This is a genomic window from Aliiroseovarius crassostreae, assembly GCF_049803815.1.
GTDB lineage: Bacteria > Pseudomonadota > Alphaproteobacteria > Rhodobacterales > Rhodobacteraceae > Aliiroseovarius > Aliiroseovarius crassostreae_A.
Window position 1 is genome coordinate 739,761 of sequence record NZ_JBNAGI010000001.1, and the last position, 221,620, is coordinate 961,380.

Sequence of the window (221,620 nt, forward strand, 5' to 3'; positions counted from 1 at the left end):
CGGCCGGCCTGCGGCCACCATTTCACCAGCTTGTCGATTGAATTGAGCGCGCGGGTGCGGATGGTTTTGCCCATCTCGTCCTGCCCATCCCCCACGTCGCGGTCCACCGACGCAAACCATTGCGGCGTATTGCGGAAAATTACTGGCGCTTTGGAGCGCCACGAGTGCGGATAGCTGTGGGTCACGCGACCGCGCGCAATGATACCACGCCCCCCATTTTCGTTGACCTCAACCAGCTTGGCGATCACCGCGTTGTTGGCCTTGCCCTCTTTGCCCTTGCGGTCAAAGACCTGAAGGCCTGCGAAGAACGGCACATGGGGCAGGAACTCAGATTCCTCACCCACATTATGGGTCATCCGGTCGATCCAGTTGCGCTTGACGAAACATTCATAGTCGTCGGCACCGTGGCTGGGCGCGGTGTGGACAAAGCCGGTCCCGGCGTCATCGGTCACGTGGTCGCCGTCGATCATCGGCACGTCGTAGTCCCAGAAGCCTTCTGCTCCGTCGAGACCGGCAAAGGGGTGCTTGAGGATCATACCTTCGAACTCGGATGGGTCCACGTCGCGTACGCGGGTAAACTCTGTCACACGGGATTTACCCAGCGCATCCTCGGCGAGATTGTCCGCAAAGAGATACAGGTCCCCCGGTTTGGTCCAGCTTTCGTCCTCGGTCGCGTCCACGCGGTAAAGCCCATAGGCCACCTTGTCATTATAGGCCACGGCCTTGTTTGACGGGATGGTCCAGGGGGTGGTGGTCCAGATCACCACGCGGGCGGCTTCGAGGTCGCCCTCGGCATTGGCAAACGAGAACGGCACCCAGATCGTGTGCGATTTATGATCGTGATATTCGATTTCGGCCTCGGCCAGCGCGGTCTTTTCAACCGGCGACCACATCACGGGTTTTGAGCCCTGATAAAGCGTGCCGTTCATCAGGAACTTCATGAATTCCTCGGCAATCACCGCTTCCGCGTGGAAGTTCATGGTCAGGTAGGGATCGGCCCAATTGCCGGTGACGCCCAGACGTTTGAACTCCTCGCGCTGGATGTCGATCCAACCCTCGGCGAACTTGCGACATTCCTGACGGAAATCGACCACGTCGACCTCATCCTTGTCGCGGCCCTTCTTGCGGTATTGCTCTTCGATCTTCCATTCGATCGGCAGACCGTGGCAATCCCAACCCGGCACGTAACGCGCATCAAATCCCATCATCTGATGCGAGCGCACAATCATGTCTTTCAGGATCTTGTTCAGCGCGTGGCCGATATGCAGGTGGCCGTTGGCATAGGGCGGGCCGTCATGCAGCACAAAGGGGGTGCGCCCTTCGGCCTTGCCCTTTTCACGCAGGCGATCATAGACGCCGATCTTGTTCCACCGCTCCAACCAGCCGGGTTCGCGTTTTGGCAGGCCCGCGCGCATCGGGAAATCGGTCACGGGAAGGTTCAGCGTGTCTTTATATTCGGGAGTGTCGGCACACATGTGTCCGGTCCTTTTCGGAAACTTTACGAATGTCTGGGAAGGAGCGGCGCGGCAGGTCCATACGCCTTGTCCCGGCGTCTCAGTTCGCGAGCGCCGGGCTTATAATTCGAATAATGATGATCGCCTGATGGTACATCATGAGGGCGTTATAGGCCTGTGCGCCTGCGGCGTAAAGCCATGATGGCGGGCCACCCTGCGCTGAATTGTCCGCGCAACACCACTTGGCGGGCGCCGCATTTCCACCTATTTCTATCGGGAAAGAGGTGCCCCATGACACAAGCCACATCCCGGCCCAACCCGATGCAGCTGTTTGACATCACCGGCGATCAAATTGACCAGGTGCTGACCCGGTTCTATGCCCGTATCCGCACCCATCCGGAGCTGGGCCCGATCTTCAACGGCCATGTGGGCATTTCGGACGCGGAATGGGACGACCATATCGCTCTGATTTCGCGCTTTTGGCAGGGCGCAATCCTGCGGGAACCCGGCTATGACGGGAACCCGATGCGCGCCCATATGCAGGCGGGCAATGTGATGGCCGAACATTTCGACCCCTGGCTTGCGCTGTTTGAAGAGGTGGTGACAGACACTTTGCCCCCACAAACCGCCCGCCCCTGGATTGCGCTGGCGCACCGGATCGGGCGCGGCTTGCGGCTGGGCGTCGAAGACCTGCATCGCCCTAAAGATCAGGCGCCATCGTTGTTTTAAACTGCCTGCCTCCGGCGGGGATATTTAAAGACCAAAGATGATACGCCGCATGTCGCCATCTTTGGTCTCGAAATATCCCGGGGTGAGCCTCGAAGAGGCGAGGGGCAGCGCCCCTTCACCACAGGTCAGGCCGCGCATTCATCACCCAGAAGATCGCAAGCATCGCCGCAAAAGCAGGCCAGCCGAAGGCGAACCAGATACGGTAAAGACGGTGATATTGCTCCGGCAGATCCGCCCCATCACGTGCGGCCCCACGCGCAAGGTCCCGTAATCGGATCTGGATCCAGACCACGGGGAGCCAAAACACGCCCACAAAAAGATAAAGCCCGATCCCAACCAAAAGCCATGGCTCGCGAAGGCTCCACCCTAACTCCCAGGCCAAAAGCGTGCCGGTGATCGGTTGCAGCACCGCCGCCGTGGTGGTGAATACCATGTCGGCAACCACCACGATCCCGGCCACATGGGCAATCAGCGCCGGATCGCGAGAGCGTTGTGCCATCACCATGAAAAACGCGATGCCGGCCCCGGTGCCCATCAGCACCGCGGCCCCCAGAACATGCGCCCAGCGCAGGAAAAGCGCCCACTCGATCCCCTCCATCACCGCTCCTCCAGCAGCACGCGCAACAACATGGCGGACAGGATCACCGGGATCACCTTGACCAGCGGCCCCAGCGGATCGAACCAAAGCTGCGGGGTGAGAAGACTGGCCGACACAAGGTAGATCAGGCTGACCACAATCATCGCGATGCACGCACGCGCGGCGTGACGACGCCACAAAAGGGCCAATCCAATGGTGATGTCCACGGCAGACCAGAACAGCACCGCGGTTTTGGCGGCCATGTCGGACCATCCGACTTGGGTCAGAACCCCTGCGGCTTGCGGCAGCGAGATGACCCCCATCACGCCAGAGAGGATCCAGAAGATCGACAGGCCCAGCAGGATCAGCGGCATCAGCAATGCCAGCCGCGCCTGCAGCCGATGTTCGGTTCCAACAGGAATTCGCGTCAGGATTTGATCAAGTGAAGCCACCTGCCCACACGCTTCCCGAAAGGCGGTGGGGTCGCCGGTGATCCCGTCGCGCAATACGGCCAGAGCGGTCGAGCGCAGCGGCGAACGCCAGCCAAGCCGCCCCAGCCCGTCCGCCATCCGCCCAACCAAAGGCAGCAGGATCCGGGGCATTGGCAAGGTCAGGCGCGCGGGCGCAAAGCCCAGCCAGAGTCGATGCGCGGCCACAACCTCGCGCAGGGGGTGCGGTGTGTCCTCGACCAGATCTATGGGCTGTCCTCTGGGCAGGCGCCCGGCCAGCGCATCCTCCACCGCCTGACACAGATCACCCAAGCCAACGCATTGCACCGGAGCCTTCCCCAGGGCCATCGGCTGCACCCAAGGCACGGCGGACAACATGCGCAACAGCTGTGTGCCGCCATAGGCCTGCTGCGCAATCACCAGCCCCGGGCGCAAGATCCAGACCGGCGCACCAGACGCGAGCAATGCCGCATCCCCGTCCGCCTTGGTGCGGAAAAACGCGGTGGAGGCATCTGGGCGGACGCCTGCCGCCGAGATCTGCACCACTTGCACCCCTCGCGCGGCGGCCTCTTTGCCCAAGGCCACCAGCATATCGTGATGCACGGCGGCAAGATCATCCTCGCCGCCGTCTTGCAGGGCGCCCGCGCAGTTCACCACGGCATCGATGCCCTGCAGCACCTCGTCCCATGCGGTCGTGTTGGTCAGCCCCCTAAGATCGGCAATGCGCCAATCCAAATCCGGGAAACTCCGCCGTGCCGTTTTGGCATTGCGGCCCAGTCCAATCACCTCATGACCCATGGCCTGCAGGTGGCGCACAACCCCGGCTCCGATCAGCCCATAGGCCCCAAGAACGAGAACGCGGCTCATGGTGCGCGCTCTGGGTTGACCCCCTCGGGCGTGCCGTCGCGCGCCTGCATTGCAGCCCAACGGTTGAGCCACGCAAGACCCGCCAGCGACAGGCCCAGAGCCAGGAAGGAAAACACCCGCATCAACCCGTCGAGCCCTGAGATATCCACAAGGAACACTTTGGCCACGGTCAGCGCAATCACCCCCATCGCCACACGGCGCAACAGATCAGATCGCCGCGCGATGGCCTGATACAGGAGCCCCGCACCGAGGATCAGAAGCGCAACCGTGTAGGTGTAAAGCTCTGGCTGGCGCATGGGTTCGGCGACCAGCACCGGGCCACGCCAGAAATGGGCAATCTCGGATGTGCTCCAGAACAGAAGCAGCCCCGCCCCGCTGGCCAACAGGCCAAGTCGCAGGTGTTTGTGAAGATGTGCCATCTGTCTGGCGACCACCAACAAAAGCAGCGCCGGAAGGGCATAGGCCACAGCCAAGGTGCTGATCACCGGCCAGCCGTGGATTACCTCAGACACGGTGAGGAACGGGTTATCGATCATCAGAGCGCGGGCAATATAGGCCACCCCCAAAACGGCGTAGATTCCGCCCAACCCCATACGCAGGGCCGCCAATCGCCCGCCCAATTGCAGACGCCAGCCCTGCACAGCGGCAGCCACCAGCCAGATCAGTGCGTTCAGACCCGCACCCCAATGGCGGTCGCCATGATCCCCGGTCAGATGCTCGATCCCACGATCCAAGATCAACGCGGCGTAGATCGCAATCAAAGACAATACCGCGCTTTCCAGGGTAACAAGCGCATTTATGCGATTGCGCGGTTTCGCCTGCACCCAGGCGGCCCCAAGCGCGAGGATCGACCCGAGATAGGCGAAGCTGACCTGCCAGATCGGGGCATGTTGTGCCCAGGGCAGGCCGGGATCCAAAACCAGACGGGCCGAGGTCAGGATCGCGCCGATGACGGCAAACCAGGCCAAAAGCGGCAGGTCGAACCGCCGGTCGACCTCAACCGCAACCAACACCGTGATCGCAAGGGCCACGGTCAGGGCCGAGGGCGACAGGATCAGCATCAGCGCGAAACTGATCAGCCCCAGCGCCGAGATCAGCACAAGCGACAGGCGCATCCGGTCGTCGTCCCCCGCCCGCGCAAACCGCTCCAGCTTCAGCACCATCAGCGCCGCAAGCGCCAGCGCGGTCAGCGCCCAGGGGTAGGCGCCGATGATCTGGACCGGTTGCCAGGCGACCTCTAGCGAGATCAGCATGGCCGGGGCCATCAGCGCCGACGCCCCCGCCCAAACACAGGGATGACGGGCCTGTGTCAGGCTGCGCCAGGCGGCAATCACACCAAGCACGGCGGCCAACCCAACCAGCAGAAACGGCGCGTTCTGGCTGGTGGTCGCGGTCCCATCAGGCAGATCTTCGATCGCGCCCTGATATGCCGTGCTCCAAGTCCCTTGCTCAAGCCAGACCAAGGCAATCAGGCCCAGCGCGGGAAGGATCGGCAGGTCTTCCATCGCCTGTGACCCACGTCCCCAGATGGCCATGCCGCCGGAGAGGGCCGTTAAGGCAAAAGCGGCCAGCCAGAACTCGGCCTGACCGGCCTGCGCCGCCGCCAACAGCCATGCCGTGCTGCCCGCCATTGTCAGATGCAACAGCGCCATGCGGCGGGGCAAGCCACTGGCGGACCGGGTTCGGATCAGATGGGGCACAAGTGCCGCGCCCGAAAACGCGGGCCACAGGCGCCACCCCATCACGAGGATCGCGGCAAAGGGCATGATCAGCGCAAATCCGATCACCCATTCCGGATCCACATCGGCCGCCATCACCAGCACAAACAACAGCGCGTATCCCAATCCCAACGACAAGGCAGAAAGCCAGTGCCAACGGCGATAGGTGTCAATGCTCAGCCCGACAAGGGTGACGATGCCAAGGTATCCGACAACCGGGGTGGCGTCGCTGTTCCCGCCCAACAGGAAGGGGGTGATAAACGCGCCCACGATGCCCAGCACGGACAGAAGCGGGCCGGTCAGCCAGCCCAGAAGGATCGCCCCCCCGGCCACGGCCAGAAGCCCGGCAAAACAGGTGGTTGGGCCTATCAGATCATACAGGTGGCGCGCCGACAGGACGGCCCCGAACAAGGTGACAATGCCTGCCCCTGAAAAGACCGAGGGCAGGAAGGCCACCGGGCTGTCCTCGCCATCGCCCCAACGCTTGCGCAGATATTCGCCCGCGCCGACCAGCGCAGCCCCAAAGCCCAGGGCCGCAAGCACCCGGGCGGTGGGCGGCAGCAGGCCGTTTTCGATCCCATATTGCACCAGAAAGATCCCGGCCAGCGCCAACGACACGGCCGCCACCGCATAGACCCAGTTCTGGGTGATCCAGGTGGTGAACTGCCCCATCGCCTTGTCAAAGGCGGACGGTTTGCGCACGGCTTTCGGCTTGGACACAGCGGCACTGGCAGAGGCGCTGGCCGGTTTCGCCGTCGCCGGACGCGGGGGTTTGGTGGGTGGTTCAACCCGCCCTGCCCCCCAAGGATCAGGGGTATTAGTGGGGGATGAAGGGGGCACAGCTGGTGCGATTGTGACCTCACTCTCCTCCGCCGGTTCAGGAGAAGGCGCAGTTTTTTCCGCGAGTGCCTCGCCACGCATGAGCCCTGCCAAATGGGCTTCGGCCTTCCCTATCCGCGCGGACAGATCAAGGTTTTCGCGCGACAGCTTGCCCGCGCGCACCAAAAGGTAAATCACCGCAATCGGCAGCCCCAGACCGTAAAGCCCTGCCAGTAAAACCAAAACCGCTTCCATCACCCACTCCTTACATTTGCCCTGACCTTATCGGGCAATCAGGAATGAGGCCATAATGGAATACCTGACCGGCTTAACTCTTGCCGAACAATCCGGTCAGGGCGCGTTTCACGATACCCGAAACGGCGGGGCGTTTTCTGGCCGTAAAAGGCAGCGGGCGGCAGGTTTCGATGGCGGCCACCCCAACGCGGGCGGTCAGCGCACCGTTCACCACGCCCTCGCCGAACCGGCGGGAAAGTTTTGACAGGATGCTGCCCCCGGCAAGCGAGCCCAAAAGGTCATCCCCCACGGCGACAGCGCCGGTGGCCACCAGATGGGTCATCACCGCGCGCAGCAGGCGCCAGCTGCCCATGGTGCCCGCGCGCCCGCCGTAAATCTCGGCCACGCGACGGATCATGCGGATGTTTGAGGTCAGCGCCGCGATCACATCGGCCAGCGCCACGGGGACGATGGCGGTCACGGTGGCCACCTGCCGGGCGGCGGCCTCGACCTCGCGCAGGGCGGCCTGATCGAGCGGCGACATCAGCTCGTTTTCGGCCAGCGCCACAAGACTGTCGGCGTCAAACATATCGTCGCGCCGTTCGGCCAGACGATCCAGCCCCCATTTCAGCTCGGCCCGGCCGCGATAGAACCGGGTCAGCTGATCGACGGCCCGGCGCGCCTCGCCCAGATCCTGGTGGGCAATCGCTTCGCTGACCGCATGTTGCAGACGGTCGACGCGTTTCAGCCGCACCAGCGCGAGCATTTCCTTGACCGCCAGCGCCAGCGCCACCGCAAGAAACGCGACGAGCAGCGCAAGGGCCACGACCCCCAAAGCCGGGTTTCGGTCGATCAGCCCGGTCACGAAATCATAGGCTGCCACCGACAGCATAAAGCCCACAATCGCCAAAAAGAGCGACCAGAACCACCGCCTGAGCCGCGACGGTTTGCGTGCGGTCATCATCGCCACGCTGTGCATCGCGGCCCCGGTCGGGGCCACCTCCTGTTCCGGCACCGGGGGCACATCCGCCGGAGACATCGCCTCGGCCTCGTCCAGTTCAATCAACACCGGGCCCTTGGTGTCGCGCGCCTTATCGGTCATGGCGTGGCCCTCCATTCAAATCGGATGTCCGGCAGGCCTTCGTCATTGTCCTGCCCATCGGTGCGGTGGGTTTCGATGAACCCCTCACGCAGGTAGAACCGCCGCGCGGGATCATTTGCGACGAAGGTGTAAAGGCCCAGATGGTCACAGTGGGCCTTGGCCTGATCCAACAATGCCTTGCCCACGCCGCGCCCGCGGGCGTGCGGCGCGAGGTAGAGCGCATGGATTTCAGACGCGTCACGCGCCAAAAACCCCACCACACGCTGCGGATCGCGCGCCACCTGCACCCAGCCTTTGTCGACCAGCATCCGGGCGAACCCCCGTTCAGCCCCGCGCGAATGGGCGCGCGGCATCCACGGTGTGGACGCGTTCCAGGTGCTGAGGATATTGGCGATGGCCGGGGCATCGGCAGGGGTCGCTTGGGTGATCCTCATAACCGATCTCCGATCAGGAATTCCGCCGCTTTATCAAGCCGGATATGCGGCGGGCCTTCGCCGGGTTTGAGGGAAAGCTCGGCGGGCGCAAAGCGCATCACCTCGTAATCGGCATCCAACCACGCCTCGGCCCCCTTTCGGGCCGGGGCAAGCAGGCGGGCGGGATCGTCGGGCAGGGCACCCGGATAAAAGGCCGCGGTTTTGCCGGTATCGAGCAAACGCCCGCGCACGCAGTTCAACATCTCGCCCTTATGGTCGATCTGCGCCTCAACCGTGGTGCGCAGGGACGCAAGCGACAGGGCGGCGGTTTTGGCACCCGCAAAATCCGCACGATCCTTGGCGTCGCGCAACAGCGCTTCGGTGATCGCGGTCAATTGGGGATGCTGCGAATGGTGCAGATGGTCGGCTTTGGTGGCCGCAAAGAGGATGCGCTCCACCCGGCGTCCCAGAAACAGTTGTGACAGGAAGGCGTTGGAGCCGGGGCGGAAGGCGGCGAGGATCTCGGCCATGGCGCGGCGCAGATCCTCCAGCGCGGCGGGGCCCGCATGGATCGCCCCCAACACGTCGACCAGCACCACCTGACGGTCAATGCGCGAGAAATGATCGCGGAAAAACGGTTTCACCACGCGGGATTTATAGGCCTCGAAGCGGCGGTCAAACTCGCGGTAAAGCGACCCGCGCGGCGGGCGATCAAGCGGGGGCAGCGGCGCGAAGGTCAGCGCGGGTGAGCCTTCCATGTCGCCCGGCAGCAGAAAGCGACCGGGCGTACAGTCGGAATAGCCCTCTTCGCGCGCGGCCTTGAGGTAGGTGGCAAAATGGTCGGCCAGCGCCTTGGCCTGGGGTTCATCCAGCTTGGCAGAACTGTCGGTCCCGGTCGCCTGCGACAGGTAGGCCTGCGCCGGCGGCCGGTGTGCGATGCGGGACAGCGTGTCGGCGGACCATTCGGCAAAGCTCTGATCCAACAGGGCAAGGTCCAAAAGCCACTCGCCGGGGTAATCCACAATATCCAGATGCACGGTGCGCGGGCCGCGCAGCCCGCCCAAAAGCCCGGTGGGTTGAACGCGAAACGACAGGCGCAGTTCGGAAATCGCGCGGGTGGAGGCGGGCCAATGCGGGCTGGGGCCGGTCATCGCCGCAAGGTGGGTTTCGAAATCAAACCGCGGCACCAGATCGTCGGGTTGCGGTTGCAGGAACGCGGTCTGGATGCGGCCATCGGCAGCGGCCAACAGACCCGGCATTCGCCCCCGGTTCATCAGGTTCGCCACAAGCGAGGTGATGAACACGGTTTTGCCCGCGCGCGACAACCCCGTCACGCCCAGACGGATCACCGGTTCAAACAGCGCCTCGGACGTGGCATCGCCCACCGCCTCGATCTGGCGCGAAATACTGTCTGCGATATCGCCAAGCCCCACAACCGTCTCCTTGCCGGGTTTCTTCTGTGAATTCAGATAGAAGATAGGCGCGCGCGGGGCGATTTGGTAGGGGGGAGCTTTCAAAGGCCGCTCCCCCCCAATCACGGTTGGGCCAAGATCAGGCCTGCTCTTCCAGCTTGTCTTGGGTGCGCAGGTCAAAATCCGAGGCGTCGTGGCGTTCGCGCAGTTGCTGATCCAGCGGCCCCCAGGTGCGGTTCACGATCCGGCCCCGCTTCACCGCCGGACGGTCCGCGATCTCTTCGGCCCAGCGCATCAGGTGTTTGTAGCTTTTCACGTCCAGAAATTCCGCCGCATCATAGGCCTCGCCCAGCACGACATTGCCGTACCAGGGCCAGGTGACCATGTCGGCGATCGTGTAGTCGTCGCCGCCCAGATAGCGATGATTGGCCAGTTCACGATCCAGCACATCCATCTGGCGCTTGGCTTCCATGGTGAAGCGGTTGATGGCGTATTCGAATTTCTCCGGCGCATAGGCGTAGAAATGGCCGAACCCGCCGCCCAGATAGGGGGCCGATCCCTGCAGCCAAAAAAGCCAGTTCATCACCTCGGTGCGATGGGCCAAGTCCTCGGGCAGGAAGGCGTCGAATTTCTGCGCCAGATACAGCAGGATATTGCCGCTTTCAAAGACCCGCACACCCGTGTCGTGATCAAACAGCGCCGGGATTTTCGAGTTCGGGTTCACGGCGACAAAGCCGGACGAAAACTGATCCCCCTCGCCAATCTTGATCAGATGCGCGTCATATTCCGCCCCCTTGATGCCCCGCGCCAGCAGCTCTTCGAGCATGATTGTGACCTTCTGGCCGTTGGGCGTGCCCATGGAATAAAGCTGCAAGGGGTGGTCGCCCACCGGCAGGTCTTTGTCATGGGTGGGGCCGGCGATCGGGCGGTTGATGCTGGCCCATTCGCCACCGTTTTTGTCCTCCCAGGTCCAGACCTTCGGGGGGGTGTATGCGTCGCTCATGTCAGTTCCTTTTTACGTGTTGTCCTGATGGTCAGGTGTTTGATTTCAAATTTTCGATTTCGGTTGCCATATCCTCGGCCAGATCCGTGAGCTCCTGCGGGGCCATCCCCTGCATCAAGGCCAGGCGCAGGGCCGACAGGTTGGCCTGATACCGCCGGGCCAGACGTCGCACATCGGCAGTTGCGGGCAGCAGCCCCAAATCACGGGCGCGGGCAAAGACCGCGGCGAACTCGGCCTCCATATCGGCAAGATACCTGCGGGTGGTGGTGGCCAGCGCCGGATCGGTGGCATTGGTGTCCACCAGGCTGCGGGTCAGCATACAGGCGCCACAGCCCAGATCACCGGGGGTCAGCCGGGCCAGGCTGCGTAGGTGGTCGGCAAGCGCCGCCAGCGGGTCCGTGGCGCGGGCAAGCTGCGCGCGCACCCCTTGGCGGGACTTGTCGAAGTAACGCTCCAGTGCCAACAGATAGAGGTTCTCCTTGCTGTCAAAGGCCGCGTAGATGCTGCCCGGTTTCATCGCCAGCGCGGCTTCCAGATCCTTCAGGGATGTGGCGTGAAAGCCCTTTTCCCAGAAAAGTGCCATCGCCGCGTCCAGCGCGGTGTCGCGATCATATGGGGCGGCGCGAGCCATGGTCACACACTCTCTTTGGTCAGTTCGGTCAGGATTTTGGCGTAAGTGTCGACGCCTTGCGCGCCGGTCACCAGATGCTGGCGGTCAAAGATCATCGCGGGCACGCCTCGAATGCCGTGACCGGCCCAGAAGTTTTGCACAGCGCGCACGTCACTGGCATAGCGCTGATCGTCGAGCACTTTTGCGGCCTCGTCCCGGTCAAGCCCAATCTCACCCGCCACATCAACCAGCACCGATGGGTCTGACAGGTTGCGCGCTTGGGTAAAATGCGCCGCAAACAGCGCCTGTTTCAGATCGTGCTTCCGCCCCTGTTCGTCCGCCCATTGCAACAGCTGATGGGCGTTGAACGTGTTGTGCATGCGGGTCTCATCGGTGAAGCGGAAGGCAAAGCCCAGATCGTCGCCCAGCGCGGTCAGCCGCGCCCGGTTTTCGCGCGATTGTTCCGGGGTTGATCCGTATTTCTCGGCCAGATGCTCCGCCAGGTTCTGCCCCTCCGGCCCCATATCGGGGTTAAGCTCAAACGGGTGCCAGTGGATCTCATGTGCAACCCCGGTGCCCTTCAGGGCCTGGGCGAGTTGGCGATAGCCCACGACGCACCAAGGGCACATCACGTCCGACACGATATCAATGCGCAGGGGGGCGGGTTGATCTGACATAGGTCACTCCTTCTTTCGACCCGATATTGGGGGTGCGCCGCGCAGAAACAAGGGGCAGCTTGAGTGATCACTCAAATGTGAGCGAAACGCCCCTCTTGCCCTGCCCCGCCGGTGCGGATATGCCCGACCCATGCCCAGATACGCTTTGAAAATCGAATATCACGGTGCCGGATATGCCGGCTGGCAGCGCCAGAAAGATCAGCCCTCGGTGCAGGGCGCGATCGAGGCCGCGCTGGCGCGGTTGGAGCCGCGCGATCACACGATTGCGGCGGCCGGCCGGACCGATGCGGGGGTTCATGGGCTGGGGCAAGTGGCGCATTGTGACATGGAAAAGGCGTGGGATCCGTTTCGCCTGTCAGAGGCCCTGAACTATCACCTGAAAGACGCGCGGGTGGCGATTGTCGATTGCGCCCGCGTGGACGAGGATTTTCACGCGCGGTTTAGCGCCACCGAACGCCGCTATCTGTTTCGCCTTGTGTCCCGCCGCGCGCCGCTGACCCATGACCGGGGGCTGGCCTGGCATGTGAAACACCCGTTGGATGCAGCGGCGATGCAGGCGGGGGCGGACCAGCTGATCGGGTTGCATGATTTCACCACTTTCCGATCGTCGATCTGTCAGGCGGACAGCCCGGTGAAAACGCTTGATGAGCTGCGGGTGGAAGAGATCAAGCGCGCCAATGAGGTGGAATATCGGTTTTACGTGCGCGCCCGGTCGTTCCTGCACAATCAGGTGCGATCCTTTGTCGGCACGTTGGAGCGTGTGGGCGCCGGGGCCTGGTCGCCTGATGATGTTCGCGAAGCGCTGGAGGCAAAATCGCGCGCTGCCTGTGGCCCGGTCTGCCCGCCGGAAGGGCTCTATCTGGCCGGTGTCACCTACCCCACAGACCCCTTCGCCTGAATCACGGCATCCAGCGCGGCAAGGATATCATCCTCGGTGGTGCGATGATTGACGATGGCCGCACGCAGGCAGGTCACGCCGTTCACATCGGTGGTGGAAAACACGGCCTCGCCGGACAGTTGCAGCGCCTGCGCGATGCGCGCGTTCAGAAGGGATTGGTCCACCGGGGCGCGGCCCGGATCAGCAGTGAAGACGCAGATGTTGGACGTGACCGGGGCCAGCACTGCCATCCCGCGCGCGGTGGCTTCGCGCCCCATCAAGGCGGCCTGCTGGCAATTTCGGGTGATCGCGGCGGCGAAGGCCGCTTCGCCGAACATTTCCAGCGCGCACCAGACCTTGATCGCCCGGTTGCCGCGCGACAGGTCGATGCCATAGTCACAAAACCACGGGTCGCCCCCGGCCAACCCATGGTCCGCGCCCTGCAAATAGGCGGGACGGGCGGCAAAGGCCGCGCGGTGGGTGGCCTCGTCGCGGATCAGCGCCAGCCCACAATCATAGCCCACCGACATCCACTTGTGGAAATCCAGCGCGATGCTGTCCGCCCGGTCGATCCCGTCGGACAAGGCGCGCCAAGGCTGATCCGCCAACCGGGTCCAGGCGCCAAAGGCCCCGTCGACGTGCAGCCAAAGATTTTCGCCAGCCGCGATATCCGCCAAGGCATTCAGATCATCAAAGCCACCCAGATCCACCGATCCGGCGGTGCCGATAATGGCCAGCGGACGGTGTCCATTGGCACGGTCTTTGCGAATGCGCGCCAGAAGCGCGGCTGTGTCCATCCGACCATCCGGGGCCGGGATCAGGCGCAGGGATTTGTGCCCCATGCCCAACAGCTCCACCGCCTTGCGCGTGGCGTTATGCACCCCCTCGGCGGCGTAGCAGGTGAACCCCAGAATGGTGCCTTCGGCGCGCAGAGTGTCCTGCGCCTGGACCCGTGCGCATTGCAGCGCGATCACCGTGGCCTGCGAGGTGCCGGCGGTCAGCACGCCGCTTGTCCCCTCGGGAAACCCCATCTTGCGGCGGGTCCAGTCGATCACCGCCCGTTCCATTTCATTGGCCCCGTGATTGCGCCCGCCGCCATTTGTGTTCAGCGCCGCCGCCACCATGTTTGCGAGGAAATCTGACGCAAGCCCCGTGCCCTGCACCCAGCCCCAGAAACGCGGATGGGTGTTGCCCCCGTGAAATGGCAGCACGTCGCGGGTGATCCGCTCGATCAGGTCGCCCTGCCCGCCAATCGCATAACGCTCTTCTGCATCTTCAGGCGGGGCCTGCCACGGGTGATCGCGCGCGGTTTCCATTTGCGACATGCACCGGTCCAGAAGGTCATGGGCCTTGGCACGAAAGGCGTCCCAGTCCTTGGGGTCAAGTTTGGATGGTTCGAAACTGGTGGTCATGGTCGGCCCTCCCTGCCTGGTCGGGTTACCCCCAGGGGGTGGATAGCAGCTTACCTAGCGTCAACTCAATACACTTGATGTCGCAACCATCAGATTAGCGCAAACGGAACCCCGCCAAGCATCTGCCCATTCACCTGCACCATCAGATAATGCGTGCCGGGATAAAGGCGAAATGTTGTGGCGTTTCCCTTGAAGAAATGGGATTTGCTCAGACGCAGGGTCTGTCCGGGCGTCATGGTGAGGTTTTTCAGCTTGAACACTTTCTCGCGGATTTTTCCCCCGGGCCGCTGAAACCGGATCACATAATCGACAATCACCGGTTCTTCGCGGGTGGCGGTCAGGTCGAAAGCAAAATCCAGCTTGGTGTCAATCGGCACCTGCCCGTCCGCCGGGGTCAACGTGATCTCGCCCATCTCCACCTGCGCATCTGGCCGAAACCCCAGCAAATCAAGCGCGCCGGGATGGCCCTGTTTGATCAGGGTGCGGCAGGCATGGCGGGTCATCCAGGCCAGCTCTTTCGGGTCCTGCTGTGCCACATCCCGCCAGCGCGAAAGCGTATCCACCACTAGATCAGGGGCGGTTTTGGCAATGTCATTCAAGTGATTTGCCACGGATCGGGTCACATAACGGGTCGGATCGGCATGCAGCGCATTAAGGATCGGGATCGTCTCTGCGACATTCCAACCGATCCGCGCGCCCCAGGGCAGGTTCGGGCGACACCCTTCGCTGGCCAACCGCCGCACGTGATAATTCTCATCCCGCGCCCATTCGGACAATACGCCCTGCATCCGCGCCTTGTGGCGGATCAAAAACGGGCGGATGGCAAACTCCATCGAAAAGCGCCGGGTCAGCGCGTGCAAAAGCGGCAGGGCGGCATCGAGATCGTCCAGCCCGTTGCGCGCCACGAACTGACCGAAGGGATCAATGATAAAATCGCCAAAATCATCATCGCTGTTGGTGGGGTCCAACTCTGGTGGAAGCGCCTTGTGGATCACCTCTGCCGCTGCAGAAAAATCATCCGGCAAGTGATCTTCCAACACCTCGGCAATCCACAGGATCCGCGCCTTCAACTCCAGTTCCGGCAAGCGGGCCATGACCTGCGCCTGAAACGCAGCCGCCTCAAACCCCGGCGCGGCCCGTTGCAGCCATCCGGCCAACAGCGCCACTTTCTCGGCATTGATCAACTGGTCCTTCAGGCTGAACCCTTCACTCATACCATCCTCCCACGCCGATTTGTTCACCTTTCACCCCACACTACCCACACCGCGATATGGCGCAAGGGAAAAAGGGGCGTTGCCCCTCGCGAGGCAAGCTCGCTCACCCCAGGATATTTCCGGACCAAAGATGGCACCAGCCCTTCATCTTTGGTCAGCAAATATCCCGGGGTGAGAGCGGAGCTCGAGGGGCGGAGCCCCCTCCCCACTTATACACAGCTATTTCCACCCCAACCCGAACGGGGGGCTTCCCCCCGCCCGATGCCTCGGCCATAATACAGGACCAACGAGCAGCACAGCATTTCAAGGCGGCATATACATGAGCGAAGACCTTCTGGCCGAGCACACCCCAACCCCGGGTCACGACACCTATGACGCATCTTCGATCGAGGTGCTTGAGGGCCTTGAACCGGTGCGGCAACGCCCGGGCATGTATATTGGCGGCACCGATGAACGCGCGCTGCACCACATGGTGGCCGAGATCCTTGACAACTCGATGGACGAAGCGGTGGCCGGGCACGCCAATCGGATCGAGATTGAGCTGCACGCCGATTACGCCGTGACCATCCGCGACAACGGGCGCGGCATTCCAATTGATCCGCACCCGAAGTTTCCCGACAAATCCGCGCTGGAAGTGATCCTGTGTACGCTGCACGCGGGCGGCAAGTTTTCCGGCAAGGCGTATCAGACCTCGGGCGGGTTGCATGGCGTGGGGTCATCGGTGGTGAACGCGCTGTCGGACAGCATGGTTGTCAAGGTCGCCAAGAACAAGGAAATGTTCGAACAGCGCTTTTCGCGCGGGTTGCCTTTGGGCGGCGTTGAAAAGGTGGGCGCGGCCCCCAATCGGCGCGGCACCGAAGTGACGTTTCACGCGGACGAACAGATTTTCGGCAAGCATCGCTTTAAACCGAAACGCCTGTTCACGCTGGCGCGCTCCAAGGCCTACCTCTTTTCCGGCGTCGAAATCCGCTGGAAATCCCACATTGATGATGGCGAAACGCCGACCGAAGCCACGTTCCACTTCCCTGGTGGGTTGGCCGATTACCTGCGCGAAACCCTGGGCAAGGCGAGCGTTTACGCAGAGGCGCCTTTCGCGGGCAAGGTGGAGTTTCGCGAGAAGTTTGGCGCGCCGGGATATGTGGAATGGGCGATCAACTGGACGCCTTCGCGCGACGGCTATATCCAATCTTACTGTAACACCGTGCCGACCCCCGAAGGCGGCACCCATGTCACCGGGTTCTGGGCCGCGATCCTGAAGGGGATCAAGGCCTATGGCGAGCTGGTCGGCAACAAGAAAGCCGCCAATATCACCCGCGATGATCTGTTGACCGGGGGCTGTGCGCTGGTCAGCTGCTTCATCGCGGATCCGGCTTTTGTCGGTCAGACCAAAGACCGCCTGTCGACCGAAGCCGCCGCCAAGATGGTCGAGCAATCTGTGCGCGACCACTTTGACAACTGGCTGGCGGCGGACACGAAATCGGCGGGCGCGATCCTTGATTTCCTCGTGCTGCGCGCCGAAGAACGCCTGCGCCGCCGTCAGGAAAAAGAAACCCAGCGCAAATCGGCCACCAAAAAACTGCGCCTGCCCGGCAAGCTGACCGACTGCACCTCAAAAGACCGCTCCGGCACCGAACTCTTCATTGTCGAGGGCGACAGCGCGGGCGGATCCGGCAAGGGCGCGCGCAACCGCGAAACACAGGCGCTTTTGCCTCTGAAGGGCAAGATCCTGAACGTGTTGGGCGCGGCCTCATCCAAGCTCGGGTCCAACGCCGAGATCAACGACCTGTGCGAGGCGCTGGGGGTTGGTATGGGCACCAAATTCCGCGTGGATGACCTGCGGTATGACAAGATTATCATCATGACCGACGCGGATGTGGACGGGGCGCATATCGCGTCACTGCTGATGACGTTTTTCTTCACCCAAATGCGCCCGCTGATCGACGCGGGGCACCTCTATCTGGCCTGCCCGCCGCTGTTTCGTCTGACGCAAGGCGCCAAGCGTGTTTACTGTCTGGACGAGGCGGAACGTGATGAATGGCTGGAAAAAGGTCTGGGCGGCAAAGGCAAGATCGAGGTGTCGCGGTTCAAAGGTCTGGGCGAAATGGACGCGAAAGACCTGAAAGAAACCACGATGGACCCCAAAACCCGCACCCTGATCCGCGTGACGATTGACGAGGACGAACCGGGTGAAACCGCGACATTGGTGGAGCAACTGATGGGTAAAAAGCCCGAGCTGCGGTTCCAGTATATTCAGGAGAACGCCAAGTTCGCTGAGGATTTGGATGTTTAACAGGATCATTGAAGGCCTGCGCATTTCACTTTTTTTTCTAGTTGCTCTGTTCATATGGGCGATCTGGAGTTTGGAACCGCTGCTGAAGAACAATCCAGCTGACTTTCAAGCCGCAGGTTCGATTGTCGTTGCTTGGGCAATATTGTTTTACGGTCGCGACCGGCTGGCGCGGGAGAACGCAATCCATTCTTCAAACAAAGCTCTTCTCGTGGCCGCGCACAATTCCATTGAAGCTCGGCTGGAACTTCATAAGTCAATTGCAGAAAACACGCAAAATATGAACATGATGGCTTACGCGAAGCTAATACGGCTACTCGGCATACGAGACAGCGAACTAGGTTGCAATGATGAAGCAATCGAGAGGCTGGAGCTGACCGTGAACGATACCAAAAAGCATATTGAACTACATGAAGCCGCTGTCGATGCGGACGGCGAGTTATCAAAGCAACTAGAGCTAAGCAACGACGTGGAATCAACCCAGAAACCTTGGACCAAGCTTCTCTACCGAGCAGAGCTTGGTTTCGCAGTATTCGGGACGTTGCAGTGGGGCTATGGTGACAAGTGGGTTGGCGCGGCTCATGTTTTAGTCCCAGGACTAAAGCACTGGTGGTACTGAGTGGAGCGGAGCTGTCTGATGGTGCAGAGGATGAGGAAAGCGCTCGTTCGTACAATTGCAGAATTCTTAGCACGTGCGCAGCACGGGCCACGCCCGACCCTCCCCACGGGAGGGCGTATTGCGACGGTTCCGGGTGATGCTACGTTGAGGTTCTATCACACCACCCGCCAAGCCCCATTGTTCCGAACGCCCACCCAGGGTCGGGCGTGGCCCTTCGGTCGCGCAGTGTGAGAGGGCGCTGTCCGGCCTTCGACCGGACGGGGTATTTGTGTGGAGCGCAACGCTACTTAAGCCAAGGATCAGGTGTGGCCCTTGACGCCTGCTTTAAACGGTGGGGGGAGCATTCACCCGCGCCAAATCACTCCAACCGCAGCCCTTCAATCACACCCATCATCTGCGCATTCGTATCGTCGCTATCCGCCGACAGGGCCAGTGCCACCAGCGCACCCGGCTGCCCACCAAATGCACGTTTATAGTCGGCGGCGAGGTTGATGCTCTCGGAAGACGTCCCCGTCCCGGAGGGGCGCAGAACCACGGTTTTCCCGCGTGGGCCAAGGTAGGGTGAGGGCAGGACGGCCCCGCGTTTATGGGCGCCGCCATGCACGTAGACCAGCACCCGGCCATCGGGGTTTTTCAGAAGTTTGCGCAGACTTTGTTTGCTCGCCTGTGCCGCCTGATCTTTGGGCAGGAAGGCGAAGTAGAGCGCCAGGTTGCGGTCGTCGCCGCCTTTGCGGGTGAGGTCGGTGGGCGGCACGGATTGCGCCACGTTCCAGCGCCACGCGGCGCGGGTCGCATTCCATTCCGAGGTTGGCAGGATCTTGTAGGTGATCGACACCGATCCATCCGCCGACACCGCCATGCGATTGGCCGAGCCCGCGAAATCAACCCGCGCGAAGATCGACGCGAACCAGTGGGTTTTCCAGTTGGCAAAGCTGATCGGGCCAGCGGTTACAGGCGTGGCAAGGGCGGCGATCAGGGCGGGGGCGAGGAGGAAACGTGTCAGCATATCCCCGTCCTACCAGCCCCGGCACGACGCGGACAATCCACCCTCACGCGCTTGTCAGATGGCGTTACGTGCGGCCATTGGTGATCACCCCGTCATCCAGCCGCAGCACCCGGTCCATCCGCGCGGCCAGTTCGAGGTTGTGGGTGGCAATGAGCGCTGACAGTCCGGTGTCGCGCACCAGTTCCATGAGCGCCGCAAACACCGTGTCGGAGGTTGTGGGGTCAAGGTTGCCGGTGGGCTCATCCGCCAAAAGGATCGCGGGGCCATTGGCCAGCGCGCGGCAAAAGGCCACCCGCTGCTGTTCGCCGCCCGACATTTCTGCGGGCCGATGGTCAGCCCGCTCTGCCACGCCCACGCGGGCCAGCAGATCCCGCGCCCGGTCGCGCGCGGTGCGCTCGGACACGCCGGCGGCCAGTTGCGGCAGGACCACGTTTTCCAAGGCGGTAAACTCCGGCAGCAGGTGGTGGAACTGATAAACAAAGCCCACCTGATCGCGGCGCACCTCGGTGCGTTTGCGATCGGACTGTGTGCCCATATCGTGCCCGTTGATTTTCACCTGCCCCGCATCGGTCGCATCCAGAAGCCCCGCAATGTGCAAAAGCGTGGATTTGCCAGAGCCGGAGGGGGCGACCAGCGCCACCACTTCACCGCGCGCCAGCGTCAGATCGGCCCCGCGCAGCACGCGGATTTCACCGGGAGTGCCGGGGTTGAAGGTCTTTTCCAGACCGGTCAGTTCAAGGACGGGAGCGTTCAGATCGTTACTCATAGCGCAGCGCCTCTACCGGGTTCATGCGGGCCGCTTTGCGGGCGGGGAAGAGGGTCACGATGAAAGAGAGCGAGAGCGACAGGGCCACGGCGGAAAACACGTCCCAGAACTCCAACTTGGCGGGCAGTCGATAGATGCCGCGGATCTGCGGATCCCAGACGCCACCGCCGGAGATCCAGTTCACGAAGGAAAAGACCCCGTCGATGTTCCAGGCAAAGAGACAGCCGATAATCACGCCCGCGATGGTGCCGACCACCCCGGTCAGCGATCCGCACAGGAAAAACACCCGCAGCACGGCCCCTTCGGTCAGGCCCATCGTGCGCAGGATGCCAATGTCTCGGCCCTTGTTCTTGACCAGCATGATCAGGCCCGAAGTGATGTTCATTGACGCGATCAGCACCAGCACCGACAGGATGATGAACATCACGTTGTCTTCCATATCAAGCGCGCGCAGAAAGGCACCGGAGCGGTCGCGCCAGGTCCAGGTGGTCGACGGTTCCTGCGCGGCCTCCATGATCGGCAGCAACAAATCGTCGACCCCTTCCGCATCCTCGACCATCACCTCGACCTCATCTGCCGTGCCTTCGCGGTTGAAAAAGGCCTGCGCCTCTTCAAACGGCAGATAGACGCGGGTGCGGTCGATGTCCCAGCGGCCGGCGGTGAAGACATAGGTGACCTCATAGGCGTTCACGCGTGGACTGGTGCCGAAGGCGGTTTTCACCCCGTTGGGCGAGATGATCTTGATCTTGTCACCGGGCACCACGCCCAGTTCCTGCGCCACCCCCGATCCGATGGCGATGCCTTTTTCGAATTGCGAGATATCCCCCAGATGGCTTTCAGGCCGGGCGATGCGCGGGATGGTCAGAAGGTCATCATACCGGATGCCGAACAGCTCGACCCCGGCATTGGTCTGCCCTTTGTTGGCCATGACCTGCCCTTTGATCAGGGGGGCGGCTCGGGTCACACCGGGCACCTCGGCGATGCGTTCTGCCCAGCCGTCGAAATCGCGGATCTCGCGGGTGACCTGGCCGATCTCGTTCACATGGGTTTGGGCAAATACAGAGACGTGGGAGTTGGCGCCCAGAATCGTGTCGACAAATTCGTCCCGAAACCCGGTGCGCACGGCGAGCGTGATGATCAGCGCAGCAACTGCCAACGTGATGCCAATCAGGCTGATCCAGGTCATGGTGCTGACACCACCTTCGGTGCGGCGCGCGCGCAGGTAGCGCCACGCGATCATCCATTCATAGCGGGAAAAAGGGGCGGTACGGGCCAAGGGGCTCTCCGAAATTGGGGCAGGCAGATTGTGGGTCAGGCCAATTGCCGCCCGATCATGCTCGTTTTCTTACTTGATCGCAAAGTGGGGCTTCCACCCAGCAAGGTCAAGTCGGAGACGACATGTTGATCCCGAAGCGGGCCTGATCGGCCTTTCCCCGCCCATAATCCCAATTAAGCCACGTCGCGCTGATCCACCTCAGATGCCAGCGGGGTGAGCGCAAACTCCGGAATGGGCATTTGCAACACGCGATAGCGCCGATCATCTTCCATCCCCAAGAACACATCCCCAACCGGGCTGGGGTCATACCCCAATCGCGACAAGACCCGCTGAAACAGGATGGGAGAGAGTGACATCAGGCTGTGCCCCCCTTCGCGTGCAGCGACCTGACACAATCCACGCACCACAAGGGACAGCGCCAGATGACGCCCGGGCCCATCCAGATCATCCGACACCACAAGGCGCGTGCATTCCCAGACGCCGGGATCATTGATCGGGGTCGGCACCGCATCTTGCGGGATGCCTTCCAACCGTCCGGTTGCCGCATCACCAATCATGTAGGTCCATCCGCCCCATTGCGCGGCTGTTGAGGTTGCGCGCGCCCCGGCAACAACCTTGTCTTGATCCGTCACCACCACATATCGCGCGGTCAGATTGTCATATTGGTCCATCTCCGCATGCCCGTTGGTTGGCACATTCCAAGACAGCCCATCGACAAAATATCGGTGGCGCAATTGCAGAAAGTCGCTGAACACCTGCCCGTTTTCGCCAAGCGCATCCAGTGAAAACATATGTGTTTTCATCTGCTTGATCTCCTTCACACCAGTTCGTTGACCGATGTTTAGGAGCATAGAGGTTAATACCACTCTAACTAGAATCAATTTTTTGGAGGATTTGAGTAGAATTTTCTCTTTTTAGGCGAGTTGCCGATTGCCGTGCGAAAAACCAGTTGATTTTGCCGAAGCTCAGCCGCGGAAACGCAATTGCACATGCATTTCCAAAAACAGAGGACAAGCCGTCCTCGCTCTGTGGAGAAGCCACAGATTTCTGTGGACAAGTGAGGTTATTTCACAAGTTCCTCTTTACAGGTTAACCGAAAGCGGACACCATATCTAGTAAGGAAACGGCGCAAAGACCGCCGGACCTAGTACAGGCATCAAGATCCGGGTCTGCATCTTTGGGGCGATGCGAAGGGATCTGAAACCGAGAAAGGGCGCGTCATGGCTGCCACCGAGCAATATCTCGAAACCGACGACATGCATCCGATCGACATTGTCGAGCACATTGCCGAACATCACGCCTGGGAGTTTGACCGGGTCGCAGATGATCAGATCGCCATGGCGGTTGAAGGGCAGTGGCGCACCTATTCGATCACCCTCGCCTGGTCCGATTACGACGAAACATTGCGGCTGATCTGCACGTTTGAGATGGAGCCGCCGGAAGAAAAGCTTCCGAAGATTTACGAGACCCTGAACAGCATCAATGATCAGTGCTGGAAAGGGGCGTTTGCCTATTGGCATGAACAACGGCTGATGGTGTGGCGTTACGGGCTGGCCCTGACCGGTGGCGGCATCGCCACGCCGGATCAGATCGACCACCTGATTGCCACGGCGGTCGCCACGTCAGAGCGGTTTTACCCGGCCTTCCAACTGGTATCCTGGGGCGATCAATCCGTGGAAAGCGCGATGCAGGTTGCCATCGCCGAAGCATACGGGCGGGCATAGACCAAGAAACGAGCAGTTCTCCCGAGGCGTTTCGTCTTGTTGCTAAAGTGACAGCAATGGGGCGAAGCGCTTTGTTTGCATGCAGGATTTGCGACGTTTTTCAGAGGCGATGTCATGTCAGGCGCTGGGACGGACGGTGAAAAGGGGCTCTGCCCCTCGGGCTGCGCCCGTTCTTCGGATGAAACGATCCCCCGGATCATTTCCGGGAAATCCTCAAACCCCGGGATATTTATGACCAGAAAATGAGCTAAAGCGTTTCGGTCTTACTTGACACGGGGGGAAACCGAAACGCCGTGAGAGATATAATTGTCGTGGGCGCCTCGGAATAAGCACATGACGCAAGCTTATCCCGAAACACTTGGATTAAGAGACTGGCGGAATGGATTGCCCATTGCCGCCCTGCCCGGAGCTTTCTAATCTCGGCGCAAATCTCGGGAGGAGAGAAGATGGATGAACTGAAAACGCGCGGACTGGTGTTGCTGGGCTGCGGCAAAATGGGGTCGGCCATGCTGGAAGGCTGGTTGGGTCAGGGCCTGCCGGCCAGTTCGGTTTGGGTCAAAGACCCCTACCCGTCTGACTGGCTGAAAGGGCTGGACGGGTTGAACCTGAACGCGGCACTTCCCGAAAATCCGGCCATTGTCCTGATCGCGGTCAAGCCACAGATGATGAGCGACGCCCTGCCCGAGCTTGCGCCTTTGGGCAACAGCGACACTTTGTTCTTGTCGGTGGCGGCGGGCACCCCGATTTCCGCCTATGAAGCGATGCTGGGCGACCAGACCCCAATCATCCGCGCCATGCCCAACACGCCTGCCGCCATTTCGCGCGGGATCACCGCGATTTGTGGCAATGCACAGGCCAGCGCCGACCACATGGATCTGGCCGAGGCGCTTTTGTCTGCCGTGGGCCAGGTGGTGCGCCTTGAAGGTGAACATCAGATGGATGCGGTGACCGCCGTGTCCGGTTCTGGCCCTGCTTATGTCTTTCACCTGATCGAAACGCTTGCGGCGGCGGGCGAAGCGCAGGGGCTGTCAGCAGAACTCGCCATGCAACTGGCCAAGGCGACGGTCGCGGGCGCGGGCGCGTTAGCGGAAGCGACTGAGGAAAGCCCATCACAACTGCGCGTGAATGTCACCTCGCCCGGCGGCACCACCGCCGCCGCGCTGGAGGTCTTAATGAATGAAACCGACGGCTTCCCCGCCCTTCTGCCCCGCGCGGTCAAAGCCGCCGCAGACCGATCAAAGGAGCTTGCAAATGGCTGATCACACCTCAGACACGACCCCCGAAATCACCTTTGACGACTTTATGAAGGTCGACATTCGCAAAGGCACCGTGCTGCGCGCGGAACCCTTCCCCGAGGCGCGCAAACCGGCAATCAAACTTTGGGTCGATTTCGGGGAAGAGATCGGCACCCGCAAAAGCTCGGCCCAAATTACCCAGCACTATTCCCCCGAAGATCTGGTCGGAAAATCCGTCCTTGGCGTGGTAAACTTCCCCCCACGCCAAATCGGCCCGATGCGATCCGAAGTCCTGATCCTTGGGCTTTATGATGTAGATGGAAATGTCGGGCTGATCACACCCGACAAAGACACACCGGACGGGGCACGCCTGTGCTAAGTCTGTTCATTTCTCGCCCCCTTCCCGAGGCTGTTCTGGACCGCGCCCGCGCGGGCTTTGACGTCACCATCCGCCCCGATACCACCGCGATGAGCGAGGCGGAAATGATGGTCTCGCTCACCGATTATGACCTGGTGCTGCCCACTTTGGGGGACCGCTACACGGCGGATATCTTCGCCAAGGCCGGCAAGATCCGCGCCCGACTGCTTGCCAATTTCGGGGTGGGCTACAACCATATCGACGTGGACGCCGCCAAGGCACATGGGGTTGCGGTCAGCAACACGCCGGGGGCGGTGACGGACGCCACCGCCGACACCGCCATGACCCTGATCCTGATGACCGCACGCCGCGCGGGCGAAGGTGAACGGATGCTGCGGGCCGGTAAATGGGAAGGCTGGCACCCGACCCAGATGCTGGGCCTGCATGTCACCGGCAAAACCGTGGGGATCATCGGCATGGGGCGGATCGGTCAGGCCATCGCCAAACGCAGCCATTATGGGTTTGGCATGGATGTGGTGTTCTTCAACCGATCCCCCAAACAGGTCGACATCCCCGCCACGCAATTGGATAGCATCAAAGCCGTGGCCAAAGCCTGCGACATCCTTGTGATTGCCACGCCCGGTGGCACGGAGACCCGCCACCTCATTGGCGCTGAAACCTTTTCCGCGATGCAACCCCATGCGCTGGTGATCAATATTTCACGCGGCGAAGTGGTGGAGGAACGCGCCTTGATCGCTGCCCTTGACGCCAAAGAAATCGGCGGCGCCGGACTGGATGTTTATGAATTTGAACCCAAGGTGCCGCAGGCGCTGATCAACCGCGAAAACGTAACCCTTCTGCCACATCTGGGGACCGCAACCGAGGAGGTGCGCACAGAAATGGGGATGCTCGCCATGGACAATCTAGAAGCTTTCGCGCGGGGGGACGCGCTGCTCACACCCGTCTAACCCTTTGGGGAAACACGTCACCCCCTCCATTTTCTGGTCAAAAATATCCCCGCCGGAGGCAATCGCGAGGCAGCGGCGCAGCCGGTGCCGAGACATCGTGCGCGCCGCAGGCGCTCCTTCAGGTTGGACAATCACCCACCGCTTCGCGCCAATGTTTGCGACAGAGCGACACATAGGTCTCATTGCCGCCGATCTGAACCTGATCGCCATCCACCAGCACCCGGCCGCTTTCATCCTGGCGCACCACCATCGTGGCCTTCTTGCCGCAATGACAAATGGTGCGCGCCTCGCGCATTTCATCTGCCAGCGCCAACAGCGTCGCAGAGCCCGGAAACAGGTTGCCCTGGAAATCCACCCGCAGCCCGTAACACATGATCGGCACGTTCAGATCATCCACCGCGCGGGCCAGTTGCCAGACCTGTTCATGCTCCAGGAACTGCGCCTCGTCGATGAAGATACAGGCGCAGGGGCTCGCCTCCAGCCGCGCCTTGATCTTGGCAAACAGGTCCTCGCCCCTGCCAAACGTATCCGCCTCTGCCCCGATCCCGATCCGTGACCCGATCCGCCCCGCGCCTGCACGGTCGTCAAGCCGCGCGGTCATCAGGTAGGTCTGCATGTCACGTTCATTATAGTTGTAGGACGCCTGCAACAGCAGGGTGGATTTCCCCGCATTCATGGTCGAATAGTGAAAATAAAGCTTGGCCATATATCCGAAATACGCCGCGCCCGTTGCAGGATCAACCGGCAATTCCCTTGCAGTGACCCCCGGGTTTGCCGCCCGGATTGCCACCATCCGGCGATCCCTTCAAATGGTCGAAGAATGGGGGCGAAGCTGTCGGCACAAACACCCGAGGTCAGCGACACCTAAGTGTCTTGGGGATGGAACAGACCTCATCACTCATACGCGCCAGGCGCTTCACTTTGTCTGGCATAAATTGCCGGACTTTCCCGCTCTTACGATCGGACCCCCACCCTATTCAGCGCTGGGGACGCTGAAACCTTCAACCCTTCAAATCACTGAAATCATAAAAGCCATTCCCTTACGCGCAGATTAATGGGAAAAGGGGGACGGAATTCCCCGTGGCCCGTGTAGGTGGGTCACGTCACGAGGTAGAAGACGGGTTGGACGCATGGCGAGCATTGGCAGCTATTTGAAGAAACACACCGAGGCGCTGGTCAAGGATGTGGGGTTGGAGGCAGCCTGTACGCTGACCGGAAAATCCAAGGCCACACTGGGGCGCTATTATTCCGACAGTGAAGAACACAGCGACCGCTTTATGCCCATTGATGCGGTGGCCGCGCTGGAAGAGGCGTCGAAATACCCGCATGTCACCAGCGCCCTGGCAGAGCTCAAGGGCATCACCATGTCCTATGACGTTGAACGCAAAAACACCCCGTCCGGCGGCGTGAACGCCGATGTTATTGCGCTTTCTCAACGGTTTGCGATGTTAATGGCAGAATATCAACAGTCGATAGAAGATGGGATCATCACCATCAACGAAGCCAAACGTCTGCTGCGCGAGACGCTGGCGCTGCAACATGTGCTGCTGGATATGAAACTGCATCTGGAAGAGGAAGCGGGCTGACATCAGCCCCTTTTTAGACCCGCTTTCGGGTCCGCGACCTTACCCCAACAGGATCACCGCCCAGGCGATCCCCACAGCAATTGCCGTCAGCGCGACAAAGGCGCTGGCCGCATCCTTGGCGCGGCCAGCCAGATCATGATGTTCCTGCGTGACCAGATCCACCGCCCGTTCAATCGCCGTATTGATCAGCTCTGCTGCAATCACCAGAAATCCCAGCGAGAGAATCAGTGCGCGCTCGGTTGTGCTCAGGTCCAGCACGAAGGCCAAGCCGGACGAAACGATCCAGGCATAGCCCCATTGGCGCACGGATTTCTCGTTGCGCCAGCCGTCACACCATCCATTCCAGGACCAGATACAACGGTCCCAAAACCGCCCCATTTCATTCCCGATCCACACCTGCCTTAATCCTCTCGCCGTTCCAGATAGTAGTCGACCGCATCCTGCACCCGGCGAAACCGGTCGCCGCCCAGCTTGACCCCGCCATACCAGCGGGTCACAACAACGATGTGATTGGTCAGTCCTGCGCGTTCCAGCATCCGCGTGATCACGATCCCCGCACCGCTTTCCCCATCATCCCCCTTTTGCGGACCGTCGTCGAACAGCACGCCCCAGGTGTTGTGGGTTGCCTTGGCGTATTTCTTGTTGCGGGTCAGTTGCTTGAGGAACTCTCGCACCTCTTCACGCGACGCAACGGGCCCCCCTGTGACCGCGTATTTCGAACCGCGATCGGTGAGAAACCCGGTAAATTGTTGCATCTTCATCCGCGCCATAAGGCCGTTATAGGCGCGCGCCCCGGCGGCGACTAGCCCAGCCGTTTGAAAAGCGCGCGGTTTTGGCAGATTTCCGGCGCCTCATGGGATCCGCCCTGATGCTCATCCAGCCACAGCGTACACCCTTCCGGGTCGGAACATCCCATGCAGCGATGCACCGCATCATCCATTCCATCAAAGCTGATCCGCCCGGCTTCCAACTCGCGGGTCAGATCCAGGCCCAGCTTGCCTGCCATCCGGCGCACCAGATCGGCGTGAAAGGCAAAGCCCTGTTTTACAGTATCCTTCATTGTTCTATCCTCCATGTCCGAGTGTGGCGGCCCTGCCCTGCCTGCGCTTTGACCTCTATCAAACCAGCAATCGGCCCAAATCCAGATGGAAGATCGGGTCACTCCGCCCTTCACCTCGCCCGGAATTGCCCTTAGGCTGGTCCTATGTTTACAATCGAACACGATTTTGACGCCTCCGTCGTCACCTTGGTGGATGAAGGCGAAACCCCTCTCAAGGAAGATGTGATCATCACCGCCTTTGCCAGTTGCGTGACGGTGGAACAATGGGATCCGCGCACCGATCAGGTGCATAAGATCACCCTGTCGATGACACAGATCACCGATCTGGTGGCCGCATTGGACCTGCCGGAAGGGATTTATCGCACCGTGCGTTCGGGGGCAGAGGAAGGCTAACCCCGAAGGCCAGACCGGCATCGGGGATCGGGTCAGGGGCTTTGCCCCTCAGAGCCTGCGGCTCTTTCACCCCAAGGTATTTTGGGCAAGAAAAAGAATGGAGCGCAAAGGGATCAGGCGCTGCCCTGGGTGCGTTCGATATAGCTGCGCAGCTCTTCCGCCTCTTGGCGCGCATCGCGCAACCCGTCCATCGCCGCGCGCAACTCCGCCTCGGTCTGTTGCAGCTGGTTCGACATCTCCGCCTCGCGGCTTTGCAGATAGGTGATGGCCTGATCGCGGGTTTCCTCGGCCTCGTGCAATTGCTGCGCCATGCGGTCAATTTCGCCCATTTCGTTGCCGGTCACCTTGGCAAAACGGTGGATCATCCAATGGGCAAACCAGCCCAGCGCAAAGGCGACAAACAGGATGATCGCGGTGACGATGATGAATTCGGTGCGGTTCATATCTGGTTTCCTTACTGCGAGGCGTCGCTGTTGGATGTATCGCCATCCGACCCTTCCGGGCGCGGGGCCGGGCGTGGATCGTCATCTTCCGGGGTTTGGGCCACCACGCCGGTGGGGTCGGCATCATCAGCCGCGTCAGGTGCGGGTGCTGTGCCCGCTGCCGCATCGGCGCTGTCATCCGGTTGGGTCGCATCAGCCGGCGCATCCCCCGGCGGGTCCTGCCCCTCAGCGGGGCGATCATCTGCGCCCTCCCCCCGATCCTGTGCCACCGGCTCCGCTACCGGATCCGCCGGCGCATCGGCCTGATCCCCGGCGGGCGCCTCCAGAAGATGGAACTCGATCCGACGGTTGGCTTCGCGCCCTTCCTCGGTGTCATTTCCGGCAATCGGATCCTCTTCGCCATAGCCTTTCGCAGCCAGGTTCGAGGTCAGCACCCGGCGCGCCAAGAGCGCGGTCAGCACGGCCTGGGCGCGGCTTTGCGACAGGTTGCGGTTCATCTCTTCGCGGCCCTGACTGTCGGTATAGCCGGCAATTTCCATCCGCACGTCACCGCAGGTCTTTAGCAGTTCTGCGATCTTATCCAGCGTATCTGCGGCACTTGCTTCGATATTGGCGGATCCCGGGGCAAAGGTGATTTTGCTTTCTGCCAGCATCAGATTGATCTCGGCCACACATTCCTGCGGGGTGGGCAGGCCCAGCACCGGATCCAGCGCCTCCTTATAGACCACATTGACCTGATAGTTCTGCGACGCCCCAAGCTTTTCGGCCAGAATACGCGAGATGGTGGCGCTGGCGTCCGGATCACCGGTATTGCCCCGGACGACCACCACGTCGGGCTGCACCACAACAGCACCGTTGTTCAGATGCCCCAATGCCTCAAGCCCGGCCAGAACACGGGTAGGCCAACCGGCGGGCAGTTCGGGATCCAGCCGTGTGGCGGCATATACCGCGCCGACGCCAAACTGCGCCCGCGCCACACTTTCGGTGGCGGCGCGCTGAATATCATCGGTCAGACGACCGCGCAGTTGCACCTGCCCTTCGGGGCTCAGGGTCGCCACAAATTCAGGTGGGCCATCCCCTTCGCCGGATCCATCAATCTTCACGACCTCAGGCAGGACAGAATGCAGGGAATAAAGCGACGGAAGATCCGCCTCCAGCTCGCCCACCACCCGATCAAACTCGGATTGCGCGGTGCCTGCAGGGGCCACCAGGGTCACATCCGCGTCCGAGAAGGTGATCGAACCGCCCTCAAGCTTTGCCACCGCGTCAATCCCGGCCTGAACCGCTTCGGGCCAGTCGGCCGAGGGCACACCCAGACCAATGGTGCATTCCGTGCCTGAGATCAGCCCCGCGCGCACAGCCGCCGAAACGATCTTGGCCCGCCCCACAGTGTCATGGGCGGAGCAGGCATCAAATCGCGGCCCCTGTTCGTCGATGATAAAGCGCAGCGTAAACGGGGTGATCACCGGGCGCGGGGCCGAGATATCCATCAACAAAAGCAAGTTGCGCGGGGCGGCGCGTTTCAGCGCCCGCTCCCATGTGGTTTTCTGTTCAATACTGTCAGCTACGGCGGTGATCGACACACGGTTTGCATCCATCGAGATTTTGGCGCGGGGCAAGGTTTCCAGCGCCGTCACCGCAAATTCCAACGCCTCTTCCCAGTTCTTCGGCACCGGGTGATCCGCCACCCCCATCAGGTCGGTCACGCTGCCGCGCCCGGCGATCCCTTTGATCTCGGCGTTCAACCCGTCGCGGTCACTGTCCGCCGGGATCAGCCCGATCAGGGAAATGCCACTGTCATTGCGCAAGATTTCCAGCGAAAACTTCGGCGGTTGGATCGCTTCGGCGGCCGGCACCTGCATATTGTCAATGACCCGTGCCGCATCCACCACAGTGCCCGCGGCCGAAATGGCGCGGAAGCGGTCGGTTTCACTGGGCGCGGTGCCAGAGACGACAACCTTCAAACCATCCGCCTGCACCTGTGACCATTCATAGCCCTGCAACACCAGTTCGTCGCGCACGCTGTCCGCCGAAATACTTTCAATCGCCGTCACCGCGACGCGCGCACCAAAGAGCGACAACAAAGCGGCAATGGCGAACAGGCCGGGGGTCAGAATGGTGGGGGTCAAGCGCATATGGAGTTCCGGGTTGCGATATCTGAACGGTAAGTTCCGGGTGGGTTTCCCTGTCTTAGGCGACAGGTTCGCATGGTGCAATCACACGAGCGCGGAAACGGCAAAAAACAGCACGGGAATCAGGCCCGTATCGCGATTTGCGCGGAAAAGCCGCAGGCAGGTTTCGGTGTCATCAATATCCAGCATCCGCATCTGCCAGGCCAGGTGCCAGCCCATCGCCCAGGCCCCGCCCAGCGCAAGGACCAGCGACAGGATGTTACGATCCCCCAGCGCCTGAATGGTCGCCAGCGCCATCATCACGATGGTCAGGATCATGAAGAGCATCAGCCATTGGCGCGTCTTGGCGCCAAACAGCCGCGCCGTGGATTTCACCCCGATCAGCGCATCATCCTCTTTGTCCTGATGGGCATAGATCGTGTCGTAAAACAGCGTCCAGCTGATCCCCGCCAGATACAGCGCCACGGCGGGCCACTCCAATGATCCCGTATGCGCCACCCAGGCCAGAAGCGCGCCCCAGTTGAAGGCAACACCCAGAAACATTTGCGGCCACCAGGTGAACCGCTTGGCAAAGGGGTAGATCAGAACCGGGATCACCGCGATGAACCCCATCGCGATCGCGGCGGTGTTGAAGGTCAGAAGGATCATCAGCGACACCAGCGCCTGAAGCCCCATCCAGATCACAGCCCCACGCACGCTGACCTGCCCCGACGGGATCGGGCGGCTTTTGGTGCGTTCCACCGCCGCGTCAAACTTGCGGTCTGTGATGTCATTCCAGGTGCAGCCGGCCCCGCGCATCAAAAACGCGCCCATGGCACAGCCCAGCGCAATCCAGATATCGTCCCAGCCAAAGCTGTTTGTGCTGCCAATCGCCAACAAAAGCCCCCACCAGCACGGGATCAGCAAAAGCCACGTGCCAATCGGACGATCCGCGCGCGACAGGCGCAGGTAGGGCCGCGACCAGGCCGGGGCCCAGCGATCCACCCAATTGCCCTGATAGGCGTCGGCCACCTGTCCGCTTGGGTCTGGCATCTCGTCTCGTTGGGTCATAGGGTGCTCGTGAATTGGAGGGCGTGCGATGAAGCAGGCGAAAATCAGGCTCTTTGTAGAGCAGCCTTTGGGCGCGGGGCAAACCGTTTTGCTGGATCGCGACCAGGCGAACTATCTTTTTAACGTGATGCGCCTGTCGGTGGGCGACCTTGTGTCGCTGTTTAACGGGCGTGATGGCGAGTTCACCGCCGAGGTGGCCGAAGCGGGCAAGCGCAAGGGGGCGCTGGTCTGTCGCGACCAGACGGGGCCGTTGCAATTGCCACCCGACCTGTGGCTATGCTTTGCGCCGATTAAAAAAGCGCGCACCGATTTCATCGTGGAAAAGGCGGCAGAAATGGGGGCTGCGGTGATCCAGCCCATGCAGACAGAGTTCACCAATTCCGAACGGATCCGCCGCGACCGGTTGCAGGCCCACGCTGTCGAGGCCGCAGAACAATGCGGCGGAACCTATGTGCCCGAGGTGCGCGACCTGACCCGCCTCGATCGCCTGCTGGCCGACTGGGATCCAGAGCGCCAGATCATGTTCTGCGACGAAGCACTGGTGGGCGCGGCGGAAACGCTGGGCCATGCGGGCGGCGACAAATGGGCGATCTTCATCGGCCCGGAAGGCGGGTTTTCCGAAGGGGAACGCGCCAAGCTGCGCGACATGGGCCACGCCGTCAGCCTCGGCCCCCGCATCCTGCGCGCCGACACCGCCGCCGTCGCCGCTCTCACCCTCTGGCAGCAACATCTGGGGGATTGGGGATGATCCGCCCAGCGCGTTCGGGTGACGAGAGGCCCATGGCTACTTTCCTCTCGCGCCACGCGGAAACCACCATGTTCATGCGCGCGGGGCTGGCGCGTTTTGGCCTGTCCGGGTCGGACCACCCCCATGCGGCGCAATTTTGGGTCGACGACAAGGATGGCGAGATCATTGGCGTGTTCTCCCGCTCCAACGCTGGTTTCCTCAACGCCTGCGGGGAAGGGGCGATGTTCTGGCAGGGATTTCACGACGCAATGCAGGGGCAGCAGGTGGCCGGGCTGAACGGCGCCGCGAAACTGGTCGACGGGATGAAGGCGGTGCTGGGGCTGGACGGGGCCGCCTATGATCTGGACCGGGTGGAGCCGCTTTACCGCCTGTCGCTGGATCAGTTGCACGATCCGGGGGCAGCTGAGATCCGCAAACCCACCGGAGACGACACAGCGCTGCTGACCCGTTGGTTTCGCGCTTACCATATCGAAGCGCTTGGCGCGGCGGATGATGCGGCGCTGACACAGGTGATTGCGGACCGCGTGGATACCACCATTGCCACGGGCCATGTGCGCCTGTTGACCGAAAACGACACCCCGGTGGCAATGACCGCCTTCAACGCGCAACTGCCCGACATGGTGCAGATCGGTGGGGTCTACACCCCGGCCGAAGCACGCGGGCAAGGGCTTGCACGCCGGGTCGTGGCCGCCCATCTGAAAGAGGCACGCGCAGCGGGTGTAACAACCGCAATCCTTTTCGCCAGCGGCGAGGCCGCCTGTCGCGCCTATGAAGCCATCGGGTTTGAACGGATCGGGGAGTATACGCTCGCCATTCTGTCGACCCCCGTCACAATCGGAGCCCGCCCATGATCCGCCCCGACGCACAGACCCAGATCCTGCGCTATCGCGAAGCCCTGATCGGGACAGGGATAGCAGCCCTTGGTCTGTGGTGGGCCATTGGGTCGCTGGGCCTGTTGAAATGGATGGGGGTTGCGCTGACGCTGATCGGCGCGGCCATCACATGGCAGGGGGTGCAACGCGCGCGCATCCGCACCGGAACCGGGGGCGTTGGTGTGGTGCAAATCGACGAACGGCAGGTGATCTATCTGGCCCCGGCCCATATTCCGGGGGGCGGTGGTTTTGCCTCGCTGGATCTGGTCCATGAAATCAGCCTGTCGCGCGACAGTGCCGGGCAGCCGGTTTGGCGGTTTCGCACGGGGATGGAGCTTTTGACCATTCCGGTGTCTGCCGAAGGGGCCGAACAGCTGTTTGATGCCATGGCCGTGCTGCCCGAAATGGACATCTCCGCCGCGATCCGCGCGGTAAACGCTGCTATTGATGGCCACGATGCACAAGGGGCCTCTGACAGGATCGTGATCTGGTCGCGCAAGGTCGTCCCACTGCTTTGATCCAAGAGGGCATTCGGACGGATTGACACTCCCGGTGGTTTCCCCCACCTAATGCGGGTCCGAGATACGCGCGCGAGGAGTGCCCTTCATGTCCATCCCCCAATCCGGCGGCGGCCCGATCACCGACCATGCCCAACTGGCCCAATACCTGGAAGACGGGTGCAAGCCGCGCGAGGCGTGGAAGATCGGCACCGAGCACGAGAAATTCGGCTATTGTCAGGACACGTTCAAACCGCTGCCCTACGCGGGCGACCGGTCGATCCTGCACATGCTGGAAGGGCTGCGCGATGAATTTGGCTGGGAAGAAATTCGCGAAGGCGAGAACCTGATTGGGCTGAAGCGCAACGGGGCCAATATCTCGCTTGAACCGGGCGGGCAGTTTGAACTGTCTGGCGCACCCTTGGACAATATTCATCAGACCTGCGACGAGGTGAACGAACACCTGCGCGAAGTGCACCAGGTGGCCGACAAGATCGGTGCGCGGTTCATCGGTCTGGGCGCGGCCCCGGAATGGACCCATGATCAGATGCCCGTGATGCCCAAGGGGCGCTACAAGCTGATGACCGACTATATGGATACGGTCGGCACCCACGGCAAACAGATGATGTACCGGACCTGCACCGTTCAGGTGAACCTCGATTTCGCGTCCGAGGCCGACATGGTGCAAAAGTTCCGCGTGGGTCTGGCGCTGCAACCTGTCGCCACCGCGCTCTTTGCCAATTCACCGTTTTTCGAAGGCAAACCGAACGGGCACAAAAGCTGGCGCTCGCGCATCTGGCGCGATCTGGATGCGTCGCGCACCGGGATGCTGCCCTTTGTGTTTGAAGAGGGCATGGGATTTGAGCGGTATGTGCAATATGCGCTCGATGTGCCGATGTATTTTGTCTATCGCGACGGGCAATATATCAACGCGTTGGGGATGAGCTTCCGCGACTTCATGCAGGGCAAGCTGCCCGCGCTGCCCGGCGAGACGCCCACGCTGTCGGATTGGGCCGACCACCTGACCACCGCCTTCCCCGAGGTTCGCATCAAGCAGTATATGGAAATGCGCGGGGCGGATGGTGGCCCGTGGCGGCGCATCTGCGCCCTGCCCGCCTATTGGGTCGGCCTGATGTATTGTCAGGACAGCCTGGATGCGGCCTGGGATCTGGCCAAGGGCTGGGACGCGGAAACCCGCGAAGCGCTGCGCGTGGCGGCCTCTGTCGATGGGCTGCAGGGCGAAGCGAACGGCGTGAAGATCATCGATCTGGCTCGCGAGACCATCGAGATCGCCAAACAGGGCCTGAAACGCCGCGCCCGTCCGGGGATCGGCGGCATGGTGCCCGATGAGCGCCACTTCCTGAACGCGTTGCAAGATAGTGTGGAAGAGGGCAAAACCCCCGCCGATGAGCTGTTGGAGCATTACCACGGCGACTGGAACGGCGACCTGAAACGGATCTACGCGGACTATAGTTACTGAAACTGGAAAGGCCCGCGCATTAAAGCTCGGGCCTTTTTTGAACGTCAGGGTGAAGGGGGATCCGGGGTCAGGTTTTCGGACGAAGCTGCATCGCTGCTAATTCCGCAAGACATCTCAGCATCTGCTTTCGCGCGCATCGCTTGCTTTATCACCGCCTGAAATCTCCACGGTTACATGCTCGACGCCGGACAATTCCTGAACACGTTCCTTCACTGCACGCCGGACAAAGTGATGATCCGCGCCAGCCTCAAGATCAATCTCTAACGTCGCCATCGGGCGTTCTTGCGTAATCGACCAAGCGTGGAGATGATACGCGCGCGCCACACCGGGGACGTTCGTTTCAAGGTCGGATGCAATCAGGCGCGCATCAAAGCCGCGTGGTGCACCTTCAAGAAGAATGTGTCCGCTCTCGCGCACGACGGCCCAGGCCGAACGCAGAATAAGCACCACGACAAGCACTGAAAGGATTGGATCTATAGGTGTCCATCCGGTCCAGATGATGACCACTGACGCAATGATGGCGGCAACCGACCCCAAAAGATCCCCCAGCACGTGGAGCGCCGCCGCACGGACATTCAGGTTTTCGCCCTCGGCGCGTGAGAGCACCCAGAAGGCCAAAATGTTTACGATAAGGCCACCGACGGCGATCCAGAGCATAAGCCCGCCCAAGACGTCGGAAGGGTCTCGCAATCTCTGCACGGCCTCGATAAAAATCCAGATGGCGATGGCAAATAGACTCAAACCATTGACGAAGGCGGCAAGAACCGAAAAGCGGTCAAACCCATAGGTGCGCTTCCAATCTGCGGGTCGCCGGGCAAGCCGGAATGCGAGCCACGCAAGAATGAGCGATGCGAAATCCGTCAGCATATGTCCCGCGTCTGCGAGAAGTGCCAGGCTTCCTGAGATCAGACCTCCTACGACTTCTGCAGTCATGAAACCGCCAGTCAGGAGTGCCGCAATGGCAATTGCGCGCTCTTTGGACCGACGTTCCACTTCGGGCGCATCGTTTGTCAATGTTGGCCCGTGAGAATGGCCATGGCTGTGATCGTGACCTGAACCCAAAACTCACACTCCTTATATATTCTATAGTTATAGTGGGCAGATTTGCGCAGCGCAGCATATGTCGATGAAGCCATCCGCCCCGGGCAGCGCACGCCTATTCCGGCAGCAATTTCCCCGGGTTCATGATGCCTTTCGGGTCCATCGCATGTTTGATCTGGCGCATCACCTGAAGAGCCGCAGGCGATTTTCGGCGGCGCATGGAGGGGAGTTTGGACAGGCCAATGCCGTGTTCAGCCGAAAAACTGCCGCCCAGCGACAGGACCACATCTTCAACCGCTTCCATCACCGGGTCACATAGGGCCGCGTTGCTGGGGTAGACACAGTAGTGAATGTTGCCATCCCCCAGATGCGCGACCGAGAGCGTGTCGGCCCCCGGATCCAGATCCTGTAGCACCTCCTGCATCCGGGTGAAAAACCCGTCGATCACATCCAGCGGCAGGGCGATATCGTTGTTCACAATGGGGTTGCGCGACAGCGACACCTCGGCGGCGGCTTCGCGGCGCGCCCACATCTCGGCCCGTTGCGCATCGTTTTGGGCGATCACCGCGTCAACCACCTGCCCGTCTTCCATCCGCTCGGCCAGAAGCTCCTCCAGGTAAGACACGATGGGCAGGCTGCCATCCGCTGCGGGCGTGGCATCGCGTGTCGCCAGCGCGCCCACCTCGATCAACAGGTTGACCTCGTGACGGTCGGCAAAGGGCGGGCGGCTGTCCGGGTGCATTTCCTGCAACCGGGCGACATAGGCGGCGGGCATATATTCAAACGCCTCCACCGCGCCGCCGGTGCCGGTCTGCAGGTGATTGAGCAGATCCAGCGCATCCGTCAGCGTGGGCACCGCCACCATCGCCGTGGCAAAGGCGCGCGGCGCAGGCACCAGTTTCAGAACCGCCCCGGTGATCACCCCCAGCGTGCCTTCCGCGCCAATGAACAGGTTTTTCAGGTCATAGCCCGAGTTGTCCTTGTGCAGTTCGCGCATCAAATCAAGCCGCGTGCCGTCGGGCAGCACCACCTCCAGCCCCAGGCAAAGATCGCGCATATTGCCGTAACGCAGCACGTTCGATCCCCCCGCATTGGTCGACAGCATCCCCGCGATCATCGCAGAGCCCTTTGCACCGAAGGTCATCGGAAAGCTCAGGCCATGCTCGGCCACCGCCCCGTGCAAGGTTTCAAGCACAACGCCCGCATCCACAATTGCCAGATGGGCCTTGGGGCGAATGTCACGGATCCGGTTCATCCGATCAAGCGACAGGATCAGCGCATCCGGCCCCGCCTGCCCGCCGCCGGTCAACCCGGTGCGGCCAGAAACCGGCACCACAGCTGTGCCGTGATCATGGGCGATCCGCATCACGGCAGAGACCTCATCCGTGCTGCCGGGCCGCAGCACCGCCAGCGGGTTGCTGGTATATTTCCCGGTCCAGTCCGTGACCCAGGGGGCACAATCCGCCCCGGTCAGCACGTATTTCGTCCCAAGGGCACCGAGAAGCTCGTCCAGAAGGGTCATGTCTGCTCTGTTGTTTGTATTGTTGAAACCGTTACGCCGGTTCAGGCGTTTTCGGATGCAGCCCGTCCAGCGCGAGCGCCGCCCCGTCATGCGGTTCCGCCATCACCCCCTGTGCCTTCAAGGCCTGGGTGTAGATGGCGACAGGTCCGGCATCGCCGATCACCGCCACCCGTTGCCCCAGCCAATACGGGCGCATCGCGGCAAGCTCTGCACCAATCAAGGCACCGCTGAGTTCCGCCTGCGCCGCGGCCTCATCCAACTGCCCCAGAGTTCTGGCGGAACGCAGGCTGGCGATCCGTGTTGCGAGCTGTTGCGGGCGGGCAATCACATCCGACATCGCATCGTCAAATCCGGTCCCAGTGCACAGCTTGGCCCCAAAAAGATGGGCCATCTGGCTGGTGGCGGCGGCCTGGAAACTCACGACTTCCTCGGCGCTGATCTGTGCCCAGACAGTTTGACTGCCGATCAGGCAGGCGACCCCGTCAAACCCCGGGTCACGCGCCAACAGCCCAGCCAGACGCGCCACGTCATAGCCGATCAGCCCGGCAGGCGCGTCCTGTTTCACAGCGGGATAGACGTAAAGGCGCGGATCCACCTCGGGTACATGGCGCGGTTCGGCCAGTTTGCACGGCACCGTGACAGGGGCACCAACCCGCACCCCGGTGGCCAGAATGCGCGTATGGGGCTGCAAGGACACCGTGTGTTCAATCTCCGGCACCAAGGAGGCCAGGGTCACACCAACATTCAGCCCACGGCGAATCTCGTCCCCACCATCGGGCCACATGCGCAACACATGCCCCTTCACTTCAACTGCAATCCATTCCATATTTATTCCCCCGAATACGTTTCGAGCCGTTTTTTGCTCGCATGTTTCTCTCGAAACGATCAGACTTTGGTAGCCTTGCCGACGTTTTCAAATCAACTCGTGTCTCACGTTGTTTCGCGAACGCCTAAGGTCATACGCACAAACCCGGTCAGACCCCTGCCTGACCCATTTCCGGCTGTTTATACCATAAATTCCGGGGCTTCACCCACCAAACCCGTCAAATCCGGCTTATCTCAGCAAAAAACCTCTTGATCTTGTGGGGTTGAATGGGGAAATCACGGCATGGCCTGCAAGAGGGATGGCTGCAAATTTCTTGGGTTTTCCCATTTGACTTGCGCCCCAATGCCCCCTATAGACCGGGCTTCGAAGAAACACCTGCCCGAATCCGTTTGCATATGCATCGGCGGCTGCTTGATCTGAGAGATCAGAGCGCGGATCGCCAGACCGGACACAGGGCCCAAACGGAGACGGGCGATGAAACGCACCTACCAACCCTCGAACCTGGTTCGCAAACGCCGCCACGGCTTCCGCTCGCGCATGGCCACCAAAGCTGGCCGCAAAATCCTGAACGCGCGTCGTGCGCGTGGCCGGAAGTCGCTGAGCGCATAAGCCTTGGCTGCAGTCCGATCTGTGACTGCACCGGACAAGACAAGCTGCAAACCGCCGAGGCCCCGCGCCTGCGGCGGTTTTTGCGCGTGATCTTATGAGATTGAGCGATGTTCATGCCCCTGACCACCCTGACCCAAAGACCGGATTTCCTGGCCGCCGCCCGTGCGCGCCGCGCACCGCAACCAGCGTTTTTGTTACAGGCCCGCAAGCGACGGGAGGGGGAAGCGCCCGGGGATGAGATTCGCATCGGTTATACCTGTTCGAAAAAGGTCGGCAACGCGGTGGCCCGCAACCGCGCCAAGCGCCGCCTGCGTGAAATTGCGCGCGAAGTTCTGCCCGCCCATGGGCACCCCGGCTGGGACTACGTGCTTATTGGCCGCAAGGACGCAACCGCCAGCCGCGCCTATACTGATCTTGTCGCAGATTTGATTCGTGCCGTGAAAGAGGTCCACACCCCGCGCAAGCCGCGCCCGAAACCGAAAAACTAGAAAACTAGAAAACTAGAAAACTAGAAAACTAGAAAACTAGAAAACTAGAAAACTAGAATCCAAAGTGAAAGCCCCGTCAATGACCCCGCTTGCCCATATCGCCGCGCTGCCCATCCGGGCCTATCGGCTGATTTTTTCGCCCTGGGTTGGGTTCAATTGCCGGTATCAACCCACTTGCTCGGCCTATGCGCTGGAAGCTTTGGAAAAACACGGCGCGATCAAAGGCAGCTGGCTTGCCGCCAAGCGCATTGCCCGCTGCAACCCTTGGGGGTCATGTGGCTATGACCCGGTTCCCGACGGAAACCGCGATCATTCCCATTGCGATCACGGCTGACGTGCCCTTTTCGTCACATATTTGATTTTCATACAACTCTTCCTTGATTGGTGTTTTGGTTGCGCTAAAACACCCTCATCCGCAACGCATGAAAGAAGGAGGCGTTACATGACGAATATCAGCGTATGTCTCCGCCGTGCAGCGGATTTCCCGGCCTCTCACGCCTCGTAATGCACCGCATTACCGCCTGACGGCCCCGTCGCCTTCGATGATCAGACAAGATTGACCGCAAGACAGGTGTGTTTTGCGCGCTGATTTTCGGAATTTCCTGACACCTCACCATCAAGATCAATCCCCTCAGCGTTGCGCCCGGCGCCTGCTTTGGTCGATTGCACTCTTTTCGGTGATCTCCACCCACAATCCGCGCGGCCCCATCGGGCCCTTGCGCGTTCAAGAAAGGGAACCGGCGAAGACCGGTCATAAAGCAATGATGGACAGTAATTTTCACCCTGGGGCGCCTCGGCTTCAGGATCTGATCAACGATCTCGTCACCGAATACGGGGCGGGCCGCGTCACACGCGTGCTGCTCGGCAATCTGCTGGCGCGGCTGCGTCGGCCGAGGGGGAGTGAGCTTAGCAATCACCTGCGCCGCGACATTGGCTTGCCGCCGCACGATCCGCCCCCAGGGTTCCGAGATCTCATGATGTAATCATCGGGGGCCATCGCGCCCCCACCCCAAGGACTATGCCTGACAGAACGGTGTGCGTTTCCACGTCACCGAACGGGTTTCTGCGGCCCCATGCTGTCTGCATTTCAAGGATTGAGCTAAAGCCGGCTTGAGGTCGCAGACTGCCCCCGAATCGAAAAAAGGAACAGGTTATGACATTCTTTTCAGACGCTCCCGTCCCCCCGCGTCCCGCCAACCCGATGGCACAGGTCATTGCCGCGTTGGTGAAACGCCATGGGCGCTGGCGGGTGCTGCGGGCGGCCTTGTTTGCAGGACGCCCTCTGCCCCGTCGCAAGAAACGCGCGCCGGTCCCGGATCAGCTGAGACGGGACCTTGGCTTGCCACAAGGGCGCGCACGCCAACCTGGCTCAGGTTTTCGCGACCCGATTTTGTAACTTGCCCCGCCTCCGCCTGCCGGGGGCGGCCCTTCCCTGCCATGCGCTCCGCCCCGGTTCGTACCTTGGTGGGCGAACGGCTTGTCACATGGGCGAAAACCCAATAAAGGCGGGGCCATGACTGACACGCTCGACGATATCCACCCGCTTTTTGCCGGCGCCCCCTCAACCACCGAGTTCAAGAAACTGCGCAAGCGGATCATCCGCAATGTGCGCGAGGCCATTGACCAATACGGCATGGTCGAACGCGGGGCCAAATGGCTGGTTTGCCTGTCGGGCGGCAAGGACAGCTACACCATGCTGGCCGCGCTTTACGAGCTGAAGTGGCGTGGTGTCCTGCCCGTCGAGCTTCTGGCGTGCAACCTCGACCAAGGGCAGCCGAATTTCCCGGCCACCGTGTTGCCGGAATTTCTGGACCGTATGCAGGTGCCGAACCGGATCGAATATGAAGACACCTTTTCGATTGTCATGGACAAGATCCCGCAAGGGCGCACATTCTGCTCTCTCTGCTCGCGCCTAAGGCGCGGAAATCTTTATCGAATTGCGCGCGAAGAGGGCTGTTCCGCCGTGGTGCTGGGCCATCACCGCGATGACATTCTGGAAACCTTTTTCATGAATCTCTTCCATGGCGGTCGCCTGGCCACCATGCCCCCCAAACTGGTCAATGAAGAGGGTGACCTGTTTGTGTATCGCCCGCTGGCCCATGTGGCCGAAGAAGATTGCGAGAAGTTCGCCACCCAGATGAACTACCCGATCATCCCCTGTGATTTGTGCGGCTCCCAGGATGGGTTGCAGCGTCAACAGGTTAAGGGAATCATCGATCAATGGGAAAAGAACTTCCCGGGGCGCCGTCAAATTATGTTCAAAGCGTTGATGAACACCCGCCCAAGCCACCTTCTGGATCCCCAATTGTTCGATTTTGTTGGGCTTTCGCGCGATGCAGCGGCAAATAGCGAAAATTAAAACAAAATTCCTTGCCGCCATTAACGATCGATTGACTCCATGTTCCTAATTTGTCCGAGCCGGGGCACTGTCGCGCCGGGTTAAGAGGACGAAGATGTATGGCTGCCATCGGTACTTCCAGTTTCGCTAAACGGGTCAAAGAGACCATTCGTGCCGCAATTTTGGGGCCGCAATTGGCAGCATTTCTTCCAGCGGCAGCCCTCGGGGCGTTCTGGTTTGGCGGAGAAGGGCTGCTTGTGGTGTTTGCAGTCATCTTTCCAAGTCTTCTGCTGGTGGCCGGCCTTTTGACCAAACCCGCCCCGCAAATCAACCATGGCCCGGTGGATCCGATAACGGAATTGCCCATGCGCCCGCGGTTGGTAAAATCATTGGATCGCGCGTTGAAACGGGAAGATGTGCCGCCCAAAGCCTGCGTCGTCGTCGAGGTGGATCATTTTGAAGACGCGCGCAGCAATCTTGGTGATCCGGCGGCTGACAAGCTGCTTTTCAGCTGCGGGGAACGAATCAAGGAAGTCATGCGCGCATCGGATCTGGTGACGCATTTGGGGGGCGCACGGTTTGGGTTGTGTCTGGACAAAACGCGCCGCGCCGATTTGGAGGCGCTGATCCAACTTGCCGGTCGCCTGCAAGCCGCTTTCGATCAGCCCGTCATTATCGACAATCTTCAGGCGCATTGCAGCCTGTCGGTGGGTTTTGCGATCCCATCTCGGGTGAAAGAACAATCCGGTGAGGCCATTTTGAATGCCGCGGAAAGTGCTCTTCGCGAAGCCATGTTCTCGGGTCCCGGATCCATCCGCGCCTATTCGGCCGATACCCGCGTGCGTGCTGACACGTCTGAGCATTCGATCAAAGAAATCCTGAACGCGCTGAACGATGGTCAAATTGTTCCCTGGTTCCAGCCACAACTCTCTACCGACACCGGTGCCCTGTCCGGCTTTGAAGCCCTGGCACGCTGGAACCACCCGGAAAAGGGGCTGATTGCCCCAGGTGCCTTCTTGCCCGCCCTGGTCCAGGCCGGATTGTCGGAGCGACTGGGTGAAGTGATCCTTTATCACGCGCTGACGGCCTTGAAAGATTGGGACAAACTTGGCCTGGATGTCCCGTCAATTTCGGTTAATTTCTCCGCTGATGAGCTGCGCAATCCGCGCCTGTTCGAGAAGGTGAAATGGGAACTGGACCGCTTCAACCTTGACCCCAGCCGACTGACCATCGAGATCCTTGAAACCGTCGTGGCCCGGTCGGATGACGACGTTACCTCGCGCAATATTGCGGCCTTTTCACAGCTCGGCTGCGGCGTGGATCTGGATGATTTCGGCACCGGACACGCCTCAATTTCCAGTATCCGCCGATTTGATGTCAGCCGGATCAAGATTGATCGCAGTTTTGTAACCCATGTGGATTCGGATCGTGATCAGCAAAGCATGATCGCCGCGATCCTCACCATGTCAGAACGCCTCGGCCTGGAGGCCATTGCCGAAGGGGTCGAAACCCATGGTGAACATGCCATGTTAGCCCAGCTTGGCTGCACCCACGTTCAGGGATACTCGATTGCAAAGCCCATGCCGTTTGATGCCACAGTGGGCTGGTTGCAAACGCTTGAGGAAAAAGTCGCCGCGTCGGCCATCTTGCCCAAGCGCGCCTGAGTGTTTCCTGAGTATTCCTTGGTCTTTTCCGGGAAAACTGCTTGACCTTTTGCCTCAGGCCCGCTTGAACCACTCTGACCAATTTCCTCAAGAGCGGTGGGCCTGATGGACGACCAGAACAAGAACCTGATCCTGGCAACAGTACTGAGCTTTCTCGTGATCACCGGATGGCTGATCATGTTTCCCCCGGCGGAACCTGTTCCCAGCCCGGAAGCTCAGCAAGCAGGTTCCGAACAACTGACCCCACCGGCGTCCTCCACACAAGACGACACGGCATCAGCCCCACAGTCCACCACCGAGGACATGTCGGAAGCTCAGGCTGAAGCAGGCCGAGTCGATATCGACACGCCGAAGCTGGAGGGATCCATTTCACTTCTGGGAGGCCGCCTTGACGACTTGCGCCTGAAATCCTATCGCACCTCGCTTGCGGATCAGAGCCCGATCGTCACCCTGCTCAAGCCTACCGGCGATGCTGGTGCGTATTACGCGCTTTATGGCTGGACGCCCGGTGGTCAGACCGCAATCGAAGATGTTCCCGGTCCCTCAACCATCTGGGCTGTGGAAGGTGGTGAAAAACTCACTCCGTCAACTCCGGTCACCCTGCGTTGGGACAGCCCCAATGGTTTGATCTTCCGTCGTACGATCTCGGTTGACGAACACTATATGTTCGACATTGCGCAATCGGTTGAAAACACTGGCACCGAAGCCCATCGCGTCGCGCCTTACGGTGTTTTGGCGCGTCACGGCGAACCCTCTGACTTGAAAGGGTTCTTCATCCTGCACGAAGGAATCATTCGCCAGACGGATACCGAGTTGGCGGAGATTGACTATGATGATGTTGTCGATCTTGATTTTGACAGCCGCGAAGGTGCCCGAGCCGAGGTTGCCGAAATCGAAGAAAACGGCTGGGTCGGATTTACCGACCACTACTGGATGACCACCATGATCCCGGCCTCGGGCCAGCCTTTCACGTCGGCTGTGCGCTATGCGGAGAACTCCGACATCTTCCAAACCCAGATCCGCTTGCCGGTTCAGGATGTCGCCCCCGGAGCCACAATCGAAGCAGAGACCCGTTTGTTTGCCGGCGCCAAGGAATGGGAAACCATCCGGAACTATCAAAACAACGAAGGCGTTTACAAATTCCTCGACTCGATTGACTGGGGCTGGTTCTTCTTCCTCACCAAACCGATTTTTGCCCTGCTGCATTGGTTGAATGGCGTGATTGGCAATATGGGCTGGGCGATCATTGCCCTGACCCTGGTGATTAAGGCCGTGCTCTTCCCGCTGGCCTACAAATCCTATGTCTCGATGGCGAAGATGAAGGAATTGCAGCCCGAGATGGAGAAAATTAAAGAGCGCGCAGGCGATGACCGCCAGAAGGTCCAGCAAGAAATGATGGAGCTTTACAAGCGCGAAAAGGTCAACCCGGCCTCGGGTTGTCTGCCGATCCTGCTGCAGATCCCGATCTTCTTCTCGCTCTACAAGGTGATTTTCGTCACGCTGGAACTGCGCCACGCACCGTGGGTAGGTTGGATCCGCGACCTGTCTGCACCGGACCCGAGCTCGATCCTCAATCTGTTTGGCCTGCTGCCCTACGCCGCACCGTCACCGGAAAGCTTCCTCGCGATCATCTCGCTGGGCGTGCTGCCGATCCTTCTGGGGATCTCGATGTGGCTGCAACAAAAGCTGAACCCGGCGCCCACCGACCAGACCCAGGCGATGATCTTTGCCTGGATGCCGTGGGTGTTCATGTTCATGTTGGGCGGATTTGCTTCGGGCCTTGTGCTGTACTGGATCGCCAACAACACGATCACGTTTACGCAGCAATATCTGATCATGCGCAGCCATGGGCATAAACCGGATGTGCTGGGCAATGTGTTGAAAAGCTTCAAACGCCGTGCAAAGGACGCCGGATGACCGGGCAGATCGCCCAGATCTGGCGCCACCCGATCAAGGGACATGGGCGCGAAGCAATGGTAAAAGCGCGGCTCGAACCGGGTCGCGCTTTGCCTTTTGATCGGCAGTGGGCGGTGCTCCATGAGGCGGCAAAACTGGAAGAAAACCTGGATGGTTGGCAGGAATGCCGCAATTTTTCGCGGGGCGCCGGGGTGCCACTTTTGCAGGCGATGGAAGCCCATTTCGACATGCCGACCGGGACGGTGACCCTGACCCACCCCAAAATGCCCGGCCTGACGTTCAACCCGGACAGGCCGGAAGACCAGGCACGATTTATCGACTGGGTCCAGCACCTGACCCCGGCTGGGCGGCCAAAACCCGCGCGTATCATCAAGGCGGAAAATGCGATGACGGACAGCCAAACCGTGTCGCTTTCCCTGATCAACCTTGCCAGCCACCAGGCGGTTTGCAACCAGATCGGGCGCGACCTCTCACCGTTGCGGTGGCGCGGTAACCTGTTGGTATCTGGACTTCTTCCTTGGGAAGAGCGTGGTTGGGTCGGTAAATCAATCCGCATAGGAACCGCCGAGTTCACCATCCGAAAAGAGATCACCCGCTGCCGCATGACCGAAGCCAGCCCCCGCACCGGAGAGCGCGACGCCAACACGCTTGGCGCGCTGCGGGATGGGTGGGGCATTCAGGAAATGGGTGTGCATGCGGTGGTAACAAAAACCGGTGAAATCACCGTGGACGACAAGATCGAGGTGCTGGAATGACGCAACTGCCTTTCCCGATGGCTGAGGAGCCGGATGAGATTTCTCGCGAAAAAGGGCGCAAGCTTTTTGCCGGTCAAACCGACTTTCTGAAAGGGGTCGTGGCCATGTCGGGCCTGCCCGATGCCGACCGGTTGGAAGTCTGCTTTGCCGGCCGCTCCAACGTTGGAAAATCTAGCCTTATCAACGCCCTGACCGGTCGCGTCAAGCTGGCGCGGGCGTCCAATACGCCGGGGCGCACGCAAGAGATCAACTTTTTCACCACCACGGATGGGCCCTATCTGGTTGACCTTCCGGGCTATGGGTTTGCCAATGCACCGGTGGCGGTGGTCGAGAAATGGCAGCGCCTGTTGAAGTCGTATTTGTCGGGTCGTGCCAATCTGCGCCGGGCGTTTGTACTGATTGACTCGCGCCACGGCGTGAAGAAGGTCGATGAGGAGATTATGACCCTTCTCGACAAATCTGCCGTTACTTTTCAAGTGGTTATGACCAAGGCGGACAAGGTGAAGGAAAAGGATCGGGCAAAGATCCTCGATCAGGTGCGCAAGGCCCTGTCGAAACACCCGGCCGCCTATCCCGAGATGGTTTTAACCTCGTCTGAAAAAGGTGACGGGATTGCCACCCTGCGGGCGATCATTGCGGGGCTCGACTAAGGGCCTGAGACCCCACTTAGGTCCGAAACTTTAAACTCTTTACAGGTCTGCAGGTGAAAACTTTAAAGTTTTCGCCGTCAGAAACGCGAAAGTTTAAAGTTTTTAAAGCCCCGCCGACCGCCCAGATCAGACGTGCTGCGCCCCGTTCACCTCGATCTCGGTCCCCGAGATGTAGGAGCTTTCGGGCGAGCAGAGAAAATAGATCGCAGCGGCCACCTCTTCGGGTTGGCCCAGACGTTGCATCGGCAATTTCTCGACAATCTTCTCGGTCCCCGGCGACAGGATGGCGGTTTCCACTTCGCCCGGCGCGATGGCGTTCACGCGCACGCCCAGCGGGCCAAAATCATGGGCCATTTCGCGGGTCAAAGCGGCAAGCGCGGCCTTGGAGGTGGCGTAAGCCGCCCCCGCAAACGGGTGCACGCGCGACCCGGCGATTGAGGTCACATTGACCACGGCGCCTTTGGCGGCGGCCAGTTCGTCTTTCAACCCGCGCGCCAGAACCACCGAGGCGAAGAAATTCACGTGAAAGACCTTGCCCCAATCCATCAGGTCGGTGTCGAGCGTGCTGAGCCGCGCGCCGCCCGGCCCCTTTGGCGAAATGCCCGCGTTGTTGACCAGTGCATCGAGCCGCCCATCCAGTTTTTCCTGAATGACGCCCACCGCGTTGATCGTGTCGGCGGGATCCGAGAGGTCGAGCACCACGTGGTTTTCCGACCCGCCGCCCCAGGGACATTCGTCCGGAAAGGGTTGGCGCGAACAGGTGATCACCCGCCAGCCTTCGCGGTTGAACCGACGCACGGTGGCGTGGCCGATCCCACGGCTGGCCCCGGTCAGTAGAAGGGTTTTGCGGTCATCTGCCATGATAGGTTCCTGTCAGGTTGAGGGCATTTGTCTCTCGGGCTCACCCTATCACCGGGGCGGCGGGGCGCAATGCCCTCTTGGCAGGGCGGCGTGCAGCGCGTAACAGAAGGGGGAACAAGGACAAAAAGATGAAGACGCAGAACATGAACCGCGATTGGATCGCCACCGCCCGTACACTTTCCCAGGCCCTGCCCTATCTGCAGCGCTATGCCGGCGCGACGGTTGTCATCAAATTTGGCGGCAACGCCATGGGCAGCGACGAGGATATGGCCAGTTTCGCGCGCGACATCGTGTTGATGCGCCATGTGGGCGTGAACCCGGTGGTGGTGCATGGCGGCGGGCCGATGATCAACGCGATGCTGGACAAGCTGGACATCCAAAGCGACTGGGTGAATGGCAAGCGGGTGACCGATGCGGCCACGGTGGAAGTCGTGGAAATGGTGCTGTCGGGCGTGGTGAACAAGCGGATTGTGCAGGCGATCAATGCCGAGGGCGGCAAGGCCGTGGGCCTGTCGGGCAAGGATGCGAACCTTGTGATTTGTGATCAGACCAACCCGGATCTGGGCTTTGTCGGCACGCCTGCCGAGGTTGATGCCACGATCCTGAGCGACCTTGCAGCGGCGGAGACCATTCCGGTGATTGCGCCCCTGGGCGCGGGCCGCAACGGCGAGACCTTCAACATCAACGGTGACACGATGGCGGGGGCGATTGCCGCCGCGCTAAAGGCCGATCGCCTGCTTTTGCTGACCGATATCGAGGGGGTGAAGGGCGCAGATGGCGAGGTTTTGACCGAACTTTCCGCCAGCCATATTCGCGAATTGATTGCCGAGGGCGTGATTGCCGGCGGCATGATCCCCAAGACCGAAACCGCATTGGCGGCGGTCGAGGGCGGCGTGCGCGCCGTGGTCATTCTGGATGGTCGTGCGCCCAATGCCTGTCTTCTGGAGCTTTACACCGATCACGGTGCGGGCTCGATGATCCGCGCTTGAGGGGGGTGTGAGCGGGGGTGAAAAGGGGCGCTGCCCCTCGGCCCCGCTCTACGAGCGGTCCCTCACCCCGAGGTATTTACGACAAGAAAAAGCGCGCAGATCACGTGGTGGCCATCTGTCGCGGCAATGTGACTTGTCACCGCGCGGAGGGGGCGTAGAGTTTCGGAATGGAACATGAAGCCCTTATTCGACTGACGGCCTTTTTGGGTCTGTTCGTGCTGTTCACCGCCCTGGAAACCTGGGCGCCGCGCAAGCGCCGTGTGCAGGGGCGGGCGGCGCGCTGGACCACCAATTTTGCGATCATCGTGATTGACGCGCTGACCACGCGGGCGATGGCGGTGTTTCTGCCGCTTTTGGCGGTTGGCGCGGCGATGGATGCGGCGGCGCAGGGGTGGGGATTGTTGAACTGGCTGGCGCTGCCCGGTTGGGTGTCGGTGGTTCTGGCCGTTTTGATTTTGGATTTTGCCATTTGGTTTCAGCACCTTGTCTTTCACAAAGTGCCGCTGTTGTGGCGGTTGCACCGGGTGCATCACGCGGATCGGGACATTGATGTGTCAACCGCGCTGCGCTTTCACCCGGTGGAGATTGCGGCCTCGATGCTGATCAAGATCGGGGTGGTGTATCTGATCGGGGCGCCCGCCTTGGGGGTGGTGCTGTTCGAGGTGATTCTGAACGGATCGGCCATGTTCAACCATGCCAATATGCGCCTGCCGCTGGGGGTGGATCGGGTGCTGCGACGCGTTTTGGTGACGCCTGACATGCACCGGGTGCATCATTCGGTGCATCGCCATGAGACCGACAGCAATTACGGGTTTTGCCTGTCGATCTGGGATCGCCTGTTCGGCACCTATACCGACCAGCCGCAGGATGGGCATGACGGGATGGTGATCGGATTGCAGTGGCAGGACGCGCGGCCATCGAAGCTGGGCTGGAGCCTGATGCTGCCGTTTCGGGACAAATGACGCTGGAGGAGCTGACCCGGGCGGCCCGCGCCGCGCAGTTGGACCTGTTCGGGCATGTGGCGGACGGCGCGGCGACGGTGCTGTTGCTAGGGCCTCATGAGCCGGGGTTCTGGGCGGTATTTTCATCGGCGCCGGAATATCTGGATGGGCGGCCCGATCCGCTGGATCGCTGGTCGAAGCGGGTGATTGGCGGGTTGGCGGCGGCATGGGAAGGCGAAGCGGTGTTCCCGTCCGACGGCCCGCCCTACCCGCCGTTTTTTGCCTGGGCGCAAGAGAGCGGGCGCGCGTGGTCCTCGCCCGTTACGCTTTTGGTACATGACCGGGCCGGACTGTGGGTGAGTTTTCGCGGCGCAGTGCGCCTGCCCTATGTGCTTTCCCCAACCGCCCTGCAGCCCCGCCCCTGTGACGCCTGCGCCAAACCCTGCGAAACCGCCTGCCCGGTGGGGGCCCTGACCGCAGACGGGTATGACGTGCCGCGCTGCCACACATACCTCGAGACTGAAGCGGGGCAATCCTGCCTAACGGGCGGTTGTGCAGTGCGAGTTGTTTGCCCTTTGTCACAAACCTATGGCAGGTTGAATGAGCAGTCCCATTTCCACATGAAAGCGTTCCACCCCAAATGACCCGCACCCTGATCCTGACCCGACACGCAAAATCCAGCTGGAATGACCCTGCGCTGGAGGACCACCAGCGCCCGCTGAACAAACGCGGCGTGGCCTCGGCCAAGGCCATTGGTCGCTGGATCGCTGATCACGGGGCAACGCCCGGCCAGGTGCTCTGTTCCGACGCCGAGCGCACCCGGGAAACCTGGGCCAATATCGCGGACAAACTGGTGGGTGCGCCAGAAGCGGACTATCGCCGCGCGCTGTATCTTTCAGATCCCGAAACTATGCTGGCGGAACTCAAAACCGCGGAGGCCGAGGTGGTGATGATGATCGCCCACAATCCCGGCACCGCCTATCTGGCGCGCCGTCTGGTGGCTGAACCGCCCGCGCATGAGAAGTTCCACCATTTCCCCACCGCCGCCACTGCGGTGATCCGGTTTGACGTGGACAGCTGGGCGGATGTGACCTGGCACAGCGGTCTTGTGGACGGGTTCGTGGTGCCGCGCGAGCTGATCTGAGGCATATCGCCGGAAAGGAGACCCAGATGGACACTCACTCCGGCGGCTGCCTCTGTGGCAATATCCGCTTCACGACAACCGGAAGCCCCCTGCGGGTGGGCATCTGCCATTGCGTGAACTGCCGCAAGCATCACGGCGCGCTCTTCTATGCGGCCGCAATCTACCCGCAGGATGCCGTGCAAGTTGAAGGCAAAACAAACGCCTATCAGGGGCGGCATTTCTGCCCCACCTGCGGCTCCTCGGCCTTTGCAATGACGGGCGATGAGATAGAGCTTCACCTCGGCGCGCTGGATCAGCCCAACCAGTTCACACCGGATTACGAGCTTTGGACCGAGCGGCGTGAAAACTGGTTACCAGAGTTTCCCGACATACCGTCTTTCCCGCGCAATCGTTAAGGCGTTTCGGGATAAACTTGAGACACATGTTTATTCCGAAACGCCCAAGACATTGATATCTTTTGCCGCGTTTCGGTTTTGCCCTGTGTCAGGTTAAAACCGAAACGCTTTAAGGAGATACGTCAGGGGAAGCGTGGGGGAAGGGGCGCTGCCCCTCGCCTCTCCGAGGCTCACCCCGAGGTATTTGAAGCAAGAAAAAGAGGGCGCCGAAGCCCCCTCTTCCTCCAAGAGATCCGGTCTCTTTTCCTTGCACGGTCATCGGCGCCTCCGCCTGTCCCGTATGATCATGCTGGCAGATTTTGGTTAACAACCCGTTTCTTTTTCTTGCTCCAAATACCTCCGCCGGAGGCAAGAAAATGCCGAGCGAAGCGAGGCCACGCCGTTCCGCAAAGAGGCCGCCGCAGGCGGAGGATGGCGGGGCGGAACACCCCTGACCAAAAGAAAACGCCCCGGCGACACAGGCCGGGGCGTTTCCACGTTTGTTTAAGCAAAGATCAGAGGATCTGGCTGAGGAACAGTTTGGTGCGTTCCGATTGCGGGTTGTTGAAGAACTCTTCCGGTTCGTTTTGTTCCACGATCTGGCCCGCATCCATAAAGATCACGCGGTTAGCGACCTCTTTGGCGAACCCCATTTCATGGGTCACGCAGAGCATGGTCATGCCCTCTTCGGCCAGTTCCACCATGGTTTCCAGCACTTCCTTGATCATCTCAGGGTCCAGCGCCGAGGTGGGTTCGTCAAACAGCATAATGCGCGGCATCATGCACAGCGAACGGGCGATCGCCACGCGCTGCTGCTGACCACCCGACAACATGCCCGGATATTTATGGGCCTGTTCCGGAATTTTCACCTTCTCAAGGAAATGCATTGCGCGCGCCTCGGCCTCTTTGCGGGGCTCTTTACGCACCCAGATGGGCGCCAGCGTACAGTTTTCCAGGATGGTCAGATGCGGGAAGAGGTTGAAGTGCTGAAACACCATCCCCACTTCTGAGCGCACCTTGTCGACGTTTTTCAGGTCCGAGGTGAGCTCGGTCCCGTCCACGATGATCTGCCCTTCCTGGTGTTCTTCCAGCCGGTTGATGCAGCGGATCAGGGTCGATTTGCCCGACCCTGACGGCCCCGCGATCACGATCCGTTCGCCCTGATAGACGGTCAGATCGATGTCGCGCAGCACGTGAAACGCGCCATACCACTTGTTCATGCCCCGAATTTCGATGGCAACTTCATCCGACACCTGCATTTTCGAGCGGTCGGCGTGATGGTCGAGAGTAATAGAAGACATACTCTACTCCTTTAACGATGGTCCGTGCGCAGACGACGTTCGAGATACATCGAATAGCGCGACATGGAGAAACAGAAGACGAAGAACAGGAGGGCGATGAAGCCGTAAAGCTCCCATACCAGTCCAATCCAATTCGCATCTGCACGGATCGAGTTTGACAGGCCCAGCGGGTCGAGAAGGCCGATGATCGACACCAGCGTCGTATCCTTGAAGACGCCAATGAAGGTCGACACGATGCCCGGGATCGAGATCTTGAGGGCCTGCGGCATGATGATCAGCCGCTGTGCCTTCCAATAATCCAGACCCAGCGCATCCGCCGCTTCATACTGACCCCGCGGCAGGGCCGCGAGACCGCCCCGGATCACCTCGGCCATATAGGCGGAGGCAAACAGGGTGACCATGATCAAGACGCGCAGGATGATGTCGAAATCGGTTCCCGGCGGCAAGAAGATGTTCAGAAGCGTCGAGGCGACGAACAGAAGCGTGATCAGCGGCACACCGCGGATGAACTCGATGAAGCCCACGCAGAGCGTCTTCACGATGAACAGATCCGACTGACGCCCAAGGGCCAGAACGATGCCGATCGGCAGTGAGCAGCCAATGGCCACCACACCGATGGTGATCGACAGCATGAAGCCGCCAAAGTCACGGCTGACAACCTTGACCAGATCCAGCGGAATGATCGACGCCATCGCGTTGCCAAAAGGCATCGCCATAAAGAACCACCACCCCAGCACAACAAGCACTGACAGGATCATCCCGATCAGGCTGCCCAGGGCCGCGGACAGGTATTTGAAGGCAAAGAAGCCAATCACGAACCCAAGCGCTGCGGCAATCGGCATCCACAAGCTGCCACCCCAAAGGAGCCACGGCGTGAGGAAGGGGAAGATTGCAGTGAAGATCAGCGGATTGGGCAGGCGTTTTGCGCCCTGTTCAATCTCGGCCGCGCGGGCCGTTTTGTCGGTGGACAGGGCTTTATAGCCCAGCGCCGCACCGGCAAGGATCAGGGCCGCGCCCAGAACCATGCCCATCAGGCCACCCAGATAGAGGCCGGTTACGCCCAGCACCAGGCACAAGAGCACCCAGTTCATCCGGCGCGAGATCATATTGAACAGCACCGGCGTCACCGCCACAAACAGAAGGGCAAAGGCCAGGATCGGGCGCCAGTATTCTGCCGGCGGGTAGAAGCCGAACAGAAGCTGGATCCAGCGTTCCCGGATCACGCCCCAACAGGCGACGTGGCCGCCCCCCGTCAGTTCGCGACAATGGTTGACCGAGGTGCCGGACCAGGTGGGCGCGATGGCCCAGCCCAGGAAGGCCGCGATAATCCAGATCACAAAGACCAGCGACAGGATCGACAAGATGGAATTCAGAACCGAGCTGAACAGGTTGGCCCGCATCCAGCCGATCACCCCAACGGATGATGCGGGCGGGGCGCGTTCGGGCAACATGTCAGAGCGGACATAAGACATATCGGACATATCAGCGCTCCTTCAGCTTCACGGATTCATTGTACCAGTTCATCACCGCCGAAATGGTCAGCGAGATGGCGAGGTAGACCAGCATCAACAGAAGAACCGTCTCAAGCTCGCGCCCGGTCTGGTTCATGGTGATGCCACCCAATGTGCCCGTGATGTCCATATACCCCACCGCAATCGCCAGGGACGAGTTCTTGGTGAGGTTCAGGTAGTTCGAAATCAGCGGCGGGATGATCACCCGCAGCGCCTGCGGCAGGATCACCAGGTTCATGGTCCGGTTCGGACGCAGCCCCAGCGCACCGGCGGCCTCTGACTGGCCTTTGGAAATGGCCATGATCCCCGCGCGCACGATTTCCGCGATGAAGGCGGCGGTATAGAGTGACAGCGCCAGCCACAGGGCAATCAGGGAGTTGCGCATATAGATGCCCCCCTTGAAGTTGAAGCCCTTCAGTTCGGGATAGCCAAGGTGGAAGCCCAGCATCACCAGAATGATGATGCTCGGCACAAACACAACGCCCAGACGCCAATACCAGGTGGTCGGGCGGTCGCCGGTGGCCTCTTGTATGCGATCAGCGCGGCGTTTGATGCGCGAAGAGATAAACAGCCCGCCGATGAACACCGCAGCCAGCACCAGCAGATCGATGCTGATGTCAAAGCGCAGGCTGGAATTTCCAAACAGGTGGATATTGCCCAGCGTGTTGTGAAACAGCGGTTCCGGAACATAGATGCCCCGGTTGGTGAAGGCCACGCTGTCAAACAGCTTCATCGTCGCTTCGGGGTTTTCACCCCGGAACGCTTTGGGCGCCGGCAAGGTTTCGATCAATACCGCCATGGTAAAGACGATCCACAGAAGGACCGGCACATTGCGGAACCCTTCGACGTAGACGGCGGACAGGCGCGAGACGATCCAGTTGGGTGACAGGCGCAGAACGCCGATGATCACGCCAAGGATGGTGGCCGTGATACAGCCCATGACAGCCACCAGAAGCGTGTTCAAAAGCCCCATGAAGGAGGCGCGCAAATGGGTGTCACGGCTGGTATACTCCAGCAGGCGTTGGTTGATGTCATATCCGGCCGGTTCGCTGAGGAAGCGGAAGCTGGGCTCTTTGCCCAGATCGGCCAGGTTGTTGGCTGTGTTGGAAAACAACCAGCCCAGAAGGGTCAAAAAGCCGATCAGTGCGATGATCTGGATCGTCATCGACCGATAGCGGCTATCATATAGAAGCATCGACAGGCGGAAAGACGCCTGAGGCTGCTGGTCAGGTATGGTGGTCATTTGGGACATCCCCGTTGCCTCTGGCGATTATCTTGAGGAGCGCGTCTTTTGCGCGCGTGGCCAGAGTGCAGTCGCTTGGTTGGGAAAAAGGGCGCGGTTTCCCACGCCCTTCTTCAATTGCTCTTACCGGAACGGCGGCGAGTAGATCAGGCCGCCATCACGCCACTGGGCGTTCAGGCCACGGGCCAGACCAATCGGGGTGTCTTCGCCGATATTGGTTGCAAAGACTTCGCCATAGTTGCCAACCGACGCAATAGCGCGGCGGGCCCAGTCAGCGTCCAGGCCAAGCATTTCGCCCAGGTTGCCTTCGGTGCCCAGCAGGCGGTTGATTTCCGGGTTGTCCCCCGGCGCCGACGACAGCTCGGCCACGTTGGTCGAGGTGATGCCAAACTCTTCTGCGGTGATCAGAGCGTTGAGCGTCCAGCGCACCACGTCACCCCATTCGTTGTCGCCGTGGCGGACCAGCGGGCCCAGCGGCTCTTTCGAGATGATCTCGGGCAGAATGATCGACGCCGACGGATCTTCAAAGGTCGAACGGGCTGCGGCAAGACCAGATGCGTCGGTGGTGTACACGTCGCAGGAACCGGCATTGTATTGCTGCAGGGCTTCGGCCTGGGTTTCAATCGGAACCGGTTCATAGCTCATGTTGTTGGCGCGGAAGAAATCGGCCAGGTTCAGTTCGGTGGTGGTCCCGGTCTGAATACAGACGGTTGCGCCGTCCAGTTCCTTGGCCGAGCTTACGCCCAGATCTTTCGACACCATGAAGCCCTGACCATCATAGTAGTTCACGCCAACGAAGGTGAACTTCAGGTCCACGTCACGCGACAGGGTCCAGGTGGTGTTACGGGCCAGCATGTCGATCTCGCCCGAGGCGAGAGCGGTAAAGCGGGTTTTGCCGGTGGTCGGAACAAATTCCACAGCGTCCGAATCGCCAAGCACGGCGGCAGCCACCGCGCGGCAGACAGAGACGTCAAATCCTTCCCAACGACCGTTTGCATCCGGCGCGGCAAAGCCCGGTACGCCGGTGGCAACGCCACAGTTCAGCTTGCCACGGGCCTTGACGTCATCAAGGGTGGCAGCCGCCGAAGCGCCAGCAGCGAGACCAGCAATGGTCAGTGCGCCAAGAAATACGGTTTTCTTCATATTTACCTCTTCCTGATTTTCCGCCCCTTTCATTGGGGCGATGCCCGGTTGTTCGGGCGTTTATATACGGCCCGGGGGCCGCAGGTAAGCTGGTGAGCGAGGACATCCCCCCCTCAACGTGCGGAGAGTGTGGGCGAATTCATCAGAATTCGTCAAGGGTTACATCGAAATTATCGATACGTGACCCCGGGGAAAGCGACAAATTCTGTCAGGCGCTAACGTGGGGGTTGAGATGATTTTCGGCAGGGCGACGGATTTATCCGGCACAATGTCGGAAAAACAGCGCTGCATGCAGAAATTCGCCGCGTTTGACGTCAGCCTGCTTGGTGGCCTCTTCGTCCTCGCCCCATTGCTCTTCTTGCCATTTTTCGTCCAGACGGGACAAATCCCAGGCCTCTTGTGCGCCCAAATGCCCCTCGGTCACGGCAAATCCCAGCACCAGCGACCCGGAAATTCCGACCAAATCGTGAAAGGCCGCCAGTTCAAACGGCGAAAAGGCGTGAACGCGGGTGGTCAGGCGGGCCAGGGCCGCCGGATCTTGGGGGCTGTGAATCACCCCTGACACCGGTTTCAGCCGCGCCCCAAGCGCGTCTGCCGCCCAGTCCAGCACCGGGTCCCATTTGGCGGCCTGACGGTCAATGAGTTCCTGCGGATGGGTCGCGCGGTAACACAGAAGATCGCTGTCGCCATACGCCGCGAGCATATCGGCCACCTCGGCAAATTGCGTCGCCACCTTGTCGATCGCGGAGTTGGCGGAGCGGGTCACGGGCATGGTGTTCGGGTCCACCTGGTCCTCTTGCGCCTCCCATTCGGCGGCAATCGCCTCGGCCATCGCGCGCGTCGGCACCGCGAAGGCGGTTTTCGCCGGGGTTTTCACCGCGCGCCCATCGAGGGTCACGGTAAAGCCACCCTCACACGGGGCGACCTCTGTCTGTTTCCAGAACCGTTTTGCTGCCCATCCGCTCATGTTGTCCCCCATAGTTCGTCCAGCGCCGGGATCAGCGCGTCAAAGTGATCGACCAGCCGGTCGGCGCCCGCCGCAATCAGCTGATCCGTGTCATGATAGCCCCAGGTCACGCCGATGGTTTTGAACCCGGCGGCGACCCCCATGGCAATGTCAAACGCCGTGTCGCCGATCATCACCGCCCGATGTGCCTCGGCCCCGGTGTCGGCCAGTGTGGCCTGCAACATCGAGGGGTGTGGTTTTGACGGGTGGTCGTCGGCGGTCTGGCTGGTCAGGAAGAAATGCCCAATGTCATGGGCATGATAGGCGTGGTCCAGACCGCGTCTGGCCTTGCCGGTGGCAACCCCCAGCAGCACCTCGTCGCGCTTGTGCAGGGTTTCGAGCGCGGCGCGCGCTCCGGAATACATCGGCGCGGCCGCCTCGCCGCCTTTTTCCGCCCGCAGCTTGATGAACATGTCCTTATAGCCGTCTGCGGCGCGCGCCACGTCCCGCTCCGCCATCTCCGGCACCAGCGTGGCAATGGCGTCATGCAGCGACAGGCCGACGATTGACAGGATCTCTTTGCGGGTCGGGACCGCGACCCCCATGTCGGTGAACGCCCGCGACATGGCTTCGACGATGAAATCCTGACTGTCAATGAGCGTGCCATCAACGTCGAAAACGGCAAGTTTCAGGTCAGACATAAGGGGCTCCCACACGGCGCCCGACACTGGGTGGGCGCATCATGACGTCGGTCAGAGGGGCACAGCCCCCCCCGGGCAATGCGGTGGTGCAATCGGCAACAGAAGAGATGCGCCCTCCCGGGGGGAGGGTCGGGCGCCGTGTGGCTTCGCCCCACGCGGTGCGTTCATGTCTTACGGCCCCCTTCAAGATCATCCCACTCACAGCGCCTCAAACGGGTCATCTGCGGCCAGATCCGGGGTCCAGCCCAGCGTGTCAAAGGTCTGCGCCATATGGTCAGGCAGATCGGCGGTCACGGTGACGGGTTGTTTGGTCACGGGATGCTGGAAGGTCATCGAACGGGCGTGCAGGTGCAGTTTCTTCGAAATCACCCCGCCCATCATCGCGCCCCAGCCGTCACCAAGGTTTTCCTGCCCGGACCCGCCATATTTGCCATCGCCAATGATCGGGTGGCCAATTTCGGCCATATGCGCGCGCAGCTGGTGGGTGCGCCCGGTGATCGGCTCCATCGCCACCCAGGCAGCGCGCGAGGCGACACGAAACAGCGTGGCATAAAGCGTGTGCGCGCGTTTGGCACCGGGCGTGGATGACATGTCGCGCGGATGCACCGCGTGCATTTTCTCGCCCTGCCCCGATCCTCCGCCACCTGCTTTGACCAGACCAAAGCGGATCTCGCCCAGATAGGGCACCGGCACGCCGGCCACCACCGCCCAGTAAATCTTGCGCGTTTCCTTGTGGCGGATCGCGGCGGTCAGGCCCGAGGCCGCCGCCTGCGTGCGCGCCAAGAGCAACACGCCCGAGGTGTCTTTGTCGAGCCGATGCACAAGGCGCGGCTTTTCCTCGTAATCGAACTTCAACGCTTCCGACAGCCCATCCACATGGCGTGTCTGTTTCGACCCACCTTGGGTCGGCAGGCCGGGCGGCTTGTTGATCGCGATGATGTGCTTGTCGCGGTAAATCACGCAGGATTGGATCAATTTCGCGTCGGCGTCGCTGACCTTCGGTTTCGCCTTGGGGCGGCTTTCGATGCCCCCTTCGGGCACGGGCAGCGGCGGAATGCGCACCTCCATCCCCGGCCCCACGCGGGTCGAGGGTTTGGCCTTGGCGCCATCGACGCGGAACTCGCCCTTGCGACAGCCCTTTTCGATGCGCCCCTGCCCCACATGGGGAAAGATCCGTTTGACCCAACGATCCAGCCGTTGTTCGGCCTCATCCGGGCCAAGGGTGATCTTCTGCACGCCGCTCATGCCAGCACCATACGGGTGGCAAAAACCCCCGCCACAATCGCCGCCAGCGACAGGCCCACGGACGCGAGCACATAGCCAAGCGCCAGCCCGTGTTCGCCGCGTTCATAAAGCGCAAGCGTATCGAGCGAAAAGGCCGAGAAGGTGGTGAACCCGCCCAGCACCCCGGTCATCAGGAAAGGCGCCAACGGCTGCCCGCCTTTCTTCGCGATCGTCACCATCAAAACCCCCATCAGGAAGGACCCCAACACGTTCACCACCAGGGTGCCCGCCGGAAAGCCCGGCCCAAAGGCGCGCATCGCGCCCACATTGGTCAGATAGCGCAGGGAGGCGCCGATTGCCCCGCCAAGGGCCACGTGCAAAAGATGTGTCATCATGGCGCCTGACTGCGCCGCCCGGCCCATATTGTCAAGCGTCGGGGGTGTTTTCACCCGGATCGCGCACCGCTTTCACGCCGGTGATCATCGGCGTCACCAGATCCTCGCGTTTCCAGATCCGGTAAAACAGGATTGCGGCCAGATGCAACCCGATCAACGCGATGACCAGATTGGACAGGCGGTGGTGCCAGCCATTGGCCCAGCGAGCCCATTCAAACTCCACCCAGCGCGCCAACGGCCCGGCATTGATGTAATCATCGGGATCCGAAAAGAGCCCGGTTGCCGCCTGCGCGGCCAGAACCGCCAGCAATGCAAAGACCGACAAAGCGCCCGCCGGGCTGTGCCCGGGCCAGAAACTGGGCCTGCGCGCGGGCAGATCGCGCAAATAGGCAAAGGTGGCGCGCGGACCAAACATAAAACTGGCAAACCGCGCGGGCTTCGGCCCCACCAGCCCCCAGATCAGACGAAACACCAGAAGGCCGATCACCAGATAGCCCAGGTAAAAATGCAACGTCATGATGGCTGGGCCGAACTTCGCCAGCACAATGGTGGCGATCACCGCCGCCGCCAACAGCCAATGAAACACCCGCAACGCCAGATCCCACACCGGAACCGCTTGCGCTTTGCTCGTCTGCTCTGACACTTCATTCTCCCTATGGCTTACCGATGTCCTGACCTTATTTTCTGGTCTTAAGTATCCCGGGGTGAGCGAGCTTGTCTCGCGAGGGGCAGCGCCCCTACCCCCTGCCCCGCTTGTCCCGCAGTTTGGCAAAGTAATCCGCCCGGCGTTTCAATTCGCGTTCAAAGCCGCGTTCCACCGGCAGGTAATAAACCCCGCGCTTCATCCCGTCCGGGAAATAGTTCTGGCCGGAAAACCCGTCAGGCGCGTCGTGATCATATTCATAGCCCGCGCCATAGCCCTGATCTTCCATCAGCGAGGTGGGCGCGTTGAGGATGTGTTTGGGCGGCGGTTCCGACCCGGTTTTCTTCGCCGCACGACGGGCCGATTTGATGCCCACGTAGACCGCGTTGGATTTTGGCGCAAGCGCCAGATAGACGGCGGCGTTGGCCAGCGCCAGCTCGCCTTCCGGGCTGCCCAGCCGTTCGTAGGTCTGCCAGGCATTCAGGCACACGGTGTTGGCCTGCGGGTCGGCCAACCCGATGTCTTCGGTCGACATCATGGTCAGCCGGCGCGCGAGAAACCGGGGGTCTTCACCGCCCTCTAACATCCGCGCGAGCCAATAAAGCGCTGCGTCCGGGTCTGACCCGCGGATGGATTTGTGCAGGGCGGAGATCAGGTTGTAATGCTCATCGCCCGACTTGTCGTAGACGGCGGCGCGTTTCATCAGCCGTTTTGACAGGGTTTCGGTGTTGAGCTTGCCGCCCTCGGCCGGCAGTGTCCACGCCATGACCTGCTCGATCAGGTTCAAAAGCGCGCGCCCATCCCCATCGGCCATCTCCAGCAGCGCCTCACGCGCCGGGCCATCCAGCGGCAGGGCACGGTCCAGTTCCTTCTCGGCCCGCTGCGCCAACCGTTCCAGATCAGTCAGCGTCAGCCGGGTCAGCACCAGAACCTGCGAACGCGACAGCACAGCGGCATTGAGTTCAAAGGACGGGTTTTCCGTGGTGGCCCCCACCAGCAGAATGGTGCCGTCTTCCATATAGGGCAGAAACCCGTCCTGCTGGGCTTTGTTGAAACGGTGGATCTCGTCAACAAACAACAGGGTGCCCTGCCCGTTCTGGCGTCGGATCTTGGCGGCCTCGAACACTTTGCGCAGTTCGGGCACGCCGGAAAAGATTGCGCTGATCTGCACGAAATGCAGGTTGGTTTCATGGGCCAGCAGCCGCGCGATGGTGGTTTTGCCCACGCCGGGCGGCCCCCAGAAGATCAACGACCCAAGCGCGCCTGCGGCCAGCATCACGCCCAGCGGAGCCTCCGGGCCCAGCACCTGTTCTTGCCCGATCACCTCCCCCAGGGTTTTGGGGCGCAGCCGGTCCGCCAGCGGGCGCGGGGCCGTGGTGGCCGGGGTGTCGGCATCCGGGCCTGCCGGGTCTGGAGGGGTGTCAAAGAGATCGGTCATGGGCGAAGACTAGGCCGCTGCCCGAAGGGTGAAAAGAGCAAAACGTTCACAATGCCACCGCGACCCCGACGATGGGGATCACAACAGGTTGTATTCCTGCGCGCGCTGTACGGCCTCGGCAGTGGTGCGCACAAACAGCCGTTCGCGGGCCGAGCGCAACCGCGCCTTCAGTGCACTTTCCGAAATGCCCAGAAGGGCCGCGGCCTCGGCGTGGCGGCTGCCTTTTGCAATCAGGCGAAGCGCCATGCGCTGCGCGGAGGTCAGCTGTTCGGGGGGGGTAGATTTTTCGTGCAGCTCGGCGACAATGTCCTGGATCCTGGCGATCTCGTCATCGGTAAATTCGCGGTCATCCCGGGCGAACCCGCCGATTGTGCGGGACGAGGTCGGTCCATAGGATACGACCAACCCGTAGGTCAGCCCGAAACTGGCGGCCTGATCCAGAATGCCATGCGGGTCTGGCAAGTCCACGTCGCTCCAGCGAATCGCGCCTTCATTGCCAAATCCCCAAAACACGGTAGGGTCCCCCAGCATATACCCTTTTTCCGTATAAAGTTCGGTCCAGCGGGGATCATAGGTCTGGATCATCAGATGTGCTGAGGCGTACCGGATATGAAGCCCGAGCGCATACCCTTTTGGGGACAAGTCAGCCAACTTGGCCAACCCCTGATCGAGACCTTTCACGTGATTTTTTCCCTGTGACTTTCGCGCATATTCTGGATGCACATCATTTTGGACGGCACCCGCATTGTCAAACAACTTAACGGCGATTGCAAGCGTCATACGCTTTCCTTAACCGTGCAAAACACCATGAAAAGAAAAGAAAAACAGCGCATTCCCAAGGGGGAAATATTTTTCCAACAAGTCAGAATTTGTCGCAGCAAGCTTGTAGAAAGCAAGGTTATGCAGGCAATAAAAAACCCCGCCAAAAGGCGGGGTTTTCACCGGGTCAAATGAGCCGGGTTTATTCTTCGGCAGCTGCTTCTTCAGCTTCCAGGCGGGCGCGGTCAGCGGCACCTTTGGCGTCGGCATCACGGTCCACGAATTCGATGATCGCCATCGGGGCCATGTCACCATAGCGGAAGCCAGCTTTCAGAACGCGAACATAACCACCGTTGCGCTCGGCAAAGCGCGGGCCGAGAACGTCGAACAGTTTGGCCACGTGCTGGTCCTGCTTCAGGCGCGATGCGGCCTGACGGCGGGCGTGCAGATCGCCGCGTTTCGCCAGGGTGATCATTTTCTCGATGATCGGGCGAAGCTCTTTGGCTTTCGGCAGGGTGGTTTTGATCTGTTCGTGTTCGATCAGCGAACCGGCCATGTTGGCAAACATGGCTTTACGGTGTTCATGGGTGCGGTTCAGGCGGCGGTAACCACGAGCGTGACGCATTTTCTTTATCCTTCTTTGGTGCCCTTGAATGAGCGGTGCTTTGTCTGAGAACCGATGCGTGTCGGTCCCTCTCCTTGGGGCAGGATTGCCCGGGTGTGAAATCCTTGTGATCTCGCACCGGCCGTCAGGTGATTTTCACTGAAAATCGCCGAGAGGCCATTTCCCCACCAATGTGGGCATTCTTATGTCGCATTCCCGAACCGCAAAACCGGTACCCATTTTTACTGGGAATGCTCACGGGGGCCGCTCTACGCCGCCCCCGCAAACTTGTCAATCTTAGAACTGGTCTTCGAATTTCTTCGCCAGCTCTTCGATGTTTTCAGGCGGCCATTCTTCGACATCCATGCCAAGGTGCAGGCCCATGCCGGACAACACTTCTTTGATTTCGTTCAGCGACTTGCGGCCGAAGTTCGGGGTGCGCAGCATCTCGGCTTCGGTCTTCTGGATCAGATCGCCAATGTAAACGATGTTGTCGTTCTTCAGGCAGTTGGCCGACCGCACCGACAGTTCCAGTTCGTCCACTTTCTTCAGGAGAAGCGGGTTGAACTCGAGCCCATCATCTTCGTCCTGGCGACCCGCAGCTTCCGGCTCGTCAAAGTTCACGAAGATTGACAGCTGGTCCTGCAGGATGCGGGCCGCAAAGGCAACCGCGTCATCCGGGGTCACGGACCCGTCGGTTTCCAGCTTCAGGGTCAGCTTGTCATAGTCCAGAACCTGACCTTCGCGGGTCGGCTGCACGTCGTACGACACTTTCTTGACCGGCGAATAGATCGCATCCACCGGGATCAGGCCAATCGGCGCATCTTCCGGCTTGTTCTTGTCGGAAGCGACATAGCCTTTGCCGGTGTTGACGGTCAGTTCCATGAACAGATCCGCGCCATCGTCAAGGTGACAGATCACGTGGTCTTTGTTCAGGACTTCGATGCCAGCCGATTCCGAGATGTCACCAGCGGTCACAACCATCGGGCCTTTGGCGGAAATCGACAGGCGCTTGGGGCCTTCCACTTCCATAGACAGGGCCACACCTTTGAGGTTCAGGATCACGTCGGTCACGTCTTCGCGCACACCGGCGATCGAGCTGAACTCGTGCAGAACGTTGTCGATCTGAACGCTGGTGATGGCCGCACCTTGCAGCGACGACATCAGAACGCGGCGCAGCGCGTTGCCAAGCGTCAGACCAAAGCCACGCTCCAGCGGTTCTGCCACAACGGTGGCCTGACGCGCGGGATCATTGCCCGGCTTGACGTCCAGCTGGGTCGGCTTGATCAATTCTGCCCAATTCTTATGGATCATGTGTCCCTCCATTCCTGTCCGTGCCCCATGTTCCGTATAGGCAGGACGCCCGAGGTTGAAAAACGACAAAAGCCGGGGGGCAGGCGTGCTGCTCCCCGGCGGTAATTTTGGTGCTTACACGCGGCGGCGCTTCGGCGGGCGGCAGCCGTTGTGGGCAATCGGGGTCACGTCGCGGATCGAGGTGATGTTGAAACCGATTGCGGCCAGGGCGCGCAGAGCCGATTCACGACCCGAACCGGGGCCCTGAACTTCGACTTCCAAGGTTTTCACGCCATGTTCCTGGGCTTTTTTGCCAGCGTCTTCCGCAGCCATCTGAGCGGCATACGGGGTCGACTTGCGCGAGCCTTTGAACCCCATGGTGCCAGCCGACGACCACGAAATGGCGTTGCCTTGCACGTCCGAGATCAGGATCTTGGTGTTGTTGAACGACGAGTTCACGTGGGCAACGCCCGACGCGATGTTCTTGCGCTCTTTGCGCTTCATGCGGGTCTTATCACGAGCCATTGGTCAAACCCTCCCTTACTTCTTCTTACCGGCAATGGCCTTTGCGGGGCCTTTGCGGGTGCGAGCGTTGGTGTGGGTGCGCTGACCGCGAACCGGCAGGTTGCGACGGTGGCGCAGGCCACGGTAGCAGCCCAGGTCCATCAGGCGCTTGATGTTCATGGTCACTTCGCGACGCAGGTCACCTTCAACGGTGTAGGTGGCGTCGATGTGCTCACGAATGGCCAGAACTTCGGCATCCGACAGTTCGTTCAGGCGACGAGAGCGGTCGATGTTCAGGGAGTCGCAGATGGCTTCGGCCGAAGTGTGGCCAATACCAGTGATATAAGTCAGGGCGATCGGGACCCGTTTGTGGGTCGGGAGGTTTACGCCGGCGATACGTGCCAAGTGTATTTTTCCTTTTCGTTGCGGTTCCGTAGTTCCGGAACCTTTTTTCACAACCAAAGCCCGCGGAGTTTTTTCCTGCGGGCTCGTGCTGAACTCTGGTCTGGTGGCTTCCGGGCGCGACCCGTAAAGACTCACCGATTCCCGTAAGGGATGGGGTGACTTAGAAGGGTTTTAAAGAAAGGTCAAGGCAGGAATTCCGGCGGGTGGTTTCAGCCGGGAAAATCCCGCGCGGGCCACGGCTGGCGCGCGGGGCCCGGTGCGGTGGCTTGCGTGCGGAGCTTCGGGGGTCTGGGCGCAGCCCGAGGTGGTGCCCGCCTGCCCCAAAGCGAAACGCCGCGCGGTGGCGCGGCGTTCAAACAAGTGCCGGATCAGCGAACGATCAGCGGTCCAGAAGCCCCGCAATCGACGCTTTTACTTCGTCGATCGTGCCCAGACCATCGATGGATTTCAACCCGCCCTTGGCCCAGTAGTAACCGATTAGGGGCGCGGTCTTCTTGTAGTATTCCATCAGGCGGAAGCGCACGCTTTCTTCGTTGTCGTCGGCGCGGGCTTCTTTCCCGGCGGCGACCGCCTCGGCGGCGCGGTTGACGATGCGCTTGACCAGCGTTTCGTCATCCACCTGCATTTCAATGACCATATCGAGGCTCTCGCCCTGCTCTTCCAACAGAGCCGCCAGTGCGTCGGCTTGCGGCAGGGTGCGCGGGAAGCCATCAAAGATGAAGCCCCCCTTCTTGTCGCCCTGCAGCTTTTCCTTGATCAGGCCGATGACGATTTCATCGGTCACAAGCCCACCGGCATCCATGATGGCGGCGACCTTGAGACCCATCTCGGAGCCCGAGCTTTTGGCTTCGCGCAGCATGTCCCCGGTGGAGAGCTGGATCATGTCCCGCTCGTCTACCAGGATTTGTGCCTGTGTGCCTTTACCGGCGCCAGGTGGTCCGAGAAGAATGATGTTCATCGTCTGGCTGGTCCTTTTTTCTTGCGTTTTTTGCCCCGCAGTTGGGATTTCTCGATCAGGCCTTCATACTGGTGCGCCAGCATGTGCGACTGAACCTGTTGGATCGTGTCCATGGTCACCGAGACCACAATCAGAACCGAGGTGCCGCCGAAGTAGAACGGGATGGCCAGCTGGCTGCGCAGCACTTCCGGCAGCAGGCAGACCGCGGCCAGGTAGGCCGAGCCCAGCACCAGGATGCGGGTGACGATATAATCCAGGGCAGCGGCGGTTTTCTTGCCCGGTTGGATGCCCGGAATGGACCCGCCCTGGTTCTTCAGATTGTCAGCCACATCGTCCGGCTTGAACGCAACTTCTTTGGTGTAGAAGAAGGTGAAGAACACGATCATGGCGGTGAAGAACAGAAGATAGAGCGGCTGGCCGGGGCCGAAATAAGCGAGGATCGTCGACATCACCGGGCCGTGCTGGCCGGTCGAGAAGGTCGAGATTGTGGTCGGCAGCAGCAGAAGGGCCGAGGCGAAGATCGCCGGGATCACGCCCGCCGGGTTCACCTTGATCGGCAGGTGCGAGCTGTTGGCCTCATAGACTTTCATGCCCACATTGCGGCGCGGATACATGATATGCACCTTGCGCAGCGCGCGTTCCATGAAGACCACAAAGGCGATCACGACAGCAATCATCACCATCACACCGATGATCACTCCGGGGCTGATCGCGCCTGAGCGGCCCGAGGCCAGGAACTGGCCCAAAGCGGCGGGGATTTCGGCGACGATGCCGACGAAGATGATCAGCGAGATGCCGTTGCCGATACCGCGTGCGGTGATCTGTTCGCCCAGCCACATCAGGAACATGGTGCCGCCCACAAGGGTGATCACACAGGAGGCGAGGAAAAACAGGCCCGGCGTGGTGACCAGGCTGCCCGCCTGAAGCGAGTTTGCCAGCGCGAAGGCCTGCCCGGTGGCCAGCAGAACGGTGCCATAGCGGGTGTATTGGTTGATCTTCTTGCGACCTTGCTCGCCTTCTTTCTTGAGCTGCTTCAAGGGTTCCCACATGGAACTGAGAAGCTGCACAATGATCGAGGCCGAGATGTACGGCATGATGCCCAGGGCAAAGATGCCCATCCGGGACAGCGCGCCGCCGGTGAACATGCCCAAAACGCCGGCAATGCCCGATTGCGCCTGTTCCATGAACTCGCGCAGGGCGCCTGCATCAATGCCGGGCACCGGGATATAGGTGCCGATGCGATAGATGATCAGCAAGCCGATGGTGAAGAAAATGCGTTGGCGCAGCTCGGTTGCTTTGCCAAAAGCCCCCCAGCTCATATTTGCCGCCATTTGTTCTGCTGCAGATGCCATAAGGCCCCCTCATTCAAGTAAAACACCGCCAGACCGTTCCCGGCTCTGGCGGCGCTTGAAAACGTAGGTAGACATGTAAGGGGCAATTGCGCCCCTCACAAGGTCTTATTCGGCCGCAGCCGGAGCCGCCACGGTGAGTTTACCGCCAGCTTTTTCGACGGCTTCAACAGCCGATTTCGAAGCGCCGGTCACGGTGATGTTGGCTTTGGCGGTCAGGTCGCCTTTGGCCAGCACGCGGATACCGTCCAGCTTGCGGCGCACCAGACCCGAAGCCACCAGCGTGTCTTCGGTGATGTCTTTGGCGTCGAGCTTCTTCTCGTCGATGAATTTCTGGATCAGACCCAGGTTGATCACAGCAAACTTCTTACGGTTCGGTTTGCTGAAACCACGTTTGGGCAGACGTTGATAGAGGGGCATTTGGCCGCCTTCGTAACCATTGATGGCCACACCCGAACGCGATTTTTGACCTTTGATACCACGGCCTGCGGTTTTACCCATGCCAGAGCCGGGACCACGGCCAACGCGTTTTTTCGGTTTGGTTGCGCCGGGATTGTCGCGCAGTTCATGAAGTTTCATGTCGCTTCTCCTTTGCCGGAACTGACCCACGAAGCGGAAGGGGCCAAACACGGCGTTTCTTGATTTTGATTCTGCGGGCGGATGCCCACCGGGGGCGTATAGAACAGCGTGGGGGCTGGATCAAGTGTGGATTGGGAAAAGGGGCGCTGCCCCTCGCCCGCCCGCTTTGCGGGCGCGCTCACCCCGGGATATTTCGGGACCAAAGAGGGCAGATGGGCTGATACGCAAAAACCGGCGCGGGAGGGGCGCCGGTTTTTGGTTTGCAAAGTGAGCGGGCTTATTTGCCGCAGTTGCACTTGTGCATATATTCGGTCCAGGTTGGGGTCGGTTCCGACGCGAGGAATTTTTTCACGGCCACGAGGATGGTGGCGAAGAGAACGGCAACAAGGCCAACGGGTGCGGTGATCACGGCCATATCGGTGTGTCCTAGAATTAGATGTCTGTTGCGCCCCTCTTAGGGGTGAACATGTTAGATAACCATTCGAGTCTTCGAAGCCCTGGGTTGCAGAGAATGCATGGGTCACGTCATGGCAATGTCATGACGGGCTGACAGGCACACACGGGACTCCGGGGAATTGCGATACGTATGCGGTCAGCGATGTTTCCCGTCGCGGTCATCTTGTTGCGACTTTGGCAGTACCGGCTGGAACAGCCTGATGATGTCTGTGGTCATGTCTCACGCCTCTCGCCCCCAAGGGAAGCGTGGCGGGGAAGTGTGAGCGTCGGGTGAAGATGCGGGGTGGATGTGGGGGAGTGGTTAATGATGTGACGAGCTGGTCAATGGTGAGGGCAGCGCCCGACCCTGGGTGGGCGCATGAGAACACTCAGTTGAGGGGTAGCATCGCAACCAGCAGTACCGGATTGTAATTTGAGCCGTTGCCAAAGCGCCCTCCCGTCATGCCAGAGGCATGCCGCCAAACAAAAGCGCACCTCCGGTGCGACGGGAGGGTCGGGCGCTGCCCGGCCTACGTCCGGGTCCGAACAGATTGATCGGGGTTACTCTTTTCTTGTCAGCCGATAAAGCAAGTGGACAAAATCAACACCCCAACTATTGGCTTCTCTCATTTCCTCAACAGGCACCTGATACATAGCCAGCCTGTTTTCGCCAACGCGCTCAAAAGTAAGAAATACTATACAGTTAGGATCAACCTCACTCGCTCCTATGCATCGTGAATGAGCTATATGGTCACGAAGTTTAGAGTGCTTCTCATATCGCCTCTTGATCTTGCATAACTTTCGAGCTGCTTCAGCTCCGTTTTCCAGATCCTTCAACGCACGAATAACCTGTGCAAGCTTATTGGACCCTCGGAGCTTTCGGATTTCATCAGCGGCATCGACCCAGCTTTTCGATCGCACATTTGCGAGCAACATACTCAGCGCGCCATCGATTGTTGCCCAAGTGAGCACTAAATCCAGCATGGCATCCCGGTGTTCGGATTTCAGCTCTACAACAGCTATGGACAATTCTTGGGTCATAGTCCGTTTCTATGCAAAACACCCCGGCCTTTCCAGACCGGGGTGTTCCTAGCTCTCAAAGGGAAAAGAGGGTTACTCTTTCTCTTCGATGATCTCAACCATGTGCGAAACCTTGTTCACCATGCCGCGCACGGCGGGGGTGTCTTCCAGTTCACGGGTTTTGTGCATTTTGTTGAGGCCCAGGCCGATCAGCGTCTGGCGCTGTTTCGAGGGGCGACGGATCGGGGAACCGATCTGTTTTACAACGATGGTTTTAGCCATTGGTCAGATCTCCTTACGCGTCAGCGGCTTCGGCCGGGGCAGCGTCTTTGTTGCCCAGGATGTCAGCCACTTTTTTACCACGACGCTGTGCGATTTGACGCGGGCTTGCTTCTTTTTGCAGGCCGTCAATGGTTGCACGGATCATGTTGTAGGGGTTCTGCGAGCCGATCGACTTGGAAACCACGTCTTTCACGCCCAGCATTTCGAACACGGCACGCATCGGACCACCGGCGATGATCCCGGTCCCTTCCGGGGCGGTACGCATGATCACCTTGCCGGCACCGTGACGACCTTCGATGTCGTGGTGCAGGGTGCGGCCTTCTCGCAGCGGCACGCGGATCATCTGGCGCTTGGCTTGCTCGGTGGCTTTGCGGATGGCTTCGGGCACTTCTTTCGCTTTACCCTTGCCAAAGCCGACGCGGCCTTTTTGGTCACCAACAACCACGAGAGCGGCGAAGCCAAAGCGCTTACCACCTTTTACGGTTTTCGACACGCGGTTGATCGCGACCAGGCGATCGGCGAATTCCGGTGCTTCTTCTTCGCGGCGGCCACGGCCACGGCGATTTTCACGTTCTGCCATTTGGCATTCCTTTCTGAGTGGCGTTTAGGACGCCGAAAAATTCAACCCTGGTGAACCGGACGAGAGGATCCCCTGCCCGGCCCCCGGATCATCGGGAGGGCACCGGGAAACCCGATGCCCGCCACAAGTCTTAGAACTTCAGGCCACCTTCACGCGCAGCGTCGGCCAGGGCCTTCACTTTGCCGTGGAACAGGAAGCCACCGCGGTCGAAGTAGCATTCTTCGACGCCGGCTTTTTTCGCACGTTCGGCAATGGCGGCGCCCACTTTGGCAGCGGCTTCCACGTTGTTCTTGCCGAAAACACCCAGGTCCTTTTCCATCGAGGACGCGGCGGCCAGGGTTTTGCCCTGAGCGTCGTCGATGATCTGCACCGAGATGTTTTTGTTGGAGCGGTGCACCGACAGGCGCAGCTTGCCAACATTGTGCTTGCGAAGTTTGTTCCGGACGCGCAGGCGGCGCTTGAGGAACAGGGTCCGTTTGCTGTTTGCCATCTGTCTGGTCCTTACTTCTTCTTACCTTCCTTGCGGAAGATATACTCGTCTTTGTATTTGATACCTTTGCCTTTGTAGGGCTCGGGCTTGCGCCATTCGCGGATGTTTGCCGCAACCTGGCCGACGAGTTGTTGATCAATGCCTTCAACGATGATGACGGTTTGCTTGGGGGCGGTCACGGTGACGCCCTCGGGTGCAACATAGTCAACGTCATGCGACAGGCCCAGGTTCAGTTTCAGGGTGTTGCCCTGCATCTGAGCCCGGTAACCAACACCGTTGATCTCCAGCTCTTTTTTGAAGCCTTCGGTCACGCCGGTAACCATGTTACCGATCATGGTGCGGGTCATGCCCCACTGTTGACGGGCGCGTTTCGATTTGCCGCGAGGCTCTACCGAAACAACGTTGTCTTCAACAGTGATGGTCACATCGTCGGTGGCGGTGAAGGTACGGGTGCCTTTCGGCCCCTTTACCTCGATGGTCTGACCTGAAACCGAGGCGCTTGCGCCAGCGGACAGCTCGACCGGTTTTTTACCAATACGAGACATTCAGACCTCCTTAGAAGACGGTGCAAATCACTTCGCCGCCAACGTTCTGGCTGCGAGCATTTGCGTCCGACATCACACCTTTCGGGGTGGACACGATCGACACACCCAGGCCCTGACGGACTTGCGGGATGTCTTTCACGCCCATGTATACGCGACGACCGGGTTTAGAGACCCGTTTCAGTTCGCGGATCACCGGGGTGCCATCAAAATATTTCAGGCTGATTTCAAGGGTCGGGTGACCGTTGACATCAGTGCCAGCCTCATAGCCGCGGATGTAACCTTCGTCAGAAAGCACATCCAGAACCCAGCCGCGCAGTTTCGACGCGGGGGTCGAAACAGTGGATTTCCCACGCAGTTGAGCGTTACGGATACGGGTGAGCATATCGCCGATAGGATCGTTCATATCTTCTCTCCCTTACCAGCTCGATTTCACCAGACCGGGGATCTGGCCGTTCGAGCCCAGTTCCCGCAGTGCGATCCGCGATACTTTCAGCTTACGATAGTAAGCGTGCGGACGACCGGTCAGCTGGCAACGGTTGTGCAAGCGTGTGGCCGACGAGTTGCGCGGCAGTTTAGCCAGTTTCAGACGCGCTTTGAAACGCTCTTCCATCGACTTCGATTCATCGTTTGCGATCTCTTTCAGCGCGGCACGTTTGGCGGCGTATTTTTCCACCAGCGCCTGACGCTTCTTCTCGCGTTCGATCATTGCTTTTTTAGCCATGTCTTTTCCTTCCCGCGGATCAGCTGTTGAAGGGCATGTTGAAGTGCTTCAACAGGCTCTTTGCTTCCGCGTCGGTGTTCGCGGTGGTGGCAATCACGATGTCCATGCCCCAGGTTTCATCAACTTTATCAAAGTCGATTTCCGGGAAGACGATGTGTTCTTTCAGGCCGGTGGCATAGTTGCCACGACCGTCGAACGACTTGCCCGAAACGCCGCGGAAGTCGCGGATACGGGGCATCGCGATGGTGATCAGACGGTCCAGGAATTCATACATCCGGTCCCCGCGCAGGGTCACTTTCGCACCCAGCGGCATGTCCTCGCGGACACGGAAACCAGCGATGGATTTCTTGGCTTTGGTCGTCAGGGCCTGTTGGCCCGCGATCAGGGTCAGGTCAGCCACAGCCGACTTGGCTTTTTTCGAGTCTTTCACAGCCTCGGCACCACACCCGATGTTCAGAACGATTTTGTCCAGACGCGGGATCTGCATGTCGTTCTTATAGCCGAACTCTTCTTTCAGAGCGGCACGGATGCTGTCGGCGTAGGCAGCTTTCAGACGAGGGGTATAGTCAGCCATCAGATGGTCTCCCCGGTCGATTTGGCGAAACGCACTTTCTTGCCGTCTTCCTCGCGGAAGCCAACACGGGTCGCTTTGCCGTTCTTGTCAAGGATTGCCAGGTTCGACAGGTCGATCGGCATCGCCTTGGGGATGCGACCGCCTTGCGAGTTTTGCGACTGGCGGGTGTGGCGGATGGCGATGTTCACGCCGTCAACCACGGCTTTGCCGGCCTTCGGGTCTACGGAAGCGATTTCGCCTTCTTTGCCCTTGTCCTTGCCGGCCAGAACGACAACCTTGTCGCCTTTTTTCAGCTTAGCAGCCATCTTACAGCACCTCCGGAGCCAGCGAGATGATCTTCATGAAGTTCTTCGCGCGCAGTTCGCGAACAACCGGGCCAAAGATCCGGGTGCCCACGGGCTCGTTGTTGTTGTTCAGAATAACGGCCGCATTGCGGTCGAAGCGGATGGCGGTGCCGTCTTCACGACGGACCTCTTTGGCGGTGCGCACGACGACGGCCTTACGGACGTCCCCTTTTTTAACGCGACCGCGCGGGATGGCTTCCTTAACCGAGACGACAATGATGTCGCCAACGGATGCGTATTTACGCTTGGAACCACCCAGAACCTTGATGCACTGAACACGGCGGGCGCCGCTGTTGTCAGCTACATCCAGATTGGTTTGCATCTGGATCATGTGGTTTCTCCCGACCTTTGGGGCGCCGATGCATGGCGGAACCCCCAGGGTTTCGACTTGTTAAGTCGTCCGGGAAGGTAAGTAGAACTTAGCCTTCCAGAACTTCCCAACGCTTGGTTTTCGACTTCGGCGCGCATTCGATGATGCGGACGGTGTCGCCAGCCTTGTAGGCATTCTTTTCGTCGTGAGCGCGATATTTCTTCGACTTACGAACGGTCTTTTGCAGCAGCGGGTGCTTGAAACGACGTTCCACCGAAACGGTGACGGTTTGTTCGTTGGCGGCGCTGGTGACGACACCTTGCAGGATACGCTTGGGCATGCTCTTGGCTCCTCTTATTCAGCTGCTTGCGCAGCTTTTTCGTTCAGAATGGTTTTAACACGGGCCGCATCGCGACGTGCCTTACGCATCTGAGCCGAGTTTTCGAGGGTGCCGGTGGCCTGCTGAAAGCGCAGGTTGAAGGCTTCTTTCTTCAGGTCTGCCAGAGCAGCACGCAGCTCCTCAGGCGACTTCTCACGAAGTTCCTTGGCGTTCATTTCGCCTTGTCCTTTCCTTGCACCAGAGAGCGCTGTCCTTATGACGACAGGTAACCCTGAACCTGGTGGGTGAATGTCAAAACACACGAATCCCGTGACCGGAATCCATGCGATGCGCCTCTATAGGGGGGATGGCGGTTGGGGGCAAGGGAAAGTTTGGGCTTTCTGCGTGCCGACGATCCCGGATGGTGTTTGCGACGGGATCCAAGCGTTATCGGACGCGCGCGCCCCACAATCCAACACCTATGGCGCTTTGATATCAGACGAATTGACAGCTGACAAAACCAGAAAACTAGTTTTCTAGTTTTCTAGTTTTCTAGTTTTCTAGTTTTCTAGTTTTCTAGTTTTCTAGTTTTCTAGTTTTCTAGTTTTCTAGTTTTCTAGTTTTCTAGTTTTCTTCGAAATGCGCGCGCACGGGCGTCACGTCAATCCGCCCAACCCGCGCCCCAAGTTTACGCTCACATCTGTGCTCCCATTTCCCCTCGCACGCAGATCGAGACTCAGCTATCAACAGCCCATGGCCAATATATCCTCTCTCTTCGTGACCCGCCTTTACCACGCTCAACTGTCCGAACATGGCCCCGCCATTGATCCCGACGAGCTTTATGACAGCTGCTATTCCATCGCCGAGGATGACGAGGCGGGGCAGGAATGGTGTGAGAGTGAGGGCTATCCCGGCTACACCTCTTATGCCTCGCTGACCGACCTGCCGTGGCGGTTCCCGATCTTCAAGGATCTGGTCGACAGCCTTGATAAACATGTCGCCGCCTTTGCCGAGGATCTGGAGTTCAATCTGGATGAGCGCGAATTGGTGCTGGAAGACATCTGGATCAATATCCTGCCCCCCGGCGGCTATCATTCCGCCCATATCCACCCGCATTCGGTGATTTCCGGCACCACCTATCTGGCGCTGCCCGAAGGCGCCGGCGCCCTGCGCTACGAAGACCCGCGCCACGCCCGGATGATGGCCGCACCGCCACGCCGCAAAAACGCGCGCGAGGATCTGCAACCCTTCATCACCAAACGCCCGGCCGAGGGCGATGTGCTTTTGTGGGAAAGCTGGCTCAGACATGAGGTGATGCAAAACACCGGCGAAGAAGAACGCCTGTCGGTGAGCTTTAATTACAAGTGGTCATGACCTGATCCCTTGAACGCGCTGTCGCGAGTGTCCGAAGGAAACGCGCGGGCCGCGCCATCTCACTGCGAGAAACCACGCACCGCGCCCTTCGGCGCGGTTTTGCTTTTCACCTGCAGAAATCGGCAAATCCTCGCGCCAGATCCCGGTGATATTGGATAACACTGGCCGCGCATCTAACCACATGCTCAACAGGCGCATCAGCCATTGAGGCGTCGAAACACACTGCATGATGGAAGTGAGAATGAACGCACCTATCAAAGCCGCCCTGATCCTCGCCCTTGTGCCGCTGATGGCCACGGCCACGCTTGCCGGGAAGGGGCATGGCAAGGCGAAAGGATACGGTGTTGGCGGCTGCCCCCCGGGGCTTGCCAAAAAGAACCCGCCCTGCGTGCCGCCGGGTCACGCGAAACCGAAACGAGGCGATTATCTGTACGATCAGCGGTTTGAACGCATCACCGATTATGATCGATACAGGCTCGATCCCCGCCACAGTTATTACCGCGTGGGCGAGCTAATCTACCGCGCCGATCCGACCACATTCAAGGTGCTGGAGGTGATTGGGCTGGTGGACGAGCTGCTGCGGTAGGGGGCGGACCTCAGGGCCACGCCCGACCCTGGGGGAGCGTTTCGGCTAGGTCGCACTCTACGCTGAGATCGCCCCGCCCAAAACGAACCAGCATTCTGATCCGTTGCAGAACGCCCTCCCATGGGGGAGGGTCGGGCGTGGCCCGGCTGCGTCGCGCCTGGGTGGACCGCTGGAGTTTCATCGAGTTTACTTCTAGGATCGAAAAACTCGAAAACCTTGAAAGCAAAACACGTTATGAAATGCCACCAATGTGATCGACCAGCATTTTACGATCTTGGAAAAGAAAGCAACCATATACACCTATGTCTCAGCTGCTATTCGACGTGGCATCACGTGCAGAGCATCGACTTCCTCAAAAATGTGGTAATGCTAAATAAGGCCGAAAGCGATATGGCCGCCATGGTTGGATTTTCAGCTTCGAGCAGCATGATTCCGGTGGAACATATCGCAAGAGCTATACAAAGGGCGCCAACTTTGACCAACATTCAAGTATCCAATTCACAAGTTGGAGTTCTGAACACCGGCTCCATTCAAAAAATTGATGCCGCAATTACGCTGTCCAAAGGCTCAGAGGTTGAGGCCATCGCAACTCAAATTGAGCAGATTGTTCAGACACTGTTAAACAGTTCGGAATTAAGTGATCCCGACAAAAATGAGGCACTTGAGCTAACGGAAACTATTGCCGAGGAAGTCGTCGGAAAAAGGCGATTGAGCGCAATTACGGCTATGGTGAAAGATCTTCGCGAAAAAGTCAGTGGTGTGCTTGCGCTGTCCGGTGCGACCGACAAGCTGCTCCAGCTAATCAAGGATCTGATCTGACACTCCCCACCGATCACTCGACGGATGTGCAGTTTTTCTGCCGGGGTGCGAACCGTCAATTGCAATCCATCACGTTGTCCCGCCAGCAAAAGAAAAGGCCCCGCCATAGGCGGGGCCTTCTAAGTTTGAACCGAGGTGCGGCCCGCGAGTTTCTTTCAGAAATTCGCTACACCGCACTCATGAAGATTGGTTTTACCAATCTTCACGTACCACGATGCGCGATTTGATCGGCAGTTTCATGGCGGCCAGGCGCAGGGCCTCGCGTGCCACGTCGTCATTGACGCCGTCGATTTCGAACATCACGCGGCCCGGCTTCACTTTGCAGGTCCAACGGTCCACGGAGCCTTTACCTTTACCCATACGAACTTCGATGGGTTTGGCGGTCACCGGGGTGTCCGGGAAGATACGGATCCAAACACGGCCTTGACGTTTCATGTGACGCGTCATGGCACGACGTGCAGCTTCGATCTGACGTGCAGTCACACGCTCGGGCTGCAGGGCTTTCAGGCCATAGGAACCGAAGTTCAGGTCAGAGCCGCCTTTGGCTTCGCCCTTGATCCGGCCTTTGTGCATCTTGCGGAATTTTGTACGCTTTGGTTGAAGCATCTTTCAGGTCTCCTTAGCGACGGCCGCCGGCGCCACGGGGCGCGGGACCTTCCTGGAGCTCGGCCTGACGACGATCACGAGCCGCGGGATCGTGCTCCATGATTTCGCCTTTGAAGATCCAGGTTTTGATACCGATGATGCCGTAAGGCGTCATTGCTTCTGCATGTGCGTAATCGATGTCAGCGCGCAGGGTGTGCAGCGGCACACGGCCTTCGCGGTACCATTCGGTACGTGCGATTTCGGCACCGCCCAGACGGCCAGCAACGTTTACGCGGATGCCCAGGGCACCCATGCGCATGGCGTTTTGCACGCCACGTTTCATGGCACGACGGAACGACACACGGCGTTCAAGCTGCTGTGCAATCGATTCAGCGACCAGGGCTGCATCCAGCTCGGGCTTGCGCACTTCAACGATGTTGAGGTGCAGTTCGCTGTCGGTCATCTTGGCGATTTTCTTGCGCAGGGTTTCGATGTCTGCGCCTTTCTTGCCGATGATGACACCCGGACGTGCAGTGTGGATCGTCACGCGGCACTTTTTGTGCGGACGTTCGATGATCACACGGCTGATGCCGGCCTGTTTGCACTCGGTCTTGATGAAGTCACGAATTTTCAGGTCTTCCAGAAGAAGATCGCCGTAATCTTTCGTGTCTGCATACCAGCGGCTGTCCCAGGTGCGGTTGACCTGAAGACGCATGCCAATCGGATTTACCTTCTGACCCATTAGGCTTGCTCCTCAACTTGACGCACCTTGATGGTGAGTTCCGAGAACGGTTTGATGATTTTGCCGAAACGACCACGGGCGCGCGGACGACCGCGTTTCATGGTCAGGTTCTTGCCCACATAGGCCTCGGCGACGATCAGTTCATCGACGTCCAGGTTGTGGTTGTTTTCGGCGTTGGCGATGGCCGACTGAAGGCATTTCTTCACGTCTTGGGCGATACGCTTGTTCGAGAAGGTCAGATCGGTCAGAGCGCGATCCACCTTCTTGCCGCGGATCATGCCAGCAACCAGGTTCAGTTTCTGCGGGGACGTGCGAAGCATACGGGTTTTGGCCATAGCTTCGTTGGCGGCCACGCGGCGGGGATTTTTATCCTTACCCATGGCTTACTTCCTCTTCGCTTTTTTATCAGCCGCGTGACCGTAATAGGTCCGGGTCGGCGAGTACTCACCGAATTTCTGGCCGATCATTTCTTCGGTCACATTCACGGGAACGTGCTTTTGACCGTTATAAACCGCAAAGGTCAGGCCCACGAACTGGGGCAGAATGGTCGAACGACGCGACCAGATCTTGATGACCTCGTTTTTGCCCGATTCACGGACTTTTTCGGCTTTTTTGAGGACGTAAGCGTCAACAAAAGGGCCTTTCCAGACAGAACGTGCCATATCTTAACGACCCTTCTTCTTGGCGTGACGCGAGCGGATGATAAGCTTCGACGACGCCTTGTTCTTGTTGCGAGTGCGCGCACCTTTGGTCGGTTTGCCCCAGGGGGTAACCGGGTGACGACCACCGGACGTCCGGCCTTCACCACCACCATGGGGGTGATCAACCGGGTTCATAACAACACCACGGACCGACGGGCGGATGCCTTTGTGGCGCATACGACCGGCTTTACCGTAGTTCTGGTTCGAGTTGTCGGGGTTCGACACGGCACCAACGGTGGCCATGCATTCCTGACGGACCATGCGCAGTTCACCTGACGACAGGCGGATCTGAGCGTAACCACCGTCACGACCAACAAACTGAGCATAAGTACCGGCTGCACGGGCGATCTGGCCGCCTTTGCCCGGTTTCATCTCGATGTTGTGGATGATGGTACCAATTGGCATGCCCGAGAAGGGCATGGCGTTGCCCGGTTTCACGTCGGCCTTGGCCGATGCAATCACGGTGTCGCCAACAGCCAGACGCTGCGGTGCCAGGATGTAAGCCTGTTCGCCATCTTCGTATTTCACGAGCGCGATAAAGGCGGTGCGGTTGGGGTCGTATTCGATCCGCTCAACAGTGGCGGCGACGTCAAACTTGTTGCGTTTGAAATCCACGATACGATAGAGACGCTTTGCCCCGCCACCACGGCGGCGAGAGGTGATCCGTCCGGTGTTGTTCCGGCCGCCCGATTTCGTCAAACCCTCGGTGAGAGATTTGACAGGACGTCCTTTCCACAGCTCCGAACGGTCGATCAGAACCAGCCCACGCTGGCCCGGCGTCGTCGGTTTGTACGACTTAAGTGCCATGCTTTCTGTCTTCCGTTTAGCATAAGCGATGCCCCGAGTTTGCCCGAGATCACCGCCTTGGTGTAAAGCCCCCTGAGCGCCATTGGCTGAACAGGTGACCAGTTGAAGGGCCCTTTTGCTTTGGCTTGCACCGCACCACGAGGTCCCCGAATTCCAAATATCAAAAGGCCGCAGAACGAATCTGTGGCCTCTCGACTGGGGTGCAGTATCAGGGATGGGGGGAGGTGTCTATAGGGGGACGCCGTTTCTTCCTATAGACTGATCAGTCAACCTTTAAGAAGTTGACCTCAGCATAGCGGATGCCATCCTTTTCATAGAAGTTCTCCGGCTGAATTCTATACCGCATCCCATCCTCTTCTGAGCCTAAGTAGCAAGTACTTCCCCGAGAACAAGAATAGCTTTTGCCGCCAACATAGCGATATTCAAACCGGCTAGAACCAATACTCGTAATGTCAAACCATAACACGGAAGGCTTCCAACAGAACTCCTGCCCTGACCTGAATTTCAGCGTGAATTGCTTGGGCATGGACTGCAGATAAACACAGTCCTTTTCCACAAAATGGATCCGCCGCTTGGTGGCGATGGGAATGCCATCCCCTGTTGGACTGGGCAGACTTGCCATCTTCTCTTCCACGACCGGGGCAATCTTGGATGCAAGCTGCCCTTCAAATGCAGTCAGCATCTGCTGGACCTGCGCCATGCTGACACCACCGCCTGAGGCTTGCGGGCGCGCAGCCAGCCACTTCTGAAATTCACCCGACAAATCAAGCTTTACCTGCTCAATCGCTTTATTCAGCGCAACGCTATCCACACCACCGCCCGCAGTTTTGGGCAGGGTTTCGATCTTGACCGTTAAAGCCTCCAACCTTTTCGCGAACTCTTGCATGGCAACCTTATTGCGCTCACTGCCATGCACCAAAGCTTCTTTGCGAAGGACCTCTTGTTCTTTCTTCACATCGGCAACAGCACCGCTCAATCGGCGCTCCAGAGTATCCAATTGCCGCTGCTGCGAAGCCAGTCTTTCCTGCAAAGACGTCATCGCAGACGTTTCAGATACCGCTTTGTCCACGCTGCCCTGATTGAAGGCAATTAAGAACCCGACGACACTTACAACGCCGCCAGCAATACCGCCAAACAAATTGGCGCGCGTAAAAATACTTCCAAGAATGCTCATTGAAACCCTCAACTGTCCAAAGCCTCAGTCTTTTTATACAACCGAATTCCCCACCATCCAACACAATCGCAACGAGAGATCGAAAAGTATCACCTTCCCGTCCCACATCTGAGAAGCGGCATAGACCCTCTCGATGGATTTTTGAGACACTTCAACAACGCGAAACACCAGAACCTATTGACGGTGTTTGCATTTCCCAATCGACTTGTGCCGAGTTCATCTCAAAATGCATCAGGGGTATCTATTCTGAGAAGATCGGGCGTTTTCGCCATGGGGGCCATGTTGGCGCTCTCGATCTGAGCGTCACCGTAGCGCCGCGCGTTCAATGCTCAGGCCGGGTTATTCCAGGGGCCAATCGTCCGGCATGGCACCGCGCCGGATGGCTTCGGTCACGGCGGCGGAGCGGCTGCAGGTCTCGAAGATGGCATTCAGGCGTTTCAGGTGATATTTCACGTTGTTTTCCGACGTGCCGAGGATCTGGCCGATCTCCCAATTGGTTTTGCCCAGCCCAATCAGATAGAGGATCTGTTTCTTGCGCAGATCCAGCGGCATGTCGGTCTCGTCATCCAGGTCCGCCCAGGACAGGTCGGGCGAGCGTTGCATTTTGAAGATGGACGAGGTTTCACTGGCCGCGCGCACCAGCGCGTTGTGCAGATGGGGCATGGTCAGCGACACAATGCGCTTTTGCCGCTCGGTGATGGTGCCCTCGATCCGCGTGAAGGTCACATAGGACATCTGCTTGCCGCCCGGATGGACCTGACCGTGGCACAGCATATTGAAGAACCCGAACCGGTTGGCGTCATGGGCGGCGCGGCGGGTCACCTTGCTGCCGCTGCCACCCGAGAAATCAAGCGCCAGCGGCTGACGTTTCTGCGCCCAAAAGCGCAGGGTTTGCGGGCGCAGCCGCCCGTGTGAGGTGATTTTCGACAAGTAGTCTTCGGGGAAGTCATGACCCAAGACCAGCGACGGCACCAGCCCGTCCGCCTCGCAATCGCCAATGCCCCCCAACACCCCTTCATAACCGATCAGGGATTTCAGCCGGCCATTGATACAGTGCAGGATCTGATCTTGCGACGTGATCGACAGCAGCTCGTCACAGACATCAAGCGTCGCGTCGCGATCCCGGGCAGACAATTGCCTCACATTGAAACTCCAACATACCTGTCCCCGGACCCGGGAACGTCAACTCGTACCATGCAACCGGACACGGCGCCCGGTTCGCATGACATTTAACTCAACCATAACAATTATGGCAAGGACAACACTAATCCCAAGGAGGATCGGCGTTGCCCCCTGCCAGACCGCCCAGACCTGACACAGGATCAGGGCGAGGCGATAGAAGATGTCGATCTGAAGGGCCTCGAGGCTGGGGGCTTTCAGGCGGATCAGCGCCCAGGCAATGATCCCGGCCGCGGCGAGGTTCACAAAGAACACGCTGGTTGGATCCAACGGGGCAAAGCCGGTGCCAAAGCCCAGCGCGGCGTCAAGCCCGGCAATCCCCCCAAAGACCAGCGGCACCAGGGGCGGCACGATCAGGGCGCCAGTGACGATCAAGTCGTAGATCGCGGCCATCCGCAAAGTGTTGTGAAAAGAAGTCTGTGTCATGAGAATATGCCTGTTCAAGAGGGGGAAGACGAGGGCAGCATCGCCCCGGTCTTGCGTTCAACAACCGCCAGGATGCGGTTGCGGATAAAGCCGCTGGCCAGGCGAATGGCCAGCCAATAGGGCAAAAACATGAGGTGGCTGATGCGATCCGGGCAGCTGACCGCGGTGTGGGTCACAAGCATCTGGGTGCCGTCGTCATCGCGTTCCACCGCATAAAGCATCACAAGCTTCGGAACGCCCGGCCTGTCAAACGCCAAAAACGCATCGGCGCTGTCCAGATGCTCCAACCCGAAATCCAGCCGCCAGAAGCGGCCCACCAGACCATAGGCCAGACAATTGTCCGCCCGCTCCAACCGGCAAAATTCATGCAATCCGAACGGCGCGCGCCCGGTCAGCCCGGAGCGCCCCCCCAGCCTGCCCCAGATCCGCGACGGGGCTTCGCGGATTTGCAACAGGCGGCGCACGATCACGTCATCCTCGACCTTCAGCGCCTCGACCGCGTCCAGAATGTCGTCAGGGCGCCCGTCAATCGCCACCGCATGGGTTTCGCAAAACTGCGCCTTGCGAAGCCAGCGCCCCGCGATCACCTTGGCCCGGCGCGCGGTCATTCGGCCGCCGCGCTGAGGCGGGCAAACATCTTTTGCAAACTGTCTTGCGTAAAGATCTCGTGGTCGCGTTCCGGGTCAATATCCATATTCAGCGCATGGGCCAGCAGGTCACGTGCGCTCTGGGCCAGCTCGTCATTCTCGGCAGCGATCGAGCGATAGAACAGGAACGGGGTCAAATAGCGGCCCCGCAGATAGTTCACGGTCTGCTGGAACGGGCGCAACAGCTCGTCCACCGAGAAATGATTGTGCCCACCGGCGCGGTAATCTTCCTCGGTGGCCCCGATCGATGTCGCCACCATGAATTCTTTGCCCTCCAGGCGATGCGCCCCGGCATAGGCAAATCCCGGTGCCAGAACCAGATCCTGCCACTGCTTTAGAATGGCCGGGCTGGAATACCAGTACAGGGGGAACTGAAAGATGATCCGGTCATGATCGAGCAACAGCTTTTGTTCGGCAATCACGTCGATATCCATCTCGGGATAGGTGGCGGCCAGATCATGCACGGTGACATCCGGGCAGGCGGCAAAGGCCGCGGCCCAGGCGGCGTTGACCCGGGAAATTTCCATGGTGGGATGCGCCACCAGCACAAGCGTTTTCATCATCAGAACCTTTCAGTGTCTCTCGTTAATTGACAGTTTGAGGGGGCGAAACCGGCGCGGCGTCCTGTGTCAGCAACGCGCGGATTTCAATAAACTGGCCCGAGGTGATCCGCGGGTCGGGCTGTGGCAAGAGGAGCGAGATCAGGTGATCCGCCCGCGCCGCCGCCGTCACCGCGTAGCCATCCGTCACCGCGCGTTTGCGCAGGGCGGCCTGGGCGGCAAAGACCGGGTCATCGGGCAAGGGCAAGGTGCCGATCTTGTTCGACAGGAACGTATCAACCACACACAGGCCGATCACCGCAAAAAAGCTTTGCGGGTGTTCCAGCGCGTAAAGCCCCATCAGCGCATTGAGCGTGGCCTTGGACAGGGCATACCCGCCATTGCCCGCCCGCATACGTTGCCCGGCAATCGAACTTGAGACCGCACAAAGCGGCAGCGCGATCCCGCGTTGGAAAATCGCATCCAGAATAACCTTGTTGGCAAAGCAGTTCAGGCGCTGCAGAGAGAGCAGCTCGTCCATCGGGGTGTCGCTGGTCCGGCGCAACGCGTCACAAAACTGGCCCGCATTCAGGAACGCCACATCAATGCGCCCGCCAGAGCGCGCATCAGGGGCCGCTTGGCTGACCTGTTCCGACAACAGCCGGTTGATGGTCTGATCCAGCGCGTCGAAATCGGACAGATCGCAACTATAGTGGTGATAGTTGGGGTTGGCGGACAGGTCCTCAGGCAGCTCCGTGGTCGTGGCGCGGCTCATCCCAAAGACCGTATAGCCCATGAAAAGCAGGCGGCGGGCCAACATCAGCCCGATGCCGCTTCTGGTGCCGGTGATCAATGCGGTCTGTGTCATAGCCCCCCCGATCAGAACTTGCCGGCGGCCGCACCGCCATCAATCGGAAGCACAGCCCCGGTCACGTAAGATGCGGCATCTGACAGCAGCCAGGCGACGGTCTGCGCCACCTCTTCGGGTGCGCCAAGGCGGCGCATCGCGGTGACGCCGATCTTGCGCTTTGTGCGTTCGGGGTTGGCCGCCAGGGCCTCTTCGGTGTTCATGCCGCCGGAAATCGGACCGGGCGCAATGACATTGACCCGGATCGCCGGGTCGCGCGCATATTCGATTGCCGCGGCCTGGCTCAGACCGATCACGCCGAATTTCGACGCCACATAGGCCGGTTGGCCGGGAATGGCGGTGATACCGGCAAGCGAGCTGTTGTTCACGATGGCCCCGCCGCCCGTGCGTTTCATCGCGGCGATCTGTGCGCGCAGGCAATAATAGGTGCCGGTCAGATTGATATCGATCGCACGGCGCCAGGCCGCCGGATCACTTTCGGCAATCGGCGCCACGGGGACGGTCACACCGGCATTGTTGAACGCATAATCCAGCCGCCCGTGACGGCGCAACACCTCGGCCACCAGCGCCTCTGCCGCGCCCTCTTCGGCGATGTCACAGGCGATGAAATCGCCACACAGGCCGTCCTTTTCCAGACGCGCCAGTGCGGCCTCCCCGGCAGCGGGACGCCGTCCGCAGATCACAACCTGATGCCCCTCTCGGGCCAAATGTTTCGCGGTCACAAGGCCCATGCCTTCCGTGCCGCCGGTGATTAGGGTTACCCTGTCGTGCTGGGTCATGTGGTCTCGCTTTCGATGGGAATGTTGCCGGGGCCTGGGTCAGGCCGGGCGCAGGTATTTCGGGTTCACGCAGCAATGCACGCGTTGAAATCGCGGGTTGTACTTGTCTTTGAAACACTGGCCGTCCCACAGGCAGCGATGGACCTCGTCCTCGCGCCCGGCCAATTCCTTGGCCACCAGATCGTTATCTGCCAAAAGCGCGCGCGCCATGGCGATGAAATCCACCACCTCATCCTCGATCAGGGCACAGCCCTCGGCGAGGCTGCCGACAAAGGCGGCAAATCCCACCGGCACGCGGGCACGGGCGCGAAACCGTTTGACCTGGGCGGTCAGTTCGGCGCGCAGCTCTGGCGTGTTGTTCGACAGCTTCGAAAACGTGTCCGCCACGCAGAAAGACGCTTCGAACAGGTCTACCCCGGCCTCTTCCAGCATCGGGATCACCGGGTCGAGATCTGCAGGCACCAGCCCCTCGTCCCCCAGATAATCGTTCAAGCCGATGCGCAGGCCCAGCACCACGTCATCCCCAATGGCGGCGCGCACTCCCTGAACCACGTCGATCACGAAACGGGCACGTTTGACGGCGTCACCGCCATAGGCATCGCTGCGTTGATTGGTGGCTTTCGACAGGAAACTGGACAGAAGATAGCCGTTCGAGGCCTGCAACTGGACAAGCCGCGCCCCTGCGGCGACCGCCCGTTTCGCGGCATCGACGAATTCCTGCCGGACAATGTGAAGATCCTCTTCGGTCATGGCGCGGACCCGGTAAAACGGGTCCAGTTTGCGCAGCGAATTGCAGCCGATCCCACTGGGGCTGAGGGTGGGGCGGCGGCGGGTCAGATGGGTTGTGCCCTGGCCACCGTAATGTTGCAGCTGCACGCCAATCACCACATCCTGCCGGGCGGCCTCGGCAATGAAGGGCGCAAGCGCCTGCACGTGATCGTCATTCAAAAGCTTCAACGCCTTGGGCAACAGGGCCGATTGCGCCGAGACCGAAGCGTTGGACAAGATGATGGTGCCGGTTCCCCCGGCAATCACACCGCGATAGAACGCCGCCAGATCCTGCGAGAAACTGCCGTCAATTTCCGCCATATCCAACCCCATCGCCGCCAGAACCACGCGGTTCTTGAGCGTCACGCCCCGCAGCGTCAGCGGGGCCATGGCCCGTGCATATCGGGTAGGGTCTTTGGCACGCGCCACGCAAGACGACATCTCAGACCCCCGCAGTGGTTTCGACATGGGCGTAATTCTTGATTGCTTCCAGCCATTTGCGTTTGCCTTCGCGGGTCAGATCCACCAGATCCAACCGTCCCACCACGCCATCCGGCCCGGTTTCCAGCGCAGCCGCATGGGCCTTGCCGTCGATATAGCCAATGCCATCCACATTGATCACGAAATCCAGGGGCGCATCCGTTTCGGGGGAGTGCTGAAACACGATATCCATGCCGGTTTGCGACACTTTGCGCAGCTTGCCTTCGATCCGTTTGCCCTCTTCATCACGAAACAGAACCGACGGGGCAAAGCCCTTGATCGGAATGAACCAATCGCCGGGTTCCGGTTTGATCGTCCGCAGCCGCTCGAACAATTTCATCTTGATCGGCACACCCAGGATATCCACCGCGGCCACCTGCCGCCCGCGCTGATAGAACCGGGCGATGCGGCGTTCAAACATCGCGGCTTTCGGCACATCCGGGGCCAGCGTATCCACGGTTATGCTCACCGGGTAATTGGCATCCACATAATCTTCAAATTCGCTGGTCAGGGTCTTGATCGACAGGGTGATTTCACCGCGCCGGTGGGAAGAGGTGTGATAATACTGGGCATAGATCGCCTGCCGCGCCACTTCGATCAACATGATGCCGGGCACATGTTCATGGTGTTTGCGGTAGAAGAAATAGTTTTCCAGATCGTTGATCATATTCATCGTGTGACGATCTGATCGTATGTTGCAGGCAAGGCTGTCTGTGATCAGAGCAATACGGTGCCGGGTCGCCGGGGTCAGTTGATCGCGGGTCGGGACAAAACGCGCGGCCAATGCCTCTTCCAGATGCTCGGGCAGATATTTGGCATCCAGCACCAGCCCATCCGCCCCCTGGGCGTAATACGCGCGGATCCAGTCAAAGCCCGGCTCTTTCGCAAGTTCGAGCGGCAGATTTGTGGGGATCGAGCGCCGGACCAATACCCCCGCCGGATCCGAACAGGGCACACCCGGCTGCCCCGGCTGCACCGGGTGGTAATGGGTCGCCAAGAGACCGCGTGCCTCGGCGGTCAGGCCATCGTCATGCGCGTGCTCCTCCAACAGGTCGGCCGGCAGCCAGGTTGGCAGCTCGCCCCTGAAATTCGACACAAGCACATCATCCAGATGCTCTTTGTGGATCAGGCGCGCATTGACGGGGACATGTTCAAAAACAGGCATGGCGGGTCTCCTGGTACGGGGCAAGGAAGGGGGCCGATGGTATGGCGTGCGACACGGCCCGGGGGCGTTTGGTAACTTGGGTGGCTTTGGAAACCTGGGCACCGAACACGAAACCGCGCAGCCGATGACACCATTTCCAGACCTTAAAAAGCTGCCGATCAAATCGATTGGTTAACGGACTGGACGTTACGTAAAGCGGATGGGCGACGCGATCCACTACCCTTTCGGGTTGTGGTTGACCCTAGGTCATTCGCCTATCCTGTGCGGTGGTGCCTGCGCCCCCTATGTCGCCGGTCCACGCCAATACTCACGACAACAATTTTGTGCCGGGTGCCCGATGACACGCTTTTCCAATGACACGCAGGACAGGGATAAACCGGCCAAGCCCGGCAAGACCAAAATCAAGTTGGCGCTCGCGCGGCGGCGTCGACGGCGAGGCCTGTTCGCCATTGGCGGGCTTCTGGCGGCGTTGGGCACAACCACGTGGTTGGGGTATCTTCCAGAGGGCCTGACGCAGGTGGCGCCGCGCCTTGCCAGTTCCGTTCCGAATATCGCGGACGAGCTGATGCCGCCCGCCGTGGCATCAGGGACGCTGAATGACCCCGCGCGCCCGGTGACGGTGCTGGTGCAACACGCCCAACCGGTCTCCGGGGCGATCACCCGTCACTTTGTGGCGGTGTTGCATCCGCGTTCTGACACGGCCCTGTCCTTTCAGGTGCCCGGGCGGATCCAGGACCGGCTGGTCGACACCGGGGACGTGGTGCGCAAGGGGCAGGTGCTGGCGCGCCTTGAGCAAACCGATTTCGAACTGGACCGCGCCAAGGCCGAAGCAGAGCTGCAGGCGGCGCGGCGGTCTTTGGCCGTGGCATCGGAAGAGCTGGATCGCGTGGCACAACTTTACCAAAGCAATGTCGTCTCCCAAGCCAAGCTGGACATCGCCCAAGGTGCCAGACAAGAGGCGGCCTCGCGGTTGGAGCAGGCCGGGGCGCAGCTTCACATTGCAGAAAACGCCTTTGGATACACCACCCTTGTGGCGGAAGAGGACGGGATTGTCCTGTCGGAAATGGCCGATCCCGGTCAGGTGATCGCAACCGGCCAGCCCGTATTGCGCCTGTCCCCCGGTGCCACGTTCGAAGCCGAGGTGGCGCTTCCGGAAAACCTGACCCTGCCCCGGCCCGGGGCAATGGCCCGGTTTGCGCCATGGGTCGATCCCGGCCGCACCATCCCCGCAAGGTTGCGCGAAATCAGCCCGATTGCGGACACCCAAACCCGCACCTTCACCGCCCGGTTTGCCCTGCCGCCCGAGGCAGCCGCAGGCCTGAGATACGGCATGACGGGGCAGATCATGCTGGATCAGGATGACCCGGCAGGGGCGGCGCTGCGCCTGCCCTCCAGCGCGGTGTTTGACCCCGGCACGGGCGAAGGCCCCGGCGTCTGGCGGATCACCGGCGAGGACCGCCTGGAATTTGTGCCGGTCCAGATCCACGAAATGTCCGGGCGGGATGTGCTGATCCGGTCCAGCCTGACCCCCGCAGATCGCGTGGTTCGGCTGGGCGCCAATCAGCTGCTGGCCGGTCAAGTGGTATCGATCCGCGAAACGGAAGAGTAAGGAGCAGGACGGTGGAGCGTTTCAACCTGTCGACCTGGGCCATTCGCAATGGCGCAGTGGTCGGGTACTTCCTTGTGGCGCTTTGTGTCGCCGGATTGGTCAGCTATCTGCAACTGGGGCGTTCCGAAGACCCGAATTACACGATCAAAGTGGCCAATGTCGTGTCGCTTTGGCCCGGGGCCTCTGCTGCGGACATGCGCGACAAGGTGGCGGACCCGGTGGAAAAGAAGCTGCAGACCGTGCCCTATTTCGACCGGATCGAAACCTATGCGACCCCCGGATATCTGGCGATGCAGGTCTGGGTGAAGGATCACACGCCCTCGCATGAGGTGCCGGAAAGCTTTTATCAGATCCGCAAGAAGCTGCTGGATATGAAGGGGGCGCTGCCCGCCGGGGTGCAGGGGCCGTTTGTGGATGACGAATTTGGGGACGTCGACAGCATCCTCTTGTCGATTTCCGGTGATGGGGCCAACTATCGCGATCTGGAGATTGTGGGCGAAGAGCTGCGCAGCGCGTTGCTTTTACATGACGAGATTTCGAAAGGGCGGCTTTACGGGCAGCAGGATCAGCGGATTTATGTGGAATATGATGATGCCCGGCTGGGCACGTTGGGTGTGCTGCCAGAGATGATCTTGCAGGCGCTGCGCGATCGCGCCCTGACCCACGATGCAGGCACGCTTGACAATGGCGCACAGCGGTTGCGCATCGCCCTGCCGGAACCGGCCACGACCCTGGACGAGATCCGCGCCATTCCGATCGCCATCGAGGGGCGGGTTTTGCAACTGGGGGACATTGCCACGGTGCGGGCAGGCTATGATGACACGCCTGCGCTGCTGGTGCGCCACAACGCCGCCCTCAGCGTCATCCTGGGCGTCGTCATGGCCCCGGGCGAAAATCTGACCCAACTTGACCAGATCGTCGACAATACGCTGCGCCAGTTTCCCTTGCCCGCCGGGATCCGGATTGATCGGGTGGCGGATCAGCCAAAGGTCGTCAAACACGCGATTTTCGAGTTCATGCGCGCCTTCGCCGAGGCCCTGTTGATTGTGTTGTCCGTCTGTTTCGTCGTGCTGGGCTGGCGCACCGGGCTGATCGTGACCATGATCGTGCCGGTTGTGCTGGCGATCACCTTCATCGCGATGAAGATGATGGGGATCGAGCTGCACCGGGTGTCGCTGGGCGCCCTGATCATTTCACTGGGGCTTTTGGTGGATGACGCGATTATCGCCATTGAAAGCATGTTGAAGGAAATGGAAGGCGGCGCCGATCCTGAAACCGCTGCCGGGGCCGCCTGGCGGTCCACCGCCTTTCCGATGCTGGCGGGCACCATTGTCACCGCCATCGGGTTCATGCCGGTAGGGTTTGCGCCTTCTTCAACCGGGGAATACATGCAATCCATGTTCTGGGTCATCGCCATTGCGCTGCTCGCCTCCTGGGTGGCGGCGGTGGTGTTCACGCCGTGGCTTGGCACCAAATTGCTGCGCAACCATGGCACGGGCGCAAGCAGCGGTATGAAAGCCCGGGTCGGGGTCTGGCTGATGGGCCTGGCCAAACGCATCATCAGCTGGGCGGTGGATCACGCCCGCCTGGTGATCTGTGTGATCCTTCTGTTGTTTGGCCTCGCGGGCTATGGGTTTGTCACGGTCCAGAAGCAGTTCTTTCCCATTTCGGAACGGGTGGAGCTGTTTGTCCAGCTGCGCCTGCCGGAAGGCAGTTCAATCCAGGCCTCCAGTGCGGTGGCCGAAGAGGTCGAGACCTTTTTGCAGGGGGACACGGATATTGCCGCGCTCAGCACCTATATCGGGCAGGGGCCGCCCCGGTTCTGGCTGGCGCTGAACCCGGCGCTGCCCAATCCGGCCTATGCCGAACTTGTGGTGCAGGGGGTGGATCTGGAGGCAAGGGAGCGCCTGAAAACCAGACTTGAAACAGCCTTTGCCAAGGGGCTTGCGGCGGGGGCGCGCAGCCGTGTCATTCGCTTTTCCTTTGGCCCGCCTGTGGGCTTTCCGGTGCAGTTCCGCCTGTCCGGGGAAGACCCGCAACAGCTGCGCCGCATCGGGCACCAGATCCGCGCGGTGATGGCCGAAGATCCAAGGTTGGTGGACCCCCACCTCAACTGGAACGAACGCAGCCCGACCCTGTCCTTGCGTATTGATGCCGACCGCGCGCGCCTGCTGGGTGTGGGCGAAGCCGAAATTGCGCGGCGACTGAGCCTTGCCGTGCAGGGGCAAACCGCTGCGGTGCTGCACAACGGCGCCCATAACATAGATGTCGTCTTGCGCGCCGCGCGTGCCCAGCGGGTTGACCCCGCCACCCTGTCGGATCTGGTGATCGCCACCCGCGCGGGCCAGCCAGTGCCCCTGTCGCAAGTGGCAAGAATTGTGGTCACCCACGAAGATCCGATCATATGGCAACGCAGCCGTGCCATGACCCTGACCGTGCGCGCGGACGTGAAGGATGGCGTCCAGCCCCCCGATGCCAGCGCCGCGATCTGGCGCGAGCTTGCGGCGATCCGCAACAGCCTGCCCCCCGGGGTGCGATTGGAACATGGTGGCGCATGGGAAGAATCGATGAAGGCCAATATCTCGATTGCAAAGGTCTTTCCGATTGTCCTTTTGCTGATGCTCAGCGTGATCATGATCCAGGTGCGCAGCACGTCGCGCATGGTTCTGGTCCTGCTCAGCGCGCCTTTGGGTATGATCGGGGCGTCTTTTGCCCTGAACCTGTTTGGCGCGCCCTTCGGGTTTGTGGCGCTCTTGGGTTTGCTGGCGCTGTCGGGCATGGACATTCGCAGCTCTTTGATCCTGGTGGAAAAGGTGGACGCCAATCTGCGCAGCGGCATGGCCCCGCGTGAGGCGATCATTAATGCCACGCTGGTGCGAATGCGCCCCGTGGTTCTGACGGCGGCGGCGGCGGTTCTGGCCATGATCCCATTGTCGCACTCCCTGTTTTGGGGGCCAATGGCGCTGGCGATCATGGGGGGGCTGTTGCTGGCCACCTTCATGACCCTTCTGTTCCTGCCGGCGCTTTATGCGATCTGGTTTCGTAAAGAGGTAAAACAGACGGCCCAGGCGGTTCCCGCGTGAAGGGCACGGCGGGGAGCGCCCCCTCCCCGCCACCAAGACACCACATGGCCGGACACAGGTTGATCTGGGGCAGGCAAAGGCGCGCTCACGCCGTTTGCTCGGGCCCCACCTTTCGGCAGTTTGGCCACATTCCCGGATCTGCTCTGTCATCCGGTCAAAGCCCCCTTCCCATCCCCAGCAAAATCCACCATCCTCTCAAAAAAGAACTGTAGGGGGTCACCATTATGAAAAGATTGGGAGTTGTCGCGGCCGGGGTCATGGTTGCACTGGCCGGATGTGTATCGCCCGAGGGCGGCGCGGCTGTGGCGGTGGATCCAAATCTGCGTCCTGTGGCACAGGTCACCAAAGATGCGCTGCGCGAAAAGGCGGCGGGGTATCAGGATCTGAGTGACGTGCGGGTGGATCAGCGCGATGGCTGTCTGGTCTATCTGCATCGCGGCCCGGTAGAGACGACCTATCTGCCGCTCAGAAACCGCGCCGATCGCCCGATCTGCACCGAACTGGAAACGCCCGCGGAAACCTAATCCACGGGCGATCCAAGAGTGCGTAAGCTCTGAAACGATATGGCGGTGTCAGCTTTGCGCCGTCACCCCCTCAGCCGGGTAAAGATGCGCGGTCACGCCGGTGTTCACCTGGTCGTAAAGCCCGATGATATGGGCCATCACCATCCGCACGCAGCCAGAGCTGGCGCGCGTGCCGATGGACCGCGGCGCGGGCGATCCGTGAATGCGCAGATAGGTGTCGCGCTTTCCAGCGTAAAGATAGAGCGCGCGCGATCCCAGCGGGTTGCGAGGGCCTCCGTCCTGACCATCTTCGTATTTCTTGTACTTATGCGGTTCACGCTCGATCATATCCTTGGTCGGCGTCCAGGTCGGCCATTTGGTTTTGCGCCCGATGGTGTAAACGCCGGGTTCATATAACCCATCGCGCCCAATCGCTACGCCATAGCGCATCGCGGTGCCGTCACCACGGATGTGGTAAAGATAGCGCGCCACCGCATCCACATGGATGTCGCCCGGCGTCAGCCCATCCCGCGCCTCAACCACTTGCGGCAGAAGACGCGGATGCAGCCCCCATGGGTTCGATGTGGCCGGGTCATAATTGGCGGGCGTGACCCGCGCATCATAAGACGCCCATTTTGCGGGGTCCGAGACCGGGCGCCGTTTGGGTTTCTCGGCCTCTTGCGCCAAAACCGGGCTGACCGCGCCGACGATGGGGGCGGAGAACAGGGCGGTAGAGGTCATTACAAAATGGCGGCGGGTCAACATGGCAGGCTCCTCGTCACGAAATGCAGATGTGATCTAAGGGGATATTGTTAAGCTATTTCACGCAAATGACGAGTCAAAATACTGTGGGTGGGGGTTCAGGCCCCGACAAAGCTTTTGTAGATCACATAGAACGCCCGAAACGAGGTCAGAAAGCTGACATTGCCGGCAAGAACCAGTGTTGCAAGGTTCAACACAGCGATCACCGCATAGGCCATGCGCAACAGCTGGGCTTTCCAGATCCGGTGGATGTTGCCCATCAGGATCAACGCTGCAAATGTGAGCGCCACCGGCAGGGTCCAGAATATGTCGGGCAACAGGGCCTGCAACGCGGTCAGCACCAGCGACAGGCCGACATTCAGGACCAGAAAGATAATCAGCTCTTTTTTCATCACGCTTTGCGCACAAACTGCGACTTCAGGCCCATCTTGCCAATGCCGGGGATCTTACAGTCGATGTCGTGATCCCCGTCGACCAGACGGATGCCGCGCACCTTGGTGCCGACCTTGACGGTCAGCGACGATCCCTTGACCTTCAGATCCTTGATCACGGTGACGGTGTCGCCATCGACCAGCACATTACCCACGCTGTCACGGATTTCCGATCCGGCCTCGTCAGTGTCATCGGGTGACCATTCATGGGCGCATTCGGCACAGACCAGAAGCGCGTCCATTTCATAGGTGAGTTCAGAGGCACAGGCGGGGCATGGGGGCAAAGTATCAGACATAAGGCGCATATAAGCATCCCTACCCCGACGCACCAGCCCCAATGAAAAAGGCCCCCGCGTTTGCGAGGGCCTTTCTCAATGCATAAGCCTTACAATCAGAGCCCGGTGGACACGTCGATTGCGTTGCCCTCTTCCAGGGTCACATAGGCTTTCTTGACGTCTTTACGCTTACCGATCTGACCACGGAAGCGTTTGACTTTCCCCTTGGTGATCGTCGTGTTCACGGCTTTCACCTTCACGTCGAACAGAGTTTCAACGGCTTCTTTGATCGACGGTTTGTTCGCATCGATTGCCACTTCGAAAACATAAGCACCGTTTTCCGATGCGAGGGTTGCTTTCTCGGTGATGATCGGCTTGCGGATCACGTCGTAGAGTTCTGCTTTAGCGGTCATTTCAGGCGAGCCTCCAGAGCTTCGACCCCTGCTTTGGTGATCACCAGGGTGTCACGCTTCAGGATGTCATAGACGTTGGCGCCAATGGTCGGCAGGATGTCCAGGCCTTCGATGTTCTTTGCAGCGCGTGCAAAGTTCTCGTTCACCTCGGCACCGTCGATCACCAGAGCACGTTTCCAGCCCAGGTCCTTGACCTGTTTGGCCAGGGCGGCGGTCTTGCCTTCCGAAGCGGCTTCGTCGATCACAACCAGTTCACCAGCTTTCAGCTTGGCGGACAGGGCGTGCTTCAGACCCAGCTTGCGGAATTTCTTCGGCAGGTCGTGGCCGTGCGAACGTGGCGTCGGACCTTTGTAGATACCACCTTTGCGGAAGATCGGCGCGTTACGGTCACCGTGGCGGGCGCCGCCGGTGCCTTTTTGGCGATAGATCTTCTTGGTCGAATAGGAGGTTTCCGAGCGGGTCTTCACCTTGTGGGTGCCTTGCTGCGCATTGTTGCGCTGCCAGCGAACCACGCGGTGCAGGATGTCCGCACGCGGCTCCAGACCAAAGAGGGCTTCGTCCAGTTCAACCGAACCGGCTTTGCCGCCATCGAGTTTGATCACGTCAAGTTTCATGCTTCACCACCTTCCGCGGGGGCTTCTTCAGCCGGGGCTTCAGTAGCAGCCGATTTCAGAGCCGTCGGGAACGGGACGTTCTCGGGCAGCTTCTTTTTCACGGCGTCTTTCACGGTGACCCAGCCACCCTTCGAGCCGGGCACAGCGCCCTTGATGAACACCAGGCCACGGTCGGCATCGGTCTTCACGACTTCGAGGTTTTGAGTGGTCACACGAACCGACCCCATGTGGCCGGCCATTTTCTTGCCTTTGAACACGCGGCCCGGGTCTTGACACTGACCGGTCGAACCGTGCGAACGGTGGCTGATCGACACACCGTGGGTGGCGCGCAGGCCGCCGAAGTTGTGACGCTTCATGGCACCGGCAAAACCTTTACCGATCGAGGTACCGGCAACGTCCACCTTCTGACCTTCAACAAAGTGTTCAGCCGAGATTTCGGCGCCCACTTCGATCAGGTTTTCGGCAGGCACGCGGAACTCAACCAGCTTACGCTTGGGGGCCACGCCAGCTTTGGCGAAGACACCGCGCATCGGCTTGGATACACGTTTTGCTTTTGCGTCCCCGGCACCCAGTTGAACGGCGGTATACCCGTCGGTCTCTTCGGTGCGTTGGGCCACAACTTGCAGATTGTCCAGCGAAAGAACGGTGACAGGGATCTGTTTACCGTCTTCCATGAAAAGGCGGGTCATGCCGACCTTTTTTGCGATTACACCAGAGCGCATCTGAGATACCCTCCTTAAACCGAGATCTGGACGTCAACACCAGCAGCCAGGTCGAGCTTCATCAGCGCGTCCACGGTCTGCGGGGTCGGGTCTACGATGTCGAGAAGACGCTTGTGCGTACGGATCTCAAACTGATCGCGGGATTTCTTGTCGATGTGAGGTCCACGCAGAACGGTGAATTTCTCAATCTTGTTCGGCAGCGGAATGGGGCCGCGAACGTCTGCACCCGTGCGTTTGGCGGTGTTGACGATTTCTTGTGTGGAGGCATCCAGCACGCGATAGTCAAACGCCTTAAGACGGATACGAATGTTTTGACTGGTCATAGCATTCGCCCTTTCAGGCAAAGAGTTGATAGGACGACAGGTGGCTCATTCCCCCTGCCCTCGTCGAACCCAAAGCGAATTTAAGGGAGTTCTCAGCGCACCATCAGGCAAAACCGAATCTTCCCCATTGCAAATTCACAATGCGAACCCGCGCGATATACGGGGGAATGGGGGATGTGGCAAGGGGGATGCCACGAAAAAGGAAATCTATAGGAGACATTTTCAGGCGCGAACGGGCGGAGCCATTGTCACTTACAGAAATATGCCTCAGGAAAGCGTAGCATACACAAGATAAAGATTTGCAATCGTAGCGATCGTCACAATGATTGTCGCGACTGTAACAACCCAAATCAATCCAATCATCTTCCTGTTAAGGCGTGATAATTCGCGGTTTCGAAGCTCATCATATAAGAAACCGATGCCAACTACAGTGTTCTGGCTATGGGCATCAATTTTAGCAACCAACTCTGCGTCAGACATCTGCTGTAGTTCATTTAATTTCGGTGCAATCATTACAAGCCTCAATCCTCAACTTCATTGAATGGTTGGCTACGGTATCATCTAATAGTCTACCCGGCACGTGCGCAGCACGGGCCACGCCCGACCCTCCCCACGGGAGGGCGTCTTGCAAGGGATCAACACACGATACGTTTTAGCCTAAGGGCCGTGTGCACCCCGAATAGATCGTGACAAACGCCCACCCAGGGTCGGGCGTGGCCCTCACGCTGCCCTCTCCTCTCTAAGCGCCGCAAACGCGTCCGACCCGAAAAATGCATCCAAGATCAGCCGCGCATAGGCCGGGTTCTTGTGGGAAAAATCGGCGTCGTCTGCGGCACCTTCGACAACATAATCAGGGTGCGAGAAGCCCCCTTCGGTCACGGTCTCTTCGGGCTGTTCAAACAACCCAATGCCCGCCGCATCCAGCCGCCTGCGCAGCCCGGCCCAGATCTCGGCCCGTGTTTCGGCGGTGGCCTGCCGCATCAGATCGTTGTCCACCATGCGATAGCTGCGATCCACGCCCGCGTTCAGGAAGCTGGCGGGGGTAAACCCCACCACCGGGGTGCCGCGCCGCCTTAACATCATCGCCATGCGTGCCGCGCGGCAGCTTGTGACAAAGCGTTCGGTCATCACGTCGCGCAGCGCGCTTGATACAAAGCGCGTAGGGTCCAGAACCCCCGGCAACATCGCCTCGAAATAGGTCACAGACCGCAGCCGCGCGCCGGTAAAAAGCACCGCGTCATAATCCTCGGCGGTGATTTCATCCTTGCCGTCGGTTGCAATCAGCCCACCGCTTTCCGCCAGTTTGCGGTCTGGTCGGATCACCCCGCCCCCATAGCCGATCTTGCGAAATTCCGGCCCGCTTGCGCCATAAAAGCTGATCTTCACATCCGGCCCGGCGTCATAGCCTTCATCCACGGCCTTTTTGAACGCGGCCAGATGGCTGTCGCCGATCAGGCAGACGCGGATCGGGGGGTGGGCAGATTTGGGCGACGTGCTTTTGGGTTTACTTTTTGCCGAAGGCATCGAGCATCTCCTCTTCGCATTTCACCGCCTCAGTCCCTGATGTTGCGGGCCCGGATGCGCCTGCCGCGTCCGGTTTTCTCGCCCCCTTCGGTTTGCCCGCTGGTTTCACCTTGCCAAAGATCCGTTCCTGATCGCTAAAGAAGGTCTTCATCACGAAACCCACCCCTTCCGGCACCACCGAACGCTTGTTGGGCGCGTAAAACTGCCCGCCAAAGGCCGCATTGGTGATGATCTCGTAGGACGGGAAGTAATCCACGTGGTCAAACTGCGCCGCCATGGCCCCCGCCACGGCCCGCAGGATGGATTTGGAATGGGTGGTGGCCACAAGAACATGGTCGCCAGTGGCGGTGGCGGTCAGCGGCACGGGCGAGACCGTCAGAAGGATGCGGATGTCCGGGTTTTCTTCCGTGATCAGACGGATCGCCGCGCGCATGTCACGCTGGATATGGTCGTAATCCTGATTTTCGAACTGGTCACGCCCGGGATCAAATTTGCCCGCCATCGTGCCGGGGCAGATCGCATATTCAAACCCGCCCTCCACGTTTTGCCAGCTTTCGGTCAGCCCCATGGTGAAAACGAAAACGCCCGCCTCTTTCACCGCACGGCGGATCGCATGACAGGTCACCGCGCGCGAGGCGTGCAGTTCTTCGGGTGACGCAAAACCGTTTGGTTCAATCGCCGGGCGCAGCGGGTCATAAAACCGCCCGTCCTTTTCCCAGACATCGTCAATCGGGTCGCGTTTTTCAAAGGCCAGTTCCAGCCACTGAAGCAGGATGCGGGCGGTATAGATATTGCCGGTGCGGAAGCTGAAGATCCCGTAATTATACGCCGCCTCATCCTCGGGCTTCAAAAGCGCCGGTGCCGGTTCGGCGTTCAGCCAGGTATAGCCCCGGGCCACCAGGGCGCGGCTGAAATGCTGGGCGAAACACGACCCCGCCGTCACAATGTGATCTTCCGGCTTCACCTGAAACTTCGGGGCCCAAAGCGTGTCGATATGCAACGGATGGCGTTCGGCCACCGCAGAGCGCCAGAACGCCTGGGGTGGCAGGTCTTTATAGGGATGGGCCATTGGCGGACTGTCCTGATTTCAAAAACTGCTCATCCCAATCTTCGCAAACCAGGCCAGAGTTGCAAGGGGCATGTCTGTGCAGCCTTCCCCGCACGGTGGTTTTTTTCAATTCTCCGGCGACCTATCCAGCGGCCTATTGGAACGAGGGGGCAGCCCAAAAACCAGAATACTAGTTTTCTAGTTTTCTGGTTTTGTTAAGGATCCGTTCATAATAAGCCAGCCCCTTGTTACGATCCGGCGTGCTCTATTGTCCTCGCCGCCGCCGCCGCCTACCCTGCCCGTCATGGAATCACCCGCGCTCTCTGATCTCGACTGGCACATCGCCCGTGCCCATCTCGACTGGCAGGTCGAATTGGGGGTGTCCGATGCGATTTGCGATGCGCCGATCAACCGGTATGAGCTCGAGGCGACCAAGCCCAAAGCCGCCCCCAAACCACAGTCCTCACTGCCTGCGCGCGAGGTCGAGCCTGAGGTCGACTATGTGGCCCTGGCGAAAGAGCAGGCCGCGCGGGCGCAGGATCTGGACGCGTTGAAAGCCGCGCTTGAGGCATTTGAAGGCTGCGAGCTGAAGAAAGGCGCGCGCAATACCGTGCTGGCCGATGGCACCCCCGCGGCCCGCGTGATGATCATCGGCGAGGCCCCGGGTCGGGACGAGGACATTCAGGGCAAACCTTTTGTGGGGCGCGCGGGGCAACTGCTTGATCGGATGTTTGCCGCCATCAATCTGGGGCGCGCAGCACCGCTGTCGAAAGACGCGATCTATATCACCAATGTGATGCCCTGGCGCCCGCCGCAAAACCGCGAGCCGACACCGCAGGAAATGGCGATGATGGTGCCGTTTCTGGAACGCCATGTGCAGCTGGTTGCGCCCGACGTGATTGTGCTGATGGGCAATACGCCCTGTCAGGCGGTGCTGGGCAAGCGCGGCATCACAAGGATGCGCGGCTCATGGGACGAGGCGTGGCACAAGCCGGTCTTGCCCATGTTTCACCCCGCTTACCTGCTGCGCAACCCGGCTGCCAAACGCGAGGCCTGGGCGGATTTGCTGAGCTTGCAGGGCAAACTGCGCAGCCTCTGATTACTGTCTTTTCTTCGCCCTCTTGATCCACGTCAGCGACGGCGCGATATGTTCGGGGCAGAACCGCATGACACGTTGCGAAAGGCCACCCCCATGTCCCACATCCCCGCCAATAACACCCGCGAGTTCATCCCGGTGCGCATCGCGATCCTGACCGTCAGCGACACGCGCAGCATCGACGAAGACCGTTCCGGGGACACGCTGGTCAAGCGGCTGGAAAAGGCCGGGCATCAGCTCGCGGATCGCAAGATCATCCGTGACGAACGTGGCGAGATCGCAGATCAGCTGCGCGCCTGGTCGCTCGACCCCGAGATTGACGTGATCATTTCCACCGGCGGCACCGGCCTGACCGGGCGTGACGTGACGGTTGAGGCGCATCGCGATGTCTATGAGAAAGAAATCGAAGCTTTCGGCACCGTGTTCACCATGATCTCAGTGCAGAAAATCGGCACCTCCGCCGTGCAATCGCGCGCCACCGGCGGCGTGGCCAATGGCACCTATCTGTTTGCCCTGCCCGGCTCCACCGGCGCCTGCAAAGACGCCTGGGACGAGATCCTCGAAGCGCAGCTGGATTACCGCCATCACCCCTGCAATTTCGTCGAAATCTTCCCGCGTCTGGACGAACACAAGAAACGCAAGAAATAGGCGGCCGCCACCTGCTGTCTTTGGGTCATCTTTGGTCGGCAAATATCCCCGCCGGAGGCACTCCCTCACAACCAGCACATTCATCCGGAACGCAGCGCCCCCGCCGCAGAAAAAGTGACGGAAATCACCGACCTGCGCGTATCACCTCCAAGACATGTGACCATCCGCACCTTGCCACCGGCCAAAAGCCGGGCAAGATGGGGGCAGATGAAACGGAGTGACCTTCATGCGTTTTCTTGGCCGCAGCCTGACCGGGCTGTTCCTTCTTGCCGCCACTTTGGGCCTTCTGGCGCTGGCCGGGTTGCAGATCTCCTCCGCCATACAGGCGCGGGCCGATCGTGAAAACGCCCAACCGCGCGGGCGCGAACGGTTGTTTTCGGCGAATGTGATCCCCTATCAGGCCGGGCGCGACGTGCCGATCCTGACGGTCCATGGCGAATTGGCCGCGCGGCGCGTGCTGGACCTGCGCCCCCTGGCAGGCGGCACCGTGGTCGAAATGACCGAGGCCTTTGAAACTGGCGCGCGGGTGACCGAAGGCCAGCTTTTGTTGCGCATCGACCCAACCGATTTCCTGCGCGCGCGCGAATTGGCCGAAACCGATCTGACCCAGGCCGAGGCCGAGCTGCGCGATGCCAAGGCGGCGCTGGATCTGGCCCGCGATGATCTGACCAACGCCCAGCGGCAGGCGGATCTGCGCGAGGCCGCGCTGACCCGGCAACAGAACCTGGTGTCGCGCCGGGTCGGCACCGAGGCCGCCGTGGAAACCGCATCGCTGGCCGCGGCCGCGGCGCAACAGGCGGTGTTGTCGAAACGTCAATCCGTGATCACCGCCGAGGCGCGCGTGTCCACCGCCGAGGCCGCGCTCACCCGTCGCAAAATCCAGTTGGATGAAGCACAGCGGCGGCTGGAAGAAACCGAGATCCACGCCGAGATCTCCGGCACGCTGGCTGATGTCTCCGCGCTGATCGGCGGGGTCGTCACCGCGAATGAGAAACTTGCCCGGATCATTGACCCAACCTCGCTTGAGGTCAGCTTTCGTCTGTCGAACGCGCAATATGCGCGCCTTCTGGATGAGGCCGGGGATTTGCCGCCCTTGCCGCTTAAAGTATCGCTGGACAGCGGCGCCGTGGCGCTGACCGCCGACGGGCAGATCAGCCGCGAGAGCGCGAATGTCGGCGAAGGACAGACCGGGCGTCTGATCTTTGCCACGCTAGACCGCGCCAAGGGCCTGCGCCCCGGCGATTTCGTCAAGGTCGAGATTGCCGAGCCCGCGCTTGCGGATGTGGCCCGCCTGCCCGCCTCCAGCCTGGGCGCAAATGGCACATTGCTGGTGCTGGGCGAAAACGACCGGCTGGAGGAACATCCCGCCACGCTTTTGCGCCGCCAGGGCGACGATATTCTGGTGCGCGCCGAGGGGCTTGATCGGCGCGAGGTTGTGGCCGAACGCAGCCCCACATTGGGTGCGGGCATTCGCGTGAAGCCGCTACGCCCCGGCGGGGCCGCTGAGGCGGCGGAGCTGGTCGAGCTGAGCCGCGCACAGCAAGACGCGATCCGCAGCTTTGTTGAAACCAGCGAGAAGATGCCGGAGGACGCCAAGGCGCGTATTCTGAAACAGGTCGAGGCGGGCAAGATGCCGGCCCAGACGCTCGCACGCCTGCAATCGCGGATGGGGAGCTGACCCATGCGTGACACGCCCGCTCCGGCCACCAGCATCCTGTCTTATTTCACCCGCCACGCGACCTTGGCAAACCTGCTTCTCGTGATCCTCGTGGCGCTAGGCCTTCTGGCCTATCCCAACATGCGGGCGCAGTTTTTCCCCGATGTGGTGGTGGAAAGCGTGAGCGTGAATGTCGGCTGGGACGGCGCCGGGGCCGAGGATGTGGACGAAGGGATTGTCCAGGTGCTTGAACCCGCGCTTTTGGCGGTGGACGGGGTGGAAAGCGTGACCAGCCGCGCCACCGAAGGCCGCGCGCGGATCGAGATGGAGTTTGAACCCGGCTGGGATGTCTCGGTCGCAGCGGACGATGTGCAGACTGCGGTGGACGGGGCGACCGACCTGCCCGAAGACGCAGACGCGCCCACGGTGCGGCGCGGCGTGTGGCGCGATAGCGTGACCGACATTGTGATCACTGGCCCGGTGGGCATTGATCAGCTGGGGCGGTTTGCGGATGAAATGGTGGTGCGCCTGTTTGATCGCGGTGTGACGCGCACGACCATTCGCGGCATTGTTGCCCCGGAGACCCTGATCGAAGTGCCGTCCATATCGCTTATTCGTCACGACGTGACCATGGCCGGGATCGCCAGTGCCATTGCCGAAGAGGTGTCAACCGACCCGGCGGGGGATGTGTCGTCGGGGGCGGCGCGGGTGCGCACGGGGGTTGCCAAACGATCCGCCGACCAGATCGAAGCGATTGTGCTGCGCACCCACGCGGACGGGTCCACCCTGACGGTGGGTGATGTGGCCCGCGTGTTGGTGCGCGGGGTGGATCGCGACCGGTCCTATTTCGTGGGCGATGCGCCTGCGGTGGCGCTGAACGTGTCACGTTCGGCCGCGGGCGACGCGATTGCGTTGCAGGAAGAGGTGGAAACGGTGCGTGCCGAGATGCTGCAGACCTTGCCTGACGGGGTTGAGATCACCCTGATGCGCACGCGGTCAGAGCTGATCACGGCACGGATTTCCATGTTGATGGAAAATGGCGCGATGGGGTTAGGGCTGGTGTTGATCCTGCTCTTTCTGTTCCTCAACACCCGCACCGCGCTTTGGGTCGCGGCGGGCATTCCGGTGGCAATGCTGACCGCGATTTTCCTGATGTATATGGCGGGGCTGACAATCAACATGATCTCGCTTTTTGCGCTGATCATCACGCTGGGGATCGTGGTGGATGACGCGATTGTGGTGGGGGAACACGCCGATTTCCGCGCGCGCCGGTTGGGGGAAAGCCCGGTCGAGGCGGCGGAAAACGCAGCGCGACGGATGTTTCCGCCGGTGTTTTCCGCAACCATGACCACGGTCATCGCCTTTTTTGGCCTGACGGCGATTGGCGGGCGGTTTGGTGACCTGATCATCACAATCCCCTTCACGGTGATTGTGGTGCTGATTGCATCCCTGGTCGAATGCTTCCTGATCCTGCCCCACCACATGTCCCACGCGTTGACGCACACCGCGAAGGAACATTGGTATGACTGGCCGTCCCGTCAGGTGAACCGGGGGTTTCGCTGGGTGCGTGACCACGCCTTCCGCCCGCTGATGGGCTGGGTGATCTGGGCGCGATACCCGGTGATGGCGGCAACCATCCTGCTTTTGGCCAGCCAGGCGGCGGTGTTCATTCGCGGCGACCTGACCTTTCGGTTTTTCAACGCGCCAGAGCGCAGCACCATCACCGCCAACTTTGCCATGCTGTCGGGCGCCACACGCGACGACACCACCGAGATGATGCGCTTTGTGCAAGACGCGACCGACCGCACCGCTCAGGCGTTTCGCGACGAATATGGAATGGAGCCGCTGACCGTGGCACTGGCCCAGATCGGCGGCAATTCCGGGCGCGGCCTGTCCGGCGTAGACAGCAAGGACACCGACCTTCTGGGCGCCGTGATCATGGAGCTGATCGACGCGGATCTGCGCCCCTATGCAGTCAGCGATTTTGTCACCGCGCTGCAAGACAATGTGACCCGCCACCCGATGCTGGAAACCCTCAGCTTCCGGGGCTCGCGCTATGGCCCGGGCGGCGACAGTCTGGATGTGGAGCTTTATGGCGCGGATGCCGACACGCTGAAAGCCGCCGCCGAGGCGTTGAAACATCAGCTGGAACGGTATCCAGAAGTGTCCGCTCTGGAAGACAGCATGGCCTATGACAAGGACGAGCTGATCCTGGATCTCACCCCGCAAGGCCAGGCCCTGGGGTTCACCATTGACGGGTTGGGGCGGGTGTTGCGCGCCCGGCTGAACGGGATCGAGGCTGCCACCTACCCCGATGGCACCCGCACCGCGGCGATCCGGGTGGAACTGCCCGAAGGTGAGCTGACCGCCGATTTCCTTGACCACACGCAGATGCGCACTGCGGCCGGGGCATATGTGCCACTGTCCGACATCGTATCGGTGCAAACGCGCACCGGGTTTTCATCGGTCGAACGGGAAAACGGCATCCGCCTGATCAATGTGACCGGCGAGCTGGATGAAAGTGATCCGGCGCGCGCCGAGGAGATTTCGCGCACGCTGGAAGACGAGCTTTTACCGGCCTTGAGCGAACAGTTTTCGGTGGCGTTCAAACTGGGTGGGCTGAGCGAACAGCAGGACGAGTTTCTGGCCGATGCGCGGATCGGTCTGGTGCTGGTGCTTTTGGGCATCTACCTGACCCTGTCCTGGATCTTCTCCAGCTGGACCCGGCCCATTGTGGTGATGGCGATCATCCCGTTTGGGCTGGTGGGGGCCATTATCGGCCATGTGCAATGGGGCGTGCCGCTGAGCATGTTTTCGGTTGTCGGGTTGATCGGCATGACCGGGATCATCATCAATGACAGCATTGTTCTGGTCACCACCATCGACGATTACGCCCGGGATCGGGGGCTGGTGCCCGCGATCATCGACGGGGCGGCGGACCGGCTGCGTGCGGTGATGTTGACCACGGCGACCACGGTGTTGGGGCTGGCGCCGCTGCTGTATGAGACCTCGCGCCAGGCGCAGTTCCTGAAGCCGACGGTGATCACGCTGACCTATGGCCTTGGTTTCGGAATGATCCTGGTGCTTCTGGTGGTGCCGGCGTTGGTGGCGATGCAGTCGGATGTGGGCCGCATGGTGGCCTCGCTCAGCCGGCTTTGGCGCGCGCGCCACCACAAGGCGGTGCGCAAGGTGATGGGTGTCATGGCAACTGTGGTCGCGCTGATGATCGGTGCAGCGATCGGCGCCGCCTTGTTGTTCGGCGCCACCCCACTGGCGGTCGGCGCCTTTATCGCCAGCGCGCTGGTCATCACGCTGGTCGTGACCATCGGAACTTTTGTCGCCTGGCACCCAACCGGCAGCTAACCCTCTTATTTTCTAATCATAAATATCCCGGGGTTCGAGGGCTCCCCGGAAACAGGCTGGGGGTCTGTTTCGCCCGATGAACGGGCGGAGCCCAGCCCCGTAGGGGCAACGGGGCGGCACCCCAGCCGAGCGGAGCGAGGCCAGGCCCAAGCCTGTCGACCGAAGGGAGAAAAGGCGCGGGAGCGCTTTCGCTGACGCTCAAGCGCGCTGTCGGTGGCTCACGTTGTGAGGCTTTTTTCAGTGCGCCGCTGCGCGTCGCGACCAAGGGGCGCTGCCCCTCGCGAGGCAAGCTCGCTCACCCCGGGATATTTGTGACCAAAAAATGAGGGGAAGCGCGTCAGTCGGCCGTGTCAGTCAAACGTACCGGTTACGCGCCCCAAAAGCATGAAGGCACGGGCGGTGCGGGTGTCGGATAGTTCAGCAATGTCAGCGTCCGATGCGTTTTGTTCAAACTCTACAAAGATCCGGTCAAATTTGCGCAAGAAGTGGTGGGCCGCGTCACGAAAGATCGGGTCTTGCCGCATCCGCCCGGCGGTGAGCGCGAGGGAGGACCGATCCCGCACGCCCCCAAGGGCCGCCACTGTACGGCCACGTTCCCCCACGGCAAACTTGCGCCAGACTTCGGGTTTGGCGCGGTCCGGGCGCAGGTCATCCATATAGATCCCGTCCTGAGACAGGAGCGTCAGCACGTCCTGCGCGGCCTGCACGAGGCCCGACACCTGCCGGTCGGAAAGCGCGCGGCGCAGGGCGCGGAACCCTTCGGCGTCATTTTCGTTTTCCGGGAAATGCAGGGCGCGGATGAAATCTTCGATCGACAGGGGCGGCGTCATGTCCTCGGGCGGCGTGCCCAGCGCGAGGCTGGCCTGATCTTCGGGCACCGGCGTGTCGCTGCCCGGCACCATTGCGGGGGTCGCGGCCGGGTCGGTCTTGATCCCGCCGGGCCGGATTGAGGTGAACGTGGCCAATGCTGTTTCGGTCTTTTTGCTGACCTCGGCGATTTCCTCGATCTTCTTTTCCATCTGCGAGGGGTGTTTCACACCGCCCACCTGCTGTTGCAGATAGCTGTGGCGTATCCCGTCGATGGCCGCCTGCAACCGTGCGCTTTCCTCGCGCATGATGCGGGCAGAACGCATCGCGGCGACAGCCACCCAGATCAGGGCCACCGGCATGAACACCGCCAGGAGGGTCATGACAAAGCGCAGGGGATCAGATCCGCCTGCCGCCCCGCCGCCCAGCACGATGAAGAAGGCTGCGCAGGCGAACAGCCACACCGCCGATATGGCAAGGCCAATCACCTCGCCCGCACTCAGCGATGTGGGTTCAGGCGCAGGCAGCGGGCGCGGAACGTTGTGCTCCACCCGTTTTACACCTGGCTGTTGTTGCGTCCCCATGCCCTCACCCCTGACATTTGCCTGACCCTGTCACACGGTCAGATATACTCGATCTTCAGGATTTCATAGGCGCGTTCCCCACCCGGGGTGCGCACTTCGATACTGTCGCCTTCTTCCTTGCCGATCAGGGCGCGGGCTAGGGGCGATTTGATATTAAGCTTGCCGCGTTCCAGATCCGATTCCGGTTCGCCGACGATTTGATAGGTCTTTTCCTCGTCGGTGTCTTCGTCGACCAGGGTCACCGTGGCGGCGAACTTGATGGTGCCGGACATGCCCGCCGGGTCGATCACCTCGGCCAGTGACAGGATGCTTTCGATTTCCTTGATCCGGCCCTCGATAAAGCCCTGCTTTTCGCGCGCCGAATGGTATTCGGCATTTTCCTTCAGATCGCCCAATTCACGCGCCGAGGCGATCGCCTCGATGATTGCGGGGCGTTCGACGGTCTTGAGTTGTTTCAATTCCTCACTCAGCGCGGTATGGCCCGCGCGGGTCAGCGGTATCTTTTCCATGAAGTCTTACTGGTCCTGTTCATCCCGGCATCGTGCCGGGGTAGTCGTGTCATAAGATATAGATGCAACGCGCCAGTTGGGGCGCTGGGTCGGACATCAAAGAATAGCAAAAACAGATGGTTTGCAATGCCCTTGTTCCTTAGCCGGCCATTGCTGCGGCATGTCGCCCGGTGCCGCGGATCGAATCTGGTTCTGCACCACAGCTGTCCATTCTGCATTGCAGCAGCGCGGAAAAGCCGCGTTGACGGGAAACGCGCGGATGACAGCGCAAACAATACCAAAAAACCGTCAGATAAGTCGCAAACGTCCGGAATGACGCCGTGTAGCGATTGACCCTGCCGGGGTGGCGGGCTAACGATCTTGCCGAAACGGTCACTCCGGGGAAAAGATTATGAGCGAGATTGAACGCGAAAGCATGGAATACGATGTGGTCATCGTGGGCGCTGGTCCCGCTGGTCTGTCGGCCGCCATCCGTTTGAAACAGCTGAACGCCGACCTGGAGGTCGTGGTTCTGGAAAAAGGCTCGGAAGTGGGCGCGCATATCCTGTCGGGGGCTGTGCTGGATCCCTGTGGGCTGGATAAGCTGATCCCGGATTGGAAGGAAAAAGGCGCGCCGCTCAATGTGCCGGTGAAGGAAGACAACTTCCTGATGCTTGGGCCGGCAGGGTCGGTGCGCCTGCCCAACTGGCCGATGCCGAAGCTGATGGACAACCACGGCAATTACATCGTGTCGATGGCCAATGTCTGCCGCTGGATGGCGGAACAGGCCGAAGAGCTGGGTGTGGAAATCTTCCCCGGCATGGCGGCGTCTGAACTGGTGTACGGTGAAAACGGCGAAGTCAAAGGCGTGGTGGCCGGTGTGTTTGGTCTGGAAGAAGACGGATCTTACGGCCCCAACACCGAGCCGGGCATGGAGCTGCACGGCAAATACGTGTTCATCTCCGAAGGCGTGCGCGGGTCGCTGGCGAAAGAGATTATCGGCAAATATGACCTGCAGGCCGGGCGCGACGTGCAGAAATTCGGCGTCGGCATGAAAGAGATCTGGGAGATCAAGCCGGAGAACCACAAGGAAGGCACCGTGACCCACACGATGGGTTGGCCGCTGGGGTCCAACGCCGGGGGGGGCTCGTTCCTCTATCATCTGGACAACAACCAAGTTTACGTGGGCTTTGTGGTGCACCTGAACTACAAAAACCCGCACCTCTACCCCTATATGGAATTCCAGCGTTTCAAACATCACCCCGAGATCGCCAAGGTTCTGGAAGGCGGCAAACGCATCGCATACGGTGCCCGCGCAATTTCCGAAGGCGGCTATCAGTCGATGCCGAAATCGGTCTTCCCGGGCGGCGCGCTGCTGGGCTGTTCCGTAGGCCTGGTCAACGTGCCGCGCATCAAGGGCAACCACAACGCCATGTTGTCGGGCATTGCCGCGGCTGAGGCGGCTGCGAAAGCGATTGCCGCGGATCGTTCCGGCGACGAGCTGGCCGATTACGAGATCGAGCTGCGCAATGGCGAGATCGCCAAGGACCTGAAAAAGGTGCGCAACGTCAAACCGATCTGGTCGAAATGGGGCCTGACCGCGTCGTTGATGCTGGGTGGTCTGGACATGTGGACCAACTCGCTCTTTGGCTTCTCGTTCTTTGGCACGGTCAAGCACGGCAAAACCGATGCCGAAGCCACCGAGGATGCGTCGAAGCACAAGGAAATCGACTATCCGAAACCCGATGGCACCCTGTCCTTTGACCGCCTGACCAATGTCAGCTTCGCGGCCACCAACCATGAGGAAAGCCAGCCCTGCCACCTGCGTCTGGCCAACCCCGAGACACCCATTCAGGTGAACCTGCCGAAATATGCAGAACCCGCCCAGCGGTATTGCCCGGCTGGTGTGTATGAGGTGATCGAGGAAGAGGGCACCGAGCCGCGTTTTGTCGTGAACTTCCAAAACTGCGTGCACTGCAAGACCTGCGACATCAAGGACCCGAGCCAGAACATCACCTGGACGGTGCCGCAAGGTGGTGACGGGCCGAACTACGGCAATATGTAAATCACCCGGGTCGGCAATAAATGACCTAAATGACCTATATGTGAGGGGCTGCAGCTACGGCCCCTCATTGTTTTTATGCAGTGGCCTCGGTAGGGTCGGGCCAACCGCTTCGAGCCAACAAGAAAGAGAGAAGCCCTTGCGCGTTTCCCGAGCTGTCCCCCTGCGTTTTGCCAAGCTGGCCCCGCTTGCCCTGGCCCTGTCCTTCAGCACCGCCCTTGCCCCCGCCGCACAGGCCGATAGCGGGCTTGGCCCCTATCTGGCGACCCGTCTGGCGGATTACCAAAGCGACTTTGAGGCGACGCTGGAATATGGCACGCGTGCCATCGCCGAAGACCCGGAAAACGCGGGCATCCTGGAAGGGGTGACCATCGCACAGCTGGTGCTCCATCCCCTTGAAGACGCAGCCCCCTATGCCCGCCGGTTGGAAGCGCTGACCCCGGAGAACCGGGTGGCCCGCCTTGTGTTGCTGGGCGAGGCCCTGGGCCAGGAAAACTGGGAGGGCGCGCTGGAGCTTTTGGAGCAGGGCGTGTCTGTTGGCCCGCTGATGACCGATATGCTAAGCGCCTGGGCAGAACTGGGGCGCGGGCGCATGTCGCAGGCCCTGTCGATCTATGACGAGCTGGCCAAGGACGAGGAAAGCAAAGGATTTGCGCTTTTTCAAAAGGCGCTGGCGACGGCCCATGTGGGGGATTTCGAAACGGCTGCCGGTTTGCTGGCGGACCAGCTTGCCGAATTTCGCCTGAACCGGCGGGGCGTGATCGCTTATGCTCAGATCCTCAGCCAGTTAGAGCGGTTTGACGAGGCGATTGCCCTGATCGAAGAGGCCACCGGTGGCATGCCCGACGAGGAGATGACGGCGCTTATCGACAAATTAAAAGCGCAAGAGCCCCTGCCCTTCACCGCAATCACCTCTGCCCGCGACGGCGCGGCAGAGCTGTTTTACATGATCGCAGAAAACCTCTCGATCGATACGGGGCATTCCACGGTATTGATCTATTCGCGCATCGCCGAACATCTGGCCCCGCAAATGCACGCGGCCACATTGTTGACCGCGCAGCTGCATGAAGAACTGCGCCAGTATGATCTGGCCGTTGCCGCCTATGCGCGCATTCCGCAAGACAGCGAGATCTACCTGCAAGCCGCGCTTGGCCGGGCCATTGCGCTCAACAATTCGGACCGCCGTGACGAAGCGATTGGCGAGCTGCGCGCCCTGTCCGCCCAATATCCGGACCGCGCCCGGATCCCGACCCTGCTGGGGGAGTTCCTGTCGCGACAAGACCGCTTTGCCGAAGCGCGGGATGCGTTTGATCACGCGGTGTCCCTGTTTCAGGGCGAGGTCGAGACCCAATGGCGGGTCTATTTCCAACGTGCCATCGTGCTGACCAAGCTGGATGACTGGCCCGCGGCAGAGGCCGATTTCCGCAAGGCGCTGGAACTCAGCCCCGAGCAGCCCAATGTGCTGAACTATCTGGGCTACAGCCTGGTGGAGCGGCGCGAAAAGCTGGACGAGGCGCTGGACATGATCGAACGGGCCGTCGCCGCGCGCCCTGACAGCGGATATATCACGGACAGTCTCGGTTGGGTCTATTACCGGTTGGGGCGCTATGACGAAGCGGTCGAACAGATGGAACGCGCGGTGGAGCTGTTGCCCATCGACCCGATCCTCAACGACCATCTGGGCGACACCTATTGGGCCGTGGGGCGCAAGCGCGAGGCCGAGTTCCAGTGGAAACGTTCGCTGAGTTTCGTCGTTGATGACACGGATCTGGAAGAGCTGAACCCGGATCGGATCCGCCGCAAGTTGGAAGTTGGTCTGGATCAGGTTCTGGAAGAAGAAGGGGCTGAGCCGCTGCACGGGGCCGAGTGAGAGGATGGATCTGAACAGCCTGCAGATCAGCAAGATCTTTGCCCCGGCCAAAGTGAACCTGACCCTGCACATCACCGGGCAACGCCGCGATGGCTATCACCTGCTGGACAGTCTGGTGGTGTTTGCGGATGTGGGCGACCGGATTTCGATCCGGCCTGCTGCCGCCAACAGGCTTGAGGTGATTGGCCCCCGCGCCGCGGGGGTGCCGGTGGACGGATCAAACCTCGTCTGCAAGGCCGCGGATCTTTATGGGGTGCCGGTCGAGATCACCCTGTCCAAACACCTGCCCGCGATGGCCGGGATTGGCGGCGGCAGTTCGGATGCGGCGGCCACGGTGCTGGCGCTGGCGGATCTGACCGGAGACACGCGCCTGCCGGATGTGACCGGATTGGGCGCGGATGTGCGGGTTTGCCTGATGCGGCAGGCAGCGCGGATGCGCGGCATTGGCGAGGATGTGATGCCTATCGAGGGGATCCCGCCGCTCTTTGCCGTGCTGGCCAATCCCGGTGTAGAGGTCCCCACACCCGCGATTTTCAACGCGCTGGACCGCAAAGACAATGCGCCCATGCCCAAGGCATTGCCACGCTGGAAAACCGCACGCGTGCTGATCGACTGGCTCGCAACCCAGCGCAACGACCTGGAAGCCCCCGCAATTGCCAACGCGCCAGTGATTGCGGATGTGCTGGAACAGCTTGCCGCCCTGCCCGGCGCGGGTCTGGCCCGCATGTCCGGATCCGGGGCCACCTGTTTTGCGCTGTTTGACAGTCGCGAGACTGCGGAGAAGGCCGCAGAGCAACTGCGCGCCGCGTATCCCGATTGGTGGATCGAGGCCTGCGCTCTGTCGTAACTTCAGAGGGGGCGCTGCCCCCGGCTTCGCCTCCCCCGGGATATTTGGAACAAGAAAAAAGCCGCAACGTTTTATTAACCAAACATTGCCATTTTCAATATGCGGTACAGGCGGGGACGCCGATGACCGCACAAGGAAAAAGCGTCACGCTTTGAAAAGAGAGGGTACCCCCCTCTCTTTTTTCTTGTTCCAGATATCCCTGCCGGAGGCATGGGGCGTCAGCCCCAACCAGCGTTAATTCACCCGCGCCACCACGTAATCGGCAATGTCGATCAGCATGTCGCGGATCGGATCTTCGGGCAGTTTCGCCATGGCGGATTTGGCTTTTTCGGCCCAGGCCAGCGCCTCTTGCCGGGTCTCTTCCAGCGCGTCGTGCTTGTTCAAAAGCTCCAGCGCGTGGTCCAGATCGCCTTCTTCCTGACGGCCTTTTTCGATGGTACGGGTCCAAAAGGCGCGCTCGTTATCATCGCCTTTGGCCACGGCCTTGATCAGCGGGAGGGTCAGTTTGCGTTCGCGGAAATCGTCGCCGATGTTCTTGCCCGTGGCATCCCCGCCCCAGTAATCCAGCAGGTCATCGACGATCTGGAACGAAATGCCCAGCGCATCACCGTAGTCGTAAAGCGCCTGCACATGGACGGGGTCTGCATCAGCAATCACGCCGCCCACTTCGGTCGCGGCGGAAAACAGCGCCGCTGTCTTGCCGCGCACCACCTGCAGATAGATGCTTTCATCGGTGTTCAGATCCTGCGCGGCGGTCAGTTGCAGCACTTCGCCTTCGGCGATGGTGGCCGAGGCGTTGGACAGGATGCGCAGCACGTCGATCGAGCCGGTTTCGGTCATCAACTGGAACGAACGCGAAAAGAGATAATCACCGACCAGCACGCTGGACTTGTTGTCCCACAGAAGGTTGGCCGTGGGACGGCCACGTCGTTGCGCGCTTTCATCCACCACATCGTCATGCAGCAGGGTCGCGGTGTGAATGAATTCGACCGTCGCGGCCAGATGCACATGATACGGCCCGTCATACCCACACAGCCGCGCGGCGGCCAGGGTCAGCATCGGGCGCAGGCGTTTGCCGCCAGCGTCGACCAGATGGGCGGTGACCTCGGGGATGCGCGGGGCGTGTTTTGACGCCATACGGGTGCGAATCAGCGTGTTCACCGCATCCATTTCTGCGGCCAGATGAGCGCCCAGGCGTTCATGCGGCTTGTAACTTGCGTCTTTCATCTTGCTCACGTTCCCGTCACATGGCTCGACAAACCCACCGGTCTGCCCTTAAGTCTCTGACTATGAAAGAGCTTATCCGAACCACAGACCCAACCATGATCCCGTTTATAACAGCCCTTCTTGAGGGCGAGGGTATATCCTTATTTGTCATGGACGTCCATATGAGCGCGCTTGAGGGATCAATAGGAATTTTACCTCGTCGCTTTATGGTCCGCGATCAGGATCTGTTCCGCGCGCAGGCTATCTTGCGCGACAATGATATTGATATAGAAGGTTAACGGGATGAGTGTAATGCAAATGGGATTGAGCGACGATAAGTTTTTGGGCGGACAGTTGACCCTGACGCAACCGATCAACGGCTACCGGGCCGGGGTGGATCCGGTGTTTCTGGCCGCATCGATTCAGGCCCATGCAGGGGAATCGGTTCTGGACCTGGGATGTGGCGCCGGGGCGGCGGCGCTTTGCCTTGGCACCCGCGTTGACGGGCTGCGTCTGGTGGGGGTGGAACGACAATCTCAATATGCGGAGCTGGCTCATCAAAATGCCGAAAACAATGGGATTTCCTTTGACGTGCATGAAGGGGACGTTGCAGACCTGCCCAGCGAGGTGCGCGATGAAACCTTTGATCACGTGATCATGAACCCGCCTTATTATCTGCGTGATCGTGGCACTGCGTCCCCCGATGCGATGCGTGAAGGTGCCTTGGGGGAGGATGTGCCGCTGGCCACCTGGATCGATCAGGCGACGCGACGGGTGAAACCACGGGGCTATATCACCATGATCCAGAAGGCCGAACGCCTGCCGGAGATCATGGACGCCCTGGATGACCGGCTTGGCTCCGTGCTTGTGAAACCACTTTGTCCACGCATTGGCCGCGTGACCAGCCTGATCATTGTGCAAGCCCGCAAAGGCGGCCGCGGCGCGTTTCGACTGGCTGCGCCGTTGATTTTGCACGAAGGGCCACAACATGTAGGGGACGTAGAGCATTACACCCCCGAAGTTTCGGCCATCCTGCGCGATGGCAGCGCCCTACCGCTTTGGTGACACTCCACCTGGCGGGTTAACAATATTTCGCGACGGGCAGAATTATGCCAAGAATTGCAACCAATTCGTGACAAGCCCGTAATTTTGTGCTGCACTCGGGGGGTAATCACGTTTCAAAGGAGGATCGCCATGAGCGTCAGTTCGCATGTGGAAGAGTTGCGTCGCAAACATCAGACCCTGGAAGGGAAGGTTGAGGCAGCACAACGGTCGCCGGGCGCCAGCGATCAGGAAATCACCGAACTGAAAAAGCAGAAACTGAAGATCAAGGAAGAGATTGCGCGGCTCGAAAGCGCCTAACTCAACTTGACCTCCATGCGCGCGCCAATCTGGCCGATCTCAATCGGCACCGGCGCGCGCCGCCAGCACGGCCCCCGCCGTGATCAGGAGACCTGCAAGCAAAAGCGACACGCTCGGCGTAGCCATCCCCGCTAAAATCAGCACCAGGGTCGACAGCAAAGGCGCGCCGTAAGAGGCGACGCCCAAGAGCTGAATATCGCCCTGTTTGACCCCCACATCCCAGACGTAAAAGGCCAGCCCAACGGGGCCGAGGCCAAGGCCAAGAATCGACAACCAGCCCACGGGTCTGTCCGGCCAGACCGTGTCTTCGAGCAAAAGATGCGCGCCCGTTGCCAACAGCGCTGTGGCCAGACAAAACACCACCACCGACGCGGTGGGGGTATCCCCCAAACGGCGGCTGAGCACCGAGTAGCCCGACCAGGTCAGCGCACAAAGAAAGGCCAACCCGTAACCAGGCAAGGCTTCGATGGAAAACCCGGCGGCCCCGCCCAAAACGATCAGCGCCGCCCCGGCAAAAGAGATCAGCGCGCCAATGACATGCATAGGTCGTAAATGCTCGCCCGGCAGCAGACCGGAAAACAGCACGATCAACAACGGCCAGAGATAGGCAATCAACCCGGCCTCTGCGGCAGGCGCCATGCGCAAGGCGGAGAAATACAGCGCGTGATAGCCAAACAGCCCCAATGTGCCAAAGGCGTAGACCCGCCACGAGATCCCGCGCAAAACCGAAAAGCCGCCTGTTGCCCCGATCCAGACCAGACCGAGCACCCCGCCAATGGTGAAACACAATGCGGCGAGCTGAAACGGGGGCACCGGCGACGACCCGACGGTGAACACCGCCAGAAGCGCCCAAAGAAGCACCGCGACAAAGCCGACCGAGGTGGCCCGCGAACGGGTCATGTCAGCGTCTCAACCGGGATGATTTCCATCCCATCGGACACATGCGCCGTCTTGTCGATCTCGTCCAGCATCCAATCGCGCAGCGCCCGGATTTCGGGGCGGGTTTCCCGACCCAACGCGCAAAGAAAGCGGAAATGGGCGCGGGTGGAAATTGCGATCCCATAGGGCGCAACCAGACGCCGCTCCATCAAATCCTTGGAGACAAAAAACCGGCGTCCCAGCGCCACCCCGGCGCCTGCCAACGCCGCATCCAGCGCGTGATCGGCCTGGTTAAAGCGCAGGGCAGGTTGTGGATTGGCTGACATACCTGCCGCACGAAACCAGGCCGCCCAATCACACCGCGGTTGCAGGAAATCAATCGAGTGGTCCGTGATCAAAGGCGCCTCCAGCAGCGCGTTAGGCGTCGGAAATTTCGCCGCCATTTCCGGGGTCATGACTGGGGTGATCCATTCTTCGGATAGCGGGTGCGAAAACAGCCCACCATCAGGGCCGTACCCGAAACGGATTGCCACATCCACCTCATCGCGCGACAGATCCACCATGTTCAGGCTGGCCGCAAAGCGCAGTTCGACCTCGGGATGGGCCTGGGCAAAGGCATACATGCGCGGGGCCAGCCATTTCGAGGTGAAGGCCGGGCCGGCGGTGACGGTCAGCACATTGGTTTCAAGGCTACGCCGCGCGGCGCGCCAGGCGGCGGAGAGGGTTTCGAACCCTTCCTGCGCGCCGGGGGCCAGCGCACGGCCCGCCTCGGTCAGCTCCACCGCGCGATTGAGGCGATAGAAGAGCGGCCCGCCCAGGTGTTCCTCCAGCGATTTGATCTGAAACGAAAGCGCGGCCGGGGTCACGTGCAGCTCGCTCGCCGCCTTTTGAAACGACATGTGGCGGGCGGCGGCATCAAAGGCACGCAGGGCGGTCAGCGGGGGAAGACGATCGGACATATCAGGTCAATATCACTTAACTGAACGGCGAGAAAGTCTCGTTTGTTACTTTTTATACAATCGTTCAATGTGGGTGCAGATAAGTGAAACTTGAGGAAACACCATGCTGGAAACACCCGATCTGACCGAGATGCATCACCACTACCAGCGCGCCCATGCGCTGCGGGCACAGGCGTTTCGTGACCTGTTCACCCTGCGCTGGCTGCGCCTGTCCACGTGGACTCGGCCCATAAAAAAACGGGCCGCGACATCGCGACCCGCAGTGCACTCTTGTCCGGCGTGATCAGACGAAAAACTGTGCGCCGTTCGCGCTGATGGTCGAGCCGTTGATGAACTCGGATTTCTCATCCGCCAGGAACGCCACACAGCGGGCGATCTCTTCCGGTTCCCCCAGACGGCCGGCCGGGATCTGGCCGATGATGGCTTCGCGCACTTTTTCCGGAACTGCCATCACCATTTCGGTGCCGATATAGCCCGGGCAAATGGCGTTGGCGGTGATGCCGAAACGCGCGCCTTCCTGGGCCAGTGATTTCACGATGCCCAGGTCACCCGCCTTGGTCGCCGCATAGTTCACCTGGCCAAACTGGCCTTTCTGACCATTGATCGAGCTGATCACGATCACGCGGCCATATTTGCGTTCGCGCATGCCGGGCCACAGCGGGTGGACGGTGTTGAACACGCCGGTCAGGTTGGTGTCGATCACTTCCTGCCACTGTTCCGGTGACATCTTGTGGAACGGCGCGTCACGGGTGATGCCGGCATTGGCAACAACAACGTCGATCGGGCCAAGGTCGGCTTCGACTTTTGCCAGACCCGCTTTCGAATCTTCATAGCTGCCCACGTTCCATTTGTAGGTTTTGATGCCGGTCTCTTCGGTGAAAGCGGCGGCTTTCTCGTCATTGCCTGCGTAGGTTGCAGCAACCTCATAGCCTTCGGCTTTCAGGGTTTTCGAAATTGCGGCGCCAATGCCGCGCGAGCCCCCGGTGACGAGTGCAACTTTTGCCATGGTGTGATCTCCCAAGATGAATTTCCTCTCGGTAATGTTATTACTTTGGGAAACAGGAAAGAGCAACAATATTACTGCACATTTTCTGCATTGCGGCTATTTTACTGCAATTGCAGCGAGATTTCCGGCAAATTGCTCTTTTTTCAACCGTTTTGGTCCGCTGCCACCGCAAGATTCTGCCCCATCCTGACGAATCAATCGTAAGGTGCAAGCCTTGGGTAAAACAATTGTAACAGCCCCCGGACTATCCCTGTCAGGCACAAAAAAAGGGCGCCGAAGCGCCCTTTCTGCGGGGTAATTGCGCGGCTTACGGGCGCTCAAGGCACATGGCCACACCCATACCACCACCGATGCAAAGCGTGGCGAGGCCCTTCTTGGCGTCGCGGCGCTTCATTTCAAACAGCAGCGTGTTCAGGATACGGCAGCCCGAGGCGCCGATCGGGTGGCCGATGGCAATCGCCCCACCGTTCACGTTCACAATCGACGGATCCCAGCCCATATCCTTGTTCACGGCACAGGCCTGCGCGGCGAAAGCTTCGTTGGCTTCGACCAGATCCAGGTCCCCCACGGCCCAACCGGCTTTGTCGAGCGCCTTGCGCGACGCGTAGATCGGCCCAACGCCCATGATCGACGGGTCCAGACCGGCGGTGGCGTAGGAAGCGATGCGGGCCAGCGGCTCCAACCCACGTTTTTCAGCCTCGTCTGCCGACATCAGCAGCACGGCCGCGGCGCCATCGTTGATGCCCGAGGCATTGGCCGCGGTCACCGACCCGCCGTCGCGCACGAACGCCGGGCGCAGTTTCTGCATGGCTTCGATGGTGGCACCGTGGCGGATGTATTCATCGCTATCAACCACGATGTCTCCCTTGCGGGTTTTCACGGTGAACGGGGTGATCTCATCGGCAAATTTGCCCGCTTTCTGGGCGGCTTCGGCTTTGTTTTGCGAGGCCACGGCAAATTCATCCTGCATATCGCGCGAAATCTGCCATTCATTGGCAACGTTTTCCGCGGTCTGCCCCATGTGATACCCGTTGAACGCATCCCACAGGCCATCCTTGATCATCGAGTCGATGAACTTCATGTCACCCATTTTGTGACCGGCGCGCAGATGGGCCACATGGGCGGACAGCGACATGTTTTCCTGACCGCCAGCGGCCACGATACCTGCGTCGCCCAGTTGAATGTGTTGTGCGGCCAGTGCCACGGCGCGCAGCCCCGAACCACAGACCTGGTTGATGCCCCAGGCTGCCGATTCCTTGGGCAGGCCCGCATTGATATGCGCCTGACGCGCGGGGTTTTGCCCTTGGCCGGCAGCAAGGACCTGGCCCAGAATGGTTTCATCCACTTCGGATTTTTCGATCCCGGCACGCTCGACGATGGCTTCCAAAACGGTCGCCCCCAGATCATGCGCCGGGGTGTTGGCAAACGAGCCAGAGAAGCTGCCAACCGCGGTACGTGCGGCCGATACGATTACGACATTGGTCATGGTCTTCCTCCACCTGATGCGTGTCGATCCCGGCTGTCCCCAGCTCTTTGTCGACCGCGTTCCTAAATCTATGCGTGCGGGTCACAGGCCACCGCCCTCCCCAAGGCAGGCCAACCCGCACGGCTATATTACGGTGCGGGCATCCTGTGCTGCATTGCAGAAAAAAGTCAAGCGTGGGAAATATTATGTTTTCATGGCCGCACAAGGCGCAATTTTCCATCGCCGCAATCACGTCACTGCCAGCCCCGCGATTGCCCGCCCGGTATAAAGTTCAGGCGGATTTCCCGAGAATCTGATTGACCTGCCAATAAGGGGTCAACGTGGGCACGCCGAAATAGTAGCCTTGCATACAGTCCATACCGATGGAGCTGAGAAACTCTGCATCTTCGAAGGTTTCGACATTTTCGGCCACGGCAAACATGTCCAGCTTATGCGCCAATTCTAACAAAGCTTCGGTCAGGACCTGCGCATCGGGATCACCATGCACCCCTTCGATCAGTTCGCCATCAATCTTGATCAGGTCGAAGTAGAAATCTTTGAGGTATTTGAAAGATGTATATCCCGCCCCAAAATCATCCAGGGCAAAGCTGATCCCCTTCATCTGCATGTCATCCATGAAAGATCGCACCAAATCGGGCTGTGTCAGCGCGGTGCGTTCGGTGATTTCGATGATCAGCCGTTCCCCGACGGTTGGATCCTCATGCAGGGCCCGCAACAACGCTTCGTTCCACGGGGCATAGCCGATGGTCAGGGCGGACATGTTGATCGACAGGCGCAGACTTGGTTCTTCCAGTAGAGAGGCGAGGCCTTTTTCGATTGCCAATGCATCCAGCTGCCGCCCCATATCGGTGTCTTCCACCACATCAATGAAATCCTTGGCCGGAATGACCCGCCCCTGTTGGTCGGTGACCCGCAACAATCCTTCGTAAAACGCCATGCGATCCGGTTGTGCGGTCTGCACCACCGGCTGATACGCCAATTTCACCTGTTTGTGGGCCAACGCCACCCGCACCATATCAAGCGTTTCGCTTTGACGTTTCTGCATCGCGAAATCCAGCGGGTTGCTTTTGCGTTTGTTGCTCATTTCATCCCCATTCGGCGAACCAATCCGCCTGCAGTGATCACTTTCCCAGTGTCGCCATTTTGGGAACAAACGTGCTAACAAGCTGTAAAAGGTGAACTTTGCCTAAAATTCGAACGGCTGAGGACCAAGCATTTGATATCAGGGGAAAACATGCAGCGCTGCAGCTGGTGCGGAGAGGATCCGCTTTACCAACATTATCACGACACCGAATGGGGTGTGCCCGAACGGGATGGCCGCGCCCTGTGGGAAAAATTGATTCTCGACGGGTTTCAGGCTGGTCTCAGCTGGATCACCATTCTCAGAAAGCGCGACAATTTTCGCGCGGCTTTTGAAGGGTTCGACCCCGAGGTGATCGCCACATGGGGTGAAGATGACGTCACCCGCCTGCTGAGCGATGCTGGCATCATCCGCCATCGCGGCAAAATCGCGGCGACCATCACCAATGCGCAGGCCTATCTGGATCTGGGGGGCCCTGATGCATTTGCCAAAATGATCTGGGACTACGTCGATGGGCAGCCCCTTGTGGGGCATTACGCAACACAGGCCGAGGTCCCAACCGCATCCGACCTCAGCACGCTAATCTCTAAAGACCTGAAAAAAGCCGGGTTCAAATTTTGCGGCCCCACCATCGTTTATGCCTGGCTCGAGGCCTGCGGTGTGTTCATGAACCACACACAAGACTGCCACCGCTACCCGACCCTCAGCGCAACCGGCTAAGCAACGCCCCGCTGGGCACCCCGGTTTCCCGCATCCCCTGCGCCCGTTCATAGGCACGGATCGCGGCGCGGCCCTTTTCGCCGATCACCCCGTCGGGCCGCCCGGCCTTGAACCCCGCCGCGTTCAGGCGCTTTTGCAGCTCAACCCGTTCGCCCGTGCTCATCCCCCAGGGGTTGCGGGGATAACCGGCACGCAACGGGCCTTCGCCCGCCAAACGGTCCGCCAGATGACCCACGCTGATCGCGTAACTATCGGCATAATTGTAGGTCTTGATGACGTGGAAATTGGGATAGATCATCAGCGCAGGCCCCTTTGGCCCCGCAGGCAGGATCACCGCCCCCGCGCGCGCCCCTTTCAAGGCTCGCCCGCCCGGGCGCGTCACGCCAAGCTTGGCCCAATCATCCGCACGCCGGGGGAAAACCCGCCCGGTCAGCGCCAGGTCAAACCCTTGCGGCAACACCACTTCCTGCCCCCAGCGCGGCCCCTTCGACCACCCATTGGCCTTTAGGAACGCCGCGGTCGAGGCCAGCGCATCCGTGGGATCATCGCCCCAAATGTTGCGCCGCCCATCCCCGTCATGATCCACCGCATGTTTCAGAAAGGAACTGGGCATGAATTGCGTGTGCCCCATCGCCCCCGCATAAGACCCGTTCATCCGCGCGGGCGACACATCCCCCGCCTGCAGGATTTTCAGCGCAGCCAAAAGCTCCGCCTCGAACTGTTCGCGCCGACGTCCTTCATAGGCCAGAGAGGCCAGCGCCGACAGGGTGGGCGTGCTGCCGCGAAACCCGCCGAAACTGCTCTCCATCCCCCAGATCGCCACCAGAATATAGCGCGGCACGCCGTATCGCCGCTCCAACCTGTCAAACAGACCGGCATATTTGCGCAGCATGGCTTTGCCCGTGTTGATCCGGGACGAAGAAGCCGCGGAGGAGATGTAAAACTCCAACGACTTGGCCGTTTCCGCGGGCTTGCGATCCGAGGCCACCACCTTGGACAAATAGCTGACCCCCTTCAGGTGCTGCGTCGTTGCAGAGGAAATCCCCGCCGCCCGCGCCCGGCGCTCGAACCCAGACAGCCACGCGCGAAACCCGGCATCCGCCCACGCCATGCGCGGCGCCAACGCGCCGCCCACCAAACCTGCCAACATCAACCGCCTTGAAACCATAAAAAAATCTCCCTTGAATGGGACTACAATACCCACTCACTGCCGCGTCTCAAGCACCCAAGACGCGTTCAGCATGCGCCCGCCCATCCTCTTTTCCTTGTTGGAAATATCCCGGGGTGAGGACAAAGTCCGAGGGGCAGCGCCCCTTTAGGCTCATCGCAGATGAGCCACCCCCAAGCGGCGGCGCCCTCGTCAGAGGGCAACACAGCGCGGGAGCTTACCCCTCGCCCGCAATCAAGGAAGACAGAATCGCCCTGGCGCTGTCGGAATTCCAGTCCGCGTCCCCGGTCATGCGGGCAATTTCATTGCCCTCGCGATCCAGAATAATCGTCACCGGAAGACCTAAAACCCCCATTTCCCGCGACAGGGTTTGCGGCAGATCGGTGTAGATCGGCAGAACCTCAACCCCGGTCTCGGCATAAAGCTTTTCAATCGCGGGCATCCGGTTGCGCCCGGTGGCAATCGGCAGCACGGTGAAGTCGTCCCCGCCCAATGCCTGTTCCAGCGCATCGAGCGACGGCATCTCCTTGCGGCACGGCGCGCACCACACCGCCCAGAAGTTCAAAAGCGTGACCTTGCCTCGAAACTCTTCCAGCGTATGTTCGCGGCCATCCGCCGCCAAAAACGCGGTGGTGCCTGCGGGTTTCGGCTCGGCATGGAACACCAGCTTCTTCATCTCGCCCTCACGCATCGCTTCCAAAGCCGCGGTATCGGCCAAGGCAGCATTTGCACCAAGCACAAGGGACGCGTATAGCAGGGCGGAACGCAAGACAGACATAAGACCTCCGAAGGGCAAGACCATGAGTAACGACAAGCAAGCCAATGCCATGTGGGGCGGCCGGTTCTCTGCCGGACCCGACGCAATCATGGAAGCGATTAACGCATCGATCGGCTATGACCAGCGCATGGCCCGACAGGATATCGACGGCTCGCGCGCCCATGCCGCCATGTTGGCCGCCACAGGCGTGATAAAAGATAGCGATGCGAAGGCGATCCGTGAAGGGCTTCTCACCGTCTTGTCAGAGATCGAGAACGGTTCGTTCCAGTTTTCGACCGCCCTCGAAGACATTCACATGAATGTCGAAGCCCGCCTGAAAGAGGTCGTGGGCGAACCCGCAGGTCGTCTGCACACGGCGCGAAGCCGCAATGATCAGGTCGCGACCGATTTCAAACTTTGGGTGCGCGGCCAGATGGACGCCGCCATCGAAGGGCTGACCGCGCTGGTGCGCGCCCTTCTGTCGCAGGCCGAGATGGGCGCCGATTGGGTGATGCCTGGCTTTACCCACCTGCAAACCGCCCAGCCGGTGACATGGGGCCATCATATGATGGCCTATGTCGAGATGTTTGGCCGTGACATTTCCCGTTTTCAGGACGCGCGCAAACGGATGAATGAATGCCCCCTGGGCTCTGCCGCGTTGGCCGGGACATCGTTCCCAATTGATCGTCACATGACGGCGCAGACGCTGGGGTTTGACCGCCCCACCGCCAACTCGCTGGATGCCGTGGCGGATCGCGATTTTGCGCTGGAGTTCCTGTCTGCCTCGACCCTGACCGCCATGCACCTCAGCCGTCTGGCCGAAGAACTGGTGATCTGGTCGTCGGCGCAATTCCGCTTTGTGCGCATGTCCGACAAATGGTCCACCGGGTCGTCGATCATGCCGCAAAAACGCAACCCGGACGCCGCCGAACTGCTACGCGCCAAGATCGGCCGGATCATGGGCGCAAATGTGGGCCTGATGACCGTGATGAAGGGTCTGCCGCTGGCCTATTCCAAGGACATGCAGGAAGACAAGGAACAGGTCTTTGACGCCGCCGACAACCTGATGCTCGGCTTGGCCGCCATGACCGGCATGGTCAGCGACATGGAAGGGCAGCGCGAAAATCTTGAGGCCGCTGCGGCCTCGGGCTTCTCGACCGCCACCGACCTGGCCGACTGGCTGGTGCGCGCGCTCAACATGCCGTTCCGTGATGCCCACCACGTGACAGGGTCGCTGGTGGCGATGGCCGAGGGCAAGGGCTGTGACCTGCCGGATCTCACGCTGGAGGACATGCAATCGGTGCATGACGCGATCACCAAGGATGTGTTTGACGTGCTGGGCGTACACAATTCGGTCGCCTCACGCACATCTTACGGCGGCACGGCCCCCTCTGAGGTGCGCAAGCAGATCTCCCGCTGGACAGAAAAACTGGGGCAGGAGAAGCTCGCATGATCCGCGCGGTTTTGATCGTTGCCCTTCTGGGGCTGGTGGGCTGTGGCGCGGATGGGGAACCGATCCGCCCTGGGTCACCCGAGGACACGGTGGCGCAGTAAGCGCCGTTCAGGTTGAAGACTGCAAACGCCAGCCCGTTCGGCTGGCGTTTTCTTATTGCGAGGCGCTGCCTCGCGCTCCGGGATATTTGCGGACCAAAGATGGCAGCGGTTCTTGTTGAAAGCGGGTTTCAGTTCCGCTAGGGCAGAGGGCAGCGCAGACAGACCAACAAGGACAGGGCGAAGCCGTGGATCATTTCCTTTACCGCGACGGTGTATTGCACGCCGAAGATGTTGCCATTCCCGAGATTGCGGCCCAGGTGGGCACGCCGTTTTACGTTTATTCGGCGGCGACGTTGAAACGCCACATCTCGCTGTTTACCGAAGCGTTGGCGTGGACGGATCATTTGGTGTGCTTCGCGGTGAAGTCGAATTCCAATCTGGCGGTTCTGAAACTGTTGGGGGACATGGGTGCGGGCATGGACGTGGTGTCGGGCGGCGAATTGCGCCGGGCGATTGCCGCGGGCGTGCCGGGCGAGCGGATTGTGTTTTCCGGCGTGGGCAAGACCCGTGACGAAATGCGTCTGGCGCTGTCGCAGGGCATTCGCCAGTTCAATCTGGAAAGCGAGCCGGAATATCGCGCGCTGTCCGAGGTGGCCAGCGAAATGGGGGTTGAAGCGCCCGTAGCTGTGCGGGTCAACCCGGATGTGGACGCGAAGACTCATGCCAAAATCTCGACCGGGAAATCGGAAAACAAGTTCGGCATTCCAATTGCCCGCGCGCGTGAGGTTTACGCCGAGATTGCCAAGCTGCGCGGCCTGAAAGTGGTTGGCATTGACGTTCATATCGGCAGCCAACTGACCGATCTGGAGCCGTTTCGCCAAGCCTATCAGAAGGTTGCGGAGCTGACCGAAGCCTTGCGTTTGGACGGTCATGACATCACACGGCTCGATCTGGGCGGCGGGCTTGGCATCCCTTATGAGCGTTCCAACGACGCGCCGCCGCTGCCGATCGAATACGGCCAGATGGTGCGCGAAACGGTCGGCCATCTGGGCTGCGAGATCGAGATTGAGCCGGGGCGGCTGGTGTCAGGCAATGCGGGGCTGATGGTGAGTTCCGTGATCTATGTGAAAGAGGGCGAAGGCCGCGATTTCCTGATTGTGGATGCGGCGATGAACGACCTTGTGCGCCCTGCCATGTATGAGGCGCATCACGATATTATCCCCGTGCTGGAAGCCCAGCCCGGCCTTGAGCCAAAAGGGTACGACATTGTTGGGCCGATCTGCGAAACCGGTGACACTTTTGCGAAGGGCCGCAATATGGCGCCGCTGAAATCGGACGATCTGATCGCGTTCCGCTCTGCCGGGGCCTATGGCGCGGTGATGGCGTCGGAATACAATTCCCGCCCGCTGATCCCCGAGGTTCTGGTCTCTGGTGAGCAATTTTCCGTTATCCGCGCCCGTCCCACCTATGAAGAAATGCTGGACCGCGATACGATCCCTGAATGGATCTAAGCAATACGGGGTGACATGACCCGGCCCAACCTTTCGCCCGAGCTGATGAAACAGCTGCGCTGGCCCCTGCGATTGACATGGGCCGCGATGGGGTTGGAACGGGGGTGGCGCGCGTTTTGGCCTTTGGTCAGCGTGCTGATGGTCGCCACGGCCTGGGCCCGGTTTGTGGGCTTTACGCCCCTGTGTTTCGTGGTGCTGGGCGTCTCTGTTCTTGCCACTTTGGTCTGGGGCATACGCCGGTTTCGCTGGCCGGTGCAGGGCGAGGTTGAAGCCCGGTTGGATGGTCAAATCCCCCAACGCCCCTTGGCTGCGTTGCGCGACAACACGGCAATTGGGGGCGACGACCCGGTGTCACAGTCCATCTGGCAGGCGCATCAGACGCGCATGGCCGCGCTCGCCGCGACGGCCAAAGCCGAAGCACCAGACCTGCGGGTGGCGGATCGTGACCCCTTTGCGTTGCGCCTGATCGCGACGGTGGCCTGCGTGATGGCACTGATGTTCGGCGTGGCCCCGCAGGCGGCGCAGGGCCCGGTTATCCCACCCAACCCTGACTGTCTGGATTGCCCCAGCCCTCTGGCCTGGGAAGGTTGGATTGAGCCGCCCGCCTACACAGGCCAGCCCAGCCTTTACCTGAATGATCAACCATCAGGCCCCCTGCCCGTGCCCGCGGGCAGCCGCCTGACCTTGCGCTTTTACGGGTTGGACACGGCGCCGATTGACTTGGGCGGTGACCTGATAGATGGCCCGCCCCAGGAGGTGATGGAGACCGAGATCACCCGAAACGGCACGCTGACCATTGGGCGGGATGGCCCCGAATGGAGCATTACAGCCATTGGCGACCTTCCCCCCGATATCCGCCCCGAAGGCGAGATGACGCGGCAGATTTCGGGCCAGTTTCAACAGGCGTTCCTCGCGGTGGACGATCATGGCGTCATCCTAGGGGCGGCACAGATCGACCTGGCATTGGAGCGGGTGGATCGCCGCCATGGGCTGGCCTTGCCCCCCGATCCGCGCCCGACCCTGACGGTGGACCTGCCGCGCCCCTATCGCGGCGATTTGCGTCTGATCGAAGAGGTATGGGAGGAAAACCTGGCCGAACACCCCTGGGCAGGCCTGCCCACCAAGATCACCCTGCTGGCCGAAGATGGTGCCGGGCAGGAAGGGCGCGCTACGCCCCTTGACCTGACCCTGCCCGCGCGCCGGTTTTTCGCCCCCGAAGCACGTGCGCTGATCGAACTGCGCCGAGACCTGTTGTGGGCAAGCGCGGGCGCCCCTCGGGTGGCCCAGATCCTGCGCGCCATCCTGCACCGGCCTGACGGGCTGTCGCTGCCCGAGGGCACTTACCTGTCGCTGCGCGCGGTGATCCGGGAGCTCGAAACGGCGATTGACGTCGGGCTGACCAGCAAGGATCAGAACACTCTCGCCGCAACTCTGTGGGACATTGCGCTGCAGATCGAGGACACCGGGCTCAACGATGCCCGCGAGCGGCTGGCGCGTGCGCAGGAGCGGCTGGAACAGGCGATGCGGGACGGGGCCACGGAAGAAGAACTGTCCGAGCTGATGGACGAACTGCGCGACGCGATGAAGGACTATCTGGATCGTCTGGCGCAAAACCCGGATCAGGGCCAGCAACAGCCCCTGCCGGATGGCGAGCAGATGGAAATGAGCTCTGCCGATCTGGACGCGATGATGGAACGGATCGAAGAACTGATGCGCGAAGGGCGCATGGACGAGGCGATGCAGATGCTTGATGCGTTGCGCCGGATGATGGAAAACATGCAGGTCACCCAAGGGGGCAGCGAAGGTGAGGGACAACAGGCGCGCGACGGGCTGGCAGACACTTTGCGCCAGCAACAGGGTCTGTCGGACGAAGCCTTCCGCGATCTTCAGGAACAGGGGGGTCAGGGCAATCAGGCGGGTGAAAGCCAGGGCAACACCGGGCGCGATGGTGGCCAGGGTCGCGGGCAAAGCCATTCGGGTGAAGGACAATCCGGCCAGGGTCAGTCGGGCGAAGGACAATCTGGCGAAGCGGGTGATCAGGGGGACACCGGACAAAACGGCGCAGGCCTTGCCCAGCGGCAACGCGAGCTACAGGATCAGTTGGACGCGCAACGCCGCAACCTGCCTGGCGCCGGATCCGAGGCCGGCAACGCGGCGCGCGATGCGCTCGGGGCGGCCGGACGCGCAATGGGGGATGCGGCGGACGCCCTTGAGGACGGAGACCTTGCCGGTGCGCTGGACCGACAGGCCGAAGCGATGGAAGCCCTGCGAGAGGGGTTGCGCCAATTTGATGACGCGATGAATTCTCAACAGGCCGGGCGCGAAGGGCAGCAAGGCCAGACCGGGCAGGATCAGGGCAGTCGGAACGCCCGTGATCCCCTGGGGCGTAGCACCGGCAGCCAGTCGGGAATGGGCGCCACCGATGGCGGTTATGTCACCGAAGAAGACCTGCGACGGCGCGCCCAGGAGCTCACCGACGAGCTGCGCCGCCGGTCAGGGGAAACCACCCGCCCTGAGGAAGAGCGGGAGTATATCGAACGGTTGCTGGACCAGTTCTGATGGTCCGACACTGAGCGAGAAGAAGGGGGCGCTGCCCCCTCGACCTGCGGTCTCACCCCCGGGATATTTCCAACCAGAAAATAACGGAATGTTAACCATGTTCTGAGAGGCTGGATGTGCGGTACAGTCGGGGACGCCGATGACCGCACCAGGAAATGAGGGAACTCATTGGGGGAGGTCGCTTGGCCTCCCTTTCCTATTTCTGGCCTCTCCATTTCCTGGGTGCAAATATCCCGGGGTGAGCGAGCTTGCCTCGCGAGGGGCAGCGCCCCTCATCCGCGTCGCATGAGCGGCGCTTATCAAGCCCGAGCGACGCGAGGCCCGCTTGGCAGCAGGGTCACATCCGTTTGCGGGCGTTCAAAGCGGCGGAAATGGTGCCTTCGTCCAGATAATCCAGCTCGCCGCCGACCGGCACCCCTTGGGCCAGCGTGGACACCACGCAGCGCCCTTCCAGCTCTTCGGCGATATAATGGGCGGTTGTCTGGCCATCCACGGTGGCGTTTAGCGCCAGGATCACCTCTTGCACCTCTTCATCCGCGACACGGGCAGCGAGGCGTGGGATGCCGAGGTCATCAGGCCCAACCGCATCCAGCGCCGACAATGTGCCGCCCAGCACGTGATAGCGCCCCTTGAAGATCCCGGCGCGCTCCATCGCCCACAGGTCGGCCACATCCTCGACCACGCAGATCTCGCCATTGGCGCGTTTGTTCGAGGTGCAGATGTCGCATTGATCCGAGGTCGAGACATTGCCGCAGGTCACGCATTCCCGCGCCGTTTCCGCCACCGCCTGCATGGCGTCCGCCAGCGGCATCAGGACCAGCGCGCGTTTGCGGATCAGGTGCAGCACCGCGCGCCGGGCGGAGCGCGGCCCAAGCCCGGGCAGCTTGGCCATCAACTCGATCAGGTTCTCGATATCGCGCGGCGCTTCACTCATCCCGGATCACATCCCCGCCGTTCAGAACGGCAGGTTCATGTCCTTGGGCAGACCAAGGCTTTCGGTCAGCTCCGCCATTTCGCGCTGCGAACGGTCCTGCGCCTTGGCCTGAGCGTCTTTGATCGCGGCCAGGATCAGATCCTCGACCACTTCTTTTTCATCGGGGTTAAAGATGGTCGGATCAATGTCCAACCCGGTCAGCACGCCCTTGGCCGTCGCCGTGGCCTTGACCAGCCCGGCGCCGCTTTCACCCACCACGGTGATGGTTTCCAGGCTTTCCTGCATCTCCGCCATGCGGGTCTGCATTTCCTGCGCCTTTTTCATCATCCCGGCCATATCGCCGAGCCCACCCAGTCCTTTGAACATCTGATGCTCCTCACGTTTCAACTTGGGTCTTAGATACGGGTCGGGGTCCGGGGTTACAAGGTCGGGTTACGCGCGCGCCCATACCAATGTTGCAATCGTCTTGAATTGAGACACCCCCATGGAGCGCCGTTCATTGCGCGCTTTCGACCCCGGCGCATCCAGTCGTGCAATAACGTCGGCGCGGCAGGCTTCCCAAATCTGGAACACCTCATAAGGCCCGTCCATCAGCACCAACATCACCATATCAAACTCCGCATCGGTGTTGATCTTGGACACCCGCCCCCAGTTTTTCCCGGCACGTTTCCAGCGCCCTTTGATCTGGATTTTTTCCGGCCCGCGCGCACCTTGGCGAACCGCATCAAACCCGGGCATCCGGGCATCGGCCAATTCCAGCCCGAGCAAACGCGCCGCTTCCCCTTCGGCGATCTCGCCCGTGACCCCCAAAGGTTTTCCGGTCGCCGCATAATACTCCACAGCCAGCGCCTTGACCTCTTCAAGGATGATGTAGGGGGAACGGAGTTGGGCCACCTCACTCCTCTTCAAACGGATCCCATTCATCTTCGACCTCTTGCAACCCCTCGGTGGCGGCTTCCTGCGCCAGGTCTTCGGCCGACCGGATCTCGGTCACTTTCGCCTTCGGGAAGGCCGCAATCACCGCCTGCACAAGCGGATGCGCCTCTGCCTCTTGCCGCAGGGCGAGCTTTTCACGGTTCTGGACCTCGTAAACCGTGGGTTCCTCGCAGCCATTGACCAGCGTGACGCCCCAGCGCACTCCGGTCCAGCCATGCAATCTCTGTGCGAGCCGCGCGGCGAGGTCTTGCGGGGCGTTGTGGGCCGGGGTGAATTCGATCCGCCCCGGTTGATACGAGGCGAGGCGCACGTGCATTTCCACATCCACCAGCAGCTTGGCGTCACGATTGGTGCGGATCAGTTCCAATACATTTTCGAACCGCGCGTAATGCGCGAGCGCGCTGGCAGGGGCGTTGGCCACGGCCAGCGCGGTGGGGCCGGATGCTCCGCCTGACCCGGATGGTCCCGACGCATAACCGCCCATCGCAGTGCCGCCGCCATTGCCATTTGGAACAGGCGCGCCCCCTCCGCCACCCGGCGCCGGGGGCGGTACTGGCACGTCTTTCAGCTTTTTCACCAGCTCTTCCGGGGTCGGCAGATCGGCCACATGGGTCATGCGAATGACCGCCATTTCCGCGGCCATCATCGCGTTGGGGGCATGGGCCACCTCTTCCAATGCGGTCAGCAACATCTGCCACATGCGCGACAGGACCCGCATTGGCAGCTTTTCCGCCATCGCCTGACCACGAGTGCGTTCATCAGGCGACACGGTGGGGTCTTCGGCGGCCTCGGGCGTGATCTTGATCACGCTGACCCAATGGGCCACCTCGGCCAGATCCCGCAGCACCGCCATCGGGTCCGCCCCATCGGCATATTGCGCCCCGATTTCGGAGAGCGCGCCTGCCGCATCGCCGCGCATGATCAGGTCAAACAGGTCCAGAACCCGGCCGCGATCTGCCAAGCCAAGCATCGCGCGCACCTGATCGGCGGTGGTTTCCCCGGCGCCGTGCGAAATGGCCTGATCAAGGAGCGATTGCGCGTCACGGGCCGATCCCTCGGCGGCGCGGGTAATGAGCGCCAGCGCGTCCTCGGCAATCTCGGCGCCCTCAGCGGTGGCAATGCGTTTCAGCATCGCCAGCATGTCTTCGGGTTCGATTCGTCTGAGATCAAAGCGCTGGCAGCGCGAGAGCACCGTGACCGGCACTTTGCGGATTTCCGTGGTCGCGAAGATGAACTTCACATGGGCGGGCGGTTCCTCCAGCGTTTTGAGCAGCGCGTTAAATGCGCTGGTCGACAGCATGTGAACCTCATCGATGATGTAGATCTTGTAGCGGGCCGAGGCCGCCCGGTAATGCACACTTTCGATGATCTCGCGAATGTCGCCCACACCCGTGCGCGAGGCGGCGTCCATTTCCATCACATCCACGTGCCGCCCTTCGGCGATTGCCACGCAATGTTCGCACTTGCCACAGGGGTCCACCGTCGGGCCACCGGTGCCATCGGGGCCGATGCAGTTCATGCCCTTGGCGATGATCCTTGCGGTGGTGGTTTTGCCCACACCGCGAATGCCGGTCATCACAAAGGCCTGCGCAATCCGGTCGCTTTCAAAGGCGTTTTTCAGGGTGCGGACCATCGCCTCCTGCCCCACCAGATCGGCAAAGGTTTCCGGGCGGTATTTGCGCGCAAGCACCTGATAGGCTTGGGGTTCCTGCGAGGTATCCATTGCGGTGTCGACGGGGGTATCGGACATGAGAGCTTTCTGAACCGGATTCGTATTCCCGGCAGAGTACGGGGCCTTGGCACATTCGTCCACCGCTCGTCGTCCTGAATGAGGTGGCCCCGCGCGCGGCCTCGTGGTAGGCCGGAGACATGACACAAAGCTTCGCCATCCACACTCTCACCGCAGGCAAGGGCATGCTCGGCATCTGCCCCCTGCCCGGCCTTTTGTCGCCCTATCACGCGGACCTTGCCACAATTGAGGAATGGTCCCCCGATCTGGTGCTGACCATGACCGAAGAGGCAGAGCTGAACGCGGTTGGGGCTGCGGATTTCGGCGACGATCTGCAGGACCTCGGGATCAGTTGGTACGCGCTGCCCATTCGCGATTTTGGCGCGCCCGGCGCGGATGTGGAGCTGACATGGCCCGAAGTGTCGATGCTCGCCCTCGCGATCCTGCGGCAGGGTGGCAAGGTGCTGGCCCATTGTCGTGGTGGCTGTGGCCGGTCCGGCATGGCGGTGATGCGGTTGATGGTCGAGCTGGGCGAAGATCCAGAGACAGCCTTGGCGCGCCTTCGCGAAGCGCGTCCTTGTGCGGTGGAAACACAGGCGCAGCAGGACTGGGCCGCTGCGCCTGCGTCTGATCGCGGTTAGGGCGCGTTACCGCCCCTTCTTGTAATGCGCGTCGCGCACCACGCTGTTGACCATTTTGCCAAACGCCTTGTCGCGCGCGCGGGCTTCGGCCAGGGTTTCGGTGTTGCGCCGATCTTCGGCCTGCAACTTGCGCCAGCGTTTCAGGCGGTCCGGATCAAGATCCCCGTCCGCGATGGCGTTTTGCACCGCACAGCCCGGCTCGCCCTCATGCTGACAATCGGAAAACCGGCAGGACGCGGCCAGGGTCACGATGTCGTCGAACAACGCATCAATCCCCTCGCCCGCATCGGCCAGACGCAGGGCGCGCATTCCCGGCGTGTCGATCAGCCACGCGCCATTCCGCGTCGGCCGCAGCGACCGCGCGGTGGTGGTGTGGCGGCCTTTGGCGTCATCTTCGCGAATGCCCTGCGTGGCATCCTGCAAATCGCACAGCCCGTTCATCAAGGTGGTTTTACCCACGCCGGATGACCCGACCAAAGCTGCGGTTTGCCCCGGTGGCAGCCAGCTTTCCAACTGGGCAATGCCATCCGGGTCGTGCGCATTGACGGCGAGAACGGGCAAGGCCGGGGCCAGCCGTTCCGCCTCGCGCGTGACCACGCGGGGGTCGTCACACAGATCCGCTTTGGTCAGCACGAGAACCGCAAAGCTCCCGGCGTCATGGGCCAGGGCGAGATAGCGTTCAATGCGTGCCGGGTTGAAATCGGCGTTGCAGGACGAGGTGATGAACAGCACGTCCACGTTGGCCGCGATCAACTGAATGCGGGCGTCGGTGCCGGCAGCGCGGCGTTTCAGTTCCGTCTGCCGGTCAAACAGGTGGGTGATGCGGTTGGCCTGATCAGCCAGCACCCAGTCGCCCACGGCAAAATCGCCGGTGGAATGGTCGGTGGTGATCAGGGTCACTTCGCCTTCTGCGCCCAGCGCCGTCAGTCGGTCGCGATGCACGTCGCTGATGCGAAACGGGGTTTGCGCGTTGGTGTCGTCCAGTTGGCGCGCAAAGTGGTTGGACCATCCGAGGTCCTGAAGAGTGTATGTCATTGGTTTGCCTGTGTAGAGAACACAACATTTCCGGGCATCGCGATGCGATGTCGGAAGGGTGTATCAGGCAGAGATCCGGTGCGGCCAGCGATGCCGGGGTGGATCAGGAACGACCTGCCTGAAGGGTGTTTGTCACAATCATAAAGTCCCTCCGTCTGGTGCGTTGTTGGCGTGTCCCATCTGGCGAATTGGCGTTCACCTGCTGGGGGTATTCTCCCTTTTGGTGAAACGGCATTTCACCTGTCGGGCTTGGTCGTAACCCTCGCGGCGATTGCGCCAATCACCTGCCGGGCTTGGATATACCCTCTCGGCGATTGTTCCAATCGCCTGTCGGGTGTTTCAAAATCTGCGATTTTGAAACGAGGTGAGAGGCTGAACACGACCCAAGCGGGGCTCGTTGTGGCTGCTTCCTTCCGGACCTGACCAGGTTGGCGAGGCGCCTGCCCGCGCCAACCTCTCGGGGATTCATATAGGCGGGTCGACGAAGGGATGCAAGCCTTGGGAAGCCCGCATATTTCATAGCATCAGCTCAAACATCGCAAATCCGCGCAGATCCTCTTCATTCATGTCCCGCACATTCAGACCGTCAATGGTTTCACTGTATTGCCGTGCCGCTGGCGAGGACGCAAAAACAACGCTCGCCCCATCAACGGGCGCAAATCGCCACTGCAATTCCGGCGTTAAATCAATATGTTCATGCTGTTCGATATGGTGGCGCACCAGATCCCGGATCGACATGGGGGTGACCGGAACAATCCGATCTGCTGCAATCGTTGGAAACCCGCCCCCGCCCCGGACGCGAAAATCGCTGGTGGCCAGAAGAAACTCGTCTTTATCCGTGACAGGGCGTCCGTTGAAATTCAGACCGCGAATGCGCGACGCCCCGGGATTTTGCAGCCGCCCCGCGGGCGAGTATCGCGCGGGCTGTGACAGGTCGACCTGATATCCAAGCCCCAACACGCTTTCCAGCAGATAGCCCGGCGTGCCCGCGTCCTTCAACATCTGCATCCGCCGTCCCGGCATCACCTGATTGAACACGCTGACGGCCCGTTCAAGCCAGTGTTTCAGATAGGCGCCGTTGGCGCGCACCAGGGAGATTTCATTGGGAAAGATATACAGGTCCGCAACCGACCGCAGGGTCAGCTCGCCCGCGTCAATGGCGGTATAATAGCCCGGCCCGCCCAGGCCGCCACATTTGAACGCAGCGGAAGAGGCCAGAACCGGCAGATCCGGCGCCGCCCCATAGCCGACCAGCTGCCGGGTGAAATCCACCATGGCCTGCTGCACCAGCCGGGTCGACAGATCCATCCCGGCCAGGGCGAAATAGCTGTAAAGATCCTGATGCACATACCCGATCCGGGTGCGCACATGCATCAAGGTGCTTTCGTGCAATGGGCCCAGAAGGTCGGATAATTCCGGCAAGGCCGTATCCGGTTGGCTTTCCGGCACTTCGCGCAGCTCCACCGGGCCGGTTTCCACCTGCCAGCCCTCGGGCGTTTCGAGGAAGTTCAGATCAATCACACCCAGATGAGATCCCCAGAACCCCGCAATCACCACTGGTTTTCCATTGATACATCCTGCGTCGGCATCCACCTCTGGATGCGCCAGCCAGGCGTGCTGCGTGCCCGAAGCCCCGGGTTGTGGCGGGTAATACTGGTGCGAATGCCCCCCGATGATGACGTCAATCCCATCAACTTTGCTCAGAGGGATGATCGCGTTTTCCATGCCTTCGCGGTGGTCTGCGACGCCGATGCCGCTATGGGCCAGCGCCACCACGACATCCACCCCCTTGGCCCGCAATTGCGGCACGAAATCACGGGCCGCGCGCAAAATGTCGCGCGTGCCCGGGGTTGGCGCGGCCTTGGTTCCCGCATGGATCGAGTTGGGCGGCAAAAAGCCAATCACCCCAATCCGCACCAGGTTCTCTTCGCCTTTATCGTCGATGAAATAGCGGTTCAGAATGGTGAAGGGCGGCATGAAGGTGCTGTCATGGGACGGTGTATCCCCTTTGTTCAGCACGATATTGGACGACACGATGGGAAACTCCGCCTGCTCGACGGCAGATAACAACACATCCACCCCCCGGTCGAAATCGTGATTTCCCAAGGTGGCGGCATCATAGCGCAGATGGTTCATCGCGGCGATCATCGGGTGCACCTGCTCGTCCGCTTTGCCCTGTTGGGCCTGTTCAACCACAAAATCCCCCATCGCGGTGCCATGCAGGAAATCACCCGCATCAAAGAGCAGTGTATTGCCTTCTTCGGTGCGGGCCTGTTGGATCAGCTTTGCGGTCTGTGACAGCCCCCAGCGGGCATTTGGCAGGTCTGTAAAATAATCATAGGGCAGGATATGCATGTGCAGATCCGTGGTCGCGAGCAACCGGACCCGCATCTGACGCGGTTTCGCTTCCATTTCTTCATCTGCCAAGGCATCTGTCATGCCCGCCTGCCTTTCACATCCACCACCGGAGGCAACATGTCATTGGATTTTCATTTGCACATTGCGTTGCGGTTTTCGGTTTTGCAAAAACAGCTTAACGTCGAAAAGAAGCACCCACCAGCAAAAGATGATATGCCGCTTTGAGTACTACCTAGAGACGAATTAACCCCACCTATGCACGGCCCGTCCGAAAATTGCACAACATATGGATATTTCAATGAAACTCTCAGAAACCGTTAGTTTTGGGGCAGGACAGCTGGATCGCGCAGCCCATCTGCGAAAGCACCCGGAGAAACTCGTTCAATTTCAACGCAATGGCGCATTCCTTCCTCTATGGCGCGGGAAACCCCTGGTGCGAGAGGCAAAGCCGGGTGATTTTCGGTTGGAACTGTTGCCGGGTGGGCATGAGATCATTGCAAACTGCAATGATGATCCGATCTTTCTGGGCCTCTCTGATGACACCCCGATATTTGCCTGCAACCTTCCCGATTGGGATGGTGTGTTGCAGCCAGACACAATGAGCTTTCTTGACACCGAAGCGCATCACCATCCCGGGGCACCAGAAGGGTCAGCGTTTCTAGAACTGCGCATGATGCTGACAGCTCTGTCCCCGAAAGAGGCCGAGATTGCCGCAACCGCCCGCGCGATCCTGGAGTGGCATCGCATCCACGGGTTTTGCGCCAATTGCGGGGCGGCGTCCGAGATTGCCGAGGCCGGGTGGCAGCGCAACTGCCCGTCCTGTGGGCGCATGCATTTTCCACGCACCGATCCTGTGGTGATCATGTTGATCACCCAAGGCAACCGCGTGTTGATCGGCCGCTCGCCGGGCTGGCCAGACGGGATGTATTCGCTTCTGGCAGGCTTCATGGAACCCGGTGAAACCATCGAGGCCGCCACCCGCCGCGAGGTGGTTGAAGAAACGGGCGTGAAGGTGGGGGCCGTTTCTTATCTTGCCTCGCAACCCTGGCCCTTCCCGGCCTCGCTCATGATTGGCACGCGCGGCGAGGCTTTGACGGATGAGATCACGCTGGACCCGAACGAACTTGAGGACGCGATCTGGCTGACCCGAGAAGAGATGATGCAAGCCTTCGCGGGTCAACTTGACGGTGTAAAGCCCGCGCGCGCCGGGTCGATCGCACATTTCCTGCTCAGAAACTGGCTTGCGGATCAGCTGGATTAAACGCAAATTAGCGCGCAACGATAAGTCCCGCCCCATGTCCGGGATGCGCCAAAGAGGTCGAGTATGAAATTCACCACCCGCGAAGATATTGCCGCTGATATCGAGTTTGTCTTTGCTTCTGTGTCGGATTTCGACGGAATGGAACGCGCGGCCCTGCGCCGCGGGGCCGAGGTGGTGCGCACCGACAATCTGGCTGCACCGGGCAAGGGCATGACCTGGAAGGCAAGCTTCATGTATCGCAATCGCGACCGTGACGCCAATCTGGAACTGACCGATTTTGACGCCCCATACGGGCTGACGCTGGTTTCCAAAGTGTCCGGCATCGAGGCCGAGGTGACGGTGGATCTTGTCTCGCTTTCGCCGCAACGCACCCGGATGAACCTGGATGTGGAGCTTAAGCCGAAATCCATCCCGGCACGGCTTTTGCTGCAATCGATGAAGCTGGCGCGGGCGAATATGGTGAAAAAATTCCGCCGCCGCGTCGCCGATTACGCGCAAAATATTGAAGACCGCGCCAAGCGGTAACTCCGCGCGGTCTTTCAAGTTCTCTGATCTTGCCCCTTAACTGTCGCGGCTTGGGTCGCGCGGATAGACGCCCAGAATATCCACCGTTTCGGTGAAGTGATCCAGTTCCTCCAGCGCCAGACGCACCCCCGGATCATCCGGATGGCCGTCGATATCGGCATAGAATCGCGTCGCGGTGAACGACCCGTCGACCATATAGCTTTCCAGTTTGGTCATGTTCACCCCGTTGGTGGCAAAGCCACCCATCGCCTTGTAAAGCGCGGCAGGAATGTTGCGCACCTGAAAGACAAAGGTGGTGATCATGCCGTGTTCGCCGCGCCGCTGGTGGTTCGGCTCGCGCCCCATGATCACAAACCGCGTGGTGTTGTGACCGTGGTCTTCCACATCCTCGGCCAAGACATCCAGCCCATAGATCTCGCCCGCCAGCGACGAGGCCAACACCCCTTCGCCAGCCACCTTGGTTTTCGCCAGCTTCGCCGCCGCCCCCGCGCTGTCGGCCGCCGCAACGCCCTTGATCCCGTGCAGTTTCAGGAAATTCGCCGATTGCGGCAAAAGCACCAGATGCGCCCGCACCAGGTTGATATCGTCAACCTTGCTGCCCGGCAGGCCCAGAAGGCTGATCCGCACGCGCACAAAGGCTTCGTCCAGAACATGCAGACCACTTTCCGGCAGCAGCCGGTGAATGTCGGCCACCCGGCCATAGGTCGAGTTTTCAATCGGCAGCATCGCCTGATCCGCAGCGCCCGAGCGCACGGCCCCGATCACCTCTTCAAAGGTCTCACAGGGCATCGCCTCCATATCCGGGCGCGCCTTGATGCAGGCCTCGTGTGAATAGGCTCCGGGTTCCCCCTGAAATGCGATGCGACCGGTCATTTGGTGCGTTCCTTCTGCGGCTAGGGCAAATTGTCCCTGTGAACTAGCGTCATATCGCTTGAAATGGCGGTTGGGAAGCGGCTAGAAGGCTTCTAACTTTATGATGAGACGGGACGCGACATGTTCGACACTATGACACTGACGAAAGCTGGCGGGGCCATCTGCGGTGCCCTGCTGATCCTTCTTTTGGGCAACTGGGTTGCCACCGGGCTTTATGCCTCGGGCGGCGACCACGGCCATGCCGGTGAAGACCATGCCGCGACCGGCTATGTGATTGCCCTGGCAGACGATGCCGGGGAAGAGGCCGAAGAAGTGGAAGAGGTTCCTTTTGCTGACCTTCTGGCCGCTGCCGATCCTGCCAAAGGGGAAAAGGCCTGGAGCAAGTGTAAAGCCTGCCACAAGCTGGAAGATGGCGCCAATGGCACCGGCCCGCACCTTTATGGTGTTGTCGATCGTCCGATCGCCTCGGTTGCCGGGTTTGGCTATTCGGACGTCCTGGCCGGCATGAGCGACAAGGCCTGGACCGCAGACGAGCTGAACGCCTGGCTGGAAAACCCGAAAGCTTACGCTCCGGGCAACAAGATGACCTTCAAGGGCCTCAAGAAAGAGACCGACCGCGCCAACCTGATCGCCTATCTGCAAACGATCGGCGGCTAAGCGCCCGGGGGTCCCCCAAAGACTTCGATAAAAGGCCGTCAGCCCGCGCTGGCGGCCTTTCATTTTGCGCATCCCCAGCACAAGCGGACAGCAAAACACCGCTTATCCCCACGCAGGTTTGATCCGGCGCGAGTTTCCTTTGCCAAGTTTGGGATTCACACAGTTCCTAAAACGCTTTAACGTCCCAAAGGAATACCACGCCTGTCCGGTTTCACGGCAGGTTGTGAACCTGCAACCAGATGACATCAGGAGATCCATCATGACCTCATCGCGCTTTGGCCCCGTATCCCGTCGCACGGCCCTTGGTCTGATCGGTGCGGGAACGGCGGTGGGGCTCGGCGGCATTCCACGCACGGGCTGGGCATCGGGCACGGCGGGGGCTGGCGGGAAACTGATCCGCAGCCATGGCTATTCCTTTTATGGGGATCTGCAATACCCGGCGGATTTCCCCCATCTCACTTATGTCAATCCAGACGCCCCGAAAGGCGGCACCATCACCCTGTCGGAACGCGGGACGTTTGATGGCTTCAACCGATGGTCTTGGAAATCAGGCGATCCGGAAGTGAACTCATCTGTTGTGGCGGAAAGCATGTTTGGAGAAATGCCCTTTGGCGGCGGCATTCCTGCGGATAATATTACTGACAGCTATGGTCTGATTGCAGAAAGCGTGGAATACCCAGAAGATCAGTCCTATTGCATCTTCCACATGCGCCCCGAGGCGCGGTTCCGCGACGGATCTCCGCTGACCGCACATGACGCCGCTTTCACGCATAATCTGTTTCTGGAACAGGGCATCCGGTCTTACGCGCGGTCGGTCAAGGAACGGATCACCGCGGTCGAGGTTCTGGACGATCACACCATCAAATACACCTTCGCAGACGGGATTTCCCGCCGGTCGCTGATTTCTCAGGTGGGCGGCACACCGATCTTTTCGAAAGCGTGGTATGAGGAAACCGGCGAACGGCTGGACGAGGGGTCATTGAAATCCCCCATGGCCAGCGGGCCCTACCAACTGGATGATTACGAGCTGAACCGTTTTGTGGTTTACAAGCGCAACCCCGACTATTGGGGCTGGCATCTGCCAATCAACCAAGGCCGCCATAATTTCGACTATGTCCGGTTTGAATATTACACCGATGACACTGCAGAATTTGAGGCGTTCAAGGCCGGCGAGGTCACGTTCCGCCCCGAAGGCAGCACCAAACGCTGGGCCACCGGGTATGATTTCCCAGCGGTGAAAAATGGCGATGTGATCCAGGAAGAAATCGCGCTGGCCAATCCGCCGACCAACACCGGCATCATCTTCAACACGCTGAAAACACCGCTGGACGACAAGACCGTGCGCCATGCGCTGTCGCTTTTGTTCAACTTCGAATGGGTCAGCAAATCGCTGCAATACGGCCTGACCACCCAGCGCCATTCCTTTTCGCAAGGGTCGGACGTGATGGCAGAAGGGATGCCGGAAGGCAAAGAGCTTGAAGTGCTGAAATCACTTGGCGACCTGGTGCCGGAAGAGATGCTGACAACACCCGCTGTTATGGCGCACAGCTCGAACCCAGCCAAACCATCTGACCGGAAAAACAAGCGCAAGGCCCTGAAACTGCTCAGTTCTGTTGGCTGGGAGGTCGATGATGCGGGGGTCATGCGCGATGCGTCGGGCGCGCCAATGGCGCTGGAGTTCCTGCTATCCTCGGCCACGTCGAACACCGCCGAGGCGATCATCACCGCCTATGTGAAGGCCTTGCAGGATACCGGGATTGAGGCGCGCGCTGAAAAGATCGACGCCGCCCAGTTGCAACGCCGGTTCCTCGACAAAGACTATGACATGCTGTTCACACGCTACCTGTCCTTTGAACAGGCGGGCACGGGTCTGCGTCAGCTCTTTGGGTCGGAAACCGCTGAGGTGTCGTCCTACAACCCGGCCACCCTGCGCAGCCCGTTGGTGGATGCCCTCATCACAACCGCGCTGGACACGACAACCCGTGAAGACGAGGTTGCGGCCCTGAAGGCGCTGGATCGCGCCCTGCGTTATGAACGCATCATGGTGCACGCGGGCTTTGTGCCCGAAACCTGGCTGGCCTATTTCGACTTTTACGAACACCCCGAAAACCTGCCCCCCCATGCCACGGGGTTCCTTGACTTCTGGTGGGTCAACGAAGAGAAATACGCCGCTTTGAAATCCAAAGGTGTGTTGAGGTAATCCCCTGTGGGCGCATATATTCTACGACGTCTTTTGCTGATCATTCCGACCCTTCTGGGGATCATGATCATCAACTTCACACTGACCCAGTTCGTCCCGGGTGGCCCTGTTGAACAGGTGCTGGCCAAACTGCAAGGCGAAGGGGATGTGACCCAACAGATCACCGGAAATGCCAATGATGTGGGCGAAGAGACGTTCGGCTCTGACAGCGAATATATCGGCGCGCGCGGCCTGCCCAAGGAGTTCATCGAAGAGCTGGAACGCGAGTTTGGTCTGGACAAACCGCCGGTCGAACGGTTCTTCCTGATGATGTGGAACTATATGCGGCTGGATTTCGGCGAAAGCTATTTCCGGTCAATCGGCGTCTTTGAACTTGTCGCGGAAAAGCTGCCGGTCTCGATCACGCTGGGGCTGTGGTCCACGCTCATTGCCTATGTCATCTCGATCCCGCTGGGCATCAAGAAAGCGGTCGGGGACGGGTCGCGCTTTGACACATGGACCTCGGGCGTGATCATCGTGGCCTACGCGATCCCCGGTTTCCTGTTTGCGATCCTTCTGCTGGTGCTGTTTGCAGGCGGGTCCTATTTCCAATGGTTCCCACTGCGCGGTCTGACCTCGGACAATTTCGAAGAGCTGAGCCTTATGGGCAAGATCATCGACTATTTCTGGCACATCACCCTGCCGGTGCTGGCAACAACTATCGCCAGCTTCGCAACCCTCACGCTCCTGACCAAAAACAGCTTTCTGGACGAGATCAAAAAGCAATATGTGGTCACCGCGCGCGCCAAGGGGCTGGCAGAAAACAAGGTGCTTTACGGCCATGTGTTCCGCAACGCGATGCTGATCGTGATTGCCGGCTTCCCCTCGGTCTTCCTTGGCGTCTTCTTTGGCAGCTCACTGATCATCGAAACGCTCTTTTCGCTCGACGGGCTGGGGCGGCTTGGGTTCGAGGCCGCGTTGCAGCGCGACTACCCGGTCATTTTCGGCACGCTCTTCGTGTTTGGCCTGATGGGCCTTCTGATCGGGATCCTGTCGGACCTGATGTATGTCTTTGTTGATCCGCGCATCGACTTCGAAGCTCGGGGAGGCTGATCCATGGCGCTTTCCCCGCTCAATCAACGTCGCTGGCGCAATTTCCGCCGAAATGGCCGGGCGTTCTGGTCGCTGATCCTGTTCTGCCTGCTCTTCGGCCTGTCCCTGATTGCCGAAGTGATCGCCAACGAAAAACCGATTTTGGTGAGCTATCGCGGCGATCTTTATGTGCCGATCCTGAAGTTCTACCCGGAAACCACCTTTGGCGGCGATTTCAAGACCGAAGCCCCCTATGGCGACATTGAGGTGCAATGCCTGATCAAATCCGGCGGGCTGGAGGCCTGTTGGGATGACCCGGAAGAGGTGATCGCCCAGACCGAAACCGGCATGGTGGACGGGGATAAGATCGAAAAGGGCTGGCTCCTTTGGCCGCCCATTCCCTACAGCTACACCACCATTGTCGACACCGGCGGCGCCGTGCCCTCGCCCCCCACGGGCCAGAACCTGCTGGGCACCGACGATACGTCACGTGATGTGCTGGCGCGGGTGATTTACGGTTTCCGCCTGTCGGTCTTTTTCACCATCGTGGTGACCGCCCTGACCTCGGTCATCGGCATCGCGGCGGGGGCTATCCAGGGTTACTTTGGAGGCAAAACCGACCTGATCTTTCAGCGCCTGTTGGAAATCTGGGGATCCACCCCGTCGCTTTACGTGATCATCATTCTCTTTGCCATTCTTGGGCGAAGTTTTTGGCTCTTGGTGTTCGTGACCGTGCTCTTTGGCTGGCCCGCGCTGGTGGGTGTCGTGCGGGCGGAATTCCTGCGCGCGCGCAATTTCGAATATGTCCGCGCCGCCCGTGCGTTGGGCGTCTCAGACCGGGTGATCATGTTCCGCCACGTGTTGCCGAACGCCATGGTGGCGACGCTCACCCTCTTGCCGTTCATCATCACCGGCACGATCTCAACCCTTGCCACGCTTGATTTCCTCGGCTTCGGCCTGCCCTCCTCCGCGCCCTCGCTGGGGGAACTCACCCGGCAGGCAAAGGCAAATCTGCAGGCTCCCTGGCTGGGTTTCACCGCCTTCCTCACCTTCTCGATCCTCTTGTCGCTTCTGGTCTTCATCTTCGAAGGCGTGCGCGATGCGTTTGACCCGCGAAAGACGTTCCAATGACCACTGACCGCGTTCTCAAGGTTGAAAACCTTCAGGTAAGCTTTCGTCAGGACGGCCGCCTGCACCCCGCCGTGCGCGGGGTCAGCTTTCAGGTCGCACGCGGCGAAACCGTGGCGCTGGTGGGTGAAAGCGGGTCGGGGAAATCGGTGACCGCCCTGTCGACCGTCGCCCTTCTGCCCGACAGCGCACAGGTTGCAGGTTCGGTGACCTATGACGGGCGCGAGATGATCGGGGCGTCGCTCTCTGATCTTCGCGACGTGCGTGGCAATGACATCAGCTTCATCTTCCAGGAACCGATGACCTCGCTGAACCCGCTGCACACGATCGAAAAGCAGCTGGCGGAAAGTCTGGAGCTCCACCAGGGCCTGCGCGGCGACGCGGCGCGTGCACGCATCCTTGATCTGCTGAACAAGGTGGGCATTCGCGACGCAGAACGCCGCCTGTCGGATTATCCCCATCAGCTCTCGGGTGGGCAACGCCAGCGGGTGATGATTGCCATGGCACTGGCCAATGGGCCCGACCTTCTGGTCGCGGACGAACCCACCACCGCGCTGGACGTGACCATTCAGGCACAGATCCTCGACCTCTTGGCCGATCTGAAAGAAAGCGAAGGGATGAGCCTTTTGTTCATTACCCATGACCTTGGCATCGTGCGCCGGATCGCCGACCGGGTCTGCGTGATGAAAGACGGCGAGATTGTCGAAACCGGCCCCACGGCCGAGATCTTTGACAATCCGCAACATGACTACACCAAGACCCTGATCAATGCCGAAGCACAGGGCACGCCGGACCCGGTGGCCCCGGACGCGCCGGTGATCGCCAGCGCCGAAGATCTGCGCATCTGGTTCCCCATTCAACGCGGCCTTATGCGCCGCACCGTGGGTCACGTAAAAGCGGTGAATGCCGCGAACTTCACCGTTCGGGCAGGCGAAACCGTCGGGATCGTGGGGGAAAGCGGGTCAGGCAAAACCACACTCGCACTTGCCGTCATGCGCCTGATCAGCTCGGAAGGGCCGGTGGTCTTTCTGGGCGAGAACATCCAGGGCCGCAAAGCGCGCCAGCTGCAACCCCTGCGCCGCGATATGCAGATCGTGTTTCAGGATCCCTACGGGTCGCTCTCGCCCCGTATGACCTGCGAAGAAATCATTGCCGAGGGCCTGACCGTGCACGGCTTGGAACCCGGCCGCAACCGCACCGAAATGGTCGCCGAAATCATGGCAGAGGTCGGGTTGGACCCCGCGATGATGCATCGCTACCCGCATGAATTTTCCGGCGGCCAGCGTCAGCGCATCGCCATCGCCCGCGCCATGATCCTGCGCCCGAAACTGGTGGTGCTTGACGAACCCACCTCGGCGCTCGACATGACGGTGCAGGTGCAAATCGTCGACCTGTTGCGCAATCTGCAAAAGAAATACGGGCTGGCCTATCTCTTTATCAGCCACGATTTGCGCGTGGTCCGCGCCCTTAGCCATCAGGTGCTGGTGATGCGCGCGGGCGACATCGTGGAAAGCGGCCCGGCGGATCAGATTTTCGATGCCCCCGCCACCGATTACACCCGTGCACTCATGGCGGCCGCTTTCGACATGCAGGCCTCAGAAGCGGTGTCGCAATAGAAAAGGGCGCCACGAAACCCGCGCCCTTTTCCTCTTGCCAAAAATACCTCGGAGCGCGAGGCAGAGCCTCGCATCCCCCTTCACCACATGCGGCGTCAGATCAGCTTGGCCCCAGCACCTTGCAATCCGATTTGCGCGCTTGCAGCCGGCGACAGGCCAGTTGCGCCTGATCTTCGGTCATGCCGACGAAATTGGCGTACCACCCTTTGGGTCGGTTCACCACTTTGCGCAGCGCGTCATCCAGCGTGTCGATCTCTTTCAGTGCGGTTTTCAACAGCAGCCGCTCTGCCTGATAACGCGACGCCAGGACGCCCACATTGATCCCCCAATGCCGCCCACCTGAGGTCGACATACGGGTGACCACCTCTTGCGGGGCAGGCTTGGCAGGTTTTGACACGCGAGACGCCAGGACAATGGCCGCCGGGCGCGGTGGCGGGGCTACCGCGGATACCGGGGCAATATCAGCCCCCACAAAGGGTTTTGCAGTGGATTTCGGAGCGGGCGGAACAGGTGCGGTGATCGGTGCCTGGGCCACCACGGCCTCCTGACGGGTCACTTCTTCTACCGCCTCGGCAATCCCCTCGGTCAGGGCTGCAAGCTGGGTGGACGTCACGGGTTCTGCGGCCTCTGCCCCCGGGCGCACCATGGGACGTGGGCTTTTCTTCACAGCCGTCACCAGGCGAATGGTCTTGCCCGCTGCACCCGGATCAAAACTGCCCGGCGCATAGGTCGGGCGGGCCGGTTTGCGCACGGCCACACGGGTGGGTGCGCGCCGGAACCCAAGGTTCATCAGCTCAGCCACCTTGGCATTTCGGGACGCTGTCGAGCGCCCGCCAAAGACGGTGGTGATGATCCGCTCGCCGCCCCGTTCAGCCGAGGCCACAAGGTTGAACCCCGCCGCGCGGGTGTAGCCGGTCTTGATCCCGTCTGCGCCGCGATAGCTGTTCAGGAACCGCGTGTTGGTATTGTTCACCTTGCGAACACCCGCATCCGCCGTGCGGCGCGAGAACAGGTTGTAATAATCCGGGTAGTCATAAAACAAATGCCGCCCCAGCGTGGTCATATCCCGCGCGGTGGACAGGTGGCCGTTCTCGGTCAACCCATGGGCGTTCTTGAAGTGGGTCCGGGTCATGCCCATCGCCTTGGCCGTGCGGTTCATACGGCGGGCAAAGGCGCTTTCCGACCCTGCGATCGCCTCACCAATCGCGGTGGCAGCATCATTTCCCGATTTGATGGCCGCGCCCCGGATCAGATAGCGCAGCTTGATCTTCTGACCGGTCCGCAGCCCCAGTTTCGACGGCGGCTCCGACGCTGCCTTGCGGGAAATGGTCACCACGGTATCAAGGCTGATCTCTCCGCGCGAAATCGCTTCGAACGCCACATAAAGCGTCATCATTTTAGTGAGAGAGGCCGGATGCAACCGCGTATCCGCATTGCGAGAATGCAGCACCTTGCCCGACCGCGCATCCATCACCATGGCCGCATAGGGCGCGGCTGCTGCCTGGAAAACACCAAGCATCGAGATACAACAAAATACTGCGAGAAATAGCCAGGGACTGGCCCACTGCCCAAGACGTGTCTGCACGTCGCTCACCTTTTCTGCCTCAAATCAGGATGTTACCTGAAATCGGGTCTAGCGCCCGTTGATTTGTTTGGCCCAGCGTAACACGGTGAGGGCGATCTGGAAAACATATTCTTTTCAAGGGGCTGACCCGTGGCTTACCGGCCACGCCACTAAATCATGTGGTCAATTCGCACCCTACCCCCAGATCTGTCTTAGATCGGCGAGCACCCCTGGCAGCTCGCCCCGATGATTGATCTGCCGAAATCGGAGGGATCGTTTGGATGTTCCACCTGTTCATAGATCCAGGTCAGGTCATGGGGCAGGTGTTCCCCCAGGCCCCTGCGGCAATTGCGGGCAGCACATCTGGCGTCACGCAATTGCCCACCATCATAGCGGCATCGCGGCCACCGCAAGGGGCAAAGGCTTGGGTGTAAATATCCGGTGTTTTGTCTGACACAGTCTCAACCACTTGGAACATGTCGCCCAATTCTGACTGGGCCAGTTTCCGCGCTTGGTCCAGCGAATACCCCTTGGTGATCAAGATGAGAGTGTGCCCTGACGCAAGCGCCCCAGATTGCGCGGCTCTGAGGCCAACAGCCGTTCAGCCAGGTGACCGGGTTTGGCAATATCCGCCGACAGCGCGGCAAACCGACCTTGGCTAACCCGAAGAAATTGTTCGTTTTGCCACAAGGTGTCATCCGCATCGAAACCAATTGTTGTGATTTTTGGGGTCATGATGCTAAGTGCCTCGCAATGCGCCCGCAATTGCGGGATGGGATCGGCCTTTTGAAACCTGGACCGGAACCCTATATAATCGCTTAAACCGAAACGAGGCCAGATCCTGGCCGCAAACCATGACTGCCCGGAGGATGCACGTGCGCATTGATCCCATCCTGATGTCTGCCCCAACCCGCAATGGCGCGGGTGATGAGGATGGCGAAGCTGGTGTGGCGCTGGCCACCAAGCCGAAAACACGCAAACCCCCGATGTACAAGGTCATGATCCTGAATGACGACTTCACGCCGATGGAATTTGTCGTGATGATTCTGGAGCGATTCTTTGGCATGAACCACGCCCAGGCGTTTGAACTGATGCTGACGGTGCACAAAAAAGGGTTGGCCGTGGTCGGTGTCTTCTCGTTTGAAGTGGCCGAGACCAAGGTCACCCAGGTGATGCAGATGGCACGGGAACATCAACACCCGCTGCAATGCACCATGGAACGGGAATGATTGGCCCCGGCAATCAGCGGCAAAGAACCGTCCCTGTATCTCCAAAGATTTGAAACAGCCCGACCCCCAACGCGTTGCGGACCCGACATGCTTCACACAAGACTGAATATCGCGCTGACCGATGGCATCCTGACCCTGCCCGACGAGGGCCAGATTGCCGTGTATGGCCCCGGGCGCGAAGCTGATCTGTCGGACCTGCCGAAAGATCGCGTGGTGATCGTGGCACCGGATTTTCCGCTGCATGAGCTGTGGCGGTCTCGGGGATGGTCCGTGGCGCCTGCGCTGCCCGATGACACCTATGCTGCTGCACTGGTCTGCCTGCCCCGCGCCAAGCCACTGGGCCTGGCCTGGTTGGCCGAGGCCAGTCGCGCCACCGGGAAAGGGTTGATCATCATCGACGGCCAAAAGACCGACGGGATCGACAGCATTTCGAAAGCCCTGAAAAAACGGACCGGCCTTCTGGGTGTGATCTCTAAGGCGCATGGCAAATTGCTTTGGGTTCAGGGGGGGGATCTGTCCGACTGGACCGCACAGGATCACAGCCTGCCAGAGGGGTTCATCACCCGCCCCGGCGTGTTCTCTGCCGATGGGATCGACAAAGGATCTGCCGCGCTGATCGGCGCGCTGCCTGCCACGCTGAAAGGTCGGATTGCAGACCTTGGCGCGGGATGGGGGCTTCTCGCCCATCATGTGCTCAGGCAGGACACGGTGACAGGGATTGACCTGATCGAAGCCAATGCCACCGCGCTGGAGTGTGCCCGCGAAAACATCACTGATCCGCGCGCCGCGTTCCTTTGGGGGGACGCCACCACCTATCGCGGCGGGCCTTATGATGTGGTCCTGTCCAACCCGCCTTTTCACACCGGGCGCGCGGGCGACCCGGATCTGGGCCGTGCTTTCATCACCACGGCCGCGCATATTCTGAAAGGGGCGGGCCAATTCATCATGGTCGCCAACCGGCACCTGCCCTACGAAGAACATCTGAGATCGCAGTTTCGCGAGGTGGATGAAATCGGCGGCACAGCGGGGTTCAAGGTGATCCGCGCCGCCAAACCCAATACAAAACCCGGGCGCGGCAGTCGCTGACCGTAGATCGCAAACAGGCGAAACACGGGCAAGGGAGAGGAGGACAATATGTCATTTTCCATCGCAGGCAAAACCGCCATTGTCACCGGCGCTGCCAACGGGATCGGCCTGGCGATCGCCCGCCACTTTGCCGATCACGGTGCCAATGTGATCTGCGCCGATATGGACGAAGAAGGGCTTTTGAAACAATGGGGGGATAACCCTGAGGACGAGGAAAACGCCCAGAGCAACACCCGTATCTTTGCCGGGGACCTGCGCGAAAAGCTGACCATCGCCAATCTTCTGTCCGCGACAATTGATGCCTTTGAGCGGGTGGACATCCTGATCAATGCCTCACGCCAGGTGATGTTGTCTGATCCGATGGACGCCGACAACACGGCCGTTCAGACCCTTCTGGATCAGAACCTGATGACCAGCCTGCGGCTCAGCCAACTGGTCGCCAAACGCATGATTCAGCAAGGCGAGGGTCTGAGCGAAGATGCGCAGCACACACCGCTGGGCGCCATTGTGAACCTGTCCTCCATCGCCGCCACCCGTACACAGCCGGGCCTATTGGCCTATTCCGTTGCCTCGGCAGCGGTGGACCAAATGACCCGCTCTTTGGCCGTGGCGCTGGCCCCCAACCGCATTCGTGTGAACGCGGTCAGTTTTGGATCAGTGATGAGCGCCAGCCTGCGTGACACGATCCGCGAGGCCAAGGAAACCCGTGACGATATTCTCGATGGTACCCCCCTGGGACGGATCGCCAGCGCCAATGAAATCGCCGAAGCTGCACAATTCCTCTGCTCTGACAGTTCCAGCTTCATGACGGGTCACATCCTGACCATTGATGGCGGGCGTAGCCTGTTGGATGTGGTGGGCAACCCATCCCACTGACCCCTAACTTGCGCAGGCTGCCTTGACCTTAATCATCTGGTCCCGCTCGGCTTTCAGGGCGGCAAGACGCGCGCGCTCTGCCTTGTAGTCTTCATAACTGGGCAGGGTTGACGTGACCTTGGGCTGCGGCAGGCAGGCCGAGACAAATGGGATCGGACTGGTGCACAGCTTGATCGGGTTGGCCACCCGGATCACGCCGCCGTTGGTGCGATATCCACGTGCCTGGCTTTTTTCCAAGGCCGCAATCTCTTGCTTCAGATCCGCCAGCCGCGCCGCTGCTTGCGGGGCACAGGGGGCTTTGACCTGCGCGACCTTGCTCGGCACAGAGTGCGACGCAGGAGGATGCGTCGTGGATTGACAGGCGGACAATACCCAGGTGGTGATGAGCACGGCACATGCCGTTTTGAACGCGTTTGATTTCCCCATATCCAATCCCCCTAAAACAAAGTCACCATGAAGCGTTTCGGTTTTCCCCTGTGTCAGGGTGTCAGGTTAAACCTGAAACGCATTCGCGTGCGTTGTTTGCACAGCCGACATCGGAGTTTGGACAATTGCCGCCTTGGCTTGTAAGGGGAAAACCTGCTAGCTCGTCCCATAAAGACGCGCAACAAGAGCAAGGACCCCGCGATGACAGACCAGATGCAAGATCAAAAAGCCCGCGCCAGCGCCTGGTTTCGGGAGTTGCGGGACGAGATCGTGGCCGCGTTTGAAGCGCTGGAAGACAGCCAGACCCAGGGGCCGCTTGCTGATCAACCCGCGGGCCGGTTCGACGTATCTGAGACCAAGCGCGAGGGTGAGGATGGGCAGGATGCCGGTGGCGGGCTGATGTCTGTCATGCGCGGGGGCCGCGTCTTTGAAAAAGTCGGCGTGAATATTTCGACCGTTTACGGCACGCTGGGCGAGGCCGCACAGGGCGCAATGGCGGCGCGCGGCGTTCCCGGCATCAAGGACGATCCGCGCTTTTGGGCGTCGGGCATTTCACTGGTCGCGCATATGCAAAACCCGCATTGCCCTGCGGTCCACATGAACACTCGCATGTTCTGGACCCCCGGCGCGTGGTGGTTTGGCGGCGGGTCCGACCTGAACCCCTGTATCGAATATGACGAGGACACAGCGCATTTTCACAACGTGCAAAAGGCGCATCTCGATCCACATGGCACGGAGCTTTATCCAGAGCTGAAGGCCTGGGCGGACGAGTATTTCTATATCCCGCATCGGGGCCGCGCCCGCGGTGTGGGGGGGATTTTCATGGATGATCGCAACAGTGGCGATTGGGAAAAGGACTTTGCCCTGACGCAGGATATCGGCCGCGCGTTTCTGCCCGCTTTCCTGCCGGTCACCGAAAAGCGTCGCAACACGGAATGGTCCGACGCCGACAAGGACACACAGCTGGTGCATCGCGGGCTCTATGCCGAATATAACCTCGTCTATGATCGCGGCACCAAATTTGGCCTGGCCACAGGTCATGACGCCAATGCCGTGCTGATGAGCCTTCCGCCCCTGGCGAAATGGGTGTGACGCACAAGGGCCGCGTCATCCCCTGCCGTCACCGGTGTCGCACCCCTTGCCACACAGGGATCAAGCGGGCAGATTGTTGGAAACCGAACGAAAGGCCCTGACGTGACCAGCTTCAAGCTCGACAAATTCCTGCCCTATCAAATCGCGGTCCTGTCCAGCCGGGTCAGCGCGGGCTTTGCGCGCCACTACCGCGACACCTATGGGATTACCGTGTCGGAGTGGCGGGTGGTGGCCCATCTCAGCCAGGCCGACAGCGTCAGCGTGCGCGAAATTCACAAACGGGTCGATATGGACAAACCAAAGGTCAGCCGCGCCGCCTCGCGGTTGGAGGCGGCGGGGTATGTGACCAAAACCGTGAACCCGCAGGATCGGCGGCTGATTGAACTGAAATTGACCGACAAAGGCCGTGACATGATCGAGGCCCTGACCCCGATCGCTAATGCCTATCAGGCACAGCTGGAAGAGATATTGGGCGATCCGACCGTTTTCCAATCCCAGATCGCCGCGTTGACCAAAGGGGTCGGCGGCGCGTAATGCCCCCTCGTGACGTGGCGGTTCGCAGGATCTGACGAAACGTAACAGACGACAGCCCCCTGCCCCAATGGCACAGTTTGCTGAACGAAACATCTGAAAGCATTGGGGATCACCATGACCGATATCGTCATTCTAGGCGGCGCGCGCACCGCCATCGGCACCTTCGGCGGAAGCCTGTCCGGCATCGCGCCCAGCGCGCTTGGGGCGCTTGTGACCCGCGAGGCCATGGCCCGTGCGGGGGTTGAACCGGGACAGATCGGCACGGTGGTGTTCGGCCATGTGATCAACACCGAACCGCGCGACATGTACCTGTCGCGGATCGCTGCGATGGATGCAGGCATTCCAGACACCACTCCCGCCATGAACGTGAACCGCCTGTGTGGGTCGGGCGCGCAGGCCGTGGTCTCCGCCACTCAGGCGCTGATGCTGGGGGACGCGGAGTTTGCCATTGCCGGGGGCGCCGAAAGCATGAGCCGCGCGCCTTACATCCTGCCCGCCACCCGCTGGGGTCAGAAAATGGGGGATGCCGGCGCGCAGGACATGATGCTGGGCGCGCTCAACTGCCCGTTTGGCACGGGGCATATGGGGGTCACGGCGGAAAACGTGGCGGCAGAGCATGACGTGAGCCGCGAGGCACAGGACGCTTTCGCGCTGGAAAGCCAGACCCGCGCCGCCAAGGCCATCGAAGCCGGGTATTTCGACGACCAGATTGTGCCGGTCGAGGTGAAGCAGCGCCGCGAGACCGTGGAATTCAAGCGTGACGAACATCCGAAAGCCACCACCCTGGAGGCGCTCGCAGGCCTGCGCACGGCGTTCGAGAAGGACGGCACGGTCACGGCGGGCAACGCGTCGGGTATCAATGACGGGGCGGCGGCGATGGTTCTGGCCCGCGCATCGGCCGCCGAAAAGGCAGGGCTGAAACCTCGCGCCCGCGTTTTGGGCTACGCCCATGCCGGTGTGCGCCCCGAGGTGATGGGCATTGGGCCGGTGCCTGCGGTCGAAAACCTGTTGGCGAGAACAGGTCTGACGGTTGGCGATTTCGACGTGATCGAATCAAACGAAGCTTTCGCCGCGCAGGCAATTGCGGTGAACAAGGGGCTGGGGCTGGACCCGGCCAAAGTGAACCCGAATGGCGGGGCAATTGCACTTGGCCATCCAGTGGGGGCCACCGGTGCGATCATCACCTTGAAAGCGCTTTACGAGCTGGAACGGATCGGCGGGTCAAAGGCCCTGATCACCATGTGCATCGGCGGTGGCCAAGGCATCGCCATCGCCATCGAGCGCTGCTGACGTCTCATTTGGACCACCAACAGTACACTCCACAAAAAAAGGGCGCCCCAACCGGCGCCCTTACTTGGTCTAAAAAACCAGAAAACTAGAAAACTAGTTTTCTGGTTTTGTTAACCGGCTGGAAACCAAGCAGGGCAGCGCGGACCGCACCACATGTGGGTCGCTTGCCTTATTTCCAGTCGAAGAAATCGTCATCCACGCGCGAGAGCAGATCCGCGGCCAGTTTGCGGCCCAGGTCAGGTCCATCCGCAATGGCCCCGGTGATCTGGTCCGATACGGCTTCCGACCCATCCACCCGCAGGATCTCGCCTTTCAGGGTGATCTGATCCCCGTCCAGCGTGGCCAGCGCGCCAATCGGCGTTTCGCAAGATCCGTCCAGCGCGCCAAGGAACGCACGTTCACAATCGAGCCGCTGCCCGGTGGTGGTGTCATGGATCGCGGCCAGCATGGTTTTGGCGCGGTCATCCGCAATCCGGCGTTCGATCACGATCGCACCCTGCGCCACGGCGTTCAGCATATCCTCGGTCGGGATCGCGGTTTTCGGCACCTCGTCCATGCCCAGGCGGTTCAGCCCCGCCATGGCCAGAAAGGTCGCTTCAGCCACACCTGCTTCGAGTTTCTTCAGGCGGGTCTGCACATTGCCGCGAAATTCCACCACGTTCAGATCAGGGCGTTTGTTCAGAAGTTGCGCTTTGCGGCGCAAGGACGACGTGCCCACAACCGCGCCCTGCGGCAGGTCAGCGATGGATTTGTATTTGAACGACACAAAGGCATCGCGCGTGTCTTCGCGCGGCAGGTAACAATCGAGGATCAGCCCCTCGGGCTGTTCCACCGGCATGTCCTTGCAGCTGTGCACCGCAATGTCGATGCGCCCGTCCAGCATCGCCTCTTCGATTTCCTTGGTGAAAAGCCCCTTGTTGCCGATCTCTTTCAACGGCTTATCCGCATCAATCATCGACCGGTTGTCGCCCGTGGTGTGAATGACCACCACCTCGAACGCCTCTTCCGGCAGGTCAAACGCCGCCATCAGGCGCGCACGGGTTTCATGGGCCTGCGCCAGCGCCAGCGGGCTGCCGCGGGTGCCGATCTTGAAGGGTGCATCGGCAGTGGGAACGGGGGTGAGTGTCGTCTGTGTCATGGGCTTCATTTACCACGCAAAACACCCATGTCCATAACATAGGTCAAACGCATGCGACCGAGAGTGTGCTTGACATCACGCGCCGGACGGGCGAGTGCCGTAGCAATTGACAGGAAAGGCGAAGAAGATGAGCGAGCAAAAGACGATCCTGCGGGCCCTTGCGGGCGAAACCCTGCCGACCCCTCCGATCTGGATGATGCGTCAGGCCGGACGGTATCTGCCGGAATATCGCGCCACCCGCGCCGAGGCCGGGGATTTCCTGTCGCTTTGCTACAATTCCGAACTGGCCGCCGAAGTCACCTTGCAGCCCATTCGCCGGTATGGCTTTGACGCGGCGATCCTCTTTGCCGATATTCTGCTGCTGCCCCAGGCCCTTGGCGCGGATTTGTGGTTTGTGACCGGTGAAGGCCCGCGTTTGTCGACCATCACCGAACAGGCGGATTTCGACAAGCTGGTCGGCAAAGATGACATCCACGACCACCTCGCGCCTGTGTATGAAACCGTGCGCATCCTGCGCCGCGAACTGCCGTCGGAAACCACTCTCATTGGCTTTGCGGGCATGCCCTGGACCGTGGCGACCTATATGATCGCGGGTCAAGGCACCAAGGATCAGGGCCCCGCACATGCGCTGAAGGCTGAGAACCGTCCGTTGTTTGAAGCGGTGATGGATCGCCTGACCGAGGGCACGATTGAATACCTGTCGAAACAGATCGAGGAAGGTGCTGAGGTGGTGAAGCTCTTTGACAGCTGGGCCGGGTCGCTGAAAGGCGAAGATTTCCAGAAATACGCCGTGGAGCCGGCGCGCGTGATCACGCAGGAGCTGAAAAAGCGCCATCCGGGCATTCCCGTCATTGGCTTCCCGCGCGAAGCCGGGGACGGTTATATCGGCTTTGCCAAGGCGACCGGCGTGGATTGTGTCGCGTTGGACAATTCTGTCAGCCCGGAATGGGGTGCGGCCAATGTGCAGGTCGATGGCTGTGTGCAGGGCAACCTGAAATCAAGCCACATGGTCACTGGCGGTCAGGCGCTGGTGGATGAAACCCGCGCCATCGTGGACGCGTTCAAAAACGGCCCGCATATCTTCAACCTCGGTCACGGGATCACCCCGGATGCGGATCCGGAGAATGTGCAACTGATGATCGACACGGTTCGCAACGGGTAACAGCAGGGGCTTTGCCCCTCGCGAGGCAAGCTCGCTCACCCCAGGATATTTAGGACAAGAAAAAGAGGCGCGGGTTTCAGCCCGTGCCTTTCTCGTTTCAGGCCTGGTTCCGGGGCTTGTTTTGGATGGCATTCCCGTGTCTTGTGGCCGGGTTGTGTTTTGAGAGGAGCGCGCCCATGCGGATCGGGATCATTTCGCTGATCATCGCCTATGTGCTGAGCCAGTTTTACCGTGCCTTTCTGGCGGTGATGACGCCTGCGCTGAAGGCCGATCTGGGGGCGAGCCCCGAAGATCTGGCGCGCGCGTCCGGCGCGTGGTTCCTGATTTTCGCCTTGATGCAAATCCCGGTGGGCTGGTTGTTGGATCATGTTGGCCCAAAGCGAGTGGCGTCGACCCTTCTGGCCCTTGGCGGCGGAGGTGGCGCGTTGCTCTTTGCCAATGCAACCAATCCTGATCACGTGCTTTATGCGATGATGCTGATTGGCGTGGGCTGTTCGCCCGTGCTGATGGCGTCTTATTTCATCTTCGCCCGCACCTATTCGCCCCGCGTGTTCGCCACCTTGGCGGGCATGGTGATCGGCATCGGTGCGCTTGGTAACATTGCGGGCGCCCTGCCCCTGGCGCTGGCGGTCGAGAGCTTTGGCTGGCGCGCTTGCCTGTGGGCCTTGGCACTGGTCACGTTTGGGGTCGCGGTCGCCATCCTGTTCACCGTTCAGGATCCGCCGAAACTGGCGCATGAGGACGGCCAGAAGGGGTCGGTGCTTGATCTGCTGAAGCTGCCCGCACTTTGGGCAATCTTTCCGATCATGTTCGTGAATTATTCGGCGGCGGCGGGGCTGCGCGGATCCTGGGCCGGGCCGTTCATGCGCGACATCTATAACATGGGGGCCACCGGGATTGGCTGGGTCACGATGGGGATCGCGCTTGCGATGGTCATCGGCAACTTTGCCTACGGCCCGCTGGACCGCATTTTCGGCACCCGCAAATGGGTGATCTTTGTCGGAAACATGATTGCGGTGGGGTTTGTCTTTGCGCTTTGGGCGCTGCCCACATCCGGCATCTGGTCGGTCGCGCTGTTGATGGCGGCGATCGGGCTGTTTGCGTCGAGCTTCCCGCTGATCATGGCGCATGGGCGCAGTTTCTATCCCCCACATCTGGTGGGGCGCGGCATGACGCTGATGAACATGGTGGGCATCGGCGGCGTGGGGTTCTTCCAGTTCAGTTCAGCCAGCGTGTTCAAATCAGCGCAAGCGGTGGAAGGGGCCAACATTGTGGCCCCCTACCAGGCGGTGTTTCTGTATTTCGCGGTGCCAATGTTGATCGGCTGCCTGCTGTATCTGTTCAGCCAGGATCGCACCGACTAACGGCCGAGATTACGCCGCGCGCGGTTTTCCGCGACGACGCGGAGCACGGCGTTTGCCCTGTGCGGCGTCGCCGCCCCGTGCGGGTTTCGGCTTGGCGGCTTTGGGGGTCCCCCCTCCGCGGCGCCCGGCACCGGGACGACCGCCGCCACCGCCACCACGCCCCTGACGGGTCGGGCGTTTTTCCTCTTGCGGGCGTTCACCGCCCAGCACGGGGATCGAGATTTTCATCAGTTTCTCGATGTCGCGCAACAGGCCCAGTTCCACGCCAGAAACAAAGCTGATTGCATCGCCATCGGCGCCTGCCCGCGCGGTGCGGCCAATGCGGTGCACATAATTGTCGGCCACTTCCGGCAGGTCGAAGTTGAACACGTGGCTCACGCCCGGAATGTCGATGCCGCGTGCGGCCACATCGGTGGCGACCAGAACACGTGCTTCGCCGGCGCGAAACGCCGCCAAGGCGCGGTCACGTTGACCCTGCGATTTATTGCCGTGGATCGACACCGCCTTGAACCCTTCGGCCACCAACTTTTTCATCAGGCGCTCAGCGCCGTGTTTGGTGCGCGAAAAGACCAGCGACAGCCCATCGGGTTCGCTGCGCAGATGTTTGATCAGCAGGCGCGCTTTGTCTTCCTTGTCCTGTGCGTAATAAACGCACTGGGTGATCTTGTCGGCGGCCTTGCCCGGCGGCGTCACCTGCACCTTGGCGGGATCGGTCAGATAGGCGCGCGACAGCTCTTCCATCTGTTTGGGCATGGTCGCGGAAAACAGCATGGTCTGACGCGGCGTGCCCAGTTCAGGCGCGATCCGACGCAGGGCATGGATGAACCCCATATCCAGCATCTGGTCCGCTTCATCCAGCACCAAAAATGTCGCCGTGTCCAAACGAATGGCCCGGCGGTCCATCAGGTCAATCAGGCGACCCGGGGTGGCGACCAGAATGTCGGTGCCACGGTTCAACTGCTCAATCTGGCGGTTGATCGACACACCACCCACAACGGTCATCACCTTCAGGTGCGTGCCCTTCACATAGTCGCGCAGGTTCACTGCAATCTGGTTCACCAGCTCGCGGGTCGGCGCCAAAACCAAGGCCTTAATCGATTTCGACTGGCGCTTGTCATGGTTGCCCAGCAGCTGATGGATCAGCGGCAGGCCAAAGGCGGCCGTTTTGCCGGTGCCGGTCTGCGCCAGCCCCATCACGTCGCGGCCCGCCAGAACCAGCGGGATCGCCTGGGTTTGAATGGGGGTCGGGGTGTCGTATCCGGCCTCGGAAACAGAGGCCACCAGCTTCGGGTCCAGCCCGAGCTCTGCAAATTTTGTCATGATCATCTTTCTGGCACGCAAATCGGCGCACCGTTTCACACGGGTGTGGGGCCACCCACGCGGGGGCCCATCGCATCGGTTGCGACCAGCGCTCGCGGTGGGGCATATCCCCGTGCAGTTGCCTGCCCGCCGATCCGGCCGTCAGCACCCCGCGTGATTTGGGAACTTTTCAATTGCACCTTCATGAGATCAAGGTGCGTCTCTCTGTCTGCCTCAGGTTTGGGCGGGCTGCTCACGCGTCAGCCGGACAGATTGCGCCCGTATCACAGCAATTTGGCGACAAGTCAACGAGAAATCATGGCAGATCGACGGGTCGCCCCTTCCCCACCGGTCTTTTTTGGTCTAAGCACCCTGCGTCTTTGGGTGGTTCAAAGACTGACTAAAAATAGGAGGCCGTAATGGGCTATAAAGTCGCCGTCGTGGGCGCCACGGGTAATGTGGGCCGCGAAATGCTGAACATCCTGGCGGAACGCCAGTTTCCTGTCGATGAACTTGCCGCACTTGCGTCACGCCGCTCGCTCGGGACCGAAGTCAGCTTTGGTGACAAGACCCTGACCACCCAGGATCTGGACACTTTCGACTTCACCGGCTGGGATATGGCGCTGTTTGCTGTTGGGTCCGAGGCGACCAAGACCTATGCGCCGAAGGCTGCGGCCGCTGGGTGTGTGGTGATCGACAACTCGTCGCTGTACCGTTACGACCCGGACATCCCGCTGATCGTGCCCGAGGTGAACCCGCAGGCGGTTCACGACTATAAAAACAAGAACATCATCGCCAACCCGAACTGTTCGACCGCGCAGATGGTTGTGGCGCTGAAGCCCTTGCATGACCGCGCCAAAATCAAACGCGTTGTGGTCTCGACCTACCAGTCGGTGTCGGGGTCCGGCAAAGACGCAATTGACGAGCTGTGGAACCAGACCAAGGGCATGTATGTGCCGGGTCAGGAAGTGGAGCCGTCGGTGTATCCGAAACAGATCGCCTTCAATGTGATCCCGCATATCGATGTCTTCATGGATTCGGGCGACACGAAAGAAGAATGGAAGATGATCGTCGAGACCAAGAAAATCGTCGACCCGTCGATCAAGGTGACCGCAACCTGCGTGCGCGTGCCGGTCTTCGTGGGCCACTCGGAATCGGTGAATATCGAGTTCGAGGACTTCCTTGACGAAGATGAAGCCCGCGACATCCTGCGCGAAGCGCCGGGCATCCTGGTGGTCGATAAACGTGAAAACGGTGGCTACGTCACCCCGGTGGAATGCGTCGGCGATTACGCCACCTTCATCTCGCGCATCCGCCAAGACGTGACCGTGGAAAATGGCCTGAACCTGTGGTGTGTCTCGGACAACCTGCGCAAAGGCGCGGCCTTGAACGCCGTTCAGATCGCCGAACTGCTGGGCCGTGAGGTTTTGAAAAAGGGCTGACCCTTGTTCACAATCCAAATCAGGAAAGCCCCGCCACATGGTGGGGCTTTTTTCATACGCGCCACCTGCTTTTTCTTGCTGAAAATACCTCCGCCGGAGGCGACCGAGCGCAGCGAGGCCACCCCCAACCCCGGGCAAGCACCAAAGGTGCGCAGGCACAGGGGGCGGGAGCACATCCGCTCACGGCCAAGATCCGCGCGTCCCAAAACTCCCCCTTTCAAATAGCCACCCGACATGTTCCTCTGACGACAAGATTGACCCCAAAAGGACATTTCCGATGCGCCGTGCCCTCCTCTTATCCGCCCTGACCACCCTGCCCCTGCCGCTTTGGGCCGAGGATTTTCACACCTCCGCCCCGGTGGTCGCGGCCATCCTTTATCCGCAAGGTGCCACCCAAACCCATCACATCACGGTGGACCTGCCCGCAGGCCAGCATCGCATCCTTGTCGCGGCCACACCGTTCCATGAAACCGACGGCGTGCCGGACCTGATGCTGGTGGAAGGGCAGGCAACACTGGGGGCTGTGACATTCATCGAAAACAGCCCCCTTTCAGACCCAGCCCTTTTGACCCCGGCACAAGCGGCGGCCAAAGATGTGCTCGACACGGCCAAGGATGCCCTTACCGCGCAAAAAGACGTAATGTCGGGCCTGACCGACAGCATCGCCGCGCTCAACAACGAACTGGCCTTCCTCGAAAGCATCTCTGCGCCAAACGATGCAACCTCGGTGGATGACCTCAAGGCGATGGCGGCACTGGTGGGACGCGAAAGCGAAGACGTGCGCAGCCGGATCGCGGAGAAACAGCTTGAGTTGCGGGATGCCAAAGACCTGCTGACCGAACGCAAAACGGATCGCGACCTGGCCCAGATCGCCTTTGACCGCCTGTCGCCGCCGCCCGAAATCGGACGTGTCGCCGCCCTGTCGGTTTCGCTGGCCGAGGCGCAAAAACTGGTGATTGCAACCCGATCAGATCACTGGGGCGGCGGTTGGGTGCCACAATATGACCTGCATCTTGCAGAACCCGCGCAAGACAGCTTGACGATCAATCGCAACGTTAACGTGACCCCGCCTCTTGGCGCGGTCTGGGATCAGATCGACCTGACCTTGTCCACCCAGCGCCCGTCAGATCGCGTGGACCCCAGCGCGCCGCAGGTCAATCGCGCCAGCATTCACGCGCCGCGCCCGGTTCCCTCCGCCGCCCCGCGCAGCCTGAAATCAGCAGATATGGCAGAGGTACTGGAAAGCGCCGTCGTTGAACCAGAGCTGATGATGGACGGGGCCGCAGGCATGGTGGTGGACACAGGTGGCGTCGCGGTCAGCTATCGCTATCCCACCAAAGTGTCCGCCGCCGGTGGCGACACACAGATCCTTGAGCTGGGCAATCTCACCCTGCCCGTCACCCCGGAAATCTACGCCGTGCCGCGCCGCGACACCACCGCGTTCCTTGTCGCCCAAATGACCAATGACACCGAAGAACCCCTGCTGGGCGGCGCGGCCAAGATGTATCGCGGCGACACGTTGATGGGGCGTTTCGCCCTGCCCTTCCTGGCCGCGGGCGACGACACCACCCTGCCCTTCGGCCCCATCGAAGGCATCCGTCTTGAACACGTGGTCGCCACCAATGAAACCGGGGATCGGGGCCTCATCTCGACAACGAACACCCGCGAACAGGACACGGCCTTTCGCGTGACCAACCTGACGAGCGAGGCACAAGAGGTGCGCGCCTTTTATCCGCTGACTTATTCCGAGCAGGAAGATCTTGAGGTGGAGATCACCGCCACCCCACGCCCGGATGAAACCGATCACGACGACAAGCGCGGATTGTCAGTCTGGAACCTGTCGCTTGCCCCCGGTGAAGAAACAGAGGTCACGATCAACACCCGTCTCAGCTGGCCCGAAGGGTGGGAGCTTAACTGGCGTCCTTGATCCGGCGCGCCCCTGAAAACGGCATCAAAAAGGGCGGCTCTGAGGGATCAGAACCGCCCGATAATTCTTTGATGCTGCGAGACCGGATCAGGTCGCGGATATATTGGTCCACGGAAATCCCTAGCAGATCTGCTGATCGTTTCAGATCAACCAGCATCTCCAGCGGCATTTCCAATCTCAATGTCACATCAGCCATGTGACCAGCATGACCCGAGATGGTTAACGCATCGTATAGCTTACGCGCCGTATATTGCCCGCGCCGTTAGACCTAAAGCGTTTCGGGATAAACTTGAGACACATGTTTGTCCCGAAACGCCCATGACATTGATATCTCTTACTGCGTTTCGGTTTTCCCCTGTGTCAGGTTAAAACCGAAACGCTTTAAGACCGCCTTACACCGGCTGGAACGAGTCGCTGGCAGCGTCGTAATATTCCAGCCCGCCTTCGCCGATATCGGTCCACAATCCATGCAGCGACAGTTGCTCGCTCTCCACCGCTTCTTGCACGAAGGGGAAGGTCATCAAGTTGTTCAACGACACAACAACGGCTTCTTTTTCCAGGTCACGGTCGGTGATATCCCCGTCTTTCGCCTCAAGCTTTTCATAGCCGGGCTTCAGCAGGCTGATCCATTTGCCGACAAAGCTGCTGCCATCTGACAAATCAGGGGCGTGACCTTTGCACATGTCATGAAACCCTTTCACCCCACCGCAGCTGGAATGCCCCAGTACGATCAGATGGGTGACTTTCAGCGCAGTTACAGCATATTCCACAGCCGCCGAGGTGCCGTGGTAATCACCTGCCGGTTCAAACGGCGGCACCAGGTTGGCGATATTGCGGTGCAGGAAAAACTCGCCCTGATCGGCCCCGAAGATCGACGTCACATGCACACGGGAATCGCAGCAGGAGATGATCATCGCACGCGGGCGCTGGCCCTCATCTGCCAGGCGGCGATACCACGCCTTGTTCTCCGCATATCCTGTGGCTTTCCATCCCTCGTAGCGCTGTACAAGATACGCGGGAAGCGGCTTGGCTTTGTCCATGTCATTCTCCTCCGATTTCGAACGGTTTTACCTATAATTCGCAGGGAATTCGAGCAATTTCTAATAGGTAGATATACGTTTTCTTGAGGGTTATTGCCCCAAGCTCTCTGGAACGAGGGAAAGTTTATGGGGTGTCGCCGTGAGCGCTGTCAAACTTATGCATCACAAGGAAACCGTCGGATTGGACCGGGATCAGCTGGAGGTATTGTTCCTGCAACACGGGCCGGTCGGGGCCGACAAAATTGTAAATCAGGCGTTGGAAGATCTGGCCGTCGGCCTGTCGCAACTGCGAAAGGCCGTCTCTGCGGATCGAAAAGACGATGCCACAAGGGAAATCCGCACATTGATCACTATCGCCCAGCAATTGGGCATGACCAAACTGGCCAGAATTGGGCGTGATGCCCTTGCGCTGGTGGGTCACAAGGATGTTGCCGCCTGCCACGCCGTCCTCGCGCGCCTGAACCGCGTGGGCGAGGGGTCATTGATTGCTGTGTGGGATCTGCAGGATATGTCGGTCTGAGCCACCGTTCAACGGGCGGTTCGCGGATCTGATCGCAAATGGGTTGCAGGCAGGTGGTGTGACGTTAGTCTGAGGGCAAACCACCCGTCAGCTCCAGCATACAGGTCCCCCATGACATTGCGATTTGCCCCCGAAACCGACACAAGCATTCCGTTGCACCTTCTTCACAAAGGGGATCCTGACGGGTTGGCCACCCTGCCCAGTACTGCCCGTACCTGGTGTGAAGCAACCGGATTTGCGCCCGGTTTGGGCAAGGCAATTGTCGTGCCGGGGTCAGATGGCAGGATTGAATGTGCGGTGGTGGGTTATGGCAGCGCACAGGATCGCGCCCGAAAACGGTTCGGCTTTGCCGCCGCACGTGCCACGCTGCCCCCCGGCACTTATACCCTGATGTCAGACCTTCCGGAACGAGAACTGGAAGAGGCGGCGCTTGGTTGGCTGTTGGCGGGGTACAGCTTTGATCGCTATCGCAAAAACGCAAGCAATCAGGCGCAGTTGACCGCGCCGGCGGGCGTGGATGCCGACCGGTTGGAAGCGATTGCAGCGGGAGAGGCGTTGACACGCGACCTGATCAACACCCCAACACAGGATATGGGTCCCGCAGAATTGCAAGCCGCCACCGAGGCGTTGGCAAGCCGATTTGGTGCCACGATCAGGGTCACATCCGGCAATGACCTGCTGTCCACAAACCACCCGATGATCCATGCCGTCGGTCGTGCTGCAGACCTGCCCGCCCGCGCGCCACGCCTTTTGGATATGCGCTGGGGCAAATCTGGCCCGACTTTGACGCTGGTCGGCAAAGGGGTTTGCTTCGACACGGGCGGGCTCAATTTGAAACCCGGCGGGTCGATGGCGCTTATGAAAAAGGATATGGGTGGGGCGGCCACGGTGCTGGGGCTTGCCCAGATGATCATGGCGCTTGAGCTGCCGTTGCAATTGCGGGTGTTGATCCCTGCCGTGGAAAACGCCGTGTCGGGCAATGCGTTTCGTCCGGGCGATATCCTGACCAGTCGCAAGGGATTGACGGTTGAGGTGAACAATACCGATGCCGAGGGGCGGTTGGTGCTGGCGGATGCGCTGGCGCTGGCGGATGAGGAAACCCCGGATCTGGTGATTTCGATGGCCACGCTGACGGGTGCCGCGCGCGTGGCGGTGGGCCCGGACCTGTCCCCGTTTTACGCCACAACCCCCGAAGACGCAGAGGCGCTGCGCAAAGCGGCCCGCAAGGTCGCCGATCCGGTGTGGGAGATGCCCCTCTGGGCACCTTACGAGGCGATGATCGAACCGGGCATTGCCGATCTGGACAACGCGCCGAAGGGCGGGTTTGCCGGGTCCATCACGGCGGCGCTTTTCCTCAATCGTTTTGTCACGGACACGCCGCGCTATATGCATTTCGACATCTATGGCTGGAACCCATCCGCCGCGCCCGCTCGTCCCAAGGGCGGTGTGGGGATGGGCGCGCGCGCGATCCTCGCGGCCTTGCCGGACCTTTTGAACCTGGACACCAAAGCATGAGCGATCCACGTCTGACACCCGCCAATCCGCGTGTGGCCCATGACAGTCTGCGTGGCAGGGTGCAGGCGGACCGCTTCTCCCCCGGCCTGCTGCGCCGGGTGGTCACGCCGGTTGCGGACATCCTGCGGGCGCCGGGTGGGGCACGGGACCGGCAGGCGCTCTATGGCGAGCAGCTCCTGATGTTGGAAGAGCATGAGGCCCATGCGTTTGTTCAGGCAGAGCGGGATGGCTATGTGGGCTATGTGGACGTGACCCAGCTTGGGGGGGCACAGCCCGCCACCCATTGGGTCAGCGCCGCCGCCACACATCTTTATTCGGAACCCGACTTCAAAACCCGAGACGTGATGGGGCTGTCATTCGGCGCCCGCCTGTCCATCGTGGCAGATCACGGGCGCTTCAGCGAAACCGCAGACGGGTATTTTGTGCCCAGCGCACATCTGATGCCCCGGGGTGACAAACTGCGCGACCCGGCCAAAACCGCAGAACTGTTTCTGGGCACGCCTTACCTGTGGGGCGGCAATTCGCGCGCGGGGATTGATTGCTCCGGCCTTGTGCAGGCGGCGCTTCTGGCCGCGGGGATCGAGTGCCCCGGGGACAGCGACATGCAAGAGAAGGTCGGGCGGGCCCTCCCGGCGGACGCCCCACTGGCACGTGGGGATCTTCTGTTTTGGAAGGGGCATGTGGCGATGGTGTTTGATCATGAGCGGCTGATCCATGCCAACGCACATCACATGTCGGTGGTATTGGAGGGGATCGACACCGCCATGTCCCGGATTGCCGATCAGGGGGATGGCCCGGTCACCGCGCGGCGGCGGCTGTGGTAACCAGAGTTTTCACAAAAATTCTGCGCCGAAGTTTTTTCGAAAGCTTCGGTTGCGCCATGTGGGCCTGATCAATCGATCGGACGGATCAGCTTGCGCTCCAGCACCCGCAGCACATTGCGCAGATCATCGCCACGTTTGAGCACCTGCCCGTCCATGGCAATCACCGAATACTGCCCTTGGCGCAGACGCAGTTTGGGGCGTTTTTCAATCCGATACAGCGGGTGCTCCGCTGTGCGGCGAAACACGGAAAACACCGCCAGATCGCGCAGAAAGCTCATCCCGTAGTCGCGCCAGTCGCCCGCCGCCACCATACGGCCATAAAGCCCCATGATCACGCCAAGTTCCTTTCGATCAAACACCACCTGATCCGATGTGCATTTGCTTGAAGAAGGCCCACCGGGGGTGTTGGTGTTGGAATGTTGGATATTCATAGCTCCAGCTTGCCTTGCCCGGCCGGTCAAATCAATCCCTAGCGGTTTCGAAGTTGCACCGCCGCAAGACCTGCCACACTCAAAGCGCCGCATTTTTGCCGCGAAATGAACTGCGAAAAAACCACTTGCCTCCCTTTTGCTGCCGCGTTGCCCCGTCAAACATGATCCTGTAGCGAGCGAATGCTCACCCCGGTGCCGTTTTTTACAGCCCCCACCCAGTATGCGGCACCGGGGCTACCTACACCTTCCCCGCGCCATACGCGCGGGTTTTTCATTTTCAGCGCCTTAACGGAACTATTGACCGCACGGTCGGTTTTGTGCATCCTCTCCCCATGGATCAGGACACAAAGATGACGCCAGAGATGCGGGCACAACGCTCGGCCGACGCCATGTGGGCGGATGACCCGGCCAGCCAGGCGCTTGGCATGTCGCTGGACGCGGTGGGGCCGGGCCGCGCGGTGATCTCCATGTCTGTACGCGCGGATATGGCAAACGGACATGGGATCTGCCATGGCGGCTTCATTTTCACCTTGGCGGACAGCGCCTTTGCCTTTGCCTGCAACAGCTACAATCACCGGGTGGTCGCCCAACACAATTCGATCACCTATCTGGCCCCCGGCCAGTTGGGGGAACGCCTGACCGCCACAGCGGTTGAGGTCAGCCGCGCCGGTCGGTCCGGCATCTATGATGTCACCGTCACAGGAGAAGACGGTCGGCAAGTGGCCTTGTTTCGCGGGCATTCCCGCCAGATCAAGGGCCATCATTTCGAGGAATAGTATTCGGCCAGGCGGAGGAAAGGGACCCCGCGCCGGCCACAGCAGCATTGGCATCTGATGGGAAGACGGATGCCGCGCGTCAGGGAGGAACGCATGGAAGATTTAACACCGAGCCGGGACAGTCTGGACCCGATCGAAATTGCCTCGCGCGATGAAATTCAGGCGCTTCAGCTGGAGCGGATGAAATGGTCGCTGCGCCACGCCTATGATAACGTGCCGTTTTACCGCAAAAGCTTTGACGATGCGGGCGTGCATCCCGATGATCTGAAATCTCTGTCTGACCTGGCGAAGTTTCCCTTCACGGTGAAGCAGGATCTGCGCGACAATTATCCGTTTGGTCTGTTTGCCGTGCCGCGTGAACAGATCGCGCGCATCCATGCCAGTTCCGGCACCACCGGGCAGCCTACCGTTGTGGGCTATACGAAAAACGATCTGACCATGTGGGGCAGCGTGGTTGGCCGTTGCCTGCGCGCCTCTGGCCTGAAACCGGGCGACGTGCTGCACAATGCCTATGGCTATGGGTTGTTCACCGGTGGGCTGGGCGTGCATGGCGGGGCGGAACAGTACGGCCTGACCGTGGTGCCCGTATCCGGTGGCATGACCCAACGCCAGGTGCGTGTGATCGAGGATTTCGGCGCCACCGGCATCACGGTGACCCCGTCTTATTCTTTGTCCATCCTCGATGCCTACAACAAGCAGGGGCTGGATCCACGCAAATCGCCGCTCAAGGTCGGGATCTTCGGCGCGGAACCCTGGACCAATGCCATGCGCGGTGAAATCGAAGACGCGTTCGACATGCACGCGGTCGATATTTATGGGCTGTCCGAGGTGATCGGACCCGGCGTGGCCAATGAATGTGTGGAAACCAAAGACGGGCTGCACATCTGGGAGGATCATTTCTATCCTGAAATCATCAACCCCGACACGGGCGAGGTCTGTGAGGATGGCGAGTTGGGCGAGTTGGTCTTTACCTCGCTCACCAAAGAGGGCTTTCCGATCATCCGCTACCGCACCCGTGACCTGACCCGCCTGCTGCCCGGCACCGCCCGGTCGATGCGGCGGATGGAGAAGATCACCGGGCGCTCGGACGATATGATCATCCTGCGCGGCGTGAACGTGTTCCCGACCCAGATCGAGGAACAACTGATGGACGTGCCGACGCTCAGCCCGCATTTCCAGATCGAACTGAACCGCCCCGGCCGGATGGACGAAATGCATGTGCATGTTGAAATGGCCGAAGGACAACCCGCCGAGGGGGCCGAAGCGGCCGCCCGCGCTCTGGCGGGCAAGATCAAATCCAATGTCGGGATCAGCGCAAAGGTTCATGTGGCGGATGCCGGTAAGGTTGCACGCAGCGAGGGGAAAGCTGTAAGGATCATCGACAACCGTCCGAAGGAGTAACCCATGCCGCGAGGGATTGCCCGCGATCACGAAGAAAAACGCGCTGCCATCCGCAAGGGGGCAGCCGCCTATTTCGCGGAGCATGGGTTCGACCGCGCCTCGATGACGGGCGCGGCCAAACATTGTGGCGTGTCAAAAGCGTTGATCTATCACTATTACGACAGCAAGGAAGCGCTGCTTTACGACATTCTCGACACCCATCTGTCGACCCTGGTCGCAGAGGTGGAAGCCGCGCCCGAGACCGATGGGTTGCGCGGGCTGGTCCGGGCCATTCTGGTGGCCTACAAGGGGGCGGATGCGGAGCATAAATTGCAGTTGGATGCCCTGTCCGTGCTGGAACCCGAAATGCAGGCGAAACTTTTTGACCTGCAGCGGCGGTTGATCGACATGATGGGCGAGGCGTTGAAATCAGCGGCACCAGAGGCTTTGGGGGATGGGGCAAAGCTGCGCCCGGTCACCATGTCTGTCTTTGGCATCCTGAACTGGTATTACATGTGGAACCGTCCGGGACAGGGTCTGAACCGCGAAGAATATGCCGATCTGGTAACAGATATGTTGCTGGGTGGGCTGGACGCCCTGTGATCTGCAATCTGCTGATCACAATTCTGTCAATTCCCTTTCACGACCCCACGGGTATTCTGGCCTGACAGAACCAAAAGCCAAAACAACCGTTCAGCCAAATGAGGGACCCATGAACCGTTTCACCCAAGTTATTTCTGCCACCGCTCTTGTCTTTGCCGTCACCCCGGCCCTTGCCCATGACGACGTAAAAAACCCTGCCGTAAAGGCGCGCATGATGACCATGGAAACCATCGGCGGCGGCATGAAAGTTCTGGCCGGCATGGCAAAAGGCGAGATGGAATTTGACAGCGCCAAGGCCGAGGCAGCCATGGCCACCATTGCCAGCGAAGGCATGAAGGTTCCTGCTCTTTTTGAGGCCAATGAAACCGACCCCAAATCCGAAGCCCTGCCCGCGATCTGGGAAAACTGGGATGATTTCGTGAAGAAATCCGAGGATATGGTGATGGCCGCCAAGGCCAATGCCACCCTGCCCGATCAAGGCACACTAGGGGCGTCGCTGGGAAAAGTCGGTGGCACCTGCAAGGCCTGCCACGACGAGTATCGCAAGAAGTGACCAGGGCCAAGCGCACTCATATGCAGATTGACATGTGATCAAGGGGGCAGATTTGCCCCCTTTTTCTTTATTCCGCGCCTCGGCCCCTATCGCCCCTTGATTGCACGCAAGAAGCAAAGCAAAACTTCCGGTAAACATCCCTGACGAACACCGGCCGCAAATTGACAATTCCCTGACATCGTTTCTCCTGTTTTGACGCCGCCTCCCTTTCAGAAGGCCAAACACCATGTATCTGCCCCATATTGACGGACTACGCGCGCTTGCGGTTTTGGGGGTCATGATGGCGCATTATGCGCTGCCCATCGGCAAAGGCGGGTTTCTCGGGGTGGATGTGTTTTTCGTGATCAGCGGGTTTCTGATCACAAGGCTGATTGCCCAGGAACACGCAGAAGGCCGGTTTTCCTTTCGGCGTTTTTATCTGCGTCGGGTGCGCAGATTGTTGCCCGCCGCACTGAGTGTGATTGCCGTCACATTGCTGGTCTTTCTGCCCATTCTGTCGGCCAATGACCTCGCCGATCTGCTGAAAGCAACCCCCGCTTCGATCTTGCCCGTCGCAAACATCTATTACTACGGAACGGTCGGCTATTTTGATATCAACGCCTGGGCCCGGCCATTGCTGCATTTCTGGTCTCTTGCCGTTGAAGAGCAGTTCTATTTCCTTTGGCCCGCGCTTTTGCTGCTGGCTTTGTCCCTGCGCCCCCGAACCGCACCGATCATGGGGGCGGTGGTGCTGGCTGGCAGCCTCGGTGCGGCAGAGCTTATCCGGGGGATCAATTTCAACGCCGCCTACTACCTGCTGCCGTTTCGTGCCTTTGAACTGATGGTTGGGGCCCAGTTGGCCTTGATCATGCGCCACAAGGCAGAGGCAAAGCACTATCTGCCCAAGTCCCAATCAGACGAGGTGCGCCCATCGGTTTTGGCGGCCATTGGGCTGATCCTTGTCCTGTCCAGTTTTGTGGTGTTCGACAAGACAACACCCCTGCCGGGGGTCTTGTCGCTTTTGCCCTGTCTTGGCACCGCGCTTTTGATCCGTTTTGGCGCACATGGCCCCATCGGGCGGCTGTTTCAGCACCGGATCACCGTATGGATTGGGCTGATCAGCTATTCGCTCTATCTCGTCCATTGGCCGATTTATGTCTATCTGCTCTATCGGCTGCCCGATGACCCGTCGCTGGCGCTGAAGCTTGGCCTGTTCCCGCTGGCCATTCTGATTGCCGCCGCCAATTATTACTTCATTGAACAACGGTTCCGAAGACCGGCACGGCCCAAAGCGCGGTTCGGCAACTGGCCGGTGCTGGCCGGGATTGCCGCTGCGGCCATGATGCTGACCGTGCCGACCTATCTGAAATACAAGGACCGCTCGTTTGGGATCCGCACCCAGGATGCCGAAATCCCGCTACATCCCCTCGGGGCAAGACGTAGCCAAGCCACATGGCATGAACTGCCCCAGGCCAAGGCCATCCGGATCTATCAACCACGCGACGAACAGGTCGATGGCCCTCGGGTTCTTCTTTTCGGGGACAGCCACGCCGAGCATCTGGAAACCGGCCTTGTGCACCTTCTGATCCCACAGGGTTTCACCCTTGAAGCCGCAACCCTGCCCGGTTGCCCTCCTCTGTTCGGGGTGGCACGCAATTTTGATCTCCCTGATCGCGATGCCTCCCGGAAGATATGTCTAGACGCTTCCTCAGGACTTAAAGAGAGACTGGCAAATCAGGAAAAATACGATGCCGTGATCCTCGCCGCGCGCTGGGTTGATATGGTGGAGCGGTCAGATTTTGGCGACCTGGCACGCCGTCGGGAACTTTTGATGCGACCAGAGGCATTTTCACGTGATGGCAAACCGCCCACCTCCGGGTCGGATGCCGCGGCCGTTCAGACCTCGCGAAACCTGTTTGCCCGGCAATTGGACAAAAGCCTTCGACAACTGAGGGCAACCGGCAAACCCGTTGTCGTGTTCAGCCAGGTGCCGGAACTGGGCAATGACCTGTCACGCTGCATGACCCTGTTTCCTTGGGTGCAGGACGCGGCGGGCTTTGCCAAATCCTCGCGGTGCGGACAAATGCCAAGCGACGCAAAACGCGCGCGGGCGCGCTTCACCGATCAACTTATTGAGGACACCAGCCAACGCCATGGGGCCTTGGCCGTACTGCCAACAAAACTGATGTGCGGGGCCAAGGACCAGCCTTGTTTGCAAGTGGATTATGCGGATGAATGGAACCTTATGTTTCGCGATTCCAATCACTTGTCCCGCAAGGGCAGTGTCGATCTGGTGAGGGCAGCGGAACAGCAGCTTGGCTTGTCCGCGTTCCTGTCAGACAAACCCGCAATCCGGCACGAGCTTGCGGCGCAAACCGAACCGCACAGGAGACATCAATGACATTCCGGGGCGTGCTTCAATTGCAGGTCAACCCGATAATCCGATCCCGATCATCCAGGGTCACCGTCAGGCGGTCTGCGCGATAGTCCATCGTCACCGCCTGATCAGGCCGCACCACCCGGGCGGGCCCCTGATACCGCAGCGCCTCATAGGCCGAGACATCTTTGCCCATCAAATGCGCCATGCCCGGCGCCGGGCAGTTCTGCACAAGCGGCGGTGCCGCAGCGTCCGACTGGCAGCCGGCCACGCCCATGCAGGCCAGCGCCAAGAAAATATGTAAGATTTTTTGCTCCATACCTGAGTTTTGTGTCCGATGTCGCGCCGAAGCAAGGACAGGTCGCCCATGTGTTGCTTTCGCGCTGGGTTTCGCTCAGGGTGAAAGCGCGTGCTCTCTCGGGCGGTTTTCGGCTGTCCTCCTGTTATACCCAGCAGGACAGCCGAAAACCGCTATTGATTTATTGGAGGATATCCCATGCGCACACGTGCTGCTGTTGCCCTTGCCCCCGGCAAACCGCTTGAAGTGATGGATGTGAACCTGGAAGGCCCGCGCGCGGGTGAGGTTCTGGTCGAGATGAAGGCCACCGGTCTCTGTCACACCGACGAATTCACCCGGTCCGGCGATGATCCCGAAGGCATTTTCCCGGCCATTTTGGGCCATGAAGGGGCCGGCGTGGTGATCGAGGTGGGCGAAGGGGTGACCTCTCTGGAAGTGGGCGATCACGTGATCCCGCTCTACACCCCGGAATGCCGCGAGTGTGACTATTGCCTGAACCCGAAAACCAACCTGTGCCAGTCGATCCGTGCGACGCAAGGTCAGGGGCTGCTGCCCGATGGGTCCACCCGGTTTTCGATGCTGGATGGTACGCCGATCCACCACTACATGGGCTGTTCGACCTTTGCCCAGCACACCGTGGTGCCGGAAATTGCGCTGGCGAAAGTGCGCAAGGACGCGCCGTTTGACAAGATCTGTTACATCGGCTGCGGCGTGACCACCGGGATCGGCGCGGTGATCAACACGGCCAAGGTCGAAATCGGCTCGACCGCTGTTGTGTTTGGTCTGGGCGGCATTGGTCTGAACGTGATCCAGGGCCTGCGCATGGCGGGGGCGGATCAGATTGTCGGTGTCGATCTGAACGACAGCAAAGAAGAAATGGGCCGCCATTTCGGCATGACCGATTTTGTGAACCCGTCAAAAGTGGATGGCGACATCGTGGCCCATCTGGTCGAACTGACCGGCGGCGGCGCGGATTACAGCTTTGATGCGACCGGCAATGTCAACGTGATGCGTCAGGCGCTGGAATGTGCGCACAAGGGCTGGGGCGAAAGCATCATCATCGGCGTCGCGCCTGCAGGTGCCGAGATTTCCACCCGCCCGTTCCAACTGGTCACCGGCCGGGTCTGGCGCGGCACCGCCTTTGGCGGCGCGTCGGGGCGCACGGATGTTCCGAAAATCGTCGACTGGTATATGGACGGCAAGATCGAGATCGACCCGATGATCACCCACAAGCTGACACTGGACCAGATCAACGAAGGGTTTGAGCTGATGCACAAGGGAGAAAGCATCCGGGCGGTTGTGGAGTTCTGAACCCCGATGACAAAACGCTTCGAACTCACACCTGAGTTTGTTGATACACAAGCTCCTCCGGAAACGGGGGAGCTTTGGTTTTCTGATAGCATCGTTCCCGGACTAGGGCTTCGATTGCGGGCAGGCAAAAAGGGCGGAACTGCCAGCTATTGTTTGCGCGCAAAAGATCAAAACGGGAATTGGACGCGACGACAGTTCAACACTTTGGAAGTTTTTCTAGACGTTCACAACGACGGCGACCCAACACCTTTCTTCTCTCGCAGTTTGGGATCTTTCCTGCCCCATGCCCGCAAATGGGCGAAGCGGCAGAAGAAAACTCTGTCCGGTGACATCAGCACACCAGAAGCTCGACGAGATCATTGGCTAGAAAAGCGCGAACTGGCGAAGCGTACTCATTTCGGAGATCACCTGGATGCGTTCTTTGCAGCGGTGCATCAAGACGCGAAACAGAAATCATCCCCGATTAACGCACAACGCAATCTCGATCAGTTGGAGCAGCTTTGTTGGCGAACCATTCCCCAAACATTGCGTGACCGTCCCTTTGGATCGTTATCGACAGTAGAATTGGTCAGTTCATTGACCATCAACGGACGGGACATCACACAATTTCAAGCCATTCTGGGGACCATTACACAACTTCAGCGCAAGCTTGGCATTCAAGGCGCGAACCGTGATCTGACTGCGGATGAGTTGTATCCCGCGTTTCGCGAGCTACGCGAAGAACAGATCAAAGATTGGTATGACGGGACCGGGGACAGATACCGGGCAATCCGCAAAGAAGTATACGACCAACTGAATTCCGCGCCTCTGGGGCATATCCCGTCAGCCTGTGTGGCACTTTACCTAACAACCGGAGCAAAGCTTCGACCAACACTCTCTGCCCGCTGGGATCAGTTCAAAGGGCAAAGCTGGTACCCATATCCCAAAGGCAGCCGGGCCAGTTGGTTTTGGGCAGAAGAACGTATTGATCCTGAAATGCAGGAATTCCTAGGCGCGTATCGCACCCAGCTGGAGAAACAGTTTTCGGACTCACCTTACTTGTTTCCATCCAGAATGAATGCATCAGGGCACATCACATCAGTTCAGCGGTACTGGCGAAAGATTGTCCGCGTAACGAGCTGGGATGAAGATACGCATGGACCTGCCTCGCTTTACCTCTTTGCATCTTCTGTAAAAGCCCGGCATTCCCCTTCCTATATTCGTAAACCAGGTACGATGCTATTCCATGCCATCGAGAATTCGAAACGACAGTTTGAGATTTAAATTTTGTCCCAAATGGGTAGCACACATCACCGCATTATGATTAATTTATTTGATTTCAGCAGCATAGAGACAGGTTCGAGTCCCTCACCAAAACACAAACGCTTTTCCAGTCTTAACCCAACATCTATGCAAAACCCGAACGGCCGTTCTTCTTCCAACTCTGAAGGAGACACAAATGAAACATCTCTCGGATGTCGAAATCGCGGTGATCAAAGCACGCATCCAGCGTGGTGATCGCTATCACGAAATTGCGGCAGACTACCGCATCAATATCGGTCGGCTGTCTGACCTCAAGTACGGGCGGCTTCGCCCGGATATCCAACCTGCGCGGTTAGTGTAACTCTATTGGCAAGAAGGTAAACTCTCTCTTGCCAATCCTGTCAAACCCTCTAAGTTAGAACCATTCTAATCAGGAGCTTCCCCATGCTGTCCGGCACATTGCAACGCCGTCGATTTTCCGACCTGTCCGAACAAGAGATCCTCGCGCTGGCGATTTCCAACGAAGAGGATGACGCGCGGATTTATCGGCAATATGCCGAGCATTTGCGAGAGGATTTCCCGTCCTCCGCCAAGGTGTTTGACGGGATGGCGCTGGAGGAAGACGAGCATCGGCGCATGTTGATCGATGCCCATAAGGCGCGGTTTGGTGACGTGATCCCGCTGATCCGCCGCGAGCATGTGGCGGGGTTTTATGCGCGCCGCCCGGTGTGGCTTGTCGAAAACCTCGGGCTGGAAGCGATCCGGGCCGAGGCGCGGGAAATGGAGCGACAGGCGGAGCAGTTTTACCGCAAGGCGGCGGACCGCACGCAGGATGCGGATACGCGCAAACTGTTGGGGGATCTTGCGGCGGCTGAGGCAGATCATGGCAATGTGGCCGGGCAGCTGGAAGCCCAGCACCTGACCGATGAGACACGTGGCGATGAGGATGCGGACGCCCATCGTCAGTTCCTTTTGACCTGGGTGCAGCCCGGACTGGCCGGGCTGATGGATGGGTCAGTTTCAACACTCGCCCCGATTTTCGCCACCGCCTTTGCCACCCACAACACGCACACCACCTTTCTTGTTGGGCTTGCGGCCTCGGTCGGGGCGGGGATTTCGATGGGGTTCACGGAAGCGGCATCGGATGATGGCGAGCTTTCTGGCCGTGGCAGCCCGGTCAAGCGCGGCTTTGCATCGGGGATCATGACCACCCTTGGCGGTTTGGGTCACGCAATGCCCTATCTGATCACCGATTTCTGGACCGCCACCACCATCGCGATCATCGTGGTGTTTATCGAGCTCTGGGCCATTGTCTGGATCCAGAACAAATATATGCACACCCCGTTTGGACGCGCCACGATGCAGGTGGTTCTGGGCGGGGCATTGGTGTTTGCGGCAGGGGCTTTGATCGGCGGAGGATAGGGGGTGGCAGCCCCCTTCATCCACCATTATCCGGATTTCCGTTGCCAAGCAGCGCGCGCTCGTGCTGGATGAGGCAAACGTAACGGAGACCCTCCATGTGCGCCAACCACGATCAGACCTGCACCGCCATCCCCACCACCCAGATCGACAATGACAGGGTGCGGGTGACCGAATGGCGATTTCCACACAAGGGCGCGCGCACCGGATGGCACCGGCATGACTATGATTATGTGGTGATTCCCCTGTTCAACGGCACGCTTCGGATCGAACTGCCGGGGGATGAGGTGGTGATTGCCGAACTGCGCCATGGCGAGCCCTATTATCGCGAGTTGGGTGTGGAACATGATGTGATCAACAACAATGATTTCGAATGTGCCTTTGTCGAGGTGGAGCTGCTGGAGGCCCCAAAACGCTAAGCCCCCTCGCCTTCCTGTGTCTTGCGTGATAGCCCGATTTCATGATTGACATGCTTCTTCAGACCCTGCCATTTTTCGCCCTGATCGGGCTTGGCTTTGGTGCCGCCGCGCGGGGGTTCTTTCCGCCGGACGCCACGGCCTATCTCACTCGGTTTGTGTTCTATTTCGCGCTGTCGGCGATGCTGTTTCGATTTGCCGCCAACCTGACCCTGGCCGAGGTGTTGAACTGGCCGTTTATCTGGGCCTATGCCGCGGGGGGCGCGGTGATTTACGTGATCGCCACAGTGGTGGCCTTGGTCCGCAAAGTGGGGCTGGAGGAAGCCGCTGTCGAAGCGCAATGCGCGGTGATCGGCAACACCGGGTTTCTGGGCGTGCCGATGTTGGCGCTGTTGTTGGGCGAAGCTGCAATCGGCCCGGTGATGCTGGTGCTGGCGGTCGATCTGTTCCTGTTTGGCAGCCTGATTGTGATCCTGATCACAGGGTCACGCGATGGGCGGGTCAGCCCCGCGATCCTGACCACCATCACAAAAGGGCTGGCGACCAACCCGATGATCGTGTCTATCGCGCTTGGTTTTGCCTGGTCGGCCACCGGATGGGCCTTGCCGGTGCCTGTTGATCGGTTTCTAGACATCCTGTCGGGCGCGTCCACCCCCGGTGCGCTGTTTGCCATCGGCGCATCCCTGGCCGTGAAATCCGCCGAACGCCTGTCGGTGGCCAGCTGGTTGAGCTTTGCCAAGCTGGTCTTGCACCCGGCCGCAGTCGCCTTCTTTGCGCTGGCTGTTTTTCATGTCGAACCCTATTCCGCCGGGGTGATGATTGCCGCTGCTGGTCTGCCGGTTGCGGGAAATGTTTACATCCTTGCGCAGCATTACAATGTCGCACCCCATCGCGCTTCTGCCGCCATTCTGGTATCGACCGTTTTGTCGATTTTAACCGTCTCTGCCATCATTGCCTGGATAAGCTCATGATCCTTCTGACCGGCGCCTATCGCCTGTTTTTTCCCGCCGCGGCTTTGTTTGCCGGGGTGGCTGTTCCTCTGTGGTTGGCGCTTTATATGGGCGCGGCTGACCTGATCAGCGATCCGTTCCTGTGGCACCAGCACGAGATGCTTTTCGGCTATCTGCCCGCCGCGCTTGCCGGATTTCTGTTCACCGCAATCCCGAACTGGACCCGGCGCCCTGGCCTGCCGCCCGTGGCGATTGCGGGCTTGTTTACCCTGTGGCTTGTGGCACGCGTGGCGATGTTCGTGGCTCCTGAGGCGTTGGTGTCAGATGCGATTTCTCTGGCCTTCCTGCCGGTGGTGGCGGGGCTGGCCCTTGGCAATTTGATCCTGGCAAAGAACAGCCGGAATTACGTGGTTGCAGCGGTGATCTTTGCCCTGTCGCTGTCCCAGGCCATGTTTCTGTTTGCGGATACCGATCTGGGGCTGACCGCAGGTTTTGCGCTGAGCTTCGTCTTAATGGTGCATATTGGCGGGCGGGTGACCCCGGCCTTCAGCCGCAATTGGTTGAAGAAACGCGGCGCTGCGAAAATACCCGCTGGATTTGGCCCGGTGGACCAGGTCGCCATCACCCTGTCAGCCGTGACCGCCGTCAGCTGGACCACATTGGGCATTGGCCCGATCACCGGGCTTTTGGCCGCGTTGACCACCGTCGCGCTCGCCTTGCGTCTGTCGCGCTGGTGCGGGTTGGCGGTGCGATCCGAACCCCTGTTGTTTGCACAGCACGCCGCCTATGCGTGGCTGGTCATTGGCGTGGCATTGCTCGCCCTGTCCGGCATCGCAGATTTGGCCTCAGGAAGTCAGATCCGTCACGCATTGGGCGCAGGCGCCATCGGCACCATGACGGTGATTGTGATGCTGCGCGCGGTCTTGGGCCATTCGGGGCGCCCGCTGGAGGGAGGCAGGCTCGACACCACGTTGCTCATCTCTCTGCATCTGGGGGCAGCCCTGCGCGTGACGGCGGATTGGTTCGGCGCACCGATGGGCATGATCCATGGCGGCGGGACACTTTGGGCCATCGGGATGATCCTCTTTGTGATCCGCACCCTACCCATTGTCTCCGCCCCACGCGTGGACGCCTGACACCCTGCAGATTTTCATCCCCAAGAGGTCGCAAACCGGTGCTCTTTGTCGAGGATTGTCGCTACACTTGCTGTAACACCATATTGCGGGCCATCGGCCCAAAACGCATCTAAAGGAGAGCGCGGATGGAAACCCAATCGGAAAACGCTTGTTTCGGTGGTACGCAGGGCGTCTATACCCACCGATCCAAAGCCACCGGCACCGACATGACCTTTGGTCTGTTCCTGCCCGCCGAAGCGCAGGACGGGCCAGTGCCGGTGCTCTGGTATCTCTCGGGCCTCACCTGCACCCATGAAAATGCCATGACCAAGGCCGGGGCCCAGGCCTGGGCGGCCAATGAGGGCATCGCGCTGATCTTTCCCGACACCTCGCCGCGTGGGCCAGGCGTTGCAGATGATGACGCCTATGATCTGGGCCAAGGGGCCGGGTTCTACGTGAATGCCACCGAGGCCCCCTGGGCACCGCATTTCAACATGTGGGATTACATCACCGAGGACCTGCCGGAACTGGTATTCAATACTTTTGCACTGGACGCAGACCGGCAGGGCATCACCGGCCATTCGATGGGCGGCCACGGCGCGTTGACCATGGCCATGACCCTGCCGGAACGGTTCCGGTCAGTCTCTGCATTATCCCCGATCTGCAACCCGACCAATTCGGACTGGGGCCAGAAACAACTCGGCGCGTATCTGGGCGAAAACAGTGCGGACTGGGAAGCCCATGATGCCAGCCTTCTGATGAAGAACAACGGGTTTGAAGGCCCGATGCTGATCGACACCGGCACCAAGGACCAGTTCATCGATCTTCTGAAACCCGAAGCGCTGGCATCCGCCATCGCCGCACGCCGCCAACAGGCGATCTTCCGGATGCAGCCGGGCTATGATCACAGCTATTTCTTCGTCTCAAGCTTCATGGAAGACCATGTGAGCTTCCATGCCGAGGCCCTGTACGCGTGATCTATGTCGACGCCGATGCCTGCCCGGTGAAAGCCGAGGCCGAAGCGGTGGCCACGCGCCACCGCCTCAAGATCTTTTTTGTCTCGAACGGCGGGCTGCGCCCGTCGCAAAACCCGTTGGTCGAGATGATCTATGTGCCCGATGGCCCGGATGTGGCCGACATGTGGATTGCCGAGCGCGCGGGCAAAGGGGATGTGGTGGTGACCGGCGACATCCCTCTGGCGGCGAAATGTGTCGAGGCGGGTGCGCAGGTGCTGCGCCCCAATGGCGAGGCCTTGACCGAGCGCAATATCGGCCAGACACTGGCCACCCGTGACCTGATGACCGACCTGCGCGCGGCTGATCCGTTTCGCCAGGGCGGCGGCAAACCGTTTTCCAAGGCCGACCGGTCCCGTTTTCGCGACGGATTGGAACGCGCGGTTCAGGCTGCCAAACGCGTCTGACGGGACCGATGCGCTTTGATCACCTGACCAAACGGGGCGAAACCCGGTTCTTTTCCCCTTATCCCCTGCACTTCCATCCTGTTGGATTCTCACACACCGGGGGCGACCCCAAAACCAAGTGAGGGTATTATGGAAGTTCTGATCAGTCTTATTGCAGGTGCCGTGGGCGGCAATGTGGCCGGCAAGGCCGTAGGATCCATCAACCAGGGCACGTTGATCAACTCGATCGCCGGGATTGTCGGCGGCGGCCTTGGCGGGCAAATCCTGTCGATGATGGGGGCCGGGGCACTGTCGGGAAGCGGGTTGGACCTGATGGGCATCATCGGGCAACTGGCCTCGGGCGGCGTGGGCGGCGGCGTGGTTCTGGCAATTGTCAGCGTGATCAGAAACGCAATGTCCAAGTGATTCAACGCGCTGCGTGACACCTGGATGTTGGCAAACGGCAGACTGGGAAATATCCCGCAGCTTTCCCCTTAAACGCAAAGGTGATTTCCGGGACACTATCCCTGCAGCACACCACGCAGATTTCTGCGTTTATCGGGTGGGGCCGAGCGTTCTAATGTTTGTGTTCTGAGTGCGGGGGGCGTTTCGCCCCCCATTTTCATGCCGCTATTTCATGCCACCGTAGGACCAGTTTTCCAGCTCAACTGCGTCGCGCCACTTCGGCCACGGTTTGCCCCAGGATCACCGCCCCCGCCGCACCAATGACCCCGGCCGCAATGCGGTTCAGGCGCAGCAAAGCCACCGGGCTTTTCATCAAGCCGCGCGCCTTGGCGGCAAGAAAAGCATAGGGCGTCAGGGTCACAAACAGCACAATCACCGTCAGGATCGACAGTTCAAACCAGGTCAGAACATCAATCTGCCCCAGATCCACAACGGTCGGCAGAAGGGCAAGATAGAACACGATGGCCTTGGGGTTGGACAGCGTCACCGCCACCCCGCCCACAAACGCCTTCAACGCCCCGTGGCTCTTTTCTTTATGAACTTTGGTCAGCCCCGCTTCGCTGCGCCAAAATTTGTAGGCCAGATAGATCAGGTACAGCCCGCCGAGGATCTTCACCACAACAAAGGCACCGGCAAACACTTTTGCAATCGCAGCCAGCCCGGCAATGGCAACGGTTAGGTAAATCACGTCCCCCAAGGCAATGCCCGCCAGCATGAACATGGCCACCCGGAACCCCGCTCCCAAAGATTGCCCGACAAGGGCTGCGATTCCCGGGCCGGGGATCACGGCGGCAATGGAGAGCGCCAGCGCATAGGTCAGAAGCGGGGTAATACTGTCCATGGGATGATCCTCTTTGAAAAACGATTGGATCATAAGCAGCGTAAGTCCGTCCCACAAGGAGATTTGATCCCTTTTCGCCGCATCACCCTTGCTTAACCCCGCGCCGCTTTGTAGGCATGATACGACGTATCAAAGAGGGCCTTCCTATGCCGCATAGCGACCCGAAAACCCTTGTTTCGACCGAATGGCTTGAAACCCATCTGAAAGACCCGGACCTGCGCGTGATCGACGCCAGCTGGTACATGCCCGATATGGGCCGTGACGCGAAGGCGGAATATGACGCGGCTCACATCCCCGGCGCGCGCTTTTTCGACATCGACGAGATTGCCGACCTGCGATCCGACCTGCCGCATATGGTGCCGCCGGTTGAGAAATTCATGTCGCGGATGCGCGCCATGGGGATCGGTGACGGGCATCAGGTGGTCGTCTATGACGGGATGGGCATGTTTTCCGCCGCCCGCGTCTGGTGGTTGTTCCGCCTGATGGGCAAGATGGACATTGCCGTGCTGGATGGTGGCCTGCCGAAATGGCAAGCCGAAGGCCGCCCGATCGAGGATCTGCCCCCGGTCATCCGCGACCGCCACATGACCGTGAGCCGTCAGGCCCATATGATCAAGGATGTGACGCAAGTTGCTGCCGCCTCCAAACTTGGCGATTACGAAATCATCGACGCGCGCAGCGCGGATCGTTTCAGGGGGGACGTGCCTGAACCGCGCGAAGGCCTGCGCCCGGGCCACATCCCGAACTCGAAAAACCTGCCCTTTGGCGAGCTCTTTAACGCCGACGGCACCATGAAGGACGAGGCCGGCATCCGCGCCGCCTTTGACGCCGCCAAAGTGGACCTTGCCAAACCCGCCATCCTGTCCTGCGGGTCCGGCGTGACCGCCTGTATCCTGGCCCTGGCCATGGAACGCATCGGCCACGACCGCCACGCCGTTTATGACGGAAGCTGGTCGGAATGGGGCATGTATAATGATCTGAAAGTCGCAACCGGAGAATAACGCGATGTTCAACACCCTCAAGGCGCAGCCCGTCGACAAAATCATGGCGCTGATGCAGATGTATCGCGAAGACCCTCGCGAGGACAAGATCGACCTTGGCGTCGGCGTCTACAAGAACGCGCAGGGCGTGACCCCGGTCATGCGCGCGGTAAAGGCCGCCGAAAAGGTGCTGTGGGACGTGGAAGGTACTAAATCCTATACCGGTCTTGCAGGCGATCCGGCCTATGGCAATGCCCTGTCCGGTCTGGTGTTGGGCGATGCCAAAGACACCACCCGCCTGTCGATGGCGGCGCAGCCCGGCGGCACCGGTGCAATCCATCAGGCGGTGGAGCTGATTAAAATGGCCAACCCGGATGCCACCATCTGGCTGTCCGCACCCACCTGGCCGAACCACCCGTCGATCATCAAGCACCTTGGCGTGGCCATGGCCGAATACCGCTATTTCGACAATGAAACCCGCGCGGTGGATTTCGACGGGATGATGGATGACCTGAAGGGCGTGAAAGCCGGTGACGCGGTGCTCTTGCACGGCTGCTGCCACAACCCGACCGGTGCCAACCTGAACCTTGAGCAATGGAAAGAGGTCGCAACCCTTCTCGAAGCCAAAGGCGCGATCCCCTTCATCGACATCGCCTATCAGGGCTTTGGCGACGGGCTGGAAGAAGACGCCGCCGGTGTGCGCCTGATTGCCCAATCGGTGCCCGAAGTGATGATCGCCGCCAGCTGCTCGAAAAACTTCGGCATCTACCGCGAGCGCACCGGGCTTTTGATGACCCTCTCGGCCAATGCCGATCAGGCCGGTGTGACCCAACAGAACCTGACCCACCTGAACCGCCAGAACTTCAGCTTCCCGCCCGATCACGGCGCGCGCCTTGTGACGATGATCCTGGAAGATGACGGTCTGAAAGCCGACTGGATGGCGGAACTGGAAGAGGTGCGCCTTGGGATGCTTGGCCTGCGCCAGCAACTGGCGGACGAGCTGCGCAACCGCACCAATTCCGACCGCTTCGGCTTTATCGCAGAACACCGCGGCATGTTCTCGCGCCTTGGGGCCACGCCTGAACAGGTCGAGAAAATGCGCGTGGATCACGGGATCTATATGGTGGGTGATAGCCGCCTGAACATCGCGGGCCTGAATGCCGACACCGTGCCAGTTCTGGCCGAAGCGATTGTGGCGGCTGGCGTATAAAGCCACCCGTCCTAGTCAAAATCAAACGGCCCCCAGTCTAAATACTGTGGGCCGTTTTCATTTTATTCCGATGGTGCCGAGAGGGCGGCGCAGACCCGTCTACGCTTTCACGTCCCGGCTGATCCCCTTGCCCAGTCTTTCCCGCCGACTGAACTAAGGGCAACTCAATGTAGCCAGGTGCGAAAAGAAAGAAAAGGAGGCTGACCGGCCCCCTTTCCACCCCTGTCGGACTTGCGTCCCCTTCGGTTCTTGGCTCTGGCTTTTTTCTTGTCCCAAATATCCTCGCCGAAGGCATTGCCGCGCCCGAAGGCGCGGCAAACACGTGTTAGCTGTTGGTGAACTCCGGATAGGCTTCCATGCCCAGCTCGGCCACATCCAGCCCGCGCATCTCGTCATCCGCATCCACCCGCAGGCCAACGATGCCTTTGATCAGGTTAAAGAGGATATAGCTGACCACGAAGGTAAAGCCGCCGATGGCTGCAAAGCCGATGATCTGGGTCACAAAGCTCGCGTCGCCATTGGTCCAGGCCACGATGAAAGTGCCCCAGAAGCCAGCGATCAGGTGCACCGGGATGGCGCCCACCACGTCGTCGATCTGCAGCTTGTCCAGCAGCGGCACCGCGTAGACCACAATCGCACCGCCCACGCCGCCGATGATCAGCGCCTGAAACAGGCTGGGGGCCAGCGGTTCGGCGGTGATCGAGACAAGCCCCGCCAGCGCACCGTTCAAGACCATGGTCAGGTCCGGCTTGCCAAAGCTCACTTGCGTCAGAATCAGCGCCACAACCGCCCCGGCCGCGGCGGCCATATTGGTGTTGGCAAAGATCCGGCTTACATCCGACACATCGCCAATGGTGCCCATCGCCAGTTGCGACCCACCATTGAAGCCAAACCAACCGAGCCACAGGATGAACGTCCCCAGCGTAGCCAAGGCAAGGTTCGACCCCGGCATGGCAATCACGCGGCCGTCCTTGTATTTGCCCAGACGCGGACCCAGCACCAGCACCCCGGCAAGGGCTGCAAATCCACCCGCCGCGTGCACAAGGGTCGAGCCGGCAAAGTCCTGGAAGCCCAGGCCATCGAGCCAGCCGCCACCCCATTTCCACGAGGCCTCAATCGGGTAAACCACGCCGGTCAGCAAGATGACGAAGAACAGGAACGGCCAGAGCTTGATCCGTTCGGCCAGGGTGCCCGAGACAATCGACGCGGTGGTGGCACAGAACATCAGCTGAAAGAAGAAATCCGACCCGACGGATGCATAGCTGATGTCGGCCACATCCGCGCCCACGCCGACAGGCTCAAGGGCAGCAGGCGCGATGGCACCAAGAACCCCCGGAATGATCCACGCATCGCCCGGATACATCAGCCCGTAGCCGACCAGCCAATACATCAGCGCCGCAAAGGAAAACAGCGACACGTTCTTGATCAGCTGCATGGTTACGTTTTTGGACCGCACCAAACCGGCCTCAAGCATTGCAAAGCCTGCTGCCATCCAGAAGACCAGAAAGCCACCGATCAGAAAGAGGAGCGTGGTGAAGATGAACTGGCTGTGGGCCATTGCCTCACCTTCCGCCAGTGCCATCGAAGGCAGGGTCACCAGCCCTGCTGTTAATAGTGCTTTTTTCATGTTCATCCCCTTAGACTGCATCCATGTCGGTTTCGCCCGTGCGCACGCGCATGGCACTGGCGACATCCAATGTGAAAATCTTGCCGTCGCCGATCTTGCCGGTCTGGGCCGAGCTTGCGATGGCCGACACCACGGCGTCGGCCAGATCGTCCGCCACCACGATTTCGAGTTTCATTTTCGGCAGGAAATTCACGTCATATTCCGCACCGCGGTAGATTTCGGTGTGGCCCGCCTGGGCCCCGAACCCTTTGATTTCGGTCACCATCATGCCGCTGACACCAAGCTCCACCAGTGCTTCGCGCACCTCGTCGAGCTTGTACGGCTTGATCGCTGCAATGATCAGTTTCACGCCTTTCTCCTTCATCTCTGGTTTCTTCATGGGCACGAAACCTGATCGCGCCATCCCCCACATGGGGCCGTGTTGCCCGGAGATTGGGCAGGGTCAGGTCCGCAATTTCAGTGATTTTCAGAGAAGAAAGCAGGGGATGCGGAAAAATGCTGCGGGTGCAAAATGCGCCTGCCACTTTTTTCATCACTGCGTAATCGGCGCGAAACCATGCCGATCCGCGGTGGTGCCCTCGCTCTGCTTGCCGGATCGGGCTACACAGAGGGCCGTTGATTCGTTATGTAGTGTTTAACGAGCAGATCTGGATTTGAACGATGAGCCAACCTGGCCGTAAACGCCCCACCCTGGTGGCGGACAAACGCTATTCCCCCACGAAAGCGGCGGCCAAAAAGCCCGCCCCCAGGAAAGCTGCGAAAAAACCTGCACCAAAACGTCGGGCCCCAAAACGCGGCGGTGGCGGTGGCGGGGGCAAAGGCGGTGGTTTCCTGATGTGGCCGGTGCATCTGGTGATGTGGATTTTGCGGCTCATTTGGCGCCTGATGTGGAAAGGCGCGGTTGTGGTGACCCTGATTGTCGGGCTGGCGGTCTTTTATGTCGCCTCAACCATGCCAGAGCTGAACACGATGCTGGACGGGCGCGCCAAGGGATCTGTCACCATTTTGGACCGATATGGCCAGGTGTACGCCTGGCGCGGCGATCAGCGCGGCGGCACCGTGACCACCAACACGGTCAGCCCCTATTTGCGTGACGCGGTGGTGGCGTCGGAAGACAAACGGTTCTATCGCCATCTCGGCCTGTCGCCCCGGGGCATCGCGTCCGCCATTCGCATTAATATGCGCGAAGGGCGCGGGCCCTTGTCGGGTCATGGCGGCTCGACCCTGACGCAGCAGGTGGCCAAGCTCCTGTGTCTTGGCGTGCCTTACGATGCGGACACCTGGGAAAGCGAGGCTGCTTACGAAGCGGATTGCCGCAAGGGGTCGTTGTGGCGAAAGATGAAAGAAGCGGTTTATGCGATGGCGCTGGAGGCGAAGTTCTCCAAGGCGGAAATCCTGACCATTTATCTGAACCGGGCCTATCTGGGGGCCGGGTCGCATGGGTTTGACGCAGCTGCCCGGCGGTATTTTGCCGTGCCCGCGTCGGACCTGAACCCGGCACAGGCGGCAATGCTGGCCGGGATGCTGCCGAAGCCGTCGGTTTATGCGCCAACCAACAACCTGAAACGGTCGCAGGATCGCGCCGCCACCGTGCTGCGCCTGATGCGCGAACAGGGCTACATCACAGCCGCCGAGGAAAAGAAGTATCAAGACAATCCTGCGGTCCTGTCCCGCGCGGCCAAGGCGCAGGCCGGGGGGTATTTTGCCGACTGGATCATGCGCGACATGCCGGCCTTCCTGACCCGCAAAACCACCGAAGACGTGGTGATCAAATCCACCCTCGACCCGGCGATCCAGTCCGCCGCCGAGGACGCAATTGATTGGGTCTTTGAAAACAAGGTCCGCGAAGGATCAGAAGCGCAAGCCGCGATTGTGGTGATGAGCGCCGATGGCGCGGTGCGCGCCATGGTCGGCGGGCGCGAGAAACGTGTTGTGGGCGCCTTTAACCGGGCCACGCAGGCCAAACGCCAGACCGGGTCCTCGTTCAAACCCTTCGTCTACGCCGCTGCGCTGGATCTGGGGTATTCGTGGGACGATTATGTGCTGGATGAACCCTACTGCCTGAACGTGGCCGGGTCGGGCGAATGGTGCCCGAAGAACTACACCCGCAAACATTATGGCAATGTCACCCTGACCGAAGCGCTCGCGAAGTCGTTGAACGTGCCAGCGGTGAAAGTGTCCGAAGCCGCCGGGCGTGAAGCGGTGAAAACCGTTGCGTCAAGTTTCGGGATCGAAAGTGATCTGGCCTCTGGTCCGGCGCTGGCGCTTGGCGCGTCGGAAAGCACATTGCTGGAAACCACCGGTGCCTATGCGGGCATTTTGAACGGCGGCTCTTCGGTGGTGCCCTATGGGCTGACCGAACTGTCGCTGGTTGGCGATAGCGATCCGCTGATGACGCAAACGGGCGGTATGGGAGAGCGGGTCATTTCCGCCGCTGCCGCGGAACAGCTGGTCTATATGATGAACCAGGTGGTCGAAAAGGGATCCGGCCATCGCGCCCGCATTGAAGGGCGCGAAGTCGCGGGCAAGACCGGCACCACGCAAGGCGCAAAAGATGCCTGGTTTGTAGGTTTCACCGCCGATTACGTGGCGGGTGTCTGGATGGGTTATGACGACAACACGCCGCTCAAGGGGGTGACAGGTGGGGGCTTGCCGGCCGAGATCTGGCAACATGCCATGGCCAAGATCCACGCCGAGCTTCCGGCCCGCCCCCTGCCCATGATCCGCCCGGGCCAAGCCCCGCGCTTTGAAGGCGAGACCTTCTCGTCTGATCCCAATGCGCAGCAAGCCCCCGGTCGCGCCCCGTCACAAGGCGGCGGCAACAATCTGGGCGAAGTGGTCGAGGACGTGCTGATCAATGTGATCCGTGGCATTTTTGGCCAGGGCAACTGACCCTCGTCATCGCACGAAACCCCCTCGCGACAATCGGGCGCAGTCCAGGATATCAGATCCGGATTGCGCCTTTTCTCTTCGCATGAGACATGAGCCGCGCCCCATCATGGGCGGTGAAATGAAACATGTGAGGCACTGATGAACTGGCTCATTGATATTGCGGCGCTGATGGTTATTCCCACCGTGTTGCTGTCATTCTGGCGCATTCGTGGCAACGAAGAGTTTCGTGCCCTTCAAGACAGCGGTCAAATGCCCGGCCTTCGCGTGAGCGCCTTGCACGCAGGTTATCTGCGTTCTGCCGATGACCCGTTGCGCGCCGCCCATATCAAGCTCGCACGCATTGGTTTTGTCCATTGGGCAATGATGCTGGGTGGATTTCTGGCGGTGTTTTTGGCCGGTGTTTTACTGCAGCTTTTCGGCTGATCGGCCGTGGGCATCGCCCTCCTGCGCCACTCTCCTCACGCGGCCTCGGCGACAGTTTCATCCAGCACTTCAAGGATCCGGGTCCATCCCCCCTTGTGCCCATCTCGTCTTTCTTCGTCCAGAAAAGTGACATGGGTCAGGCGCAGAAGCGTGCCCTCTTCCACATCAGAAAACTCCAACGTGACCGTGCTGTCTGCGGGGGAAAACGGGCTTTCCCAGGTGAAGACGATCCGGTCATGCGGTGTGATTTCGCGATAGGTGCCAGCATGGGGGATTTCCCCGCTTTGCGGTTTCATGACGATCTCAAATCGCCCGCCTTCTATCGCATCAGTCCTGGCAACCGGCACGGTCATATCCGGGCCGGGCATCATGAATTTGCGCAACATGTCAGGCGAAAGCCATGCCGCAAACACCGTCTTGCGCGGGGCTTTGATGACGCGTTCCACGCTCAGGGACAGGTCTTGGGGGGTGTCAGTCATCTTTCACTCCTTCGTCTGATAAGGCCGCATCCAGCGCATCCAATCGCAGCGCCCAGATCGAGCGCAATACGGCAAACCAGTTGTCAATCAATCGCAACGGGCCCATCTGCACTTCGATCATATGCTCGCGCCATTCGGTGCGACGCTGCACCAGACCGACGCGTTCCAGCATCTTGATATGCTTGGACACGGCATTGAGGCTGATGTCGAACTGGCGATGGATATCCGTCACCCGCATCGGACCGTGCTGTGCCAGAAGGGTCAGGATCCGGCGCCGGGTCGGGTCACTTGCAGCCTTGAGAATTTCGCTCAGTTGCTCTTCGGCGATTCGGTCACTTTGTCGTTCAACCATATGGATGAATAACACAACATCCCGCATCAATCAACCCAACGGGTGAATGATGCGATAAATGAAACCCCCAGCGCGTTTCGGCACCGGGGGGGGGCAGAAAGCTGTCAGAGGAAAATCAGTACTTGGCAAGATCCTGGATCAGCAGATCCAGATCCCCTTTGCGCTTGTCCAGCATCGCGCCGATTTCCTTGCGTTCGGATTTCACAATCGAAATACCTTCGACCTGCATGTCGATGAACTTGCCATTCTTGGCCGACACGATGAACACAACGTCAAACGGCGACTTGCCCGCCAGCTTGGTCTTGGTCAGCACTTCATAGCGGCTCTTGACCTGCTTCGAGCTGACAACCTCAATTGTACCGCCCACAAATTCGCGGAACCGGCTGCCATAACGGTTGGCAATGTAACCGGTAAAGGCCTTGGTAAAGGCGCGTTTCTGGCTGGCAGAGGCGGAACGCCCGTCCACACCCAGCGCAGCCAGCGCGATGAAGTTGGTGTCGGCGTATTTGGTAAACACACCTTCAAAACGGTTGATCATCTTGGCTTCGGACTGACCCGAATTGATGATCGAATTGATGTCAGACACGACTTTGTTGATCAGGCTTTCCGCCTGCCCCGCCGAAATCGCCGCCAGGGCGGCCCCGGGCGCAGCCATCACAGCCGCCAGACCAGCCACTACAAAACGTCGGTTCACCATAAAGTTCTCAGCCATCATATGCCTCATAAAGATCATCCAGCTCATCATCTTCGACAACCTGCCCCAGCTCATACCGGCGACTGTCGAGGTAATAGAGTTGCAAGGTCGAATAGCCATCGCCCTCGCTGTAAAGAATGCTGTCCACACTATCGGCAAAATCATAGCGATCCCCGAATTTGGACACAACCCAAGCGCCTTTCGGCACATGTTCCCAGCCCACCGGCAAGACATAGCCGAGCGGGTTCAACATGAAATCGCCAAGAATGCCGAACCCGTCACGCTCGGTAGAAGCCCCAAAGAACGGCAACACAACATAATCGCCTTCCGGCGCCCCCCAGACATGCAGGGTTTCACCAAAATCACTGCCGCGCTCTTCCAGGCCGATATCGGTGGCCACGTCAAACAGGCCCAGCAGACCCAGGGTCGAGTTAAAGAGGAAGCGTACCGAATTGTGCACCGCATCATCAATCTTGCCCTGAAGGAGCTTGTTGACCACCACACCCGGCAGGCTCGCGTTGTCCGAGAAATTGGCAACCGCAACACGGGCCGGTTTCGGCACCTGCCCGTAGGCATCCGCAGCCGGGCTGATCAGCATCCGGTCCAGTTTGATATTTGCCTCAAAGGTGCGACGGTTCTGCGCCTCATGCGGGTCCTCATAGCCAGACGGAACGGGCGCCTGCGCACAGGCCCCGGTCAGCAAAAGAGCCGTTGCGGCGAAAATCATCTTAATGTTCATGTTCAGCAGCCTGGCGGAGCCACCCAATTGGCAGGAACCCGCGTCTTTCGTGTGGAATATATCAGAGGTGACACATAATGTATGTCGAAAGAATGCCCAGAGGGTATCCGCTTTGCTTGAAAAATTGTGACTATTTGGCGACAGGGTTCTGCGGTTTTTTGCCGAAAATTAAGGCCGACCTGCCAGCTTGGAACGTAATGAACTGAGGCCGGACACGAATGACCGAATCTGACATTGGACAACAAGAGCTGCGCGAGACGCGGCGAAACGGGCGTGGCCTGCTGGGCGTGGTCGCGCTGTTTTCGATTTTTATCAACCTGTTGATGCTGACCGGGCCGCTTTACATGCTGCAGGTTTACGATCGTGTATTGGGATCGCAAAGCGTAGAAACCTTGCTGAGCCTGACCCTGCTCATGGGGTTTTTCTTCGCGGCAATGGGGGTGCTGGATTATGCACGGGGCCGCATTCTGGCGCGCCTTGGGGCGCGGTTTCAGGCCGGGCTGGAGCATCGGGTCTTTACCGCCGCCCTGCGCCGCACGGCCCAAAACAGTCAAGGCACCCCGAACAGCGGCAGTCTGCGCGATCTGGAGGCGGTGCAAAAACTGCTCGCAAGCCCCGCTTTCGCCGCCCTTTTCGATTTGCCTTGGACGCCCTTATTCCTGATTGGCATCACCATTTTCCACCCCTGGCTTGGGGGGTTGGCCGTGGCAGGTGGCGCGGTGCTGATTGCTGTCGCCATTTTGAACCAGGTCCTGACCCAACCCCCGATGGTTCAGGCCAACAGGGCAGCCCTGCGCGCAGATCACATGGCCTCGCAAATGCAATCCGAAGCCGAAATGGTGCGCGCGCTTGGCATGCAGGATGCCGCGTTTGAACGCTGGCACAAGGCCCGTGAAAAAGCATTGCTTCAAAGCCTGGATGCCGGGGACCATCTGGGGCGGTTTTCCACCCTGTCGAAATCGCTCCGGATGTTCTTGCAGTCCGCCATGCTTGGGCTGGGGGCCTATCTTGCCATCAAGGGCGAGGTGTCTCCTGGCGCCATGATCGCCGGGTCCATTCTGCTGGGGCGGGCCCTGGCCCCGGTGGATCTGGTGATTGCGCAATGGCAGATGGTGCAAAAAGGGCGGTCAGGTTGGAAACGATTGGCGGGACTGTTGTCAGAGGTGCCACCCGAGCAACCGCGCATGGCCCTGCCCCGACCCGCGGCAAATCTGCGCGCCGAAAACGTGACGGTTGTCCCGCCGGGGCGCAGCAACGCCACCTTGCGTATGGTAAATTTTCACGTGGCTCCCGGTCAGGCGCTTGGCGTGATTGGCCCCTCGGGTGCGGGCAAATCCACTTTGGCACGGATCATCACCGGGGCCTGGCAGCCTGCCGGCGGAAAGATCCGCCTTGACGGGGCAGCTTTGGATCAGTTTGACAGTGCCGCCCTGGGCCAACATATCGGCTATTTGCCGCAACGCATCAGCCTGTTTGACGGAACCGTGGCGGAAAATATCGCGGGTCTGGCCCTGACGCCGGATCCGGACCAGGTGGTCGAGGCCGCCCGGCGTGCCGATGCCCACGAGATGATCCTGCGTCTGCCCGATGGCTATGACACACCGTTATCGGGGTCGAACGGGTTGTTGTCCGGCGGGCAGATGCAGCGGATCGGGCTGGCCCGCGCCATCTATGGAAATCCGGTTCTTCTGGTGCTGGATGAGCCAAACTCCAACCTCGACAACGAAGGCACAATGGCCCTGAACCGGGCCATCCGCGATGTGAAATCAACCGGGGGCGCCGTGATCATCATGGCCCACCGCCCCGCTGCCATCGCGGAATGCGACCTGCTGCTGCATCTGGAAAACGGCATTGTGCGCGGATTTGGCCCGCGCGACGAGATTCTGTCGGATCATGTTCAAAACGCCCAGCAGATCCGCAAATCATCCGGGCAAGGAGGGATGCAATGAGCGCGCCTTTCCATTCAGCCGCGTCAGCGGTGCGCCTTGGCCTCTTGGCTCTGATCCTGCTGATCGGCGGATTTGGCACCTGGGCCGTCTTCGCCAATATTTCCGGCGCGGTTATCGTGTCCGGGTCGGTCGAAGTGGATCAAAACCGCCAGGTCGTGCAGCACCCCGATGGCGGCGTGGTGGCCGAAATCGCCGTCGGCGAAGGGGATCAGGTCCAGGCCGGAGACATTTTGTTGCGCCTCGACACCACCCTGCTCCGGTCCCGCCTGAATGTGATCGAAGGGCAGTATTATGAGCAGGTGACGCGGGCCGCCCGATTGGCGGCAGAACGCGATGGCGCCAACACCCCCACCTATCCAGCGGAGATCACCGACCTCCTGTCCCGACGCCCGGAAGTGGCGGAGCTGGTGGCCGGGCAGGATCGGCTCTTTTCCTCTCGCCGCGAAACATATGAAACCCAGGTCGATCAGCTTCGCAAACGCAGCGGGCAAATCGCGTCTCAGATCGATGGGATCATTGCACAGCGATCCGCCTTGCACAGGCAGCTGGAGTTGCTGCAAGAAGAGCTGTCTCAGCAAAATGAGTTACTAAACAAGGGCTTGACCCAAGCCAGTCGGGTTCTGGCCTTGCAAAGGAACGAGGCGGGCCTGCAGGGGAGTATTGGCGAGTTGGCAGCCTCTCTGGCTGAGGCCCGCGGCCGCGTAACAGAAATCGAACTTCAGATCACACAGCTGGCCGCCCAACGGCGCGAGGATGCAATCACACAACTGCGCGACCTGGAAAGCACGCGGCTGGACCTGGCGGAACAACGCCTTAGCCTGATCGAGCAGATCAATCGAATGGACATTCGCGCCCCTGTGTCCGGTGTGGTTCTGGGGCTGGAGATACACGCAGAACGATCTGTGCTGCGCCCGGCAGAGCCCTTACTGCACCTGGTGCCGCAAGATCGCCCCCTGGTGATCTCCGTTCAGGTAAACCCGATTCATGTGGATCAGGTATTCGTCGGCCAGGACGTGCGCGTGCAGTTTCCAGCCCTGTCGTCACGGGATATGCAAGATCTGAACGGGCGGGTTGTCACCCTGTCCCCGGATGCCTTTCATGATGAGGCCAGCGGGCATAGCTATTACCGCGCCGAAATTCATCTTATCCCAGGCGAAACCCAGAAGCTGCCAGACGGGGTCACCCTGCTGCCTGGCATGCCGGTGACCGGGTTTATCCGCACCGCAGACCGCACACCGCTGGCCTATCTGATCGAACCTCTGACCGACTATTTCAGCAAGGCGTTCCGGGAAAGGTAAGTGCCGCATTTGGCCTTTCCCCCTTTCGTGAACCGGGCTAGCGTCCGGAAACGAAAAGAGGAGAAACTCAGATGAGCGGATTTGAAAAACGACTGGCCGAAATAGGCGTCACCCTGCCCGACGCCCCGGCCCCGGCCGCCAATTATGTACCCTATGTCGTGATCGGTGACCTGGTGCATGTGTCGGGACAAATTTCGATGAAAGATGGCGCGTTCATTACCGGAAAATTGGGCGATGACCTGGACGCAGAGGCAGGTGCTGCCGCGGCACGCCAATGTGCCATTGCGCTTCTGGCTCAGGTAAAGGCCGCCTGCGGGGGGGATCTGGACCGGTTGGTGCGTGTGGTGAAACTGGTGGGGTTCGTGAACTCGACCGCAGAATTCGGCGATCAGCCAAAAGTGATCAATGGCGCCTCTGATTTCATGGTCGAAGCCCTGGGGGATGCGGGCCGTCACGCGCGCTCCGCCGTATCGGCCGCCAGCCTCCCCTTCGGCGTCGCGGTGGAAATCGAAGGGGTTTTCCAGATCAAATGACCCAATTGCCGCCTGCCTTCCTGTCCACCCCGATCGCCCATCGCGCGCTGCATGATGTTGAAAACGGGCGCCCGGAAAACTCTCGGGCGGCCATTCGCGCAGCCATCGAGCAGGGGTACGGGATCGAGATTGACCTGCAGTTGTCTGCGGACAATCAGGCCATGGTATTTCATGACTATGATCTGACCCGGCTGGCACATAGCACCGGCGCAATCCGGTTGCGGGCGGCAAATGAACTGGCGCAGATCGGTTTGAAAGGCGGGGATGAAGGCATTCCCACCTTTGCCGAGGTGCTTGATCTGGTGGATGGACAGGTGCCTCTTTTGGTTGAGATCAAGGATCAGGATGGTGCCATGGGCCCGCGCACCGGCGTGTTGGAACAGGCGGCGGCGCAGTGTCTGGATAGATATTCTGGTGACGTGGCGGTGATGTCATTTAATCCGCACGCGGTTGTCGAATTTGCCAAACATCGTGGCGATCTTCCCATGGGCTTGGTGACCTGTGGCTACCTGCAAGAAGACTGGCCCCTTCTGCCTGCGGCCACGCGGAAATATCTACGTGACATTCCGGATTTCGATCGGGTTGGGGCCAGCTTTATCAGCCACGACGTGACGGACCTGGGTGCGGCGGCGGTGAAACGGTTGAAGGATGCCGGCACGCCGGTTCTATGCTGGACCGTGCGCTCGCGAGAGGCCGAAGAGGCCTCCCGCAAGATTGCCGACAATATCACCTTTGAAGGCTATCTCGCTTGACCTTGCACCCCAAGATTGCGTGAATGATCCGGTGACTGACACCTCAGATACCCAGGTCGAAATCCGCGCCCATTCCAGCCTGTCCGCAATTCCCGCTGCGGAGTGGGATGCTTGCGCCTGCCCCGAAGCTGTTGATGGTCGGCCCTTCGACCCGTTCACCACATACCGGTTTCTTTCCGCGCTTGAGCGTTCTCAGAGTGTTGGCGGCGACAGCGGCTGGCATCCGCATTACCTGAGTGTTCATGCTGATGATCAGATGATCGCCTGCGCCCCGCTTTACGGCAAATCCCACAGCCAGGGTGAATATGTGTTCGACCACAGTTGGGCCAATGCATACGTACGCGCGGGCGGCCGGTATTATCCAAAGATGCAAATGGCCGTGCCGTTCACCCCTGTCACCGGACGACGATTCCTGACCCGCCCCGGATATGACACGATTGGCCGCGCTGCATTGGTGCAGGGCGCCGTGCAGATGACCGCAGACAACGACCTTTCATCCCTTCACATCACGTTTTGCACCAAAGACGAAGCACAGGCCGGGCAGGACATGGGGCTTTTGGCGCGCGCGGGACTGCAATATCATTGGGAAGATGACGGGTATTCGGATTTTGACGGCTACCTGGCCCGCCTCACCTCGCGCAAACGCAAGGCCATTCGCAAGGAACGGCGCACGGCACAGAATTTTGGCGGCGAGATTTTTGCCCTGACCGGGGACGATATTCAGCCCCGGCACTGGGATGCGTTTTGGACCTTTTATCAGGACACCGGCGCACGCAAATGGGGCAGCCCGTATCTGACCCGTGCCTTTTTTGATCTGCTGCAGGATGAGATGCGCGACGATGTGCTGCTGGTGCTGGCTCTACGTCACGGCACCCCAATTGCGGGGGCTTTGAATTTCATCGGACGCCAGACGTTGTTTGGTCGGTACTGGGGCGCCATCGAACACCATCCCTGCCTGCATTTCGAACTGTGTTACTATCAGGCCATCGAGTTTGCTCTGACCCACGGTTTTTCGCGGGTCGAAGCGGGCGCGCAAGGCGACCACAAACACGCGCGGGGGTATGTCCCGGTGCAAACCAATTCGCTGCATTGGATCCGTGATGAGGGATTTCGCCACGCGGTGGCGCAATTTGTGCACGAAGAAGCCGCTTTGGTCGGCGAGGACATAGAGGCGCTCATGGAGCTGGGGCCATTTCGTAGGTCCGAAGGCTGAGAGAGGATATCATGACACAATTGACCGACGAGGACCGCGCCACAGTGTTGCCGCCCCTTTTCGACAGCGGATGGCAGATGGTCGAAGGGCGCGATGCAATCAAAAAGACGTTCAAGTTTTCAGGCTTTGTCGAGGCCTTTGGCTTCATGACCCGCGCCGCAATCTTTGCTGAAAAATGGAACCATCACCCGGAATGGTTCAATGTTTACAATCGGGTGGACATAACGCTCAGGTCCCATGACGTCGGAGGCCTCAGCGCACGCGACGTGAAACTGGCACAAAAGCTTGATGCGCTGGCCGGGTAGGCGTATCGGGGATATTCCCGCGCAGGTCAGCAGAACCGTTGTCAGATACAATGACCTCGGTCTAGGCTGCAGCAATCGCGTGACAGGTAGGAGAGAGACATGAGCCATATCGTTGTGATTGGGGCCGGCCAGGCCGGATCGTCGCTGGTGGCGAAACTGCGCAATTCCGGGTTTGACGGACAAATCACCCTGATCGGCGAGGAAACCGCCCCGCCCTATCAACGCCCGCCCTTGTCCAAGGCCTATCTGCTGGGGGACATGGCGCTGGAACGGCTCTATCTGCGGCCCGAAAGTTTCTACGCCGAGAATGACATCACCCTGCGTCTGGGCACACGGGTGGATGCGATCGACACCGCCGCGCAAGAGGTTGTGATCGGGGAGGAGCGCATCGCCTATGACCAGCTTGCCCTGACCACCGGATCAACCCCACGCCGCCTGCCCGCTGCCATCGGCGGGGAGCTTGACGGTGTGCATGTGGTGCGCACCTTGGAAGACGTGGACCGGATGGAACCCGAATTTGCCGATGGGCGCCGGGTGCTGATCGTCGGCGGCGGGTACATCGGGCTGGAAGCCGCCGCGGTGGCCGCCAAGAAAGGTGTTCAGGTCACGCTGGTTGAAATGGCCGACCGGATCTTGCAACGGGTCGCCGCCCCCGAAACCTCGGATTACTTCCGCGCGCTGCATCAACGCCACGGGGTGACGATCATCGAAGGGGTCGGCCTCGAAACCCTAACCGGCGAGGGGCGCGTCACCGGTGCGCGCCTGTCGGACGGCACCGAGTTGGAGGTGGATTTCGTGATTGTCGGCGTGGGCATCTCTCCGGGCACGGCGCTGGCCGAGGTGGCCGGGATCACGCTCGACAATGGCATCAAGACCGACGCACAAGGCCGCACTTCTGCCCCCAACGTCTGGGCGGCCGGAGATTGCGCGTCTTTCCCCTATCGCGGCGGGCGGATCCGTCTGGAAAGCGTGCCGAACGCCATTGATCAGGCCGAGGTGGTCGCGCGCAATATGATGGGCGACGCGGTCGAGTATGTGGCGAAGCCCTGGTTCTGGTCGGATCAGTACGACGTGAAGCTGCAGATCGCCGGCCTGAATGTGGGTTATGACAACGTGGTCACGCGCGATGCCGGTGATGGTGGGATCAGCTTTTGGTACTATCAGGGCGACACGCTTTTGGCCGTTGACGCGATGAACGATCCGCGCGGCTACATGGTGGGCAAGCGATTGATCGAAAGCGGAAAATCCCCGGACAAGACCGTGATCGCCGACCCGGACACCGAGCTGAAGACGCTGTTGAAATGAGGATCATCGCAGGGCGTTTTCGCGGGCTGGCCCTGGCCAGTGTGGGCAAGGGCGATGCGGGCGCCCACCTGCGCCCCACCACCGACCGCGTGCGCGAAAGCCTGTTTTCGATGCTGACAGGCGGGCGGTTTGGCGACCCTATCGACGACGCGCGCGTGCTGGATCTCTTTGCAGGCACCGGGGCGCTGGGCCTGGAGGCCCTGTCACGCGGGGCGGCACATGCCACGCTTGTCGATGACGGGCGAAAAGCGCTCTCGCTCATACGCGAAAACGTCGCCAAATGCCGCTGCCAAGACGAGGTCACCGTGGTGAAACGCGATGCCACGCGCCTTGCAGACGGCTCGCCACACGACCTGATCTTCCTCGACCCCCCTTATGGAAAAGGCATGGGCGAAAAGGCGATGGGGGCCGCTATGGCGGGGGGCTGGATTGCCCCCGGCGCGTTGATTGTCTGGGAAGAGAACACCACGATCACCCTGCCCGACGGGGTCGAATTGCTCGACAGCCGTCGGTATGGCGACACGGTGATTTCGATCTGTGAAAATGCCACATAAAAAAGTTCACTTTCCCCCGCGACCAAGGCTCAAGGCGGTGGACAGCTGCTCCCCTTGCCGCCATCTTTGGTCCTAAAATATCCCGGGGGTCCGGGGGCAGAGCCCCCGGCCGACAGTCGCAATGGATCGACCCGCTCAGAGGCGCGCGCTCATCCCCAGGTGGGGTGGAATTTCCCCGCCGGGGACAGGGTGAAGATCTCGCACCCGTCCGCCGTCACACCAACCGAGTGTTCGAACTGCGCGGACAAGGATTTGTCGCGGGTGATCGCGGTCCAGTCATCGGCCAGGATCTTGGTGTCCGGGCGGCCCAAATTGACCATCGGTTCGATGGTGAAGAACATACCTTCCTCCAGAACAGGACCAGTGCCGGCGCGGCCATAATGCAGCACATTGGGCGGCGCGTGAAACACCTGCCCCAACCCGTGACCACAGAAATCGCGCACCACCGACATGCGCTGCGCTTCGACGAATTTCTGGATCGCGTGGCCGATATCGCCAAAGGTGTTGCCCGGTTTGACGGCAGCGATGCCTTCCATCAGCGCGTCATGGGTCACCTGGATCAGACGTTCGGCAAAGGGTTTGATCTTGCCCACCTTGAACATGCGCGACGTGTCGCCATACCAACCATCGACGATCACCGTCACGTCGATGTTCAGAATGTCGCCCTCGACCAGTTCGTCATGTTTGCGGCCCGATTTTTCGTTCTTCATCTTCGGGGTTTTCGACCCCGGAATGCCGTGACAGACCACATGGTTAAGCGAGATGCAGGACGCGTGTTTATAGCCCTTGTAGCCGATGGTTGCCGACACCGCACCGGCCTCATCCACCATATCCTCGATCGCCTTATCAAGTTCCGCCGTGGTCACACCCGGTGCCACCATTGGCGCCACGCGATCCAGGATTTCAGCCGCCAATTTGCCGGCCGCATGCATGCCCGCGAAATCTTCGGGGTTATAGAGGCGGATCCCCTCTTTCGTCACACGCATCTTGTCATCCATCGACATCATCCTTCAGCGATCATTCTGCCCTTTCGGCGGTTCTGGCCCTAAATAGGGCAGTCTCATTAAAACCGCCAGAGGCTTAGGCCAAAACGGCCAGAGGCTTGCCGATATTGACCCCAGCCGGAGTGATACGGGTATCATAGCACATCACCTCAACCCCGGCGGCGCGGGCCTTGGCGAAGGCGTCGGCATAGGTCGGGTCGATATCGCGGGCCAGGTCAAACCGGTCACAATCGGTGCGCTGCACCAGATAAAACATCACGGCTCGGTGGCCGTCACGCGCCATATTGGCAAGCTCTGCCAGATGCTTGGCCCCGCGTGCGGTCACGCTGTCGGGAAACTCGGCCAACCCGGTGGCGCGCGACAATGTGACGGATTTCACCTCGACATAGGTCAGGCCCACCCCTTCCAGCAGAAAATCAATCCGGCTTTTCTCGCCATATTTCACCTCGGGACGCACCCGGTCATAAGGACCAAGCTCGGGAAAGGCGTGCGCTTCCAAGGCGGCTTTCAGCGCGCGGTTGGGAACCGAGGTATCCACCCCGGTGAAATGACCGTTTTCGTGATCCACCAGACGCCAGCCGAATTTCAGTTTCTTTTTCGGGTCATCATTGGGTTCGAGCCAGATCTTCGCCCCCGGCTCCGCCAGCCCCATCATGCTGCCCGGATTGGCACAATGGGCGGTCACCTCGCGACCATCTTCCAGCGTGCAATCGGCCAGAAAGCGTTTGTAGCGTTTGATCAGGCGGGCGGGGATCAGGGGGGTGGGAAATTCCATATCCCCGGCCTATACCGAGGGGGAAGAAGGAGCAAGTGATGGCAAATCCAACCGCCGCCATGCTGGTGATCGGAGACGAGATCCTGTCGGGGCGCACCCAGGACACAAACACGCATTACCTGGCGGGCGAATTGACCGCCCGGGGCATTGATTTGAAAGAGGTGCGCGTCGTGTCGGATGACGCATCCGCGATTGTGGCAGCGGTCCGCGCACTGGCAGAAAGCCATGACCATGTGTTCACCTCGGGCGGAATTGGTCCGACCCATGATGACATCACCGCCGATTGCATTGCCGAGGCGTTCAATGATCATATCGACATTCGCAAGGATGCCTACGACCTGCTGGCCGCCTATTACGCGAAGGACGGTAAAGATTTCAACGCTGCGCGCCAGCGCATGGCGCGCATTCCCGACCGCGCCACTCTGATCGACAACCCGGTTTCAATTGCGCCCGGCTTTACTCTTGAAAACGTGCATGTGTTGGCGGGCGTGCCCAGCGTGTTCAAAGCAATGGTCGCCAGCGTGTTGCCCGGCCTGACCGGCGGCAAACCGCTGTTGTCAGACACGGTGCGCATCGCCCGCGGCGAAGGGGATCTGGCCGGACCATTGGCCCAGCTCGCTGCAAAATACCCCGACCTGTCAATTGGATCCTACCCTTTCATGCAGGAAGGGGTGTATGGTGCACATATCGTGTTGCGCGGCACCGAGGCGGCGCAACTCTCAGACGCAAAAAACGCCCTCAATCAATTATTCCCGGAGGAGACATGACCGCCAACGCCAAGCTGCACCAGGACCTTCCCAGCGCCGAGGCCCTGATTGAGGTCTGCGAAGCCACCTGGCCCCCCGCCGAGACCAAACGCGTGGGGGCCTGGATCATCCGGGATGGAAAGGGCGGTGGCAAACGCGTGTCGTCTGCGACCGAAAACTGGCCCACCACCGAAGCTGATCTGCCCGCTGCGGAAAAAGCGATGCGCGAGATTGGGCAGGAGCCACTGTTTCAGATCCGTGCGGGCGATGAGCATCTGGACGAGATGCTCGAACACCACGGGTATGATCGTGTGGATGAGGTGAATATCTGGGTGGTGCCAGTCGGTAAACTGACCAAGGAAACACCTCCGCCTGTCTCCGCCTTCTGCATCTGGCCAAAACTGGCGGTGATGCAGGAATTGTGGGAACGCGGCGACATTGGGGCGGGGCGGCAGGCCGTCATGGACCGCGCCGATTGCCCCAAGACCGCGCTTCTTGCCCGCACGGATGACAGTCCCGCCGGTGTTGGGTTTGTGGGCATCCACGATGGGGTTGCGATGGTTCATGCGCTGCATGTGGAAGAAAATCTGCGCCGCATGGGCACCGCGCAAAACCTGCTGCGCCAGGCCGCCCTCTGGGCCGAGGAACAGGGCGCGAAATTCCTGTCGCTGATCGTGACCCAAGGCAACCACGCCGCAAATCCACTATATGCAAACCTTGGCATGCATCTGGTTGGACACTACCATTACCGCATGAAACAGGCGTAAGGATCAGAACATGGGGCAGGAAAAAGGGCAGGAAAACGTCACGGTACTGGATCTTCCGATGGTCGATCCGCTGCCCGAGGACATCCAGAAATATTTCGACATTTGCCAGGACAAACTGGGGCTGGTGCCCAATGTGCTCAAGGCATACGCGTTTGACATGGAAAAGCTGCGCCCGTTCATGGCGATGTATAACGAGCTGATGCTGGGTGAAAGCGGCCTGTCCAAACTGGAACGCGAAATGATCGCCGTGGTGGTCAGTTCGGTCAATCGCTGCTGGTATTGCCAAGTGGCCCATGGCGCTGCGGTGCGCGAGCTGTCGGGCAACCCGCAGCTGGGCGAGGCGATGGTGATGAACTGGCGCGTGGCCGATCTGGATGACCGGCAACGTGGCATGCTGGCCTTTGCGGAAAAGGTCACAAAATCCTCGTCCGAGGTTGAGGAGCATGATCGTCAGGCGCTGCGTATTCTGGGCTTCTCGGATCAGGATATCTGGGACATTGCGGCGACGGTTGGCTTCTTCTCGATGTCGAACCGGATGGCATCCGCTGTCGGTATGAAACCAAACGAAGACTATCACGCCCTGCACCGATGATCCGCCCCTGGCTTCCCCTTGCCTTGACCCTCATCAGCGCGCCCGCATTGGCGCTGGAGTTGCCACCCGGCGCTATACGCACCGGCACATTGACCTCTGCTCCGGCCGAGTTCGCCCGTGACAGGTTTGATGGAAACCAGGTTCCCATGATCACCCTGCCCACCGGAATGCGGGTTGAGGCCTGGCGGATCACCGGGGATGGCCAGACCAACTACCAACTGCTGACGTCTCTGCTGACCCAACTGACCGATGACGGGTACGATATCCTGTTCCAATGCCAATCAGTCTCTTGCGGCGGGTATGATTTCCGATTTGCCGTCGGGCGATTTGCCGCGCCCGAGCTGTTCATTGATCTGGGCAGTTTTCAATACGCCACCGCCCGCAAAGGCGATGATATGGTTGGGCTTTTGGTCAGCCATGGCGGCACGGACGGGTTTGTGCAGATCAGCCGCACACAGGACATGGCAAACGCCGCCCCAGTTTCAGCCCCATCTTCAACAGCAGGCCAGGCGCACCCGGCCGGGGCTCTGGCGAAGCGTCTTTTGGAACAGGGTCATATGGTGCTTGATAAGGTGGAATTTGCCACCGGATCCGCGGAACTGGCCCCGGGGGCCGCAGACCAGTTGCAAGAGGTCGCAAGGTTCCTCACCGACACCCCGAGCGCGCGCATTGCCCTTGTGGGGCACACGGACACCCAGGGCCGGCTGGAAAACAACATCGCGCTATCCCGCAAACGGGCGCAAAGCGTGCGGCGGTATCTGATCGATACACATGGCATCGCGGGGGATCGTTTACAGGCAGACGGCGTGGGGTATCTGTCGCCCCTGACCAGCAATCAAACCCAGGAAGGCCGCACCGCCAACCGGCGGGTCGAGGCGGTGTTGCTGACCATCAATTGAAAAAAAGAGCGGCACAGGGAAACCCTGGCCGCTCAGCGTCCCATAGATCAGGACAGGCGATATTGTGAAGATCGATTTACCAGCTGTTTGGGCCTTTGTCGGCAAAGGCATGCACCAGGAAATCGATGAACGCGCGCACTTTGGGCTGGGTGAAGCGGCCCGGTGGGTAGATCGCATAGATCCCCTGGCTGTCCATCGGCAGTTCCGGGATCGCATCCTCGACCAGCCCCTGCTCCATCGCATCGGCATAAAGAAAGCTGGGAAGATAGGCGATGCCAAGGCCCGAGATGGCGGCATTCAGAAGCGACTGACCGTCATTGACCGAGAGCCATCCAGCGGACCGCACCTGGCGCACTTCGCCCGATGGGGCGGGGATTTTCCACACATTGCCCGAGCTCTGGCTCGAATAATGCAAAAGCTTGTGATTGTTCAGATCGTCAATCCGCTCCGGGCGGCCGTATTTTTCGAAATAGGCGGGGCTGCCGACCATGCGGCGCGCAGTTTCCGAGATTTTACGGGCACGCAGCGAACTGTCTTCCAGCTCGCCCACACGGATCGCCATGTCAAACCCTTCGCTGATCAGTTCGACGTACCGGTTGTTGAGGACCATGTTCACGTTGATGTCAGGGAATTCCTGCAGGAACTCACCCAGGATCGGACTCAGGTGATTCACTCCAAAATCAGTGGCGACCGAGATGCGCAGAATACCTGAGGGGGCAGATTGCATCGAGGTGACAAGACTGTCCGCCTCGCCCGCATCATTGAGCACACGGCGCGCGCGATCATAATAGGCCAGACCGATTTCCGTAGGGCTGACCCGGCGGGTGGTGCGGTTCAGCAGACGGGCCCCCAAACGCGCCTCAAGGCTGGACACATGCTTGGAAACAGCGGATTTCGAGATCCCCATTTTCTTGGCAGCATCCGTGAAACCGCCCTGGTCCACCACAGTGGCAAAGGCTTCCATTTCGGTCAGTCGATCCATGTTCTGTCTTTCTACAATACTGTCCCCAACGAAGGATTGTATCGCCTGCAAATGGGGCAAGACTGTGATGCTGAACGGACAATACCGGGGAATTTGAGCGGATCGTTTGCGGCAGGAAACAATCGGGACATCTGGAAACAATATGTTTCCAACCGAGAAACTCAGATTTTATTCGATTTTACAGCCAATTGGATGCTTTCATTTTAGTTGGACAATCTGCCCCTGCTTTTCCCCCTGATTTTCAGCCCCTGCACCCAGATATATAAGGCACCTCAAAGGGGCAGATCTGCCCGTCCCGCTGCCTGAAAGGTCACTCAAATGGCGATCTATTACATTTATGTCTACAGTCCGGATGATTTTATTGGCGGCCTGCCAAACGAATTCAATGGCGCAGCTCAGGGCAGCCCAACCTTCACGCTGACCCTCAAACCGGGGGCCACCCCGACGGCGATTGCAATTGATGACAATGACGGGCGGTTCCAGGAAATCGGAGACAGTCAAACTCTGGTCGGCGACACCACCATTGACGGGACAACCTATACCGATGGGACCGAGGTGCATACGGCTTATGACCTGATCAATACGGGCACAGGTCACAAAGTCACCTCTTTGCATTTTGGCGGCGACGGGTATCAGCAAGGGGTGGTGCAGGGATTGGCCTCGACCGTGCCTTTGGAACCCGGGCAAAGCTATAGCTTCAACGTCGAACGGTCCTCTTACCGTCAAAATAACCAGTATGATGAGTACGTCGCCTGCTTCGCCCAAGGCACCCGCATTACAACCGTCGCCGGTGAACGATGTGTCGAGCAATTGCAGGTCGGAGATCTGGTCCTGACGCGGGACAACGGGCTGCAACCCTTGACTTGGTTGGCGCAACGCACCGTTTCGGCCACCGGGGCATTTGCACCCGTGGTTTTACCAACCGGGGCCCTGGGAAACACCCGAGACCTTGTTTTGTCCCCACAGCATCGCGTTGTCATCAGCGGCGCGCGGGCAGAGCTGTTGTTTGGCGAGGCCGAAGTGATGGTGCCCGCCATACATCTGGCCGAACTGGGGATCGGATATCGCAAACCGGGGGGCAAGGTGACCTATTATCACCTGATGTTTGATCAACACGAGGTGATCTATTCTGAAGGCGTTGCCAGTGAAAGCTATCAGCCCCATGACGGGCGCGGGCTGTCGGCCTCTGCTCAGGCCGAATTCCAGGTCCTGTTTCCAGAGCTGGCTGCAACCGCCTCGCAAGGCTATGGCGCCGCGCGTCGCGTCTTGCGCCGCCACGAAACATCACTGCTGTTCGCAGGTTAATCCAAGAGAAACTCCGCCAGCGCAATCCATATCGGAAGTGAGATGGCCGACAGGAGGGTGGTTTGGGCAATCAACGTTGCCACCAGCTCGCGATTGGCGCCAAAGGCAGAGGCCAGAACATGTGCCGCCGAGGCGGTGGGCAGGGCCGCGAACAGGACCAGCACCGTGCCGATGGCCGGATCAAGCCTCAAGACAAAGCTCATCCCCATGGCCAATGCGGGCAGCAGCACCAGCTTGATGGTGCAAATTGCGCCGTTGAACCGATCAAGCCGCGCCAGGGCGGACCAGTTCATTGTCGCCCCGATCGACAAAAGTGCCACCGGGATGGCCGCACGGGCCAGCATGTCCAGGGGCGCAAAAACCGGAGCGGGCAGGTGCCACTGCATGATCCCAAAGATCACCCCACCCAACGAGGCCAGCAGAAATGGGTTTAACGCAATTTTGCGGATGGTCGCCCAAAATCCCATTGCGCCCCCACGCGACAAACCCGTCACGGCAAACAGGTTCGCAACCGGCACAGCCATGCCCACGGCGACCGCCATTTCGGCCATCGACCCACGGGAAAGAAGCTCTACGGCGACAAGGCCAACTGCGGTATTGAACCGCCACCCCACCTGCCACGCCCCGGCAAAATCCAGAAACCGTGCTGGCCCAAACGGGCGGGCAAGCCAGCCAAGCAACAGCCCGGCCAGAAGGATCGCCCAAACCGCGGGGCCGATCACGGCCACCTTGGACAGTTCAATCGGCCGGCTGGACGCCGCCACGAACAAGAGCGCCGGGAAAAGGATCTCGAAATTCAGCCGGTCCAGACCTTGCCATGCATTTTCCGACAGGCGCTTTCGCAGCACACCACCCAACCCAACCAGCAGGAACGAGGGCAGCAGGCCCAAAAAGATCGACAGGAACAGCATAGGGCACCTCGGTTGAAACGCGGCGCCCTGCCCTTGTCCTGCCTGAGATCAGACCAAAATCACTGGCTCAAAGCGATGCCGCCAGCCGCGATCCTTGGTCAATGGCACGCTTCGCGTCAAGCTCTGCCGCCACATCCGCCCCGCCAATCACATGGGCGGTGATGCCTTTTTCAGCCAACTGATCAGCCAATGTGCGGTTTGAAATCTGCCCGGCGCACAGGATCACGTTGTCCACCTCAACCACGCGCGGGTTTTCACGGGCCTCGCCCGAGGACACCATCAGGCCATCTTCGGTGATGCGTTCGTAGTTCACACCGCCCAGCATCTCGACCCCTTTCATCTTCAGGGTCGCGCGGTGGATCCAACCAGTGGTCTTGCCCAGCCCCTTGCCCAGCGCCTGTGCCTTGCGTTGCATCAGGGTCACCTGACGGGCGGGGGCTTCGGGTTTGGGGCCCTCGGGTGCCAGGCCACCGCGTGCATCTGCGGGGTCGGTCACGCCCCATTCGGCCAGCCATTCATCCAGGTTTTCGGTGGGGCTTTCCCCCGCCTGCGTCAGGAACTCGGCCACGTCAAAGCCAATGCCCCCCGCACCGATGATGGCCACGCGGTCCCCCACGTCCGCCCCATCGCGCAGAACATCAATATAAGAGAGCACCTTGGCATCCTCCTGGCCTGCGATGCCCGGATCGCGTGGGGTGACGCCTGTGGCAATGATCACCTCGTCAAACCCGGCCAGATCTTCGGCGGTTACCTCTTTGCCCAATTGCAGGTCGATGTCGGACAGATCGACCATGCGCTTGTACCAATCGACCAGACCAATGAACTCTTCCTTGCCGGGGATTTTCTTGGCCATGTTGAGCTGCCCGCCCACCTCGTGCGCGCGGTCAAACAGCGTGACATCATGGCCGCGCTCATCCGCGACCAATGCGGTCGACAGGCCCGCGGGCCCCGCCCCGACAATGGCGATGGATTTCGGCGTGTCCGTCATGTCATAACGCAATTCGGTCTCATAACAGGCGCGCGGGTTCACCAGGCAGGTGGAGATTTTGCCGCCAAAGGTGTGGTCCAGACAGGCCTGATTGCAGCCGATGCAGGGGGCGATCCGGTCTGCTTCCCCCGCTGCCGCTTTGGCGACAAAATCCGGGTCGGCGAGGAAAGGTCGGGCCATGGACACCATGTCGGCCGCCCCGCCTGCAAGAACCTCTTCGCCCACGTCGGGCGTGTTGATCCGGTTTGACGTGATGATCGGCACAGACACCTGCCCCATCAGCTTCTTGGTCACCCAGGTAAAAGCCGCACGCGGGACGGATGTGGCAATCGTCGGAATGCGTGCTTCGTGCCAGCCAATGCCGGTATTGATAATTGTGGCCCCGGCCTTCTCGATCTCTTTCGCCAGCTGAACAACTTCGTCAAAACTGGACCCGTTTGGCACAAGGTCGATCATCGACAGGCGGTAGATCACAATGAAGTCCGGCCCCACGGCGGCACGCACCGCTTTGACCACTTCGATCGGTAGGCGCATCCGGTTCTCATAGCTGCCGCCCCAGCGGTCTTCGCGTTTGTTGGTATGGGTCACAAGGAATTGGTTCAGGAAATACCCTTCGGACCCCATCACCTCGACACCATCATAACCGGCCTGTTTGGCACGCGCCGCCGCGGTGGCGAAATCGGTAATCTGTTTTTGAATGCCCTCTTCATCCAGCTCTTTTGGCGGGAAAGGCGAGATCGGCGATTTGATCGGGCTGGCCGATACGCAATCCGGACCATAGGCATAGCGGCCGGCATGCAGGATCTGCATCGCAATCTTGCCGCCTTCTTCATGGACCCGGTCGGTGACCGATTTATGATTGGCGATATCTTCGTCGGAAAACAGCCCCGCAGCGCCGGGAAAGACCCCGCCTTCGGCGTTTGGCGACATGCCGCCGGTCACAATCAAACCGGCCCCGCCACGGGCACGGGCGGCATAAAACTCTGCCACGCGGTTCCAATCCCCGCGCTCTTCCAGCCCGGTATGCATCGAGCCCATCAACACACGGTTCCGAAGCGTGGTGAACCCCAGATCAAGCGGGGCGAGAAGATTGGGATAGCTGGTCATGATGACTTCCTGTGGCTGGCTTTCGTGCCGCCACATTGACGTGCGCGTAAAGCTGTGTCACCCGGAACGCTGCGTAACCCCAGCGCCACTTTCCAGCGTCTTGATCAGCAGATCCGCCTGATCCGAGGCATAGGTGACCACACCTGCCGCCCGCAGCGCTGCGGTGGTAGCGCCCATCCCGGCGCGCCTTTGCCCATCATGATGCCCGCTATAGATCTGATAAGATCCACAAGAGGGGCTATTCTCGGTCAAAAGTGCAAAATGGCACCCGTTGGTGCGCGCAAATTGCACGGCCAGTTGCGCCCCTTTGACAAAGGGGGCGGTCAGGTCGGTCCCTTCTGCATCAAGGATCTTTGTTGAACCTGCCAAAACATCCTCCCCCTGCCCGCCCGGTGCAATCTCGGCCGGGGCGCGCGGTACGGGCAACCCTGCGGCCAGTTCGGGGCAGAACGGGAAGAGATCGGCAATCCCTGACAAAATATCCAATTGCCGCGCCAGCAAGGGTTTCGCCTGCCCGTTATATCGCACCGGCTGCCCCACCAGGCAGGCGCTGATCAGAATGCGGCGGCGCGATGTCATCTTACATGGTTTCCAGGCAATGCCTGCGGAACGCGCGTTTCAGCATATCCAGTTCGGCGCGCAACAGATCCATTTCCGCCATCACATCATCGCCAACGGCCTGACCGGTGATGATCGAGAAATGCGCGAGCTTTTCGCCGCTCTGTCTGTCGCTGATTACAAACGTCTGCACCCCGTCGGACAGAAGGTCAGCCGGGATCGGCACCCGGACAAGATACTGACCGCGATGGTCCGGGTCTTCTTCGATACTGTGCCCGGGAATGGGTTTGCCCAGATGCGAGACGTCCAGTTCCGGCAGGTTGGTTTGCGTGCCGGTGTCAAGAATGCCTTCCCAGACCCCCGCCATAATCCGTGCCTCGGTCAATGTCATGTCGGGCATGTCGCGTTCCTTCCCGCTATGCGTATCCTGTCTGTGCGTGTTCTTTCCGCGCGTGTTCTTCCTGCGCGTTAGACTTCGGCCCGGGGCCGGCGGCTGAAATTGATGTCCCGCAGGACAACCTGGCTCATTTCCGGGTTTTCAATCACCAGATCCACCCAGATCCGTTCCACGCGCTTTTCATTCATCTTTGTGTAGGCCAGGTCAAATTCCACTTCGACCTCGGTTCGCTCTGCTTCTCCCAAGTCACCAAAGGGCAGTTCGCGCACCAATTGTTCGGTGTTGGGGCCGTGTTTGATATTGAGCCGCGAGAAGATTTCCAGCTTTTTCTCCATCTCGATCACGGCGCTCATGCGCACCAGATGGCGTTGCTTCAATCCTTGTACCGCATCCGGCGGCAATGCGATCACCAGAGAGAGAAAAGACCCGTCAAATCGGAACACGTCCATGCGCAGGCCAAAGGGGGCAAGATCGCTTTCGCGCGTGTTGCGCACCTGGCGCATGGTCAATTCGGACGACCTGCAATCGTGAAACAGCGTCACCTCTTCGCCAAAGGTCGACTTGGTTTCGGCCGCCGCAATACCGATCGGAGTGATCGGCATGCGCCACATTTCGGGACGATAGGACCAGTCACAGTAAAGCGGCTTGGGAAAGGCGTTTGATCCGACCATGGGCAAGGCAAGGCGGCTGTCAGCCACGCGGATCACCTGATCCAACTGTCCACGCAACTGCCGGGCCGAACTGCGCAGCGCGCGCAATGTTGACAGGTTGAACCGGGTCACATTGCGCGACAACCAACCCCAATGGCGCAGGGCACGCCAATGAATGATGCGGTGTCGAAGGCCGGTTGCACGTTTGGACATGGGGATCAGATTCGGTTAACTCTTTGACAGTGCCATCTTTATGGCGATTGTTTCCATATTCAAACTGAATAGTTTCAATTCAGCAAACGACCAAGCAGGGATGGCACAGCTGTTCGGGCGGATTTCCCTTCGGGATTGGCCTTTCGCATGGCGGCAAGAAACGTGAACAGCGCCTTTTCACCATGCACCTCCTGCCCCTCAAACCCGGTCACGGTCAAGGCCACCACGTGATCACGACAGGCAAACACCGCGCGCCATTGATCCTGCGCCAGGCCGTCAGAGGACTCCGTGTGGTGCGAATGAACAATCAGGGCGTCATTTTCTTCGCGCACCTCCAGAACCTTATCCGCAAGCGTGGCGCGCACACTGTCAAGTTCCAAAGCTTTGAGAGCCGCGGGCACCACAGCCTCTTTCGGCATGTCTGGCGACAGGGGATTGACCACCGCGGACAGGAAGAGATGCCGCGAAGGCGCCCCATCCTTGATGCGACCCGTTATGGACGCGCACGCCCCCAGTGGCACAAACGCCCCCTGATCACCTTCCAGGACAGCACCTACATCAACGCAATACCCTTCGGGACCGGCAATCGTAACTTGCCCCTGAAAAACCGGATGCCGTTTTCTGGCCTCTGCTTTGGGCGCACCATCCGCTTTGCGGTCCCCATCCAGACCACCCCCAAGGCAGGCGGCCATACTCATCACCACAGAAATCATCAATAAAATTCGAAACATGTCCCCTCCGCTTTCCTCGACATATCCGACGCGACAACCGCTCACAAGTCACCAAGCCCCGACTTTTCCCCGTTGCCCCTGTCATCAGGTGCGATAGGTTTGGTTGATCCGATCAAACCTGGTCCAGACCAGATCAAGGCCCAAGAAGGACACTGACGTGCCCCAGACCAACCCACCTTTTGTACCGTTCTGGCAACCGGCCCTGGCCCGGCCCGAGATTTGGCGCAGCCTTCTGGGGCTGGTGTTGATCCATGTGGCCTTCTTGGCCGCCACCTTCATCGTCATTCTGATGGGCGGGAAACTATTGGGAGTGACGCCGCAATCCATCGTTGAGGGCAGCACACCGGCCAAGGCGATGATATTTTTCACGACATTTCTGGGCTATCATCTTGGCCTGTATCTGGTGGTGCGCTTCCTGCACAAACGCCCCTATCACAGCCTGTTTGGGCCGTTGATGCGCCTGAAATGGCGGCAGTTCTTCTATGGGCTTGGCGCGGCTTTTGCCCTGTCGGTTCTGACCGGAGTGATCGAGGCCACGGGTCTGATCCCCCCACCCGACACGGACGCCCCAGAAATTCGCCAAAGCCTGCCCATGGCCACCTGGGCCATGCTGGTCCTGCCTGCGCTTGCTTTGATCTTCATTCAGATCATGGCAGAAGAGCTGGTGTTTCGGGGCTACCTTCTGCAACAGCTGCGCGCGCGGTTTTCCTCGATCTGGCTATGGGCGATCTTGCCGTCCTTCCTATTCGGCATCCTGCATTTCGATCAGGCCACCTATGGTACAAATGCCTATTTCTATGTGCTGCACACCACCGCCGCCGGGATCATCCTGGCACTCGTCACGTTGCGCACCGGCAATATCGCGGCCGCCGCCGGGTTGCATATGGCCAACAATGCGATGCTGCTGATCCTCGGCAATGAAGGCAGCCTGGATGGGCTTTCGCTCTTTCTCACCTCCCCCGACCTGACCAGCCCCTATGTGGGCCTGTCGATTTTCACCCAAACCGTCCTGATGTGCCTGGCCTTTTCCGCCTGGTGGGTCTGGAGCCGGCCGCGCGCAAATTCCGACAAGCAATTGCAAATGCCGTCGGGGAAGACTAACTAGGGCCAAACGACGAAGGATTAGCTGATGAACTGGATCTCGAACTACGTCCGCCCCCGCATCAACTCTCTGTTTTCTCGCCGCGAAGTGCCGGAAAACCTTTGGACGAAATGCACGGAATGCGGCACCATGCTCTTTCACCGTGAGCTGGCCGAGAACCTGAATGTCTGCACCAATTGCGATCACCACATGGCGATCACCCCGCGTGAACGCTTTGAAGGGCTGTTCGACGGTGGTGTGTTTGCCGAGGTGGACGTGCCCGCGCCGATTGACGACCCTCTCCAGTTCAAGGATCAGAAAAAATATCCCGAGCGCATGAAAGGCGCCCGCAAAGCAACCGGCGAACGCGAAGCAATGCTTGTCGCAGAGGGCGAGATCGGGCGCACCCCTATCGTGGCCGCCGCCCAGGATTTCAGCTTCATGGCCGGGTCGATGGGCATGTATGTGGGCAATGCCATCATCGCCGCCGCCGAACGCGCCGTGGCCCTGAAACGCCCGCTGGTGCTGTTTTCCGCCGCCGGTGGCGCACGGATGCAGGAAGGCATCCTGAGCCTGATGCAAATGCCCCGTACCACGGTTGCCGTGCAGATGCTAAAAGAGGCAAACCTGCCCTATATCGTCGTGCTGACCCACCCGACCACCGGCGGGGTTACCGCGTCCTACGCCATGCTGGGCGATGTGCACATTGCCGAACCCAACGCGCTGATCTGCTTTGCAGGCCCCCGCGTGATCGAACAGACCATCCGTGAAAAGCTGCCCGAAGGGTTCCAGCGCGCGGAATACCTGCTGGATCACGGCATGTTGGACCGCGTCACCCACCGCAAAGATATGAAATCCGAATTGGTGACAATCTTGCGGATGCTGACCGGGATGGGCCCGGCTGTGGCAGGCGATCTGCCCGCGCCAGAGAAAGTGGCCAAGGATGCCGCCAAGGCCCCTGCCGCCACCCCGGCAGAAAACGACGCAAAAGAAAGCTGACCCAATCGCGCATGTTGCCCGGAATGGGTCGCAAACCTCCCCTCCTGTCCGCATGAAATCGGGTAGGGGGAGAAAACCGCCTGTTTGAACGAGACCTGTCATGACCGATGCCAAGCCCGCAGCCCAATCCGCCGCACAATCATCTGACGTTATCCTTGATCGCATGATGGCGCTGCACCCGAAGATCATCGACCTGACGCTGGACCGGGTCTGGCGGTTGCTGGACCAAGTGGGCAATCCGCAAGACAAGTTGCCACCGGTCATCCACCTGGCGGGCACCAATGGCAAAGGGTCAACCCAGGCCATGCTGCGTGCAGGTCTGGAAGGGGCAGGCAAAAAGGTACATGCCTATACTTCACCGCACCTGGCGCGCTTTCATGAACGCATTCGTCTGGCGGGCGAGCTGATCACGGAAGACGCGCTGACCGAGGTGCTGGATCGCTGCTATGCCCAAAACGGCGGCGAAAACATCACCTATTTTGAAATCACCACCGTGGCTGGCCTAATGGCGTTCGCCGAAACCCCCGCCGATTACACCCTCCTGGAAACAGGGCTGGGCGGGCGGCTTGATGCCACCAACGTGGTGGAGAAACCCGCCCTGACCATCCTCACCCCGATCTCGATCGACCACACGCAGTTTTTGGGTGAAACGCTCACCGAAATTGCCGGCGAAAAAGCGGGCATCCTGAAACGCGGCGTGCCCTGCGTGGTTGGCCCGCAGCCGGACGAGGCGCTAGAGGTGATCGAGGCGCGCGCCGCTAAACTGGGTTGCCCGCTTTTCGTGCATGGTCAGCATTGGCATATGTGGGAAGAACGCGGGCGGCTGATCTTCCAGGACGAAAACGGGCTGTTGGATCTGCCCCTGCCCGCCCTGATCGGCCCGCACCAGATCGAAAACGCAGGCGCCGCCATCGCCGCCCTGCGCGTTCTGGGGTTTGACGAAGCCGCGTGCGAGGCCGCCATGCGCGACGTCACTTGGCCCGCGCGGATGCAGCGCCTGAAAACCGGGCCGCTGGTCGAGGCCGCGGGTCAGGCGGAGCTTTGGCTGGATGGCGGACACAACCCGGCCGCGGGCGAAACCCTTGCCAAAGTGCTGGGCGACCTGCCCAAGCACCCGACCCACCTGATCTGTGGCATGCTCAACACCAAGGACATTGCCGGGTATCTGCGCCCGTTGGCGACCGTCGCAGACAGCCTGACCGCAATATCGATCCCAAACGAGGTCAACACGTTGCCTGCGGAAACGACGGCGGCGGAGGCCAAGGCGGTGGGTCTGGTTGCGCAGACCGCCGACAGCGCAGAGGCCGCGTTGACTGCCCTTGTTGCGCAAAATCCGACCTGCCGCATCCTGATTTGCGGGTCGCTCTATCTTGCTGGGGACATTCTGAAGCAAAACGGGTGATTTGCCCGTGCAAAGTGCAAATCACCTTGATTTGCGCTTTTTTCGCCATCGTGATCACAAAAAAATTTTCTGTTTTGTTTCAAAGGGAAATGAGCTTTGCGACTCATCCCACTGAAACGACTCAGTTTTTCGCCATTCGACGGAGCAGATATTGATGTCACCCCACAATATTGACGGATTACCCTGTTAAATTCTATATATGGGATATTCTACGGGCAATAAGTGCGCTTGAGCGAACAGGCCTGTCGAGCAGTACAGAAGACTGGGGGGTCTCATGGTTCGGTTGATGGTGGGGGCCTTCGCGGCGCTTGTGATCACAGGTGCGCCTGGCATGGCGCAGCAAGTCCAGATTACGCAGGACATGGTAAAAGCCAGCCTCGCAATCAAGGGACAAGAGATCACCATCGAACGTGACCAGGACCCCGCCTCTCGTCTGGATCCCGAATTCACCAAAACCGCCCGCGCCTGCCCGCCTTTTTGCATCACCCCGATGGAGGCCGCTGCTGGCGTGTCGACCGTGGGCGAACTCGAAGTGATTTCTTTCCTCGAAACGGACGTGGCCAGCGGCAAGGGCCTGTTATTGGACACGCGCACCCCGGAATGGTTTGCCAAAGGGTCTATTCCCGGCGCGCTGAACGTGCCCTCGGAAACGCTTGAGGCCAAGAACCCTTACCGTGATGAGATCCTGCGCGCCCTCGGTGGCGTGAAAGCCGGTGAAAGCTGGGATTTTGCCGGGGCAACCGAACTTTTGATGTTTTGCAACGGCCCGTGGTGCGACCAAAGCCCACGCGCCATTCGCGGGTTGATCGAAGCAGGCTATCCGGCCCAGAAAATCAGGTATTACCGCGGCGGCATGCAGGTTTGGAAAACCCTGGGCCTGACCACAACTGCCAGCACTCAATAAGGACCGACATGTATAAGTACTCGATCATTGCTGGCGGATTTTCGGTTGCAGTTGCGGCCCTGATCCTGTTGCAACCCGGCACGCCGGACGTTGAAACTGCCCTGCCCACCGCGCCGCAGCCTGCGCCGCAGGAGATGGCGGACCCGATCACCGAAGTTGCCCCTGTCTCGGCCACGGTCAGCGCCCCGGCCCCGCAGGTGGCCACAAAACCGGCGGGCAATGACCTGCTTGATCTGACCAACTCGGTCCTGGCCGGGTTGGGTGCCGAACTGCCGTCAGATCCGGCCCCGGCCACCAATGCGGGCACTGACGAGCTGCGGGCCATGACCTCTTCGGTCTTGGCGGGTCTTGGCATTGCGCCGACACCGCAAACGGCCCCCGGCACCGGTGTGGCGCAAGCCTCTGACGATCAGATCCGCGCGCTTCTCAGCGAGGCAATTGATCGGGGGCTGATCGCGGTTCCCAAGGCGCTGCGCACATCGGAAGGTGAGGTGGACAAGGACACATTGATCACCCAATTGGCACGCGCGGCCACTGGTGAAACCGCACAAGCCCCAAGTGATGACGTGATTGCCGGCGGCAAAGGGGTTGAAGTGCGTGTGGTTCAGCAGGCGGGTCAGACGGTTCAGTATCGGTTTTACACCGTCCAGCGCGGAGATAGCCTTGGGGCAATTGCGCACAAATTCTATGGGGATGCGGCGCAATACAGCCGGATCTACGAAGCCAATCGCCGCCTTTTGCCCAGCCCGGACCAGATCCGCGCGGGCCAGCGCCTGACCATTCCGGCGCTGACAACCGGCGTGTAAGGAAGACAATCGAATACAGGGTCGGACTCTATCGGGCAGACAGAACACCGACCGGGGCCGCCATCGTGCGGCCCCATTTTTTTCGTCTCATTATTGTGTCTCAACACTAAGTCGAAACGCTTTAGGACAGCACCCCGTCCACCTGCTTTGCCGGTGGCGGTGCGGGCCAGCCCAGCGCGTGACAGACCGACCGCTCCATCACCCGGCACAGGGCCGACAGCGGCAAGGCGTTGGGGGCATCCGCGAACGGGCGTTCCAGTTCGTGCGACACCTCGGAGAGACCAAAAAACACATAGGCCACAACGGCGCAGATCACTGGTTCAAACCACCCGGCGCTGTCGAGCAGCCCAAAGGGCAAAAGCAGGCAGTAAAGATAGGCCGTGCGCTGCACCAGCAACGAATAGACAAACGGCAGCGGTGTGGTCAAAAGCCGTTCATTGCCCGCCTGGGCCGCGGCAAACCCTGCAAGGCGGTCTGCCAAATGCCGCGCGCCAAAGCCGTCAATGCGCCCGTCGGCGCGCATTTCGGCCAACCGACCGGATACGGCGCGCAGGGCAACATCGGGCCCATCCGCGGTCAACAATGCATCCGCCGCGTCCCCCACCCATTTGCGTACATCCTCTTCAACAGCATCCCCGCGCAATTGCCGGCGATGAAGGTGATGAAAGGCCAGGATATGCGTCAGGATGAACTGACGATCCGCCTCGCTTGCGCCAAACACTTCCAGCTCTTGCGCGAAACTGCGCAGGCCGGACACCATCCCGCCCCAGATCCGCCGCCCTTCCCACCATCGGTCATAAGCTGCGTTGTTGCGAAACCCAAGAAACAGCGAAAGCGCAAGGCCAAACACCCCCATTGCCGGGATCGACAAGCGCGGCAATGGCGTCAGGGAGTGGTCCACCAGCAAGATCGCCACCGCCCACACCAGGGTAATCAGGATTTTCGGGGCGATGCGCGGCACGACCGAGCCACGCATGACCAGGAACAACTGCCAGGGGCGGGGCAAATCGCGCAGGATCATCCGGACCTCTCCTTATTCTTGATCAGGCGCAGGACGCTTCGCGCCCCCAATCCTTGTCCTGCATTTCGCGCAACCGACTGGCGGTGCGTTCAAATTCAAACGAGCCTTCGCCTTCGACATAGAGCATTTCGGGCTGGGCAGCGGCAGAGGCGATCAGGCGCACCTTGGCTTCGTACAGCGCATCGATCAGGGTGACAAAGCGCTTGGCCTCATTGAAGTTTGACCGCGACAGGCGGGGGATGTCATCAAGCACCAGAACCTTCAGCGCGTCCGCGATGGCCAGGTAATCCCCTGGCCCCAACATGGCCCCACAAAGATCATGGAAACCCGCCCGACCTGCCCCATTGCGATAGGCGGGTATAACCACCTCGCGCCCTTTGATGGTCAGGGTAAGCGGTTCGGTTGCCCCCCCGGTCAGATCCCGCCAGATCGCGTTCATTTCCGCACGCGCCGCCCCATCGGCGGGGGCAAAATAGACCTGCCCACCAGAGAGGCGATCCTGGCGATAGTCGTTCGGGCTGACCAGTTCGTGCACCACCATCTGGTCCTTGATCAGCTGAATGAACGGCAAGAACAACTGGCGGTTCAGCCCGTCTTTATAAAGGTCATCCGGGTGGCGGTTTGAGGTGGTCACCACAACCACACCAGCCTCGAACAGCTTTTCAAACAGCCGCCCCACGATCATCGCATCGGTGATGTCGGTGATCTGCATCTCGTCAAACGCAAAAAGCCGCACATCCGCCGCGATCTTATCCGCCACCGGGCCAAGCGGGTCGTCAACACCTGACTTGCGCGCCGCATTCAGCCCCTCATGCACCTCTTGCATGAAGGCGTGGAAATGCACCCGGCGTTTCCCGGAAATATCCAGATGCTCGACAAACAGGTCCATCAACCAGGATTTGCCGCGCCCCACACCGCCCCACAGGTAGAGCCCCTGCGGCACCTCAACCGGTTTGTGAAACAACCCGCCAAGAATACCGCGTTTGCGCGCAGGCGCTGCTTCGAGATGCTCACGTACATCCTGAAGGGCGGGCAGGACCAGTTCCTGTGCCGGGTCCGGGGTGATTTCGCCCTTGCGGGCCAGTTCTGCATAAATTTCCGAAAGACTGCTCATGCCAAATCCATAAAACGGGATGACAGATAAGAAAAGGTGAACTGACACATCAGAAACGAAGAATTGACCGAGGGGCCGATATTGTCATGGTGGTTCAATGACAAAAACGCGCGCGCCCCTCATCACCCCGGTCCTTGTGGTCGGCTGCCTTATCATCCTGATCAGTTTTGCGATCCGGGCCAGTTTCGGCGTATTCCAAATTCCGATTGCGCAAGAGTTCAACTGGCCACGGGCCGAGTTTTCCCTGGCGATCGCCATTCAAAACCTGGCCTGGGGCATCGGCCAGCCGATCTTTGGCGCAATTGCAGAAAAAATCGGGGATCGCAAAGCGATCATTCTGGGCGCGCTGACCTATGCTGTCGGCCTGGTGGCATCGTCTTACGCGGTCACCCCAGCCGCCCACCAACTTCTGGAAATCGCCGTGGGCTTTGGGATCGCGGGGACGGGTTTCGGGGTGATCCTTGCGGTGGTGGGGCGCGCGTCCTCTGACGAAAACCGGTCCATGTCGCTGGCGATTGCCACAGCGGCGGGATCGGCTGGACAAGTGTTTGGCGCGCCACTGGCCGAGTATCTTCTGGGCTTCATGACCTGGCAAAACGTATTTGTGGTCTTTGCCGCCGCGATCATCGCCACACTCGCGCTTCTGCCCCTGATGAAAACCGAAGAGGTTGCCAGCCGCAGCGAGCTGGAAGACACATTGGGCCAGATCCTGGTCAAGGCCTTTCGCGACCCGAGCTATACGCTCATCTTCCTTGGTTTCTTTTCCTGCGGCTATCAGTTGGCCTTCATCACCGCTCACTTCCCGGCCTTCGTGACCGAGATGTGCGGGGCGATTGACCCCTCCGGCACGCTCGCCTCGATTGGCGTCTCCACAACCTCGGCGCTCGGAGCGATCTCGATTTCGCTGATCGGATTGGCGAACATCGCGGGGACCCTGCTGGCAGGGTATCTGGGCAAGACCTATTCCAAGAAATACCTGCTGGCGGCGATCTATGCGGGGCGCACAATTGTCGCCGCGCTGTTCATCCTCATGCCGATCACGCCGACGTCGGTGATTGTGTTCTCGATTGCCATGGGGTCCTTGTGGCTCGCGACCGTCCCGCTCACCTCTGGACTCGTCGCGCATATCTATGGGCTGCGCTACATGGGCACACTTTACGGCATCATCTTCTTTTCGCACCAGTTGGGCAGCTTCCTTGGCGTCTGGCTCGGTGGACGGATGTACGACGCCTATGGCGATTACACCTTTGTCTGGTGGATCGGCGTGGCGGTTGGGGCGTTTTCAGCGATTGTGCATCTGCCGGTGAAGGAAACACCGCTGAAGGCGCGTGTGGCATAAGGACCGGCGGAAGCCTCGTATAAACTCGGCGCTTCTGGTGGCTCACTTCGTGAGCCTAAAAAGGGGCGCTGCCCCTCGCCTTCAGCTCACCCCGGGATGTTTTCGATTAAAGCGTTTCGGGATAAACGTGAGACACATGTTTATTCCGAAACGCCCGTGTCATTGATATCTCTTACTGCGTTACGGTTTAGAAGATGCAGGGCACACCTTCTCCTTTCCTGGTCTGAAATATCCCCGCCGGAGGCATGAAAATCTCCGAGCGCAGCGAGGCCACCGCCAAGCCTGTTGACCGTCAGGGAAGACCGGCGCGGCAGACCCGCCGCTGCATATCAGACCGGCAGGGCTGTGGTTTTAAAGACCGTCCTGAGCGCAAAGCTCGACTGCATCCCCTGCACCCCGGGCAGACGCGCCAGATATTGGCGGTGAATACGGGCGAAATCTTCGGTATTTTCCGCGACCACCTTCAATAGGTAATCCGACTTGCCCGCCATAAGGTGGCATTCCAACACATCCGGGATCAGGGCAACTTCACGTTCAAACGCATCCAGCACTTCGTCCGCCTGACCCGACAGGGTAATCTCGACAAATACGGTGGTTGGACATGACATCTTGCGCGCATCCAGAAGCGCGACGTAATCTCGGATATAGCCATCGCTTTCCAATCGCTGCACCCGGCGGTGGCAGGCGGAGGGTGAAAGATTCACCCGTTCGGACAAGTCGGCGTTCGAGATTCTCCCCGCCTTCTGCAACACCCCCAAAATGCGACGATCTATACTGTCGAGTTCCATCTTCCCACACATTTCTTGCTTGATTTGTTTA

The 221,620-nt window shown here is 60.3% G+C and carries 237 protein-coding genes and 1 other RNA gene (1 of these 238 running past the window's edge); 109 read left to right on the top strand and 129 right to left on the bottom strand.

Annotated features, from left to right (window positions below; genetic code table 11):
• Positions 1–1,475: the 5' portion of an isoleucine--tRNA ligase gene (ileS, locus tag ACP15V_RS03580; RefSeq protein ID WP_424942306.1), read on the bottom strand. Its footprint begins 1,450 nt before the window's first position; 1,475 of the gene's 2,925 nt are visible here — the first part of the coding sequence; its start codon is at positions 1,473–1,475; its stop codon lies off the left edge, out of view.
• 270 nt (positions 1,476–1,745) lie between these two features.
• On the opposite strand from ileS, the gene ACP15V_RS03585 reads away from it, so the two are divergent.
• On the top strand, positions 1,746–2,183 hold the full coding sequence (locus ACP15V_RS03585) for a group III truncated hemoglobin (protein ID WP_424942307.1): 438 nt from the start codon (positions 1,746–1,748) through the stop codon (positions 2,181–2,183).
• Positions 2,184–2,298: 115 nt separating this feature from the next.
• Here the strand turns inward: ACP15V_RS03585 and ACP15V_RS03590 are convergent, their stop codons facing one another.
• The 9 genes from ACP15V_RS03590 to ACP15V_RS03630 all read right to left on the bottom strand — a co-directional run bounded on the left by ACP15V_RS03590 (position 2,299) and on the right by ACP15V_RS03630 (position 12,064).
• A complete protein-coding gene (locus ACP15V_RS03590) occupies positions 2,299–2,781 on the bottom strand; it encodes a DUF2269 family protein (protein ID WP_424942308.1) in 483 nt (160 codons plus the stop codon).
• Positions 2,781–4,076, bottom strand: coding sequence for an SDR family oxidoreductase (locus tag ACP15V_RS03595; RefSeq protein WP_424942309.1), 1,296 nt, complete (start codon positions 4,074–4,076; stop codon positions 2,781–2,783). Before ACP15V_RS03595 ends, ACP15V_RS03590 begins: the two co-directional genes overlap by 1 nt.
• Positions 4,073–6,868, bottom strand: a complete 2,796-nt coding sequence (locus tag ACP15V_RS03600) for a DUF2339 domain-containing protein (protein WP_424942310.1) — start codon at positions 6,866–6,868, stop codon at positions 4,073–4,075. The genes ACP15V_RS03595 and ACP15V_RS03600 overlap by 4 nt, the downstream gene beginning before the upstream one ends.
• Positions 6,869–6,941: 73 nt before the next feature.
• The gene (locus ACP15V_RS03605; RefSeq protein WP_424942311.1) at positions 6,942–7,949 is read right to left on the bottom strand and encodes a YcjF family protein; all 1,008 of its coding nucleotides are present in this window, start codon (positions 7,947–7,949) and stop codon (positions 6,942–6,944) included.
• Complete coding sequence (locus ACP15V_RS03610) at positions 7,946–8,383, bottom strand: N-acetyltransferase family protein (protein WP_424942312.1); 438 nt, start codon at positions 8,381–8,383, stop codon at positions 7,946–7,948. Before ACP15V_RS03610 ends, ACP15V_RS03605 begins: the two co-directional genes overlap by 4 nt.
• Positions 8,380–9,795 (bottom strand): YcjX family protein, encoded by a 1,416-nt coding sequence (locus ACP15V_RS03615; RefSeq protein ID WP_424942718.1) that lies wholly within the window; start codon positions 9,793–9,795, stop codon positions 8,380–8,382. The genes ACP15V_RS03610 and ACP15V_RS03615 overlap by 4 nt, the downstream gene beginning before the upstream one ends.
• Before the next feature lie 118 nt (positions 9,796–9,913).
• Positions 9,914–10,777 (bottom strand): glutathione-dependent disulfide-bond oxidoreductase, encoded by an 864-nt coding sequence (yghU, locus tag ACP15V_RS03620; protein ID WP_424942313.1) that lies wholly within the window; start codon positions 10,775–10,777, stop codon positions 9,914–9,916.
• Between the two features lie 31 nt (positions 10,778–10,808).
• Positions 10,809–11,408 (bottom strand): TetR/AcrR family transcriptional regulator, encoded by a 600-nt coding sequence (locus tag ACP15V_RS03625; protein WP_424942314.1) that lies wholly within the window; start codon positions 11,406–11,408, stop codon positions 10,809–10,811.
• Between the two features lie 2 nt (positions 11,409–11,410).
• Positions 11,411–12,064 carry a DsbA family oxidoreductase gene (locus tag ACP15V_RS03630; RefSeq protein ID WP_424942315.1) on the bottom strand — a complete coding sequence of 218 codons (654 nt, stop codon included), beginning with the start codon at positions 12,062–12,064 and terminating at the stop codon, positions 11,411–11,413.
• 130 nt (positions 12,065–12,194) lie between these two features.
• On the opposite strand from ACP15V_RS03630, the gene truA reads away from it, so the two are divergent.
• On the top strand, positions 12,195–12,962 hold the full coding sequence (gene truA / locus ACP15V_RS03635) for a tRNA pseudouridine(38-40) synthase TruA (protein WP_424942316.1): 768 nt from the start codon (positions 12,195–12,197) through the stop codon (positions 12,960–12,962).
• On the opposite strand, the gene ACP15V_RS03640 is transcribed toward truA, so the two are convergent.
• Together ACP15V_RS03640 and ACP15V_RS03645 are read right to left on the bottom strand one after the other, a co-directional pair.
• Entirely contained in the window at positions 12,938–14,353 is a 1,416-nt protein-coding gene (locus ACP15V_RS03640; protein WP_424942317.1) for a pyridoxal phosphate-dependent decarboxylase family protein, read from the bottom strand. The two genes, truA and ACP15V_RS03640, sit on opposite strands and share 25 nt — an antisense overlap.
• A gap of 89 nt (positions 14,354–14,442) precedes the next feature.
• Positions 14,443–15,567 carry a DNA alkylation repair protein gene (locus tag ACP15V_RS03645; protein ID WP_424942318.1) on the bottom strand — a complete coding sequence of 375 codons (1,125 nt, stop codon included), beginning with the start codon at positions 15,565–15,567 and terminating at the stop codon, positions 14,443–14,445.
• Between the two features lie 319 nt (positions 15,568–15,886).
• Here ACP15V_RS03645 and parE point away from each other — a divergent pair, with 319 nt between their 5' ends.
• Together parE and ACP15V_RS03655 are read left to right on the top strand one after the other, a co-directional pair.
• Positions 15,887–17,857 (top strand): DNA topoisomerase IV subunit B, encoded by a 1,971-nt coding sequence (gene parE, locus ACP15V_RS03650; protein WP_424942319.1) that lies wholly within the window; start codon positions 15,887–15,889, stop codon positions 17,855–17,857.
• Positions 17,850–18,473, top strand: coding sequence for a hypothetical protein (locus tag ACP15V_RS03655; RefSeq protein ID WP_424942320.1), 624 nt, complete (start codon positions 17,850–17,852; stop codon positions 18,471–18,473). The genes parE and ACP15V_RS03655 overlap by 8 nt, the downstream gene beginning before the upstream one ends.
• A gap of 358 nt (positions 18,474–18,831) precedes the next feature.
• Here ACP15V_RS03655 and ACP15V_RS03660 read toward each other — a convergent pair whose 3' ends face one another.
• The 4 genes from ACP15V_RS03660 to ACP15V_RS03675 all read right to left on the bottom strand — a co-directional run bounded on the left by ACP15V_RS03660 (position 18,832) and on the right by ACP15V_RS03675 (position 22,324).
• A complete protein-coding gene (locus ACP15V_RS03660) occupies positions 18,832–19,479 on the bottom strand; it encodes a DUF3047 domain-containing protein (protein WP_424942321.1) in 648 nt (215 codons plus the stop codon).
• 64 nt (positions 19,480–19,543) lie between these two features.
• Positions 19,544–20,245: an ABC transporter ATP-binding protein gene (locus ACP15V_RS03665; protein WP_424942322.1), complete on the bottom strand. Its 702-nt coding sequence runs from the start codon at positions 20,243–20,245 to the stop codon at positions 19,544–19,546.
• Entirely contained in the window at positions 20,238–21,521 is a 1,284-nt protein-coding gene (locus ACP15V_RS03670) for a lipoprotein-releasing ABC transporter permease subunit (RefSeq protein ID WP_424942323.1), read from the bottom strand. Before ACP15V_RS03670 ends, ACP15V_RS03665 begins: the two co-directional genes overlap by 8 nt.
• Before the next feature lie 173 nt (positions 21,522–21,694).
• Complete coding sequence (locus ACP15V_RS03675; RefSeq protein ID WP_424942324.1) at positions 21,695–22,324, bottom strand: acyl-homoserine-lactone synthase; 630 nt, start codon at positions 22,322–22,324, stop codon at positions 21,695–21,697.
• A gap of 417 nt (positions 22,325–22,741) precedes the next feature.
• Here ACP15V_RS03675 and ACP15V_RS03680 point away from each other — a divergent pair, with 417 nt between their 5' ends.
• From ACP15V_RS03680 to ACP15V_RS03695, 4 genes are all read left to right on the top strand, one after another.
• Positions 22,742–23,245: a YbjN domain-containing protein gene (locus ACP15V_RS03680; protein WP_424942325.1), complete on the top strand. Its 504-nt coding sequence runs from the start codon at positions 22,742–22,744 to the stop codon at positions 23,243–23,245.
• 446 nt (positions 23,246–23,691) lie between these two features.
• Positions 23,692–24,504 (top strand): pyrroline-5-carboxylate reductase, encoded by an 813-nt coding sequence (gene proC, locus ACP15V_RS03685; protein ID WP_424942326.1) that lies wholly within the window; start codon positions 23,692–23,694, stop codon positions 24,502–24,504.
• Positions 24,497–24,859 carry a tRNA-binding protein gene (locus ACP15V_RS03690; protein ID WP_424942327.1) on the top strand — a complete coding sequence of 121 codons (363 nt, stop codon included), beginning with the start codon at positions 24,497–24,499 and terminating at the stop codon, positions 24,857–24,859. The genes proC and ACP15V_RS03690 overlap by 8 nt, the downstream gene beginning before the upstream one ends.
• Positions 24,853–25,806, top strand: coding sequence for a 2-hydroxyacid dehydrogenase (locus tag ACP15V_RS03695; protein ID WP_424942328.1), 954 nt, complete (start codon positions 24,853–24,855; stop codon positions 25,804–25,806). Before ACP15V_RS03690 ends, ACP15V_RS03695 begins: the two co-directional genes overlap by 7 nt.
• A 118-nt stretch (positions 25,807–25,924) precedes the next feature.
• Here the strand turns inward: ACP15V_RS03695 and ACP15V_RS03700 are convergent, their stop codons facing one another.
• On the bottom strand, positions 25,925–26,512 hold the full coding sequence (locus ACP15V_RS03700; RefSeq protein WP_424942719.1) for a thymidine kinase: 588 nt from the start codon (positions 26,510–26,512) through the stop codon (positions 25,925–25,927).
• Between the two features lie 424 nt (positions 26,513–26,936).
• Between ACP15V_RS03700 and ACP15V_RS03705 the strand changes: the two genes are divergently transcribed.
• Positions 26,937–27,392, top strand: coding sequence for a hypothetical protein (locus ACP15V_RS03705; RefSeq protein WP_424942329.1), 456 nt, complete (start codon positions 26,937–26,939; stop codon positions 27,390–27,392).
• A gap of 39 nt (positions 27,393–27,431) precedes the next feature.
• On the opposite strand, the gene ACP15V_RS03710 is transcribed toward ACP15V_RS03705, so the two are convergent.
• The 3 genes from ACP15V_RS03710 to ACP15V_RS03720 are packed head-to-tail and all read right to left on the bottom strand — an operon-like array spanning position 27,432 to position 28,452.
• A complete protein-coding gene (locus ACP15V_RS03710; protein ID WP_424942330.1) occupies positions 27,432–27,788 on the bottom strand; it encodes a diacylglycerol kinase in 357 nt (118 codons plus the stop codon).
• 5 nt (positions 27,789–27,793) lie between these two features.
• Positions 27,794–28,147: a YigZ family protein gene (locus tag ACP15V_RS03715; protein WP_424942331.1), complete on the bottom strand. Its 354-nt coding sequence runs from the start codon at positions 28,145–28,147 to the stop codon at positions 27,794–27,796.
• A 47-nt stretch (positions 28,148–28,194) separates the two neighbouring features.
• Positions 28,195–28,452 (bottom strand): DUF6455 family protein, encoded by a 258-nt coding sequence (locus ACP15V_RS03720; RefSeq protein ID WP_424942332.1) that lies wholly within the window; start codon positions 28,450–28,452, stop codon positions 28,195–28,197.
• A 144-nt stretch (positions 28,453–28,596) separates the two neighbouring features.
• Between ACP15V_RS03720 and ACP15V_RS03725 the strand changes: the two genes are divergently transcribed.
• Positions 28,597–28,845 carry a hypothetical protein gene (locus ACP15V_RS03725; RefSeq protein ID WP_424942333.1) on the top strand — a complete coding sequence of 83 codons (249 nt, stop codon included), beginning with the start codon at positions 28,597–28,599 and terminating at the stop codon, positions 28,843–28,845.
• A gap of 113 nt (positions 28,846–28,958) precedes the next feature.
• Here the strand turns inward: ACP15V_RS03725 and ACP15V_RS03730 are convergent, their stop codons facing one another.
• From ACP15V_RS03730 to ubiA, 3 genes are all read right to left on the bottom strand, one after another.
• Entirely contained in the window at positions 28,959–29,288 is a 330-nt protein-coding gene (locus ACP15V_RS03730; protein ID WP_424942334.1) for a hypothetical protein, read from the bottom strand.
• Positions 29,289–29,299: 11 nt separating this feature from the next.
• Positions 29,300–31,423 carry an OmpA family protein gene (locus ACP15V_RS03735; protein WP_424942335.1) on the bottom strand — a complete coding sequence of 708 codons (2,124 nt, stop codon included), beginning with the start codon at positions 31,421–31,423 and terminating at the stop codon, positions 29,300–29,302.
• 81 nt (positions 31,424–31,504) lie between these two features.
• Positions 31,505–32,470, bottom strand: a complete 966-nt coding sequence (gene ubiA / locus ACP15V_RS03740) for a 4-hydroxybenzoate octaprenyltransferase (protein ID WP_424942336.1) — start codon at positions 32,468–32,470, stop codon at positions 31,505–31,507.
• A 28-nt stretch (positions 32,471–32,498) separates the two neighbouring features.
• Here ubiA and ACP15V_RS03745 point away from each other — a divergent pair, with 28 nt between their 5' ends.
• From ACP15V_RS03745 to ACP15V_RS03760, 4 genes are all read left to right on the top strand, one after another.
• Positions 32,499–33,218, top strand: a complete 720-nt coding sequence (locus ACP15V_RS03745; protein ID WP_424942337.1) for a 16S rRNA (uracil(1498)-N(3))-methyltransferase — start codon at positions 32,499–32,501, stop codon at positions 33,216–33,218.
• Between the two features lie 32 nt (positions 33,219–33,250).
• Positions 33,251–34,069 carry a GNAT family N-acetyltransferase gene (locus ACP15V_RS03750; protein ID WP_424942338.1) on the top strand — a complete coding sequence of 273 codons (819 nt, stop codon included), beginning with the start codon at positions 33,251–33,253 and terminating at the stop codon, positions 34,067–34,069.
• Positions 34,066–34,608, top strand: coding sequence for a hypothetical protein (locus ACP15V_RS03755; RefSeq protein WP_424942339.1), 543 nt, complete (start codon positions 34,066–34,068; stop codon positions 34,606–34,608). The genes ACP15V_RS03750 and ACP15V_RS03755 overlap by 4 nt, the downstream gene beginning before the upstream one ends.
• 88 nt (positions 34,609–34,696) lie before the next feature.
• Positions 34,697–36,067: a glutamate--cysteine ligase gene (locus tag ACP15V_RS03760; protein WP_424942340.1), complete on the top strand. Its 1,371-nt coding sequence runs from the start codon at positions 34,697–34,699 to the stop codon at positions 36,065–36,067.
• A 114-nt stretch (positions 36,068–36,181) separates the two neighbouring features.
• Here ACP15V_RS03760 and ACP15V_RS03765 read toward each other — a convergent pair whose 3' ends face one another.
• The 3 genes from ACP15V_RS03765 to ACP15V_RS03775 all read right to left on the bottom strand — a co-directional run bounded on the left by ACP15V_RS03765 (position 36,182) and on the right by ACP15V_RS03775 (position 39,456).
• The gene (locus ACP15V_RS03765) at positions 36,182–37,060 is read right to left on the bottom strand and encodes a cation diffusion facilitator family transporter (protein ID WP_424942341.1); all 879 of its coding nucleotides are present in this window, start codon (positions 37,058–37,060) and stop codon (positions 36,182–36,184) included.
• A 163-nt stretch (positions 37,061–37,223) separates the two neighbouring features.
• Positions 37,224–38,630 carry an FAD-binding oxidoreductase gene (locus ACP15V_RS03770; protein ID WP_424942342.1) on the bottom strand — a complete coding sequence of 469 codons (1,407 nt, stop codon included), beginning with the start codon at positions 38,628–38,630 and terminating at the stop codon, positions 37,224–37,226.
• A gap of 31 nt (positions 38,631–38,661) precedes the next feature.
• Positions 38,662–39,456 (bottom strand): 2-dehydro-3-deoxygalactonokinase, encoded by a 795-nt coding sequence (locus tag ACP15V_RS03775; RefSeq protein WP_424942343.1) that lies wholly within the window; start codon positions 39,454–39,456, stop codon positions 38,662–38,664.
• A 474-nt stretch (positions 39,457–39,930) separates the two neighbouring features.
• Between ACP15V_RS03775 and rpmH the strand changes: the two genes are divergently transcribed.
• The 9 genes from rpmH to yihA all read left to right on the top strand — a co-directional run bounded on the left by rpmH (position 39,931) and on the right by yihA (position 47,877).
• Positions 39,931–40,065, top strand: coding sequence for a 50S ribosomal protein L34 (rpmH, locus tag ACP15V_RS03780; RefSeq protein ID WP_048599009.1), 135 nt, complete (start codon positions 39,931–39,933; stop codon positions 40,063–40,065).
• A gap of 113 nt (positions 40,066–40,178) precedes the next feature.
• Positions 40,179–40,553: a ribonuclease P protein component gene (gene rnpA, locus ACP15V_RS03785; protein WP_424942344.1), complete on the top strand. Its 375-nt coding sequence runs from the start codon at positions 40,179–40,181 to the stop codon at positions 40,551–40,553.
• A gap of 79 nt (positions 40,554–40,632) precedes the next feature.
• Positions 40,633–40,887 carry a membrane protein insertion efficiency factor YidD gene (gene yidD / locus ACP15V_RS03790; RefSeq protein WP_424942345.1) on the top strand — a complete coding sequence of 85 codons (255 nt, stop codon included), beginning with the start codon at positions 40,633–40,635 and terminating at the stop codon, positions 40,885–40,887.
• Between the two features lie 244 nt (positions 40,888–41,131).
• Positions 41,132–41,536 carry a hypothetical protein gene (locus tag ACP15V_RS03795; RefSeq protein WP_424942346.1) on the top strand — a complete coding sequence of 135 codons (405 nt, stop codon included), beginning with the start codon at positions 41,132–41,134 and terminating at the stop codon, positions 41,534–41,536.
• Between the two features lie 530 nt (positions 41,537–42,066).
• A complete protein-coding gene (gene ttcA, locus ACP15V_RS03800; protein ID WP_424942347.1) occupies positions 42,067–42,912 on the top strand; it encodes a tRNA 2-thiocytidine(32) synthetase TtcA in 846 nt (281 codons plus the stop codon).
• Between the two features lie 98 nt (positions 42,913–43,010).
• On the top strand, positions 43,011–44,555 hold the full coding sequence (locus ACP15V_RS03805; RefSeq protein WP_424942348.1) for a putative bifunctional diguanylate cyclase/phosphodiesterase: 1,545 nt from the start codon (positions 43,011–43,013) through the stop codon (positions 44,553–44,555).
• 105 nt (positions 44,556–44,660) lie between these two features.
• On the top strand, positions 44,661–46,472 hold the full coding sequence (gene yidC, locus ACP15V_RS03810) for a membrane protein insertase YidC (protein ID WP_424942349.1): 1,812 nt from the start codon (positions 44,661–44,663) through the stop codon (positions 46,470–46,472).
• Positions 46,469–47,227, top strand: coding sequence for an MOSC domain-containing protein (locus ACP15V_RS03815; protein WP_424942350.1), 759 nt, complete (start codon positions 46,469–46,471; stop codon positions 47,225–47,227). The genes yidC and ACP15V_RS03815 overlap by 4 nt, the downstream gene beginning before the upstream one ends.
• Positions 47,224–47,877, top strand: a complete 654-nt coding sequence (yihA, locus tag ACP15V_RS03820; RefSeq protein ID WP_424942351.1) for a ribosome biogenesis GTP-binding protein YihA/YsxC — start codon at positions 47,224–47,226, stop codon at positions 47,875–47,877. Before ACP15V_RS03815 ends, yihA begins: the two co-directional genes overlap by 4 nt.
• A gap of 126 nt (positions 47,878–48,003) precedes the next feature.
• Here the strand turns inward: yihA and ACP15V_RS03825 are convergent, their stop codons facing one another.
• A complete protein-coding gene (locus ACP15V_RS03825) occupies positions 48,004–48,738 on the bottom strand; it encodes an SDR family NAD(P)-dependent oxidoreductase (RefSeq protein WP_424942352.1) in 735 nt (244 codons plus the stop codon).
• Between the two features lie 128 nt (positions 48,739–48,866).
• Between ACP15V_RS03825 and argB the strand changes: the two genes are divergently transcribed.
• The 5 genes from argB (at position 48,867) to ACP15V_RS03850 (ending at position 52,207) form a co-directional block, all read left to right on the top strand.
• Positions 48,867–49,727, top strand: coding sequence for an acetylglutamate kinase (gene argB / locus ACP15V_RS03830; RefSeq protein ID WP_424942353.1), 861 nt, complete (start codon positions 48,867–48,869; stop codon positions 49,725–49,727).
• Between the two features lie 167 nt (positions 49,728–49,894).
• Positions 49,895–50,689: a sterol desaturase family protein gene (locus ACP15V_RS03835; RefSeq protein ID WP_424942354.1), complete on the top strand. Its 795-nt coding sequence runs from the start codon at positions 49,895–49,897 to the stop codon at positions 50,687–50,689.
• Complete coding sequence (locus ACP15V_RS03840; RefSeq protein WP_424942355.1) at positions 50,686–51,312, top strand: ferredoxin; 627 nt, start codon at positions 50,686–50,688, stop codon at positions 51,310–51,312. Before ACP15V_RS03835 ends, ACP15V_RS03840 begins: the two co-directional genes overlap by 4 nt.
• Complete coding sequence (locus tag ACP15V_RS03845) at positions 51,309–51,812, top strand: SixA phosphatase family protein (RefSeq protein ID WP_424942356.1); 504 nt, start codon at positions 51,309–51,311, stop codon at positions 51,810–51,812. The genes ACP15V_RS03840 and ACP15V_RS03845 overlap by 4 nt, the downstream gene beginning before the upstream one ends.
• A gap of 26 nt (positions 51,813–51,838) precedes the next feature.
• Positions 51,839–52,207 (top strand): GFA family protein, encoded by a 369-nt coding sequence (locus ACP15V_RS03850; RefSeq protein ID WP_424942357.1) that lies wholly within the window; start codon positions 51,839–51,841, stop codon positions 52,205–52,207.
• A gap of 494 nt (positions 52,208–52,701) precedes the next feature.
• Here ACP15V_RS03850 and ACP15V_RS03855 read toward each other — a convergent pair whose 3' ends face one another.
• The 11 genes from ACP15V_RS03855 to ACP15V_RS03905 all read right to left on the bottom strand — a co-directional run bounded on the left by ACP15V_RS03855 (position 52,702) and on the right by ACP15V_RS03905 (position 63,316).
• On the bottom strand, positions 52,702–53,445 hold the full coding sequence (locus ACP15V_RS03855) for an amino acid ABC transporter ATP-binding protein (RefSeq protein ID WP_424942720.1): 744 nt from the start codon (positions 53,443–53,445) through the stop codon (positions 52,702–52,704).
• Between the two features lie 53 nt (positions 53,446–53,498).
• Positions 53,499–54,968 carry an amino acid ABC transporter permease gene (locus ACP15V_RS03860; protein WP_424942358.1) on the bottom strand — a complete coding sequence of 490 codons (1,470 nt, stop codon included), beginning with the start codon at positions 54,966–54,968 and terminating at the stop codon, positions 53,499–53,501.
• A gap of 1 nt (position 54,969) precedes the next feature.
• On the bottom strand, positions 54,970–56,241 hold the full coding sequence (locus tag ACP15V_RS03865; RefSeq protein ID WP_424942359.1) for an amino acid ABC transporter permease: 1,272 nt from the start codon (positions 56,239–56,241) through the stop codon (positions 54,970–54,972).
• A 123-nt stretch (positions 56,242–56,364) separates the two neighbouring features.
• Entirely contained in the window at positions 56,365–57,384 is a 1,020-nt protein-coding gene (locus ACP15V_RS03870) for an amino acid ABC transporter substrate-binding protein (RefSeq protein WP_424942360.1), read from the bottom strand.
• A gap of 256 nt (positions 57,385–57,640) precedes the next feature.
• Positions 57,641–58,351, bottom strand: coding sequence for an ATP12 family chaperone protein (locus ACP15V_RS03875; protein ID WP_424942361.1), 711 nt, complete (start codon positions 58,349–58,351; stop codon positions 57,641–57,643).
• The gene (locus ACP15V_RS03880) at positions 58,348–59,031 is read right to left on the bottom strand and encodes an HAD-IA family hydrolase (protein ID WP_424942362.1); all 684 of its coding nucleotides are present in this window, start codon (positions 59,029–59,031) and stop codon (positions 58,348–58,350) included. The genes ACP15V_RS03875 and ACP15V_RS03880 overlap by 4 nt, the downstream gene beginning before the upstream one ends.
• 198 nt (positions 59,032–59,229) lie before the next feature.
• Positions 59,230–60,276: an RluA family pseudouridine synthase gene (locus ACP15V_RS03885; RefSeq protein WP_424942363.1), complete on the bottom strand. Its 1,047-nt coding sequence runs from the start codon at positions 60,274–60,276 to the stop codon at positions 59,230–59,232.
• Positions 60,273–60,650, bottom strand: a complete 378-nt coding sequence (crcB, locus tag ACP15V_RS03890; protein ID WP_424942364.1) for a fluoride efflux transporter CrcB — start codon at positions 60,648–60,650, stop codon at positions 60,273–60,275. Before crcB ends, ACP15V_RS03885 begins: the two co-directional genes overlap by 4 nt.
• Before the next feature lie 31 nt (positions 60,651–60,681).
• A complete protein-coding gene (locus tag ACP15V_RS03895; protein ID WP_424942365.1) occupies positions 60,682–61,293 on the bottom strand; it encodes a cytochrome b/b6 domain-containing protein in 612 nt (203 codons plus the stop codon).
• A 94-nt stretch (positions 61,294–61,387) separates the two neighbouring features.
• Positions 61,388–62,731 carry a replication-associated recombination protein A gene (locus ACP15V_RS03900; RefSeq protein WP_424942366.1) on the bottom strand — a complete coding sequence of 448 codons (1,344 nt, stop codon included), beginning with the start codon at positions 62,729–62,731 and terminating at the stop codon, positions 61,388–61,390.
• 78 nt (positions 62,732–62,809) lie between these two features.
• Complete coding sequence (locus ACP15V_RS03905) at positions 62,810–63,316, bottom strand: autoinducer binding domain-containing protein (protein WP_424942367.1); 507 nt, start codon at positions 63,314–63,316, stop codon at positions 62,810–62,812.
• Between the two features lie 132 nt (positions 63,317–63,448).
• Here ACP15V_RS03905 and ACP15V_RS03910 point away from each other — a divergent pair, with 132 nt between their 5' ends.
• Positions 63,449–63,685 (top strand): hypothetical protein, encoded by a 237-nt coding sequence (locus tag ACP15V_RS03910; RefSeq protein ID WP_424942368.1) that lies wholly within the window; start codon positions 63,449–63,451, stop codon positions 63,683–63,685.
• Positions 63,686–63,692: 7 nt separating this feature from the next.
• On the opposite strand, the gene rplQ is transcribed toward ACP15V_RS03910, so the two are convergent.
• The 20 genes from rplQ to rpmC form a co-directional block, all read right to left on the bottom strand.
• The gene (rplQ, locus tag ACP15V_RS03915; protein WP_424942369.1) at positions 63,693–64,115 is read right to left on the bottom strand and encodes a 50S ribosomal protein L17; all 423 of its coding nucleotides are present in this window, start codon (positions 64,113–64,115) and stop codon (positions 63,693–63,695) included.
• Positions 64,116–64,391: 276 nt separating this feature from the next.
• Positions 64,392–65,408 (bottom strand): DNA-directed RNA polymerase subunit alpha, encoded by a 1,017-nt coding sequence (locus tag ACP15V_RS03920; protein ID WP_424942370.1) that lies wholly within the window; start codon positions 65,406–65,408, stop codon positions 64,392–64,394.
• Positions 65,409–65,522: 114 nt separating this feature from the next.
• Positions 65,523–65,912 (bottom strand): 30S ribosomal protein S11, encoded by a 390-nt coding sequence (rpsK, locus tag ACP15V_RS03925; RefSeq protein WP_133484925.1) that lies wholly within the window; start codon positions 65,910–65,912, stop codon positions 65,523–65,525.
• Between the two features lie 15 nt (positions 65,913–65,927).
• A complete protein-coding gene (rpsM, locus tag ACP15V_RS03930; protein WP_424942371.1) occupies positions 65,928–66,296 on the bottom strand; it encodes a 30S ribosomal protein S13 in 369 nt (122 codons plus the stop codon).
• Between the two features lie 379 nt (positions 66,297–66,675).
• A complete protein-coding gene (locus ACP15V_RS03935) occupies positions 66,676–67,254 on the bottom strand; it encodes an adenylate kinase (protein ID WP_424942372.1) in 579 nt (192 codons plus the stop codon).
• Positions 67,251–68,606, bottom strand: a complete 1,356-nt coding sequence (gene secY / locus ACP15V_RS03940; protein ID WP_424942373.1) for a preprotein translocase subunit SecY — start codon at positions 68,604–68,606, stop codon at positions 67,251–67,253. Before secY ends, ACP15V_RS03935 begins: the two co-directional genes overlap by 4 nt.
• A gap of 105 nt (positions 68,607–68,711) precedes the next feature.
• Positions 68,712–69,182 (bottom strand): 50S ribosomal protein L15, encoded by a 471-nt coding sequence (gene rplO / locus ACP15V_RS03945; protein WP_424942374.1) that lies wholly within the window; start codon positions 69,180–69,182, stop codon positions 68,712–68,714.
• Positions 69,183–69,459: 277 nt separating this feature from the next.
• A complete protein-coding gene (locus ACP15V_RS03950; RefSeq protein WP_424942375.1) occupies positions 69,460–69,597 on the bottom strand; it encodes a hypothetical protein in 138 nt (45 codons plus the stop codon).
• Positions 69,598–70,178: 581 nt separating this feature from the next.
• Positions 70,179–70,658 carry a hypothetical protein gene (locus ACP15V_RS03955; RefSeq protein WP_424942376.1) on the bottom strand — a complete coding sequence of 160 codons (480 nt, stop codon included), beginning with the start codon at positions 70,656–70,658 and terminating at the stop codon, positions 70,179–70,181.
• 72 nt (positions 70,659–70,730) lie between these two features.
• A complete protein-coding gene (rpmD, locus tag ACP15V_RS03960) occupies positions 70,731–70,919 on the bottom strand; it encodes a 50S ribosomal protein L30 (RefSeq protein WP_259773869.1) in 189 nt (62 codons plus the stop codon).
• A gap of 13 nt (positions 70,920–70,932) precedes the next feature.
• On the bottom strand, positions 70,933–71,499 hold the full coding sequence (gene rpsE / locus ACP15V_RS03965) for a 30S ribosomal protein S5 (protein ID WP_259776496.1): 567 nt from the start codon (positions 71,497–71,499) through the stop codon (positions 70,933–70,935).
• Positions 71,500–71,629: 130 nt separating this feature from the next.
• Positions 71,630–71,989, bottom strand: coding sequence for a 50S ribosomal protein L18 (gene rplR, locus ACP15V_RS03970; protein ID WP_055187941.1), 360 nt, complete (start codon positions 71,987–71,989; stop codon positions 71,630–71,632).
• An 11-nt stretch (positions 71,990–72,000) separates the two neighbouring features.
• The gene (gene rplF, locus ACP15V_RS03975; protein ID WP_424942377.1) at positions 72,001–72,534 is read right to left on the bottom strand and encodes a 50S ribosomal protein L6; all 534 of its coding nucleotides are present in this window, start codon (positions 72,532–72,534) and stop codon (positions 72,001–72,003) included.
• A gap of 10 nt (positions 72,535–72,544) precedes the next feature.
• A complete protein-coding gene (gene rpsH / locus ACP15V_RS03980) occupies positions 72,545–72,937 on the bottom strand; it encodes a 30S ribosomal protein S8 (RefSeq protein WP_424942378.1) in 393 nt (130 codons plus the stop codon).
• A gap of 12 nt (positions 72,938–72,949) precedes the next feature.
• Positions 72,950–73,255, bottom strand: coding sequence for a 30S ribosomal protein S14 (gene rpsN / locus ACP15V_RS03985; RefSeq protein WP_259786079.1), 306 nt, complete (start codon positions 73,253–73,255; stop codon positions 72,950–72,952).
• A gap of 19 nt (positions 73,256–73,274) precedes the next feature.
• Entirely contained in the window at positions 73,275–73,829 is a 555-nt protein-coding gene (gene rplE, locus ACP15V_RS03990) for a 50S ribosomal protein L5 (RefSeq protein WP_424942379.1), read from the bottom strand.
• The gene (rplX, locus tag ACP15V_RS03995; RefSeq protein ID WP_424942380.1) at positions 73,829–74,134 is read right to left on the bottom strand and encodes a 50S ribosomal protein L24; all 306 of its coding nucleotides are present in this window, start codon (positions 74,132–74,134) and stop codon (positions 73,829–73,831) included. The genes rplE and rplX overlap by 1 nt, the downstream gene beginning before the upstream one ends.
• Position 74,135: 1 nt before the next feature.
• Positions 74,136–74,504 carry a 50S ribosomal protein L14 gene (rplN, locus tag ACP15V_RS04000; protein ID WP_005621870.1) on the bottom strand — a complete coding sequence of 123 codons (369 nt, stop codon included), beginning with the start codon at positions 74,502–74,504 and terminating at the stop codon, positions 74,136–74,138.
• A gap of 88 nt (positions 74,505–74,592) precedes the next feature.
• The gene (gene rpsQ / locus ACP15V_RS04005; protein ID WP_424942381.1) at positions 74,593–74,823 is read right to left on the bottom strand and encodes a 30S ribosomal protein S17; all 231 of its coding nucleotides are present in this window, start codon (positions 74,821–74,823) and stop codon (positions 74,593–74,595) included.
• A gap of 14 nt (positions 74,824–74,837) precedes the next feature.
• A complete protein-coding gene (gene rpmC, locus ACP15V_RS04010; protein WP_424942382.1) occupies positions 74,838–75,038 on the bottom strand; it encodes a 50S ribosomal protein L29 in 201 nt (66 codons plus the stop codon).
• A 517-nt stretch (positions 75,039–75,555) separates the two neighbouring features.
• On the opposite strand from rpmC, the gene ACP15V_RS04015 reads away from it, so the two are divergent.
• The 3 genes from ACP15V_RS04015 (at position 75,556) to ACP15V_RS04025 (ending at position 77,581) form a co-directional block, all read left to right on the top strand.
• Positions 75,556–76,176: a TIGR02466 family protein gene (locus ACP15V_RS04015; RefSeq protein ID WP_424942383.1), complete on the top strand. Its 621-nt coding sequence runs from the start codon at positions 75,556–75,558 to the stop codon at positions 76,174–76,176.
• Between the two features lie 241 nt (positions 76,177–76,417).
• A complete protein-coding gene (locus ACP15V_RS04020; protein WP_424942384.1) occupies positions 76,418–76,762 on the top strand; it encodes a hypothetical protein in 345 nt (114 codons plus the stop codon).
• Positions 76,763–77,095: 333 nt separating this feature from the next.
• A complete protein-coding gene (locus ACP15V_RS04025; RefSeq protein WP_424942385.1) occupies positions 77,096–77,581 on the top strand; it encodes a hypothetical protein in 486 nt (161 codons plus the stop codon).
• 192 nt (positions 77,582–77,773) lie between these two features.
• Here ACP15V_RS04025 and rplP read toward each other — a convergent pair whose 3' ends face one another.
• The 14 genes from rplP to ACP15V_RS04095 form a co-directional block, all read right to left on the bottom strand.
• Entirely contained in the window at positions 77,774–78,187 is a 414-nt protein-coding gene (gene rplP / locus ACP15V_RS04030; RefSeq protein ID WP_424942386.1) for a 50S ribosomal protein L16, read from the bottom strand.
• Between the two features lie 13 nt (positions 78,188–78,200).
• Positions 78,201–78,908: a 30S ribosomal protein S3 gene (gene rpsC / locus ACP15V_RS04035; protein ID WP_424942387.1), complete on the bottom strand. Its 708-nt coding sequence runs from the start codon at positions 78,906–78,908 to the stop codon at positions 78,201–78,203.
• On the bottom strand, positions 78,908–79,288 hold the full coding sequence (gene rplV / locus ACP15V_RS04040) for a 50S ribosomal protein L22 (RefSeq protein ID WP_055187914.1): 381 nt from the start codon (positions 79,286–79,288) through the stop codon (positions 78,908–78,910). Before rplV ends, rpsC begins: the two co-directional genes overlap by 1 nt.
• A 3-nt stretch (positions 79,289–79,291) precedes the next feature.
• Positions 79,292–79,570 (bottom strand): 30S ribosomal protein S19, encoded by a 279-nt coding sequence (gene rpsS, locus ACP15V_RS04045; protein ID WP_424942388.1) that lies wholly within the window; start codon positions 79,568–79,570, stop codon positions 79,292–79,294.
• Between the two features lie 3 nt (positions 79,571–79,573).
• Positions 79,574–80,416 (bottom strand): 50S ribosomal protein L2, encoded by an 843-nt coding sequence (rplB, locus tag ACP15V_RS04050; RefSeq protein WP_424942389.1) that lies wholly within the window; start codon positions 80,414–80,416, stop codon positions 79,574–79,576.
• Between the two features lie 262 nt (positions 80,417–80,678).
• Positions 80,679–81,590, bottom strand: coding sequence for a hypothetical protein (locus tag ACP15V_RS04055; RefSeq protein WP_424942390.1), 912 nt, complete (start codon positions 81,588–81,590; stop codon positions 80,679–80,681).
• A 339-nt stretch (positions 81,591–81,929) separates the two neighbouring features.
• Positions 81,930–82,733, bottom strand: a complete 804-nt coding sequence (locus ACP15V_RS04060; protein WP_424942391.1) for a response regulator transcription factor — start codon at positions 82,731–82,733, stop codon at positions 81,930–81,932.
• 39 nt (positions 82,734–82,772) lie between these two features.
• Positions 82,773–83,195, bottom strand: a complete 423-nt coding sequence (locus ACP15V_RS04065) for a hypothetical protein (RefSeq protein ID WP_424942392.1) — start codon at positions 83,193–83,195, stop codon at positions 82,773–82,775.
• A 14-nt stretch (positions 83,196–83,209) separates the two neighbouring features.
• Positions 83,210–83,803, bottom strand: coding sequence for a hypothetical protein (locus ACP15V_RS04070; RefSeq protein ID WP_424942393.1), 594 nt, complete (start codon positions 83,801–83,803; stop codon positions 83,210–83,212).
• Positions 83,800–84,405, bottom strand: coding sequence for an NAD(P)H-dependent oxidoreductase (locus tag ACP15V_RS04075; protein ID WP_424942394.1), 606 nt, complete (start codon positions 84,403–84,405; stop codon positions 83,800–83,802). Before ACP15V_RS04075 ends, ACP15V_RS04070 begins: the two co-directional genes overlap by 4 nt.
• A 22-nt stretch (positions 84,406–84,427) precedes the next feature.
• Positions 84,428–85,249 carry an SDR family NAD(P)-dependent oxidoreductase gene (locus ACP15V_RS04080; protein ID WP_424942395.1) on the bottom strand — a complete coding sequence of 274 codons (822 nt, stop codon included), beginning with the start codon at positions 85,247–85,249 and terminating at the stop codon, positions 84,428–84,430.
• Positions 85,250–85,260: 11 nt separating this feature from the next.
• Positions 85,261–86,028 (bottom strand): SDR family NAD(P)-dependent oxidoreductase, encoded by a 768-nt coding sequence (locus ACP15V_RS04085; protein WP_424942396.1) that lies wholly within the window; start codon positions 86,026–86,028, stop codon positions 85,261–85,263.
• Positions 86,029–86,067: 39 nt separating this feature from the next.
• Positions 86,068–87,264 (bottom strand): hypothetical protein, encoded by a 1,197-nt coding sequence (locus ACP15V_RS04090; protein WP_424942397.1) that lies wholly within the window; start codon positions 87,262–87,264, stop codon positions 86,068–86,070.
• On the bottom strand, positions 87,239–88,441 hold the full coding sequence (locus ACP15V_RS04095) for an AfsA-related hotdog domain-containing protein (protein WP_424942398.1): 1,203 nt from the start codon (positions 88,439–88,441) through the stop codon (positions 87,239–87,241). The genes ACP15V_RS04090 and ACP15V_RS04095 overlap by 26 nt, the downstream gene beginning before the upstream one ends.
• Positions 88,442–88,778: 337 nt before the next feature.
• On the opposite strand from ACP15V_RS04095, the gene ACP15V_RS04100 reads away from it, so the two are divergent.
• The 3 genes from ACP15V_RS04100 to ACP15V_RS04110 all read left to right on the top strand — a co-directional run bounded on the left by ACP15V_RS04100 (position 88,779) and on the right by ACP15V_RS04110 (position 93,657).
• Positions 88,779–90,050: an efflux RND transporter periplasmic adaptor subunit gene (locus ACP15V_RS04100; protein ID WP_424942399.1), complete on the top strand. Its 1,272-nt coding sequence runs from the start codon at positions 88,779–88,781 to the stop codon at positions 90,048–90,050.
• Positions 90,051–90,061: 11 nt separating this feature from the next.
• Positions 90,062–93,133 (top strand): efflux RND transporter permease subunit, encoded by a 3,072-nt coding sequence (locus tag ACP15V_RS04105; RefSeq protein ID WP_424942400.1) that lies wholly within the window; start codon positions 90,062–90,064, stop codon positions 93,131–93,133.
• Positions 93,134–93,357: 224 nt separating this feature from the next.
• Positions 93,358–93,657 (top strand): hypothetical protein, encoded by a 300-nt coding sequence (locus ACP15V_RS04110; RefSeq protein WP_424942401.1) that lies wholly within the window; start codon positions 93,358–93,360, stop codon positions 93,655–93,657.
• Positions 93,658–93,705: 48 nt separating this feature from the next.
• Here the strand turns inward: ACP15V_RS04110 and ACP15V_RS04115 are convergent, their stop codons facing one another.
• From ACP15V_RS04115 to ACP15V_RS04160, 10 genes are all read right to left on the bottom strand, one after another.
• Positions 93,706–94,401 carry a L,D-transpeptidase gene (locus tag ACP15V_RS04115; RefSeq protein WP_424942402.1) on the bottom strand — a complete coding sequence of 232 codons (696 nt, stop codon included), beginning with the start codon at positions 94,399–94,401 and terminating at the stop codon, positions 93,706–93,708.
• A gap of 95 nt (positions 94,402–94,496) precedes the next feature.
• Positions 94,497–94,790 carry a hypothetical protein gene (locus tag ACP15V_RS04120; RefSeq protein WP_424942403.1) on the bottom strand — a complete coding sequence of 98 codons (294 nt, stop codon included), beginning with the start codon at positions 94,788–94,790 and terminating at the stop codon, positions 94,497–94,499.
• Entirely contained in the window at positions 94,790–95,125 is a 336-nt protein-coding gene (locus ACP15V_RS04125) for a zinc ribbon domain-containing protein YjdM (protein ID WP_424942721.1), read from the bottom strand. Before ACP15V_RS04125 ends, ACP15V_RS04120 begins: the two co-directional genes overlap by 1 nt.
• A 95-nt stretch (positions 95,126–95,220) precedes the next feature.
• Positions 95,221–95,517, bottom strand: coding sequence for a 50S ribosomal protein L23 (locus ACP15V_RS04130; protein ID WP_173485858.1), 297 nt, complete (start codon positions 95,515–95,517; stop codon positions 95,221–95,223).
• On the bottom strand, positions 95,514–96,131 hold the full coding sequence (gene rplD, locus ACP15V_RS04135; RefSeq protein ID WP_259776484.1) for a 50S ribosomal protein L4: 618 nt from the start codon (positions 96,129–96,131) through the stop codon (positions 95,514–95,516). Before rplD ends, ACP15V_RS04130 begins: the two co-directional genes overlap by 4 nt.
• Positions 96,128–96,853, bottom strand: coding sequence for a 50S ribosomal protein L3 (gene rplC / locus ACP15V_RS04140; protein ID WP_424942404.1), 726 nt, complete (start codon positions 96,851–96,853; stop codon positions 96,128–96,130). The genes rplD and rplC overlap by 4 nt, the downstream gene beginning before the upstream one ends.
• 14 nt (positions 96,854–96,867) lie before the next feature.
• Positions 96,868–97,176, bottom strand: coding sequence for a 30S ribosomal protein S10 (gene rpsJ, locus ACP15V_RS04145; protein ID WP_271052936.1), 309 nt, complete (start codon positions 97,174–97,176; stop codon positions 96,868–96,870).
• Between the two features lie 267 nt (positions 97,177–97,443).
• A complete protein-coding gene (locus tag ACP15V_RS04150) occupies positions 97,444–97,656 on the bottom strand; it encodes a hypothetical protein (protein WP_424942405.1) in 213 nt (70 codons plus the stop codon).
• 240 nt (positions 97,657–97,896) lie between these two features.
• On the bottom strand, positions 97,897–98,700 hold the full coding sequence (locus ACP15V_RS04155; protein ID WP_424942406.1) for a hypothetical protein: 804 nt from the start codon (positions 98,698–98,700) through the stop codon (positions 97,897–97,899).
• A complete protein-coding gene (locus ACP15V_RS04160; RefSeq protein WP_424942407.1) occupies positions 98,681–99,769 on the bottom strand; it encodes a GSCFA domain-containing protein in 1,089 nt (362 codons plus the stop codon). The genes ACP15V_RS04155 and ACP15V_RS04160 overlap by 20 nt, the downstream gene beginning before the upstream one ends.
• Before the next feature lie 283 nt (positions 99,770–100,052).
• On the opposite strand from ACP15V_RS04160, the gene ACP15V_RS04165 reads away from it, so the two are divergent.
• The 4 genes from ACP15V_RS04165 to ACP15V_RS04180 all read left to right on the top strand — a co-directional run bounded on the left by ACP15V_RS04165 (position 100,053) and on the right by ACP15V_RS04180 (position 106,512).
• Entirely contained in the window at positions 100,053–100,847 is a 795-nt protein-coding gene (locus ACP15V_RS04165; protein ID WP_424942408.1) for a uracil-DNA glycosylase, read from the top strand.
• A gap of 93 nt (positions 100,848–100,940) precedes the next feature.
• A complete protein-coding gene (gene moaB / locus ACP15V_RS04170) occupies positions 100,941–101,492 on the top strand; it encodes a molybdenum cofactor biosynthesis protein B (protein WP_424942409.1) in 552 nt (183 codons plus the stop codon).
• 226 nt (positions 101,493–101,718) lie between these two features.
• Positions 101,719–103,170, top strand: coding sequence for an efflux RND transporter periplasmic adaptor subunit (locus tag ACP15V_RS04175; protein ID WP_424942410.1), 1,452 nt, complete (start codon positions 101,719–101,721; stop codon positions 103,168–103,170).
• A 3-nt stretch (positions 103,171–103,173) separates the two neighbouring features.
• Positions 103,174–106,512: an efflux RND transporter permease subunit gene (locus ACP15V_RS04180; RefSeq protein WP_424942411.1), complete on the top strand. Its 3,339-nt coding sequence runs from the start codon at positions 103,174–103,176 to the stop codon at positions 106,510–106,512.
• Between the two features lie 350 nt (positions 106,513–106,862).
• On the opposite strand, the gene ACP15V_RS04185 is transcribed toward ACP15V_RS04180, so the two are convergent.
• Together ACP15V_RS04185 and greA are read right to left on the bottom strand one after the other, a co-directional pair.
• Positions 106,863–107,903, bottom strand: a complete 1,041-nt coding sequence (locus ACP15V_RS04185) for a hypothetical protein (protein WP_424942412.1) — start codon at positions 107,901–107,903, stop codon at positions 106,863–106,865.
• A 38-nt stretch (positions 107,904–107,941) separates the two neighbouring features.
• A complete protein-coding gene (greA, locus tag ACP15V_RS04190; RefSeq protein WP_424942413.1) occupies positions 107,942–108,412 on the bottom strand; it encodes a transcription elongation factor GreA in 471 nt (156 codons plus the stop codon).
• Positions 108,413–108,803: 391 nt separating this feature from the next.
• Between greA and ACP15V_RS04195 the strand changes: the two genes are divergently transcribed.
• The 3 genes from ACP15V_RS04195 (at position 108,804) to ACP15V_RS04205 (ending at position 113,170) form a co-directional block, all read left to right on the top strand.
• Positions 108,804–110,456, top strand: a complete 1,653-nt coding sequence (locus ACP15V_RS04195) for an electron transfer flavoprotein-ubiquinone oxidoreductase (protein ID WP_424942414.1) — start codon at positions 108,804–108,806, stop codon at positions 110,454–110,456.
• Between the two features lie 136 nt (positions 110,457–110,592).
• The gene (locus tag ACP15V_RS04200; protein ID WP_424942415.1) at positions 110,593–112,323 is read left to right on the top strand and encodes a tetratricopeptide repeat protein; all 1,731 of its coding nucleotides are present in this window, start codon (positions 110,593–110,595) and stop codon (positions 112,321–112,323) included.
• Between the two features lie 25 nt (positions 112,324–112,348).
• Positions 112,349–113,170: a 4-(cytidine 5'-diphospho)-2-C-methyl-D-erythritol kinase gene (locus ACP15V_RS04205; RefSeq protein WP_424942722.1), complete on the top strand. Its 822-nt coding sequence runs from the start codon at positions 112,349–112,351 to the stop codon at positions 113,168–113,170.
• Positions 113,171–113,404: 234 nt separating this feature from the next.
• On the opposite strand, the gene ACP15V_RS04210 is transcribed toward ACP15V_RS04205, so the two are convergent.
• The gene (locus ACP15V_RS04210) at positions 113,405–114,397 is read right to left on the bottom strand and encodes a polyprenyl synthetase family protein (protein WP_424942723.1); all 993 of its coding nucleotides are present in this window, start codon (positions 114,395–114,397) and stop codon (positions 113,405–113,407) included.
• Between the two features lie 62 nt (positions 114,398–114,459).
• On the opposite strand from ACP15V_RS04210, the gene ACP15V_RS04215 reads away from it, so the two are divergent.
• The 3 genes from ACP15V_RS04215 to ACP15V_RS04225 all read left to right on the top strand — a co-directional run bounded on the left by ACP15V_RS04215 (position 114,460) and on the right by ACP15V_RS04225 (position 115,738).
• Positions 114,460–114,675, top strand: coding sequence for a DUF2007 domain-containing protein (locus tag ACP15V_RS04215; RefSeq protein WP_424942416.1), 216 nt, complete (start codon positions 114,460–114,462; stop codon positions 114,673–114,675).
• A gap of 13 nt (positions 114,676–114,688) precedes the next feature.
• Complete coding sequence (locus ACP15V_RS04220) at positions 114,689–115,441, top strand: tRNA1(Val) (adenine(37)-N6)-methyltransferase (protein WP_424942417.1); 753 nt, start codon at positions 114,689–114,691, stop codon at positions 115,439–115,441.
• A 129-nt stretch (positions 115,442–115,570) separates the two neighbouring features.
• Entirely contained in the window at positions 115,571–115,738 is a 168-nt protein-coding gene (locus ACP15V_RS04225) for a YdcH family protein (RefSeq protein ID WP_424942418.1), read from the top strand.
• A gap of 39 nt (positions 115,739–115,777) precedes the next feature.
• Here ACP15V_RS04225 and ACP15V_RS04230 read toward each other — a convergent pair whose 3' ends face one another.
• Both ACP15V_RS04230 and gcvA read right to left on the bottom strand, forming a co-directional pair.
• A complete protein-coding gene (locus ACP15V_RS04230) occupies positions 115,778–116,638 on the bottom strand; it encodes a DMT family transporter (protein WP_424942419.1) in 861 nt (286 codons plus the stop codon).
• Positions 116,635–117,576 (bottom strand): transcriptional regulator GcvA, encoded by a 942-nt coding sequence (gene gcvA / locus ACP15V_RS04235; RefSeq protein ID WP_424942420.1) that lies wholly within the window; start codon positions 117,574–117,576, stop codon positions 116,635–116,637. The genes ACP15V_RS04230 and gcvA overlap by 4 nt, the downstream gene beginning before the upstream one ends.
• Positions 117,577–117,679: 103 nt before the next feature.
• On the opposite strand from gcvA, the gene ACP15V_RS04240 reads away from it, so the two are divergent.
• The gene (locus tag ACP15V_RS04240; RefSeq protein WP_424942421.1) at positions 117,680–117,859 is read left to right on the top strand and encodes a hypothetical protein; all 180 of its coding nucleotides are present in this window, start codon (positions 117,680–117,682) and stop codon (positions 117,857–117,859) included.
• Here the strand turns inward: ACP15V_RS04240 and phbB are convergent, their stop codons facing one another.
• The 3 genes from phbB to ACP15V_RS04255 all read right to left on the bottom strand — a co-directional run bounded on the left by phbB (position 117,860) and on the right by ACP15V_RS04255 (position 121,152).
• The gene (gene phbB / locus ACP15V_RS04245) at positions 117,860–118,582 is read right to left on the bottom strand and encodes an acetoacetyl-CoA reductase (RefSeq protein WP_424942422.1); all 723 of its coding nucleotides are present in this window, start codon (positions 118,580–118,582) and stop codon (positions 117,860–117,862) included.
• Between the two features lie 307 nt (positions 118,583–118,889).
• Entirely contained in the window at positions 118,890–120,068 is a 1,179-nt protein-coding gene (locus ACP15V_RS04250) for an acetyl-CoA C-acetyltransferase (protein ID WP_424942423.1), read from the bottom strand.
• Positions 120,069–120,339: 271 nt separating this feature from the next.
• Positions 120,340–121,152 carry an EAL domain-containing protein gene (locus tag ACP15V_RS04255; protein WP_424942424.1) on the bottom strand — a complete coding sequence of 271 codons (813 nt, stop codon included), beginning with the start codon at positions 121,150–121,152 and terminating at the stop codon, positions 120,340–120,342.
• A 150-nt stretch (positions 121,153–121,302) separates the two neighbouring features.
• Here ACP15V_RS04255 and ACP15V_RS04260 point away from each other — a divergent pair, with 150 nt between their 5' ends.
• Complete coding sequence (locus ACP15V_RS04260) at positions 121,303–121,869, top strand: DNA-3-methyladenine glycosylase I (RefSeq protein WP_424942425.1); 567 nt, start codon at positions 121,303–121,305, stop codon at positions 121,867–121,869.
• Here the strand turns inward: ACP15V_RS04260 and ACP15V_RS04265 are convergent.
• Together ACP15V_RS04265 and ACP15V_RS04270 are read right to left on the bottom strand one after the other, a co-directional pair.
• On the bottom strand, positions 121,853–123,019 hold the full coding sequence (locus tag ACP15V_RS04265) for a lytic murein transglycosylase (protein WP_424942426.1): 1,167 nt from the start codon (positions 123,017–123,019) through the stop codon (positions 121,853–121,855). The two genes, ACP15V_RS04260 and ACP15V_RS04265, sit on opposite strands and share 17 nt — an antisense overlap.
• Before the next feature lie 235 nt (positions 123,020–123,254).
• Positions 123,255–123,815 (bottom strand): TlpA family protein disulfide reductase, encoded by a 561-nt coding sequence (locus tag ACP15V_RS04270; RefSeq protein ID WP_424942427.1) that lies wholly within the window; start codon positions 123,813–123,815, stop codon positions 123,255–123,257.
• 49 nt (positions 123,816–123,864) lie between these two features.
• Here ACP15V_RS04270 and argH point away from each other — a divergent pair, with 49 nt between their 5' ends.
• The 3 genes from argH to ACP15V_RS04285 all read left to right on the top strand — a co-directional run bounded on the left by argH (position 123,865) and on the right by ACP15V_RS04285 (position 129,358).
• Positions 123,865–125,247 carry an argininosuccinate lyase gene (gene argH / locus ACP15V_RS04275; protein ID WP_424942724.1) on the top strand — a complete coding sequence of 461 codons (1,383 nt, stop codon included), beginning with the start codon at positions 123,865–123,867 and terminating at the stop codon, positions 125,245–125,247.
• A gap of 286 nt (positions 125,248–125,533) precedes the next feature.
• Positions 125,534–126,799 carry a diaminopimelate decarboxylase gene (lysA, locus tag ACP15V_RS04280; protein WP_424942428.1) on the top strand — a complete coding sequence of 422 codons (1,266 nt, stop codon included), beginning with the start codon at positions 125,534–125,536 and terminating at the stop codon, positions 126,797–126,799.
• A gap of 15 nt (positions 126,800–126,814) precedes the next feature.
• Entirely contained in the window at positions 126,815–129,358 is a 2,544-nt protein-coding gene (locus ACP15V_RS04285) for a TIGR02302 family protein (protein ID WP_424942429.1), read from the top strand.
• A gap of 337 nt (positions 129,359–129,695) precedes the next feature.
• Here the strand turns inward: ACP15V_RS04285 and recR are convergent, their stop codons facing one another.
• The 4 genes from recR to ACP15V_RS04305 form a co-directional block, all read right to left on the bottom strand.
• Positions 129,696–130,292 carry a recombination mediator RecR gene (recR, locus tag ACP15V_RS04290; protein WP_424942430.1) on the bottom strand — a complete coding sequence of 199 codons (597 nt, stop codon included), beginning with the start codon at positions 130,290–130,292 and terminating at the stop codon, positions 129,696–129,698.
• 21 nt (positions 130,293–130,313) lie between these two features.
• Positions 130,314–130,658, bottom strand: coding sequence for a YbaB/EbfC family nucleoid-associated protein (locus ACP15V_RS04295; protein WP_424942431.1), 345 nt, complete (start codon positions 130,656–130,658; stop codon positions 130,314–130,316).
• Between the two features lie 66 nt (positions 130,659–130,724).
• On the bottom strand, positions 130,725–131,186 hold the full coding sequence (locus tag ACP15V_RS04300) for a hypothetical protein (RefSeq protein WP_424942432.1): 462 nt from the start codon (positions 131,184–131,186) through the stop codon (positions 130,725–130,727).
• Between the two features lies 1 nt (position 131,187).
• Positions 131,188–132,978, bottom strand: coding sequence for a DNA polymerase III subunit gamma/tau (locus tag ACP15V_RS04305; protein ID WP_424942433.1), 1,791 nt, complete (start codon positions 132,976–132,978; stop codon positions 131,188–131,190).
• 119 nt (positions 132,979–133,097) lie between these two features.
• Between ACP15V_RS04305 and ACP15V_RS04310 the strand changes: the two genes are divergently transcribed.
• On the top strand, positions 133,098–133,598 hold the full coding sequence (locus tag ACP15V_RS04310) for a protein phosphatase (protein WP_424942434.1): 501 nt from the start codon (positions 133,098–133,100) through the stop codon (positions 133,596–133,598).
• Between the two features lie 6 nt (positions 133,599–133,604).
• Here the strand turns inward: ACP15V_RS04310 and rsgA are convergent, their stop codons facing one another.
• From rsgA to ACP15V_RS04325, 3 genes are all read right to left on the bottom strand, one after another.
• Positions 133,605–134,633, bottom strand: coding sequence for a ribosome small subunit-dependent GTPase A (gene rsgA / locus ACP15V_RS04315; RefSeq protein ID WP_424942435.1), 1,029 nt, complete (start codon positions 134,631–134,633; stop codon positions 133,605–133,607).
• Positions 134,634–134,995: 362 nt separating this feature from the next.
• An RNA gene (gene ffs, locus ACP15V_RS04320) (signal recognition particle sRNA small type) lies at positions 134,996–135,093 on the bottom strand.
• Positions 135,094–135,149: 56 nt separating this feature from the next.
• Entirely contained in the window at positions 135,150–137,072 is a 1,923-nt protein-coding gene (locus tag ACP15V_RS04325) for a bifunctional 2',3'-cyclic-nucleotide 2'-phosphodiesterase/3'-nucleotidase (RefSeq protein ID WP_424942436.1), read from the bottom strand.
• Positions 137,073–137,289: 217 nt separating this feature from the next.
• Here ACP15V_RS04325 and nudC point away from each other — a divergent pair, with 217 nt between their 5' ends.
• Together nudC and ACP15V_RS04335 are read left to right on the top strand one after the other, a co-directional pair.
• Positions 137,290–138,252: an NAD(+) diphosphatase gene (nudC, locus tag ACP15V_RS04330; RefSeq protein ID WP_424942437.1), complete on the top strand. Its 963-nt coding sequence runs from the start codon at positions 137,290–137,292 to the stop codon at positions 138,250–138,252.
• A gap of 63 nt (positions 138,253–138,315) precedes the next feature.
• A complete protein-coding gene (locus tag ACP15V_RS04335) occupies positions 138,316–138,777 on the top strand; it encodes an SRPBCC family protein (protein WP_424942438.1) in 462 nt (153 codons plus the stop codon).
• A 36-nt stretch (positions 138,778–138,813) separates the two neighbouring features.
• Here ACP15V_RS04335 and ACP15V_RS04340 read toward each other — a convergent pair whose 3' ends face one another.
• On the bottom strand, positions 138,814–139,650 hold the full coding sequence (locus ACP15V_RS04340) for a prephenate dehydratase (RefSeq protein WP_424942439.1): 837 nt from the start codon (positions 139,648–139,650) through the stop codon (positions 138,814–138,816).
• A gap of 120 nt (positions 139,651–139,770) precedes the next feature.
• On the opposite strand from ACP15V_RS04340, the gene ACP15V_RS04345 reads away from it, so the two are divergent.
• From ACP15V_RS04345 to ACP15V_RS04365, 5 genes are all read left to right on the top strand, one after another.
• Positions 139,771–140,307 carry a c-type cytochrome gene (locus ACP15V_RS04345; protein ID WP_424942440.1) on the top strand — a complete coding sequence of 179 codons (537 nt, stop codon included), beginning with the start codon at positions 139,771–139,773 and terminating at the stop codon, positions 140,305–140,307.
• Between the two features lie 259 nt (positions 140,308–140,566).
• Positions 140,567–142,507, top strand: coding sequence for an extracellular solute-binding protein (locus tag ACP15V_RS04350; RefSeq protein ID WP_424942441.1), 1,941 nt, complete (start codon positions 140,567–140,569; stop codon positions 142,505–142,507).
• A 6-nt stretch (positions 142,508–142,513) separates the two neighbouring features.
• Entirely contained in the window at positions 142,514–143,599 is a 1,086-nt protein-coding gene (locus ACP15V_RS04355; protein WP_424942442.1) for a microcin C ABC transporter permease YejB, read from the top strand.
• A gap of 3 nt (positions 143,600–143,602) precedes the next feature.
• The gene (locus ACP15V_RS04360) at positions 143,603–144,709 is read left to right on the top strand and encodes an ABC transporter permease (RefSeq protein WP_424942443.1); all 1,107 of its coding nucleotides are present in this window, start codon (positions 143,603–143,605) and stop codon (positions 144,707–144,709) included.
• Entirely contained in the window at positions 144,706–146,322 is a 1,617-nt protein-coding gene (locus tag ACP15V_RS04365) for an ABC transporter ATP-binding protein (RefSeq protein WP_424942444.1), read from the top strand. The genes ACP15V_RS04360 and ACP15V_RS04365 overlap by 4 nt, the downstream gene beginning before the upstream one ends.
• A gap of 100 nt (positions 146,323–146,422) precedes the next feature.
• Here the strand turns inward: ACP15V_RS04365 and ACP15V_RS04370 are convergent, their stop codons facing one another.
• From ACP15V_RS04370 to ACP15V_RS04380, 3 genes are all read right to left on the bottom strand, one after another.
• A complete protein-coding gene (locus ACP15V_RS04370; RefSeq protein WP_424942445.1) occupies positions 146,423–147,841 on the bottom strand; it encodes a serine hydrolase in 1,419 nt (472 codons plus the stop codon).
• 352 nt (positions 147,842–148,193) lie between these two features.
• A complete protein-coding gene (locus ACP15V_RS04375; RefSeq protein WP_424942446.1) occupies positions 148,194–148,427 on the bottom strand; it encodes a hypothetical protein in 234 nt (77 codons plus the stop codon).
• Positions 148,424–148,621, bottom strand: coding sequence for a hypothetical protein (locus ACP15V_RS04380; protein ID WP_424942447.1), 198 nt, complete (start codon positions 148,619–148,621; stop codon positions 148,424–148,426). The genes ACP15V_RS04375 and ACP15V_RS04380 overlap by 4 nt, the downstream gene beginning before the upstream one ends.
• Before the next feature lie 161 nt (positions 148,622–148,782).
• Here ACP15V_RS04380 and clpS point away from each other — a divergent pair, with 161 nt between their 5' ends.
• From clpS to ACP15V_RS04395, 3 genes are all read left to right on the top strand, one after another.
• On the top strand, positions 148,783–149,115 hold the full coding sequence (gene clpS, locus ACP15V_RS04385; protein WP_424942448.1) for an ATP-dependent Clp protease adapter ClpS: 333 nt from the start codon (positions 148,783–148,785) through the stop codon (positions 149,113–149,115).
• Positions 149,116–149,202: 87 nt separating this feature from the next.
• Positions 149,203–150,201 carry a class I SAM-dependent methyltransferase gene (locus ACP15V_RS04390; protein ID WP_424942449.1) on the top strand — a complete coding sequence of 333 codons (999 nt, stop codon included), beginning with the start codon at positions 149,203–149,205 and terminating at the stop codon, positions 150,199–150,201.
• A 48-nt stretch (positions 150,202–150,249) separates the two neighbouring features.
• Entirely contained in the window at positions 150,250–151,077 is an 828-nt protein-coding gene (locus tag ACP15V_RS04395) for an SDR family NAD(P)-dependent oxidoreductase (RefSeq protein WP_424942450.1), read from the top strand.
• 3 nt (positions 151,078–151,080) lie between these two features.
• Here the strand turns inward: ACP15V_RS04395 and ACP15V_RS04400 are convergent, their stop codons facing one another.
• Positions 151,081–151,401: a hypothetical protein gene (locus ACP15V_RS04400; RefSeq protein WP_424942451.1), complete on the bottom strand. Its 321-nt coding sequence runs from the start codon at positions 151,399–151,401 to the stop codon at positions 151,081–151,083.
• Between the two features lie 303 nt (positions 151,402–151,704).
• Between ACP15V_RS04400 and hemF the strand changes: the two genes are divergently transcribed.
• From hemF to ACP15V_RS04415, 3 genes are all read left to right on the top strand, one after another.
• Positions 151,705–152,595, top strand: coding sequence for an oxygen-dependent coproporphyrinogen oxidase (gene hemF, locus ACP15V_RS04405; RefSeq protein ID WP_424942452.1), 891 nt, complete (start codon positions 151,705–151,707; stop codon positions 152,593–152,595).
• Positions 152,596–152,697: 102 nt separating this feature from the next.
• The gene (locus ACP15V_RS04410) at positions 152,698–153,129 is read left to right on the top strand and encodes a MarR family winged helix-turn-helix transcriptional regulator (protein ID WP_424942453.1); all 432 of its coding nucleotides are present in this window, start codon (positions 152,698–152,700) and stop codon (positions 153,127–153,129) included.
• 114 nt (positions 153,130–153,243) lie between these two features.
• Positions 153,244–154,419, top strand: a complete 1,176-nt coding sequence (locus ACP15V_RS04415; protein WP_424942454.1) for an acetyl-CoA C-acyltransferase family protein — start codon at positions 153,244–153,246, stop codon at positions 154,417–154,419.
• Between the two features lie 169 nt (positions 154,420–154,588).
• Here ACP15V_RS04415 and hemC read toward each other — a convergent pair whose 3' ends face one another.
• Positions 154,589–155,557, bottom strand: a complete 969-nt coding sequence (hemC, locus tag ACP15V_RS04420; RefSeq protein WP_424942455.1) for a hydroxymethylbilane synthase — start codon at positions 155,555–155,557, stop codon at positions 154,589–154,591.
• A 127-nt stretch (positions 155,558–155,684) separates the two neighbouring features.
• Here hemC and hemE point away from each other — a divergent pair, with 127 nt between their 5' ends.
• Positions 155,685–156,719 (top strand): uroporphyrinogen decarboxylase, encoded by a 1,035-nt coding sequence (gene hemE, locus ACP15V_RS04425; protein WP_424942456.1) that lies wholly within the window; start codon positions 155,685–155,687, stop codon positions 156,717–156,719.
• 176 nt (positions 156,720–156,895) lie between these two features.
• Positions 156,896–158,083, top strand: a complete 1,188-nt coding sequence (locus ACP15V_RS04430; RefSeq protein WP_424942457.1) for an MFS transporter — start codon at positions 156,896–156,898, stop codon at positions 158,081–158,083.
• Positions 158,084–158,092: 9 nt separating this feature from the next.
• On the opposite strand, the gene ACP15V_RS04435 is transcribed toward ACP15V_RS04430, so the two are convergent.
• The gene (locus tag ACP15V_RS04435; RefSeq protein ID WP_424942458.1) at positions 158,093–159,403 is read right to left on the bottom strand and encodes a DEAD/DEAH box helicase; all 1,311 of its coding nucleotides are present in this window, start codon (positions 159,401–159,403) and stop codon (positions 158,093–158,095) included.
• 398 nt (positions 159,404–159,801) lie between these two features.
• Here ACP15V_RS04435 and ACP15V_RS04440 point away from each other — a divergent pair, with 398 nt between their 5' ends.
• On the top strand, positions 159,802–160,824 hold the full coding sequence (locus ACP15V_RS04440) for an aspartate-semialdehyde dehydrogenase (RefSeq protein WP_424942459.1): 1,023 nt from the start codon (positions 159,802–159,804) through the stop codon (positions 160,822–160,824).
• Between the two features lie 277 nt (positions 160,825–161,101).
• Entirely contained in the window at positions 161,102–162,751 is a 1,650-nt protein-coding gene (locus tag ACP15V_RS04445) for a DUF4139 domain-containing protein (protein WP_424942460.1), read from the top strand.
• On the opposite strand, the gene ACP15V_RS04450 is transcribed toward ACP15V_RS04445, so the two are convergent.
• Positions 162,735–162,947, bottom strand: a complete 213-nt coding sequence (locus ACP15V_RS04450) for a hypothetical protein (protein ID WP_424942461.1) — start codon at positions 162,945–162,947, stop codon at positions 162,735–162,737. The two genes, ACP15V_RS04445 and ACP15V_RS04450, sit on opposite strands and share 17 nt — an antisense overlap.
• A gap of 196 nt (positions 162,948–163,143) precedes the next feature.
• Positions 163,144–163,791: a carbonic anhydrase gene (locus ACP15V_RS04455; RefSeq protein WP_424942462.1), complete on the bottom strand. Its 648-nt coding sequence runs from the start codon at positions 163,789–163,791 to the stop codon at positions 163,144–163,146.
• A gap of 139 nt (positions 163,792–163,930) precedes the next feature.
• Between ACP15V_RS04455 and ACP15V_RS04460 the strand changes: the two genes are divergently transcribed.
• From ACP15V_RS04460 to ACP15V_RS04470, 3 genes are all read left to right on the top strand, one after another.
• Positions 163,931–164,311, top strand: coding sequence for a hypothetical protein (locus ACP15V_RS04460; RefSeq protein ID WP_424942463.1), 381 nt, complete (start codon positions 163,931–163,933; stop codon positions 164,309–164,311).
• 111 nt (positions 164,312–164,422) lie between these two features.
• Positions 164,423–165,826 (top strand): leucyl aminopeptidase family protein, encoded by a 1,404-nt coding sequence (locus ACP15V_RS04465; RefSeq protein WP_424942464.1) that lies wholly within the window; start codon positions 164,423–164,425, stop codon positions 165,824–165,826.
• On the top strand, positions 165,823–166,650 hold the full coding sequence (locus tag ACP15V_RS04470; protein WP_424942465.1) for an NlpC/P60 family protein: 828 nt from the start codon (positions 165,823–165,825) through the stop codon (positions 166,648–166,650). Before ACP15V_RS04465 ends, ACP15V_RS04470 begins: the two co-directional genes overlap by 4 nt.
• 68 nt (positions 166,651–166,718) lie before the next feature.
• On the opposite strand, the gene ACP15V_RS04475 is transcribed toward ACP15V_RS04470, so the two are convergent.
• Positions 166,719–167,081 carry a DUF2794 domain-containing protein gene (locus ACP15V_RS04475; RefSeq protein ID WP_424942466.1) on the bottom strand — a complete coding sequence of 121 codons (363 nt, stop codon included), beginning with the start codon at positions 167,079–167,081 and terminating at the stop codon, positions 166,719–166,721.
• A gap of 350 nt (positions 167,082–167,431) precedes the next feature.
• Here ACP15V_RS04475 and paaI point away from each other — a divergent pair, with 350 nt between their 5' ends.
• The 5 genes from paaI (at position 167,432) to ACP15V_RS04500 (ending at position 172,773) form a co-directional block, all read left to right on the top strand.
• Positions 167,432–167,857 carry a hydroxyphenylacetyl-CoA thioesterase PaaI gene (gene paaI, locus ACP15V_RS04480; RefSeq protein ID WP_424942725.1) on the top strand — a complete coding sequence of 142 codons (426 nt, stop codon included), beginning with the start codon at positions 167,432–167,434 and terminating at the stop codon, positions 167,855–167,857.
• A gap of 93 nt (positions 167,858–167,950) precedes the next feature.
• The gene (gene paaK / locus ACP15V_RS04485; RefSeq protein WP_424942467.1) at positions 167,951–169,258 is read left to right on the top strand and encodes a phenylacetate--CoA ligase PaaK; all 1,308 of its coding nucleotides are present in this window, start codon (positions 167,951–167,953) and stop codon (positions 169,256–169,258) included.
• 3 nt (positions 169,259–169,261) lie between these two features.
• Complete coding sequence (locus tag ACP15V_RS04490) at positions 169,262–169,840, top strand: TetR/AcrR family transcriptional regulator (protein ID WP_424942468.1); 579 nt, start codon at positions 169,262–169,264, stop codon at positions 169,838–169,840.
• A gap of 109 nt (positions 169,841–169,949) precedes the next feature.
• Positions 169,950–170,393, top strand: coding sequence for a c-type cytochrome (locus tag ACP15V_RS04495; RefSeq protein ID WP_424942469.1), 444 nt, complete (start codon positions 169,950–169,952; stop codon positions 170,391–170,393).
• Positions 170,394–170,619: 226 nt separating this feature from the next.
• Positions 170,620–172,773 (top strand): acyltransferase family protein, encoded by a 2,154-nt coding sequence (locus ACP15V_RS04500; RefSeq protein WP_424942470.1) that lies wholly within the window; start codon positions 170,620–170,622, stop codon positions 172,771–172,773.
• A 16-nt stretch (positions 172,774–172,789) separates the two neighbouring features.
• Here ACP15V_RS04500 and ACP15V_RS04505 read toward each other — a convergent pair whose 3' ends face one another.
• Positions 172,790–173,068, bottom strand: a complete 279-nt coding sequence (locus ACP15V_RS04505) for an I78 family peptidase inhibitor (protein ID WP_424942471.1) — start codon at positions 173,066–173,068, stop codon at positions 172,790–172,792.
• A 177-nt stretch (positions 173,069–173,245) separates the two neighbouring features.
• Between ACP15V_RS04505 and ACP15V_RS04510 the strand changes: the two genes are divergently transcribed.
• The 10 genes from ACP15V_RS04510 (at position 173,246) to ACP15V_RS04555 (ending at position 181,325) form a co-directional block, all read left to right on the top strand.
• Positions 173,246–174,358 carry an S-(hydroxymethyl)glutathione dehydrogenase/class III alcohol dehydrogenase gene (locus ACP15V_RS04510; RefSeq protein WP_424942472.1) on the top strand — a complete coding sequence of 371 codons (1,113 nt, stop codon included), beginning with the start codon at positions 173,246–173,248 and terminating at the stop codon, positions 174,356–174,358.
• 6 nt (positions 174,359–174,364) lie between these two features.
• A complete protein-coding gene (locus ACP15V_RS04515; protein ID WP_424942473.1) occupies positions 174,365–175,621 on the top strand; it encodes a hypothetical protein in 1,257 nt (418 codons plus the stop codon).
• Positions 175,622–175,796: 175 nt separating this feature from the next.
• Positions 175,797–175,961 (top strand): hypothetical protein, encoded by a 165-nt coding sequence (locus ACP15V_RS04520; protein WP_424942474.1) that lies wholly within the window; start codon positions 175,797–175,799, stop codon positions 175,959–175,961.
• Positions 175,962–176,044: 83 nt separating this feature from the next.
• Complete coding sequence (gene mbfA, locus ACP15V_RS04525; RefSeq protein WP_424942475.1) at positions 176,045–177,022, top strand: iron exporter MbfA; 978 nt, start codon at positions 176,045–176,047, stop codon at positions 177,020–177,022.
• A 95-nt stretch (positions 177,023–177,117) separates the two neighbouring features.
• Positions 177,118–177,438, top strand: coding sequence for a cupin domain-containing protein (locus tag ACP15V_RS04530; RefSeq protein WP_424942476.1), 321 nt, complete (start codon positions 177,118–177,120; stop codon positions 177,436–177,438).
• Between the two features lie 41 nt (positions 177,439–177,479).
• On the top strand, positions 177,480–178,406 hold the full coding sequence (locus tag ACP15V_RS04535; RefSeq protein WP_424942477.1) for an AEC family transporter: 927 nt from the start codon (positions 177,480–177,482) through the stop codon (positions 178,404–178,406).
• A complete protein-coding gene (locus ACP15V_RS04540) occupies positions 178,403–179,521 on the top strand; it encodes an NnrS family protein (protein ID WP_424942478.1) in 1,119 nt (372 codons plus the stop codon). Before ACP15V_RS04535 ends, ACP15V_RS04540 begins: the two co-directional genes overlap by 4 nt.
• Positions 179,522–179,646: 125 nt before the next feature.
• Positions 179,647–180,477 carry an S-formylglutathione hydrolase gene (gene fghA, locus ACP15V_RS04545; RefSeq protein WP_424942479.1) on the top strand — a complete coding sequence of 277 codons (831 nt, stop codon included), beginning with the start codon at positions 179,647–179,649 and terminating at the stop codon, positions 180,475–180,477.
• Positions 180,474–180,920, top strand: coding sequence for a YaiI/YqxD family protein (locus ACP15V_RS04550; RefSeq protein ID WP_424942480.1), 447 nt, complete (start codon positions 180,474–180,476; stop codon positions 180,918–180,920). The genes fghA and ACP15V_RS04550 overlap by 4 nt, the downstream gene beginning before the upstream one ends.
• Positions 180,921–181,049: 129 nt before the next feature.
• Positions 181,050–181,325, top strand: coding sequence for a hypothetical protein (locus ACP15V_RS04555; protein WP_424942481.1), 276 nt, complete (start codon positions 181,050–181,052; stop codon positions 181,323–181,325).
• A 238-nt stretch (positions 181,326–181,563) separates the two neighbouring features.
• Here ACP15V_RS04555 and ACP15V_RS04560 read toward each other — a convergent pair whose 3' ends face one another.
• The gene (locus ACP15V_RS04560; RefSeq protein WP_424942482.1) at positions 181,564–182,205 is read right to left on the bottom strand and encodes a LysE family translocator; all 642 of its coding nucleotides are present in this window, start codon (positions 182,203–182,205) and stop codon (positions 181,564–181,566) included.
• Between the two features lie 116 nt (positions 182,206–182,321).
• Between ACP15V_RS04560 and sseA the strand changes: the two genes are divergently transcribed.
• Complete coding sequence (sseA, locus tag ACP15V_RS04565) at positions 182,322–183,206, top strand: 3-mercaptopyruvate sulfurtransferase (RefSeq protein WP_424942483.1); 885 nt, start codon at positions 182,322–182,324, stop codon at positions 183,204–183,206.
• Between the two features lie 4 nt (positions 183,207–183,210).
• A complete protein-coding gene (locus ACP15V_RS04570; protein ID WP_424942484.1) occupies positions 183,211–184,395 on the top strand; it encodes an aromatic amino acid transaminase in 1,185 nt (394 codons plus the stop codon).
• Positions 184,396–184,720: 325 nt separating this feature from the next.
• Here the strand turns inward: ACP15V_RS04570 and amt are convergent, their stop codons facing one another.
• Positions 184,721–186,028 carry an ammonium transporter gene (gene amt, locus ACP15V_RS04575; RefSeq protein ID WP_424942485.1) on the bottom strand — a complete coding sequence of 436 codons (1,308 nt, stop codon included), beginning with the start codon at positions 186,026–186,028 and terminating at the stop codon, positions 184,721–184,723.
• A gap of 4 nt (positions 186,029–186,032) precedes the next feature.
• A complete protein-coding gene (locus tag ACP15V_RS04580; protein WP_424942486.1) occupies positions 186,033–186,371 on the bottom strand; it encodes a P-II family nitrogen regulator in 339 nt (112 codons plus the stop codon).
• A 311-nt stretch (positions 186,372–186,682) separates the two neighbouring features.
• Here ACP15V_RS04580 and ACP15V_RS04585 point away from each other — a divergent pair, with 311 nt between their 5' ends.
• Entirely contained in the window at positions 186,683–188,914 is a 2,232-nt protein-coding gene (locus tag ACP15V_RS04585; protein WP_424942487.1) for a PBP1A family penicillin-binding protein, read from the top strand.
• A gap of 138 nt (positions 188,915–189,052) precedes the next feature.
• Positions 189,053–189,337 (top strand): hypothetical protein, encoded by a 285-nt coding sequence (locus ACP15V_RS04590; protein WP_424942488.1) that lies wholly within the window; start codon positions 189,053–189,055, stop codon positions 189,335–189,337.
• A gap of 35 nt (positions 189,338–189,372) precedes the next feature.
• Here the strand turns inward: ACP15V_RS04590 and ACP15V_RS04595 are convergent, their stop codons facing one another.
• The 4 genes from ACP15V_RS04595 to ACP15V_RS04610 all read right to left on the bottom strand — a co-directional run bounded on the left by ACP15V_RS04595 (position 189,373) and on the right by ACP15V_RS04610 (position 191,601).
• Complete coding sequence (locus tag ACP15V_RS04595; RefSeq protein ID WP_424942489.1) at positions 189,373–189,816, bottom strand: SRPBCC family protein; 444 nt, start codon at positions 189,814–189,816, stop codon at positions 189,373–189,375.
• Complete coding sequence (locus ACP15V_RS04600) at positions 189,809–190,168, bottom strand: ArsR/SmtB family transcription factor (RefSeq protein ID WP_424942490.1); 360 nt, start codon at positions 190,166–190,168, stop codon at positions 189,809–189,811. Before ACP15V_RS04600 ends, ACP15V_RS04595 begins: the two co-directional genes overlap by 8 nt.
• Before the next feature lie 115 nt (positions 190,169–190,283).
• The gene (locus ACP15V_RS04605) at positions 190,284–190,880 is read right to left on the bottom strand and encodes an MlaC/ttg2D family ABC transporter substrate-binding protein (protein ID WP_424942491.1); all 597 of its coding nucleotides are present in this window, start codon (positions 190,878–190,880) and stop codon (positions 190,284–190,286) included.
• A complete protein-coding gene (locus ACP15V_RS04610; RefSeq protein WP_424942492.1) occupies positions 190,873–191,601 on the bottom strand; it encodes an MlaA family lipoprotein in 729 nt (242 codons plus the stop codon). The genes ACP15V_RS04605 and ACP15V_RS04610 overlap by 8 nt, the downstream gene beginning before the upstream one ends.
• Before the next feature lie 218 nt (positions 191,602–191,819).
• Between ACP15V_RS04610 and ACP15V_RS04615 the strand changes: the two genes are divergently transcribed.
• The 8 genes from ACP15V_RS04615 (at position 191,820) to rsmD (ending at position 199,510) form a co-directional block, all read left to right on the top strand.
• On the top strand, positions 191,820–193,550 hold the full coding sequence (locus ACP15V_RS04615) for a type I secretion system permease/ATPase (RefSeq protein ID WP_424942493.1): 1,731 nt from the start codon (positions 191,820–191,822) through the stop codon (positions 193,548–193,550).
• Positions 193,547–194,848 (top strand): HlyD family type I secretion periplasmic adaptor subunit, encoded by a 1,302-nt coding sequence (locus tag ACP15V_RS04620; protein ID WP_424942494.1) that lies wholly within the window; start codon positions 193,547–193,549, stop codon positions 194,846–194,848. Before ACP15V_RS04615 ends, ACP15V_RS04620 begins: the two co-directional genes overlap by 4 nt.
• A gap of 71 nt (positions 194,849–194,919) precedes the next feature.
• On the top strand, positions 194,920–195,381 hold the full coding sequence (locus tag ACP15V_RS04625; protein ID WP_424942495.1) for a RidA family protein: 462 nt from the start codon (positions 194,920–194,922) through the stop codon (positions 195,379–195,381).
• Positions 195,378–196,133, top strand: a complete 756-nt coding sequence (locus tag ACP15V_RS04630; RefSeq protein WP_424942496.1) for a glycerophosphodiester phosphodiesterase family protein — start codon at positions 195,378–195,380, stop codon at positions 196,131–196,133. The genes ACP15V_RS04625 and ACP15V_RS04630 overlap by 4 nt, the downstream gene beginning before the upstream one ends.
• A gap of 31 nt (positions 196,134–196,164) precedes the next feature.
• Positions 196,165–197,346: a GNAT family N-acetyltransferase gene (locus ACP15V_RS04635; RefSeq protein ID WP_424942497.1), complete on the top strand. Its 1,182-nt coding sequence runs from the start codon at positions 196,165–196,167 to the stop codon at positions 197,344–197,346.
• An 11-nt stretch (positions 197,347–197,357) separates the two neighbouring features.
• Entirely contained in the window at positions 197,358–197,651 is a 294-nt protein-coding gene (locus tag ACP15V_RS04640) for a 4a-hydroxytetrahydrobiopterin dehydratase (protein WP_424942498.1), read from the top strand.
• A 99-nt stretch (positions 197,652–197,750) separates the two neighbouring features.
• Positions 197,751–198,956, top strand: a complete 1,206-nt coding sequence (locus ACP15V_RS04645) for an NAD(P)/FAD-dependent oxidoreductase (protein ID WP_424942499.1) — start codon at positions 197,751–197,753, stop codon at positions 198,954–198,956.
• Positions 198,953–199,510, top strand: coding sequence for a 16S rRNA (guanine(966)-N(2))-methyltransferase RsmD (rsmD, locus tag ACP15V_RS04650; RefSeq protein ID WP_424942500.1), 558 nt, complete (start codon positions 198,953–198,955; stop codon positions 199,508–199,510). The genes ACP15V_RS04645 and rsmD overlap by 4 nt, the downstream gene beginning before the upstream one ends.
• Positions 199,511–199,659: 149 nt before the next feature.
• Here the strand turns inward: rsmD and map are convergent, their stop codons facing one another.
• Together map and sfsA are read right to left on the bottom strand one after the other, a co-directional pair.
• On the bottom strand, positions 199,660–200,508 hold the full coding sequence (gene map, locus ACP15V_RS04655) for a type I methionyl aminopeptidase (protein ID WP_424942501.1): 849 nt from the start codon (positions 200,506–200,508) through the stop codon (positions 199,660–199,662).
• Between the two features lie 82 nt (positions 200,509–200,590).
• A complete protein-coding gene (sfsA, locus tag ACP15V_RS04660) occupies positions 200,591–201,289 on the bottom strand; it encodes a DNA/RNA nuclease SfsA (RefSeq protein ID WP_424942502.1) in 699 nt (232 codons plus the stop codon).
• Positions 201,290–201,327: 38 nt separating this feature from the next.
• Between sfsA and ACP15V_RS04665 the strand changes: the two genes are divergently transcribed.
• Genes ACP15V_RS04665 through ACP15V_RS04680 form a run of 4 tightly spaced genes read left to right on the top strand, consistent with a single transcriptional unit; the run spans position 201,328 to position 204,293 of the window.
• Complete coding sequence (locus ACP15V_RS04665) at positions 201,328–202,056, top strand: competence/damage-inducible protein A (protein ID WP_424942503.1); 729 nt, start codon at positions 201,328–201,330, stop codon at positions 202,054–202,056.
• Positions 202,053–202,802, top strand: coding sequence for a GNAT family N-acetyltransferase (locus ACP15V_RS04670; RefSeq protein WP_424942504.1), 750 nt, complete (start codon positions 202,053–202,055; stop codon positions 202,800–202,802). Before ACP15V_RS04665 ends, ACP15V_RS04670 begins: the two co-directional genes overlap by 4 nt.
• A 10-nt stretch (positions 202,803–202,812) precedes the next feature.
• Positions 202,813–203,394: a peroxidase-related enzyme gene (locus ACP15V_RS04675; protein WP_424942505.1), complete on the top strand. Its 582-nt coding sequence runs from the start codon at positions 202,813–202,815 to the stop codon at positions 203,392–203,394.
• Positions 203,391–204,293, top strand: a complete 903-nt coding sequence (locus tag ACP15V_RS04680) for an OmpA family protein (RefSeq protein WP_424942506.1) — start codon at positions 203,391–203,393, stop codon at positions 204,291–204,293. The genes ACP15V_RS04675 and ACP15V_RS04680 overlap by 4 nt, the downstream gene beginning before the upstream one ends.
• Before the next feature lie 76 nt (positions 204,294–204,369).
• Here the strand turns inward: ACP15V_RS04680 and ACP15V_RS04685 are convergent, their stop codons facing one another.
• Positions 204,370–205,275, bottom strand: a complete 906-nt coding sequence (locus tag ACP15V_RS04685; protein ID WP_424942507.1) for a LysR family transcriptional regulator — start codon at positions 205,273–205,275, stop codon at positions 204,370–204,372.
• Between the two features lie 318 nt (positions 205,276–205,593).
• On the opposite strand from ACP15V_RS04685, the gene ACP15V_RS04690 reads away from it, so the two are divergent.
• On the top strand, positions 205,594–206,580 hold the full coding sequence (locus tag ACP15V_RS04690; protein WP_424942508.1) for a Hint domain-containing protein: 987 nt from the start codon (positions 205,594–205,596) through the stop codon (positions 206,578–206,580).
• Here ACP15V_RS04690 and ACP15V_RS04695 read toward each other — a convergent pair.
• The 6 genes from ACP15V_RS04695 to ACP15V_RS04720 form a co-directional block, all read right to left on the bottom strand.
• Complete coding sequence (locus ACP15V_RS04695) at positions 206,577–207,491, bottom strand: AEC family transporter (protein ID WP_424942509.1); 915 nt, start codon at positions 207,489–207,491, stop codon at positions 206,577–206,579. The two genes, ACP15V_RS04690 and ACP15V_RS04695, sit on opposite strands and share 4 nt — an antisense overlap.
• 67 nt (positions 207,492–207,558) lie before the next feature.
• The gene (locus tag ACP15V_RS04700) at positions 207,559–209,586 is read right to left on the bottom strand and encodes an FAD-dependent oxidoreductase (protein ID WP_424942510.1); all 2,028 of its coding nucleotides are present in this window, start codon (positions 209,584–209,586) and stop codon (positions 207,559–207,561) included.
• Between the two features lie 57 nt (positions 209,587–209,643).
• Positions 209,644–210,165, bottom strand: coding sequence for a DUF523 domain-containing protein (locus ACP15V_RS04705; protein WP_424942511.1), 522 nt, complete (start codon positions 210,163–210,165; stop codon positions 209,644–209,646).
• Between the two features lies 1 nt (position 210,166).
• Positions 210,167–210,544 (bottom strand): hypothetical protein, encoded by a 378-nt coding sequence (locus ACP15V_RS04710; protein ID WP_424942512.1) that lies wholly within the window; start codon positions 210,542–210,544, stop codon positions 210,167–210,169.
• Between the two features lie 68 nt (positions 210,545–210,612).
• Positions 210,613–211,404 (bottom strand): DUF6478 family protein, encoded by a 792-nt coding sequence (locus ACP15V_RS04715; protein ID WP_424942513.1) that lies wholly within the window; start codon positions 211,402–211,404, stop codon positions 210,613–210,615.
• Positions 211,405–211,478: 74 nt separating this feature from the next.
• Entirely contained in the window at positions 211,479–212,135 is a 657-nt protein-coding gene (locus ACP15V_RS04720; RefSeq protein WP_424942514.1) for a hypothetical protein, read from the bottom strand.
• Between the two features lie 157 nt (positions 212,136–212,292).
• On the opposite strand from ACP15V_RS04720, the gene ACP15V_RS04725 reads away from it, so the two are divergent.
• The 5 genes from ACP15V_RS04725 to ACP15V_RS04745 all read left to right on the top strand — a co-directional run bounded on the left by ACP15V_RS04725 (position 212,293) and on the right by ACP15V_RS04745 (position 217,327).
• Positions 212,293–213,240, top strand: a complete 948-nt coding sequence (locus ACP15V_RS04725) for a lysostaphin resistance A-like protein (RefSeq protein ID WP_424942515.1) — start codon at positions 212,293–212,295, stop codon at positions 213,238–213,240.
• A 24-nt stretch (positions 213,241–213,264) separates the two neighbouring features.
• Positions 213,265–214,215 (top strand): acetyl-CoA carboxylase, carboxyltransferase subunit beta, encoded by a 951-nt coding sequence (gene accD, locus ACP15V_RS04730; protein WP_424942516.1) that lies wholly within the window; start codon positions 213,265–213,267, stop codon positions 214,213–214,215.
• Between the two features lie 100 nt (positions 214,216–214,315).
• On the top strand, positions 214,316–215,617 hold the full coding sequence (locus ACP15V_RS04735) for a bifunctional folylpolyglutamate synthase/dihydrofolate synthase (RefSeq protein WP_424942517.1): 1,302 nt from the start codon (positions 214,316–214,318) through the stop codon (positions 215,615–215,617).
• A 274-nt stretch (positions 215,618–215,891) separates the two neighbouring features.
• Positions 215,892–216,521: a rhodanese-like domain-containing protein gene (locus ACP15V_RS04740; RefSeq protein WP_424942518.1), complete on the top strand. Its 630-nt coding sequence runs from the start codon at positions 215,892–215,894 to the stop codon at positions 216,519–216,521.
• A gap of 8 nt (positions 216,522–216,529) precedes the next feature.
• The gene (locus ACP15V_RS04745; RefSeq protein ID WP_424942519.1) at positions 216,530–217,327 is read left to right on the top strand and encodes a LysM peptidoglycan-binding domain-containing protein; all 798 of its coding nucleotides are present in this window, start codon (positions 216,530–216,532) and stop codon (positions 217,325–217,327) included.
• Between the two features lie 121 nt (positions 217,328–217,448).
• Here the strand turns inward: ACP15V_RS04745 and ACP15V_RS04750 are convergent, their stop codons facing one another.
• Both ACP15V_RS04750 and zapE read right to left on the bottom strand, forming a co-directional pair.
• The gene (locus ACP15V_RS04750; protein ID WP_424942520.1) at positions 217,449–218,348 is read right to left on the bottom strand and encodes a bestrophin family protein; all 900 of its coding nucleotides are present in this window, start codon (positions 218,346–218,348) and stop codon (positions 217,449–217,451) included.
• 22 nt (positions 218,349–218,370) lie between these two features.
• Positions 218,371–219,462 (bottom strand): cell division protein ZapE, encoded by a 1,092-nt coding sequence (gene zapE / locus ACP15V_RS04755; RefSeq protein WP_424942521.1) that lies wholly within the window; start codon positions 219,460–219,462, stop codon positions 218,371–218,373.
• A 97-nt stretch (positions 219,463–219,559) separates the two neighbouring features.
• Here zapE and ACP15V_RS04760 point away from each other — a divergent pair, with 97 nt between their 5' ends.
• Positions 219,560–220,801: an MFS transporter gene (locus ACP15V_RS04760; protein WP_424942522.1), complete on the top strand. Its 1,242-nt coding sequence runs from the start codon at positions 219,560–219,562 to the stop codon at positions 220,799–220,801.
• 329 nt (positions 220,802–221,130) lie between these two features.
• On the opposite strand, the gene ACP15V_RS04765 is transcribed toward ACP15V_RS04760, so the two are convergent.
• Positions 221,131–221,589, bottom strand: coding sequence for an Lrp/AsnC family transcriptional regulator (locus ACP15V_RS04765; RefSeq protein ID WP_424942523.1), 459 nt, complete (start codon positions 221,587–221,589; stop codon positions 221,131–221,133).
• Positions 221,590–221,620: the final 31 nt, after the last annotated feature.

Bases quoted from the DNA above. Each gene is read 5' to 3' on its own strand.
- ACP15V_RS03585 (WP_424942307.1), top strand. From the start codon at position 1,746: ATGACACAAGCCACATCCCGGCCCAACCCGATGCAGCTGTTTGACATC.
- ACP15V_RS03590 (WP_424942308.1), bottom strand. From the start codon at position 2,781: ATGGAGGGGATCGAGTGGGCGCTTTTCCTGCGCTGGGCGCATGTTCTG.
- ACP15V_RS03595 (WP_424942309.1), bottom strand. From the start codon at position 4,076: ATGAGCCGCGTTCTCGTTCTTGGGGCCTATGGGCTGATCGGAGCCGGG.
- ACP15V_RS03600 (WP_424942310.1), bottom strand. From the start codon at position 6,868: ATGGAAGCGGTTTTGGTTTTACTGGCAGGGCTTTACGGTCTGGGGCTG.
- ACP15V_RS03605 (WP_424942311.1), bottom strand. From the start codon at position 7,949: ATGACCGATAAGGCGCGCGACACCAAGGGCCCGGTGTTGATTGAACTG.
- ACP15V_RS03610 (WP_424942312.1), bottom strand. From the start codon at position 8,383: ATGAGGATCACCCAAGCGACCCCTGCCGATGCCCCGGCCATCGCCAAT.
- yghU (WP_424942313.1), bottom strand. From the start codon at position 10,777: ATGAGCGACGCATACACCCCCCCGAAGGTCTGGACCTGGGAGGACAAA.
- ACP15V_RS03625 (WP_424942314.1), bottom strand. From the start codon at position 11,408: ATGGCTCGCGCCGCCCCATATGATCGCGACACCGCGCTGGACGCGGCG.
- ACP15V_RS03630 (WP_424942315.1), bottom strand. From the start codon at position 12,064: ATGTCAGATCAACCCGCCCCCCTGCGCATTGATATCGTGTCGGACGTG.
- truA (WP_424942316.1), top strand. From the start codon at position 12,195: ATGCCCAGATACGCTTTGAAAATCGAATATCACGGTGCCGGATATGCC.
- ACP15V_RS03640 (WP_424942317.1), bottom strand. From the start codon at position 14,353: ATGACCACCAGTTTCGAACCATCCAAACTTGACCCCAAGGACTGGGAC.
- ACP15V_RS03645 (WP_424942318.1), bottom strand. From the start codon at position 15,567: ATGAGTGAAGGGTTCAGCCTGAAGGACCAGTTGATCAATGCCGAGAAA.
- parE (WP_424942319.1), top strand. From the start codon at position 15,887: ATGAGCGAAGACCTTCTGGCCGAGCACACCCCAACCCCGGGTCACGAC.
- ACP15V_RS03655 (WP_424942320.1), top strand. From the start codon at position 17,850: ATGTTTAACAGGATCATTGAAGGCCTGCGCATTTCACTTTTTTTTCTA.
- ACP15V_RS03660 (WP_424942321.1), bottom strand. From the start codon at position 19,479: ATGCTGACACGTTTCCTCCTCGCCCCCGCCCTGATCGCCGCCCTTGCC.
- ACP15V_RS03665 (WP_424942322.1), bottom strand. From the start codon at position 20,245: ATGAGTAACGATCTGAACGCTCCCGTCCTTGAACTGACCGGTCTGGAA.
- ACP15V_RS03675 (WP_424942324.1), bottom strand. From the start codon at position 22,324: ATGAAAACACATATGTTTTCACTGGATGCGCTTGGCGAAAACGGGCAG.
- ACP15V_RS03680 (WP_424942325.1), top strand. From the start codon at position 22,742: ATGGCTGCCACCGAGCAATATCTCGAAACCGACGACATGCATCCGATC.
- proC (WP_424942326.1), top strand. From the start codon at position 23,692: ATGGATGAACTGAAAACGCGCGGACTGGTGTTGCTGGGCTGCGGCAAA.
- ACP15V_RS03690 (WP_424942327.1), top strand. From the start codon at position 24,497: ATGGCTGATCACACCTCAGACACGACCCCCGAAATCACCTTTGACGAC.
- ACP15V_RS03700 (WP_424942719.1), bottom strand. From the start codon at position 26,512: ATGGCCAAGCTTTATTTTCACTATTCGACCATGAATGCGGGGAAATCC.
- ACP15V_RS03705 (WP_424942329.1), top strand. From the start codon at position 26,937: ATGGCGAGCATTGGCAGCTATTTGAAGAAACACACCGAGGCGCTGGTC.
- ACP15V_RS03715 (WP_424942331.1), bottom strand. From the start codon at position 28,147: ATGCAACAATTTACCGGGTTTCTCACCGATCGCGGTTCGAAATACGCG.
- ACP15V_RS03720 (WP_424942332.1), bottom strand. From the start codon at position 28,452: ATGAAGGATACTGTAAAACAGGGCTTTGCCTTTCACGCCGATCTGGTG.
- ACP15V_RS03725 (WP_424942333.1), top strand. From the start codon at position 28,597: ATGTTTACAATCGAACACGATTTTGACGCCTCCGTCGTCACCTTGGTG.
- ACP15V_RS03730 (WP_424942334.1), bottom strand. From the start codon at position 29,288: ATGAACCGCACCGAATTCATCATCGTCACCGCGATCATCCTGTTTGTC.
- ACP15V_RS03735 (WP_424942335.1), bottom strand. From the start codon at position 31,423: ATGCGCTTGACCCCCACCATTCTGACCCCCGGCCTGTTCGCCATTGCC.
- ubiA (WP_424942336.1), bottom strand. From the start codon at position 32,470: ATGACCCAACGAGACGAGATGCCAGACCCAAGCGGACAGGTGGCCGAC.
- ACP15V_RS03745 (WP_424942337.1), top strand. From the start codon at position 32,499: ATGAAGCAGGCGAAAATCAGGCTCTTTGTAGAGCAGCCTTTGGGCGCG.
- ACP15V_RS03750 (WP_424942338.1), top strand. From the start codon at position 33,251: ATGGCTACTTTCCTCTCGCGCCACGCGGAAACCACCATGTTCATGCGC.
- ACP15V_RS03755 (WP_424942339.1), top strand. From the start codon at position 34,066: ATGATCCGCCCCGACGCACAGACCCAGATCCTGCGCTATCGCGAAGCC.
- ACP15V_RS03760 (WP_424942340.1), top strand. From the start codon at position 34,697: ATGTCCATCCCCCAATCCGGCGGCGGCCCGATCACCGACCATGCCCAA.
- ACP15V_RS03770 (WP_424942342.1), bottom strand. From the start codon at position 38,630: ATGACCCTTCTGGACGAGCTTCTCGGTGCCCTTGGGACGAAATACGTG.
- ACP15V_RS03775 (WP_424942343.1), bottom strand. From the start codon at position 39,456: ATGGAATGGATTGCAGTTGAAGTGAAGGGGCATGTGTTGCGCATGTGG.
- rpmH (WP_048599009.1), top strand. From the start codon at position 39,931: ATGAAACGCACCTACCAACCCTCGAACCTGGTTCGCAAACGCCGCCAC.
- rnpA (WP_424942344.1), top strand. From the start codon at position 40,179: ATGCCCCTGACCACCCTGACCCAAAGACCGGATTTCCTGGCCGCCGCC.
- yidD (WP_424942345.1), top strand. From the start codon at position 40,633: ATGACCCCGCTTGCCCATATCGCCGCGCTGCCCATCCGGGCCTATCGG.
- ttcA (WP_424942347.1), top strand. From the start codon at position 42,067: ATGACTGACACGCTCGACGATATCCACCCGCTTTTTGCCGGCGCCCCC.
- ACP15V_RS03805 (WP_424942348.1), top strand. From the start codon at position 43,011: ATGGCTGCCATCGGTACTTCCAGTTTCGCTAAACGGGTCAAAGAGACC.
- yidC (WP_424942349.1), top strand. From the start codon at position 44,661: ATGGACGACCAGAACAAGAACCTGATCCTGGCAACAGTACTGAGCTTT.
- ACP15V_RS03815 (WP_424942350.1), top strand. From the start codon at position 46,469: ATGACCGGGCAGATCGCCCAGATCTGGCGCCACCCGATCAAGGGACAT.
- yihA (WP_424942351.1), top strand. From the start codon at position 47,224: ATGACGCAACTGCCTTTCCCGATGGCTGAGGAGCCGGATGAGATTTCT.
- ACP15V_RS03825 (WP_424942352.1), bottom strand. From the start codon at position 48,738: ATGGCAGATGACCGCAAAACCCTTCTACTGACCGGGGCCAGCCGTGGG.
- argB (WP_424942353.1), top strand. From the start codon at position 48,867: ATGAAGACGCAGAACATGAACCGCGATTGGATCGCCACCGCCCGTACA.
- ACP15V_RS03835 (WP_424942354.1), top strand. From the start codon at position 49,895: ATGGAACATGAAGCCCTTATTCGACTGACGGCCTTTTTGGGTCTGTTC.
- ACP15V_RS03840 (WP_424942355.1), top strand. From the start codon at position 50,686: ATGACGCTGGAGGAGCTGACCCGGGCGGCCCGCGCCGCGCAGTTGGAC.
- ACP15V_RS03845 (WP_424942356.1), top strand. From the start codon at position 51,309: ATGACCCGCACCCTGATCCTGACCCGACACGCAAAATCCAGCTGGAAT.
- ACP15V_RS03850 (WP_424942357.1), top strand. From the start codon at position 51,839: ATGGACACTCACTCCGGCGGCTGCCTCTGTGGCAATATCCGCTTCACG.
- ACP15V_RS03855 (WP_424942720.1), bottom strand. From the start codon at position 53,445: ATGCAGGTGTCGGATGAAGTTGCCATCGAAATTCGGGGCATGAACAAG.
- ACP15V_RS03860 (WP_424942358.1), bottom strand. From the start codon at position 54,968: ATGTCCGATATGTCTTATGTCCGCTCTGACATGTTGCCCGAACGCGCC.
- ACP15V_RS03865 (WP_424942359.1), bottom strand. From the start codon at position 56,241: ATGACCACCATACCTGACCAGCAGCCTCAGGCGTCTTTCCGCCTGTCG.
- ACP15V_RS03870 (WP_424942360.1), bottom strand. From the start codon at position 57,384: ATGAAGAAAACCGTATTTCTTGGCGCACTGACCATTGCTGGTCTCGCT.
- ACP15V_RS03875 (WP_424942361.1), bottom strand. From the start codon at position 58,351: ATGAGCGGATGGGCAGCAAAACGGTTCTGGAAACAGACAGAGGTCGCC.
- ACP15V_RS03880 (WP_424942362.1), bottom strand. From the start codon at position 59,031: ATGTCTGACCTGAAACTTGCCGTTTTCGACGTTGATGGCACGCTCATT.
- ACP15V_RS03885 (WP_424942363.1), bottom strand. From the start codon at position 60,276: ATGAGCGGCGTGCAGAAGATCACCCTTGGCCCGGATGAGGCCGAACAA.
- crcB (WP_424942364.1), bottom strand. From the start codon at position 60,650: ATGATGACACATCTTTTGCACGTGGCCCTTGGCGGGGCAATCGGCGCC.
- ACP15V_RS03900 (WP_424942366.1), bottom strand. From the start codon at position 62,731: ATGACCGATCTCTTTGACACCCCTCCAGACCCGGCAGGCCCGGATGCC.
- ACP15V_RS03905 (WP_424942367.1), bottom strand. From the start codon at position 63,316: ATGATCCAGACCTATGATCCCCGCTGGACCGAACTTTATACGGAAAAA.
- ACP15V_RS03910 (WP_424942368.1), top strand. From the start codon at position 63,449: ATGCACATCATTTTGGACGGCACCCGCATTGTCAAACAACTTAACGGC.
- rplQ (WP_424942369.1), bottom strand. From the start codon at position 64,115: ATGCGTCACGCTCGTGGTTACCGCCGCCTGAACCGCACCCATGAACAC.
- ACP15V_RS03920 (WP_424942370.1), bottom strand. From the start codon at position 65,408: ATGATCCATAAGAATTGGGCAGAATTGATCAAGCCGACCCAGCTGGAC.
- rpsK (WP_133484925.1), bottom strand. From the start codon at position 65,912: ATGGCTCGTGATAAGACCCGCATGAAGCGCAAAGAGCGCAAGAACATC.
- ACP15V_RS03935 (WP_424942372.1), bottom strand. From the start codon at position 67,254: ATGAACATCATTCTTCTCGGACCACCTGGCGCCGGTAAAGGCACACAG.
- secY (WP_424942373.1), bottom strand. From the start codon at position 68,606: ATGGCATCTGCAGCAGAACAAATGGCGGCAAATATGAGCTGGGGGGCT.
- rplO (WP_424942374.1), bottom strand. From the start codon at position 69,182: ATGAAACTTCATGAACTGCGCGACAATCCCGGCGCAACCAAACCGAAA.
- ACP15V_RS03950 (WP_424942375.1), bottom strand. From the start codon at position 69,597: ATGGCCGTGATCACCGCACCCGTTGGCCTTGTTGCCGTTCTCTTCGCC.
- ACP15V_RS03955 (WP_424942376.1), bottom strand. From the start codon at position 70,658: ATGACCCAAGAATTGTCCATAGCTGTTGTAGAGCTGAAATCCGAACAC.
- rpmD (WP_259773869.1), bottom strand. From the start codon at position 70,919: ATGGCTAAAACCATCGTTGTAAAACAGATCGGTTCCCCGATCCGTCGC.
- rpsE (WP_259776496.1), bottom strand. From the start codon at position 71,499: ATGGCAGAACGTGAAAATCGCCGTGGCCGTGGCCGCCGCGAAGAAGAA.
- rplR (WP_055187941.1), bottom strand. From the start codon at position 71,989: ATGGCAAACAGCAAACGGACCCTGTTCCTCAAGCGCCGCCTGCGCGTC.
- rplF (WP_424942377.1), bottom strand. From the start codon at position 72,534: ATGTCTCGTATTGGTAAAAAACCGGTCGAGCTGTCCGCTGGCGCAAGC.
- rpsH (WP_424942378.1), bottom strand. From the start codon at position 72,937: ATGAACGATCCTATCGGCGATATGCTCACCCGTATCCGTAACGCTCAA.
- rpsN (WP_259786079.1), bottom strand. From the start codon at position 73,255: ATGGCTAAAAAAGCAATGATCGAACGCGAGAAGAAGCGTCAGGCGCTG.
- rplE (WP_424942379.1), bottom strand. From the start codon at position 73,829: ATGGCTGACTATACCCCTCGTCTGAAAGCTGCCTACGCCGACAGCATC.
- rplX (WP_424942380.1), bottom strand. From the start codon at position 74,134: ATGGCTGCTAAGCTGAAAAAAGGCGACAAGGTTGTCGTTCTGGCCGGC.
- rplN (WP_005621870.1), bottom strand. From the start codon at position 74,504: ATGATCCAGATGCAAACCAATCTGGATGTAGCTGACAACAGCGGCGCC.
- rpsQ (WP_424942381.1), bottom strand. From the start codon at position 74,823: ATGCCCAAGCGTATCCTGCAAGGTGTCGTCACCAGCGCCGCCAACGAA.
- rpmC (WP_424942382.1), bottom strand. From the start codon at position 75,038: ATGAACGCCAAGGAACTTCGTGAGAAGTCGCCTGAGGAGCTGCGTGCT.
- ACP15V_RS04015 (WP_424942383.1), top strand. From the start codon at position 75,556: ATGGCCAATATATCCTCTCTCTTCGTGACCCGCCTTTACCACGCTCAA.
- ACP15V_RS04020 (WP_424942384.1), top strand. From the start codon at position 76,418: ATGAACGCACCTATCAAAGCCGCCCTGATCCTCGCCCTTGTGCCGCTG.
- rplP (WP_424942386.1), bottom strand. From the start codon at position 78,187: ATGCTTCAACCAAAGCGTACAAAATTCCGCAAGATGCACAAAGGCCGG.
- rpsC (WP_424942387.1), bottom strand. From the start codon at position 78,908: ATGGGTCAGAAGGTAAATCCGATTGGCATGCGTCTTCAGGTCAACCGC.
- rplV (WP_055187914.1), bottom strand. From the start codon at position 79,288: ATGGGTAAGGATAAAAATCCCCGCCGCGTGGCCGCCAACGAAGCTATG.
- rpsS (WP_424942388.1), bottom strand. From the start codon at position 79,570: ATGGCACGTTCTGTCTGGAAAGGCCCTTTTGTTGACGCTTACGTCCTC.
- rplB (WP_424942389.1), bottom strand. From the start codon at position 80,416: ATGGCACTTAAGTCGTACAAACCGACGACGCCGGGCCAGCGTGGGCTG.
- ACP15V_RS04055 (WP_424942390.1), bottom strand. From the start codon at position 81,590: ATGAGCATTCTTGGAAGTATTTTTACGCGCGCCAATTTGTTTGGCGGT.
- ACP15V_RS04065 (WP_424942392.1), bottom strand. From the start codon at position 83,195: ATGACACAGACTTCTTTTCACAACACTTTGCGGATGGCCGCGATCTAC.
- ACP15V_RS04070 (WP_424942393.1), bottom strand. From the start codon at position 83,803: ATGACCGCGCGCCGGGCCAAGGTGATCGCGGGGCGCTGGCTTCGCAAG.
- ACP15V_RS04075 (WP_424942394.1), bottom strand. From the start codon at position 84,405: ATGATGAAAACGCTTGTGCTGGTGGCGCATCCCACCATGGAAATTTCC.
- ACP15V_RS04080 (WP_424942395.1), bottom strand. From the start codon at position 85,249: ATGACACAGACCGCATTGATCACCGGCACCAGAAGCGGCATCGGGCTG.
- ACP15V_RS04085 (WP_424942396.1), bottom strand. From the start codon at position 86,028: ATGACCCAGCACGACAGGGTAACCCTAATCACCGGCGGCACGGAAGGC.
- ACP15V_RS04090 (WP_424942397.1), bottom strand. From the start codon at position 87,264: ATGTCGAAACCACTGCGGGGGTCTGAGATGTCGTCTTGCGTGGCGCGT.
- ACP15V_RS04095 (WP_424942398.1), bottom strand. From the start codon at position 88,441: ATGCCTGTTTTTGAACATGTCCCCGTCAATGCGCGCCTGATCCACAAA.
- ACP15V_RS04100 (WP_424942399.1), top strand. From the start codon at position 88,779: ATGACACGCTTTTCCAATGACACGCAGGACAGGGATAAACCGGCCAAG.
- ACP15V_RS04110 (WP_424942401.1), top strand. From the start codon at position 93,358: ATGAAAAGATTGGGAGTTGTCGCGGCCGGGGTCATGGTTGCACTGGCC.
- ACP15V_RS04115 (WP_424942402.1), bottom strand. From the start codon at position 94,401: ATGTTGACCCGCCGCCATTTTGTAATGACCTCTACCGCCCTGTTCTCC.
- ACP15V_RS04120 (WP_424942403.1), bottom strand. From the start codon at position 94,790: ATGAAAAAAGAGCTGATTATCTTTCTGGTCCTGAATGTCGGCCTGTCG.
- ACP15V_RS04125 (WP_424942721.1), bottom strand. From the start codon at position 95,125: ATGTCTGATACTTTGCCCCCATGCCCCGCCTGTGCCTCTGAACTCACC.
- ACP15V_RS04130 (WP_173485858.1), bottom strand. From the start codon at position 95,517: ATGACCGCTAAAGCAGAACTCTACGACGTGATCCGCAAGCCGATCATC.
- rplD (WP_259776484.1), bottom strand. From the start codon at position 96,131: ATGAAACTTGACGTGATCAAACTCGATGGCGGCAAAGCCGGTTCGGTT.
- rplC (WP_424942404.1), bottom strand. From the start codon at position 96,853: ATGCGCTCTGGTGTAATCGCAAAAAAGGTCGGCATGACCCGCCTTTTC.
- rpsJ (WP_271052936.1), bottom strand. From the start codon at position 97,176: ATGACCAGTCAAAACATTCGTATCCGTCTTAAGGCGTTTGACTATCGC.
- ACP15V_RS04150 (WP_424942405.1), bottom strand. From the start codon at position 97,656: ATGTCTGACGCAGAGTTGGTTGCTAAAATTGATGCCCATAGCCAGAAC.
- ACP15V_RS04155 (WP_424942406.1), bottom strand. From the start codon at position 98,700: ATGCCTTCGGCAAAAAGTAAACCCAAAAGCACGTCGCCCAAATCTGCC.
- ACP15V_RS04160 (WP_424942407.1), bottom strand. From the start codon at position 99,769: ATGGCCCATCCCTATAAAGACCTGCCACCCCAGGCGTTCTGGCGCTCT.
- ACP15V_RS04165 (WP_424942408.1), top strand. From the start codon at position 100,053: ATGGAATCACCCGCGCTCTCTGATCTCGACTGGCACATCGCCCGTGCC.
- moaB (WP_424942409.1), top strand. From the start codon at position 100,941: ATGTCCCACATCCCCGCCAATAACACCCGCGAGTTCATCCCGGTGCGC.
- ACP15V_RS04175 (WP_424942410.1), top strand. From the start codon at position 101,719: ATGCGTTTTCTTGGCCGCAGCCTGACCGGGCTGTTCCTTCTTGCCGCC.
- ACP15V_RS04180 (WP_424942411.1), top strand. From the start codon at position 103,174: ATGCGTGACACGCCCGCTCCGGCCACCAGCATCCTGTCTTATTTCACC.
- ACP15V_RS04185 (WP_424942412.1), bottom strand. From the start codon at position 107,903: ATGGGGACGCAACAACAGCCAGGTGTAAAACGGGTGGAGCACAACGTT.
- greA (WP_424942413.1), bottom strand. From the start codon at position 108,412: ATGGAAAAGATACCGCTGACCCGCGCGGGCCATACCGCGCTGAGTGAG.
- ACP15V_RS04195 (WP_424942414.1), top strand. From the start codon at position 108,804: ATGAGCGAGATTGAACGCGAAAGCATGGAATACGATGTGGTCATCGTG.
- ACP15V_RS04210 (WP_424942723.1), bottom strand. From the start codon at position 114,397: ATGAAAGACGCAAGTTACAAGCCGCATGAACGCCTGGGCGCTCATCTG.
- ACP15V_RS04215 (WP_424942416.1), top strand. From the start codon at position 114,460: ATGAAAGAGCTTATCCGAACCACAGACCCAACCATGATCCCGTTTATA.
- ACP15V_RS04220 (WP_424942417.1), top strand. From the start codon at position 114,689: ATGCAAATGGGATTGAGCGACGATAAGTTTTTGGGCGGACAGTTGACC.
- ACP15V_RS04225 (WP_424942418.1), top strand. From the start codon at position 115,571: ATGAGCGTCAGTTCGCATGTGGAAGAGTTGCGTCGCAAACATCAGACC.
- ACP15V_RS04230 (WP_424942419.1), bottom strand. From the start codon at position 116,638: ATGACCCGTTCGCGGGCCACCTCGGTCGGCTTTGTCGCGGTGCTTCTT.
- gcvA (WP_424942420.1), bottom strand. From the start codon at position 117,576: ATGTCCGATCGTCTTCCCCCGCTGACCGCCCTGCGTGCCTTTGATGCC.
- ACP15V_RS04240 (WP_424942421.1), top strand. From the start codon at position 117,680: ATGCTGGAAACACCCGATCTGACCGAGATGCATCACCACTACCAGCGC.
- phbB (WP_424942422.1), bottom strand. From the start codon at position 118,582: ATGGCAAAAGTTGCACTCGTCACCGGGGGCTCGCGCGGCATTGGCGCC.
- ACP15V_RS04250 (WP_424942423.1), bottom strand. From the start codon at position 120,068: ATGACCAATGTCGTAATCGTATCGGCCGCACGTACCGCGGTTGGCAGC.
- ACP15V_RS04255 (WP_424942424.1), bottom strand. From the start codon at position 121,152: ATGAGCAACAAACGCAAAAGCAACCCGCTGGATTTCGCGATGCAGAAA.
- ACP15V_RS04260 (WP_424942425.1), top strand. From the start codon at position 121,303: ATGCAGCGCTGCAGCTGGTGCGGAGAGGATCCGCTTTACCAACATTAT.
- ACP15V_RS04265 (WP_424942426.1), bottom strand. From the start codon at position 123,019: ATGTTGGCAGGTTTGGTGGGCGGCGCGTTGGCGCCGCGCATGGCGTGG.
- ACP15V_RS04270 (WP_424942427.1), bottom strand. From the start codon at position 123,815: ATGTCTGTCTTGCGTTCCGCCCTGCTATACGCGTCCCTTGTGCTTGGT.
- argH (WP_424942724.1), top strand. From the start codon at position 123,865: ATGTGGGGCGGCCGGTTCTCTGCCGGACCCGACGCAATCATGGAAGCG.
- ACP15V_RS04285 (WP_424942429.1), top strand. From the start codon at position 126,815: ATGACCCGGCCCAACCTTTCGCCCGAGCTGATGAAACAGCTGCGCTGG.
- recR (WP_424942430.1), bottom strand. From the start codon at position 130,292: ATGAGTGAAGCGCCGCGCGATATCGAGAACCTGATCGAGTTGATGGCC.
- ACP15V_RS04295 (WP_424942431.1), bottom strand. From the start codon at position 130,658: ATGTTCAAAGGACTGGGTGGGCTCGGCGATATGGCCGGGATGATGAAA.
- ACP15V_RS04305 (WP_424942433.1), bottom strand. From the start codon at position 132,978: ATGTCCGATACCCCCGTCGACACCGCAATGGATACCTCGCAGGAACCC.
- ACP15V_RS04310 (WP_424942434.1), top strand. From the start codon at position 133,098: ATGACACAAAGCTTCGCCATCCACACTCTCACCGCAGGCAAGGGCATG.
- rsgA (WP_424942435.1), bottom strand. From the start codon at position 134,633: ATGACATACACTCTTCAGGACCTCGGATGGTCCAACCACTTTGCGCGC.
- ACP15V_RS04325 (WP_424942436.1), bottom strand. From the start codon at position 137,072: ATGACAGATGCCTTGGCAGATGAAGAAATGGAAGCGAAACCGCGTCAG.
- nudC (WP_424942437.1), top strand. From the start codon at position 137,290: ATGAAACTCTCAGAAACCGTTAGTTTTGGGGCAGGACAGCTGGATCGC.
- ACP15V_RS04335 (WP_424942438.1), top strand. From the start codon at position 138,316: ATGAAATTCACCACCCGCGAAGATATTGCCGCTGATATCGAGTTTGTC.
- ACP15V_RS04340 (WP_424942439.1), bottom strand. From the start codon at position 139,650: ATGACCGGTCGCATCGCATTTCAGGGGGAACCCGGAGCCTATTCACAC.
- ACP15V_RS04345 (WP_424942440.1), top strand. From the start codon at position 139,771: ATGTTCGACACTATGACACTGACGAAAGCTGGCGGGGCCATCTGCGGT.
- ACP15V_RS04350 (WP_424942441.1), top strand. From the start codon at position 140,567: ATGACCTCATCGCGCTTTGGCCCCGTATCCCGTCGCACGGCCCTTGGT.
- ACP15V_RS04360 (WP_424942443.1), top strand. From the start codon at position 143,603: ATGGCGCTTTCCCCGCTCAATCAACGTCGCTGGCGCAATTTCCGCCGA.
- ACP15V_RS04365 (WP_424942444.1), top strand. From the start codon at position 144,706: ATGACCACTGACCGCGTTCTCAAGGTTGAAAACCTTCAGGTAAGCTTT.
- ACP15V_RS04370 (WP_424942445.1), bottom strand. From the start codon at position 147,841: ATGCTTGGTGTTTTCCAGGCAGCAGCCGCGCCCTATGCGGCCATGGTG.
- ACP15V_RS04380 (WP_424942447.1), bottom strand. From the start codon at position 148,621: ATGACCCCAAAAATCACAACAATTGGTTTCGATGCGGATGACACCTTG.
- clpS (WP_424942448.1), top strand. From the start codon at position 148,783: ATGTCTGCCCCAACCCGCAATGGCGCGGGTGATGAGGATGGCGAAGCT.
- ACP15V_RS04390 (WP_424942449.1), top strand. From the start codon at position 149,203: ATGCTTCACACAAGACTGAATATCGCGCTGACCGATGGCATCCTGACC.
- ACP15V_RS04395 (WP_424942450.1), top strand. From the start codon at position 150,250: ATGTCATTTTCCATCGCAGGCAAAACCGCCATTGTCACCGGCGCTGCC.
- hemF (WP_424942452.1), top strand. From the start codon at position 151,705: ATGACAGACCAGATGCAAGATCAAAAAGCCCGCGCCAGCGCCTGGTTT.
- ACP15V_RS04415 (WP_424942454.1), top strand. From the start codon at position 153,244: ATGACCGATATCGTCATTCTAGGCGGCGCGCGCACCGCCATCGGCACC.
- hemC (WP_424942455.1), bottom strand. From the start codon at position 155,557: ATGACACAGACGACACTCACCCCCGTTCCCACTGCCGATGCACCCTTC.
- hemE (WP_424942456.1), top strand. From the start codon at position 155,685: ATGAGCGAGCAAAAGACGATCCTGCGGGCCCTTGCGGGCGAAACCCTG.
- ACP15V_RS04430 (WP_424942457.1), top strand. From the start codon at position 156,896: ATGCGGATCGGGATCATTTCGCTGATCATCGCCTATGTGCTGAGCCAG.
- ACP15V_RS04435 (WP_424942458.1), bottom strand. From the start codon at position 159,403: ATGACAAAATTTGCAGAGCTCGGGCTGGACCCGAAGCTGGTGGCCTCT.
- ACP15V_RS04440 (WP_424942459.1), top strand. From the start codon at position 159,802: ATGGGCTATAAAGTCGCCGTCGTGGGCGCCACGGGTAATGTGGGCCGC.
- ACP15V_RS04445 (WP_424942460.1), top strand. From the start codon at position 161,102: ATGCGCCGTGCCCTCCTCTTATCCGCCCTGACCACCCTGCCCCTGCCG.
- ACP15V_RS04450 (WP_424942461.1), bottom strand. From the start codon at position 162,947: ATGGCTGATGTGACATTGAGATTGGAAATGCCGCTGGAGATGCTGGTT.
- ACP15V_RS04455 (WP_424942462.1), bottom strand. From the start codon at position 163,791: ATGGACAAAGCCAAGCCGCTTCCCGCGTATCTTGTACAGCGCTACGAG.
- ACP15V_RS04465 (WP_424942464.1), top strand. From the start codon at position 164,423: ATGACATTGCGATTTGCCCCCGAAACCGACACAAGCATTCCGTTGCAC.
- ACP15V_RS04470 (WP_424942465.1), top strand. From the start codon at position 165,823: ATGAGCGATCCACGTCTGACACCCGCCAATCCGCGTGTGGCCCATGAC.
- ACP15V_RS04475 (WP_424942466.1), bottom strand. From the start codon at position 167,081: ATGAATATCCAACATTCCAACACCAACACCCCCGGTGGGCCTTCTTCA.
- paaI (WP_424942725.1), top strand. From the start codon at position 167,432: ATGACGCCAGAGATGCGGGCACAACGCTCGGCCGACGCCATGTGGGCG.
- paaK (WP_424942467.1), top strand. From the start codon at position 167,951: ATGGAAGATTTAACACCGAGCCGGGACAGTCTGGACCCGATCGAAATT.
- ACP15V_RS04490 (WP_424942468.1), top strand. From the start codon at position 169,262: ATGCCGCGAGGGATTGCCCGCGATCACGAAGAAAAACGCGCTGCCATC.
- ACP15V_RS04495 (WP_424942469.1), top strand. From the start codon at position 169,950: ATGAACCGTTTCACCCAAGTTATTTCTGCCACCGCTCTTGTCTTTGCC.
- ACP15V_RS04500 (WP_424942470.1), top strand. From the start codon at position 170,620: ATGTATCTGCCCCATATTGACGGACTACGCGCGCTTGCGGTTTTGGGG.
- ACP15V_RS04505 (WP_424942471.1), bottom strand. From the start codon at position 173,068: ATGGAGCAAAAAATCTTACATATTTTCTTGGCGCTGGCCTGCATGGGC.
- ACP15V_RS04510 (WP_424942472.1), top strand. From the start codon at position 173,246: ATGCGCACACGTGCTGCTGTTGCCCTTGCCCCCGGCAAACCGCTTGAA.
- ACP15V_RS04515 (WP_424942473.1), top strand. From the start codon at position 174,365: ATGACAAAACGCTTCGAACTCACACCTGAGTTTGTTGATACACAAGCT.
- ACP15V_RS04520 (WP_424942474.1), top strand. From the start codon at position 175,797: ATGAAACATCTCTCGGATGTCGAAATCGCGGTGATCAAAGCACGCATC.
- mbfA (WP_424942475.1), top strand. From the start codon at position 176,045: ATGCTGTCCGGCACATTGCAACGCCGTCGATTTTCCGACCTGTCCGAA.
- ACP15V_RS04530 (WP_424942476.1), top strand. From the start codon at position 177,118: ATGTGCGCCAACCACGATCAGACCTGCACCGCCATCCCCACCACCCAG.
- ACP15V_RS04535 (WP_424942477.1), top strand. From the start codon at position 177,480: ATGATTGACATGCTTCTTCAGACCCTGCCATTTTTCGCCCTGATCGGG.
- ACP15V_RS04540 (WP_424942478.1), top strand. From the start codon at position 178,403: ATGATCCTTCTGACCGGCGCCTATCGCCTGTTTTTTCCCGCCGCGGCT.
- fghA (WP_424942479.1), top strand. From the start codon at position 179,647: ATGGAAACCCAATCGGAAAACGCTTGTTTCGGTGGTACGCAGGGCGTC.
- ACP15V_RS04555 (WP_424942481.1), top strand. From the start codon at position 181,050: ATGGAAGTTCTGATCAGTCTTATTGCAGGTGCCGTGGGCGGCAATGTG.
- ACP15V_RS04560 (WP_424942482.1), bottom strand. From the start codon at position 182,205: ATGGACAGTATTACCCCGCTTCTGACCTATGCGCTGGCGCTCTCCATT.
- sseA (WP_424942483.1), top strand. From the start codon at position 182,322: ATGATACGACGTATCAAAGAGGGCCTTCCTATGCCGCATAGCGACCCG.
- ACP15V_RS04570 (WP_424942484.1), top strand. From the start codon at position 183,211: ATGTTCAACACCCTCAAGGCGCAGCCCGTCGACAAAATCATGGCGCTG.
- amt (WP_424942485.1), bottom strand. From the start codon at position 186,028: ATGAACATGAAAAAAGCACTATTAACAGCAGGGCTGGTGACCCTGCCT.
- ACP15V_RS04585 (WP_424942487.1), top strand. From the start codon at position 186,683: ATGAGCCAACCTGGCCGTAAACGCCCCACCCTGGTGGCGGACAAACGC.
- ACP15V_RS04590 (WP_424942488.1), top strand. From the start codon at position 189,053: ATGAACTGGCTCATTGATATTGCGGCGCTGATGGTTATTCCCACCGTG.
- ACP15V_RS04595 (WP_424942489.1), bottom strand. From the start codon at position 189,816: ATGACTGACACCCCCCAAGACCTGTCCCTGAGCGTGGAACGCGTCATC.
- ACP15V_RS04600 (WP_424942490.1), bottom strand. From the start codon at position 190,168: ATGGTTGAACGACAAAGTGACCGAATCGCCGAAGAGCAACTGAGCGAA.
- ACP15V_RS04605 (WP_424942491.1), bottom strand. From the start codon at position 190,880: ATGGCTGAGAACTTTATGGTGAACCGACGTTTTGTAGTGGCTGGTCTG.
- ACP15V_RS04610 (WP_424942492.1), bottom strand. From the start codon at position 191,601: ATGAACATTAAGATGATTTTCGCCGCAACGGCTCTTTTGCTGACCGGG.
- ACP15V_RS04615 (WP_424942493.1), top strand. From the start codon at position 191,820: ATGACCGAATCTGACATTGGACAACAAGAGCTGCGCGAGACGCGGCGA.
- ACP15V_RS04620 (WP_424942494.1), top strand. From the start codon at position 193,547: ATGAGCGCGCCTTTCCATTCAGCCGCGTCAGCGGTGCGCCTTGGCCTC.
- ACP15V_RS04625 (WP_424942495.1), top strand. From the start codon at position 194,920: ATGAGCGGATTTGAAAAACGACTGGCCGAAATAGGCGTCACCCTGCCC.
- ACP15V_RS04630 (WP_424942496.1), top strand. From the start codon at position 195,378: ATGACCCAATTGCCGCCTGCCTTCCTGTCCACCCCGATCGCCCATCGC.
- ACP15V_RS04640 (WP_424942498.1), top strand. From the start codon at position 197,358: ATGACACAATTGACCGACGAGGACCGCGCCACAGTGTTGCCGCCCCTT.
- ACP15V_RS04645 (WP_424942499.1), top strand. From the start codon at position 197,751: ATGAGCCATATCGTTGTGATTGGGGCCGGCCAGGCCGGATCGTCGCTG.
- rsmD (WP_424942500.1), top strand. From the start codon at position 198,953: ATGAGGATCATCGCAGGGCGTTTTCGCGGGCTGGCCCTGGCCAGTGTG.
- map (WP_424942501.1), bottom strand. From the start codon at position 200,508: ATGGATGACAAGATGCGTGTGACGAAAGAGGGGATCCGCCTCTATAAC.
- sfsA (WP_424942502.1), bottom strand. From the start codon at position 201,289: ATGGAATTTCCCACCCCCCTGATCCCCGCCCGCCTGATCAAACGCTAC.
- ACP15V_RS04665 (WP_424942503.1), top strand. From the start codon at position 201,328: ATGGCAAATCCAACCGCCGCCATGCTGGTGATCGGAGACGAGATCCTG.
- ACP15V_RS04670 (WP_424942504.1), top strand. From the start codon at position 202,053: ATGACCGCCAACGCCAAGCTGCACCAGGACCTTCCCAGCGCCGAGGCC.
- ACP15V_RS04675 (WP_424942505.1), top strand. From the start codon at position 202,813: ATGGGGCAGGAAAAAGGGCAGGAAAACGTCACGGTACTGGATCTTCCG.
- ACP15V_RS04680 (WP_424942506.1), top strand. From the start codon at position 203,391: ATGATCCGCCCCTGGCTTCCCCTTGCCTTGACCCTCATCAGCGCGCCC.
- ACP15V_RS04685 (WP_424942507.1), bottom strand. From the start codon at position 205,275: ATGGATCGACTGACCGAAATGGAAGCCTTTGCCACTGTGGTGGACCAG.
- ACP15V_RS04690 (WP_424942508.1), top strand. From the start codon at position 205,594: ATGGCGATCTATTACATTTATGTCTACAGTCCGGATGATTTTATTGGC.
- ACP15V_RS04695 (WP_424942509.1), bottom strand. From the start codon at position 207,491: ATGCTGTTCCTGTCGATCTTTTTGGGCCTGCTGCCCTCGTTCCTGCTG.
- ACP15V_RS04700 (WP_424942510.1), bottom strand. From the start codon at position 209,586: ATGACCAGCTATCCCAATCTTCTCGCCCCGCTTGATCTGGGGTTCACC.
- ACP15V_RS04705 (WP_424942511.1), bottom strand. From the start codon at position 210,165: ATGACATCGCGCCGCCGCATTCTGATCAGCGCCTGCCTGGTGGGGCAG.
- ACP15V_RS04710 (WP_424942512.1), bottom strand. From the start codon at position 210,544: ATGCCCGACATGACATTGACCGAGGCACGGATTATGGCGGGGGTCTGG.
- ACP15V_RS04715 (WP_424942513.1), bottom strand. From the start codon at position 211,404: ATGTCCAAACGTGCAACCGGCCTTCGACACCGCATCATTCATTGGCGT.
- ACP15V_RS04720 (WP_424942514.1), bottom strand. From the start codon at position 212,135: ATGTTTCGAATTTTATTGATGATTTCTGTGGTGATGAGTATGGCCGCC.
- accD (WP_424942516.1), top strand. From the start codon at position 213,265: ATGAACTGGATCTCGAACTACGTCCGCCCCCGCATCAACTCTCTGTTT.
- ACP15V_RS04735 (WP_424942517.1), top strand. From the start codon at position 214,316: ATGACCGATGCCAAGCCCGCAGCCCAATCCGCCGCACAATCATCTGAC.
- ACP15V_RS04740 (WP_424942518.1), top strand. From the start codon at position 215,892: ATGGTTCGGTTGATGGTGGGGGCCTTCGCGGCGCTTGTGATCACAGGT.
- ACP15V_RS04745 (WP_424942519.1), top strand. From the start codon at position 216,530: ATGTATAAGTACTCGATCATTGCTGGCGGATTTTCGGTTGCAGTTGCG.
- ACP15V_RS04750 (WP_424942520.1), bottom strand. From the start codon at position 218,348: ATGATCCTGCGCGATTTGCCCCGCCCCTGGCAGTTGTTCCTGGTCATG.
- zapE (WP_424942521.1), bottom strand. From the start codon at position 219,462: ATGAGCAGTCTTTCGGAAATTTATGCAGAACTGGCCCGCAAGGGCGAA.
- ACP15V_RS04760 (WP_424942522.1), top strand. From the start codon at position 219,560: ATGACAAAAACGCGCGCGCCCCTCATCACCCCGGTCCTTGTGGTCGGC.
- ACP15V_RS04765 (WP_424942523.1), bottom strand. From the start codon at position 221,589: ATGGAACTCGACAGTATAGATCGTCGCATTTTGGGGGTGTTGCAGAAG.